Genomic DNA, 230,686 nt, shown 5'->3' with positions numbered 1-230,686 from the left:
CGGTGTTGGATCTGGGTTGGTGATAGAGCAGTTATTACAGCGCCCGATAATCGAGTGTCTGAATGTGGTGGTATTCAATCGACAGTTGCTTGCCAAGTCCTTGGCTGTATATGAGCACACATGGCTGAGTGATCAGCGAGTAAATATATTCTATGCCGGTGATCTGAGCTTGCCTGGAAAGCCATTTGCAGCGGTTTATCCTGAATTACAGTTGGCCGAGGTGGCTGCCCATCCACTGCGCGATCGTGTGATGACAGAGTTGGATCACCGTTTACGCAGCCAAAATCTGGCACGGCGTCAAATGGCGTACGATCAGCCAAACCTGAAAAAGAACGAGATTTTTATCCGCCAAGATGATGATATCAGGAAGTTTGAAGGTGCTTATAAAGGGGGGTGTGTAACAGTAATAGCTGGTGGGCCCACTAGTAGCGAGTTCCTGGCTCAGCCTGTAGCTTCTGATTGCCTGGTGGTAGTATCTACTGCTTTGAAGGCAGTGCTGCTTGCAGGTTTACGGCCAGATTTTGTGATTGCGATAGATAGCCATCCAGACATGATTAGTCATTTTGATAGTGTGGTAGATCATTCATTGCTGCAGAATACGACTCTGCTTTATGCCCCAACTGTTACTCCGTCTATTTTGTCTGCCTGGTCAGGCCCAAGAGCTGTATTTTATCTTGAATCCCCTTTGTTTGATCACTTGGTAAAAGAGATTCCCCATACGAAGCTATTTTGCTCAGGCACAGTAACGCATTCTGCAGTTGCATTTACGGCTCTGCTTGGAGCGTCTGAGGTTCGCCTGGCAGGTGTGGACTTTGGCTTTCCTGGTGGTATAACACATGGAGAAAACATGAATGGACACTTGATTAAAGATTCGCAAGCAGAGGTTGTCAATGGCAGAGGTGAAATGATCGCTTCAACCCCTGCGTTGATAGGCTATTTACGAGACCTTGAGCAGTACATAAAGCAGTTCCCGAATATTTGCTTTTTAAATATGTCAGCTCGGGGGGCTAAAATTCACGGTGTGGATTTTTTCTATGCAAGATAATGGAAGTAAGCTAGTCAGTGATGCATTAGAAATCGCATATTTTTTGCGTGTTGGCGAAGTTAATTATGCATATGGCCTCTGTCCTGATTTTATAGATTGTTTAGAAATGGATCTTGCTGAAAAACAAAAACTAAAAATAGAAAATGTATTGCAGGCGATGCTAATGGCTCAAAAAAATAATAACACTGTCTGGTTTGCCGATCTTATAGAGTATATGTTGGTTCCAAATTTAGTTGCCGATGGAGAGGTGAAGTAACATGATAACAACGCCGAGGTAGCTAAAAATATTGTGCGATCAAGAATTGAATATCAGTACTTTTTTATATAAGAGTGGTTATTAATCGCATTCATGTGTGCTCCGGGCTTAAAAAATTACAGGAATAGACTAGAAATATGCAGTTCAGATAAAAGGCATTAGTAGCCTATTCAAGTGTCTGCGATATTCTTTGTCTAAGGATTGAATCTGGCATTTTTATCAATACTACAAGGAAATCAAGGAAGCGTTGCACAAATAAGCTTGGTGGTGTTGGGTTAATGACAAAAAAACCAGTATGTTATTGGCCGAAAAAGCTAAAAAACGATATATTGTGGTGCTCATTTAAGCTGAAGGATCTTGTATAAATGTCTAAACAACAATTGTATTCTTTTTTCATTGATTTCTTTGAAGCAAGAGGTGTTACTTTACCGAGCTGCATAGAAGAGTTTGAATTTGTCAGCAGTGGTGTTTTAGATTCATTTGAGTTACTTAGCTTGATAATGCAGATAGAACTTGAATTTTCAGTATCTATTTCTCCAGAAGAGTTGTTGGATGAGAAAAATAAGACCTTAGGTGGATTAATTAATACCATTGAGGAAAAACTTTAATGTTTGCTTTTCGCATTAGCACTGCCCAAGGGATTGGGCATTTTATGCGCTGTAAGTGGCTTGCTTTAGCGCTTCAAGAGCTTAGTTATGAGGTTTGTTTTTTGCTCAATGAAAATCCAAACATTGTACAGTTGGTTGAGGCTTTGCCGTGGCCAGTATTCACGTTACCATTGTTGTCAGAACAACAAGATGCAGTAAAAGTCTTAAGCCTACTTGAGACTTTTGAAAAGCCGTATCAAATTATTATTGATAGCTATACCTTAGGTTTGGTTTGGGAAAAGTTAATTAAAGCTGCCGGTATAGATGTCATCGTTATTGATGATTTAGCGCGCGAACATGAGTGTGATTACTTGATTGATCAAAAGGTTGTCGCAGATATTGATAGTCGCTATCGTAATAAGCTACCAGCGCATTGCCAATCATTATTAGGACCAGAGTTTGCTTTGTTAGGACCTGATTACCGACAAAAAATTGTCAAAAGTGATTTAAGGAAAAACTTACTTTTTTCATTAGGGGGCGGAGGTGATTGGCGTTTATTGACGCCTTTAATTAAAAAGCTTATACCTCAACTCGATTATGACATTAGCGTGGATATCATTATCGGGCCGCAAGCTATTTACACAACTGAGCTACTTGAGTTTTCTAAACACCATAAGCAAGTTGAAATTATCTGCTCACCAACTAGCTTGTTTCCGTATTATCAAAAAGCACGCCTTTTTGTGGGTGCTTTGGGGACTTCATTATACGAGCTATTAGCGACAAGAACACCTGCGTTAACCTTTTCTATTGCAAGTAATCAAGATAACACGCAAGAGGACTTACAGCAGCTCGGTCATTATTTTCATGTCGATAATTTTTTACAATTAAATAGTGATCGTCAAATTAAGTTGATTACTACTTTATTAAAGAATAGTAATCGAGTTGAGGGGCTTATAAACCGTTCAAAATATAAGATTGACGGTCAGGGGGTGAGTCGAGTTGTTTATTATTTGACGCAGCATAAAAGTGAATATATTTCTAGTCCAAAGCTGGCTAAAGTAAACCAAATAGAGCGCAAGTCAATCGCCGCTAGTCTTAGTTATAGAGCCGTTGTTGATGAAGATATTATGCTGTACTTATGTTCACGTAATAAGCCAAGTAATGCGAAAAAAATGACAGTTACAAATACAATTGAACTTGATGAACACATAAACTGGTGGTTTAAAAATCATCGAAACTCATATGTTATTTATGAAAATGAGCAGCCAATTGTGTTTATTTGGCACCAAGCCTTTACTATGCAAAAACATGATTTTTTAATTGGTGGTTGGTTTACTATTGGTGATCATGTTGCTTTTCCAGTCGCTTTGGTGATTTTAAAGTGGCAATTGACTTTCACTAAAGTGGAGCTGCCTGGTGCTCGTTGGGTAGCGGTAATAAATAAAGAAAATAAGTTCGTCCGTTTATTGAACCAATATATGGGATTTGTAGATGTAACCCAGAAAAGCTTGAGTTACAAGGCGATTAAAAAGGCTTTTCCAAAAGCATCGTCTAATGACTTTTACTATGTTGATCGTGATCCAGGCTTGCAGATTAAATAATATGAATAATATTTTTTCACTTGTTTATCAAAATAGTTTAACGCAACCCAATAAAGTTGCCATTGTTTGCGAAGAACAAACACTAACTTACCAAGATCTCATACAAAAAGTACTTACTCTAAGTTTACAACTGAAAGTGCTAGGTTTAACAGCTGGGCAAAGGGTAGCTCTATTTGCGCCAAATGGACCTGAATATGCTGTCGTCTTTTTAGCAGCTGCTAAGTTAGGACTTGCTGTAGTTCCACTACCAATAACTCTTAAAGGTCATGCATTAGAAAATGCAATGAAATCAATACCAATGTCCTTAACTGTTGCTTGGTCAAATGTGTCATCACAACTACTGGAAATGGGTTTAGTTCAAGCAGATAATTTGGTCTCTTTAAATCGAAGAGTTGCTGATGAAATGCTATGGGAAGAGGTCCTGAATAATAGTGAAAAGGACGACATAGATTTTTGTGATTCACAAGACTTGCCATATATCTTGACAATGACGTCAGGCTCAACTGGATCACCAAAACCAATAATACTTACGCAGCGTTGTAAAATTAATCGTGCCTTTGCGGCAACCATTAATTATTATAATTTAACTGTCGATGAGGTTGTCTTGGTATCTACACCTCTTTATCACTCACTTGCACAGCGCGGTTTATTAATGCCTTTGATGCTTGGGGCAACAACTGTAATATTACCTAAATTCAATGTGGCAAAGTGGTTTAACGTTATCCAACAGAAAAAGGTATCATTTTTATTTGCTGTTTCAAATCAATTGAATATGTTGATAAATGAAATACATTTAGCGAAGGATATGACTAGCTTAAAATGTATAGTAAGTTCGTCAGCTATTTTGACGCAGGAAATTAAAGCTAAGTTAGTTGAAAACTTTGATTGTCTCTTACATGAATGCTATGGCACTTCTGAAGTAGGCGTTGTAACTGATTTTTGCCTAAATACTGATAGTGAAAAACAAGGTAGTGTTGGTAAGGCACTGCCCTTTGTTAAAATAAAAATTATTAACGATAAGGGTGAAGTATTAAAAGTAGGCGACGTAGGGCAAATTCTTTGTCAATCTAAAACGGAGTTTTCAGGATATTTGCAGCTTCCAGAAAAAACTAAATTGGCTTATGATTCCGAAGGCTATTTTGCAACTGGTGATCTTGGCTATTTAGATAAAGATGGTTTTCTTTATTATGTAGGTCGAAACAATGATGTAATTTCATCAGGTGGGATCAATGTGTACCCACAAGATATTGAAAGTGTAATTAAAATGCATCCTGATATTGAAGACTGTGTTGCATTTTCTTTTCCCGATAAACAGTTTGGTGAAGTGATTAAGGTCGTTTATACAACGTATAGTGATTTTATAGATGAAGCAGAGTTAAGAAAAATTTGCTTACAAGAGCTAACTGATTACCAACAGCCACGCTTTATGCAGCGTGTAGATTCACTTGCTAAAAGCAGCTTGGGAAAAATTTTTCGGCAATCAGTTAAAGAGCTGTATGGTGGATAGTTTTTTGTCGCTAATATAGCGATATGCTGTAGATAGTAATGGTGATTTGGTGAAGTCTATTAATGTATTGGAGGGTTGAAATGAACAAACAGTTTATTAAAATGTATTTTGCAGAGAATGCTCCTCGGTATATTTTTGGTGCTACCGCTGAAGCTAAGGAATTAATTGCTATCCACAGGGAAAAAAATATAGAGATAACGGCTGTTATAGATAATTTTTTCTCGGGTGAAAAGTTTTCCGGTTTGCCCTGTTTGAAGCTTAATGATGTGCCCAGTAATGCATTGATTTTATCTGCGGTAACAAATAGTAGACCAATAGATGTCAATAATTTATTAGAAAAGCATAATTTTAATTATTGTGATTACTTTTATTTCTACAGGTATTCTGGGTTGGAATGCCCTAAAATAAGTTTCTGGGAAGGGGTAATTAATCATTGGCAGACCTATAAACTGGAATATGACAAAGTTAAGAGTATATTGTCAGATTATGAGTCAATCAAAACATTTGATTCAATTGTGGGTTTTCGCAATAATTATGATTTAAGTTATATGAAAGGCTTTACATTTAATATAGCGAATATGTATATTGAGCCGTTTTTACTTCCTTTTAAAGAGGGTGGTGTGTTTTTTGACTTGGGCGCATTTGATGGAAGTGATTCAGATCGTTTTTTAAGGCACTGTCCAACAGGTAAGGCTTATTTATTCGAACCTATTCCTAGCCAAGTTGAGTCGCTGGCCATAAAATATAAAGATTTTTCAGCAGTAACAGTTGTTCCTGTTGCTGTAGGTAATGCCTCAAGAAACGTTAGCTTTTCACTCTCAGGCAAATCTTCTAAAATTGTCGATAAGGTTGGTGGCGCTGAGGTAGTTTCAGTTCAGCAAATTTGTATTGATGAATTTTGTGCTGATAATAATATAATTCCATATTATGTAAAAATGGATGTTGAAGGGGTAGAGTTAGACGTTCTTAATGGTATGGCGGATACTATTATAAAATACAAACCAAAGCTGGCAGTCAGTGTATACCACCGAGCGGACCACTTGATTTCTGTACCTAATTACTTAAAGAAGCTGTGCCCTGAATATAAATTCTATTTAAGACACTATACCCAAGGTTATAGTGAGACTGTGCTATTTGCTGTTTAATTAACCTTTGGAATAGCGTATAGAATGATTTCTAAACCAAAGTCGCCATGACAGTGTAGCCTAAAAGTATAATCGCTATTATAGTTATGTATAGTTTGCGCTATTTGCCATAAATGTTCTGGTTCATGATAGACCGAAATAGCAAGCAAAGGTGATTGCTCTATAATGATTTGCTTTGCGCCTGCAATTGCCTGTGGCTCTGCACCTTCGATATCCATTTTAATAAAATTAGCTTTTGCGCCAATACATACCTTGTCTAAAGCGACAACCGGTAATAAGTTATTGGTGTTTTTGATTTCTGCTGAGTTTGTGAACTTACCTTGCGATTTTCCTGCTTCAAAATTTAGTATAGTATTATCATTCCAAACACCACAAGGATATAGGTAGGACGTGAAATTCTCGTCTTGAAATTTCTTTATTTTAGTATTTAATTTCGTAAAATTTTCAGGGTCAGGTTCAAAACAAACTATTGTATTTAAGTTTAATTCAGATTTGGATAATGTTGCAACTGCGCTGTCTAATGTGTCTCCAATGTATGAGCCGCAATCTATTAATCTAATTCCTTGATGCCAGATTGGTAACTCTAACAACCAAGGTGGAAAATATTGGGTTAGCCAGTCATTTTCAATATAGTTTTCACTTGATGGTGAACTACGAAATGTGATGATTTCTTTAAGGCACTTTTTACTCACTTCATCGTCTAAGTTTGCCCTTAGCCATGACAAGTTGTCTTGGTTTTGGTTGGTACTTTCTATTAGCTTTTTTTTATGTGTTTGGCTGATAAAATTATCTAGAACATGCGGATAGGATGATATTATCTCATTCATATTAAGGCAATTCTTGATGCCTAGTTGTTGTAGCTGTTGTTTTATCTGTTCGCTAGCACATGATACTGATACTAGCATCGGTAATGATTTGTCAGGAATTGTGCTTGGTCGGTAGATTGGGCATTGTTGGTAATGAGTAGCTGTTGTATATGCGTCGATAAAAAATGCTACTTCAATACCTTGTTTTGAAAGTGCGTGAAAAATTTTTTGTCCATTACCACCTGCACCATAGATGGCTACTTGTTCACAATTACTCATATTAGTGCTCAATATTAAATTGTTGATTGAGTTTCACCCATCTCTGTAATTTTACAGACTGTTGAGCTGCTTTAAATAAATTCAAACCATCTCTTGCTTGCTCTAAACCAAAAACATAGTTGCTTTTACCTTCTGATTTATTTAAGTAATGTATGAGTTCACTATGAATGTCAGTATATAAATTTGAAAAGGCCTCAACAAATCCAGTGGGATGGCCTGGTTTCATTCTGTTATACCTAAACTGGTTCGCATATTTACATTGACCTGCTCGGTCAAGAATTTCTCTTCTACCGTCGTTATAATTAAGCTCTAATTCATCTGGATTTAATTGCAGCCAACATGCGCTACCCTTATCGCCATAGACTCTCACTTTTAAGCCATTTCTATGGCCAATAGCTGTTTTTGACATCCACATACTACCGCGAATGTTATTTGGGTATTTCAATAACATAAAGACATCATCAACTAAGTCAGGGTAGTGTGAGTGATTGCTGAATTGTGCAATTGTCTCAGTTGCTTCCAGTTCTAGTAAGTAAGTAGAGAGGTGGTGTAAGTGAACCCCTAAATCTAAACAAATAGTCGGTACTTCAAAATCTTTTAGTCGCCATGCTTGGGGCATTGATGGTTTTCCTGCAATATCAGGAGGCCTTCTAAAACCTTCTTGTGGCATTTCTAAATGAATTTTCTGAATAACTCCTAGTGCATCTTGCTTTATTAGATGCTTTAGCTCTCTGATCATAGCATAACCGCTGTAGTTATAAGTTACGGCCAGAAAGTGCCTTGATTTGTCAAAGCAATCTTGAATACGATTTATCTCATTGGGTCCTGTTACTAGGGCTTTCTCAGAGATTATAGGTACATGGGCATTTAACAATACTTCGATGACTTCAACATGGTGAGGGGTAGGAGTAAGCACAACAAAGGCATCAACGTGTGTTTTTTCTGCTTTAACTAGCTGTTGCCAATCACTATATACATGCCTTGAGTCTACACCCCACCGAGATGCTGTTGCTTTATTTTCTTCAGGATTTCGTGAGAAAGCACCAGCTACCACCTCGAACTTATTGTCTAGTTGGCTTGCTGCAAAATGTACATAACCGACAGCCGAGTTATTCCCTCCTCCTATGAATGCGAGTTTTAATTTCTTATTTTCGTCGTTAGTCATCACTGATGCCTTTTTAGCTGTTTAATATTTTATCGGCCATTGTAACTACTCAGTCGATCTGATTTAAAAAGTTTCCTGATTACCCATATACCTCAGCCATCTTTAGCAGCCGATAAGGCATTGGCGGTGTTCGTACAGCGTGGCGCCCCAGTTTTGGCAACAGTGCACGCAGATCAAATCGGTTATTGAACCGGTAGCAATACTCTGCCAGATGTCGGGGAAGGTGCTTGGCTCCGATCGAGTGACAGCTGCCTCGTAGCGAGTTTTTTACATTACCAATCATGGTGTTAACCCAGTTGAAGGCCTTATGATCCAAGAGCTCCAGCTTACCGCCCACGACAAATCCGAGGTGCTCACAGCCTGCTTCTTTCGTGGCCTTGAAGCACGGCAACCCATCCGACAAGACAATGCCACCGGGAACCAGATGACGCTGCGCCCAGGCGCCAATCGGCTGCGACCTGAAGCCATCGACGACGCTCATTCTCATATGGATCGGATGACCCTTCTCATTCAGGGCAACGGCGGCGACAAAGGGTGTCTTACCGGCCGCACCACGGCCCACGGAAATATCATGAAACCCCGCATGTCTCTATTAACCCGGCGACAATTTACATCAATTATGCTGCATAACGAATATGCTCCGCATTAAAATATTTCTTCACCCGCTCAGGGCGCCGTTGAAGTGTCAGCATGCAAGAGCGTGTACGCTTCTTCAACTCGTCCACCGTCCGGGGAGCTGGACCACTGTGCACCATGCCTTTCAAATCGCAGTTCAGATACTCATCCGGGTTCAGTTCTGGCGAATACGCCGGCAGAAAGAAGACTTCCAGATAGCGCTTAACCGCCTTACGTTCGAGCCAGCGTTTCACCACTTTGGCATGATGTACCCGCAGGTTGTCCAGGATCAGGAAGACCTTACCGGGTGTCGACTCAATCAAGGCCCGCAGGAATTTCTTCAACACCTTGGCTGTCATCGTCGACTCATACAGCATGAAGCGCACAGTGCCCTGATTGGTGATCGCCGAAATCATATTCAGCGACACCCGCTTGGCAGGCAGTGGCTGGACCGGAGTTTGACCCACCGGTGCATAGCTCCGACCGTGCTGGGTGTTGTTCTTGATACCCGTCTCATCACCCCAGAAAATCTGGGCATTCTCCGCTTCTGCACGCGCTTTGATCTGGGGATACTCCTCCTTCAGCCAGGCATCGACACGGGAGGGGTTCTGCTCCCATGCTTTCTTCAGCGGCTTCTGTGGTGTGAAGCCCCAGCGTTTGAGGTAATCCCCCATTGTACGGACAGGTATGTCGATGCCCCAGAGCTGCTTGATCAACTGAGCAATAGCGCGACGAGTCCACAGGGCGAAACCAAGCTTGTACTGGTCTGGCATCTGATCGCGAACAGCTTCTATGACCTGCTGCTCCTGTTGTTCACTCAATCGACGTGGCTTGTTTTTGGGGCCTCGTTTTTGAACCGCAATAGCGGCGGCACCGCCTGTCTCGTAGCGCTTGTACCAGCGCCCGACAGTATCGGGATGAATGTCGAGAAGTTGGCCGATTTCACGGAAGGTTTTGCCTCTCTTACGGAGGCGAATCGCTTTCTTCCTGAGAAGTTCCTGTTGCTCTGGGCTGAGCTTGCGTGCGTCTATATTCATGTACGCATTATATCAGATATAAATTGCCACCGGGTTAATAAGACTTGCGACAGATACTCCCAGCTCATTGCAGCCTTCTTTCGTTTGCGCTGTATACCTGCCTTGAAAGTTTTCTCACTCTTCAAGAAGTTCATCGCAATGTGTCTGATCGCTGCCAAGTTCTCGGCCGCATCTTCTCGACGTATCCGACAGGCATCCTCTTTAAACGCAACATCCAAAGACCAGTGCAATTTATTTTCAATGTGCCAATGCTGACGTACGGCTTGTGCAAAGCGCTCCGCTGTTAAAACTTCTGAGCTAATGTAGTAGCGAATCTGGGCATGATCCGGGATGGTTTCACCTTCCTGTCGGAAAGAGATTGCTACCCCCACGCTCTTCATGCCGGGCCAGTCAAATGACAGGTTGACGAAGTCATCAAACAGATCGCTCACCACATACAAACGGGTTTCTTTTCGGCCATGACTGGTCTCAGTGGTACTGTAATAATCGCCATCATAATCAACCAGGCGATGCATCGGAAAAAGGTCTTTGAACGCCTTTTCCAGGCGAGGCTGGTTACCTTTAACCGCTAACAGATAGTCAGCCTCTTTATCCACAATCGCCTTGGCGATAGCCCTTTGACACCCCATGGCGTCTAGGGTTACGAGACATCCGCGGATTTCCAACAGCTTTAACAATTCAGGAATCGCGGTGATCTCATTCGACTTTTCAGCTGTTTTCAGTTGTCCCATCACCATACCATTTTCGACACAGAAGGCACTGATCATATGAATGGCTCCACGCCGCCGACTCTTGTCGTAAGAGCTCCGCAGTGTTTTGCCATCGATCGCTATAATGCTGCCCTCTGTCAGAGTGTGACAGCTCTGCATCCACTCCGAAAAACAGCTTTGCATCTGGCTGGGATTAAGGCGACCTATCACGCGTGCTATCGTATTGTGGCTCGGGATACCGTTATCAAAATCACCATAACACTTCAGCCATTCAAGATGTGTGTCGCCAAAATCAGCGATCTCTTCCCAGCCCTCTGCGCCCGCTATGACGCCACAGACTGTCAGCAACAGTACATCCGAAAGCTTATGTTCAACTTTCCAGTCCTGGCGATAGTCTTTAAGAATTGAAAAATGGCTGAGTAAGTCTTGTGGATTCATAGGGATACCTGATGTGTGTCGTTGTATCCGCATCAGAGCATATTTTGTCGATTGACACCAATTATCTTGTATTTGAGTTCGGATGAAAGCCAGTGATAGCAAGGGGTTTCATGATATTTCCCTGCACCACGGCCGCGCTTGCCCCCGCGGCGCTCACCTCCCCAGTACACGTCGTCCAACTGGATAATTCCGCTGATAGGATGACGGTCGTCGGCTTCCTTCATCGCTTGGAGCAGCTTGTGTTTCATCATCCAGGCCGTGTCGTAATTCACGCCCAACTGACGTTTCAGCTCCATCGCCGAGATACCGGTCTTGCTCTGGGTCAGCAAGTGCAGCGCCAGGAACCACTTGGTCAGTGGCAGCTTGGTGCTGGCGAACAAGGTGTTGCCGGTCAAGGTCGTCTGATACCGGCAGTGGTTACATTGCAATACTCTGGGGCGGCTTTTCAGTCGGCAATGGGTCCTGTTGCTGCACTCGCTACAGATAAAGCCCTGCGGATAGCGCCAAGACAACAGGGCCTGCTCACACTGTTCTTCAGTGCCATAATCCTGCATGAACTCGAACAGACTGTAGCCTTGTTGAAACTGAACCTTGTTTTTAGCCATGATTCCACCTCCAATACTGTACCTATAAACAGGATGTGTTTATATACAGTGTAGCAGTGGCTGAGGTACATGGGTAATCAGGAAAAGTTATCAGTATTATCTTCCGAAGTCGCCATAAATGCCGCTAAAAACCCGCTCTATTAACCTGGTTGTCCACAAAACAGGGTCATGAGGGCTCCTGCAGTGCTCTTATAAAGTTGCCTAACGTGGCATTTTTATTCAGGCAGCAGGAGGCAAGGATATTTAACGCGAAATGCGTAACGAGACTTACTTACCACCATAGCCAGAATCTCGCAGGAATCAAGCACTTCTGCTTGGATAATATTAAGCGACTTCCAGTTTGGGGGATAGTTCCTCGTTCTGCAAAGGAATCATGGAGGAAACTGACCAAGGTTTCAGTTTTAATCATAGGAAATCCTCCCAGCGTAACTGAGTTCCACGAGGTAAAGCACGGCGTATCGTCCGGCCTATAAGCCTTGGGATGTCTTTCGGCATGATTTCACCGCCTCCTGGACGTAAATGTGCAATATCAGTTGCTGAGAGTACTTGTCCTGCAACAACATCTCTTGTGACATATACACAACGTCTGGCTTTTGACGGTTCGGTAGGATAATCAACTCGCCCCAGCGCTTTTTCAACCTGACGGACACCATGTACGAGCGCTGCTAATTCAGTTGGCGTCATTGAAAAAAAACTGTCTGCTGTGTGGTCGGTTTTCGACATTACAAAGTGCTTTTCAATGACACAGGCACCGATGGCGACTGATGCCAGCGGAATATCGTTGCCAAGTGTATGGTCGGACAATCCGACAGGACAACGGAACGTATCATGTAAATTCGGTATGGTTCTGAGATTAATGCTCTCTGCCGATGCGGGATAGGTGCTAGTACATTTAAGTAAGCATAACTCCTTGATTCCAGCATCTCGTGCAACTTTAACTGCTTCTGCTATTTCTGACAATGTGGCTCCACCTGTCGACATAATTACAGGCTTTCCTGTTGAGGCCACTTCCCGAATCAAGTCATGGTCAATTAATTCAGGTGAGGCAATTTTATATGCAGGAGCATTCAGGCTTGAGAGCAGCTCTACCGAAGACTTATCAAAAGGTGATGAAAAACAAGTAATACCTATTTTGTCAGCCAGAGCAAATAATTCTGCATGAAAGTCCCATGGCATATAGGCACCTTCATACAGATCATAAAGATACTGGCCCTTCCAAGGACCCTCTTTGATAAAAAAATGTGGCAATTCACATTTCATCGTTAAAGTATCAGCCCGGTAAGTTTGTAGCTTAATTGCATCTGCTCCAGCTTCTTTAGCTGCATATACTAGCTCTTTTGCCTTACTCAGACTCTGACCGTGATTTGCTGACATCTCGGCTATAATGTAGCATGGTTGATCGTGCCCGATCAGTCGCCCTGAGATAGAAATATGTTCGTTCACTGTTTCCATGTGTGAATGCCTCTGTTAGCAAATATTTCGAAGATTTTATGTAAAATCATATACTTCTGCCTTAGTTCTGGAATCAATTGTCCAGTCTAATTATACTTATGTTTTTTTTAATGCTGCTTGCAATAGTCATATAAAGCTTATGATAGAATAGCTTTTATGCGTAATATACAACTGATTATACAAGCCAGAATGACTTCCAGCCGCTTGCCTGGCAAGGTCATGTTGCCACTTTGCAGTAGGCCAGTTCTGCAGGTGATGATCGAGCGTCTGTTCTCCTGGCGAGATGAAATCATCGTGGCGACCACAAATGACGGTACAGAACAACCAATAACTGAGCTCTGTGAACGACTCGGTGTTCGATATTTTCGGGGCGAGACTCTGGATGTGCTTGGCCGTTACTACCATGCTGCGTCAGAATTTGGTGCAGATGATTCAACCACGGTAGTTCGCTTGACAAGCGACTGCCCCCTCATAGACGACGATTTAACCAGTCGAGTGATTGCTGAGTTTTCCCAAGGTCAGTTTGATATGGTGAGCTTGGGGCCGCATAGCGGTTATCCCAGAGGATTAGATTGTTGTGCATTTTCTTATACGCTACTCAAAAAAACTCATCATCAGGCTTTTTATCCTGCTGATAGAGAGCATGTCACACTCGGTATGGCAAAATTTGGCGATCTTCGAACCAAGATATTGAGTGCAGGTAAGGATCTTAGCAATTACCGGCTTACACTTGACGAGCAAGATGACTACAAAGCGATAATGGCAATATATAACATGTTTATGGACCGGATTGATTTTTCTTTTGATGAACTGATAGAAACACTCGAAAGAAACCCTCAGTTAGTCGCAATGAACGAGCACGTAAAGCAAAAAGAGGTCTAGTTTATTCTATTTGGCTTCCGCAAGGCCATTTTTTATGGTTCATAATTGCGGATAACACATTATTCTTCCCCCATTAATCGAAGATAAGCTCAGTGTTTGCTCTGTACGGAAATACCATGAATCCCCACATTTATCTATACTTGTGGCAGATACTAAATGAGAAGAGCATTTTTCAGCGCCTCAACTACTTGCTTGTGCATTGCATCAGTCAGCTTTGGATAGAGCGGTAAGCTGATGGCTTGACTGTAATATTTTTCGGCCTCGGGAAAGTCTCCCGGCTTGAATCCCAGACTTTGGTAATAGGGCTGCAGGTGTACTGGAATATAATGCAGATTGACCCCTATGTTCTGTTCGCGCATGGCCTCAAACACCTGGCGATGACTAACCTGAATCTTGTCTGTTGACAAACGGACAATATAGAGATGCCACGCGCTATCTGTATCAGGGTGCTGCTGGAGAGGCGTCAGGGGAAGATCCTTAAGTGCCTGATTGTACTGCGTGGCCAGCTCTTGGCGGATGCGGATATAGTGATCCAGACGCTGGAGTTGTGATAGGCCTAATGCCGCCTGTAAGTCACTCATCCGGTAATTATAGCCAAGCTCCAATTGTTGGTAGTACCATGGACCATCTGGTGCATGGGTCATCATATCAGTGTCACGGGTTATGCCATGGCTTCGCAGTCGGACCATCTGTGCTGCAAGTGACTGGTTACGCGTGGTAGCTACGCCGCCTTCTGCTGTCGTGATGATCTTGACTGGATGAAAGCTGAAAACGGTGATATCGCTGTACTGGCAGTTACCGACATGCTCATTGCGATATTGAGCGCCAATAGCGTGGGATGCATCTTCGATTATTCGAAAGCCAAATCTGTCCGCCAGTGTTTTGATGGCAGCCATATCACAGGGCTGGCCGCCCAGGTGTACGGGAATGACGATACTGGGAAGCCTGCCGGTCTGCTCAGCGTTAATCAGCTTCTTTTCGAGCGCATTGGGGCAAAGATTTCCGGTCAGAGGGTCAATATCAACAAAATCAACCTGGGCACCGCAGTAGCGGCCACAGTTGGCGGATGCAACAAAGGTGATTGGAGAGGTCCAGAGCCAGTCGCCTTCACCCAGATCCAGTGCCAGGCAGGCAAGGTGCAGTGCTGAGGTGGCGCTGTTGACCGCTACTGCATAGGGCACGTCACAGTAGTTGGCCAACGCTTGCTCAAAGTCCTGTACGGCAGGCCCCTGTGTCAGGAAGTCGGATTTCAGAACCCTGATAACAGCGTCTATATCCTCCTGCTGTATGTCCTGCCGTCCGTAGGGGATCATGTTTAAACCTCTTCGCTCAGCTCGTTGTAATGTAATATTTCGTCCGGCGTCAGAAACTGTGGATTGGTACCGGAGTTGTATTCGAACCCCTGAGCTACCTCAATCCCGACTTCACCCAGCTCATTAGGTGAGAAGTGGTTGCTGCGTGAGTTATAGCGAATAGTAGGTCGAATGACATAGTGATCACTAAACTCCAGCGTCAGATGGGAGTCATCGCTAGGGCACATGATCTCATGAAGTTTTTCGCCCGGACGAATGCCGATGGTTTGGAGTGGTAAGCCGGGTGCGAGGGCAGCTGCAAGATCAGTGATACGGATGGAGGGTATTTTAGGAACAAAGATTTCGCCACCATGCATGCGCTGAAAATTCTTCAGTACAAAATCCACGCCCTGTTGAAGAGTGATCCAGAAGCGGGTCATGCGCGGATCGGTAATCGGTAGATGATCCGTTCCCTCTGCCAGCAGTTTGTTGAAGTAGGGGACCACCGAGCCGCGTGAGCCAACGACATTACCGTAGCGCACTACTGAGAACTGGGTTTTCAGTTTGCCTGCCATATTATTGGCGGCCGCGAATAGCTTGTCGGATGCGAGCTTGGTGGCACCATAGAGGTTAACCGGGTTGGCAGCCTTGTCTGTAGAGAGCGCAATTACTTTATCGACATTATTGGTCAGCGCCGCATGGATAACATTCTCCGCCCCATGAATATTGGTCTTGATACACTCCATCGGATTGTATTCTGCAGCCGGTACTTGTTTCAGGGCTGCCGCATGGATCACGAAGTCCACATCGCGCATCGCCTGTACCAGCCGCTCCTTGTCCCGTACATCACCAATGAAGTAGCGCATGCACTTCTGATCAAACACCTGCTGCATCTCATACTGCTTGAGTTCGTCACGCGAGTAGATAATCAGCCGACGCGGCTGGTGGTGTTGCAGTAGCGTTTTGACATACTGGTGTCCGAAGGAACCAGTGCCACCGGTGATCAGGATAGACTTATTATTAAACATATTTGTCTTCTTCTGGCTGCTTCAGGCACGCTACCGCCCGGAGGTGTGCATATCCTCAACAGCGGCACTGCATACAATTCAAGTCGTTACACTTAACTAAGTGTAGCCCTATCCTAAGTGATATCGGCCGAGTTGTGGAGTGTTTGAGTGGCAAGATGCACAGGTAAGCGAAATAATGGTTCAGAGCATGGACAATAAATTGACACATTCGGAATATATCACGATACTTGTGACTGAAAATTGACTGTCTGGACTGGACCATGGAATCCGTTAATACACAACTCATTCTGATTGATGATAATCGAGAGAGACGTGAACGTCTGATGACGCTGTGTGAGTTTGCCGGATTGAGTTGCAGGGGCTTCGAATTTGTTGTCTGGCTGCAGGAAAGTCGTGCGTTTGACTGGTCTGGCTGTTCACTGTTGATGCTGGGCGAAAGCAGTTTGCCTATTTCGTTGGCCAAATTTCTTCACGACCTCAACCCAGATACGATCCGAACCCCCGTCCTGTTACTCAATCGCTGGCAGGAGCTGGATCGATTGGATGAGCCTGTTGCTGCCTCAGTAATCGGTTATTTTGAACCTCCCTATCGACAGTCGCAGTTGCTGGATCTGTTGCATCGGGCTCAGGTGCTGAAGGCTGCTGGCCTTAGCGAACGGACCGACAGTCAGTGCGATGGTCTGGTTGGATCCAGCGCCTCCATGCAGCAGGTGCGCCGTCTGATCGCTCAGGTGGCTGATCGGGATATCGGTGTGTTGATAACCGGTGAATCCGGTACGGGTAAGGAGGTAGTTGCCAGGGCGTTGCACGATCACTCCGGGCGCCATAATGGACCCTTTGTGCCAGTCAACTGCGGTGCCATACCTTCCGAACTGTTGGAAAGTGAGCTGTTCGGGCATGAGAAGGGTGCCTTCACTGGTGCCATATCCAGCCGAGCGGGGCGTTTTGAACTGGCCGATGGTGGCACTCTGTTTCTGGATGAGATAGGGGATATGCCGCTGCCGATGCAGGTCAAACTGTTACGTGTGCTGCAGGAGCGCCAGTTTGAACGCGTCGGGGGCAGCAAAACGCTGGAGGTGGATGTACGGATCATTGCTGCCACCCACAAGGATCTGGAGCAGATGATTGCTGAGGGCCAGTTCAGGGAGGATCTCTATTATCGTTTGAATATCTTCCCCATCGAGATGCCACCACTGAGAGAGCGGCTGGGGGATCTGCAGCAATTGATCGGTGAGTTTTGCAAGCGTTTGCAGGCACAGGGCAATGGCCGGTTGCATCTGCACAGTTCGGCGATGGAATCGCTTTATCGCTATGCCTGGCCCGGCAATGTCCGTGAGTTGGCTAACTTGCTGGAAAGGCTGACCATCATGTATCCAGATGGCGTAATTGGCGTGTCGGAGTTGCCACTGAAATTCCGACAGATCGAAGAGCCTGACCCGGCGCGTTACCAGTATGCCGCGCAGATCGCTGCTGACAACACGCCAGCGCGAGTGAATGGTCAGGCGGTTGAGACTGGGCAGATTGTTGGTCAGACTGTCGGTCAGTGTGTTAGGTCGAATTCAGGGCCTGTAACCCTGCCACCACAAGGCCTGGATCTGAAAGAGCATCTTGAAACACTGGAGCGATCACTGATAGAACAGGCGTTGGATGCCACTGAACAGGTGGTTGCCAGGGCTGCAAAACACCTCAGAATCAGGCGCACCACCTTGGTGGAGAAAATGCGCAAGTATGGGATCTCCAGAGCATGACGGGGTCTGAGGAGCAGTTGCTGCAGCGGATAAAGGACTTGGAGGCACAACTTGAGGCCTCCCGTCAGGAGCAGCTTGAGGGGCGTCGATTGCGGAATATGATCGCGCTTATGCCCAGTGGTGTGTTGATTATTGATAATCGTGGGATGGTCAGTGAGTGTAACCCGGCGGCAGAAGCTTTGCTGGGTGTCGCCCTGGCAGGCGAGTCCTGGCTCAGTATCATCACGGCCTGCTTTGCTCCCCGGCCGGATGATGGCCATGAAGTCTCCCTTAAAAATGGTAAACGGGTAAGTCTGGCGACGCTGGCGTTGCCGGATGAGCCGGGCCAGCTGGTGTTTATTTCCGACCAGACCCAGACCCGTGATCTGCAGTCCAAATTGCACCACTACCAGCGTCTGTCTGAGATGGGGCGCATGATGGCTTCGCTGGCGCATCAGGTCAGAACACCTTTGTCTGCAGCATTGCTCTATGCCAGTCACTTGATGGCAGATGAGATCAGTGACGAGCAGCGGATCCGTTTCGCCGGTAAGGTCAAGGCACGGCTGGTGCATCTGGAGCAGCAGGTGCGCGATATGCTGGTTTTCGCCAGAGGCGAAACACGCCTTGAAAACCGCATCAGTAGTGATGATCTGCTGCTGCGCATAGAGGAGCTGCTGGATCAGCCATTGGTTCAATATGATGCCGACTGTGACTTTATCAATCAGGCGCCGACTCTTCAACTACAGTGTAATCTGGAGATGTTGCTCGGAGCACTGCTGAATCTGGTTAATAATGCGTTGCAGGCAGCCGGCAAAGGCTGCGAGCTGAGTGTGACGGTTTCGCAGGAGTCCGACAAACTGCGAATCGCGGTCCGGGATGATGGGCCGGGTATGGACGAATCTGAGCTGCTGAAAGCGCAGGAGCCCTTTTATACCACCAAATCGCATGGTACCGGGCTTGGGCTGGCCATCGCGCATGCCATCGCGCGGGCGCATCATGGGGTGTTTGAATTGCAATCTACGCCGGGCCAGGGAACTGTTGCGGCATTTGTGCTGCCTTGTATTAAGCCGTCTGAGTAAGTGACTTCCCCCTAATGTCAAAAGAAGTGTTAAAAGAAGTGATGCCAAAGATACTGATTGTAGAGGATGATCTGGACCTGCGGGAGGCACTGGTGGACACGCTGGCGCTGGCCGGCATTGATTATGTAGAGGCCGGAAATGGTGAGGAAGCTGTTGCACTGCTGAAACAGCAGACGGTGGATATGGTGATCAGTGATGTCAATATGCCCGGCATGGACGGCCATGAATTGCTGGCCTACCTCAGACAGCAGTATCCGGTACTGCCGGTGGCTCTGATTACTGCCTACGGACAGGTCGAAAAAGCAGTGGATGCGATTCGCAAAGGGGCTGTCGATTATCTGATGAAGCCTTTTGAGCCGGAGCAGTTGATCGCGTTGATCCGGTCGCAGGTGTCAGGTGTGCCGGATAAGGGAGAGCAGTTGGAGCCTGTCGCGGAAGCACCCGGTTCGCGTCAGTTGCTGGAATTGGCAAGGCGTGTGGCCACAACCGATTCAACCGTTCTGATTACAGGGGAGTCGGGTACGGGGAAGGAGGTGTTGGCGCGCTATATTCATCAGCACTCTGGCCGGGCAGATCAGCCTTTTGTGGCGATCAACTGCGCCGCGATACCTGAAAACATGCTGGAGGCGACGCTGTTCGGGCATGAGAAGGGTGCATTTACTGGCGCTTATGCCAGTGCCCCGGGCAAGTTTGAGCAGGCCAGCGGTGGGACTCTGCTGCTGGATGAGATCAGTGAGATGGATCTCGGGCTTCAGGCCAAGATACTGCGAGTGCTGCAGGAGCAGGAGGTTGAACGTATCGGCGGGCGCAAACTGATCAAACTGGATGTACGAGTGCTGGCAACCAGTAACCGCAAGCTGGAAGAGTATGTCGCCGAGAAGCGTTTTCGCGAGGATCTGTACTATCGCTTGAATGTGTTTCCACTGCAGTGGCAGCCTCTGCGTGAGCGGCGTGAGGATATTATCCCTCTGGCGAGGCAACTGCTGGAGCATCACGGGCGTAAAATGCGCCGCCAGGGAATGCGACTCAGCTCAGAGTCCTGTGAGTTGATGCAGCAGCATCAATGGCCGGGCAATGTGCGAGAGCTGGATAATGTCATTCAGCGCGCGATGATCCTGCAGTCTGGTGCAGTGATTACACCTCAGGACCTGCATCTGGAGGCGGGCGCGATTCAACTGACCAGAGTGTCGGATCCGGTTGGTGAGCTGCAGCCTGTACCTGCTGTCGAGGAGGATGAGTCCGGTGGTTTGCTGGGGCAGGATCTGCGACAACATGAGTACCAACTGATCATTGATGCGCTGCGCCAGCATCGTGGCAGTCGCAAACTGGCCGCCGAACAGCTTGGTATCAGCCCGCGGACGCTGCGTTACAAGCTGGCACGTATGCGTGAAGAGGGCATGGAACCTGACATCTGACATGCCCCAATATGGGTGATCGAAGCATCATATAGGACTAATGTAGCCCCCTTTCTCAGACGAATGTCTACTTATGGGCTGCTCAGTGGATCTGTTTAAATCTATCCAAAGTTTCTGGAGCGCTGTCAAACGTTCGTACTGAGCTGAATTGTACTAAGCTGATTCTTATCCTGTACAGACATCAGTTAAGTCACGAACCCAGGAAAGAGACACGGCGCCAAACACGATAAAAACAAATCTCAAGTGAAGGGCATTTTCATGAGCCAAGAAAACCTTTATCCCGTCGATCCGGCATTCGCTGCCAAGTCGCATGCCGACAAAGCCACCTATGAGGCGATGTATGCCCAGTCAATTCAGGACCCTGATGCCTTCTGGGGTGAGCAGGGTAAGCGTCTTGACTGGATCAAGCCCTATACAAAGGTCAAAAACACGTCTTTTGATACGCACAATGTTTCCATCAAGTGGTTTGAAGATGGCACACTGAACGCATCAGCCAACTGCCTGGATCGCCACTTGGCGACCCGTGGCGATCAGGTGGCAATCATCTGGGAGGGGGATAGCCCCGACGAAGACCAGAAGATCACTTATCGCCAGTTGCATGAGAGCGTGTGCCGTTTTGCCAATGCACTCAAGGCGCAGGGCATTAATAGAGGCGATGTAGTCACCATCTATATGCCGATGATTCCCGAAGCGGCTGTCGCGATGCTGGCCTGTACGCGCATTGGTGCGATCCACTCGGTCGTGTTCGGTGGCTTTTCGCCCGAGGCGCTGGCCAGTCGTGTTGAGGGTGCCCAGTCGAAGCTGGTGGTCACCTCCAACTACTCGCTGCGCGGTGGCAAGCAGATCCCGCTTAAAGCCAATGTCGATGAAGCGCTGAAAGAGCCGGGCGCCGCCAGGTATTGCGAAAAGGTAGTCGTGGTACAGCGTACCACCAAAGAGACCACCTGGTTCCCCGAGCGCGATCTGTGGTATCACGAAATCACTGCAACCGCTTCTGCAGACTGCACGCCAGAAGCGATGAACGCCGAAGACCCGATGTTCATTCTCTACACCTCCGGTTCCACCGGCATGCCGAAAGGGTTGCAGCACACCACCGGTGGTTACATGGTGTATGCCGCCATGACCCATCAGTATGTGTTTGATTATCAAGAAGGGGATATCTACTGGTGCACGGCAGATGTGGGCTGGGTCACCGGCCACAGCTATATCGTCTATGGCCCGCTGGCCAATGGCGCCACCACCGTGATGTTCGAAGGTGTGCCCAACTATCCCGATAACAGCCGCTTCGGACGGGTGATCGAGAAGCACAAGGTGAATCAGTTCTACACCGCGCCGACCGCCATTCGTGCGCTGATGCAGCGCGGCGAAGATGTGTTGGGCGATGCCGATCTATCCAGCCTGAGACTGCTGGGTTCGGTTGGCGAGCCGATCAACCCCGAAGCCTGGACCTGGTATCATCGCGTATTCGGCAAGGGACGTTGCCCGATCGTCGATACCTGGTGGCAGACCGAGACCGGCGGCATCATGATCGTGCCGCTGCCGGGTGCCACTGATGCCAAGCCAGGCTCAGCGACCCTGCCATTCTTCGGTGTACAGCCGGCTCTGGTGGATAACGAAGGCAAGGAGATCGAAGGGGCTGGTGAAGGTAATCTGGTGATCAAGGACTCCTGGCCGGGCCAGAGTCGCTCCATCTGGGGTGATCATGAACGTTTTGTGCAGACCTACTTCTCCACCTTCCCCGGCAGCTATGTCACCGGAGACGGTGTGCGCCGCGATGAAGACGGCTACTACTGGATCACAGGCCGTGTGGATGACGTAATCAACGTCTCCGGTCACCGCATGGGCACCGCGGAGATCGAATCGGCATTGGTGGCACACGAAGCCGTGGCCGAGGCTGCTGTGGTGGGTTACCCACACGAGCTCAAGGGGCAGGGGATCTATGTCTATGTCACACTGAAGACAGGTTATGACCATTCCGACGAGCTGAAAAAAGAGCTGCGTGACTGGGTACGCGCCGAGATAGGTCCGATCGCGTCACCGGATCTGATTCAGTTTGCGCCGGGCATGCCGAAAACCCGCTCCGGCAAGATCATGCGTCGCATTCTGCGTAAGATCGCCGAGGATGATTTCAGTGCTCTGGGCGATACCTCAACACTGGCGGATCCGACAGTAGTGGATAGCCTGATTGAAGAGCGTATGAATCGCAAAAGTTGATCTGAAGCACTTTAAATCACTCTTACGCCCTTCCGGTTGATACCGGAGGGGCGTTTTTGCATTTCATGCAGCGATAATATCCCGTATATTAACGGTTTAAACCTTGAGGTAATGTGTTTGCGTTACTTCGTGAGGATTTATCCGTTTTCGAATGCCAGCTCAGGAGAACAACGATATGCAACTGGCTCAGAAGGTAATAATTGCTGATGACCACCCGCTGTTTCGGGCAGCACTCAAGCAGGCTGTTCTGCAGGCAACACCGGGTGCTCAGATAGTTGAGGCTGACTCACTCTCTGCCGTTCAGGCCTGTGCAGAGGAGCACAGTGATGCGGATCTTATCCTTCTGGACATTCATATGCCGGGCGCACATGGGTTCTCAGGGTTGGTTTTTCTGCGCGGACAGCACCCCGGCGTGCCGGTGATTGTGGTCTCGGGCAGTGAAGAGTTACATGTGATGAAGCGTGCGATGGATTATGGTGCATCCGGCTTTATTCCTAAATCAGCCCCGCTGGAAACCATCTCTGAGGCGATTACTGTAGTGTTGCAGGGAGATGAGTGGCTGCCGCAGGAGATCAGCGATAGTCTGGATGATGTGTCGGAAGAGGATTATCAGTTCGCCTCAGCCTTGGCATCGCTGACGCCGCAACAGTTTCGTGTGCTGACCATGTTGACTGAAGGCTTGCTCAACAAGCAGATCGCTTATGAGTTGAGTGTGTCTGAAGCGACCATCAAGGCACATGTCACCGCTATTCTGCGTAAACTCGGTGTGCACAGTCGCACTCAGGCTGTTATTGCCGCGCAGCGACTGGGTGTAGAGCCGCCCAAGACCGAGATGTAATTCAGGCATCTGTTCAGAAAGAGACAGGCCCGGTAATCAGCGGGCCTGTGCAATCACTCTGTTGATCATCGCACGCAACGCTGCAGGCTTGATTGGCTTGGTCAGCAGGTGGGTACCAAAGGCTTCTATCTCCTCCTTCACCTCATCCGTACGGTCGGCCGTAATAACGATCGCAGGAACGGCTTTCTCCCACAATGGCTCAAGCTGCTGCAGCGCCATAATCCCGGTATGCACCTCTCCCAGATGGTAGTCGGCCAGAATGATATCTGGCTGGAAGCCTTGAGCTGTGACCTTGTCTACAGCTTCATCACCCGACAGGGCGGTGCAGGTTTCACACGACCAGCCATGCAACAGTGCCGACATCCCCTCCAGAATCTTCGGTTCGTTATCGATCACCAGTACCTTGATGCCGTTGAGCCCCTTGCTGCGTATCCAGCCGCGCTGCTCCGGCTTGCTGCGAATCGCCTTTTCAGGGTCGCCCAGAGGGATGGTGACGCTGAACACCGAGCCTTTACCGGGCCAGGAGCGAACATCGATTTTGTGTCCCAGCACTCGGGCGATACGTTCGGTGATGGCAAGTCCTAGTCCCAAGCCTTTTACCTCGCTGTGACGAGGGTTGTCGATACGCTTGAACTCCTCGAAGATCTCTTTCAGCTTGTCTGCCGGAATGCCGACACCTGTATCCCACACTTCAAGGCGAAGCGATTGACCTTGGCGTCGTGCCCCCATCAGAACCTTTCCGGATGAGGTATAGCGCATGGCGTTGGACAGAAAATTCTGCAGAATCCTGCGCAGCAGGGTTGGATCAGAGAAAACCACCTGACGGCAGTTAACTGAGCGAAAACGTAATTGCCTGTCTTTGGCCAGGGCGCTGAACTCGGTACCGAGATTCTGAAAAATACCATCCAGCGCGAAGTGGCTCGGGGCGGGTTCCAGTGCGCCGGCATCCAGCTTGGAGATATCCAGAATAGTTGTAATCAACTCCTCTGCCGCGTGCAGGGATCCATCCAGATTACTGACCAGTTGACCTATCTCCGGGTTATGGCTCTGCTGTGCCAGTGCGGAGGTGAACAGGCGGGCGGCATTGAGTGGCTGCAGCAGGTCGTGACTGGCTGCAGCCAGAAAGCGGGTTTTGCCCAGATTGGCGGCTTCGGCATCGGCTTTTGCCTGGCGTAGCTCATCTTCCATCAGTGCACGAATGGTGTTCTCTTTGCGTAGCTCCTTATTCACTACCGACAGTGCCTGAGTACGCTCGCGCACGCGCTGTTCCAGGTTTTCGTTGGTCTCCTGCAGGGCAATCTCGGCTTTGCGTCGCTCGGTAATATCCTGATAAAGCGTGAAGTAACCCAGCAGATCGCCGTGTTCCCCTTTGTGCGGGATATAGGTCACCTCGGCAAAACGCGGCGCATCAGTTGTGCTGGGCAGTTGAATCTCAAAGCGCTGACGCTCTCCTGCGATTACCTTGTCAATATATTGACGTCTCAGTTCATACTCTTCACTGGGCAGCACCCGATAGCAGGGCAGACCTGAAACTGCATGTCGATCAATATGATAGGTGTCTGCATAAGCTTTGTTCACGAACAGATAACGCCGATCCGGGTCGAGGTAAGCGATCAGAACCGGAACATTATCCGTGTAGATGCGGATATTCTGCTCACTCTCACGCAGCGCTTCCTCGGTACGCTTGTGCACGGTGATATCCATATAGGTATTGACGTAGCCGCCGTTAGGCATGGGGTTGCCACGTACCTCCAGCACGGTGCCATTCGGGCGATAGCGCTCATAAGCGTGAGGGTTGCCTTTTCTGAGGGTCTTCACCCGAATGGCGACATGCTCTTCGACATCTCCCGGGCCATACTCACCATTGCGTGCGTTATAGCGGAAGATATCCTCTGCCGGTCTACCGACGCAGATCAGGCCATCAGGGTAATCGAATATTTCGGCATAGCGCTGGTTCCAGGCAACCAGTCTCAATTGCTGGTCGACCACGCTGATCCCCAGGCTGATGTTCTCGATGGTGGACTGCAGCAGTGATCGGTTGAAGCGCAAAGCTTGCGAGGCTTCGTCAACAATGGTGACGACATCGCCCAGTTGCATCTCCTTCCCGCGCAGTGTCGAGTCCATGACAATACGGGCAGACGATGCGCCGATGGCACCAGCCAGCAGGCGTTCGGTGTATTGAATCAGCTCGGGTGAGGCCTTGTCGCCAGCCAGTGGTAGCTCCTCGTTACGTTGCAGCGCAAATCCGGTAAAGGCGTGTTGAGTGCGACTGCTGCCCAGAAAACGCTCAATCAGCATCTGTAGATCACCGACGGTGACATGGCCCAGCAGTCGCGAGTGGTCTGACAGGTCCTTGTTATAAACATTGATATAGGCACTGGCCTGGATGCGGTCCACCAGGCGTGTTACCGATAGGCGAGAGACCAGAACGAACAACAGTATGTTGATACTCAGGCTCCAGAACACGCCGTGAGTCAGTGGGTTGAGCCCGCCCAGGCCAAACAGTGATGTCGGCTGCAGCCAGCTTGGCAGTTCTGAGCCGGGTGGCAGCAGGGCATCCAACTCACCGGGTAGTATCTGTGCTGCACGCATGGTCGGCAGCACCAGTGTATAGCACCAGAGCAGCATGCCAGCTGTCAGGCCAGCCAACACACCCTGACGGGTACCGGCCTTCCAGTAAATACCTCCGACAATGGCGGGCAGGAACTGAATCGCTGCGACAAAAGCCAGCAGACCAAAAGAGGCCAGCGGGCCATGGTCACCCAGAATGCGATAGTAAAAATAGGCCATCAACATCAGACAGAAGATGGTGATGCGCCTGACTCTCAGCAACAATGCACCCAGATCGCTGGAGCGCGACAGCTTGAGCCAGCGGATGCGCAGCAGCAGTGGCATGACGATATCATTACAGACCATCGTGGACAGCGCGATGCTGGCAACAATCACCATACTGGTCGCAGCCGACAGACCGCCGATAAAGGCAAAAATAGCCAGATACTCCCATCCATGCGCCAATGGCAGCATCAGTACATAGGAGTCGGCATCCACAGCACTGCCGGAAAAACTGTCCAATCCGGCTACAGCGATGGGTAGTACAAACAGGCCCAGCAATATCAGATAGGCGGGGAATAGCCAGCGTGCCATCAGCAGATTACGCGGATCGGTATTTTCAACAACTGTGACATGGAACTGGCGCGGCAAGCAGATGATCGCTGCGCAGGCCAGGATAATTTCGGTCAGAAAGCTACCGGAAAAAGGGGAACTGAATTTGCTGTTATGGCGTAGCTGATCACCGACACTGGTCAGCATTTCGGGTACACCACCAAACAGGCCGAACATGACAAAAAATCCGACGGCAAGAAAGGCGGTCAGCTTGATGATCGATTCAAAGGCAACCGCCAGAACCAGACCTGGATGATGCTCGGTCGCATCGATATGGCGGGTGCCGAACAGGATTGAAAATATTGCCATCAGGATTGCGACAAACAGGGCGGTGTCACTGCCTTTGCTGAGAGCCTCGGTTGCACCCGGTGCAATGGCGTTATAACTGATCGCAACGGCCTTCAGTTGCAAGGCGATATAAGGCATGGTGCCCAGAATCGCAATCACTGTCACCATCACCGCAAGGCTCTGGCTTTTGCCGTAGCGTGAAGAGATAAAGTCGGAGATAGAGGTGATATTTTGCTGCTTGCTGACCAGTATCACCTTCTCGATCATGCGCCAGCCGAACAGGAATACAATCACCGGTCCGACATAGGTCGCCATGAACTCCCAACCGGTGGATGCAGCCCTGCCCACCGCACCATAGAAGGTCCAGGATGAGCAGTAGACAGCCAGCGACAGGGAGTAGATAACCGGATGGCTGGCCCATCGCATTCCCGTTTCGCTCTTATCGCCATAGTAGGCAATTGCAAAAAGCAGTAGCAGATAGGCTATCGAGATAAAGATGATGATCCAGCCGGAAAGCATAGTATCCACTTCACTGAAGATGAGTTGCCTAAGTGTAACGTGTTATTGAGCCGCTTTGGCAGCCCGTGGGCTGCAAATTCACTGCCAGAACCCTTATACCATTGTCTAGGCAAGAGTTTTGCTTACTATGCATGGGGTTTGTTTATAGTTATGATATTAAAGGATTTTTTGGATATTTTTGATTCAAGTCAAATAACGCTGAGACTAAAGTCGGGGATTTTTTTGCCGGACCTCTTTGCTAAATTCAACTTGTCCAATTCCGAGAAACCTCTCAATAACAACAAAATAGGGGATGCTGTTATGGCGGACCAATCTGACAAAGCGGCGCTGTACTGGAAGGCGAATGTTCGCCTGATAGTTATCAGCCTCGCAATCTGGGCCTTTGTGTCCTATGGCTGTGGAATACTCTTTCGCCCACTGCTGGCGGGAATTTCGGTCGGTGGTACTGATCTGGGATTCTGGTTTGCGCAGCAGGGTTCCATTCTGACCTTTATCGGGCTGATCTTCTTCTACGCCTGGAGAATGAACACACTCGATAAAGAACTGGGCGCAGGCGAGGAGTAAAACCAGATGAGTCAATTTGCAATCAACCTGTTGTTCGTTGGTGCCTCCTTTGCGCTCTATATCGGTATTGCGATATGGGCACGTGCAGGCTCAACCAAAGAATTCTATATTGCCGGTGGTGGGGTTAACCCGGTCACCAATGGTATGGCCACTGCGGCTGACTGGATGTCTGCGGCATCCTTTATCTCCATGGCGGGTCTGCTCTCCGTTGGTTATGTCAACTCCTCCTTCCTGATGGGCTGGACGGGTGGTTATGTACTGCTGGCGATGCTGCTGGCACCTTACCTGCGTAAATTCGGTAAGTTTACGGTGCCTGATTTTATCGGTGACCGTTTCTACAGCCAGGGTGCTCGTCTGACAGCGGTTATCTGTCTGATCATCATGTCGGTTACCTATGTTATCGGTCAGATGACCGGTGCAGGTGTTGCCTTCTCACGCTTCCTGGAAGTGAGCAGCTCAGCCGGTATCTGGATCGCGGCTGCCATCGTATTCATCTACGCCGTTTTCGGTGGCATGAAAGGGATCACCTATACCCAGGTGGCTCAGTATGTCGTTCTGATTGTGGCCTACACTATTCCTGCCGTCTTCATCTCTTTGCAGTTGACCGGCAATCCGATCCCGATGTTCGGTATGTTCAGTGAGCACACTGGATCTGGTCTGCCGCTGCTGCAGACGCTGGACGAAGTGGTTCGTGAACTTGGTTTCCGCGATTACACAGCCGATGTGGATAACAAGCTGAACATGGTGCTGTTTACCCTGTCTCTGATGATCGGTACTGCTGGTCTGCCACACGTTATCATCCGTTTCTTCACGGTACCTAAGGTTTCTGATGCTCGCTGGTCTGCTGGCTGGGCTCTGGTCTTCATTGCGCTTCTGTATCTGACTGCACCTGCTGTTGCATCCATGGCACGCCTGAACCTGCTGACTACCATCTACCCTGATGGTCCGACTCAGCCGGCTCTGGAATATGCCGACCGTCCTGACTGGGTTAAAACCTGGGAAACTACCGGTCTGCTGCGCTTTGAAGATAAAAACAATGATGGTCGTATCCAGCTTTATGCTGACTCGACGCCTGCCGGTGTTGCAATAGCGCAGGAACGTGGTTGGGACGGTAACGAGCTGGTGGTGAATAATGACATCCTGGTTCTGGCTAACCCTGAAATCGCGAATCTGCCACCCTGGGTTGTCGGTCTGATTGCGGCTGGCGGTATCGCAGCAGCTCTCTCCACCGCTGCGGGTCTGTTGCTGGCGATCTCTTCTGCGATCAGTCACGACTTGATCAAGAACATCATCAATCCGAAGATATCTGAAAAAGGGGAGATGCTGGCTGCTCGTATCTCAATGGGTGGTGCCATACTTCTGGCGACCTATCTGGGCTTGAATCCCCCCGGCTTTGCGGCACAGGTAGTGGCATTGGCGTTCGGTATCGCCGCAGCCTCTCTGTTCCCGGCGCTGATGATGGGTATCTTCTCCAAGCGGGTGAACAGCAAGGGTGCGATTGCCGGTATGCTGGCTGGTCTGGTTGCAACACTGCTGTATATCTTCACCTTCCTGGGCTGGTTCTTCATCCCTGGTACCAACATGCTGGCCAATACGCCTGACAACTGGCTGTTCGGTATCTCTCCGCTCTCCTTCGGGGCAGTGGGTGCGATGTTGAACTTCGCGGTGGCCTATGGCATCTCCCTGATGACTGAAGAGCCTCCACAGGAGATTCAGGATCTGGTCGAAAGCGTACGTTCACCTCACGGTGCTGGCGGCGCAGTCAGCCACTGATCCCTCTCGGGTATCAGTCTGAACAAGGCCCCCAATTGGGGGCCTTTTTATTCCCGGGCCTTGACGCAACCTACGGGCTCGGCAGAAGATGCAGGTCTGTTTACTCCTGAATCCGTGACTTCGAGGTGTATTCTGCACATACAAGTAGTTGTCTATGAAATCACGGATCCAGATTTACTGAAAGGAAGGGTAAGATGTTCTGGGATTTAGTTGGTACTGTTTTTTCCGGCCTGGGTGCCGCAGGGATTGCGCTGCTGTTGCGCTCCTTGAGCCGTAAGCGCCTGCCAAGCTGGCTGATACTGGTGTTTGCCGGTGCCGGGATGATGGCGTATCAGATCTATGGTGAGTACACCTGGTTTGAACACAAGCAGTCTCTGCTGCCCGCCGGATCTGTTGTGCTTGAAACCCACGATGTGAAGCTGCCCTGGCGCCCCTGGAGCTATCTGTTTCCACAAACACTGGAGTTCACCGTGCTGGATCAGGCGAATCTGCGTCGTATCGAGGCGGATGGTGAGCAGATTGTGGAGATGGTGATCTACCGTTTCGAACGCCGCACTTATGATCGGGTAGCGATAGAGCCACAATTGCTGAACTGTCAGACCGGCGATCTGGTGCCACTGACCGAGCAGGGGCAGCCCCGGCTGGAACTCACTACACGGATCGAGTTGGATAGTCGTCTGGCCCAGCTGACATGCCGTCAGGATGAGGCTATCAACCAATAAACTGATCTCCGACAAGGGTCTTGCCGTCAGGTAAGACTAATGTCGGGCTTCTCTTGATCGCCGCCTTTGTTAGATTGATAGCTCAACACTAGCTGTTCAAAATAATAAAAGAAGGGGGCGCCCATGCCCGCGCATCAGGATACTGTCCGTGCCTATTGGCGAGGTAACCTGCGCCTGATCGGTATCTATCTGGCGATCTGGTTTGCAGCATCTTACGGCTGCGGCATTCTCTTTGTTGATTTTCTTGATCAATACCATTTCTTCGGCTATCCACTGGGCTTCTGGTTTGCACAGCAGGGCTCCATCTATCTGTTTGTCCTGATCGTATGGGGCTACATGTTCAGTATGAACCGTCTGGACAAGAAGCATGATGTCCAGGAGTAGTAGGCGGGATCGGCAACGATATCGGGAACTGCCGGTATGAGCCTGAATGTGCTGAGCTTCCTGTTCATCGGTGCATCCTTTGCACTCTACATCGGTATTGCCATCTGGACCCGGGCAGGTTCTACGCGCGAGTTTTATATCGCCGGTGGTGGCGTGTCTCCGATGGCGAACGGGATGGCGACCGCGGCTGACTGGATGTCGGCGGCTTCCTTCCTGTCGCTGGCGGGTGTGATCGCCTTTATGGGGCGAGATGGCTCAGTGTTTCTGATGGGCTGGACCGGTGGCTATGTGATGCTGGCCTTGTTGCTGGCCCCCTATCTGAGAAAGTTCGGTAAGTTCACGGTGCCAGATTTTATCGGTGATCGCTACTACTCAAATCTGGCAAGAGGGGTGGCCCTGCTGTGTGCCATCCTGATCTCGTTCATCTATGTGGCCGGACAGATGCGGGGTGTCGGGATTGTCTTCTCTCGCTATCTTCAGGTGCAGATTGAATGGGGGGTCGTGATCGGCATGGTGATTGTGTTCTGCTATGCCGTGCTGGGTGGGATGAAGGGGGTCACCTACACGCAGGTGGCTCAGTATTGTGTGATGATCTGCGCTTTTCTTGTTCCGGCGTTGTTTCTGTCTCTGATGATGTCAGGGCATCTGCTGCCGCAGTCCGGGTTGGGGGCACAGCTGGATGATGGGCGCACAATATTGCAGACGCTGGATGGGATGCTGACGGAGCTTGGGTTTGATCCCTATACTCAGGGGCAGCGCTCAACATGGGACAGGTTCATGCTGACACTGGTACTGATGTGCGGCACAGCAGGCTTACCGCATATCATCGTGCGGTTTTTTACAGTGCCAAGCGTGCGTGATGCGCGTGAATCAGCCGGTTGGGCGCTGGTGTTTATCGCCCTGCTGTATACCTCGGTGCCGGGTGTGGCTGCCTTTGGCAGGATCAACCTGGTCCAGACACTGAATGGGCCGGATCAGCAGGGTGTGGTCTATGAAGAGATGCCGGACTGGTTCAAAACCTGGGAGGATGCCGGGCTGATCGCCTGGCATGATCATAATGGTGATGGTCGGGTACAGTACGCAGCTGGCGAAAGTTTTGTCGGTGGCCGACCGATTTTTACCGCAGAGCGTGGAGAGCGGGGCGAACGTTTGTTGACGAATCCCGGTTCTGGGCAGTTTGATTCCACGCGTCAGCCATTCGCCACTGAGGTGTATATTGATCACGATATCCTGGTGCTGGCCAATCCGGAGATCGCTAATTTGCCAGCCTGGGTGGTTGCGCTGGTGGCTGCAGGGGCGGTTGCCGCAGCCCTGTCGACGGCGGCAGGGTTGCTGCTGGTGATCTCGACCTCGGTATCGCATGATCTGATGAAAAAAACACTGCGCCCGGATATGAGCGATCGGCAGGAGCTACGCTATGCCAGGCTGTCGGCGATTCTGGCGCTGTTGCTGGCCGGCTATGCGGGCATCAATCCGCCGGGGTTTGTGGCAGAGGTGGTGGCGCTGGCATTCGGGCTGGCGGCGGCAACCGTGTTTCCGCCGATTCTGATGGGTATCTTCTGTCGGCGCATGAATATGGCTGGCGCGGTCAGTGGCATGCTGGTGGGGCTGGTCACAACTCTGGCGTATGTGTTCTATTTTAAAATTATCGGTGGTACACCCGAGCAGTGGTTGTTGGGTGTGTCACCCGAAGCCTTCGGAGCCGTGGCGATGGTGTTGAATATCATGACAGCTTGTCTGGTCATGTGGCTGACCCCACCGCCGCCGGAGCACGTGCAGCGGCTGATCGATAATGTCAGAGTGCCGCGTGGTGTCAGGTGGCCGGTAAAGGTGCAAACAGGAGCGCGCAAGAAATGACCGATTCGTTCAAACTGGATAATCTCCCCTTCAGTCTGCTGAATGAGCGGGAGCAGAAGTTGTTGCGCAATCACCTGGATATCTCCTATTTTCAGAAAGATGAGTTGCTGATCAAGGCGGGGGAGGAGCCTGAGGGGTTATTCATCATACTCAAAGGGCGGGTCGGGGAGAGTGATCTGTCGGAAGCGGCTACTGCGGGCGGGGAGAAGAGCCAGAATGTCTATGTGCACTACGAGGATGAGGATTATTTCGGCGGCTGGTCAGTGCTTAACGGTAAGGCGATACACAACTTTATCGCAGTTGAAGAGACGATCTGCCACATACTGCCGACCCGTATACTGCTGGACCTGATCGCCAGCAATCCGATGTTTGCGGATTATTTTCAGCAGAACCTGACGGCCAAGCGCGAAATTGCCGATCAGCATGGACAGAGTCAGGATATGGCTGAGTTCATGCTGGCGCGAATAACTGACGGCACCATACGTGAACCGCTGATCGTTCCGGAGGGAACCAGTCTGCATGATGCGACGCAGAAGATGCGTGAGCATAAATCAGATTGCGTGCTGGCACGGCGTGGCAATCGCTATGGCATGGTTACAGGGACGGATCTGCTTGATGCTGTGGTATTGCATGGTAAGCCGCTGGATGCCGATGTGGCGGATATTGCCAGTTACCGCCTGATCAGTATCGATCCGGAGGACTATCTGTTCAACGCTCTGATCATGATGACTCAGCAGCAGATAGAACGTGTAGTGGTGATGCGCGGGAATGAACTGGTAGGTGTTGTCGAGCTGACCGATGTGCTGAGTCATTTTTCCAGCCATTCGCATGTGATCGGGTTGCGTGTGGAGCGGGCAAAAACGGTTGAAGAGTTGCGACAGGCGGCTCAAGGGCTGACTGAACTGATCAAGGCGCTGATCTCGACAGGTGTCCGAATTCGCTTCACGATGGAGTTGTTGGCGGCGATGAACGGGCGGATACTGGCCAAACTGTTTAATCTGATGATACCGAACGATATGCGTCCTCATGTCTGTCTGATTGTGATGGGCTCGGAAGGGCGTGGTGAGCAGATAATGAAGACAGATCAGGATAATGGTCTGATCTATCGGGATGGGCTGGAGTGGCCGGGCATGCAGACAACGATGCAGAGATTCAGCGACACGTTGATCTCTTTCGGTTTTCCCCCATGCCCTGGCAATATCATGGTATCGAACCCTGAGTGGATCAATTCGACCGGTGACTGGGTAACAAAGCTGACCCGTTGGGCGGAGAGTTGCGAAGGGGAGTCGGTCATGAATCTGGCGATAGCCGTTGATGGCAAACCGGTGGCTGGAAACTCGGCGCTGTTCAAGGCTGCACGAGGTGCATTTTTACGCAATATTCGCAGTAATGATATTTTCTTTTCATACTTTGCCCGCGCTTCACTGAATTTTGATACGCCCTTGACCTTCTTTGGCAACCTGAAGGATAAAGGGCAGCTGGATGTGAAGAAAGGGGGGGTATTCCCGATTGTTCATGGTGTCAGAACCATGGCGCTTGAACATCGTATCCTCGAAACCAATACTTTCAAGCGCATCGAGGCGTTGGTGGAGTTGGCGCAGATGCAGAAGTCGATGGGCGATAATCTCTGTGAAGCACTGGCTTTGTTTATTCAGCTGCGTTTGCGTCAGCAGATTGTGCGAGTGGATGAGAGTGATAATGGGGTCGATAATACCCCGAATATGGTCGATCTGCAGATGCTGTCAAAGCTGGATCGGGAGCTGTTACGCGATGCCTTGCGCATCGTTAAGGATTTCAAGAAGTTTCTTACTTTACGCTATCACCTGGGTAATTGATTCATGATTCTTCCGCGTACCATAAGACGATTCAAAGAGCGGCGAGAGCATAGAACTGGCGCACATGCGTCATTGTTCGAGCCTTACAAGGGCGATGAAGTTATTTCGCTTGACTGCGAAACTACCAGCCTGGATGTTGGTCAGGCGGAAATCCTTTCGATCGGGGCCGTGAGAATAAAGGGGCGCAAGGTGATGACCAGCGACTTGCTGGATATTCATTTGCAGCCGCCGGCCAGCCTGACTGGAGAGTCGATCAAAATTCACAAGATACGGGCAACGGATCTGGCTGATGGCATCTCAGTGGAAGAGGCGTTGGAGCAGCTGTTGGCCTTTATCGGTAATCGGCCGATCCTGGGGTATTATGTCAATTATGATATCCGGGTGATCGATAAATTCATGCGGCCCCTGTATGGATTTGGTTTGCCGAATAAGGCGATCGAGCTGTCCCATGTTTATCATGACATCATCAAGTGGAAAAGTGTCGGTGGAGATATCGATCTACGCTTTGATACTATCTCGAAAAAGCTCGATGTTCCGATTATTCAACGTCATACCGCGCTCGGCGATGCTATAACGGTCGCTCTCATGTACGTCCGCCTCAAACACGGCTCCCCTCCTTCTGTTGCCTGAGAGTGACAATATTATCCACTGAAGCAGGTATTGGCCTGTTTTTTGCATTATTTATAGTTGGCGAGCAGTGTATTGGAATAAAGTGTCAATTTATTATCGCTTTAGCTGCCAGTATTCTTGTATCCGCTCACTATAGAACTATAATGTCAAAAAAATGCCGTATGTGGATGGGTTGTTAGCATGATTGAGCGTGCCGATATCAACAGTGTTCTGGCTCAGATGAAAGCGCTGAAGGGAGAGGTGCAGCAAGGCGTTCGCCAGCTGGAACTTCCGAGCGAAATTCAATCTGACAAGGCGCCTGATCGCACGGGTTTTGGAACCATGCTGAAATCGGCGGTCGATCAGGTACATGAACAGCAGCAGGTTGCCAATAACATGCGTGAATCCTATGAAAGGGGCGATCCTGGTATCGACCTGCCTCAGGTAATGATTCAGGCACAGAAAGCATCTGTTTCCTTTCAGGCTATGGTGCAGGTAAGGAATAGACTGGTTTCAGCGTATGAAGAAATTTCAAAAATGCCAATTTGATCTGGGCTTAAGATAAATGGAAAACGCGTCAGGGCAATTGGGTAACAGAGGTGGAATACTGGCAGGCTTTAATAGCCTTGGTATTTTGCGTCAGCTGGGTTTGATGGTAGGGCTTGCCGCCAGTGTTGCTATTGGCTTTTCGGTGGTGCTCTGGTCTCAGCAGCCTGATTATCGCGTGCTTTTTTCCAATATGGAGTTCGCTGATGCGAACCAGGTCATTGATCAGCTCCAGCTTTATCAGGTGCCATATAAGTTTGATACCAGCACCCGGGCAATACTGGTTCCAGAATCACATGTTCATACTGCACGATTGCGTCTTGCGGCAGAGGGAATAACTGCCGATAAAACTGTTGGTTTTGAACTGCTGGATCGTGAACAAGGCCTGGGTACCAGTCAGTTTATGGAAACCGCTCGCTATCGTCGGGGACTTGAAGGTGAGTTGGCGCGCACTATCAGCAGTATGAACACAGTGCGTAGCGCCCGTGTTCACCTCGCCATTCCCAAGGATACCGTTTTCATTCGTGATCAGCGCAAGCCCAGGGCCTCGGTCTTTCTCGACCTTTTCTCCGGTCGTCAGCTTGAGCGTGATCAGGTTGCGGCGATAGCTAATCTGATTGCTTCCAGCATACCCGAGCTTGATGTTCAGGATGTCACGGTGGTTGATCAACGCGGGCGCCTGCTCAATACCCGTGATGCAGATGTTGATGTCGTACTGGCAGCTAAACAATTGGAATATACACGTCAGGTTGAAGATACACTGGTTAATCGCGTCAACAGTATTCTTCAGCCAGTGATCGGATTGGGGAATTTTCGTGCCGAAGTGTCGGCCGATATCGATTTTACACAAGTAGAGCAGGCGGATGAGCTGTATAACTCGGATCTTCCTTCGCTGCGCAGTGAACAGACGTTAGAAGAGCGGCGTGCAGCAGGTGCTCAGCCGGCAGGTGTTCCGGGTGCGTTGGCTAACCAGCCTCCAGGCGCTGCAACGGTCCCTGAAGTTGCTAATGGTGAAGGTGGTGTTGCACAGCAGGCGGTAAGCGGTACCAGTCGTAATCAGTCGACGCGTAATTTTGAGTTGGATCGTAGTGTCAGTTATACAAAGCATCAGATGGGGCGTGTCAATCGTTTGACAGTGGCTGTGGTCGTAGATGACCTGCCCAATATAGACCCAGAGACCGGCGCACGTACAAGAGCTGCCTGGACTGAAGCTGAGCTGGAGCGTTTGCGTCTGCTGGTGCAGAATGCCGTCGGATTTTCCGCAGTCCGGGGGGATAGTGTCGATGTTATCAACTCTCCTTTTATAGCGGATGAACCATATGAATATGATGAACCGGCATTCTGGGAGAGTGATTTCTTCTGGACCCTGGTGAAGCAGCTGATGGGGGCTATCTTCGTTCTGGTGCTGGTGCTGGGAGTATTGCGTCCTATACTCAAGAACATCACCGAAGCCGGGCAGCGCAAACCGTCAGGTGGCCTGGGGCCTGCCGGCGAAATCTCTGCTGAACTTGATCAGTTGGCTACGTCGGGTGTGGCTGATGACAGGGTGACTTTCAGTGGCACAGAAAGCGGTGTTTTGCCAACCCCGAACGAGAGCTTTGATTACCAGTTGAATGCTATTCGTAGTATGGTGGCTGAAGATCCTGCGCGCGTGGCGCAGGCGGTGAAGCAGTGGGTTGTGGAAAATGAGTGAGCTGAACAGTATTGAGAAGGCAGCGGTGCTGCTGATCAGTCTGGGAGAAAATGATGCCGCCGATATACTGAAACATCTGGGCCCGAAAGAGGTGCAGATGATTGGTGAGGCGATGTCGCGGCTGGATAATATTCCGCAATCCAAAGTTGAAGCTGTTATCAGTGATTTTCTTAATGTTGTCGGCGATCAGACGGGTATCGGCATCAACAACGATCGCTATATCCGCACCATGCTCAATCGTGCTCTGGGTGAAGAGAAGGCCAAGACGCTGATCGACCGTATTCTGTTCAGTACCAACACCTCGGGTCTTGACACATTGCGCTGGATGGATCCGCGCCAGGTTGCTGAGATCATCCGCTTTGAACACCCTCAGATACAGTCTGTCATCATCTCTTATCTTGAGTCGGATCAGGCTGCCAGTGTGCTGGGTTACTTTGATGATAAGGTCAGGCTCGATATCATGATGCGTATTGCCGCACTGGATCGAATTCAGCCACAGGCACTGCAGGAGCTGAATGATATGCTCGAAACCCAGTTCAGCGGTCCGCGTTCGACGCAGTTGACGCAGATTGGTGGTGTCAAGGCTGCTGCCAATATCATGAACTTCGTTGAGAGCAGTATTGAAGCTGAGCTGATGGAGAGTATCAAAGAGACGGATGAGTCGCTGGCCAGACAGATTCAGGATCTCATGTTCGTGTTTGATAACCTGATGGATGTCGATGACCGTGGTATTCAGGTTATTCTGCGTGAAGTTCAGACCGACCAGTTGGTGATTGCGCTGAAGGGTGCTGATACGGCATTGCAGGAGAAGGTATTCAAGAATATGTCTAAACGCGCGGCTGAGTTGCTGCGTGATGATCTGGAAGCCAAGGGGCCGGTAAGGGTCAGCGAGGTTGAGATGGCGCAGAAAGAGATTCTGTCAGTGGCGCGACGCTTGGCCGATGAGGGAGAGATCTCTCTGGGTGCCGGTGACGATATGATTTGATGTCCTCATGAAGCCGGAACAGAACCAACCCATCAGAATCCCCGCCTCCGAAGTGGGAGATATTGCACTCTGGAAACTGCCTGAAATGGTGGGTGGTTTCGAAACAAGAGCCCTGCACCGAGAGCAGGGGCCTGAGGTTGTCGTGGTTGATGAGGAGATCGTTGCTGAAAAGGTGACGCTTGCCGAGCTTGAAAAGATCCACGAAGAGGCTTATCAGGAAGGTCTGGGGATCGGCCAGAAGGATGGGCTGGAGCAGGGGAAAAAAGCAGGTTTTGAGCAGGGGCTGGAGCAGGGTATTGCTGCTGGCCAGGCGCAGATAAACGCTCGTCTGGAGCTGCTGGATTCACTGATTGAAAAGTTGCAGGCGCCTCTGGCAGGGCAAGAAGCAGCGTTGGAAGAAACGCTGGTGAAACTGTCACTCAATCTTGCCGAGAGCGTTGTCAGGGCAGAGCTGAAATCGCGCCGTGATCTTCTGGCAACCAGTGTGCATGAAGCACTGGCGCTGATTCCTCAGGACAGTGGCCCAGTAAAATTGTATCTTCATCCTGCCGATTGTGAGCGCTTCTCTGAACTCCCGGCTGTCGATAATTTGACACTGATAGATGATGCGGAACTGACAGAGGGCGGCTGCCGCGTTTCATCTTCATACACACATGTTGATTTTACCGTTGAGCAGCGTTTTGCCGAAGTGTCCAGTCAGTTGCTATTGCGTCTGACTGCTGCCAAAGCTGACTCTGAATAAGGGGTGGTGCATGTCTCTGGATGAGCGTTTGAATCGCTATGCCAGCCTTCATTTTGAAACCGCGCGCCCTCAGGTACGTGGTCAGATCACGCGTCTGATCGGTTTGACGCTTGAAGCGGTTGGGTTGCGCGTTGCGTTGGGTGATTACTGCCTTATTGAGGTTACGCCAACGCTCAGTGTAGAGGCTGAGGTGGTCGGCTTTTCCGGAGATCGTGTCTACCTTATGCCGCTGGATGCGGTTGATGGGCTGCAGCCTGGTGCTGTCGTCAGGCCGCAGGCGGGAGCCAGTATGGTGCCAGTCGGCTTTGGTCTACTCGGGCGTGTCCTCAATGGCATAGGTAAGCCGCTGGATGGTAAAGGGCCGCTGGATGCTGAAGACTACGTCCCGCTGGCGGGTGAAACGATCAATCCTCTGAAGCGTCATCCAATAGATACTCCGCTTGATGTCGGAATTCGTGCTATCAATGGATTGTTGACTGTAGGGTGCGGGCAGCGTCTGGGTCTGTTTGCCGGCAGTGGTGTCGGTAAGTCGGTACTGCTTGGCATGATGACTCGTTATACCGAAGCGGAAATTACCGTTGTCGGTCTGATCGGTGAACGTGGACGAGAGGTGCGGGAGTTCATTGATCATAGTCTTGGCCCTGAAGGGATGGCCAAATCGGTTGTTGTTGCCTCTCCGGCAGACGACTCACCCTTGATGAGGCTTCGTGCGGCGCAACTGGCAACCCGAATAGCCGAATATTTCAGAAGTCGTGGCAAGAAAGTGCTGTTGCTGATGGATTCCCTGACTCGTTATGCTCAGGCACAACGTGAGATAGCGCTGGCCATAGGTGAGCCACCAGCAACCAAGGGTTATCCGCCCTCTGTATTTGCGCGCCTTCCAAAGCTGGTCGAACGTGCCGGTAATGGCGAACATAATGCAGGCTCCATTACAGCCTTCTATACGGTTCTCACGGAAGGAGATGATCAGCAGGACCCGATTGCCGATGCGGCACGTGCCATTCTGGATGGGCATATAGTCCTGTCCCGATCTCTGGCTGAACAGGGGCATTACCCTGCTATTGATATTGAGGCGTCGATCAGCAGGGCGATGCCGCAAATCGTTGATCCCTCGCAGTACAATCTTGCCATGCAGTTCCGCCGCTACTACTCAAAATATCAGCAGAATGCCGATCTGGTGTCCGTGGGGGCTTATGCACGGGGGAGTGATCCACTGATGGATCGCGCCATTGAACTTCTACCCATGTTGAATGCCTATCTGCAACAGGGGATGCAGGAAGAGATGCTGTATCAGCGAAGTCTGCAGGAGTTGGCGATGGTACTGTCTCCACCGCCGACGAATGACAAAGCAGCTCCGAAAATGCGCCGATAGGGTGATTGTGTGAAAAAAAAACGCTCTCAACGTCTGAATGTTGTCCTGGATCTGGCCCGTCGCAAGCGTGAGATAGCTGATCGCTATATGGCTGAAAGCCGCCAGCGGGTTGTGCAGGGTGAACAGCAGAAAAAGCAGCTTGAGATCTATCTTCAGGAGTATCAGGAACAGTTTATCCTTGCCGGCCAGGCTGGGTTGACGGCAGTTGCGATGCAGACGCACAGCTTCTTTATCGCCAAGATTCAGGATGCCCTGCTTAAGCAGGAAGAGACTCTGAGGCAGGCCAGATATCAGCTGGAGCAGGTGACGGAGCACTGGCGGCAAGCCTACCGGCATTTTCAGGCGATCGAAAAACTGCAGGGTAAGGCACTTTCGGCAGAGCAGCAGTTGCAGGATAAGCGGTTGCAGAGCGAGATTGACGAGCGTTCTCAGTTGCAGCGTACTCGGGGGATTTAATAATCCCTGGTCATGTTCGCTGATTGTTTTAAGCGGTGGTGACTGGAACTGGCCCTGAAATTGCATTACTCCTGTAAATATTTATTCAGGAGAGATGCATGGCCGCGCAACTGACCGGTTTTATGTTATCCGGACCCACCTTATCACTCAGTCCATTATCGACAGGAGCCCCAGGGCAGTCGGGCGCGCAGCTCTCTGGTGGTCAGATGCAGGCTGGGGCTGGTTTTTCTCTCTGGCTCGGGCAGGCTCAGGCAGCGTCTGCTGGGGCAACGCTATCTACCACTACTTCTGCGGGAGGCGAAAACTTGCCGCAGGATGGCATGCAATTGCCGCCTTTTCCTGCAAAAAACGGCAAGGTTACGGGCATGGAAAGCAGTGCTGAAGGTGCTGGTGAAAATAGTCCGGTCACTCCGGGTTGGGTGATCAGCTCCGATAACCTGAAGCTTGACCTGGGTGAGACTGCCACCACTTCGGCTCAGGAATCCTCAGATTCCGAGGAGCTTGCTCAGCCTGATCTTGCTTCTCTCCTGGCGCTGCTCACTCCAGAGGAAGGTGAAGATGATCCTATGGGTAGCGAGCGTGATGCTCTCTCTGCTGCGCTGTCACGTCTGCTGGAATTGCTGAGTGATGAGCAGTGGCGGCCTGAAGGTGATGACACTCAAATCACGACTGATATGCCTGCCAGGGATGCGCTGGCAGAGTTGCTGGAGAAGTTGCGTGTGCTGCTTGATGGCTCAGAGGATGAGTCGAAGAGTGTTGATGCTGATCTGTTACAAGCGCTTTTCAAGGATCTTGATACGCGTGATCTGCAAAATGAGTTGAGTACAGAGCAGTTGGCCAGGATAGAGGTTGCACTGAAACAGTTGCAACAGGCTTTGCAGCAGGTGTTGCAGGCTCAGTCTGCGCAAACTGAGGCGTTGGTAGATGGCAATATGCTTGCTCGCGAAGCGTTGGAGAAAGTGCTTGAGTTGCTGGCTGAACGATTGGCAGCGATGAAGCCGCAGGAGGGGGGGCAAGTTGCCACAAGCGCTTCAACTGGTGCTGAGGTGCAGGTCGATCGTCTGCAGGAGACTCTGGCTCAGACACAGGTAAAGAGTGGTGCAGATGCCGCTAAGGTGGATGTTGTGCCTGTCGCCCCTCAGGGGGCTCAGCCAGACAAAAAAAATGCTGAAGTGGATTCCAGATCTCAGACCGCTGGAGTCAGTCGTACACCCGAGTCTTTACAGTCATCTTCATCGCCACCACCCTTACATGAGCGCCAGGCTCCGCTTCCGGCCGGATCTGAGCAGCGCAGCGGTGACAGGGCGGCTATCCCCTTTGTTGATCAGACTATTCCTCAAGATCGAAATGTTGATCAGCGGTCTGTTGGTGAAATGCTGAAGCAAAGTGATGCACCTCAGCAGCAACCTGTCAGGATGGAATCGGGGCTGGCGTCAACACCGGCTCAGAGTGTTGTGGCGGCCAACAGCGTGCCCGCAGATGCAACCACTGCAGCCAAACAGGCTGCGCTGGCGCAGCAGTTGCAAAATCCAGCTTGGGCACGGGCGTTGGGCGAGCGAGCCATCATGATGACTCAGCAGGGGCCCAGATTTGCCGAGATCCGATTGGACCCCCCTGAACTGGGTGCATTGAAAATCAGGGTGAATCTGTTGCCCGGTGATCAGGTGAGTCTCAGTTTCAACTCTCCTAATCCTGCTGTTCGGGATGCGTTGGAGCAGAATATGCCAAGGCTCAAAGAGATGTTTGCTGAACAAGGGCTCAATCTGATGGATTCATCTGTGTCAGATGAAGCTCAGGAAGAAAAATCGCGGCAGAGTGCGCAGCGTTCAGGAGACTACCGCAGTGGTGAAGAGGGTGATGATGACCTTGTTCCAGACGGACAAACGGGTCGTCGATTGGGCCTCGTAGACTATTATGCGTAAACAGGATGCTTCAGCCTGAAAATCAGTGTGTTATATTAGCCTCATAATTGGGATGTTTCTTTAGCGGTATTGAGGTTGAGCATGGCGGACGAGAGCGAGCAGGAAGAGGGTGTTGTAGCGCCGAAGTCAAAAAAAAAGCTGTTTATCATTCTGGGTGGAGTATTGCTGCTGGTCATATTGGCTGGCGGTGGAGCTGCTGCCTACTTCTTTCTTCTTGCTGATAAAGAACCTGCAGAGCCTGTTCGGCAGGAGGCAATCTATACAAAAGTTCGCACCCTCGAAGGTCGTCCTTCGTTTGTGGCATCCCTGCAGGCCGAGGGCGGCAGTCGCCACTTCATGCAGGTATACGTTGAGGCGAAAAGTCGTAATCAGGTGGTGGCGGATGCGCTTGACGCACATATGCCACTTATTGTGGCACGCCTTAATGCGCTTTTCACTACTCAATCCGTTCAGCGGTTACGTACTGTGGAGGGGAAGCGAGCTCTGCAAGAGGAGGCGACAGCATTGGTGCAGCAGATAATGACGGAGAAGGTCGGTGAACCAGGGATTGAGACACTGCTCTTCACCGATTTTGTAATGCAGTAGCGGAGCGCACGTATGTCAGTCAAGGATCTGCTCTCGCAGGATGAGATCGATGCGCTGTTGCATGGCGTCGATGATGGCGATGTAGAAACCGATGATGCTGAGGTCGACGATGGCAGTGGCGTAAGGCTTTATGACCTCGCCAGCCAGGAACGAATCGTTCGTGGGCGTATGCCCACACTCGAGATGGTTAACGAACGCTTTGCTCGACAGGCGCGTGTCACTCTTTTCAATCTGCTACGCCGTACGGCCGATGTGACCGTAGGCGGAGTGCAGGTGATGAAGTATGGCGACTACATTCATACACTCTACGTCCCCACCAGCATGACGCTGATGCGCGTGCATCCCTGGCGCGGAACGGCATTGCTGATCATGGATGCCAAGTTGGTATTCAAGTTGGTGGATCAGTTTTTCGGCGGTGATGGTCGCCATGCAAAAATCGAGGGGCGAGACTTCACGCCCACGGAAACCCGTTTAGTATATAAAACTGTCCACCAGCTCTTTGGCGATCTGGTGGACGCCTGGCGTCCGGTCACTAATGTGCGCTTCGAGCAGGTCGGGCACGAGTTGAATCCGGCGATGGCGAATGTGGTCAATCCCAGTGAGGTAGTCGTTGTCAGTACCTTTCAGGTAGATCTTGAAGGAGGGAGCGGCGAGTTCCATGTCACATTACCCTATTCCATGATTGAACCGATTCGTGATCAACTGATGTCATCCTTTCAGAGCAGTGAAACTGAAAAGGATGATCGCTGGCTGACCTCTTTGCGCCGTGACATCATGCTGGCAGACCTTGATCTTGAATTGGTGGTGGCGGAAAAAGAGATGACACTTCGGGATGTCATGGAGTTCGAGGTGGGTGATGTGATCCCGATCGAAATTCCCGAAATGCTTATGCTGAAGGCAAATAATGTCCCGATGTTTACCTGCCAACTTGGTACTTCGCGTGGTAATCTTGCAGTAAAGGTGATCGAGCCTGTTAAACGGGTTGAAGAGTAAACACTGATGGTGCGGAGATAGCGGATTGTGAGTGACGAGAATAACGATGTAGATCAGCAAGCACTTGCAGATGAGTGGGCTGCGGCTATGGAAGAGCAGACTGGCCCAGGTGAAGATGTTGATATCGATGCTTTGGCAGATGCTGTTGGTCAGGGGCAGGCAAAGGCTGTTCAGTTGGATGAGCTGAGTGATGAATCCGCTCCAGTGTCTGATGGTAAGCTGGATGTTATTCTGGATATTCCGGTAACGCTGACTGTCGAAGTGGGCGGTACCGATATTGCGATACGCAACCTGCTTCAGTTGAGTCAGGGTTCGGTTGTTGAGCTGGATCGTGTTGCAGGTGAGCCGCTTGACGTGAGAGTGAATGGTACGTTGATTGCCAGTGGTGAGGTTGTTGTCGTCAATGACCGTTATGGTATTCGACTGACTGATGTCATCAGCCCGCAAGAGCGAATTCGGCGTTTGAAATAGTGACTACTTCTTTTATGTATCGCTTGATTCTTTCAGGTTTTTTCTGCCTGCCTTTAACAGTGGCAGCGGAAGCGACTGCACCTGTGATGCGCATGGCAGAGCCCATTTCAATAGGGTCAATCCTGCAGATGCTGTTTGGTCTGGTGCTGGTGTTAGTGGTCATATTTGGGTTGGGCTGGCTGTTACGGCGAGTGTCGGTCCTTCCCGGCCAGCACCCTAAGCTTAAAATAGTGGCATCACTGGCGTTGAGTAACCGCGAGCGTGTTGTGTTGGTGCAGGTGGGCGAAGAGCAGGTGTTGGTTGGTGTAGCACAAGGGCAGGTCAGTCTCATAAAGTCTTTTGATGAGCCAGTGATCGAGCCGGTTGTGAGAAGCTCTTCGGAGTTTTCTAAACGGTTGCAGCAAGCGTTGAAAAAAGGGCGAGCCTCATGAGGGCTTTGCTGCTCCTGTTGCTGTTGTTTAGCGTGCCAGCTGTAGCGCAGACATTTGATACAGGGATTCCGGCGGTTACGATGACTGTCGATGAGAATGGGGAGACCAGCTATGGTGTAACCATCCAGATCCTTGCGTTGATGACATTGCTGACATTCCTGCCAGCCATGTTGTTGATGATGACCTCTTTTACCCGAATTGTCATAGTGTTTGCCATGCTTCGTCAGGCTCTGGGTCTACAGCAGACGCCATCAAATCAGGTTGTGATTGGTCTGTCACTTTTTCTGACGCTATTTATAATGACACCTGTGCTGGATCAGGTGAATGAGCGAGCGCTGCAGCCCTATATTGCAGAAGAGATCACGCCAATGGAGGCGATTACCGAAGCTGGGGCTCCCTTTCATGCCTTCATGATTCGTAATACGCGTGAAAGTGATCTCAACCTGTTTATGCGCATTTCGGATACGCCGATGGTTGAAACGCCACAAGAGGTGCCTTTTACGGTACTTATACCTGCTTTTGTGACAAGTGAGCTGAAGACGGCGTTTCAGATAGGTTTCATGCTGTTCATACCCTTTCTGGTTATCGACCTGGTGGTGGCGAGTGTCTTGATGGCCATGGGTATGATGATGTTGTCGCCGATTATCGTATCCCTGCCATTCAAGGTGATGCTCTTTGTGCTGGTGGATGGTTGGGCAATGGTTGTCGGAACGTTGGCCGCCAGTTTTGGTGTCTAGAGGGGAGGTTGAATGACAATAGAGACAACGCTTGACCTCTATGGCCATGCCTTCTGGCTGGTTATTATTATTGTTGTGGTGATAGTGGGGCCTGCGTTGGTTGTGGGGCTGGCGATCTCTGTTTTTCAGGCAGCCACGCAAATCAACGAACAGACATTGAGCTTTCTGCCACGCCTTGTCGTGACGCTTCTGGCGGTGATGTATGCCGGTCCCTGGATTGTCATGCAGATTATGGATCTCTTTCAGTTCTTCTTCCTGAACATCCCAAGACTGATCGGGTAGCGGGATGTTTGTATCCATTGCCGAGATTGAACAGATGGTGGCTAGCTTTCTGTGGCCTCTGTTCCGTATCGGATCCTTTTTTATGGCAATCCCCATTATAGGGACTCAGTTGGTACCTCAGCGGGTACGTCTGGGCCTGGCTATTGCTGTGACGGTGGTGCTGATGCCCGTGCTGCCAGAGATGCCCCGATTCGAAGGGTTGTCTCTTGCAACCTGGATAGTGATAGCTCAGCAGATCATCATAGGCACAATATTCGGCTTTACATTACACTTGCTGTTTCAGTCATTTGTTGCCGGTGCGCAGATCATTGCGATGCAATCAGGGTTGGGCTTTTCGCAGATGAGTGACCCTGCCAATGGGATCAGTATTGTGGTGGTGGCGCAGTTCTATCTGATGATGAGTACTCTGCTGTTTCTGTTGATGAATGGGCACCTGGTTATGATCGAGATACTGGTGCGAAGCTTTTTCGTGATCCCGGTTGGTGAAAGTGGTGTCAGTTCTGATATTTTCATGCGAGTGGTGCTGTCATTAAGCTGGCTTTTTACTGGCGCGCTGGTAATGGCTCTGCCGGCATCCATGGCGTTATTGACAATCAACCTGGCGTTTGGTGTGATGACCAAAGCAGCCCCCCAGTTGAATATTTTTGCCCTCGGCTTCCCGTTTGCTATGCTGATGGGGTTGTTGTTTCACTGGTTTAATATTCCCATCTTCTATGAGCACTATGTGCGCATGAGTGACTTCGTACTCGACTTCATTGCCGGGTTTCTGAATGGTGGAGCTTAGCTGAATGGCTGAAGAATCCGGTCAGGAGAAATCACAAGACCCTACGTCGAAGCGTCTTCAGGAAGCGCGTGACAAGGGGGATATTCCTCGCTCGCGTGAGTTGAATACTTTTGCGCTGCTGATGACGGCCGCAATCTCGGCTCTGCTTTTCGGAAGCATGCTGGCCAGTGCGCTGATGGAAATGATGAAGTATAACTTTACACTCCGTCATGACGAGATCTGGGATACCTCTTACATGATCAAGCATTTGTTTGAATCCATGTTCATGTCATTTTTCAGCCTCTGGGGCTTTTATCTACTGGTATTCATGGTCTCGCTGCTGACCCCGATGTTCATGGGAGGGTGGAACTTCAGTACCGATGCGTTGCAACCTAAGGGTAGTCGTCTTGATCCTATTGCGGGCATCAAGAGAATGTTCTCAGGTAATGCGCTGGTTGAGCTGGTCAAGGCGATAGGTAAGGTGCTGATTGTAGGTTCGGTAGCAGTAATTGTGCTGCTGGGTGTCAGGCATGAGTTGGTGTCTCTGATCAGTGAGCCGGTTGAACCAGCAACGGTACATGCCGTGACGATCCTGAGATGGATCTTTCTGGCACTGGCTGCATCCATACTGATCATTGTGTTGATGGATGTGCCGTGGCAGCACTACAGCTATAACAAAAAGCTGAAAATGACGATGCAGGAGGTCAAGGACGAGCATAAGAACACTGAAGGTAAGCCAGAGATCAAGCGGCGTATACGTCAGTTACAGTTCGAGGTCTCTCAGCGCAAAATGATGTCGGAAGTGCCCACAGCCGACGTTGTGATAACCAACCCAACTCACTATGCGGTTGCAATACGCTATGATCAGTCGTCCAGTGATGCGCCGATTGTGATTGCCAAGGGGGCGGATTTTGTTGCCCTCAAAATTCGCGAAATCGCGAAAGAGCATGATGTCCCGATTCTCTCCTCCCCTGCATTGGCGCGAGCACTGTTCTACGCAACGGAAATAAATGAAGAGGTACCTTCCGGTCTGTATACCGCAGTCGCACAGGTGCTTGCTTACGTTTTCCAGATGCGAACTTTCAAAATCGGTGCCGGAAAGCAACCTGTCCCACCACGTGAAACCGAGCTTAAGATTCCCGATGATCTGAAAGTGGATGAAGACTAGAATTGGCGTGATTCTTGCATTTAACCTGCTGATTGCATTTGATGTGTCAGATAATTGACTTATCTAGGGTGGATAGTCAATTTTCAAAGCTGATCAAGTGTTTGCAAGTTAATGTGATGTTTTATTGACGGTTGAAACGAGTGGATCGAGTAGCCTTTCTGCAAAATGTGCGCAGTATCAGTCATGGGAATATTGGTATTCCCTTGCTGCTGCTCGTCATATTGGCGATGGTTACGTTGCCTGTTCCGCCGTTTATGCTCGATGTTTTTTTTACCTTCAACATCGCGCTGTCAATTGTCGTCCTGCTGGTCTGTATATACGCTCTGCGTCCGCTTGATTTTGCGGTGTTCCCAACTATTTTGCTGGCTGCCACGCTGCTGAGGTTGGCGCTGAACGTTGCCTCAACGCGTGTCGTGCTCCTGCGGGGGCATGAGGGAGGGGACGCTGCGGGGCAGGTGATCAAGGCGTTTGGTGATGTTGTGGTTGGTGGTAACTATGTGGTCGGTATTGTTGTGTTTCTGATACTGGTCATCATCAACTTCGTCGTGGTAACCAAGGGTGCCGGCCGTATTTCTGAAGTGAGTGCGCGTTTTACCCTGGACGCAATGCCCGGTAAGCAGATGGCTATCGATGCGGATGTGAACTCGGGGTTAATCACGCAGGAAGAAGCTCAGCAACGGCGTCAGGATATCACCCAGGAAGCGGATTTCTACGGAGCGATGGATGGTGCGTCCAAATTTGTCAGGGGTGATGCTGTAGCCGGTATCCTGATTCTGGTTATCAATCTGATCGGTGGGCTGGCGATCGGTATGTTGCAGCATGATCTTGATTTTGAAACCGCTTTGCGGAATTACTCTCTGTTAACCATCGGTGATGGATTGGTGGCTCAGTTGCCGTCCCTGCTCTTGTCTACCGCAGCTGCTGTCATGGTGACGCGTGCCAACTCATCCGAAGAGATGGGTGATCAGGTATTCAGGCAGATGTTCTCTTCTCCCAGAGCGCTGATGGTGGCCGCGGGTGTGATCGCGATCATCGGTATTGTGCCGGGTATGCCTCACGTCGCTTTTCTGTCGCTGGCTGCTATCGCGGGAGGGGTGGGCTGGTTAATTCACAAAAAACAGCTGCTGAAGCAACAGGTAAGTGCAGAGCAGGCGGCTGAGCCAGAGTCGCCTCCTGAAGAGGAGCACAAGGATCTGAACTGGGATGATGTCATGCCGGTTGATATGATCGGGCTGGAGGTCGGTTATCGTCTGATACCCATGGTCGACAAAATGCAGGGAGGGCAGCTGTTGAGTCGGATCAAGGGGGTCCGGAAAAAGCTGTCACAAGATCTGGGTTTTCTGGTGCCTTCTGTGCACATAAGAGATAATCTTGATCTGATGCCGGGTGCATACAGGATTACGCTGATGGGCGTTATCTCTGGTGAGTCTGAGGTTTATCCTGATCGTGAGCTGGCAATAAACCCGGGTCAGGTGTTTGGCACACTGAAAGGTGTTGCCGTTAAGGACCCTGCTTTTGGTCTGGATGCGGTCTGGATAGAAAAGGGGCAAAAGGAGCATGCTCAGACTCTGGGGTATACGGTCGTAGATGCCAGTACAGTGGTTGCCACTCATCTTAATCAGATTTTGCAGGTCAATGCGCACTCACTGCTTGGGCATGAAGAGGTTCAGCAGTTGCTGGATCTGCTGACCAAACACTCACCGAAGTTGGTTGAGGAGTTGATTCCGAAAAAAGTCAGCATAAGTGTGTTGTTGAAAGTGTTGCAGAATTTGTTGATGGAGCAGGTCTCGCTGAAGGACTTCAGGTCGATAGCTGAGGCTCTGGCTGAGGCGGCAGATCGTTCTGCCGCTGATCCTCTGGCGTTGACAGCGGCGGTCCGTGTGGCCTTGTCTCGTTTGATTGTGCAGAGTATTAATGGAGCAGATCCCGAGTTGCCTGTGATTACGCTGGATCCATCACTGGAGCAGATGCTGCTGGGATCAATGCAGCAGGGTTCGCAGTCTGAAGAGGTGGCAGTATTGGAGCCGGGCATGGCTGAAAGACTTCAAACATCACTTGGTCAGGCCGCGCAGCAGCAAGAGATTGCGGGGAAGCCTTCCGTTCTGCTGGTGTCGGCCCCAATCAGACCACTGATGGCACGTTTTGTGCGCTATGGTGATCGTCAGATACATGTGCTCTCTTATCAGGAAATACCGGAAAATAAGAAAATTACCATTGTGGCAACGGTGGGAGGTGGTAATGGCTAACAGGGAAAAAACTTCGGGCTGGCTACCGATAAGGAATAGGTATGAAAGTTAAACGTATTTTTGCACCTGACATGCGCCAGGCGATGCGGCGTGTTCGTGACGAAATAGGCCCTGATGCCGTGATCATCTCCAATCATCGTGTTGCCGGGGGGGTAGAGGTCGTTGCCGCCCGGGAGCAGGAGTATGAGCTGGCGCAGACGGAGCTGAAGCGCACGCGGCAGCAGCTACAGCGAAAGCAATCTGCCCGGCCGGAGCCATCGCGTAACGAAGAGCTCGAGGCGGAGTTGCGGCGTGCTCAGTTTCGTATCGCTGAGGTCAGAGAGCAGTCTGAGCAGTCCTCGCCGCCTGTGGATATGAATGCCAATCGGCAGATGGATGATGATGAGAGTGAGGATCTGCGCTTTATTCTTGACTCGCTCAAAGAGCGGCAGAAGGAGCGAGCCAAAGAGCCTTCCCGTCAGGAGCGGGTGAGTCCGAGTTATGATGGTGCAGGTGCTGATGAAGTGCTCTCGTCTGCGCGCCAGGAGTCTCAGCAGATGATGAAAACAATGCAGCAGGAGATTCATCAGCTGCGTGCTCTGCTTGAACGGCAAGTGGTCCAGTCGACCGCTTCACCAGCTTCCACGGATCAGCCCGTGTTTGAAAATGCTCAGGCTGCTCGCATCGGTGGGCGATTGGAAAAAATCGGTCTTGGTCGCCGTCTTGTGCAGCATCTGATGGCGGGTATCGAGCCGGATCTCCCGGTGGATAAGGCTTGGCGCAATTCTCTTGGAAAGCTTGCAGAGGCTATTCCTGTGGTGGGTGAAGAGTTTATCGCGCGAGGTGGTATGGTGGCATTTGTCGGTCCGACGGGTGTCGGGAAAACGACGACTATCGGCAAGCTGGCGGCTCGATATGTACTTCAACACGGCAGTTCAAGTCTGGCGTTGGTGACTACCGATTGTTATCGCATAGCGGCTCATGAGCAGCTGAGAACTTTTGGTCGTATTCTTGATGTGCCGGTTAGAGTGGTTGATGAGAACCATAATCTGGAAGAGGTATTGACCTCTTTGCGCGGGAAGCGTCTTGTATTGATTGATACGGCGGGTATGAATGCACGCGACCCGGCCGGTCAACAGCAGATGGAGTCGCTGTCTTCGGTCTCAATGCGATTGAAAAAACTGCTGGTACTCTCCTGCTCCAGTCAGCGACAGCTTCTTGAAAGTGCCTATGAGACTTATAAAGAGTTGGGGCTCAATGGCTGTGTTCTGAGCAAAATGGATGAGTCTGGAAGTCTCGGTGAGGCCCTGACAATTGCAATAGAAAAGCAACTGCCTGTGGCGTATGTCACAGACGGTCAGCGGATACCGGACGATATTGTCGTGGCTCAGCGCCGTGATCTGGTCAGTCGTGCCGTTGTAACTTCGCAGCGTGATAATGAACGCTCCCGGGATTCGGATGAGGATGGCCGCTTCTTTCAGGCGGGCTAAGGTGCCAGAGAATTGATTATGAAGCGTACGCATCCCGTCAAGGTTATCGCTGTCACTGGTGGCAAAGGCGGTGTTGGTAAAACCAATGTGTCAGTGAATCTGTCTGTCGCTCTCAGTGAAATGGGGCGGCGGGTGGTGTTGATGGATGCGGACCTTGGGCTGGCCAATGTGGATGTGCTGCTGGGGCTTCGTCCCAAGAAGAATATCTCCAATGTTTTATCCGGAGAATGTTCGTTGCTGGAGGTGCTGGTAGAGGCTGCAGAAAACCTGTGGATAGTACCGGCATCTTCCGGGACTCAGGAGATGACTGCGCTGAGTGTGCATGAGCATGCCGAGTTGATTCATGCTTTCAATGATATCTCTGACCAGATGGATGTGTTGATCGTTGACACCGCGGCAGGTATCTCCGAGTCTGTTGTCAGTTTTGTCAGGGCGGCTCAAGAGGTGCTTGTTGTGGTTTGTGATGAACCAACCTCCATTACCGATGCGTATGCACTCATCAAGCTTCTTAATCGTGATTATCAGATGACTCGCTTTCGTGTGCTGGCCAATATGGTGCGTGCTGAAACCGAGGGTCGGAACATGTTCAGCAAGTTGTTGACAGTGACGGATCGCTTTCTTGATGTTACGCTTCAATACGTTGGCTCAATACCTTATGATGAGTCGATAAGAAAGGCTGTGCAGAAGCAAAAGGCTGTTATGAAAGCCTTTCCTAATTGTAAGTCGGCATTGGCCTATCGGCAGTTGGCAAACAAGGTGGATGAGTGGCCTGTACAGAATAGCCCCCGAGGTCACCTGGAGTTCTTTGTCGAACGACTGGTAAACAAGGGTTGAGTTTTAGCGCTGACGAAGAAGCGGTATGTACAATCAGCTGCAGTTTACATCGGCTCACGAACTGATTGATCAGTATGCCCCTCTGGTAAAACGCATCGCCCATCATCTGATGGCGCGCTTGCCTGCCAATGTAATCCTGGATGATCTGGTTCAGGCGGGCATGATTGGTCTGCTGGAAGCGGCCAGAAAGTTCGACCCCGGTAAAGGGGCGAGCTTCGAGACCTACGCCGGGATCAGAATTCGTGGCTCAATCATAGATGAAGTGCGTCGTGGAGACTGGACGCCGCGCTCAGTGCATCGCAATGGGCGCAGGGTGACGGAGGCGATACATCAGATTGAGGCCAGGCTCGGGCGCGATGCCAGCGATGCGGAGGTGGCGGCCGAACTGGGCGTTTCCGTTACCGAGTATCATGCCCTCTTGCAGGACTCTCTGGATAGCCGGCTGTTCAGTATTGATGAGCTGGCTCATGGGGATGATGACAGTACCGGCATGCAGTTCGAGGGAGATGATCCCGGGCCGATGATGCAGCTTCAGGAGGGTAATTTTCGCCAGGCTCTGGCGGATGCGATCAGTAACCTGCCTGAGCGTGAAAGGCTGGTATTGGCGTTATATTACGACGAAGAGCTTAATCTGAAGGAGATCGGCAGCATATTGGGCGTCAGTGAATCCAGGGTCAGTCAGATTCACACTCAGGCTGCGTTGCGTTTGAAAAGTCGTTTGCGTGAATGGCATTAACTATTTTATTTGTTATTACATGCAAGCGTGATTAGTATTGGATGTTATAGTCTGATTCGATAGTGTTTGAATGTGGGGGTGAGTGTCTTGAAAAAAGACATAAAAATACTTGTTGTAGATGACTTCTCTACGATGAGGCGCATTATCAAAAATCTGCTGCGGGACCTGGGCTTCACAAATGTGGATGAGGCTGATGATGGCAAAACAGCGCTTCCAATTTTGCAGCAGGGACGAATCGATTTTCTGATCACCGATTGGAACATGCCGGGTATGACCGGAATCGATCTCCTCAAAGCGGTTCGTGCTGATCCCAATCTGTCACATATTCCAGTTTTGATGGTGACGGCGGAGGCTAAAAAGGAGCAGATCATTGCTGCAGCTCAGGCTGGGGTTAATGGTTACGTGATCAAGCCTTTTACGGCTGTTGTACTTAAAGAGAAGATTGAGAAGATTTTCGAGCGTATTGGCTGATCACCCGTATAGAGAGTTCTAATTATGATAAAAAATCTCTCCGTCCTTGAGTTTGAGGGCTTGGAAGAGCTTCTGAAGGTAAAAGCCCAGGAGCTTGTCACAACGCTCGATTCAGGTGATCTGTTTAAGGCAGTTGAGCTGATCAATGAGTTGCAGCAAGCCAGACATCAGGTCTTTTACAATGAAGTCGGGCATCTCACCCGTGGTCTTCATGAAGCTATCAAATCTTTCTCATCCGATATTGATGAGAAGATTGTTGATGATATGGGTAAGAGCATCCCATCCATGACGGACGCCTCTGACCGTCTGGCTTATGTTATTGAGCTGACAGACAAAAACTCACATGAAACAATGGATCGAGTGGATCGCTCTCTGAGTCTGGTCGACCGTCTGGACAATCAGAGTGAGCGCTTTCGCGATCTTCTGATGCTGGTCGGGCAGTTGGAGGGAGAGTTTAAAGGTCTCGCTGGTGTTTATGACCGTACTTGTTCCGTCAAAAACGAATCAGAGAAAACGATTGAAGAGCTGCGTAATGTCCTGACAGACATTCTGGTCTCACAGAGTGTTCAGGATATTACGGGGCAGCTTATACGCCGTGTCATCAACCTGATGACGCAGGTTGAAAAACAACTGGTTAAATTGATGGAGATGTCCTCTAAGGTTGAGCGACTAAGAGGGATCGATGTTGATACGACAGCAGATGAATCTGAGCAGCCTGAAACCGCCGATGCCATTGCGGCACAGGGGCCGCAGCTTAAGAAAAAAGAGGCGGGAGCGGTCAGTAATCAGGATGATGTGGATGAGTTGCTGTCGAGTCTGGGTTTTTGATGAGGGGATCACGATATGAGTTTGGATGTTGATCAGGAAATTCTGGAAGATTTCCTCGTTGAAGCGGGTGAGATCCTGGAGCTGCTGTCAGAGCAGTTGGTTGAATTGGAGCAGCGTCCTGACGACAAAGACCTTCTGAATGCGATATTCAGGGGCTTTCATACCGTCAAGGGTGGTGCCGGTTTTTTGCAGCTTAATTCTATGGTGGATTGCTGTCACAAGGCAGAAAATCTGTTTGACCTCCTGCGTAATGGTGATATCAAAATAACACCTGAGCTGATGGATGCCGTGCTGCAGGCACTCGATGCCGTTAATGTGATGTTTGATAATGTACGAAATGGTGTTGAGCCGACTCCCGCATCAAATGAGCTGATGGCGAGATTGACGGCCTATACCACTGGAGATGTTCCTCAGGCTGCTGTTCCGACGGCTCCTGTGCAGTCGGCACCCGCTGCGGCGGTGGAGCAGCCTGTTGCTGCGAATCCAAATACGCCGAATGATGAGTTTGATATGCTGCTCAGTGATCTGGCAGTCAGTCACAGCAGTGCTGAGACATCGGCTGCAGATGATGATTTAATCACTGAAGATGAGTTTGATGCTCTCCTGGACGAGTTGCATGGAGCGAAGGGTGCGCCGGGCGTTTCGAAACCGATTGAGGCACCATCGCCTGCAGCCTCTGGCGCTGGTGATGAGATTACTGATGATGAGTTCGAGTCCCTGCTGGATGATTTGCAGTCTCAGGGTAAGGGGGCGTTTGCTTTTCTTGGGGGGGCAGATTCGAATGGTGAGCAGGCAAGTTCGGTTAGTGCTGAACCTGTAAAGGTTGCGGCACCCGCAGTTCCGAAGAAACCTGCGCCACAGAAACCGCCGCAGGACGATTACGAGTCGGATATCCCAGCTGTCGAGGTTGCAAGTCGAGCACCGCAGAAGGTCGTGCAAGAAAGTAATGTCCGTGTTGACACGGCATTGCTGGATAAGATCATGAATATGGTCGGTGAGCTGGTGCTTGTCAGGAATCGTCTGGTGCGCCTGGGTGGTGCTGCTGAAAACGAGGACATGGGTAAAGCGCTGGGTACGCTGGATATGGTGACTGCAGATCTGCAGAGCTCCGTCATGAAAACGCGTATGCAGCCCGTTAAAAAGGTGTTTGGCCGCTTTCCGCGTCTTATACGTGATCTGTCTCGCAGTCTTAATAAAGAGATACGCCTTGAGTTACGCGGCGAAGAGACCGATCTGGATAAAAACCTGGTTGAAGCGCTGGCAGATCCCCTGATACATCTGGTGCGCAATGCCGTAGACCATGGCATCGAAGATCCGGATGAGCGCGAGCGTATGGGCAAGCCCAGAGAGGGGCATGTTCTGTTGTCAGCCGAGCAGGAAGGCGATCACATACTGCTGATCATCAGAGATGATGGTTCGGGAATGGATCCGGAGAAACTGCGTACTTTGGCGATCAAGCGAGGCATGCTGGATGCCGAGTCGGCCGCGCGTCTGTCGGATCAAGAATGCTTCCACCTGATTTTCCATGCTGGCTTCTCGACCAAAACAGAAATATCCGACGTATCCGGTCGTGGTGTTGGCATGGATGTGGTCAAGACCAAAATTACACAGTTGAACGGTACTCTCGGGATCGATTCGATTCTGGGGCAGGGTACGCAGATTGCAATTCAGGTACCGCTCACGTTGGCTATCATGCCGACACTGATGGTTGTGCTGGAAAATCAGGCCTTTGCTCTGCCGCTGGTTAACGTAAATGAAATATTCAATCTTGATCTGACCAAAACCAATATTGTTGATGGTCAGCAGGTGATTATTGTTCGTGATCAAGCGTTACCACTTTTCCATCTGAAACGCTGGATGGTCAAGGGTTGTGAAAATGAAGCTCTGCCTGATCAGGGGCACGTGGTTATTGTCTCTGTCGGTACTGCACGTGTGGGTTTTGTTGTGGATCAACTGGTCGGGCAGGAAGAGGTGGTGATCAAGCCTCTTGGTTCGATTCTGCATGGTACGCAGGGTCTCTCTGGTGCGACTATTACAGGTGATGGTCGTATTGCACTCATTATCGATATACCGAATCTTCTGAAACGCTATGCGTCAACCTGATCCGGTACCGCTGTTGACGGAAACACTATGGCAGTAACTGTACTGATCGTTGATGACTCAGGGTTTTTTCGTAATCGTATCGAAGAAACTCTGAAGGATGATGGTCGAATTCAGGTTGTAGGTACGGCTGTCAACGGCAAGGAAGCTGTTGAGAAAGCACGTTTACTTAAGCCTGATGTTATTACAATGGATGTTGAAATGCCTCAGCTCAACGGTATTGAGGCTGTGCGCATTATCATGCGTGAATGTCCCACCAATGTAATGATGCTCTCATCTCTGACTCATGAAGGTGCGCGTGTTACGCTACAGGCGCTGGAAGCGGGGGCTGTTGATTATCTACCCAAGGATATCAGGGCTTGGATGGATCGTTCCAACACGCTCAGGAAAGAGCTGGTGGACCGCATTGTTGCGCTTGGCAAGTCTCGCCGCTATCGCGCCTCACTTCCCTTTGGGCGTTCTCCTGCCAGTGATCAATCCAGTTCCAGTATGGTTTTTCGCCCTCAGCGGCCTAAGGCCGATACAACGCAGCAGCCGGCAGCCCGAGCAACCGAAACCCGCAGCGCAACTGCATCAGGTCTGACGGCTCGGCCTGCGGCCGATACCAGAGGGGCGGCAACGTCTGCGTCCAGAGTGCGAATGCCTGAGTGCAGGCTGGTTGTTATTGCCTCTTCTACAGGTGGTCCTGCGGCTTTGCAAAAAATCATCACGGCGCTACCTGCTACCTTTCCTTATCCGATTCTACTGGTGCAACATATGCCAAAGACTTTTACCAAGGTCTTTGCAGAGAGGTTGGATCAACAGTCGCGGATCAGGGTTAAGGAGGCAGAAGACAATGATCGCCTTGAGCCGGGTCTGGCGCTACTTTGTCCGGGAGGGATGCAGATGATGATTGATCCGCGTCAGACCGGCAGGGTGAAAATACTGGCGGGAGATGAGCGGTTGACCTATAAGCCAAGTGCTGATGTCACTTATGCTTCTGTTGCCAAAACATACGGCTCCGGTGCCCTGGGTGTTATTTTGACTGGCATGGGGGCCGATGGTTGTGATGGAGCTCGACTCCTCAAACAGGCTGGCTCTACCATGTGGGCACAAAGTAAGGAGACTTGCACTATCTATGGCATGCCACAGGCAGTGGTAAACGCCGGTCTGGCGGATGCTATTCTGGATCTTGATGATATCAGTGATCTGCTGGCTGGTAAGCAGCGCTAAAACTGGTGTCGTTTTTGCAGACATACTCGGACAATCCTCAGGGAAATTACTATGCAGGTATGGGCAGTTGCAAATCAAAAAGGCGGGGTTGGTAAAACCACGACGGTTGTAACACTTGCCGGGCTTCTGGCTGAAGTCGGGTACCGAGTACTCCTGGTTGACCTTGACCCTCATGGTTCGCTGACCAGCTACTTCAGACTTGATCCGGATGAGTTGGATGAAAGCGTTTATGATCTGTTTGAACGGGTCGAACTTAGCACCCCTCTGGTAAGAGGGTTGATTCAGCACAGCTCTCATGAAAGCATCGATATCATGCCAGCCTCAACTGCCTTGGCAACGCTGGAGCGTAAGGCGGTAGGTAAGGAAGGTTTGGGTCTTCAGGTATCCAAGGCTTTGAAGCTCGTGCGAGACGAGTATGATTATGTCCTCATCGATAGCCCGCCTGTTCTGGGGGTGCTGATGGTCAATGCGCTGGCTGCCTGTACGCATCTGTTAGTTCCTGTTCAGACAGAGTTCCTGGCATTGAAAGGGTTGGAGCGGATGGTGAGAACGATTGAGATGATCAATCGCGCCAGAAAAAACAAACTGGGATATACGATATTGCCGACTTTTTATGATCGACGCACTCAGGCTTCTGTTACCAGTCTGCGTGAGCTGTACAGGCTATACCCGGATGCTGTTTCCAGCGCGGTCGTACCTGTCGATACAAAGTTCAGGAATGCCAGTCTCAAGGGGCTGGTGCCTTCATCCCTGGATGCAGGTAGCCGTGGCGTGCATGCCTATGCGCGTCTGCTCAGAGGTCTTCTGGAGCGGTGTAAGCAGGAGTAACCTATGGCTGATCAGAAACGTGTTGTTTATGAATACTTGGAGGCATTGCTCGCTGATCCATCGGCAAGTTCGGATGAGTTGCCGTCTGAGTTTGATGCTGAGTTCGAACAGATGGATGAAGTGGTTCCATTGACCGAATCCGAAATCGCTCCAGATTGTTCGGATGAAGATTCGCTGAATATTGAAGAGAGTCTTGCTGATCAAAAACCTGTTGTTGAAGCGATTGAAACGATTGAAGTCGTTGATATGGTTGAGCCCCAGGTTGAGGTAGTGGTTGAAGAACCGGAGCTGGTTCATGATGAACAGTCGATAGCGGATGAATGGCCGCAGGAGCCAGTTGTACCAGTGACCGAAAGTCAGGCGCTGGCCAGCGAATCGGTTGATATCTATGCTCAGGAATATGAGAGCATGATGAAGTGTGTGTTGGTCAGAGTGCATGGTTTGAATCTTGCGATTCCAGTGGATTACATCGATGGCGCGGTGCATATAACAACGGTATCGATGAGTATCGAGATGCATCATGACTGGATACTGGGTAGATTCGGGCCTCAGCATGATCGCACAACTGTAGTCGATACGGCTCGGTGGGTTATCCCCGATGCCTACTCGGTCGAAAAAACCAGCTATTCCGATATTATTATTCTCAGTGGGCGTGACTGGGCGCTGGCTTGTGATGAGTTGGTCAAGTCCATCAATATTCCTCGCAAGAGTATAAACTTCAACTCCAATAAAGAGGCCCGCGCCTGGTTGTTGGGAACCTATATGCCTGAACGTTGCGCGATCCTTGACATCGATCAGTTGGTCGGCGAGTTTGAATTGATGATAATCTGATCTCCTTGTCACCACGCAGAGGGTGCGAATTTTTGGCACTCTCCCGGCACGGGTTAAAGGCAGTCTATGACTTATTTGGATGCTTCTGTGAGTGAATACCTGACATTGATACTGGTTGTATTTGCAGTTCTGTCTGTTGTGTCCAGTTTGACGGCAGTCTATGTATTTGTAAGGCTGAATCGCCAGGAGCGACGCTTTCGTGCGTTGATCAATGTGTTGAGAAATGAAATTCACGTGATGACCAACAGCTCCATCGGAATGGGGAAGCGTCTGGTTGCCGTGGAACATAAACTCAATCTGACGGTCGATAAACAGCAGGAGCTGGAAAACCGGGATCCCGGTGTGATGGCCTACAATCAAGCGGCACGTTTGATGGAGATGGGTGCGGGTGTTGATGATCTTGTGAAAAGCTGTGGAATCGGTCGTCCTGAGGCTGAATTGATGGCTCTTTTGCATAAAGAGCTACACACCGGGCAGAACCTTCCGCACAAGCACTAGGCGATTTGCCTGAAGTTCTCCACCCTTCGCCGGTTGATCCTTTTGATTGACTGCTGTTCAGTAATTCCTCCTTCACGTATAATCCGCACTTTTATCGACCTTAGTTTAATTTATGCTTAATTTTGGGGAAATTTTTACCATGGCTGTTGAACGTACGCTCTCTATTATCAAACCTGATGCTGTTGCAAAAAATGTGATTGGTGAAATTGTGACTCGCTTTGAAAAAGCTGGTCTGAAAATCATCAAAATGGAAATGAAATCACTGTCAAAAACAGATGCAGAAGGCTTTTACGCTGAGCATAAAGAGCGCCCCTTCTTTGCGGATCTGGTTGCCTTCATGACGTCTGGCCCTGTCGTGGTTCAGGTTCTTGAGGGTGAGAATGCAGTTCTGCTGAACCGGGATCTGATGGGTGCTACCAATCCTAAAGAAGCTGCTGAAGGCACGATCCGTAAAGATTTTGCTGAGTCTATAGATGCCAACGCTGTACACGGCTCAGACTCAGTTGCCTCTGCAGAAAGAGAAATCAAGTACTTTTTCGGCTAAGCTTGTATAGGCGGGCTGCAGGCCATCGAATTCTGATGGCCTTGTTTTTTAAGTGTTAAGTAAATCAGGTAAAGACCATGTCTCATTCAAAGGTTAATCTGCTGGGTCTATCTCCGGCTAAACTCGAAGCTTTCTTTGATGAGCTTGGAGAGAAGCGCTTTCGCGCGACTCAGGTACTGAAGTGGTTGCATCAGCATGGTGCAAGCAGTTTTGATGAGATGACAAATATCAGCAAATCGCTTCGGACTAAGCTTGCTGAGGTGGCAGAGATTCGTGAATCGGAAGTTGTCTTTGAAAAATTTTCAACAGATGGCACGCGCAAGTGGGTGATCAAAGTTGAGGGTGGTTCCAGTGTTGAGGCTGTTCTCATACCGGATGGTGCCCGCAGGACCTTGTGTGTTTCATCTCAGGTGGGGTGCTCGCTTGACTGCAGCTTCTGCTCGACAGGCAAACAGGGATTTAACCGCAGTCTCAGCAGTGCTGAAATCATAGGCCAGATACGAACAGCGATCCGCTCCTTTGGTCCTTTTGATCCGGCTGGTGAGCGGCGTGTAACCAATGTCGTTTTCATGGGCATGGGAGAGCCACTGATGAATTTCAACAACGTCATGGATGCTGCGACACTCATGATGGATGATAATGCGTATGGGCTGTCCAAGCGCCGTGTCACTATCAGTACTGCAGGGGTTGTGCCTGCGCTGGATAAAATGGTCGGTCTGACCGATGTGTCGCTGGCTATTTCACTGCATGCGCCGACCGATGAGCTACGTAGCCAACTGGTGCCAGTCAATAAGCGTTATCCGATAAAAGATTTGCTGGATTCAGCCAATCGTTATCTGAAAAGTCTGAGCGATAAGCGCGTCGCAACAATTGAGTATACAATGATGGCTGGAGTCAATGATCAGCCAGAGCACGCACGGCAACTGGTCAAAGTGTTGCGCCAGATCCCGTGCAAGCTCAATTTAATACCCTTTAATCCTTTTCCAAACTCTGGATATGAGCGCCCCTCAGATGAGGCTATCGCTGCGTTCAAGCAGATTGTGATCACGTCAGGCATAATCACCACGGTCAGAAAAACACGTGGCGATGATGTTGATGCAGCGTGTGGTCAGCTTGTTGGTCAGGTTGATGATAAAACCAGGCGTAGCCAAAAGTATATTCCTGTGATACAAGAAGAGGTTAGTAGAGACAAGAGCTTCCATTTCTAGGAGTAGTGTGTGAAGCCAAGGCTTGTAGTACTGATGTTGCTGCTTCTGTTGCTGGCCGGTTGCGGCGCGCAGAGCAGAGTGCCGGTTTCTGGAGTAGAAACCGCCCCGGATGCTGCGTTGCAGGCATACACGCAGTTGGGGCTGCAGTATCTTCAGGCAGGTGATACAGTAAGCGCGAAAGGCTCGTTGCAGCGTGCAATTGCCATCGATCCGAAGTATGGGCCGGCATATAATGCAATGGCGCTGGTTTTTCAGGTTGAAAGAGACCTGGAGCTGGCAGAGGAATATTTCAGGAAGTCGGTCGAGTTTGAACCGATGAATGCGATGATCCATAACAATTTCGGCGCTTTTCTGTTTGGTCAGCAGCGTTATGAAGAAGCTTGCAGGCATTTGGCAAGAGCAACCGAAGATCCGTTTTACCCTTTAAGGGCTCAGGCCTTTGAAAACCTCGGGCGATGCTATCGCATCATTGAACGTCCGGATGTGGCCGAGCATGCGTTTCGAAGAGCGCTGGATCTCAGCCATAATCGTCCGATCGCTCAGATTGAGCTGGCAGATCTGCTCTTGGTCAGTGGTAATGGTCCTGAAGCCACGTTCTGGTTCAGACAGTTTCGCGATCTGGTGGATCAGCGGCGTGTAGAACATACTCCGCTGAGTCTTTGGGTTGGAATACGTGTTGCGAGGGAGAGTCGTGATGCCAGTCTGGCAACGACCTATTCACTGTTACTTAGAAATCTCTTTCCAGATTCGGAAGAGTACAGGCAATTTAAGGAGGCTGCACATTGAGTAGTGAGCAGCAGGAATACTCAGAGCAGCTTTTTGCTGGTGAGCAGTTTACCCAGGCGCGTGAAGCTCTCGGGATTAGTGTTGAGCAGGTATCTCAGGAGCTGAATCTTTCGGTCAAGATTCTGCGGGCTATAGAGTCAGGTGCGCCTCAGACGCTTCCCAATCCAGTTTTCGTGCGGGGTTACATACGTAATTACGCAAAACGCCTGGGTTTGGATCCGGATCTTTTTGCGCGGCAGTTTGAGGCTATTCCAGGTGTGAATCTGACACCGACTGCCGTTCGTTCAGCCGTATCCATGGGAGGGCGCGATCAGCATAAAAACTCGTTTATGCGTGTCTTGACATGGTTGCTGCTATTGGCTGTTTTAGCTGCAGCGGCCTGGTGGGCCGGTGAGCAGTACGGGTTGTTTGAGCAGTCATCCGAAGCTCCAGCAGAAAGACCTGCCGATGCAGTTGTTGTGATTGAAGAGGAGTCATCCTCTCCGGCTGCAACAAGGCAGGCTCCGGTTGTGACTGCGCCTGTTCAGCAGCCAGAGGTGCAGACATTGCCTTCAACGCCCTCGGCAGATATTTCACAGTCCTCAGCGTCGTCGGGAGAAGAGGTGCCAACAGGATTGCCGTCAGTTCCTCAGACGTCGGATGAGTCTGTCGTAACGCTGGAGGCTCCACCCCGGTCTGAGGTGGATGAAACGCCTTCTACAGAGTCTACTGAAGTCGTTTCGGAACCTGCAGCAGTTGCTGAGTCTTTCACCGCCAGTCTTATGATCAGTTTTATTGATGATTGCTGGGTGCAGATCAGAGATGCTGATGGCGCCTCATTATTTGCCGGTGTAGCCAGAGCGGGTAGTGATCTGGATCTGCAGGGCCCGGAGCCATTGTCTGTCGTTATAGGTCGTGTCGACGCGGTAGGTGAAATTGCATATAAGGGCGAATCAATTGATTTGCTGAGCATGAGCAGTCGTAACGTAGCCCGCTTCAATCTGCCCCTCCCCTAGAAGATTTTCCATAAGATTACAGGTAATAGAGTTGGCCAAGATCAAAGCCATTCGAGGCATGAATGATATCCTGCCGGAGCAGACCAGACTCTGGCAGTTTTTTGAAGGTAAGATTCGTACTGTTCTCGGCACCTACGGTTATGACGAAATTCGTATGCCAATGGTGGAGTCAACCGATCTGTTCAAACGTTCGATCGGTGAAGTGACCGATATCGTTGAAAAGGAAATGTATACCTTTGATGACAGGAACGGCGATAGTCTGACCCTCAGGCCTGAAGGTACGGCAAGTTGTGTGCGTGCCTGTGAAGAACATGGCCTTTTGTATAATCAGACGCAACGACTGTGGTATATGGGCCCGATGTTCAGATATGAGCGGCCACAGAAGGGGCGTTATCGTCAGTTTCATCAGATAGGTGCTGAGACCTTCGGCATGACAGGTCCAGATATCGATGCAGAGCTGATTCTGATGAGCGCACGTTTGTGGCGCGAGTTGGGAATAGACAATATCGTGACGCTGCAGTTGAATACGCTGGGGAGTCTTGCGGCCAGAAATGACTACAAGGAAGCGCTTGTCGTCTATCTTTCACAAAATATAGATCAGTTGGATGAAGACAGTAAGCGCCGACTTACGACCAATCCACTGCGAATTCTTGACAGCAAAAGTCCCCAAACACAGACTTTGCTTGATGGTGCGCCAAATCTGCACGACTTCCTGGATAAGGAGTCCTCAGAGCATTTTGAGGCTCTGTGTTCTTTGCTTGACAGGGCAGGGTTGAAGTATGAAATCAACCAGCGTCTGGTACGAGGTCTGGATTACTACGGCAAAACTGTTTTTGAGTGGGTCACTGATCATCTGGGAGCGCAGGGTACCATCTGTGCGGGCGGTCGTTATGATGGTCTGGTTGAGCAGTTAGGCGGCCGGCCCGTACCAGCTGTTGGTTTTGCGATGGGTGTCGAGCGCCTGATACTCCTGATTGAGGCTGCAGGCAGTGTGCCTGATGAAGTGCAGCAAAAGGTTGATCTTTTTATTGCTGTTGCAGGGGCAAATGCTGAGTCGGAAGGCATATTGATGGCCGAGCAGTTGCGCAATGAAACACAATTGAGAATACAGCTCAGCTGTGGCGGTGGCAGCCTGAAAAGTCAGCTGAAGCGGGCAGATAAAAGTGGTGCTCCCTATGCCTTGTTGTTGGGTGATGATGAACTGGCAGGCGGCAAGGTACAGGTCAAGCCTCTGAGGGGGCAAGGCGAGCAGCGACTGGTCGACATGGCGGAACTGTCTGCTGTGTTAAAAGAAATGAATTTGAGTTAAAGCTTGGAGAATTAAAGCGTGGCGGAACTTCGGACAGAAGAAGAGCAGATTGAAGCGATCAAGGGTTGGTGGAAGGAAAACGGCAAGTCATTGGTGCTGAGTATTCTTATCGTTGTATCTGCTGTTGTTGGGTGGAAGGGTTGGCAGCAGCATCAGGCAAACCAGGCGTCTCAGGCTTCAGCGCTTTATCAGAACCTCGTTGATGCAGTCGTGCAGACTGTTGGAAACCAGGTAGAGGCCGGAGCAATGAGTACTGCAGAGCATCTGAGCGGGCGTCTTAAAGACGATTTCAGCAAGACATCCTACGCTCATTTCGGCGCCCTCCTGATGGCGCGCGTTGCTGTTGATCAGGGTGATCTGGACCGTGCGCTTCAGGAGCTTGATTGGCTTCTTGATGGTCGTGCTGATGGTGATATTCTGCGTGTGGCGAAGTTGCGAAAAGGGCGGGTGCTCGCTGAGCTTGGGCAGGTTGATGTAGCCATCGCACTGTTGCAGGGCGCAGATACTGGTGCTTTTGAGGCAGGTTATCAGGAGCTTCTGGGCGATCTCTACACTGCTTCGGGCCAGGTCGAACAGGCGCTTACAGCATACAATAGAGCGCTTGAAGTAAGTCAGGCATCTCAGGGGCAGGCGATTTTGCGCATGAAGCGTGATGATTTGGGAATTGAGGTTGGCTCATGATGAAAAGCTTGCGTGGATTAATACTCATATGCTGTGCCGCTACGATCTCTGCCTGTGGCTTCTGGGGGGGTACTGAAGAGGTCGAGCCGAATCAGTTGGTGGATTTTACAGCTGAAAGCAGTGTCTCTGTTGTCTGGAGTAGCTCAATTGGAAGTGGTCCGGGTAGAAAATACCATCAAATGCGCCCGGTTGTAGATGGCGATCGAATTTTTGCGGCTGATAGTAAAGGGTTGGTTGTCGCTCTTGATCGCAATAATGGTCAGCGTCATTGGAGTATCAATCTTAAAGACACGCTGATAGGTGGAGTTGGTGCTGGCTACGGTAAGGTGTTTGTGACGACTGAGTCGGGTCTGTTGCTTGCCTTGAACGCTGCAGATGGTTCCGAAGTATGGCGGCGTCAGTTGGCTTCAGAGGTGACATCTCCCGCGCAAGCCAATCCTGATATCGTTGTCGCGCAACTGGTCAGTGGGCGATTGACTGCGCTTGATATCAGAACAGGTGAGCATCTCTGGACCTATGATGCTCAGATTCCATCGTTGACCTTGCGCGGTACAAGCTCTCCGCTGGTGACCAATGATGTCACGTTTGCTGGTTTTGCGAATGGTCGTTTCCTTGCGCTGCAGAATGATAATGGATCTGTGTTGTGGGATCAGCGTATCGCGCTGGCTGAAGGTCGCTCAGAGCTTGAGCGTATAATTGATGTTGATGGGCGCGCGATACTGTTGGATAACCTCCTGTACGTTGTGGGTTATCAGGGGCGTCTTGTTGCTATCAACCCGTTCAATGCTCAGGTGATCTGGGCGCTGGATATGTCCAGTTATCGCAGTCTGGCAAGTGGCTTCGGCAACCTGTATGTGGCCGAGTCCAATGATTATGTGCAGGCAGTAGATGCTGCCAGTAGTGCCAGCGTGTGGCGCCAGACCAGTCTTGAAAACAGGCAACTGACTTCACCAGGTGTGCTGGGTCGTACTGTTGTCGTAGGTGACTATGAAGGATATCTGCATTTCATGTCGCAGACGGATGGGCGCTTTACGGCGCGTTATCGTGTTGACTCCTCGGGATTGAGGGGCGATATGCTGGTTGTTGATGACACTCTGTATGTATTGAGCAATGCTGGCCGTTTGATGGCGCTCCGGCTGAACTGATCGGTTTAAAATTTCAGACGGCGGCTGTCTGCGTTTTGTGGATAGCCGCCGTTTTGTTTATCAGGTAAAAAAATATGCTTCCTGTTATAGCTCTCGTTGGGCGTCCGAATGTTGGCAAATCGACGCTTTTTAACCGACTGACGCGTTCGCGTGATGCGCTGGTTGCCGACCTGCCTGGTCTGACGCGAGACAGAAAATATGGCGAAGGCCGTATTGGCGGTTGCGATTATATAGTCATCGACACCGGTGGTATTACCGGTGACGAGGATGGCATCGATAAAGTGATGGCCAAGCAGTCTCTCGTTGCCATAGATGAAGCGGATGTGGTTCTTTTCCTGGTGGATGGTCGTGCGGGATTAAATCCTGCAGATCAGTTGATTGCGGATCATCTGCGCCGAAGGAATAAACGCTGCTACCTGGTCGTGAATAAAACCGATGGTATTGATCCCGATGTTGCGCTGGGTGACTTCTATGGCTTGGGAATCACTGACCTGTATCCGATAGCGGCCTCTCACGGTCGCGGTGTTATGAGTCTGCTTGAAGAAGTCCTCAAACCCTATATTGTTGAAGAGGATGAGTCCGAAGAGGCAGAGGGTGAGGAGGAAGAGAGGGATCGCTCCATTCGCATCGCCGTGATAGGCAGGCCGAACGTTGGCAAATCCACATTGGTTAACCGCTTGCTGGGTGAGGAGCGGGTGGTGGTGTTTGATCAGGCGGGGACCACGCGGGACAGTATCTATATTCCGTATGAGCGTGATGATCGTAAATATACGTTGATCGATACGGCTGGCGTACGCCGCAGAAAGCATATCACTGAGGTGGTGGAGAAGTTCTCTATCGTAAAAGCACTTCAGGCGATCCGTGATGCCAATGTCGTGGTCATGGTCATTGATGCGCGTGAAGGGGTAACTGATCAGGATCTGCATCTGCTGGGCTTTGTCATAGATGCCGGGCGAGCGATGGTTGTCACCCTGAATAAGTGGGATGGCATGGATCAGGATCAGAAAAATACGACCAAGGAAGCGATTGAGCGTAAATTGAGCTTTGCTGAGTTTGCACGCTTTCACTTTATTTCAGCACTGCATGGCTCAGGTGTCGGCAATCTTTACAAGTCGATACATGAAGCCTATGACTCCGCGTTTGCGAAATGGAGTACGAATCGTCTGACAACGTTGCTGGAAGATGTTGTTGCAGATCATCAGCCGCCAACGGTCAATAATCACCGTATCAAACTGCGCTATGCTCATCAGGGCGGCTCCAATCCGCCAATAATTGTGGTGCATGGAAATCAGACAGACGCTCTGCCCAGCACCTATAAGCGTTACCTTGAAAACAGGTTTATCAATCTGTTGAAGATAAAGGGCACACCGATCAGGTTTGAGTTTAAAACCGGTGATAACCCCTTTGCAGGCAAGAAGAACAAGCTTTCCGGCAGGCAGCTGCAGAAGAAAGAGCGTAATAAAGACCATATCCAGAAGATTAAGCACCGAGCCAAGAAAAAGGCGCAACGCCGTGACTGATAGGGCTGCTCTGAATAATATGCCAATCGGCGTTTTTGATTCGGGTGTCGGTGGTTTGACCGTGCTGAACGAGATTCGCCGGGTGCTGCCGGGAGAGGATCTGATCTATCTTGGTGATACGGCCAGGGTTCCTTATGGAACTAAAAGCTCGGTATCAATCACTCGCTATGCAGAGCAAGCGTTACGTGCGCTGCTCAGTCATAAGATCAAGGCGCTGGTGATTGCGTGTAATACTGTTTCGGCAGTAGCTCTGGATCCTTTACGTGCTGCGCATCCTGAGCTGCCAATATTCGGTGTTGTCGAGCCGGGTGCTGCTGTGGCGTGTCGAGCCAGCAAAGCTGGGCATATCGGCGTGATTGCCACAGAAAGCACAATTAACAATCTTGCCTATCATAAAGCGATCATATCACTCCGTCCTGATGCAACGGTAAGGGGCAGGGCTTGCTCTCTGTTTGTTGCACTGGCTGAAGAAGGTTGGCATGAGGGTGAGTTGGTTGAAGGGATCGTGCGTCAGTCACTGGGTAACCTCTTGCATGTTGATGGTGACAATGCGCTGGATACGCTGGTGCTGGGGTGTACCCATTTTCCAGCACTCAGAGGAGCGATTCAGAGTGTTGTCGGAGGTGGTGTGCTGCTGGTGGACTCGGCAGTCACTACTGCCGATGCGTTGGCGAAGAGTCTGACGGAATGCAATCTATGCGCCGACAGAGCGGTGCCTGGTCATGTCCGTTTTCTGGTGACAGATGGTCCCGAGCGGTTTGCGCGTGTGGCACCAAACTTCTTTTCAGAGCATGTTGATGTCTCCAAGGTAGAGCTGGTGGATATACAGCATTTCGGTTCAGATCAGGCTATATAAATATTTCTGTAATTAGTGGTTGACTTAAATCTCAGCCTCTGTAGAATTCGCCTCCTCGATTGAGGTGCTGGCCCGCAAGGGAACAGTCACCGGGATGAGTTCACAGTAGTTAAGCATTTGTTTTTGAATTGTTTTAAGTGAACTTATCGGTTGTTGAGTGAGTGCGCGGATCGACATGAAAATGATCGAAAAGCTGAAAAAACTCCTTGACAATGAATCGGCAGGCGCTAGAATATGCGCCTCGCTTGAGACGAAACTCAAGCCGCTCTTTAACAAGTTGATCAGGTAATACAAGTGGGCGCTTGTCGAGGTTAAGCACACAAGCTTAATCAGACAAGTAACCTAAATTCATTTAGTGTTGTTTTTGTCTGAGCATGCATTAAGTATTGGCAGCTTGCTGTTGATACGCTGATTTAAAACTGAAGAGTTTGATCATGGCTCAGATTGAACGCTGGCGGCAGGCCTAACACATGCAAGTCGAGCGGTAGAGAGTAGCTTGCTATTCTTGAGAGCGGCGGACGGGTGAGTAACGCGTAGGAATCTACCTGGTAGAGGGGGATAGCCCGGGGAAACTCGGATTAATACCGCATACGCCCTTAGGGGGAAAGGAGGGGATCTTTCGAGACCTTTCGCTATCAGATGAGCCTGCGTAGGATTAGCTAGTTGGTGTGGTAAAGGCGCACCAAGGCGACGATCCTTAGCTGGTCTGAGAGGATGATCAGCCACACTGGGACTGAGACACGGCCCAGACTCCTACGGGAGGCAGCAGTGGGGAATATTGGACAATGGGGGCAACCCTGATCCAGCCATGCCGCGTGTGTGAAGAAGGCCTTCGGGTTGTAAAGCACTTTCAGTGGTGAGGAAGGCTGTGTAGTTAATACCTGCACAGATTGACGTTAGCCACAGAAGAAGCACCGGCTAACTCCGTGCCAGCAGCCGCGGTAATACGGAGGGTGCAAGCGTTAATCGGAATTACTGGGCGTAAAGCGCGCGTAGGTGGTTCAGTCAGTCAGATGTGAAAGCCCCGGGCTCAACCTGGGAATTGCACCTGATACTGCTGAGCTAGAGTACGGTAGAGGGTAGTGGAATTTCCTGTGTAGCGGTGAAATGCGTAGATATAGGAAGGAACACCAGTGGCGAAGGCGACTACCTGGACTGATACTGACACTGAGGTGCGAAAGCGTGGGGAGCAAACAGGATTAGATACCCTGGTAGTCCACGCTGTAAACGATGTCAACTAGCCGTTGGGACACTTGATGTCTTAGTGGCGCAGCTAACGCGATAAGTTGACCGCCTGGGGAGTACGGTCGCAAGATTAAAACTCAAATGAATTGACGGGGGCCCGCACAAGCGGTGGAGCATGTGGTTTAATTCGACGCAACGCGAAGAACCTTACCTACTCTTGACATCCAGAGAACTCGCTAGAGATAGCTTGGTGCCTTCGGGAGCTCTGAGACAGGTGCTGCATGGCTGTCGTCAGCTCGTGTTGTGAAATGTTGGGTTAAGTCCCGTAACGAGCGCAACCCTTGTCCTTATTTGCCAGCACGTAATGGTGGGAACTCTAAGGAGACTGCCGGTGACAAACCGGAGGAAGGTGGGGACGACGTCAAGTCATCATGGCCCTTACGAGTAGGGCTACACACGTGCTACAATGGCCGGTACAGAGGGCTGCAACCCTGCGAAGGTGAGCGAATCTCAGAAAACCGGTCGTAGTCCGGATCGCAGTCTGCAACTCGACTGCGTGAAGTCGGAATCGCTAGTAATCGCGAATCAGCATGTCGCGGTGAATACGTTCCCGGGCCTTGTACACACCGCCCGTCACACCATGGGAGTGGGTTGCACCAGAAGTAGCTAGTCTAACCCTGACTTTTCGGAGAAAGGGGGGACGGTTACCACGGTGTGATTCATGACTGGGGTGAAGTCGTAACAAGGTAGCCCTAGGGGAACCTGGGGCTGGATCACCTCCTTAAACGATAGCGAGACCTTGGCAAGCGTTCACTTGTATTACCTGATCGGAAAGTAGAGTTCTAAACCGTGTATTCACACGCGCAGTTTGATGCGTGCTGAGTCCAGGGTTTAAAGCTCATGCTTTAAACGCTCTTTAACAATCTGGATCTGAAGAAAGTAACAAACTTGATTGCGTTTTGTCGACGCAATACAAGCGCCAATTGGCGAATCAATCGTAATAAGCATTCAATTGAACAGACGCCTTCGGGTTATATGGTCAAGTGAATAAGCGTGCACGGTGGATGCCTTGGCAGTCAGAGGCGATGAAGGACGTGGTAGCCTGCGAAAAGCTTCGGGGAGCTGGCAAACAAGCTTTGATCCGAAGATGTCCGAATGGGGAAACCCACCTGATTTATCAGGTATCTCTTAGCTGAATACATAGGCTTAGAGAGGCGAACCCGGGGAACTGAAACATCTAAGTACCCGGAGGAAAAGAAATCAACCGAGATTCCCTAAGTAGTGGCGAGCGAACGGGGAACAGCCCTTAAGCTGCATTCGGGTTAGTGGAAGACACTGGAAAGTGTCGCCGTAGAGGGTGATAGCCCCGTACACGAAAACCTGTTTATAGTGAAAACGAGTAGGGCGGGACACGTGATATCCTGTCTGAACATGGGGGGACCATCCTCCAAGGCTAAATACTCCTGACTGACCGATAGTGAACCAGTACCGTGAGGGAAAGGCGAAAAGAACCCCTGTGAGGGGAGTGAAATAGACCCTGAAACCGTGTACGTACAAGCAGTGGGAGCGGACTTGGTTCCGTGACTGCGTACCTTTTGTATAATGGGTCAGCGACTTACTTTCAGTGGCAAGCTTAACCGAGTAGGGGAGGCGTAGGGAAACCGAGTCTTAATAGGGCGAATGAGTCGCTGGGAGTAGACCCGAAACCGGGCGATCTATCCATGGGCAGGTTGAAGGTTGAGTAACATCAACTGGAGGACCGAACCGACTACCGTTGAAAAGTTAGCGGATGACCTGTGGATCGGAGTGAAAGGCTAATCAAGCTCGGAGATAGCTGGTTCTCCTCGAAAGCTATTTAGGTAGCGCCTCATGTCTCACCTTGGGGGGTAGAGCACTGTTTCGGCTAGGGGGTCATCCCGACTTACCAACCCGATGCAAACTCCGAATACCCAAGAGTGCAATCATGGGAGACACACGGCGGGTGCTAACGTCCGTCGTGAAAAGGGAAACAACCCAGACCGCCAGCTAAGGTCCCAAAATTCTGGTTAAGTGGGAAACGATGTGGGAAGGCTCAGACAGCTAGGATGTTGGCTTAGAAGCAGCCATCATTTAAAGAAAGCGTAATAGCTCACTAGTCGAGTCGGCCTGCGCGGAAGATTTAACGGGGCTCAAACCAGATACCGAAGCTGCGGATGCTTAGATTTATCTAGGCATGGTAGAGGAGCGTTGTGTAAGCCGTTGAAGCGGAAGCCGGGAGGCACCGTGGAGGTATCACAAGTGCGAATGCTGACATAAGTAACGACAAGGGGCGTGAAAAACGCCCCCGCCGGAAGACCAAGGTTTCCTATCCAATGTTAATCAGGGTAGGGTGAGTCGGCTCCTAAGACGAGGCTGAAGAGCGTAGTCGATGGGAAACAGGTTAATATTCCTGTACCGGCTATTACTGCGATGGGGGGACGGAGAAGGCTAGGCCAGCGCGGCGATGGTAGTCCGCGTTTAAGGGTGTAGGCTGAGAGAGCAGGCAAATCCGCTCTCTTAAGGCTGAGACCTGATGACGAGACTCTTTAGAGTCGAAGTGGTTGATGCCCAGCTTCCAGGAAAAGCCTCTAAGCTTCAGGTAATAGACGACCGTACCCCAAACCGACACAGGTGGTCAGGTTGAGAATACCCAGGCGCTTGAGAGAACTCGGGTGAAGGAACTAGGCAAAATGGTACCGTAACTTCGGGAGAAGGTACGCCGCTTTTGGTGAAGGACTTGCTCCGTAAGCTGAAGGCGGTCGAAGATACCAGGTGGCTGCGACTGTTTATTAAAAACACAGCACTCTGCAAACTCGAAAGAGGACGTATAGGGTGTGACGCCTGCCCGGTGCTTGAAGGTTAATTGATGGGGTTAGCGCAAGCGAAGCTCTTGATCGAAGCCCAAGTAAACGGCGGCCGTAACTATAACGGTCCTAAGGTAGCGAAATTCCTTGTCGGGTAAGTTCCGACCTGCACGAATGGCGTAACGATGGCCACACTGTCTCCACCCGAGACTCAGTGAAATTGAACTCGCTGTGAAGATGCAGCGTACCCGCGGCTAGACGGAAAGACCCCGTGAACCTTTACTATAGCTTCACAGTGGACTTTGACATTACTTGTGTAGGATAGCTGGGAGGCTTTGAAGCGTGGACGCCAGTTCATGTGGAGCCAATCTTGAAATACCAGCCTGGTACTGTTGAGGTTCTAACTCAGGTCCTTTATCGGGATCGAGGACATTGTGTGGTGGGTAGTTTGACTGGGGCGGTCTCCTCCCAAAGAGTAACGGAGGAGCACGAAGGTACCCTCAGGCTGGTCGGAAATCAGCCAATGAGCGCAAGAGTAGAAGGGTGCTTGACTGCGAGACAGACACGTCGAGCAGGTGCGAAAGCAGGTTCTAGTGATCCGGTGGTTCTGTATGGAAGGGCCATCGCTCAACGGATAAAAGGTACTCCGGGGATAACAGGCTGATACCGCCCAAGAGTTCACATCGACGGCGGTGTTTGGCACCTCGATGTCGGCTCATCACATCCTGGGGCTGAAGCCGGTCCCAAGGGTATGGCTGTTCGCCATTTAAAGTGGTACGCGAGCTGGGTTTAGAACGTCGTGAGACAGTTCGGTCCCTATCTGCCGTGGGCGTTTGAGATTTGAGAAGAGTTGCTCCTAGTACGAGAGGACCGGAGTGAACGAACCTCTGGTGTTCCGGTTGTCACGCCAGTGGCATTGCCGGGTAGCTACGTTCGGACAGGATAACCGCTGAAAGCATCTAAGCGGGAAGCCCCCTTCAAGATGAGATCTCACTGGACCTTTAAGGTCCCTGAAGAGCCGTCCGAGACCAGGACGTTGATAGGCAGGGTGTGTAAGCGTTGTAAGGCGTTGAGCTAACCTGTACTAATGGCTCGTGAGGCTTGACCATATAACGCCGAAGGCGTTTGGTTGAATGCTGGAGATTGATTGTAAGACAGCTGATTGAGCTTGTGTTGTACGACAAGAATTACGGCAAGTAGTAAGAGACGCATCAAGTACAGACTTCAGATCCCGGTTGTTCCAGTTTTGTCTGGCGACCATAGAGACGTGGCACCACCTGATCCCATACCGAACTCAGAAGTGAAACGCGTCATCGCCGATGGTAGTGTGGGGTCTCCCCATGCGAGAGTAGGTCATCGCCAGGCACTTAATACCGCAGCCCCCGGTCTCTTCGAGATCGGGGGTTTTTGCGTTTGTAACCAGACGCGTAGGGCTGATCTATTATCCTGTTCTGTTGGACAGATTAAGGTTGATCGTCTAGAATACAGCAGGTTTGGCAGCTACGTTTTTGTCTTGTCCAAATTATCCTGAATTTTATAAGAAAGCGAGGCAGGCCTCAGGTCGAGTCTCGCTTTTTTGCAACCAAAATTCACATCAGATCAGTTTACAGCAGCGCATATGCGGGGAGGTTCAATTGACGCGACCAGCCATTCTTGCCCTTGAAGATGGTAGTGTATTCAGGGGTGTTGCGATTGGCGCCGATGGAGAGTCAAGTGGTGAAGTGGTATTCAACACCTCGATGACGGGCTATCAGGAGATTCTGACCGATCCATCTTACTGTCGCCAGATTGTGACACTGACCTATCCTCACATCGGGAATACTGGTGTGAATCAAGAGGATGCAGAGTCAGCGCAGGTCTGGGTTTCGGGTCTTGTAATTCGTGACCTGCCTCTTACGGCCAGCAATTTTCGCTCAGAGCAGTCCCTGTCTGACTATCTGAAGGCCAATCATATTGTTGCTATTGCTGACATAGATACACGTCGTCTGACCCGTATCCTGCGCGAAAAAGGTGCGCAGAATGGCTGCATCATTGCAGGTGCTGTCGATGAAGCGCGCGCGCTTGAGTTGGCCAGATCTTTTCCTGGCCTCAAGGGTATGGATCTTGCGAAAGAGGTTTCCTCGAAAGAGTCATATCAGTGGCGTTCCAGTAGCTGGGAGTTAGGGGTAGGTCATACTGAACGTGCAGATGAAGATCTGCCTTTCCATGTCGTGGCATTTGATTATGGCGTGAAGCAGAACATTCTGCGCATGCTGGTTGATCGTGGCTGCCGCTTGACGGTTGTGCCTGCTCAAACGCCTGCATCTGAAGTGTTGGCTCTGAATCCTGATGGCGTCTTTTTGTCTAACGGTCCAGGCGACCCAGAGCCCTGTGATTATGCAATAAAGGCGATATCCGACATTCTACTGACTGAAATCCCCGTGTTTGGTATCTGTCTGGGTCATCAGCTGCTCGCTCTGGCATCCGGTGCCACAACTGAGAAGATGAAGTTCGGCCATCATGGTGCCAACCATCCGGTGCAGGATCTGGCTACTGGCAGGGTGATGATCACCAGTCAGAACCATGGCTTTGCCGTATCGGAATCCAGCTTGCCTGATAATCTGCGTGCAACACACAAATCTCTGTTTGATCACTCTCTACAGGGAATTGAAAGAACAGATAAAGCTGCGTTCAGCTTCCAGGGACACCCTGAAGCAAGTCCGGGACCGCGCGATGTTGCGCCCCTGTTTGATCGCTTTATTGACCTGATGCGTGCCGCCAAGAACGCGTGAATGTGAACGAGAGACAACTGGTTAGAAACTGATGCCAAAACGTACAGATATACAAAGTATTCTGATTCTGGGAGCTGGCCCGATCGTTATCGGTCAGGCTTGTGAGTTTGACTATTCAGGTGCTCAAGCCTGTAAGGCTCTGAAAGAAGAGGGCTTTCGCGTTATTCTTGTCAACTCAAATCCAGCCACGATCATGACTGATCCATCAATGGCGGATGCGACCTATATCGAGCCGATAAACTGGCGCACGGTTGCTAAGATTATCGAGAAGGAGCGCCCTGATGCTGTGCTTCCTACCATGGGTGGTCAGACTGCATTGAACTGCGCTCTTGATCTGAGTCGTGAAGGCATTCTTGATAAGTATGATGTAGAGCTTATCGGTGCGACTCAGGATGCCATCGATAAGGCTGAGGATCGTGAACGCTTCGATAAAGCGATGAAGAATATCGGCCTTGCCTGCCCACGCTCTGCGATTGCGCATAGTATGGAAGAGGCTCTTCAGGTGATGGATAGCATCGGTTTCCCGGCTATCATTCGCCCATCTTTTACCATGGGTGGTTCAGGTGGAGGGATTGCATACAATCGTGAAGAGTTTATCGAGATCTGTGAGCGTGGACTGGATCTGTCGCCGACCAGTGAGTTGCTTATTGATGAATCACTGATCGGTTGGAAAGAGTATGAGATGGAAGTTGTTCGTGATAAGAACGACAACTGCATCATCATCTGTGCGATCGAAAACTTTGATGCGATGGGTGTTCACACGGGTGACAGCATCACGGTTGCTCCGGCTCAGACTCTGACAGATAAAGAATACCAGATCATGCGCGATGCCTCGATTGCTGTGCTGCGTGAGATTGGTGTTGAAACAGGTGGTTCAAACGTGCAGTTTGGTGTCGATCCAGAAACGGGTCGCATGGTTGTTATCGAGATGAACCCGCGTGTATCGCGCTCATCTGCCCTCGCATCCAAAGCAACAGGTTTCCCGATTGCCAAAGTGGCTGCAAAACTGGCGGTTGGCTATACCCTTGATGAACTGCAGAATGATATTACCGGTGGTCGTACTCCGGCATCTTTTGAGCCGGCGATTGACTATGTCGTTACCAAAATTCCGCGCTTCACCTTTGAAAAATTCCCACAGGCCAATGATCGTCTGACCACACAGATGAAATCTGTAGGCGAGGTGATGGCTATTGGTCGCACTTTCCAGGAGTCCCTGCAAAAAGCATTGCGCGGTCTTGAGGTGGGCGTCTGCGGTCTGGATTCTGTGATAGAACTGGATGCGGAAGATGCACGCAGTGATATCCTGCGTGAATTGCAGCAACCAGGTGCGGAGCGTATCTGGTATGTTGGTGATGCGTTCCGTGCCGGTATGTCAGTTGACGAGATTTATAAGTACTCAGGTATTGATCCCTGGTTCCTGGTACAGATTCAGGACTTGATTGCTGAAGAGCAAACGGTTCAAACGATGGCGATGACTGATGTCACACAGGATCACTTGTACCGTCTGAAGCGCAAGGGCTTCTCTGACGCCCGGCTGGCTACATTGCTCGGTATCAGCGAAAAGCAGGTTCGCAAGTATCGTCATGGTTTCGGTATGCGCCCTGTATACAAGCGTGTTGATACCTGTGCAGCTGAATTTGCCACAGATACTGCTTATATGTATTCCACCTATGAAGAGGAGTGCGAATCGGCTCCTTCTTCACGTGATAAAATCATGGTTATCGGTGGTGGTCCTAACCGTATAGGTCAGGGTATTGAGTTCGACTATTGCTGCGTTCACGCCGCTCTTGCTGCGCGGGAAGATGGTTTTGAAACCATCATGGTAAACTGTAATCCGGAAACGGTGTCAACAGACTATGACACCTCTGACCGTCTTTATTTTGAGTCGATTACTCTGGAAGATGTGTTGGAGATTGTACACGTTGAGCAGCCGAAAGGTGTCATTGTGCAGTACGGTGGACAGACGCCTCTGAAGCTCGCTGTCGCGCTCGAACAGGCTGGGGTGCCAATTATCGGCACGTCTCCTGAAGCCATTGATCGTGCAGAAGATCGCGAACAGTTTCAGCAGATGCTGCAGCGTCTGGGTCTTAAGCAGCCTGAAAATGCGACAGTGCGTAGCCTTGAAGAGGCGGTAATTGCGGCTGAAAAAATCGGCTATCCCCTGGTGGTGCGGCCTTCTTATGTACTCGGTGGTCGCGCCATGGAGATCGTGTACAAGGAATCTGAGCTCCGCCAGTACATGAAGACTGCGGTTCAGGTGTCAAATGATGCACCGGTTTTGCTGGATCACTTCCTGAATGCTGCCGTTGAAGTGGATATTGATGCTATCTGCGATGGAGAGATCGTAGTGATAGGCGCAATCATGCAGCATATCGAGCAAGCGGGTGTTCACTCAGGTGACTCTGCGTGTTCATTGCCGCCATATAGCCTGCCCGCGCATGTACAGGATGAAATGCGTGAGATGGTACGCAAGATGGCACTGGAACTGGGTGTTGTCGGGCTAATGAACGTTCAGCTGGCATATCAGGATGGCGAAAATTATGTCATCGAAGTCAACCCGCGTGCATCGCGTACGGTGCCATTCGTATCTAAATGTATCGGTGTTTCGCTAGCTAAAATTGCGGCCTTGGTCATGACGGGTAAAACCCTGACAGAGCTTGGTTTTACTGAAGAGATAGTGCCATCTTTCTTCAGCGTCAAGGAGGCTGTCTTCCCGTTCAATAAGTTCCAGGGGGTCGATCCCATTCTTGGTCCTGAAATGAAGTCTACCGGTGAAGTAATGGGTGTTGGTACCACTTTTGGTGAGGCCTTCATGAAGGCTCAACTGGGTGCTGGTGAAAGAATGCCTGTTCCCGGCAAGGCCTTTATTTCTGTCCGCGATGTGGATAAGGCAGCTGTAGTGAGTATTGCGCAGGACCTCGTTGGGCTGGGCTTCAGTATCATTGCGACTGCAGGAACCGCTGCACTGCTTGAGAGCGAGGGGCTGGTGGTTGAGCGAGTCAATAAAGTAATGGAAGGCCGCCCGAATATCGTTGACTTGATGAAAAATGGGGATATCGCCTATGTCATCAATACGACTGAGGGGCGTAAAGCGATAGCTGATTCAGCAGCTATACGCCGTGCTGCCTTGCAGCATAAAGTGCCCTATACCACAACACTTGCCGGTGCCGCTGCTATTGCAGAGGCACTGAAGTTCGGTGAAGAAAAAATCGTAAGGCGCTTGCAGGATCTGCACGCAGGAGTAACAGCATGAGCCGTGTACCTATGACCGTTGCCGGAGAGCAGACGTTGCGCAATGAACTTGACAGGCTGAAGTCTGTTGAGCGCCCTAAGGTGATTGCATCCATTGCAGAAGCGCGAGCGCACGGCGATCTTAAGGAAAACGCCGAGTATCATGCGGCAAGAGAGCAGCAGGGTTTTATCGAGGCGCGTATTCGAGATATCGAGTATAAGCTCTCACATGCTCAGATTATTGATGTCGCGTCGATTCCGCATACCGGAAAGGTGATCTTCGGCGTTACAGTCGAGTTGGTGAATCTGGAAACAGATGAAGAGGTCAGCTATCGGATAGTCGGTGATGATGAGTCTGATATCAAACAGCGTAAGATCTCAATCAACTCACCTATTGCACGTTCACTGATCGGCAAGGATGAGGGTGATGTGATTACGGTTGAAACACCGGCTGGTGTCATAGAGTATGAGCTGCTGAGGGTTCAGCACCTGGCTGACTGATTGAAACCACCCGCTCTTCCTTTCTTACGAAGTGGCGGGCGGGTGGTCTCATAGAAGTCTGGAGGTCGTTGTAATAACTCTTGCCGCAGCAGCTGTTGTACTCATGGTCACAGCCACAGTTGCATGAGTTGTTACAAATCAGGAAGGACGCAGTAGATTGGACAGCTTAGGGTTAGGGTCTTTGGCTGCACGATAAACCAGTGCAATATTTCCAATGACCTGAACGGCTTCGGCTTCGACGATCTCACAGAGCTCGTTGATCAGCTTGCGCTTCAACTCCCTGTCACCTACCGTGAACCTTACCTTGATCAGCTCATGGTCTTCCAGGGCGCGATCAACTTCCAGTTGGATGTTTTCAGTCAGGCCATTGCCGGCGATCATGACGATCGGGTTAAGGCGATGACCAATCGTTCTGAACTGTTTCTTTTGTTCGGGCGTCAAGCTCATACTAGAATGTGTGTCTCATCAGTGGGGGCTGAGGCCCCGGTTGCTTATAAAAAGGTATTTTACCTGACTGTGCTCTGACAGAGTAGCGCAACCTTGAGATTGATTGTCGCAGTTTGTGTTTCTGCGCTGTGGAACGTTTCAGTGATCGATACGTCCAATGTCCGAAAGCTTCAGGAACTCGAGTATTGATTCGAGCCCTTGTAATTCCGGATATGATACCCAATATGTATGTTGATGTCGTATATCTGCCTGCATGGGGGCGACAAGTGATTTTTCTTAGTAACAGGATGTTGCTGATGATGTGTTCAGTCGATAGAGTTGATCTTCGAATGCTGATGATACGTAGCAGTAACATGAAGCGAGTGGGCTTCTGGCTTAAGCATGGAGTCTCTTGAAGGCTCTTGGGGTTGAATAAAGTAGCCGACTGAAAGTGTCGGGAGATAGCCAGGGCTGTGTTAATATGCCGACACAGCGGGCACAGAAATGGTTTTAACTGAGGATGATCCTTTGAACGATATGGCTAAGAATTTGGTGTTGTGGTTGGTGATTGCCGCTGTCCTGCTGACAGTATTCAACAACTTCAGCACAGAACCTGAGACTCGCAAACTTCAGTACTCGGAGTTTGTGGCTGAAGTGCAGGCCGGCCGCGTGTCCAAGGTCGTCATAGATGGTTTTACCATTAGCGGTCAGCGTAATACCGGGGAAACATTTGTTACCATCAGGCCTGCGGTTCAGGATCCCAAGCTTATTGATGACTTGTTGGCTGCTAATGTCGAGATCGAAGGCAAGCAGCCCGAAGGGCAGAGTTTGTGGACTCAGTTGCTGGTTGCCGCCTTCCCGATTCTGATTATTATCGCTATTTTCATGTTTTTCATGCGTCAGATGCAGGGCGGTGCCGGAGGCAAGGGCGGTCCCATGTCGTTTGGTAAGTCCAAAGCACGCATGATGAGTGAAGATCAGATTAAAACCACATTCGATGATGTGGCCGGTGTTGAAGAGGCTAAAGAAGAGGTCAGAGAACTGGTCGATTACCTGCGGGATCCCGGGAAGTTCCAGCGCTTGGGAGGACATATTCCTCGTGGCGTGTTGATGGCTGGTTCTCCCGGCACCGGTAAGACTCTGCTTGCAAAAGCTATTGCAGGTGAGGCAAAGGTACCGTTTTTCAGTATCTCCGGTTCTGACTTTGTCGAGATGTTCGTCGGTGTGGGTGCGTCGCGTGTGCGTGACATGTTTGATCAGGCCAAAAAGCACTCTCCTTGTATTATTTTTATCGACGAGATAGATGCTGTCGGTCGTAGTCGTGGTGTGGGGTTGGGTGGTGGTAATGATGAGCGCGAGCAGACCCTTAACCAGCTGTTGGTAGAGATGGATGGTTTTGAAGGTACCGAAGGCGTTATCGTTATTGCGGCCACTAACCGTCCAGATGTTCTGGACCCAGCGTTGCTGCGCCCGGGGCGTTTCGACAGGCAGGTTCATGTCGGCTTGCCCGATATACGTGGGCGAGACCAGATACTTAAAGTTCATATGCGTAAGGTCCCACTGGGTACGGATGTCAGATCTGATCTGATTGCTCGTGGTACCCCCGGATTCTCTGGTGCGGATCTGGCAAACCTCGTGAATGAGGCTGCACTCTTTGCGGCGCGTAACAGCAAACGTACGGTCGGTATGGAAGAGTTCGAAAAGGCCAAGGATAAGATCATGATGGGTGCTGAGCGCAAATCCATGGTCATGTCCTATAAGGAGCGCTTGAATACTGCGTATCATGAATCAGGCCATGCGATCGTGGGTCGTCTGATGCCGGAGCATGATCCTGTCTATAAAGTTTCAATTATCCCACGTGGTCGTGCATTGGGCGTGACTATGTTCCTGCCGGCTGAGGATCGCTACAGCTTCAGTAAGCAGGGTATTCTTTCTCAGATCTGCTCACTCTATGGTGGTCGTATCGCAGAAGAGATGACGTTGGGTAAAGATGGTGTGACGACAGGTGCATCCAATGATATCCAGCGCGCAACGACTCTTGCGCGAAATATGGTGACTAAGTGGGGTTTGAGTGAAAAGCTGGGGCCGCTGCTTTATGCCGATGAAGATGATGATCCATTTGGTCGTGGTATGGGTGGTGGAGCAAAAGCCAAAGCTGAAGACACTCAGCGTCTGATTGATGAAGAGGTCAGGCAGATTATTGATGATTGTTACCGCAAGGCTTATCAGTTGCTTGAGGAGAATCGTGATATTCTGGAATCAATGACTCAGGCGCTGATGAAGTATGAGACTATCGGCTCCAAGCAGCTTGATGAGTTGATGGAGCGCAGTGAAGTCTCCCCGCCTGAAGGATGGGTAGAGGCTCAGGAGCGAAATGAGCAGCAGGCAGCGTCTGAATCAGCTCGTACTGAGGAGTCAGCTTCTGATGCTGATGAAGATGTAGATACTGGCGGAGATGCGGGTTCGGATGGAGATGCTGACCATGCGGACGGTTCAGATTACGATGATGATGACTCTGTTGATGGTCAGACTGATATCCGGCCGGATCGTCATTGAAGCGAGTAGGCTTCCTCTTTGTAGTGAAGCCTGCATATATGGTCTGAGCAAAAAGTATTTACAAATAGTATAAGCGGAAAAGCTGGCTCCTGAGTCGGCTTTTTTATTGTTATACCTTTACATGGTCGGATCAGGCTTCTGAATTTATACCGGGATATTGCTTTCGGGCATGCGTTTGTGGAGTGAATAGTGCGTAATACAATACAGTGTGGCACAAGGGTTCTGGATAGGAATCCTGACCTTTCCTATGTCATGGGTGTTTTGAATATCACGCCTGATTCGTTTTCTGATGCCGGGCGCTTTTATCAGGATCATGCTCCTGCATTTGAGATCGCGTTTCGACAGGCCTGTGAAATGGTCGAGCAGGGTGCTGCGATTCTCGATGTTGGCGGCGAGTCTACTCGCCCGGGTGCTGCATCGGTATCTCTGCAGGAGGAGCAAGATCGCGTGCTGCCAATGGTGGAGCGTATCGGGCGTGAATTGGATGTAATTGTATCGGTAGATACCAGTCGACCTGAGATTATGCGTGAAGCCGCGAGTCTGGGGGCGGGGATGATTAATGATGTCCGTTCACTGGGCATGGAAGGGGCGCTTCAGGCCGCTGCAGAGACGGGGTTGTCGGTTTGTCTTATGCATATGCAGGGTAGTCCTGCCACCATGCAGCTTGCCCCGGCTTATGCCAACGTTGTCAGTGAAGTGTGTGATTTTCTGATACAGCAGACGGAGCATTGTATTCAGGCTGGTATTGATAGGGATAAAATATTGCTTGATCCGGGTTTTGGTTTTGGAAAAAGCCTGCAGCATAATCTATACCTCTTGCAGCAACTGCAGGAGGTGGTAGCGCTTGGCTATCCGGTGCTGGCCGGCCTGTCTCGCAAAAGTATGCTTGGCGGTATAACCGGGCAACCGGTCGAGCAGCGTCTTGCGGCAAGTGTTGCGGCGGCCCTGTTGGCAGCTCAGGCTGGGGCAATGATTATTCGTGTACATGATGTGGTCGAGACGGTTGATGCATTAAAGGTCTTGCGGGCGGTCCGTGATGTTAAAGAGGATTCGGTATGACAAAAGCTTTTTTTGGCACGGATGGCATACGTGGTGAGGTGGGCCTTTATCCGATAACCCCTGATTTCATGCTTAAGCTGGGGTGGGCTGCAGGTTGTGTTTTCGCACGTGGTGGACGCAGCAAAATCGTTATTGGTAAAGATACGCGGATTTCTGGATATATGTTTGAATCGGCGCTGGAGGCGGGGCTTTCGGCTGCTGGAGTTGATGTCATGTTAACCGGGCCTATGCCTACGCCTGCGATTGCTTATCTGACGCGTACTTTCAGGGCGGAAGCGGGAATAGTCATCAGTGCCTCACATAATCCTTTCCAGGATAATGGAATCAAGTTTTTTTCCGCTGCCGGGACCAAGTTGCCAGATGCGGTCGAATTAGCTATTGAAGAACAGCTACAGTCAGATATGAGCTGTGTTTCATCTGCAGAGCTGGGTAAAGCCTGGCGCATAGATGATGCCGCAGGACGCTATATTGAGTTCTGTAAGGGGACAATTTCGGGCCATCTCAGCTTGCGAGGCATGCGCATTGTGCTCGACTGTGCCAATGGTGCGACCTATCACGTTGCCCCGAATGTATTCGAGGAGCTGGGTGCGCAGGTCATTGAGATTGCCTCTGCACCTGATGGTGTCAACATCAACGAGTCCTGTGGTGCAACAGATGTGAAGCGCTTGCAGAAGGTTGTTCTGGCCGAAGGGGCTGATCTCGGTGTTGCTCTGGATGGTGATGGTGATCGTCTGATTATGGTTGATCATCGGGGTGAAACCGTCGATGGAGATGAGATTCTCTTTATCATCGCTAATGCCATGAAATCGCAGGGGCTGCTCTCTGGAGGTGTTGTCGGCACCTTGATGTCGAACTATGGTCTGGAGCAGGCGTTTGCTCGGGCAGACATTCCATTTGTCAGGGCGCGTGTCGGTGATCGTTATGTCATGGAGCAGCTTGCTGACCGTGGCTGGGTGCTGGGAGGGGAGGGTTCAGGTCATATCGTTTGCGGGCATCTGACAACAACAGGAGATGGCATCATTGCTGCCTTGCAGGTACTCAAGGCAATGAAAGATTCGGAGCTGTCCTTGTCTGAATTGAGGCAGGGTATGCAGAAACTGCCCCAGGTGATGATCAATGTCAGGACACCCAGGGATGTATCGCTGGCTGGAAATGCCGAGATAGATGCTGCAGTTCGTCGGGTTGAAGGTGTTCTTGCTGCAAGTGGGCGCGTATTATTGCGCCCGTCAGGTACTGAGCCGTTGATTCGGGTCATGGTGGAAGGTGAAGATGGTGAGCTGGTACGCAGTCTGTGTCAGGAACTGTCTGAAGATGTAGAAAAAGCGCTTTCTACACTTGTATCTTGAGGTGCACTCAGTTAAGATTTGCGCCTCTTTTGAGAGGGCGAGCGAATGCGAAAAGCTCTGGTAGCAGCAAACTGGAAAATGAATGGACGCAGATCGGCAAATGAGCAGCTGATCAGCGCTTTGGTATCCGGTGCTGAGCAGGCGGGCGCAGGCGTAGTTGATATAGTTGTATGTCCTCCCGCTGTTTATCTGGCAGATGTTCGACAGAGGTTGGCAGGATCGCTTATAGAGCTTGGCGCTCAGAATGTTTCATCAGAAAAAGCCGATGGCGCTTATACTGGCGAATGTTCAGCTCAAATGTTTCAGGATGCAGGTTGCTCATGGGTTCTTATAGGACACTCTGAACGTCGTGCAAGATACGGTGAAACAGAAGAGGTGGTCGCTGCAAAGTTGCTTGCTGCACTTGATGCGGGTCTGAATCCTGTTTTATGTGTCGGTGAGACGCTTGAGCAAAGACAGGCTGGTAAGCTTGTTGAAGTTGTATCCAGTCAGGTGGTAAGTGCTTTATCTACCCTCTCTGTTGATGCATTGAGCAAAGTTGTTGTAGCCTATGAGCCGGTATGGGCTATTGGTACTGGTTTGACTGCATCGCCGGATCAGGCGCAAGAAGTGCATGCCATGATAAGGGCGGTGGTCGCAGAGTTTGCTGGTAAAGATTCGGCTCAAAAAATGAGAATTCTTTACGGTGGCAGCGTCAATGCCACGAATGCTGAGTCGATATTTGCTCAGCCTGATATTGACGGTGGTTTGGTAGGTGGGGCCTCTTTGAAGGCTGAAGAATTTTTGGCAATCTGCCGTGCGTCGGCAGATCTGGCTGCGGTTGGTTGAGATAATGGAAACAGTCATTCTGGTTGTACATGTGTTGCTGGCGGCAGCAATCATCGCACTTGTTCTGCTTCAGCAGGGCAAGGGTGCTGAAGCGGGAGCCTCCTTCGGGGGTGGCGCGTCGCAAACAGTATTTGGAAGCCGAGGCTCAGGAAATTTTCTGGGTAAACTAACTGCGCTTTTTGCGGCGATTTTGTTCGCAACAAGTTTTGGTCTGGCTTTTTTTGCCAAGGAGAGGGCAAGTAGCGTTTTTGATGCGGGTATCCCTTCTGCAACTCTCATTGAGTCTGCGGCAGAGCGAGTTGAAGAGTTGCCAGCGCTGGAAGTGCAGCGCTCAAATGATAGCGATATCCCTACAGCTCAGTAGAAAGAGTTTTAAAGTTTAGCCGAAGTGGTGAAATTGGTAGACACGCCATCTTGAGGGGGTGGTGAGCATAGCTCGTGCCGGTTCGAGTCCGGCCTTCGGCACCAAGTTGTAAACCGGGCGGGTGTTATATACAATATTGCACCTGTTTCTGATGCGGGGTGGAGCAGTCTGGTAGCTCGTCGGGCTCATAACCCGAAGGTCGTTGGTTCAAATCCAGCCCCCGCTACCAACCATTGTGTTGTTGAAAGAGCCCCTTTTCAGGGGCTTTTTCGTACATAAAACAAGGCTATATGCTTGTCAGAAATGGGTCCGGTAGTGACCCATTTTTTGTTTGGGCAGCAGTCAGGCGAGGTAATACGTGTCAGTAAAGCTGAAACAGCTTGAAGATCTGATCTCTCCTACAGTGACCTCTCTGGGGTTCGATCTGTGGGGGATCGAGTATCATGCAGCAGGAAAGAACAGTACGCTGCGGATTTTTATTGAAAGTCCGAATGGCATCACGGTTGATGATTGTGCTGCGGTCAGTCATCAGGTCAGTGCAGTCATGGATGTGGAAGATCCGATTAAAGAGCACTATTTTCTTGAGGTATCATCGCCGGGTATGGACCGCCCGCTGTTTACTCTTGAGCAGTTCAAGGCTTATGTGGGACACATAATTAATATTCGATTGCGCGTGCCATTTGATGGCAGGCGCAAATTCAAGGGGCTCCTCAATGGCGTTGAGGGTGACGAGATACTTCTTGTGATCGACAGCGAAGAGTATGTGCTGCCGATTGACTATATAGATCGCGCCAATGTAGTGCCCCAGGTGTAAAAAATTACAGATGTTTTCAGGCGAGGCAGTGGTATGAATAAAGAGATTCTTCTGGTTGCTGAAGCGGTTTCCAATGAGAAAGATGTACCCAAGGGTGTCATCTTTGAAGCTATTGAAGTGGCATTGGCAACGGCAACTAAAAAGCGCTACGACGAAGAGGCGGATATTCGCGTGTCCATCGACCGTTTAACGGGGGATTATGATACTTTCCGTCGCTGGAAGGTGGTGGACAATGACCAGGTGGCTGAGCTGGGAACAGAGCTGACGTTACAGGAAGCGCATGATATAGATTCAGCGCTTCAGCCAGGCGATATACATGAAGAAAAGATTGATTCTGTAGTGTTTGGGCGTATTGCTGCCCAGACTGCCAAGCAGGTTATTGTTCAGAAGGTGCGAGAAGCTGAACGTGCCAAGGTTGTGGAACAGTATAAAGATCGCGTCGGTGAGTTGGTTGCCGGTACGGTTAAAAAAGTGACACGAGATAGTGTTATCATAGACCTCGGTAACAACGCTGAAGCGCTGCTTGCACGTGAACACCTGATCGGGCGTGAAAGCTTCCGCATGGGTGATCGAGTCCGTGCGGTGCTGGTTGAAGTCAGAAGCGAAGGACGTGGTCCTCAGTTGATTTTGAGTCGCACCAGTTCGGAAATGCTGGTTGAGCTTTTCCGTCTGGAGGTCCCGGAGATCTCTGAAGAGGTTATCGAGATACGTGCAGCAGCGCGTGAGCCTGGTATCAGAGCCAAGATTGCCGTTAAAACCAATGATGGTCGTATTGATCCTGTCGGCGCTTGTGTCGGCATGCGTGGTTCACGTGTGCAGGCTGTATCCACCGAGCTGGGTGGCGAACGTGTCGATATCATCCTCTGGGATGATAATGCAGCGCAACTCGTGATCAATGCCATGGCACCTGCAGAAGTGGCGTCAATCGTTATTGATGAAGACAGTCATTCGATGGATGTTGCTGTTGCTGAAGAAGCGCTGGCAATGGCTATCGGTCGTAACGGTCAGAATGTCAAGCTGGCCAGCGAACTGACCGGCTGGAATCTCAATGTCATGAGTGAAGCTGAAGCCGAAGCGAAGCAACAATCTGAAGTTGGCGGCGTAGTTGAGAACTTCATCAAGTATCTGGATATCGATGAGGATCTTGCAGCTATTCTGGTTGATGAGGGCTTTACCTCTTTGGAAGAGGTAGCTTACGTACCGGTCGATGAGATGCTGGAAATCGAAGATTTCGATGAAGATCTGGTTGAAACGCTCCGTGCTCGTGCAAAGGATGCTTTGTTGAACCTGGCGATTGCCAGTGAAGAGCAGCTTGGTGATGCCCAACCGGCAGATGATCTGCTGGAGATGGATGGCATGGATCGTGCGCTTGCTTTTCAGCTGGCCGCTCAGGGCGTGGTTACTATGGAAGATCTCGCAGAACAGTCTGTCGATGATCTTGTGGATATTGAAGGGCTCGACGAAGAGCGTGCTGCGCAGTTGATTATGACCGCGCGTGCACCTTGGTTCGCCGACGAACAGTAAAGTCAACGGAGAAGGGGAACCCATTTATGGCAGAAGTCACCGTTAAGCAGCTTGCCGATGTGGTTGGTGTATCCGTTGAGCGTTTGCTCAAGCAGATGCAAGATGCAGGTATTCAAGGTAAATCAGAAGTATCCGATGTGACGGAAGTGGAAAGGCAGTCTTTGCTGTCTTATCTGAAGCGTTCGCACGGTCAGGATGGAGACTCAGCTGAGCCGAAGAAGATTACGCTCAAGCGTAAGACGACTTCGCAGTTGAAGGTATCAGGTGCATCCGGTAAGCGTAAGACCGTCAATATCGAAGTTCGCAAGAAGCGTACTTATGTCAAGCGTACAGACCTGGAAGAGACTGAGCAGCCTGCTGAAGAGCAGAGTCAGGCAGTCGTTGATGCTCAGGCAGTCGTTGATACTCCGGTTGTACAGGCGTCTGATGTGCCGAATCAGTCGGAAGCTGTTAACGCTCCCTCTGATGCAGTTGCTCAGTCCGATCAGAAATCTGCACCCGAAGCGAAAGCAGAAACCGCTGAAACCGCAAAGGCATCAGTTGTGTCAACTGATGTAGTTGCACCTTCAGCACCTTCAGCACCTGCGGCAGATGGCGAAGATAAAAAAGTACCCGCCCGGGCCAAAGCTCCGCGTCAGAAAGAGGCGGAACGTCGCGGCGGTCGTACCGAGAAAGATGACGCTCCGCGCCGTGGTAAACCTGCTTTTGTACGTAAAGGTGATGATGACGATGCGCGAGGCGCGCGTCGTGGTCGTGGCGGTAAGAAAGGATCAGCACGCGGTGGCAGAGGGGCTCAGAACCAGCATGGTTTCGAAAAACCGACAGCGCCGGTTGTACATGAGGTCACTGTTCCTGAGAGCATCACAGTTGCTGATCTGGCGAAGAAAATGTCAGTCAAGGCTGCGGAAGTTATCAAGGTGATGTTCAAGATGGGAGCCATGGCTACCATCAACCAGGTGCTGGATCAGGATACCGCCATGCTGGTGGTTGAAGAGATGGGGCATAAGCCGAAAGCGCTGCAGGAAAATGCTGTTGAAGATGCGCTGATGGAAAGCATGCTCCAGTTCGAGGGTGAAGAGACTGATCGTGCTCCGGTCGTTACTGTCATGGGTCACGTCGACCATGGTAAGACCTCGCTGTTGGATTATATTCGTAAGGCCAAAGTGGCTGCGGGTGAGTCCGGTGGTATTACACAGCATATCGGTGCTTATCATGTCGAAACAGAAAATGGCATGGTGACCTTCCTGGATACACCGGGTCACGCTGCCTTTACGGCGATGCGTGCTCGTGGTGCCAAGCTGACTGATATCGTCGTGCTGGTTGTTGCTGCAGATGATGGTGTGATGCCTCAGACTGAAGAAGCTATTCAGCATGCCAAAGCTGGTGGTGTTCCGATCGTAGTTGCAGTCAACAAGATCGATAAGCCTGAAGCTGATCTGGATCGTGTGCGTAATGAGTTGTCTCAGCGCGATGTCATCTCCGAAGAGTGGGGTGGCGACGTTCAGTTTGTACCTGTATCGGCGAAAACCGGTGAAGGTATCGATCAGCTGCTGGAAGCGATTCTGTTGCAGGCTGAAGTGCTGGAACTCAAGGCCAAGAATGATGTTCCGGCTCAGGGTGTTGTTGTTGAGTCACGTCTTGATAAGGGTCGCGGTTCGGTGTCTACACTGCTGGTTCAGAACGGCACTCTGCGTAAGGGTGATATTGTACTGGCTGGTTTCCATCATGGCCGTGTACGTGCAATGTTGGATGAAGCTGGTCGTCCGGTCGATGAGGCAGGCCCGTCAATTCCGGTTGAGATTCTCGGTCTGGATGGTACACCTAATGCGGGTGATGAGTTCACAGTGGTTTCTTCCGAGAAGAAAGCGCGTGAAGTGGCTCTGTTCCGTCAGGGTAAATACCGTGAGGTCAAACTGGCGCGTCAGCAGAAGAGCAAGCTGGAGAACCTGTTTGCCAATATGCAGGCGGGTGAGGTCAAGTCACTCAATATCGTACTGAAGGCGGACGTCCGCGGCTCTCTTGAGGCGCTTACTCAGGCGCTTGAGGATTTGTCGACTGATGAGGTCAAGGTCAACATCGTTGCCAGTGGTATTGGTGGCTTCGGTGAAACGGATGCGAACCTGGCAGTAGCCTCTTCCGCTATCCTGATCGGCTTTAACGTCCGTGCGGATAATCAGGCTAAGGCAATTGTTGAGCGTGAAGAGCTCGAGATGCGCTACTACAGCATCATTTACGACATTATCAATGATGTTAAGCAGGCGATGACTGGTCTGCTTTCGCCAGAGTATCGTGAAGAGATTGTTGGTATTGCTGAAGTTCGTGATGTCTTCCGCTCTCCAAAACTGGGTCTGGTTGCTGGCTGTATGGTAATCGAAGGCACTGTCCATCGTAACAAGCGTATTCGCGTACTGCGTGATAACGTGGTGGTTTACGAAGGCGAGCTGGAATCCCTGCGCCGCTTCAAAGATGTGGTTGCCGAAGTCCGTCAGGGCATGGAGTGTGGCATCGGGGTGAAGAACTATAACGATGTTAAGGTTGGAGACCAGATTGAGGTCTTCGATACCATAGAGGTACAGCGTAGTCTGTAACGGGGTTGTATGGCACGAGATTTTAAAAGAACTGACAGAATAGCCGACCAGATCCAGCGTGATCTGGCCATGCTGCTGCAGCGGGAGATCAAAGACCCACGCCTTGGCATGGTGACTATCAGCTATGTCAAGGTCAGTAAGGATCTTGGCTACTCCGATATCTATCTGACGGTCTTGCCGCTTGGGGATCAGGATGAGTCCGAAGTGGTGAGTGAGTCGGTGGCTGTGTTGAATAATGCAGCTGGTTTTCTGCGCAAAGAACTGTCCCGCAGCATCAAGCTGCGGGTCATGCCGCAGCTGCGTTTTCATTTTGATGAGAGCGTAGACCGGGGACGTCGTCTGCACAGCCTGATTGAGAAGGCTTATCGGCAGGAACAGGCGCTTGAACCGGGCGAGCAGGACTCTACCGAAGAAAAGGAGTAGCACTTGGCTGCTAAACTCAAAGGACGCCGCATCGACGGCGTCTTTTTGCTTAATAAACCGGCCGGTGTCAGCTCTAACGGTGCCCTGCAGCGTGTTAAGCGTCTGTTCGGCGCTGCCAAGGCCGGCCACACCGGAGCGCTTGACCCACTGGCAACTGGCATGCTGCCGATCTGTCTGGGTGAGGCGACCAAGTTCTCGCAGTTTCTACTGGATGCGGACAAACGTTATCTGACCACGGCTAAACTGGGTGTACGCACGGATACCTGTGATGCAGAAGGTGAGGCGACAGAGGTCAAACCTGTCTCGGATGCAATTGATCAGGCACTGGTTGAAAAGCTTCTGGCTGAGCATTTTCTGGGAGAGATAGAGCAAGTTCCGCCTATCTACTCTGCCCTCAAACACAACGGCCAGCCGCTTTACAAGCTGGCGCGTAAAGGTGTTCAGGTCGAGGTCAAGCCCCGTCGTGTCACTATTCGTGAGAGCCGTCTGATCGCTATTCGGGGAGATGAGCTGGATATTGAGATAGCCTGTTCAAAGGGGACCTACATCCGCACGATTGTGGATGATCTGGGCCAGTTACTTGGTTGTGGAGCGCATGTTTTGCATCTTCATCGCATCAGTACCGGCTCCTATGACAGCGGTATGATGCGGACCTTTGAAGAGCTGCAGGCGGAAGTCGATAAACTGGCTGAACCTACGGATGATAGGGGCATACAAGATTATCTGGATGGGTTATTATTACCACCCTGGAGCGCCATTGATCATCTGCCCGCTTGCGAGCTGGATGAGCAGGATGCGCAAAGATTACTTTTCGGTCAGAGTTGCCGGCTTGAAGGCCTTGAGCCAGGGCAGCAACTGCGGCTGTTTGAACGAACATCCAGACGTTTTCTGGGTTTGGGAGAGGTTGATGCGGAGGGTGTATTGAAAGCCAGAAGGCTGATCAATACCGCTGACGTATAGCCACCCTGTTAAACGAATACAATGCAATCTGCACTGTATTCTGACGCTGTTCTGGAAATATGCCCGGTACAGCGCGACTTTAAACCAGCGATTAATGATCGCGTGCATATTGTTAAGGAGAGTAAAAGTGGCATTAACTGTTGAAAAGAAAGCTGAAATCGTAGCTTCATTTGGCCGTGGAACTGGTGATACAGGTTCCCCTGAGGTGCAGGTTGCACTTCTGACTGCGAACATTGAAGGGCTGCAGAGCCACTTCAAGATCAACAAGCAGGATCACCATTCACGTCGTGGTCTGATTCGCATGGTTAACCAGCGCCGTAAACTGTTGGATTATCTGAAGCATAAAGATGCCGACCGTTACCTGGAGCTGATTGCCCGTCTGGGTCTGCGCCGCTAAGTTAGTGTAATACCTGAGGCCATACATTGTATGGCCTCAGTTCTATCTGAAACCCATTGTAGCTGCACCTGGAATCAGCGTGTCAATCATCCGGCCCGTACTCAATTGCGTGTTTGCAAAAGCCTGCAACTGAGTACTGGCAAAAGAGTGGAATGATTTGTCTCGCACCGGGCGTTGCTTCAGTACCAACTGAAGGAGTCAATCGTGCAAGCGATTACCAAAACATTTCAATACGGCAAACATACCGTCACCCTGGAAACAGGCAGGGTAGCACGTCAGGCAACCGGCGCCGTCATGGTCACCATCGATGAGAAAACTCAGGTGCTGTGTACCGTTGTTGGTGTCAAGGAAGCCAAAGAAGGGCAGGGTTTCTTCCCGCTGGCAGTTCACTATCAGGAAAGGTACTACGCTGTAGGGCGTATCCCTGGTGGCTTCTTCAAGCGTGAAGCGCGTCCGACTGAAAAAGAAACCCTGACGTCTCGTCTGATCGACCGTCCGATTCGCCCGCTGTTTCCAAAAGGTTTCATGAATGAAGTGCAGGTTGTCTGCCAGGTAATGTCAGCAGACAAGGCTAATGATCCGGATATCGCGGCGCTGATCGGCACTTCTGCCGCTCTGGCTATCTCCGGCATTCCCTTCCAGGGGCCTGTCGGCGCGGCGCGTGTAGGCTTCACTGAGGCACAGGGCTATATTCTGAACCCGAGCTATGCTGAGCTGGCTGAGTCTGAACTGGACATGGTGGTTGCCGGTACGTCTGATGCGGTTCTGATGGTTGAGTCAGAAGCCAAAGAGCTGACCGAAGACGAGATGCTGGGTGCTGTTCTGTTTGCACATCAGGAGATGCAGGTCGTTATTCAGGCGATCAATGAGCTGGCTGCAACTGCCGCTAAACCTACCTGGGATTGGCAGCCTGTTGCGAAGGACGAAGCGCTGAGCGGGCAGATCACTGCACTGCTGGGTACACGTCTGAGCGATGCTTATCAGGTTGCTGACAAGGCGCTGCGTCAGGATACAGTGCGCGGACTTCGTGATGAGGTTGTCGCTGCACTGGCCACTGGTGACGAGGCTGCTCCAACTGCTGAACAGATCAAAAAAGCTTTCGGCTCAATCGAGAAAGATACTGTTCGTAACCGTATTCTGGATAATCAGCCACGTATTGATGGCCGTGATACGAAAACGGTTCGTCCGATCGACGTCGAGATCGATATCCTCAAGAGTGTGCATGGTTCATCCTTGTTCACGCGTGGTGAGACTCAGGCGATTGTGACCTGTACGCTGGGTACTACCCGCGACATGCAGATCATTGATGCCATCGAAGGCGAGCGTAAAGACAACTTCATGCTGCAGTACAACTTCCCATCCTACTCCGTAGGTGAAGCTGGTCGCATGATGGGACCTGGGCGTCGTGAGATCGGTCATGGTCGTCTGGCGCGTCGTGGCGTGCAGGCGATGCTGCCGTCTGCCGATGAGTTCCCGTACACCATTCGTGTTGTTTCCGAGATCACTGAATCCAATGGCTCGAGCTCCATGGCCAGCGTCTGTGGTGCCTCTCTGGCGCTGATGGATGCCGGTGTGCCTATCAAGGCACCTGTTGCCGGTATCGCGATGGGTCTGGTCAAGGAAGGTGAGCGTTTTGCAGTTCTGACCGATATTCTGGGTGATGAAGATCACCTGGGTGATATGGACTTCAAGGTTGCCGGTACAGAGAAAGGTATCACTGCTCTGCAGATGGATATCAAAATCACCGGTATCACCGAAGAGATCATGGAGATCGCACTGGGTCAGGCGCTGGACGCACGTCAGCATATCCTCAGAGAGATGGCCAAGGTAATTGGTTACACTCGTCCTGAGCTGCCTGAGAATGCCCCAGCCATGACTCAGCTGAAGGTGAATCCTGAGAAGATCCGTGATCTGATCGGTAAAGGTGGTGCTACCATTCGTGCTCTGTGTGAAGAGACCGGTGCGACCATCGATATTGAAGATGATGGTACCGTTCGCATCTATGCAGACAACAAGCTTTCAGCTAAAGCGGCGATTGATCGCGTCAAGGCGATCACAGCAGAAGCTGAGGTTGGTCGCATCTACGAAGGCGAAGTGGTTCGTCTTGAAGAGTTTGGTGCCTTCGTTAACATCCTGCCGGGTAAAGATGGCCTGGTGCATATTTCACAGATCGCCAATGAGCGTGTGAAAGCCGTCACTGATTATATCAAGCTGGGTGATGTGGTTAAGGTCAAGGTTCTGGATGTGGATGTCCGTGGCCGTATCAAGCTGTCCATGAAAGATATGGAAGAAGACGAAACCGTCGCCGGTTGAATCTGAATCCGAAAAAAAACCGGCATTTGCCGGTTTTTTTTTGACTAGTCTTCATCAATCTCATCATTGATGCGAGCTGGGTGTGATGACTGCTCATCTCGCATGGCACAATAGACGCGAAAACCAAAAATAGTGATCAATGCACCACCAAACTCAATTCCCACTGACAGTAGAGTGCTGATAAGCGAAGTGGGGCCGAACAGGGTGTTTACCAACATGCCGAGCATGAAAAGCGAGCCGAAGAGAATCACCAGGCCTTGCAACAATACCCAGAAATAGCCATCAGTCTGTTCCCAGCTGCGTTTAAGGGAGTTTCCCGGTCCTTGCTTTTCCAGTACGCAGACATAGTCTGCGAAGGCGAAGCGGATGCCGACATAGACACCCGGAATAATCATCAGCATCAGCCCTATCGCCACTGCGATTGCATTCAGAATATAGGTCAGCAGAAGCCTGCCCCAGCTACTGATACCCTGCAGGATCGCATTGATGGGTTTCAATGGACGATCATCTATTACGGACTGCAGATAAAAGATGGTGGCGCCCCAGTATAGAGGCAGCACCAGCATTTCCAGCAGCATACCTATCAAGGAGGCGTGGACCAGATCACTTTCAGCATCGGGGCGACCGGTCAGTGTCAGGCGCAGCACCGCCAGTGCCAGCAGAAAAGGGATCTGGATCATGGCCAGTGTTGTCAGATGCTGTCGAAAGAAAAATAGCGACTGGCGCAGGTATTCAAATGTCATAGTAGGTCCTGTGAATTGCCACTCAGCGATTGATGCGCGGCTTGCGCAGGGTTATCAGCTTGAAGTGCCCATTGTCCGAGTGAAGGTCGACACGGTCAAACCATTTCTGTGCCTTACGCTCAAGTGGTATATGCAGATTGACAACAAAACACGCCACGCCTTCCGGGTTGAGCAATCGTGCGGCGGCGGCCAGAAATTTATCCGTAAGATCACCTGAAGTGGTGAAACCCGTATGGAAGGGTGGGTTACATAGCAGGGTATCCACAGGTTCATGCAGACAGTCCCCGGCATCTGAGGCGATCACGATACTCTTCAGGCCCGCATTATCCAGGTTGGCCCGACAGGCAAGCAGTGCTGCTGCATTGTTGTCTGTGCAGACCACCTGTGTGTCAGATCCGGCGGTGGCCAGAGCCAGATAGCCAAAGCCACAACCCAGATCAAGCAGGCTGCCATGCAGGGGCAAAGACTGTTTAATCATGCTTGGCAGTTGCTCTACCAGATAGGCACTGCCCTGATCAATTTTCTGCCAACCATAGAGTCCCGGTTTGCTGATGAAATGCATATCACCTGCCACTATCGGGCGAAGCTGTGTATAACTCTGGTCATCGAGTGGCTGCTTTCCAAACGTATCATCCGCACGGGTCAGGGTACATTGCCACAGGTTACCAGCCAGCTTCTGTTCCCGAAGGGTGCCTCCCAGATGTTGTGCGGCTTTGCGTGCAAAGGTTTTGATCCCTTCGTTTTTATCACCAATCAGTATCAGTGTGCCGCTCTCCCGCAGTAAGCGGAATGACTGGTTGATGATATGGTGGACCAGGGGCTTCTCTTTGGATATGCGGTACACCAGACTGTGGAACTGTCCATCAGCGAATGCAGACAGATCAAAATCACTGAAGGTGGTCTGCCAGCCAGCCTGTTGAAGTGCAGTTGCCAGATCATGGCGATTGCTGACTACTTCAATTGCCGGATTGGGAGGGGGTAATGGGGCGGCGATATTTTCATCAACCAACCACAGCGAAGTGGCTGTGATACCAGCCAGCTGTTGGTAGAGTGCTGAAGTTGCAGCATCAACTGGATTCAAAGCTGAGTACCTCCTCTTCGGTGAGGTGACGGAACTCTCCAGGTTCAAGTGCCTCATCCAGTACAATGCTGCCGATACTCGCACGGTGCAGTGTAATAACGCGATTGCCCAGCGATGCGAACATTCGTTTGACCTGGTGATAACGTCCCTCGTGCAGTGTTACTTCAGCACTGTGCGGATCAAAAATTTTCAGTCCAGCCGGTTTGGTACGCATTTTTTCACCCTTGAGCCATAATCCCTGCTCAAACTTTGCGATAGCACTCTCCTCAATCGGCTCAGCGGTTGTTACCAGATAGCGCTTCGGTGATTTGTGCCGCGGCGATGTAATGCGGTGTGACCACTTGCCGTCATCAGTCAGCAACACCAGTCCGGTGGCATCGACATCAAGTCGACCCGCTATATGCAGCAGCTCTGGTTTTGGCAGATCGATCAGGCCAATCACGGTGGGATGAGTCGGATCATCGGTTGAGCAGACAACGCCTTCAGGCTTGTACAGCATCAGATAGCGGGTAGAGGGTGCTGAAAGGTTAATGCCATCCATCACCACCTCATCTTCCGGGGTAATGTGGCGGCCGGAGTCGCGCTCTACTTCACCATTAACGGTCACGGTGTAGGCATGGATCAGGCGCTTGACCTCTTTACGAGAGTAATCAGTGGCCTGAGACAGATATTTATCAAGTCGCATGGTCAGTCTTGTTCGCTTCAGGAAAGCGTCAGTATACCTCAGTGGACGAATTCAGACATGGTCAGTTGTGATTGTCGGCTGACAATGAGGTAAAATAGGCGCTGATGATTCTTTTAGTGTTGAGGCTTGTGTGAAACTTTTCGTAGATAATCTTACCCATGTGGACTTTTCTTACCTGCATCCGCAAAGAGGCTTGCTGGGAGAGTCCTGGGCGGTGCAGCTGGTACTCGAAGGTCAGTTGGATCAGCAGGGGATGATCTGCGATTTTGGTATCGTCAAGAAGCGCGTCAAGGCCTGGCTGGATGCGCATATAGATCATGCGCTGGTGGTCGCAATGGATATGGCTGGTGTACAGGTGGCGGTGGATCAGGGGGAGACGCAGGTCAACTGGACCTATCCGACGGGCGAACGTTTTTACTGCCGCTCACCGGAGCAAGCGATTGCATTGATTCCTGTTGCCGAGATCACTGAAACCACACTGGCTCAATGGTGTAGAAAGCAATTGCTTGCGCTGTTTCCAGAACAGGTGAAAGGGCTGGATATTCTTTTTGTGACAGAAAAAATCGACTCTTCCTTTTATCACTACAGTCATGGCTTGCAGCAGCATGATGGTAACTGCCAGCGTATCGCCCATGGTCATCGCTCACGTATTGAGATCTTCCGTAACACACTGCGCGATCAGTCGATTGAGGCACAATGGGCTGAAACCTTCAGGGATATCTACATCGGCACGCGTTCGCATCTGGTGTCTGATGAAGGTGCTGATGAGCATCGCTATCGTTATGATGCGCCGCAGGGAGAGTTCGAACTGCATCTGCCGGCATCGGTCTGCTACGTGATGGAGAGTGTTTCGACGGTTGAGCAGATCGCCACACATCTGGCAAAGCAGATCAAGCTGCAGTATCCAGATTGCGAGATTGTCGTACGTGCTTATGAGGGCGTTGGCAAAGGCGCGATTGCGACTGCCTGACGCGACTGCCTGAAGGGCCACCATGAATCTGGCACTTGCGCCGGATTCATGGTGGTCAGTGAGTCTTTACACTCGTTCAATCGCCAGAGCTGTACCCATACCGCCGCCGATGCACAGGGTCGCGAGACCCTTCTTGGCATCACGCTTGATCATCTCATGCAGCAGAGATACCAGTACACGGCATCCGGACGCACCGATCGGGTGACCCAGAGCGATCGCGCCGCCATTGACATTGACCTTGGCTGTATCCCAGCCAAGCTCTTTGTTCACAGACATCGCCTGAGCGGCAAAGGCTTCGTTGGCTTCAACCAGATCCAGATCCTCCAGACTCCAACCCGCCTTCTCCAGCGCTTTGCGCGTGGCGCTGATAGGACCCGTGCCCATGATGGCCGGATCAACACCGGAAGAGGCGTAAGCTTTGATTCTGGCCAGTGGCTTAAGGCCTAGCGCAGCGGCTTTTTCAGCCGAGCAAAGGATAACCGCTGCTGCACCATCATTGATGGTGGAGCTGTTACCAGCCGTTACCGTACCATCTTTTTTGAAGGCTGGGCGCAGTTTACCCAGAGCATCAGGTGTGCAGTCAAAGCGAGGCTGTTCATCCGTATCGAACACTACCGGATCCCCTTTGCGCTGCGGGATCACAACAGGAATGATCTCATCCTTAAAGCGACCGGAAGTCACAGCGGCTTCAGCTTTGTTCTGAGATGCAGAAGCAAAGTTATCCTGCTCTTCACGACTGAAACCAAACTTATCTACGATATTTTCAGTGGTGATACCCATATGGTAGTTATTGAATGCATCCCACAGGCCATCCTGAATCATGGTGTCGACCAGTTTCCAGTCGCCCATACGCGCACCATTGCGTGAGTTAGGCAGTACATGTGGAGACTGAGACATGCTTTCCTGACCGCCGGCAATCACAACCTCTGCATCGCCACACATGATGGACTGAGCCGCCAGTTGCAGTGCTTTCAGGCCGGAGCCGCATACTTTGTTGATGGTCATGGCAGGCACTTCCTGAGGAATGCCTGCATGAATCATGGACTGGCGTGCTGGGTTCTGTCCGCAGCCTGCGGTCAATACCTGGCCAAGAATGACTTCATCCACTTCGGAGGGGTTAAGACCGGACTTTTCGAGTAGTCCTTTGATAACGGTGGCACCAAGATCAACAGCAGATACAGAAGCCAGTGAGCCGTTAAATGTACCGATTGCCGTACGACCGGCAGCAACTATCACAACATCGCGCATGGTAGATCCTCTCATTCTCTTGAAAAATACGTCCCGTAATCAGTTATACACCTGATGTGTAATATTTCTGTGAAACAAGGGGCGTAACGGGCGCTGATCTTCCATCAATCCGCTGTTGTAGGATCAATGTGAGCGCCCTGCAAGTCTGCGCGAAGCTCACGCAGACTGTCAAGCAAATGAGGAGGTCTGACCATGACCTGTATCAGCTGATTCAGCTGTTACAATCGATCTCACAGTTATCGATCAGACGGGTAACGCCAAGATAGGCTGCGGTCAGTATCACCAGCGACTTATCGCCGCGTTGAGCTGGCAGCAGATCACTGCGACGCACGATCCTGACATAGTCAGGTGTCAGGCCCGCTGCGCTGAGCTGGTTTTCGGCTTGTGCCTCCAGATCTCTGAAATCGTGATTACCCTGGTTGATGGCGAGGCAAGTCTGCCTGAGGGTGTGTTGCAGGGCCGGGGCTACGGCGCGCTCATCGTCACTCAGGTAACCATTGCGTGAACTCAGTGCAAGGCCGTCCTCTGCGCGCACGGTAGCAACGCTGCGGATCTCGACAGGAATGCACAGATCACTGACCATTTTGCGAATAATACGCAACTGCTGGTAGTCCTTTTCGCCAAAGATCGCAAGGTCAGGCTGGCAGATATTGAACAGCTTGCAGACCACTGTTGTGACACCGCAGAAGTGCCCGGGCCGAGTTGTGCCGCAATAGAGATCCGACAGCATGGGTACTTCAACCAGTGTCTGCTGGTCACGTCCCTCTGGGTAGATTTCGTTGTTGTTCGGTGCAAACAGGTAGTCGCAGCCAGCTGCCTGAAGTTTACTCTGATCTTCCAGCAGTGTACGTGGATAGCTGTCCAGGTCTTCGTTAGGACCGAACTGTAAGGGGTTCACGAAGATCGATGCGACGACAATGTCGGCCTCGGTTGCAGCGATTTCCACCAGTTTGATGTGACCACGATGAAGGTTGCCCATGGTGGGTACCAAGGCAATTTTCTTGCCGCTTTTGCGGTGTGCGGACAGGGCGCTGCGTAATTCGGCAATGGTATGTAGTGTCTGCATGGGACTAGAAACTCTGTTCCTGGCTAGGAAAAGTACCGGCTTTGACCTCTTCGGCATAGCGACGGATCGCTTCTTCAATGCTGTCGCTGTCTGCCATGAAATTTTTCACGAATCGGGGTCTGCGTCCGGGTGTAATGCCGAGCATATCGTGCAATACCAGTACCTGTGCATCCGTATTGGGGCCGGCACCTATGCCAATGACAGGAATTTCGACATTGCGCGTGATCTCTTCGGCCAGCAGAGCTGGTACACATTCCAATAGCAGCATACTGGCACCGGCATTTTCCAGGCGCTTGGCATCCTCCAGCATTCGCATGGCGGAAGCATTATCCTTGCCTTGAACCCGATACCCACCCAGCAGGTTAACCGTCTGGGGTGTGAGTCCCAGATGTGCGCACACAGGTACGCCGCGCTCACTGAGTTTTTCGATACTTTCAGCCAGCCACGCGGCACCTTCAATCTTGATGATATGTGCACCGGCCTGCATCAGAAGGCCCGCATTCAGCATGCACTGTTCAGGTGTGGAGTAGCTCATGAATGGCAGGTCCGACATGATCATCGCACCCTGATTGCCTCGGGCAACTGCGCTGGTATGGTAAACCATATCAGCAACTGTGACCGGCAATGTGGAGGAGTGTCCCTGCAAGACCATGCCAAGAGAGTCACCGACCAGCATCATCTCAATACCGGCAGAGCTGATGATGTGCGAAAAGGTCGCATCATAGGCTGTCAGTACTGAGAACTTTTCACCCGCCTGCTTACGCGCCGACAAGGTGTGCAGTGTGATGTTACTCATAAAACTCCCGATTCAACATTAAGCCCGGCGTGGCTGGCATATTTTCATGACAGCCGCTGCAGTGTTCCCAGTGGGTGCTGATCCAGATAAGTCTGAATAAGGCTGCCATCTGGAAATTTAAGGTCTGGCGCTATTTCGGCCAGTGGCCAGAGTACAAAATTGCGTTCAGTCAGTCCTGGATGTGGAACTGTCAGTCTTTCACAGGTAATCAGTTGATTGCCATACAGCAGCAGATCCAGGTCCAGCGTGCGTGGTCCCCAGTGCTGCAAACGTATACGCTGATGTGCATGCTCCAGCGTCTGGAGCTGGTCCAGCAGCGCCAGCGGTGTGAGCTGCGTGTCGAGCATGGCGACGGCATTGATATAGTCAGGCTGATCCTGTGGGCCCATGGGATCGGAGCGATACAGAGAAGAGCTGGCCATCAGGCTGATGCCAGGAAGGTCCTGAAGCTCTTTCAGTGCCTGCATTACTTGATCGGTCGGGTTGTCGAGATTACTGCCCAGGCCGATAAAGCAGCGTACTGCTTCAGCCATCGACATTGCTCGCACGTGTCGGTTTTCTGCGTCTGCGGCGTTTGCTGCGTGTTTCGTCAGGTGCACCATTCTGATTCAAGGCTTCACGCTGCGCCGGATTGGAGGATTGATAGTCAGTCCACCACTTACCCAGCCCATCCAGGTCTTCACCTGCTGCTTCGCGCAGTAGCAACAGGTCATAAGCGGCCCTGAATCGGGGGTGCGTGACCAGTAGTTCGGCCTTCTTGCCCTGCCGTTTTGGCAGGCGCATCTGTAGCTCCCAGATTTCTCTGACCGGGCCGGAGAAACGTCGTGGGATAGCCGTGCATTTCACCTGCGCGCCAAGGATCTGGTTGGCCGCTTCGTGCAGTGCCTGAAGGGGGGGGAGATCGTCTTCATCCAGGATTTCCAGCCATCTCTCCTGCAGCGGGTACCAGAGCAGTGCTGCAAACATAAAGGCAGGTGTGACGCTTTTACCCTGTTCCAGGCGTCTGTCAGTGTTGCGAAGCACCTGCTGTATGATGGTTTCTGTACCTGCATGTCCATGATCCAGGAATGCCTGAGTCTGTGGAAACAGGTAACCGAACAGCCCGAAGCGCTGGAGTTGTCGGTAAGAGGCGGCTCCGTGTCCGGACTGAAGGAGTTTCAGTGCCTCATCAAACAGACGAGCGGGCGCTATTCTGGCCAGCAGGTGCGCCAGTTCGGCAATCGGCTTTGCTGTCTCTGGCTCGATATCGAAGCCGAGCTTGGCCGCAAAGCGTGTGGCGCGCAGCATGCGCACGGGATCTTCCCGATAGCGCTGTGCGGGGTCGCCGATCATGCGAATAATGCGCTGCTGCAGGTCTATATAGCCATTGGCAAAGTCATATATGCTGTAATCTCTGACGCAGTAGTAGAGCGCATTGATGGTAAAGTCGCGTCGCAGAGCATCCTGCTCAATCGTGCCGTAGACATTATCACGCAGTATCAGTCCGGCTTCGGACTGGCGTCCCTGTTCACCGCTTTCGTTATCTTCGCTGTCATGTCCGGCCCTGAAGGTGGCCACTTCGATCACTTCGCGTCCGAAGCGGACGTGTAGAAGTTTGAAGCGTCGACCAATCAGGCGGCCGCGATGAAACAGTTCAACAGCTTCTTCAGGATGAGCCGAAGTCGCCACGTCATAATCTTTTGGCTGGCGCTGCAGCAGCATATCGCGGATGCAACCACCGACGAGGTGGCTGTCGTAACCGGCGTCCTGCAGACGATAAACGACCTTCATCGCATTATCATCCAGACGTCGACGAGAAATCCTGTGCTCAGATTCGGGAATAACACGCCGTTCTCCGAGAGGTAATCGCGTGAATTCAGATGGTGCATCATCTGAGACAGGTTCGGATTGCGCTGCGGCGGGAACGCTGGAGTTATGAGTTGAGGGCTTGCTTCTCATCAGCACCCATGCAATCAGAATAATGCCTGCAATGGGCACCAGTATGTAAAGCAAATCTAGCATTGGTCAAAAAATTTCCTGGTCACGAGATGTACAGAAATAACATTGGGCTGCATGTTACCAGCTCAGACGGCTAAGTATAAGCAATACCTGACGGCGACGCTATTATATCAGATGAGCAGATGGTTATATAAAAAGTAACGCAGGGTGGGGGAAGCGGGTGTTGGGGGGGGTGCTGACCGCAAACGTTGCAAAGGGGCACTGGCTTATTATTTTTGTTTCCAGATATGCGTGGAAGCAATGTTGCACGTTTACGATCAGCTAAGCCTCTTTATTATTTTTATTAGAGGCGGGATGCGTCGATGTCAGACCTGTTTTTATTTTTATTGATGGTCAGTCAGCTTCGCTTTGTTCTTCTTCTTGCCCCTTATGAGAGCAGGGTTTGTGCCAACTTTATTAACTTATTGTTTTTATTGTATAAATTGTTTTTTTTCATCTTGGAGTCAATCATTTGCTCTCTAAGCTTGGGATGATGGGTAACACATTCTCAGAAATGCGTGTGTAGTAAGGTAACACTCTGGAAAGTGTTACCTGGTTTTGAAAAGTGTTACGCCTTACTGCTTTTGACCTTTCGCGGGATGCCGAGTTTCTGGCGTCTTTCCCACAGGCATTTGCGACTGATGCCAAGAGTCTTGGCCAGTTCGGTCTCGCTCATCTGTTCCTGGTTATCCATCACAAAGCGCTGGAAATAATCGTCCAGCGACAGATCCGTACGCTGGCTGTCTGTGCTGGTCTGGCCGGTGTGCATGCGATGGGCGTAGCTCTGTTCCAGATCATCCAGTGACTCTTTTTCGAACTCAAGCCCCAGCAGGTCGGCGCTGATCTCATTACCCTCAACCAGGATGACGGCGCGTTCGATGGCATTCTCCAGCTCGCGAACATTACCGGGCCAGGCGTAGCCGAGCATGCCATCTGTAGCGGCCTTGCTGAAAGACAGTGGCTCATCACGGCCTTTGCTGTGCCGCTCCAGAAAGAGTTTGGCTAGTTCTGGAATATCTTTGCCTCGCTCGCGCAGTGGAGGCATCTTCAGCTCCATGACATAGAGTCGATAATAGAGGTCTTCGCGGAACTGACCGACACGCGCCAGGGACTTGAGATCGCGATGAGTCGCTGCAATCAGGCGTACATCGACCTTCTTCGACTGCACGGCGCCAACACGGCGTATCTCACCCTCCTGCAGAAAGCGCAGCAGTCTAGCTTGAGCTTCGAGTGGCAGTTCACCGATCTCATCAAGGAACAGCGTGCCCTTATCAGCTGCTTCAATCAGACCACTGCGGCTGGTATCGGCTCCTGTGAAGGCGCCTTTTTCATGTCCGAAGAGTTCAGATTCGATCAGCGATTCAGGAATGGCGGCGCAGTTAACGCAGATCATCGGGGCAGAAGCGCGTTTGCTCTGCTGATGAATGGCGCGTGCTGCCAGCTCCTTACCAGTCCCTGACTCACCGAGAACCAACACTGTGGCATCGGTGCGAGCGACCTTGGCAATGCGTTTGTGCAGTTCCTGAATTGCCTCACAGTTGCCCAGTATCATGTTGGGTGTTTCTGGCGCAGCAGGTGTGTCGGTATCGGGTGTTTCTGATGCGGTTCGATGGGTGATGGTGTGTATGGTGTTGAGCATCTCGTCATGATCGAAGGGCTTGGCGATGTAATCAACCGCGCCCAGCTTCATGGCATCCACGGCGGAGCGCAGGCTGGCATAGCTGGTCATAATCAGGACAGGGATTTTTCGGGCCATGGCGATCAGGTCGGTGCCGGGTGCTCCCGGTAGACGCAGATCGCTGATGATAAGATCAAACTTTTCTGCAGCCAGTAAAGAGGCTGCCTCATCGACTGAGGAGGCATCACTGACATCGTAGTGATTTTTCTCCAGCAGGCGCCTGAGTGCTGCCCGGATAATTCGCTCATCCTCAACAATCAGAATTCGGCTCATAGGGAAGGACCTGTAACAGTATTATCCCCATCCTTCGATAAAGTATCAGCATCGGGTAGGCGGGGAAGTGTTATAACGACCTGGGTGCCTTTATTCTGTTTTTTGTTGGCAGGGCTAATCAGTTCAATACTACCATAGTGCTCGGTAATAATGTTGTAAACAAGTGCGAGCCCCAATCCTGTCCCTTTTCCGGGTTCTTTAGTCGTAAAGAAGGGTTCGAACAGGCGATGCAGGTGCTCTTCGGATATACCGCTGCCTTCGTCAGTGATGGTGATGCAGATACTGTTGATGTTCTCTTCGCAGGCCAGGATGATGCGTCCCCCTTCGGGAGAGGCATCATAGGCGTTGTTAAGAAGATTGACGAACACCTGCTGCAGTTGCTGCGGATCGCCCGATGTATAGGTGTCCTGTGCTATCTCATTACTGATTTCCAGATCCGCGTTGCGATGGTTCAGGCGTATCAGCTCAACGGCTTCCTGAGCGCAATCATGCAAAGACACTGCCTCATGGTGCTGGACTGAGTCATGCTGGCCTGTATGTGCGAAGCGTACCAGTGATTGCACAATGCGGCTGATGCGGTGAGTCTGTGCGACGATCTGATCGCCGGTTTCCAGAATCTCAGGCTCATCTGTTTCCAGCTTGAGGTTCTGGGCAAGACAGGCGATGCCCGTTACAGGGTTTCCGATCTCATGCGCCACCCCTGCTGCAAAACGCCCAATGGATGCCAGGCGCTCGCTGTGTGACAGTCGATTGCTGATGATCTGGTGCTCGGTATCATCCTCAACCAACAGAATCATGCCATTGTCTGAAACCTCATCCAATCGGGCCTTGTGCAGGCTGAACCAGCGGGTCATGCCCTTTAACTGCAGGCTTGATGCGGCCTGATGCAGATCCGGCAGGTCGGCAAAGTCTCCCAATAATGATGCCCAGGGCTCGGGCAGCTGGGACAGGCGGGCACCGATGGACTCGTCGGGACTGATCCCGGTATGGCGCTCCAGCTCTCTGTTCCAGAAAAGTATTCGCTGCTTGGCATCCAGGGTGCAGACTCCGATCGGAAGTCGCTGCAGGGTGATACGGTGATAACGGCGGATCTGATCCAGCTCAGCCGCAAGCCCCGACAGGCGCTCGTTGTAGTTCTCCAACTGCTCTTCCAACAGGTGGATCTCACGGGCACGAAAACCGCCTCGGCCTCCGACGGGCGTCGGACGCAGTAGCGCAGCCGCTTCAACAGGCCCCAGAAGGCCTGAGAGATTGTTTTCCAACTGATTGCGCAGGCGCAGCCCGTCCAGCGGACGTAACTGCATGGTGGGCGTCAGAGCGATCTCCTGCAAGGCACGATTCACCTCGCGTCGCGCTGACTGTGCGCCGAGTCTCGGTGTCAGCCGGTGATAAAACTCGTCCGCACTCTCAATATCCTGGCTGAAACCTGGCGGACGATGCAGAGTGTTCAGAATGCATGCAGCGGCGGCTTCACTCTCATCGGCATCGGGTGGCAGGAGCAGCGACCCGATGACCACCAGGGCGACGTTCAGCGTTAGAGAGAGAATCGCATACAGATACCAGGACTCAAGTATTTGCTGATCTATGGCTGGTTGGCCATAGAACAGTGTAGGCAGCAGCATCGACGCAAACCAACTCAAGACTCCTGAGCACAGGCCCAGCAGAAAACCGAAGCGACTGGCACCCTGCCAGTAGAGGGTGACCAGCAGGCCCGGCAAAAACTGCAGGAATGCGATAAAGGCGATGATCCCCAGGTGGCTGAGCTGGAAGCGGTTGGCGATGATCGAGTAGACCAGATAGGCACCCAGCATCACCATGATAATGATCAGGCGGCGCAGCCATAGCAGCCAGGTGTAAAGGCGCATGGAGTCGGGTATTCGTACCAGTGGCAGGACGATGTGATTCTGCAGCATGGAGGACAGTGCAACAGTTGCCACAATGATCACGCCACTGGCCGCTGATAGGCCACCGATGAAGGCGATGACGCTCAGCCAGTTGAGGCCGACAGCCTGTCCCAGCATCAGTACCACATATTCAGGACTGTCGATCACGCCGAGTTTAATGCCAGCCCATAGAATGGGTGGCACGGTCAGGGCCAGCAGCATCAGAAACAGTGGCAGCAACCATGTGGCGGTGTAGAGACTTCGTTCCGACGCATTCTCGCTGAACGCCATGTAGAACATGTGTGGCATCACCAGGGTGGCAGCAAAAAAGGTCAGCAGTAACGTACGCCAACTGCTGCTTTTGGGTTGCTGCTGCATGCTTTGCAATACATCTGGATTCAGTGTCAGCCACTCACTCAGTCCGCTCGGGCCTCCCAGTACAATGAAGTAGGCATAGAAGGCGACTGCGAGCAGGGCGATCAGCTTGACCAGAGACTCCAGAGCGATGGCGACCATTAACCCCCTGTGTTTACTGCGCAGGGAGGGGTGGCGTGCGCCGAACAGTATCGCAAAGAGCGAGATGATGCCGCAGAAGATGATGGCGATGCGGTTGGCGGAGACACTGTCATTGAACATGTGGACCGAGTCGGTGACCGCCTGAATCTGAATCGCAAGCAGTGGCAAAGTGGCGATCAGCATCAGAACAGTGGTCAGGGTGCCGACTCCGCCGCTGCGAAAGCGAAAGGCAAATAGATCAGCGAGTGAGCTGAGTTGGTAGCTGTGTGTGATGCGCAGTATCGGAATCAGAATCAGTGGTGAGAGTAAAAATGCCGCCGTTGCGCCGAGATAGGAAAGCAGGTAGGTGTAGCCGAACTCTGCAGCTACACCGAAGGCACCATAAAAGGTCCAGGCGCTGGCGTAAACACCCAGTGCGAGCGTGTGCAGCAGAGGGTGCTGAATAAGTTTCTGAGGAAGCAGGTTTTGTTCTGTCAGGTAGGCAATCGCAAACAGGCACAGCAGATAACCGATGCTGATCAGAAGTAGTGTGGAGATATCAAGGCTCATGTGTGCCTGCGTCTGACGATGGTGGTGATGAAAGCGGTAACGGCAATAATGGCCAGCCAGATGATGAAGGGTCTCAGCCATGAACCAGGCAAGTACAGCCAGTAGTCCACCAGAGCTGGTAGAATGACCAGTGTTGCCAGAATGAGCAGCAGTAGTCCTCGGTAAAGATACATGTTCAGCTCCCCGATGAACGAATGGCCAGTGTACGAGGTATGTGATCCCTCTGCCAGTGCGTGACGGCCCAGTCCAGCAGTTCGCGATTGCTGGCACGCTGCAGGGATGGGGTCGGATTCTGTCCCAGCAGATGAAGTGCTTCCCAGAGCTGCTTGACGGCTTTGTCGGTGTTCAGTGCCGGTGCCAGATTCTGTTTGCTGAGTTTCTGTCCCAATTTGTTAAGCAGAATCGGGATGTGGCCGTATTCTGGTGTTGGGTAGGCCAGATGCTGTTGCAGTTGCAACTGGCGGAAGGTCTCGTCCAACAGGTCGCTGCCGCGAATGACACGGGTCACGCCCTGTGCGTGATCATCTGCCACGACTGCCAGTTGATAGGCGAAGAGGCCGTCACGCCTGAATATAATGAAGTCGTCACGCCCGTCTTCATGCTGCCAGATCTGCCTGTCTTGAATCAGATCTTCAAACGTTACGGTCTGCTCTGAGCAGAGTGCGCGTATAGCGCATTGAGCCTCTGCGTCTGGTGGGTGGATACGGCAGTGGCCATCATAGCTGTAGAGTGCATCGCGCAGCTTCAGGTCACTGCGACTGCATCGGCAGCGGTAGGCGAGGCCTTGATCGATCAGTCGTTGCAGCAGTTCTGCATAGAGCTCAAGACGCTGGCTCTGATAAACCACTTCACCATCCCAGTGCAGACCGAAATGATCCAGCGTGCGTAATATCAGGTCACTGGCGCCGGGTTGTTCGCGGGGAGGATCAAGGTCTTCTATTCTGATCAGCCAGCGCCCCTTCAGGGCGCGAGCATCAAGATAACTGGCCAGTGCGGCCAGCAAGGATCCGAAATGCAAAGGGCCGGTTGGAGAGGGAGCAAACCGGCCGGTATAACCTGCGGCAGTACTCAAGTCGGCACCTTATCAACGGCTGTTCAATCAACCGCCGAGTTGGCGTTCCTTGATTTCAGCCAGGGTTTTGCAATCGATGCACAAAGTCGCAGTCGGACGTGCTTCCAGGCGACGAATACCGATTTCGACTCCGCATGCTTCGCAGTAGCCATAGTCATCGTCATCAACACGGTCCAGTGCTTCATCAATTTTGCGGATCAGTTTGCGTTCGCGGTCACGGGTGCGCAGTTCAAGACTGAACTCCTCCTCCTGGCTGGCGCGATCACTGGGATCTGCAAAGTTGGTCGCCTCTTCTTTCAGGTGCAGAATGGTGCTGTCGACCTCTTCCATCAACTCCTGTTTCCAGGCCAGCAGTATCTCTCTGAAATGCTGCTTCTGGGCATTGTTCATGTAAACTTCGCCCTGCTCAGCCTGATAAGGTTGTGGAGCAGTCAGCGGAGAGTTATTTGTATTTGGCATGGCGCAGCCTCACGTCATTTCAAGGAGATGATAGTGCCAGTCTGGCAGCAACTATATTCTGGCTTCACATTTTACTGTACCCAGTACTGTACCAGGAACAGTAAAAGCGCGGTGAAATTACCAGAAGCTGAGCCAATAGGCCAGTCCTGATGTCATAAAAGCATCAGATAAGTATTATGGAGCACACGTCCTGGCGCAACATTTCTGTATAATCCCGTTGATGTGGATCAACATATTAACTGGGGCGGTTATGCAGGCGAGATGGGCACAAAGGGCGCATGATATAGAGTCATTCAAGGTGATGGATCTGTTGAAACGAGCCAGAGAGCTGGAGTCTCTGGGGCAGGATGTGATCCATCTGGAGGTGGGGGAACCGGACTTCACCACGGCAGAACCGATCGTGCGTGCGGCACATGTCGCCCTTGATAAGGGGCTGACGCAGTATACGCCGGCAGCCGGTATCCCAGAGCTGCGTCAGGCGATTGCTGCCTTCTACATGACCCGATATGGCCTGAGCATCCCTGCTGAGCGAGTGATTGTCACGGCTGGCGCATCTGGTGCACTGCTGCTGATTTTTGCGCTGCTGGCTGACATGGGGCAGAACATCATGATGGCAGATCCGGGCTACCCCTGTAATCGACAGTTTTTGCGTCTGCTGGAAGCGCGTGGCTTACAGGTTCCAGCGACGGCCGAGGACAATTTCCAGCTGACGCCTGAGTTGATCGAACATAACTGGCAGTCGAACACGGCAGGCGTGCTGCTGGCGTCGCCGTCCAATCCGACAGGCACGCTGGTGTCACCTGAACAGATGCAGCAGATATCTGCCGTGGTTCGAGCCAGAAAGGGAGCCTTGATCGTCGATGAACTTTATCATGGGCTGACCTATGGTGTGGATGCCCAGACGGTGCTGGCAACGGATGATCATGCGTTTGTCATCAACAGCTTTTCAAAATACTTTGGTATGACCGGATGGCGCCTGGGCTGGATTGTCGCGCCCGAGATGGCTGTTCCTGAGCTGGAAAAGCTGGCTCAGAACCTGTTTATTTCACCCTCTACCCTGGCGCAGTACGCCGCGCTTGCCGCCTTTGAGCCGGAGACGCTGGCTATTCTGGAAGCGCGCAGGGTGGAGTTCGGCAAGCGTCGTGACCTGCTGGTCGGAGGGTTGCGGGAGTTGGGCTTTGTTATTCCTGCGATGCCAGAAGGCGCTTTTTATGTCTATGCGGATGCTTCGCACCTGACTGATAACAGTTTTGAGTATTGCTGGTCGCTGCTTGAAGAGGATTTCATCGCGGTGACCCCTGGTGCTGATTTTGGCAATCACCAGGCTCACAAGTTCGTGCGCTTCTCCTACACCACAACTATCGAGCGGATCGAAATGGCGCTTGCCAGGTTGAAACGGCGCATTGAGCGTGGCGGGTAAGTGCTTTTAACGATCAGGGCTTTTGATGATCAACGTGTGTCGTACGAGGTGCGGCTGAAGTTTCAGTTCTGAAGAGCAAGCTGCAGATACACCTTGTTATCCTCTATGCGGCACGGGATCTGTTCAAGTGTCTCTCCGGGACAGGGGCCAGCAATGCATACGCCCGTTTCCAGTTTGAAGAGTGCGCCATGGGTGGCGCACTGAATGAACTGGCGTTCATGATCGAGGAACTGATCGGGTTGCCACTCCAGCCTGATGCCGCGATGGGGGCAGGAGTTGCGATAGACATATACCCGGTCTTCGCAGCGGATGGCAAAAACGGCCATCTGTTCCAGCTCAAAACCGCGTGATTCCCGCTCAGGGAGTTGATCAAGTGTGCACAGCAGCATATCAGGTCTCCACCAGGTTCTGTGCCCGCAACTGAGACAACAGCTGATCTATCGCCTCATCATCCTGAGTATCCACATGCAACGTCAGCATCTGCTCACTGGCAGTCAGAGGCTGCTGGCTGGACAGTTGCTGCCGCATCACGCCCACATCGGCATCAGACGGATCCTTGCCTTCGGCATTACGCAGTGCCAGACGCGCTTCGATCAGATGTTGCTGGCAACTGCAACTGATGATGCGGACCGGTACATTAAGCTGCTCAGCCAGTTTGATATAGCCGGTCCGGGTACGTTGGCGGATCAATGTGGCATCGACAACGACCGTCTGCCCTGATTTGAGCAGCAGCTTGGTGGTGTCCTGCAAGTGATGCAGCGTGCGTGTGTTCATATCTGCACCATACAGCTCAAGGTCTTCGCCATTGAGGCTTAATGCGCGATGCAAACGTTTGCGCTCGTTATCCGAACGGATGCGGATGGCACCAATCGCTTCAACCAGCTTTTCACTGAGATAGCTTTTCCCGCTGCCGGATACGCCGTGCATCAAAAACAGCACGGGTGGGGGTTGCTTGTGGAAGCTGGCAGTCAGATTGAGGTAGTGATGAAACGTTTCCAGATCATGCTCTTGACCCAATACTGCAACCTTGGCTCTGACCATGGAGCGATAGGATTTGTAGAATCTGAGCAGGGAAACACCTTCGTAGTCGCCAGTGAGTTCAAGATAGCGATTAAGAAAGCGGTTTGCCCAGCGAGGCTGATTGTTGGCTTCGAGATCCATCAGCAGAAAGGATAGATCGGACAATTTGTCGATCCAGCGGAACTGCAGATTGAACTCAATGCAATCAAACAGTCGCAACTCATCATGAAAAAGCGTGATATTCGCCAGATGCAGATCACCATGGCATTCGCGTACATGACCGGAGCGTTTGCGTTTGCGAATCATCTTCTCCAGGGCACGAAAGTGCTGTGCTGTTGTCTGAAGAAGTCGTTGAAGCAGTGTGAGAGTACTCGGATCGTCAATGACTTTGCAGATATGCTGATAGTTTTCGGAAACGGCATCCCATATCGCCTCTGGTTCGCCCCAGGGGCTGTTCAATGCGACAATCGGGATGCGCTGATGAAAATCAGCGATCTGCTCTGCCAGCATATCAATCCAGCGGGCTTCAAACAGGTTGCGCTTGAGCATCTGATCCAGGCGCTGGCGCGGATCGAACTGATTCATTTTGACGGCATATTCGATCGGAGCTGAGTCATCGCCCAGGCTCGGGTTATCATGTGTGCCGCTGATGGGGACCAGTTCCAGATAGATATCAGGCGATAAACGCTGATTCAGGCGCAACTCCTCTTCGCAGCAGAAACGCCTCTGCTCCAGAGTAGTGAAATCCAGGAAACCAAAGTTTACCGGTTTCTTGATTTTATAGGCATAATGGCCCGTCAGAATCAGCCAGGAGATATGGGTTTCTATGACCTTGATGGTCTCACATGGGTGTGGAAACCTTGATGGATCCTGCAGTGATTCAATCAGTTTTGTTAACATTACAGTTCAGCAATTGCAAAAGTTGTCAGGGATTATACTAGTCTGATGCCGAAAAAGAGAGCCACAAACAGACAGAAAGGGCGGCGAAGTGCTCGCAAGGGACGTTCCTTTCTCTCCAGAATCGTCAGATTCCTGCTTAAACTGGGCCTTCTGCTGGCACTCTTTGCCGCAGTGGGTCTGGCTTATCTCGATGTTCAGGTAAAACAAAAATTTGAGGGTAAGCGTTGGGCGCTTCCTGCAAAGGTTTATGCACGACCACTCGAGCTTTATCCCGGACAGGCACTTGCAACGGCCGATCTGCAGCACGAGCTGCGAGGGTTGGGGTATCAGTTTGTAGCGACAGCTTCACGTCCGGGTATGGCGGAGATGTCCGGCAGTCGAGCCCTGATTCATACGCGAGGGTTTGATTTCCCTGACGGAGAAGAACCTTCTCGACGTTTGATGCTGGAGTTCTCATCCGGCCAGTTGGTTCGGATGCGAGATCAACTGACAGATGCAGACCTCTCGTTGACTCGGCTGGAACCGATTCTTATCGGCGGTATCTATCCTCGCAGTAATGAAGACCGTGATCTGATCAGGCTCAGTGATGCACCACCCTACCTGGTTGATGCTCTTATCGCGGTGGAAGATCGCGCCTATTACAAGCACTGGGGCATTTCGCTGAAAGGCATGAGCCGTGCGATGGTGGTTAATCTCCGGGCTGGGCGCTTTGTTCAGGGTGGGAGTACGCTGACTCAGCAGTTGATCAAGAACTTCTATCTTACTTCAGAGCGGACCTTGTCACGCAAGCTGCTTGAATTGCCCATGGCCGTGCTGCTGGATCTTCGCTATGAAAAGGATGAAATTCTCGAGGCTTATCTGAATGAAGTATACCTGGGGCAGCAGGGAAACCGGGCCATTCATGGCTTTGGCCTGGCGAGTGAGTTTTACTTCGGGCAGCCTATCACCGAGCTTGATCTGCACCAGATCGCTTTGTTGGTAGCCTTGGTAAAAGGCCCCTCTTTTTATGATCCACGACGTAATGAGCAGCGTGCTCTGGAGCGTCGTAATCTGGTACTCAAGCTGTTGGTTGATCAGGGTGATATCAGTGTGGCGCAGTATGAACAGTCAATTTTGAAGCCTTTGGGTGTGGTGCAGATCGGCAGCCTGCACAAGGGGGCTTACCCGGCTTATCTGGATCTGGTCAAAAGGCAGCTCAGAGACAGCTATCGGGATGAGGATCTCAGCTCCGAGGGTTTGATGGTCTTTACTGCGCTGGATCCACTTGTGCAATACCGCGCAGATCAGGCAGTGGTTAAAACCTTGCAGGCGCTGGAAACACAGCATGGCGATAAAGCACGAAATCTGCAGAGCGGTATGGTGGTTGCTGATCCTCAGACGGGAGAGGTGCTGGCGATAGTCGGTGGGCGAGATACCCGTTATCAGGGGTTCAATCGCGGGCTGGATGCACTTCGCCCAATCGGCTCGCTGGTGAAGCCTGCTGTTTATCTGGCGGCGCTGGAAAAGGGATATACCTTGTCAAGCGTGCTCAACGATACGCCTGTGGATATCCGCCTGCCAAACGGGCAGCACTGGACGCCTCAGAATTTTGATCGTAAAACACATGGTCGAGTCCCTCTGTATCGAGCGCTGGCGCAGTCTTATAATCTATCGACTGTCCATCTGGGGATGGAAGTAGGGCTGCCTGCAGTGATCGATGTCATGAAGCGTCTTGGGGTGAGTAGCCATATTCCTGCCTTGCCATCACTTTTGCTTGGTGCCAAGGCAATGGCACCGCTGGAAGTGGCCGAGATGTATCAGACGCTGGCAGCAAACGGTTTCAGAGTGCCGCTACGTGCAATCCGCATGGTAACGACAGCTGAAGGGGAGGAGCTGTCACGCTACCCATTTACGCTGCGTCAGCAGGTGGATGCACGTCATGTGCATCTGATTCAATATGCGCTGCAGCAGGCGGGTCGCGAAGGTACGGCACGCAGTGCTTACCAGCAACTGCCGGATAACCTGAACTTTGCCGGTAAAACGGGTACCACGAACGATCAGCGTGACAGCTGGTTTGCTGGCTATACTGGTAATCGTCTGGCTGTCGTCTGGGTTGGTCGGGATGATAACGAACGTTTGCCGTTTACAGGTTCCGGTGGCGCCTTGCGGGTCTGGACTGAGTTCATGCGTGAAGAAAAATCTCAACCGTTGCATACTGGACGGTCGGAGTTGATTGAGCTGGCCTGGATTGACGAGTCGACGGGATATCTCTCACATCCCTCCTGTCAGGGGGCGCGTCAGCTGCCTTTTGCGACAGGCACGTTACCATCTCAGTCGGTTGATTGTGGTCAGGGACGGGGGGCTCAGCCTCCACAACAGCAGCAGAGTTCAGATAGTGGTCCGGTAGATTGGTTCATAAATCTGTTCCGTTGAGGATAATTGATGAAAAAGCAGATAACAGTTTTGGTTGGCGCGGCACTATTTATTGCGGGTTGTACCAGTCCGGCGCCCTATCGAGTGCCAGTGGAGGATCGCAGTGATCGTTCCGGTGCCACGCAGCGTCCAGCGGCAACACCTGAGGCGCCAGCATCCGGCGTCATAGTTCAGCCTATTGAGGGAATTCCTGTTTTCCGCCCTCAGCAGACTCAGCCATTGGGTGACTCAACTGAACAGCCCATAACGAGTGGTGGGTCGTCTGCTGCAGCAAACCCTGCAGTGGTCGCGCTGCTGGACAGTGCGAGATCAGATATAGGGCAGGGTGACCTGCGTTCGGCACAGAGCGGTCTGGAGCGAGCTTTGAGAATCGCTCCGCGAGATCCGGAGATTTATTTCGAACTGGCAGATGTGCAGCGCAAGCAGGGGCAGTATGTACAGGCTGAGCAGGTAGCGCTGAGAGGTGTTGAGGTAGCAGCGGGTCAGTCGCAGCAACTGCGACGACTCTGGGTTCTTATTTCGCTGATACGTGGTGATGTTGGTGATCAGGCGGGTGCCGACAGAGCGCGTCAGGAGGCCTCCCGCTATTGAGCGGGGGCCGACTTCAACTGCCAGTGCAGTGTCATTGCCATGAGTGGCAGAGCAATCGCCAGCAGCAGTGACTGTATTGCCGGTTGAGCACTGGCAGAAAGTAGTGGTGCTGGACTTGCAAAAAGTGCCAGCAGCAAAAGCAGCAGGGCCGCACTTGAGCCTGCGGCTTTGGCCTTGAGTTGCGCAGCCAGCAGGCTGCCAAAAACAACTGCCGCCACGACCAGCAATAACATCAATTGAGTATAATAGTTCCCATACTCCATTCTGCGGGTCAGCTCGAAAAAAGCGATCAGCCCGAGTAGCCAGCGTCCCCATCCAGCCATTGACCAGTGCCAGCCTTTACCCATGGCGAGCAAGGTTGTCGCGATCAGAGGCAGGGCGGCATAGAGTGCCAGATTGTTCAGCATCAGCCTGAGCGTCGCCTGATCGGTTCCCTCGCTGCTCAGCAGCATATTGCCCATGGCGTCTGCTGCGAGGAACAGACTGCTCACGGCAAAGACACGCACCAGATGGTGCGCCTCGCTTGCAAGCCCCTTGTGTTGCTGCAGCAGCCAGAGGCAAGTCAGGACACTGCTGAGCAACAGAGCGATACCGGATAGTATCTGCATGCTTCAGATATCTTTGTTCAGGCTGGCAAAGGCTTCATCGGCAGCCTTGAGTGTGGCTTCGATATCGGCTTCCGTGTGTGCGACTGAGATAAATCCGGCTTCGAATGCTGAGGGAGCCAGATAGATGCCGCGATCCAGCATGGAGTGGAAAAAGCGGCTGAAACGAACCGTGTCGCAACTGGTCGCCTGAGCAAAGCTTGTCACCTGTTCCTGTTCAGTGAAGAACAGGCCAAACATTCCTCCCACACTGCTGGTGGTGAAGGGTATGCCATGTCTGGCTGCAATGGCGGACATGCCTTCAGTCAGGTACTCAGTGGCAGCTGATAACTGTTCGTAGATATCACCCTGGCTCAGGGCGTCCAGCATGGCCAGACCAGCCGCCATGGCAAGTGGGTTGCCCGACAGAGTGCCCGCCTGGTAGACCGGACCCAGCGGTGCAATATGAGCCATGATCTCGCGCTTGCCGCCGAAGGCTGCGACCGGCAGTCCACCGCCGATTACCTTGCCCAGTGTGGTCAGGTCGGGTTTGATGTTATACAGCGCCTGAGCGCCGCCCAGTGCAACCCTGAAGCCGGTCATCACCTCATCAAAAATCAGCACGCTATTATACTGATCGCACACTTCGCGCAGGCCTTCCAGAAATCCGGGTACAGGGGGGATGCAGTTCATGTTGCCGGCAACCGGTTCCACGATGATACAAGCAACCTGATCGCCGATTTCGGCAAACACCTGGCGCACATTCTCGATATCGTTGTAGTTCAGGGTAATGGTGTGCTCAGCCAGAGAGGCAGGGACGCCCGGCGAGTTGGGCTCACCCAGGGTCAGCGCGCCGGAGCCAGCCTTGACCAGCAGTGAGTCGGAATGACCGTGGTAGCAACCTTCAAATTTGACGATCTTGTCACGCCCGGTGTATCCGCGCGCCAGTCGAATGGCGCTCATGGTGGCTTCTGTGCCGGAGCTGACCATACGTACCATCTCGATTGATGGCATCAATTCACAGACCTTGTCGGCCATCTGAATCTCTATCTCGGTGGGTGCGCCAAATCCAAGTCCCTTATCCAGCGCCTTGCGCACGGCGTCAATGACCGGTGGGTAGGAATGGCCGAGCAGCATCGGGCCCCAGGAGCCGACATAGTCTATATAGCGCTTGTCGTCTTCATCGATCAGATAGGCGCCCTGGCCACTTTTGAAAAAGACAGGTGTTCCACCAACCCCTTTGAACGCCCGGACGGGAGAGTTGACGCCACCTGGGATATGAATCTGGGCTGCTTGAAACAAAGTGCTGGAACGGGACATGATAAGTACCTTTATGATCAAACTCTGGAGATCAGGCCTGAGGGCCTGCATTATCAAAAAGAGCTGTGAATTTCTGCGCTTGATGCGTGATGTCGGATGCTGAAAACAGCTGATGTATCACGGCAACCATATCAGCGCCTGCTGAAATAACCTTTGGGGCATTATCCACACTCAGGCCACCTATCGCCACTACCGGTAAGTTCAGTTGCTGCTTCGCTTCCTGTAGCAGCGATAGCGGGGCAGGGGTTGCATCTGGCTTGGTGGCCGAGGGAAAGAAAGCACCGAAAGCAACATAGTCAGCCCCCAGTTGCTGGGCCTTGAGTGCAAGATCAAGGCAGTCATGGCAAGTCACGCCGATGATGCAGGTGTTGCCGAGGCGCTTGCGGGCAGCTTCCGGGTCACCATCCTTCTGCCCCAGATGCACGCCGACGCCAACAGCTTCGGCCAGAGTAACATCGTCATTGATGACCAGAGGTCGCGCATAGCGTTGGCAAAGTTCTGCCAGCAAACGAGCCTGGATCAGTCTTTTTTCGGAGTCAGTAGACTTGTCGCGATACTGAATAATGCTGGCGCCACCGCGCAGTGCAGCCTCCACTGATTGAAGCAGCGTAGCAGTGTCTGGCATCAGTTGGCTGTCGGTGATGGCGTAGAGTCCGTGCAGTCGGGATATCATCAAGATAGATAGTCATAGAGAAACGGGGTCTGTATTATAGCCCAAGGCGCAACTGAAAATCCTGCCTGATCTGAGGCAGGTGGCTCAGGTTAAAATATTATTGAATCGTTAAATGAGAGGCTGACGTGATCAAGGCAGGTATCGTTGGGGGGACAGGCTACACCGGGGTTGAGCTTTTACGCATCCTGGCAAACCATCCACAGGTTCGGGTTGAGGTGATCACCTCACGATCTGAGGATGGAATGCAGGTGTCCGAGATGTTCCCTAACCTCCGAGGTCACTACGATCTGGCGTTCAGTGTTCCAGATGTCGAACGGCTGGCGCAGTGTGATGTGGTGTTCTTTGCCACGCCTCATGGTGTCGCGATGAGTATGGCGCCTGAGCTGATTGCCAGGGGTGTGCGGGTGATTGATCTGGGGGCTGATTTCCGGATTCGTGATGTGGCACTGTGGGAGCAATGGTACAAGCTCAAGCACACCTGCCCGGATCTTGTGGCTGAGGCGGTTTATGGCCTGCCCGAAATCAACCGTGAGCAGATTCGTGATGCCAGGCTGATCGCCTGTGCGGGCTGTTATCCGACGGCGGTACAGTTGGGTTATCTGCCGTTGCTGGAGAAAGGTCTGGTGGATCATCGTCGTCTCGTCGCGGACTGCAAATCAGGTGCCAGTGGTGCCGGTCGCGGTGCCAGTGTCGGTACGTTGCTATGTGAGGCCAGCGAGAGTGTCAAAGCTTATGGTGTTCCCGGGCATCGTCATCTGCCCGAAATTCGGCAGGGGTTGACGCTGGCGGCTGGCCGCCCTGTCGGCCTTACATTTGTGCCACATCTGATGCCGATGATCAGGGGAATCCATGCAACACTCTACTCTGTCTTGAAAGACCCGGTTGATCATGGCTTGCAGGCACTTTACGAGGAACGCTTCGCCAATGAGCCGTTTGTGGATGTGATGCCGGCTGGCAGCCATCCCGAAACCCGCAGTGTGAAAGGCTCCAATATGTGCCGCATCAGTATCCACCGTCCACAGGATGATGATACGGTCGTGGTGCTGTCGGTGATCGATAACCTGGTGAAGGGTGCCTCGGGACAGGCGGTCCAGGTAATGAACATCATGTTCGGCCGTCCGGAGAATGAAGGTCTGCAGCAGGTTGCCATGTTGCCCTGAAGAATACTTGACTGTTTTACTCGGTTTAGCGACAATGATGGCGCTGAATCGGGAGGCTGGCTATTTATATGGCGGACACAATGCAACACTCACCACTTAACTTTACGCCTGCAGCTGCGGCGAAGGTAAAGGGTCTTATCGAAGAAGAGCAGAACGACAACCTTAAACTGCGTGTGTTTATCACGGGCGGTGGTTGCTCTGGCTTCTCTTATGGCTTTACTTTTGATGAAGCGGCTGCTGAAGATGATACGGCAGTCGTCACCGATGGTGTCACGCTATTGGTTGATCCCATGAGTATCCAGTACCTGGTAGGTGCTGAGGTGGACTATAAAGAGGGGCTGCATGGCTCTCAGTTCATGATCAAGAACCCGAATGCCAGTAGCACTTGCGGTTGTGGGTCTTCCTTCTCCATCTGAAAACCGTTTGCTTCACATCTTGAATACGGCAGAGGGCACCTTGCTCCTCCGCCGACTTTACTACGCTGTATAAATTCCGCCGAGAATCCGCTCGCCCCTTGCGCCAGTGACGGCCGGCAGGTTGCCGCTTTTCTTTTCCATTGCTCTCGATGCCAGCCATGCAAATGCGGCAGACTCCACCCAGTCGGGGTCAATCCCGAGTACTTCAGTGGTTGCGATGTTGTGCGCTGGTAACAGTGCCTGTAAGCGTTCTTTCAACAGTGCGTTATGACTACCTCCCCCGCAAAGGTAAAGATCCGGCCTGCTCAATGGTTGGTCAGTGATGGCATCTGCGATGGTGACAGCAGTCAGCTCCGTTAGCGTGGCTTGAACGTCGCAAGGCTCTGTCGTTGTTGGGTAGGTATCAAGATGTCTGGCCAGCCAGTCATTGTTGAACAGTTCACGTCCAGTGCTCTTGGGTGCAGGCTGATGGAAAAAAGGCTCGCAGAGGAGTTGTTTCAACAGGTCTGGCACAACGGTGCCTTGTCGGGCCCAGTTGCCATCAGCATCATAAGGGAGCTCAAGATGCTGCATTATCCAGCTGTCCATCAGAACATTTCCTGGCCCGGTATCAAACCCTGTCACGTTTGCGCCTGTACTGCCCGGTAGCAGTGTCAGATTGGCCATTCCTCCGACATTGATAATAATACGATCTGTGCCAGGTTCAGAGAAAAGGGCGTGGTGAAAGGCGGGCACCAGAGGTGCTCCCTGGCCACCAGCGGCAATATCTCTGCGCCGAAAGTCTGCCACGGTGGTGATGCCGGTCAGCTCTGCAATCAGGCTTGGATCGCCCACCTGTAACGTGAAGCCTGCCTCAGGGCGATGGCGCAGGGTCTGTCCGTGGCTGCCGATCGCGATCACCTGGTCGGGGTTCAGATCGCACTTTTGTAACAGTGCAGACGCTGACGCAGCAAAAGTGTTGGCCAGCTCGACGTCAAGCCTGCCCATCAGTTCTATCTCGTTGTCGCCGGGTTGAGTCAGGGTCAGTATCCTGTTGCGAAGGCTATCGGTGATGGGGCTGCTATGGCATTCGACAAGCTGGAATCCTTGTGACAGATCTACCAACACGGCATCAACACTGTCCAGACTGGTGCCAGACATCAAGCCGATAAAATAGCGTGTACTCATCAAAAAACTGTCCTGTCAGATGTTTGGGTAAAAGATCTCTGGCGAAAAAATGAACGCTCGCTTGTGTCCTGTTGCACCATGAGTGGTGAAGCAGATGCAGAGTTGTTCAGTATGTTCTTGGCCATGATCGGATCGTGATGAGAGCCGTCAATGCGTAGTTCATAATGAAGATGCGGGCCAGTGGCCAGTCCTGATGAGCCAACATATCCGATCACTTCGCCCTGGTGTATCTTTTCACCGAGCCTGAGGTCTTTGCGATACTGGCTCAGGTGAGCGTAGAGGGTGGTTATATTATCGCCATGTTGCAGTATGACTGTATGGCCATAGCCGCCCTTGCGTGAAGCGCGTATCACTGTGCCATTGGCAGTAGCCCTGATAGGGGTGCCATAAGGTGCAGCATAATCAACTCCGCGATGAGGACGGATGATACCCAGTATCGGATGTCGCCTGTCTGGTTGGAAAGTGGAAGATATGCGGCCTCCCTCTACAGGTGTGGCGAGGAAGGGGGTGGTGGAGCGATTCAACTGCATCGCATCATGAGGTATGTTGATTGCAGCGCGCATGGCGTGAACGCTGGCGTGATCGATTGCCAGATGCTCTACCAGTGGATTGTCAGTAATTTCCTGGTGAATGCGAAACTGGTTGGCGGTATGGGTGGTTTCAACAGGCGTGATATTGACTGTAGAAGCTGGCTGGGCCTCGCGCATCTGCAGTAGTGTCCAGATGACGGGCAGCAAAATGGCTGCGCTTATCAATCCCGCCAGAAAATGAGTCGAGAGCGGGTGTTGATGGAAGAATCGAATAAGTCCTGGCACCGTGTCGCCTCAGTTGAACATGTCTGCAGATCATCAGGTGATCTGCCAGTGTAAACCAAGAAACGCTGCACGCCTATAAGCACGAAGCTGGCAAATAGACTTGTAAGCGCGCGACGGCCGGTTAGAATACGGGATTCAATCTCAATTCCAGAATGGATAAGCAGAACAGATGAGCAAGCGGACACTGATAGAGGATCTTAAAGCACGTGGTTTGATCGCCCAGATGACGGATGAGGCAGAATTGGCTGCGCATCTGGCAGAAAATAGAGTGACGCTCTATTGTGGCTTCGACCCGACGGCAGACAGTCTCCATCTTGGTCATCTTGTGCCGCTGTTGATGTTGAAACGTTTTCAGGATTACGGCCACAGGCCGATCGCGCTGGTTGGTGGTGCAACAGGTCTGATCGGTGATCCCAGCTTCAAAGCACAGGAACGGCAGTTGAACTCTGCCGAGGTGGTGTCGAACTGGAGTGACTGCCTCAAGGCGCAGATCAGTCAGTTCATCCGTTTCGATGATGAAGATGGGGCAATACTGGCCAATAATTATGACTGGACAGCCAGTGTCGATGTCTTGAGCTTTTTGCGTGATGTCGGGAAGCACTTCACGGTGAACAAGATGATCGCGAAGGAATCGGTACGTCAGCGCATCGAGCGTGAAGACTCCGGTATATCCTTTACTGAGTTCACCTACCAGATCCTGCAATCCTATGATTACCAGCAGTTGAATCAGCAATATGGTTGCACGCTGCAGATAGGTGGTTCGGATCAGTGGGGTAATATCACCAGTGGTATCGATCTGGTGCGACGCATGAATGGCGCGCCTACGCATGGTCTGACCCTGCCGCTGATCACCAAATCCGATGGGACCAAGTTCGGCAAGACCGAAGGTGGTGCCGTGTGGCTGGCTCCGAAGAAAACGTCACCTTATGCCTTCTACCAGTTCTGGCTCCAGACGCCTGATGCAGACGTCTACCGCTTCCTGCGCTTCTTCACCTTCCTGGATGTCGATCAGATTCAGGAGATTGAAGATGCAGATAAAGCTGCTGAAGGCCGGCCCCAGGGGCAGCGCATTCTTGCTGAAGAGGTGACGCGTCTGGTGCATAGTGAGGAGGCGCTGCAGGCGGCGCGTCGTATTACTGAGGCGCTGTTTTCCGGTGATGCCAGTCAGTTGAATGAAAATGATTACACGCAGTTGCAGCTGGATGGCTTGCCTGCGAGTGAGTTGCCGGCTGATCTGGATGAGCTGCCACTGACCAGTTTGCTGGCAGATGCGGGTCTGGCGGCCAGCGGCAAACAGATCAAAGATGCGTTGCAGAGAAATTCAGTCATGGTCAATGAGACTGCCTGTGGTCTGGAGCAGAATATGCAGGCTGCATCGCTGTTTGCGCCTGAGGCATCGAAGTTCGGTCGTTTCTATCTGGTTAAATTGGGCAAGAAGAAGCACCACCTCTTTTACAGAGCCTGATTCGGTACTGTAATCGGCCGCCCGGAGGCTTATTCTGGGTGGCTGAAATCAAAATACAGAATTTTATGATTTATCTGTTGACTTAAATCTCAGCCTCTGTAGAATTCGCCTCCTCGATTGAGGTGCTGGCCCGCAAGGGAACAGTCACCGGGATGAGTTCACAGTAGTTAAGCATTTGTTTTTGAATTGTTTTAAGTGAATTTATCGGTTGTTGAGTGAGTGCGCGGATCGACATGAAAATGATCGAAAAGCTGAAAAAACTCCTTGACAATGAGTCGGCAGGCGCTAGAATATGCGCCTCGCTTGAGACGAAACTCAAGCCGCTCTTTAACAAGTTGATCAGGTAATACAAGTGGGCGCTTGTCGAGGTTAAGCACACAAGCTTAATCAGACAAGTAACCTAAATTCATTTAGTGTTGTTTTTGTCTGAGCATGCATTAAGTATCGGCAGCTTGCTGTTGATACGCTGATTTAAAACTGAAGAGTTTGATCATGGCTCAGATTGAACGCTGGCGGCAGGCCTAACACATGCAAGTCGAGCGGTAGAGAGTAGCTTGCTATTCTTGAGAGCGGCGGACGGGTGAGTAACGCGTAGGAATCTACCTGGTAGAGGGGGATAGCCCGGGGAAACTCGGATTAATACCGCATACGCCCTTAGGGGGAAAGGAGGGGATCTTTCGAGACCTTTCGCTATCAGATGAGCCTGCGTAGGATTAGCTAGTTGGTGTGGTAAAGGCGCACCAAGGCGACGATCCTTAGCTGGTCTGAGAGGATGATCAGCCACACTGGGACTGAGACACGGCCCAGACTCCTACGGGAGGCAGCAGTGGGGAATATTGGACAATGGGGGCAACCCTGATCCAGCCATGCCGCGTGTGTGAAGAAGGCCTTCGGGTTGTAAAGCACTTTCAGTGGTGAGGAAGGCTGTGCGGTTAATACCCGTACAGATTGACGTTAGCCACAGAAGAAGCACCGGCTAACTCCGTGCCAGCAGCCGCGGTAATACGGAGGGTGCAAGCGTTAATCGGAATTACTGGGCGTAAAGCGCGCGTAGGTGGTTCAGTCAGTCAGATGTGAAAGCCCCGGGCTCAACCTGGGAATTGCACCTGATACTGCTGAGCTAGAGTACGGTAGAGGGTAGTGGAATTTCCTGTGTAGCGGTGAAATGCGTAGATATAGGAAGGAACACCAGTGGCGAAGGCGACTACCTGGACTGATACTGACACTGAGGTGCGAAAGCGTGGGGAGCAAACAGGATTAGATACCCTGGTAGTCCACGCTGTAAACGATGTCAACTAGCCGTTGGGACACTTGATGTCTTAGTGGCGCAGCTAACGCGATAAGTTGACCGCCTGGGGAGTACGGTCGCAAGATTAAAACTCAAATGAATTGACGGGGGCCCGCACAAGCGGTGGAGCATGTGGTTTAATTCGACGCAACGCGAAGAACCTTACCTACTCTTGACATCCAGAGAACTTGCTAGAGATAGCTTGGTGCCTTCGGGAGCTCTGAGACAGGTGCTGCATGGCTGTCGTCAGCTCGTGTTGTGAAATGTTGGGTTAAGTCCCGTAACGAGCGCAACCCTTGTCCTTATTTGCCAGCACGTAAAGGTGGGAACTCTAAGGAGACTGCCGGTGACAAACCGGAGGAAGGTGGGGACGACGTCAAGTCATCATGGCCCTTACGAGTAGGGCTACACACGTGCTACAATGGCCGGTACAGAGGGCTGCAACCCTGCGAAGGTGAGCGAATCTCAGAAAACCGGTCGTAGTCCGGATCGCAGTCTGCAACTCGACTGCGTGAAGTCGGAATCGCTAGTAATCGCGAATCAGCATGTCGCGGTGAATACGTTCCCGGGCCTTGTACACACCGCCCGTCACACCATGGGAGTGGGTTGCACCAGAAGTAGCTAGTCTAACCGCAAGGGGGACGGTTACCACGGTGTGATTCATGACTGGGGTGAAGTCGTAACAAGGTAGCCCTAGGGGAACCTGGGGCTGGATCACCTCCTTAAACGATAGCGAGACCTTGGCAAGCGTTCACTTGTATTACCTGATCAGACGAAGAGCATAAGGTTGTCTATATATACGGCCGGCGCACACGATAGGCTTGTAGCTCAGCTGGTTAGAGCGCACCCCTGATAAGGGTGAGGTCGGTGGTTCAAGTCCACTCAGGCCTACCAATTCCGCACACACCTGCGTTGTGGCACTGTTCGCATAGTTTAACTATGCTTCACAGTTCCACGCCTTGCTGTGCACGCAATTGGTTATCTGAAACAACCCTGTGACACACTGGGGCTATAGCTCAGCTGGGAGAGCGCCTGCTTTGCACGCAGGAGGTCTGCGGTTCGATCCCGCATAGCTCCACCATCTCGTGATCACATCGCGAAGATGTCATATCTATAGGGTCACGACAGTACACAACATTATGCTCATGAGTTTTAAGACTTGGTTTGATGCCTGGGAACAGGGTCAGAGCAACTCTTAAGGCTTAGGTCTTAAACGCTCTTTAACAATCTGGATCTGAAGAAAGTAACAAAACTTGATTGCGTTTTGTCGACGCAATACAAGCGCCAATTGGCGAATCAATCGTAATAAGCATTCAATTGAACAGACGCCTTCGGGTTATATGGTCAAGTGAATAAGCGTGCACGGTGGATGCCTTGGCAGTCAGAGGCGATGAAGGACGTGGTAGCCTGCGAAAAGCTTCGGGGAGCTGGCAAACAAGCTTTGATCCGAAGATGTCCGAATGGGGAAACCCACCTGATTTATCAGGTATCTCTTAACTGAATACATAGGTTTTGAGAGGCGAACCCGGGGAACTGAAACATCTAAGTACCCGGAGGAAAAGAAATCAACCGAGATTCCCTAAGTAGTGGCGAGCGAACGGGGAACAGCCCTTAAGCTGAATTCGGGTTAGTGGAAGACACTGGAAAGTGTCGCCGTAGAGGGTGATAGCCCCGTACACGAAAACCTGTTTATAGTGAAAACGAGTAGGGCGGGACACGTGATATCCTGTCTGAACATGGGGGGACCATCCTCCAAGGCTAAATACTCCTGACTGACCGATAGTGAACCAGTACCGTGAGGGAAAGGCGAAAAGAACCCCTGTGAGGGGAGTGAAATAGACCCTGAAACCGTGTACGTACAAGCAGTGGGAGCGGACTTGGTTCCGTGACTGCGTACCTTTTGTATAATGGGTCAGCGACTTACTTTCAGTGGCAAGCTTAACCGAGTAGGGGAGGCGTAGGGAAACCGAGTCTTAATAGGGCGAATGAGTCGCTGGGAGTAGACCCGAAACCGGGCGATCTATCCATGGGCAGGTTGAAGGTTGAGTAACATCAACTGGAGGACCGAACCGACTACCGTTGAAAAGTTAGCGGATGACCTGTGGATCGGAGTGAAAGGCTAATCAAGCTCGGAGATAGCTGGTTCTCCTCGAAAGCTATTTAGGTAGCGCCTCATGTCTCACCTTGGGGGGTAGAGCACTGTTTCGGCTAGGGGGTCATCCCGACTTACCAACCCGATGCAAACTCCGAATACCCAAGAGTGCAATCATGGGAGACACACGGCGGGTGCTAACGTCCGTCGTGAAAAGGGAAACAACCCAGACCGCCAGCTAAGGTCCCAAAATTCTGGTTAAGTGGGAAACGATGTGGGAAGGCTCAGACAGCTAGGATGTTGGCTTAGAAGCAGCCATCATTTAAAGAAAGCGTAATAGCTCACTAGTCGAGTCGGCCTGCGCGGAAGATTTAACGGGGCTCAAACCAGATACCGAAGCTGCGGATGCTTAGATTTATCTAGGCATGGTAGAGGAGCGTTGTGTAAGCCGTTGAAGCGGAAGCCGGGAGGCACCGTGGAGGTATCACAAGTGCGAATGCTGACATAAGTAACGACAAGGGGCGTGAAAAACGCCCCCGCCGGAAGACCAAGGTTTCCTATCCAATGTTAATCAGGGTAGGGTGAGTCGGCTCCTAAGACGAGGCTGAAGAGCGTAGTCGATGGGAAACAGGTTAATATTCCTGTACCGGCTATTACTGCGATGGGGGGACGGAGAAGGCTAGGCCAGCGCGGCGATGGTAGTCCGCGTTTAAGGGTGTAGGCTGAGAGAGCAGGCAAATCCGCTTTCTTAAGGCTGAGACCTGATGACGAGCACCTTTGGGTGCGAAGTGGTTGATGCCCAGCTTCCAGGAAAAGCCTCTAAGCTTCAGGTAATAGACGACCGTACCCCAAACCGACACAGGTGGTCAGGTTGAGAATACCCAGGCGCTTGAGAGAACTCGGGTGAAGGAACTAGGCAAAATGGTACCGTAACTTCGGGAGAAGGTACGCCGCTTTTGGTGAAGGACTTGCTCCGTAAGCTGAAGGCGGTCGAAGATACCAGGTGGCTGCGACTGTTTATTAAAAACACAGCACTCTGCAAACTCGAAAGAGGACGTATAGGGTGTGACGCCTGCCCGGTGCTTGAAGGTTAATTGATGGGGTTAGCGCAAGCGAAGCTCTTGATCGAAGCCCAAGTAAACGGCGGCCGTAACTATAACGGTCCTAAGGTAGCGAAATTCCTTGTCGGGTAAGTTCCGACCTGCACGAATGGCGTAACGATGGCCACACTGTCTCCACCCGAGACTCAGTGAAATTGAACTCGCTGTGAAGATGCAGCGTACCCGCGGCTAGACGGAAAGACCCCGTGAACCTTTACTATAGCTTCACAGTGGACTTTGACATTACTTGTGTAGGATAGCTGGGAGGCTTTGAAGCGTGGACGCCAGTTCATGTGGAGCCAATCTTGAAATACCAGCCTGGTACTGTTGAGGTTCTAACTCAGGTCCTTTATCGGGATCGAGGACATTGTGTGGTGGGTAGTTTGACTGGGGCGGTCTCCTCCCAAAGAGTAACGGAGGAGCACGAAGGTACCCTCAGGCTGGTCGGAAATCAGCCAATGAGCGCAAGAGTAGAAGGGTGCTTGACTGCGAGACAGACACGTCGAGCAGGTGCGAAAGCAGGTTCTAGTGATCCGGTGGTTCTGTATGGAAGGGCCATCGCTCAACGGATAAAAGGTACTCCGGGGATAACAGGCTGATACCGCCCAAGAGTTCACATCGACGGCGGTGTTTGGCACCTCGATGTCGGCTCATCACATCCTGGGGCTGAAGCCGGTCCCAAGGGTATGGCTGTTCGCCATTTAAAGTGGTACGCGAGCTGGGTTTAGAACGTCGTGAGACAGTTCGGTCCCTATCTGCCGTGGGCGTTTGAGATTTGAGAAGAGTTGCTCCTAGTACGAGAGGACCGGAGTGAACGAACCTCTGGTGTTCCGGTTGTCACGCCAGTGGCATTGCCGGGTAGCTACGTTCGGACAGGATAACCGCTGAAAGCATCTAAGCGGGAAGCCCCCTTCAAGATGAGATCTCACTGGACCTTTAAGGTCCCTGAAGAGCCGTCCGAGACCAGGACGTTGATAGGCAGGGTGTGTAAGCGTTGTAAGGCGTTGAGCTAACCTGTACTAATGGCTCGTGAGGCTTGACCATATAACGCCGAAGGCGTTTGGTTGAATGCTGAAAGATTGATTGTAAAGACAGCTGATTGAGCTTGTGTTGTACGACAAGAATTACGGAAAGTAGTAAAGAGACGCATCAAGTACAGACTTCAGATCCCGGTTGTTCCAGTTTTGTCTGGCGACCATAGAGACGTGGCACCACCTGATCCCATACCGAACTCAGAAGTGAAACGCGTCATCGCCGATGGTAGTGTGGGGTCTCCCCATGCGAGAGTAGGTCATCGCCAGGCACTTAATACCGCAGCCCCCGGTCTCTTCGAGATCGGGGGTTTTTGCGTTTCGGGCTTGCGCCTGCCTGATCTCGGGTGTTAAATACCCACTTCAATTTTGAGCCGGTGAACTTGATGTACACAGAAGAGGATATTAAGCGTCTGGCCTGGCAGTGCCGCCGTGGCATGCTGGAGCTTGATGTGTTGTTGGGTCCGTTCGTGCAGGAGGCTTTTCGTGACCTGCCTGTTGCAGATCAGGAAAATTTCGTCAGGCTACTGGCCTGTGAAGATACCGATCTCTTTGTCTGGTTCATGCAGCGTGGCGAACCGGAAGATGAGGGATTGAAGCGTATGGTAAGGATGATTCTTGATAGGGTTCAGTCCGCTGCACGTCAAGTGTGAGCCTTCACGCATCATGGCTGCAGGAGTCGTTACGGCGCATGTTGTGGCACTTGCCTGCCTTATTTTCAGTGATATTTCACGTTTTGTATTGATCAGCGGCGCTTTAGTGCTGCTGTTATCAATGCTGTCGATTCTGTCTGGTTCAGCATTACTCAAGCCGCTCAGGCTGCACAGCTTGAAGTGGGATCTGGATACTCGCCGCATGCAGTTGATTGATACTGACGCTGTGAGCCATGATGTGGCGTGTATCAGGCGCATTGCCATCACGCCGTACCTGTTGGTGTTGTGTGTTAAGCGGGACCAGCGCAGGCTGTCTGACTGGCTGATCATTGCTTCTGACTCGGTGGATAGTGAAACCTTCCGACGCCTCAGAGTGGCGCTCAGTCTCGCGCCTGCCGTAGAGCTTCCTTCCAGGGATAGTTGATCGGTGCAAGAATCGTGTCGGCCAATTCGGGGCCTGACTCAGGAAAATCCTTGGTATAGTGCAGCCCACGGCTCTCTTTGCGCTGCATGGCACTGAGAACGATCAGTTCGGCAACCGTTGCCAGATTACGCAACTCAACCAGATCGCGACTGATCTTGTAGTTGGAGTAGTACTCGGCGATCTCCTGCTGCAGCAAGGTTATCCTGTGCTGTGCTCGCTTCAGACGCTTGCTGGTTCTGACGATGCCGACATAGTCCCACATGAAGCGTCTGAGTTCGTCCCAGTTGTGGGAGATGATAACGTCCTCATCCGAATCGGTTACCAATGACTCATCCCAGTCAGGAATGCTTTCATCGTCTACCTGATTCAGCGTGCCCAATAGTGCCGCAATGTCAGATGCTGCTGTCTGTCCGTAAACGACGCATTCAAGCAGGGAGTTGGATGCAAGGCGGTTTGCACCATGCAATCCGGTGAAAGCAGTTTCACCTATCGCATAGAGCCCGGGTATATCGGTGTGTGCCTGCTGGTTGGTGACAACGCCGCCACAGGTGTAATGAGCAGCAGGTACTACAGGTATCGGATCACGGGTGATATCGATGCCATATTCCAGGCAGCGCTCATGTATGGTCGGGAAGTGCTCGAGTATGAATGACGCTGGCTTGTGCGAAATGTCGAGATAAACACAGTCGCAACCGAGACGTTTCATTTCGTGGTCGATGCTTCTGGCGACGATATCCCTTGGTGCAAGCTCTTCCCTGGGGTCGAAGCGGTGCATGAACCTTGTGCCATCTGGCAGTAGCAGATGACCACCTTCTCCCCTGACCGCTTCAGTAATCAGAAATGATTTGGCTGTAGGGTGGTAAAGGCATGTAGGGTGGAACTGATTGAACTCCATATTGGCCACTCTGCAACCAGCACGCCAGGCCATGGCGATGCCATCACCAGTGGTGCCATCATGATTGCTGGTATAGAGGTAAGCCTTGGAAGCGCCGCCAGTGGCCAGTACGACGAATTTGGCCCTGAACGCTTCAATTTTTCCGGTGCGATGATTCAGGACATAAGCCCCGATGCAGCGATTGCCTGACAGGTCGAGCTTTTTGCGCGTGATCAAATCCACTGCAATATGGTATTCGTAGAATTCGATACCTTCAGCTTCTCTGGCTCGCTGAATCAGCGTTTCCTGAACGGCCTTCCCGGTTGCATCCGAGGCGTGGATGATCCTTCTGTGTGAATGTCCGCCTTCCTGCGTCAGATGATAATGATCACCCTCGCGAGTAAACGGAACACCTTGCTCGATCAACCAGTTGATCGCTTTAGGACCTTCACTCACCGTGTGCTCAACAGCTTCAGGAATGCTCAGTTCGGCGCCCGCAGTCATGGTATCGGCAAAGTGTTGCTGTATATCGTCTTTTGCGTCCAGTACCGCTGCGATGCCTCCCTGTGCAAGCCAGGTTGACCCATTGTGCAGGTCGCCCTTGCTCAGAACAGCGATGCTGGCTTTTCCTGCCAGCTGCAGTGCCAGGGTCAAACCTGCAGCGCCACTGCCGATCACCAGAACATCATACTGTTTTGCATTCGTCATATTTCATTCCTGTCAGGCTCAAATTAGCCACTTAATGGTATTATGCAGATATATCTGCTCCTGAGTCAGCACATGAGAGATAAAAAGTTACAGTCGGCATGGAACTTCAGCATTTTACAGCCCTCATATCTATTGCATGACGATAGACGTAACAGGGGTTGTGATGCAGGTGTTCCGGGTATTATGCTGATTCTTTAAACGCTCTGTACGCAGAGACTTTATGAACCGGTTTAACTAAGGATTTTAAGTGTCTAACGAAAGCCCTGCGGACGTCGATCAGATGCTTGTTGCGCGTGTTCAGTCAGGTGACAAAACTGCCTTCGATCTTCTTGTAAAGAAGTATCAGCACAAGATTGTCGGATTGATCTCGCGTTATGTATATGACCATCACGAGGCATATGATGTGGCCCAGGAGGCTTTTATCAAGGCCTACAGAGCCATACCAGGCTTTCGTGGTGATAGTGCTTTTTATACCTGGCTTTACAGAATTGCCATCAATACGGCTAAAAACCACCTGGTGGCAAGGGGGCGCAGACCTCCGGATGTAGACGTTGATGTCGCTGATGCGCAGTATTTCGATAGTGATACTCATCTCAGAGATATTGATACGCCAGAAAATAACCTGTATCGCGATCAACTGCAGCAGGTTATCAACAGGGTGCTGGATAAACTGCCTGAAGATCTCAGGGTTGCGCTTACACTGAGGGAGTTTGAAGGTATGAGTTATGAAGAAATTGCCAATGTCATGGGCTGTCCGGTGGGTACCGTCAGGTCGCGTATCTTCAGGGCTCGTGAAGCCATTGATAATGAAATAGCTCCGTTGCTTGCTGATCACTGAGTGATGGCAGGTGCTGTTAGAAACGTATTGAGGTAGTGCAGGATGAAAGAGCAAGCTGAATCACTTTCCGCTCTTGTAGATGGTGAAGTGGACGAGTTGGAGTTGCGTCGCCTTTTGTCGCATTCCAGTGAGAATGACATTCTGGCGCAGAAATGGCGTCGATATCATCTTGCCAGTGCAATCATGCATAAGAAAGGGGTAGCCCTGCCCAAAACCGATCTCAGTGCAGCTGTCATGGACAGCATCGCACGTGACGAAGCGCTGTCAGCGAAACCTGCCGCTCGATCTTCAGTCGCTGATCGCCCGTCCGATATCCACTCGGCCAATTACAGTATGTGGAAGTCAGTCGCGAGCATGGCTGTTGCCGCATCAGTGACGGCAGCGATTATTCTGGGCGTCGGCATGTTTGATCAGAATGTAGATACTGGCACTACTGGTGTTGTGTCTAACGTAACCCTGCCGCAGTCTGCCGGAAGCAGCAGTTATGTGCGTACTCGTCTGGGATCGGCGCCAGATCTCACAACCAGTTTGCAGCAGCTTGAGATCATACGTTCTCCTGCCAGTATTAATCGTTATATCGATCAGCATCAGCATCTGACTGCAGATAAAAAAGTAGCTCAATGGCAGCCAGGCTGGTTGCCAGAGGGGTATAGCCATGTGCGTCATGAACTGATCCCGTTCGGCGAAGTGATGGTGTTCTCAAATGGTCAGGATGCCTTCTCCATAAGCATTGAGCAGCTTGGTCGTGAAGGGGTGCCCGAAGGCGTTTCTCAGGCAGGTGGCTATGTAGCACTGGGTAAGGCTCAGTCAGATTACTTTGTTACCGTTGTGGGTAATCTGCCGCTGATGCTGGCTGATCGAGTTGCCTCCTCGGTACAGCTGCTGGATTGATCGGTATGCTGGAAGAAGCTGCGCTGGTAACCCGTGTCAAAGGTGCTGGCATCAGTGTCAAAACAGTGCGTAAAAGTGCCTGTGATTCCTGTCAGTCTGAAGCAGGGTGCGGGCAGAAGCGCATCACTCAGTTGTTGATTCGTGAAGCAACTGATATGTCTATCGATAACCCCGATGGTGTCGAGGTTGAGGTGGGTAATCAAGTGCTGATCGGCCTCAATGAGGGGGCGCTGGTGCGTGCCTCTCTAATTCTCTATCTATTACCACTGGTGACTATGATACTGGCTGTGCTGGTGTCTTCGCAGTTGGTTGAGCATGAACTTCTGCAGGTTCTGGCTGCAGTGGTTGGATTGCTTGCAGGTTTTTTATGTGGGCGGATTTTATCTGCCCGTCTGTTGTCTACAGGTGACTACAGGCCCGTGTTATTGCGGGTTGTTCATTGAATTGTTCATTGAATCGATGGAAAAAAGGTCTGAAGATGAAAAAAATGTCATTTGCTCTTGGGCTGACTTTGCTGATCTTGTTAACGCCGCTGGTTGCATCCGCTGCGCTTCCTGACTTCAAAAGCCTTGTCAGAGAAGCATCTCCTGCGGTTGTCAACATCAGTACCATCCCAAAAACCATCTCCTCCGACAGTGGGCCTGGCAGCCCGTTCGATCAGTTTGATGGTCAGGAAGTGCCCGAAATTTTTCGTCATTTCTTCCGCGGATTTCCTGAAAATGCTCCACGTCAGCAGCGTCCCTCACCACGCTCGCTCGGTTCAGGTTTCATAATATCTGAAGATGGCTACGTGTTGACTAATCATCATGTGATCCAGGATGCCGAAAAAGTTATCGTGCGTCTGAATGATCGTCGCGAACTTGAAGCCGAGGTTGTTGGCTCAGATCCACGCTCAGATGTTGCTCTGCTGAAGCTTGATGCCGTTCAGTTGCCTTATGTACGGATCGGCAGTTCCCGGGATATTGAGGTTGGTGAGTGGGTACTTGCTATCGGCTCGCCCTTTGGCTTTGACTACAGTGTTACCGCGGGAATTGTCAGTGCAACTGAGCGTTCGCTGGCAAATGACAGCTATGTGCCTTTCATCCAGACCGACGTTGCTATCAATCCAGGCAACTCCGGTGGCCCACTGTTTAACCTTGATGGTGAAGTGATCGGTATCAATTCACAGATCTATACTCGCTCAGGCGGTTTTATGGGGCTCTCATTTGCCATTCCGATCGATGTCGCGATGGAAGTTTCAGACCAACTGCGTGATACCGGTACTGTAGCCAGAGGTTGGCTGGGTGTGGTGATCCAGGAGGTCAGTCGTGATCTGGCGGAGTCTTTCGGCCTGGATAAACCTGCAGGTGCCGTCGTGGTTCAGGTGATGCCAGACAGCCCTGCTCAAGGCGCAGGACTGAAAGAGGGTGATGTAATACTCAGTTTTAATGGTAATGACATCTATCTGTCATCCGACTTGCCACACCAGGTCGGCCGGGTGCGTCCCGGTACCGAAGCCAGCGTCGGTATTATTCGAGGTGGCGAACGGATTTCAATTCCTGTGACGATTGGTCTGCTACCGGATCCTGATCAGTTGATTGCTGCAAGTGGTCAGCCTGAGCAGGCGCAGGTAGATGATCTTGGCCTGGTTGTCAGCCCACTGACATCAGAGCAGCAGACGCGCTGGAATGTGCGTGCGGGTGTGGTGGTTGCAGAGGTGCGTGATGGGCCTGCTGCAGCAGCGGGTCTGATGGTCGATGACATCATCACAATGCTGAACGGCGAACGGATAGAAACAGTTGATCAGTTTGATGAGGTGGTTGCGCGCTTGCCTGAGGATAGAGCAGTCCCAATACGGATTGTTCGGCGTGGTAATGCGATGTTCATACCGTTGCGCCCAGGTGGTTGATCACATCTGACCACATCTATAAGTGCGATGACGAAAGAACCAAGAGGGGGCCACCAGGCCCCCTCTTGCGTTACCACGCTTAAAATTGCATCACTCAAGGGCTCAGTAGATAGCTGAAACTGGGCGAATAAGGTAGACTATCGCGCTTGTTGTGGGCATCTTGCTCTGTGGACACTGACTGAGACTAGACTGTGAGTAATCTGGACCATATTCGTAATTTTTCAATCATCGCACATATCGACCATGGTAAATCGACACTGGCTGACCGTTTTATTCAGCAGTGTGATGGCCTGTCCAGTCGCGAAATGTCTGAGCAGGTGCTGGACTCGATGGATATCGAGCGTGAACGTGGAATCACGATCAAGGCCCAGAGTGTTACGCTGCATTATAAAGCGCGTGATGGTAAAACCTATCAGTTGAATTTTATCGATACACCGGGGCATGTTGATTTCTCCTACGAAGTCTCCCGCTCTCTGGCTGCTTGCGAGGGTGCGCTGCTGGTTGTCGATGCGGCACAGGGCGTTGAAGCTCAGTCAGTTGCCAACTGCTACACGGCGATTGAGCAGGGGCTTGAGGTACTGCCGATCTTGAACAAGATCGATCTGCCCCAGGCAGAGCCGGATCGTGTTCGCGCCGAGATAGAAGAAGTGATCGGTATCGATGCGACGGACGCCATCACCTGTTCGGCCAAAACAGGGCTGGGTGTTGAGGATGTTCTGAATGAACTGATTCGCGTCATACCGCCGCCAGTTGGCGATATCGACAAGCCTCTGCAGGCACTGATCATCGACTCCTGGTTTGATAACTATCTGGGTGTCGTGTCGCTGGTGCGCGTCAAGGAAGGTACGCTGCGCAAGAAGGATAAGATTCTGGTGAAATCCACCGGTCAGACCTTCATGGTGGATGAAGTTGGTGTGTTTACACCGAAGCGGCTGCCGACGCCATCACTGAGTGCCGGCGAAGTAGGTTTTATTGTAGCCGGTATCAAGGATATCCATGGCGCACCTGTCGGCGATACGCTGACACTGGCCAAAACGCCTGATGTTGATAGTCTGCCGGGTTTCAAAAAGGTACAGCCGCAGGTCTATGCCGGACTCTTTCCCACCAGCGCCGATGATTATGCTGATTTCCGTGAGGCGCTGGATAAACTGACGCTTAACGATGCATCACTGTTTTTCGAACCTGAAACCTCCGATGCCCTCGGGTTCGGTTTTCGTTGCGGCTTCCTTGGTATGCTGCACATGGAAATTATTCAGGAGCGACTCGAGCGTGAGTATGATCTTGATCTGGTTACTACCGCGCCAACGGTTGTTTACGAGCTGGAGCTCAACAACGGCGAAGTGATTCACATAGACAGCCCATCCAAGCTACCGGATCCAGGCAGTGTCAAACAGATGCGCGAACCGATTGTGTTGGCCAATATTCTGGTACCGCAGGACTATCTGGGTCAGGTTATTGGTCTGTGCGTGGATAAACGCGGTATTCAGAAGAACATGCAGTTTGTCGGTCGACAGGTACAGGTCACCTACGAAATGCCGATGGCTGAAGTGGTACTCGATTTCTTCGATCGCCTGAAATCTGCCAGCCGTGGCTATGCTTCACTGGAGTACCACTTTCAGCGTTTTGAGGCGGCCAACCTGGTCCGTCTGGATATACTGATCAATGGCGAAAAGGTTGATGCATTGGCTGTTATTCTGCATAAGGATAATGCTGCTTACCGTGGTCGACTGCTGTGTGAAAAAATGAAGGAACTGATCCCACGTCAGATGTTTGATGTTGCGATTCAGGCGGCTATCGGTGGTAAGATCATCTCACGTACAACCGTCAAGGCACTGCGCAAGAACGTGTTGGCAAAATGCTATGGTGGTGACGTCAGTCGTAAGAAAAAACTGCTCTCCAAGCAAAAGGAGGGTAAAAAACGGATGAAACAGGTCGGGCGTGTCGAGATCCCACAGGATGCCTTCCTGGCTGTTCTGAAAGTAGATAACTGAGGCTTCAATGGACTTTGACTTCGCACTGATTCTGGTACTGGCTACGTTTATTTCCGGCTTGCTCTGGTTGATCGATACATTGATGCTCGCGCCGGGCAGGCGCCGTAAGCTCGCAGAGGTGAAAGCTGAACGTGGCGAGTTGCCTGACGAGGCCATGACGGCAATATTGCGTCAGCCGGGTTGGGCCGATACAGCTAGATCACTGTTTCCGGTACTGGCTGTTGTGTTGGTGCTGCGCTCATTTCTCTACGAACCTTTTCAGATCCCATCGGGTTCGATGTTGCCGACACTGGAGGTCGGTGACTTCATTCTGGTCAATAAATTCCACTATGGCTTGCGTCTGCCAGTTCTGAATAAGCGGTTTGTGGAGATAAATGATCCTGAAAGAGGCGATGTGGCCGTTTTCCGCTATCCTAAACAGCCCTCTATTAACTATATTAAGAGAGTGATCGGCTTGCCGGGCGACACCGTGACCTATCATGATAAAGTCATGTACATCAACGGTGAAGAGATCAACCTTGAGTTGATTGCAAGGCTGCCGCCGAATAATCCCGAGGTGCTGTTGCTGCGTGAGACACTCGGCGATGTTGCACATCAGGTTTATCAAGACCTGGGTCGGGCATCAATGAGCGGACAATGGGTTGTCCCGGAGGGGCATTACTTCTTTGTCGGCGATAACAGGGATAATAGCAATGACAGCCGTTACTGGGGATTTGTTTCTGAAGATCTGTTAGTCGGAAAAGCGGTTGCGGTCTGGATGCATTGGGATAACTTCTTCAGTCTGCCAGACTTCAGCATTATTCGTCGAATTCAATAGGAGTGAGTGATGAAAACAGGTCACTATAGATCGCAGCGTGGAGCCACCTTTTTCGGTGTACTGTCAGTTCTGATTGTCGTTGGTATTTTCCTGACGGTTGGTTTCAAACTCTATCCCGCCTACTGGGATCACGCCACAATCAATTCTGTCGTCAAGGCCACAACTGAAGACAACGAAGAGCTGGCCAGAACGCCTGCGCAGATTCGACAGAATATCAACCGCAAATTCTTGATCAATCAGGTATCACTGCCCAGTCAGGATGCTCTGAAAATTACCGATCAGTCGGGTATGGTCAAGTTTGAGCTGATTTACGAGATCAGAGTACCGATGTTTTATAACGTCGATGCCGTGGTTAAATTTGAAGAGATTTACGAAGTTAGAAAGCCTTGATAAAACCTGTATCTGAACTGGCCCGTCGACTGGGCCTCACATTTGCCACCGAGTCCCTGTTTGAGCTGGCACTGACACATCGCAGTTGCGGTAACCGCAATAATGAGCGGTTGGAGTTTCTGGGTGACTCGATTCTCAACTTTGTTATTGCCGATGATCTTTATCAGCGTTTTCCGGGTGCCCGAGAAGGGCAGTTGAGCCGCCTTCGCGCCATGATGGTGAAAGGTGAAACGCTTGCCGAGGTCGCACGCGAACTGAACTTCGGTGATTATCTGCGTCTGGGTTCAGGCGAGATGAAAAGCGGCGGGTTCCGGCGCGATTCGATTCTTGCAGACTCTGTCGAGGCGGTCATCGGTGCCATCTATATGGATGCTGGTCTTGATAAGGCGCGTGAGTATATCCTGCGCTGGTTTGAGGCGCGCCTGAATGCGCTGGACCTTGAAGGCTCAGTCAAGGATTCCAAAACTCGTCTGCAGGAGTTTCTGCAATCCAGACGACTGGAACTGCCCGAATATGAGCTGGTCAGCGTTGACGGTGAAGCACACTCACAGACATTCCATATCCGCTGTCACATTTCACTGCAGCCTTCCCCGACCGAGGGTGTTGGTAACAGTCGACGCCAGGCTGAGCAGGAAGCTGCCCGAGCCATGCTGGTGGCTATCAAACAGGAAGCATCAGCATGACAGACAAGAATGAAGAGTTTGAAGCAGAGCAACCTCAAGTGAGTCGTTGCGGTTACGTGGCGATTATCGGCCGTCCCAATGTCGGCAAATCCACTCTGCTGAATCATATTCTGGGTCAGAAACTGAGTATCACGTCAGACAAACCGCAGACCACGCGTCAGCAGATTCTGGGAATCAAGACTGAAGGTGCTGATCAGGTGATCTATGTTGATACACCTGGCATGCATGATGATGCTCAGGGCAAGGCGCTGAATCGCTTCATGAACAAAGAAGCTTCGCAGGCGCTGCGTCATGTGGATCTGGTGATCTTCCTTGTTGATCGCACCAAGTGGACGGTCGAAGATGATATCGTCCTCAGCAAACTGGAGCATATTCAGTGCCCGGTGATACTGGCTGTGAACAAGGTGGATCAGCTCAAGGATAAGGCGGATCTGCTGCCGAAGCTGGAAGAGTGGTCGGCCAAGCGGGAGTTTACTGCGTTGCTGCCGCTGTCTGCCAAGCGTGGGCATAACGTCCCTGAGCTTGAAGCACTGGTGCACAAGTATCTGCCCGAAGGGCCTCATATGTTTGATGAGGATCAGATCACAGACCGCAGCTCACGTTTTGTCGTTGCAGAGATCGTGCGTGAAAAACTGATGCGTAATCTGGGTGAGGAAGTGCCTTATGGCCTCACGGTCGAGATCGAAGAATTTTCGCAGACCAGCCAGTTGCTGACCATCAGTGCACTGATTCTGGTTGAGCGTGAAGGCCAGAAGCGAATTGTCATCGGTGACAAGGGCGCCGGTCTCAAAACCATCGGGCGCGATGCGCGGCTGGATATAGAGCGCATGTTCGAATCCAAGGTGATGCTGAATCTCTGGGTCAAGGTGCGTCGTGGCTGGTCGGATGACGAGCGTGCGCTACGCAGTCTGGGCTACAGGCATGAGTGATGCGCCAGCGCGTTGAGCTGACGGCAGCCTTTGTGCTGCATGGAAGACCCTATCGGGAAACCAGTATGCTGGTGGATTTCTTCACACTGGAGTATGGCCGTATCACGGCGGTTGCCAAGGGCGTTCGCCGTGCTGGCTCTCGTCGTCGCTTCCTTCTCCAGCCCTTTCAGCCGATGCAGATCAGCTGGTCGGGGCGGCATGAGCTCAAATCACTGAGTCAGTCAGAATTGGCTATGGCCACAACACCCCTGCAGGGAAATGCGCTGCTGTGCGGACTCTATGTTAACGAGCTGCTGCAGCGACTGCTGCAACCGGAAGACCCCCACCCCCGGCTCTATCTCTTTTATACCTATGTGCTGAACCAGCTCGCATCCGGCGATGATATCGAATCGGCGCTGCGCCTGTTTGAGCGTCAGCTACTCGAAGAGCTGGGCTATGAGCTGGCCTTGAACAGGTGCGAAGCGGGCGCCTTCTATCGCTTTGATCCTGATCAGGGTCTGATAGAATCAACGTCTGGTGAGCGGCAGATCTATCCGGGACATTGTCTGCAGGCGATTTCCCGTGACGAATATGAGCAGGCAGATGTGCGGCGCTGTGCCAAACATCTGATGCGTGAAGCGTTGACGGTGCTGTTGGGTGATCGCCCATTGCAAAGCCGTGCGCTATTCCAATCCTCAAGGAGAACAACGTGATCGATCCAAATCGTCTGTTACTGGGTGTGAACATAGATCACATCGCCACACTGCGTCAGGCGCGTGGAACGCGTTATCCAGATCCGGTTCAGGCCGCTCTGATGGCAGAAGAGGCGGGGGCCGATGGTATTACTGTTCATCTGCGCGAAGATCGCCGCCATATCCAGGAGCGTGATATTCGTATTCTGGCTCAGGTGCTGCAGACACGCATGAATCTCGAGATTGCGATTACCGACGAGATGCTGGCATTTGCACTGGAGATTGAACCTGCACATGTCTGTCTGGTACCTGAAAAACGTGAAGAGCTGACGACCGAAGGCGGGTTGGACGTGGCAGGACATGAGGCGCAGATCCTGCAGGTATGTGAAACACTCGGTGCGGCCGGTAGCGAAGTCTCTCTGTTTATCGACCCCGACTCTTTCCAGATTGATGCTGCCGTGCGTTGCGGAGCGCCTGCCATTGAACTGCACACAGGGGCTTTTGCGGACGCTCATACCCTGGCAGAGGCGCAGGCTGAATTGGCTCGTATCAAGACTGCTGCAGCCTACGCCTGGAAGCAGGGGCTGATAGTGAATGCCGGCCATGGTTTGCATTATCACAATGTCGAAGCGATTGCCGAGATCCCCGAAATCAATGAGTTGAACATCGGCCATGCGATTATTGCCCGGGCGCTGTTCACCGGCTTGCGTCAGGCGGTCGAAGAGATGCAGCAACTGATGCAGGCGACACAGCAGCGGGTGCAAGCGCAGCGGGATCAGTTGCGCGCATGATTCTTGGTCTTGGCCTCGACATTCTTCAGATCGCTCGCATCGAACAGGCGCTGACCCGCACGCCGCGACTGGCTCAGCGCATTCTGACGCAGAAGGAGTATGATCTCTTTCTGCAGCAGACGGATCAGCCGCGATTTCTGGCTAAAAGATTTGCCGCGAAAGAAGCAGCTGTCAAAGCCCTGGGAACAGGTATCGGTCATGGCGTCGGCTGGCAACAGCTGAGTATCAGCCATGATGATCTGGGCAAGCCAAGTCTGACGGTGACAGGTCATGCGGCAGAGATTGCGCAGCAGAAGGGAATAAGCCACTGGCATCTCTCCTACAGTGATGAGCGTGACCTGGTGGCAGCAACCGTGATTGCAGAAGGATGAACCAGCTTGAGCCGTTGGGGTCTCACTGGTATTATTTCCGACTAATTTACTAGGGATTAGCTTTGGTGGCTGAAAAACCCCGGTATCCATACACAGGTTTTTGGAATTAATTATGCAAATTCAATACCCTACGATAGCCGATTGCGTTGGAAACACTCCTCTGGTTCGTTTGCAGCGAATCCCGGTAGCCAACAATAATACGGTGCTGTGTAAGCTTGAGGGTAACAATCCGGCAGGTTCCGTCAAGGATCGTCCGGCGCTGAGCATGATTACGCTGGCCGAAGAGCGCGGCGACATCAAACCGGGCGATACGCTGATAGAAGCAACATCTGGCAACACAGGTATTGCACTGGCGATGGCGGCTGCGATCAAGGGCTACCCTCTTAAGCTGATCATGCCGGCCAATATGAGTGCCGAACGCAAAGCCGCGATGACCGCTTATGGCGCTGAGCTGATTGAAGTCAGTCAGGCAGAAGGGATGGAGCGTGCACGCGATCTGGCGCTGGAGATGCAAGCCGAAGGCAAAGGACGCGTGCTGGATCAGTTCTCCAACCCGGATAATCCAGAGGCCCATTACCGCGGTACAGGGCCAGAGCTCTGGCAGCAGACGTCCGGTCAGATCACTCACTTTGTCAGCTCCATGGGCACTACCGGCACCATCATGGGTGTGTCTCGCTATCTGAAGGAGCAAAACCCGGATATCTGCATCGTGGGCCTGCAGCCTGCCGAAGGATCTCAGATTCCCGGTATCCGGCGCTGGCCAGAAGCTTATCTGCCACGGATTTATCAGAGCTTTCGTGTCGATAAAGTGCTGGATATTTCTCAGCAGGAAGCTGAGCAGACAATGCGTCAACTGGCGCAGATGGAAGGTATCTTTGCAGGCGTTTCCTCAGGCGGCTCGGTCGCCGGTGCATTGAGGCTGGCACAAGAGGTTGAAAACGCCACGATCGTCTGCATTATCTGTGATCGAGGGGATCGCTATCTCTCCACAGGTGTTTTTAATCCGGCCTGATTGAAGAGCCCCATAGTGGGCTCATTCAGTTACCAGGGAAGGTCATAATAAAATGAACTCATTAGCTCCACTGTGTCAGAACAGCTAAAATTACCACACCTGCGATGAATACCTGTCGCAGATGAGCGGATATACGTTTCCCATCGAACCGGAACTTTTTGGGAATAGACGTGAGTCCGGAAATGGCTGACAATTTCGACCCAGTGGCTGATGAGGTATCAGGAGTTGCGCGTTTAACATGGTCAAAGTACGTGAAGAGCAGTCGGTACGTGAAGACGGCAGCATCGATCTCGATCTATGGTTGCAGCAGATCAGGCAACATGTACAGATAGAGAATCCCGAGCAGCTGCTGGCTGCATGTGAACTGGCCAGATATGCTCAGGACACGACCGTCACCGAAGGTGACGTCTGGGCTCAGGGGGTCGGGAGTTTTCTGACCGGCCTTGAGATGGCTCAGATACTGGCAGAACTGCAGCAGGATCAGGAGACGCTGGTTGCTGCGGTGCTGTACCGTGCCGTGCGTGAACACAGGTTGCAACTGGCCGATATTCGCAAGCGCTTCGGTGACGAGATATCCGGCCTGATCAGCGGCGTGTTGCAGATGGCTGCGATCGGAACGCGCAAGAACCCACGCAGCGAAAGCGGTGTGCTGGGCGACAGTGGCGGCCAGGTGGATAACCTGCGCAAGATGCTGGTGGCAATGATCGACGACGTGCGCGTTGCACTGATCAAGATCGCCGAGCGTACCTGTGCCATCCGTAGCGTCAAGGATGGGTCACGCAAGAAGCGCTATCTGGTCGCTCGCGAAGTTTTCGATATCTATGCCCCACTGGCTCATCGCCTGGGGATAGGCCATATCAAATGGGAGCTGGAGGACCTGTCCTTCCGCTACCTCAAGCCGAACGCTTACAAGCATATCGCGCAACTGCTGGATGAAAAGCGCCTGGATCGCCAGCGCTTTATCAATGAAGTGGTGAGCATGCTGACACAACGCCTTGGCGATGCCTCCATCGCTGGTGATGTGGAAGGGCGCGCCAAGCATATCTACAGCATCTGGCGGAAGATGCAGCGTAAGAACATCGAGTTCAATCAGGTCTATGATGTGCGGGCGGTGCGCGTGCTGGTGCCCGAAATCCGCGACTGCTACACAGTGCTGGGTATTGTGCATGGACTCTGGCGCAACATCCCTAACGAGTTTGATGACTACATTGCATCTCCCAAGCCCAATGGTTATCGGTCACTGCATACCGCGGTGTTTGGCCCCGAAGGCAAGGTGCTGGAGATTCAGATTCGTACCTTCAACATGCATGAAGAGGCCGAACTGGGTGTCTGTGCTCACCATCTCTACAAGGGTACCGATCTGCGGGCCCGCAAAGATGGTTATGAAGAGAAGATCGCCTGGCTGCGACAGGTACTCGAATGGCATGAAGATCTCGGCGAGAGCGAAGGGCTGCAGGATATTCTGCGTGGCGATGTGGTACAGGATCGCGTGTATGTGTTCACGCCCGATGGTCATGTCATAGATCTGCCGGCGGGTGCCACGCCAGTCGATTTTGCCTATCGCGTACATACCGAAGTGGGTCATCGCTGCCGTGGTGCCAAGGTCAACGGCCGTATCGTACAGCTCAACTATCAGCTGAAAACCGGTGATCAGGTCGAGATCATGACTCTGGCCGAAGAGCGCCCGCGGCGTGACTGGCTCAACATCAACCTGGGCTTTGTCACCACCTCAAGAGCCAGGGCCAAAGTGGCGCACTGGTTTAAGCTGCAGGCTAAGGATCAGAATGCCGAAGCGGGTCAGGATATGGTGGAGCGTGAGTTCCGTCGCCTGGCGCTGGAGCTGCAGGCGGTCGATTTCAAGAAGGTCGCGCTTGCCACCAACTACCGTAATGTCGAGGATATGTATGCCGCGGTAGGTGCGGGTGATCTGCGTGTCTCTCAGATCATTCACGAGGCGCAGCAGCAGTTCGAGCCCGAGATCACGCATCACGACGAGCAGCTTGATCTGGCGTTGACCAGCACACGCAGCTCCGAGCGGCGGGTATCGAAAGATGGCGTCAGAATTCAGGGTGTCGGCAATCTGCTCACCGTGATGGCTACCTGCTGTAAGCCGGTACCTGGCGATCCGATAGTCGGCTTTATCACTCAGGGGCGTGGCGTATCGATACACCACGAAGCCTGCAGCAACCTGCTGGCGCTGCGTGAGAGCGAGCCGCGTCGTATCGTTGAAGTGGACTGGGATGAAGCAGGCGAAACCACCTATCCTGTGGATATCATCATTGAAGCCTATGACCGCTCGGGTCTGCTGCGCGACGTGATGATGATTCTCGCCAATGAGAAATTCAACATCCTGGCCGCCAATACCCTGACCGACAAGCAGAGCAATATTGCGCGTCTGTCGATGACGGTCGAGATCGCACGGCTCGATATGCTGGGCCGCCTGCTGGACAAGATCAATCAGCTGCCGAACGTGATTGATGTCCGTCGTGAACGTAACGGGAGCCGGTTTTGAGCTACACACTGGACGACCTGCTGTATCTGATGCAACGCCTCCGGGATCCAAAGGATGGCTGCCCCTGGGATCTGGAGCAGACCTTCGACACGATTGTGCCGCATACGCTGGAAGAGGTGTATGAAGTGGTGGATACGATCGAGCGGCGCGACTGGACCCACCTGCAGGATGAGCTGGGTGACCTGCTGTTTCAGGTGGTGTTTTATGCACGGCTGGCGCAGGAGGAGAAGCGTTTCGATTTTGCTCAGATCATCGATCAATTGGTCAGCAAACTGCTCAGACGGCATCCGCATGTGTTCCCTGATGGTCAACTGCATGGTGTTCGGCCCACAGAGGTGGTGGATCAGCGGCAGGTTAACCAGAACTGGGAAAGCATCAAGCAGAACGAGCGCCAGGCCAAATCAAGAGATCGCGTGCTGGACGAAATCCCTCAGGCGCTGCCGGCGCTGAATCGTGCACTCAAGCTGCAAAAGCGTGCCGCGCAGGTGGGCTTCGACTGGGACGAAGCAGACAAAGTGCTGGACAAGATTGAGGAGGAGTTGGCTGAACTGAGGCAGGCGATCCGCGAACAGGATCATGAGGCTGTGCGTGATGAGATGGGTGATATGCTCTTTGCACAGGTTAACTTGTGTCGTCACCTGTCGGTCGAGCCCGAACAGGCGCTGCGTGGTACCAATGCCAAGTTCGAAAGACGCTTTCGCCATGTCGAGGATCAGGTGAATGCGTCTGGTCGTCCCTGGCAGGCGTTCACGCTGGACGAACTCGACCAGTTCTGGAATCAGGCCAAGAAGATAGGGCTTTGATTTCGCAGCACTCTGGATCGTGATGGGTGCAGGGCAATATTAAACGCCAGATTCTTTCTTTTTATCCATTAACTTCAACAGATTAATGGGCGTGGATTTGATGTTTCTGGTCACAACGTAAATGTAATAGCGCTCAATGCCTATCTCTTTTGAGAGTAATTCTTCGATCAGGGTTTGAAATTCCTGCAGGCTATGGGTGATGACTTTCATCACATAGTCTGACCCGCCACCTGTTGCGCTGCACTCCACGATTTCATCGATACTCTGAATACACTTTTCAAATCGCTCGAAATCAGATCTGTTGTGGGTCTTCAGTGAAACCGTAACAAAAACCCTGGTCAGATCGAGCATTCTATCGATGGCAATTTCTCCGCGATAGCCAGTGATCAGGCCGGACTTTTTGAGTTTTTCCAGTCGAAGCCAGCAGGGTGTCGGCGACAGGTTAACCAGTTCTGACAATCTGGTTTTACTGATTTGTCCGTGCTGCTGCACAGCGCTCAAAATTCGGACATCCACTGCGTCCAGTAGCATTTTTTTCATGTTTTCATGAGCTCGGTTTGCCAATACATTCGCATAGCATAAGCAGTATGAGGGCAGCATACATTCATATCTATTTGCACACCAGCCAGCCTGCCGCTGATGTCGCTTCCGGTAATGTTGATCAGGGCCTCTCAGCGCTATTTTCCCTGTTCGTTTCAACACTAGTCCAAACGGACTAAAGGATGCCTGAAACAAGTCTGATTGTCAGCTTCAGAGGCCTTTGTTTAGGCCTCCCTATTGGCGTAATTCTCATATCATTTTCTCAGTTAAAACGCTTTCTGTGGTGTGTCATCTCACCCACTGGGCGTGGTCTTACAACATGAGGGTTGGGAAATGAGTAAGCAGACACAAAAACAAGAATTTGGCTTTGGTACACAGATACGGAAATCACCGTATTTCGATGCGACCGTGCGCTGGGGTGCGAAAGGCTTCTCGGTATATAACCACATGTATATCCCGCGCGACTTCGGTGATCCCGAGCAGAACTTCTGGAATCTGGTGAACAACGCCATCCTGTGCGATGTCGCGGTTGAGCGCCAGGTGGAGATCACCGGTCCCGACGCGGCAAAATTTGCTCAGATGCTGACGCCACGAGATCTGTCCAAGTGCGCGGTAGGGCAGTGTAAATATGTCCTGATCACCAATGCCGAGGGTGGAATACTGAACGACCCCATTCTGCTTCGGCTGGAAGAAAATCGCTTCTGGATCTCTCTGGCTGACAGCGATATTTTGCTGTGGGCGCAAGGCGTTGCTGTTCATTCCGGTCTGGATGTCACCATCCGCGAGCCGGATGTGTCACCGCTTCAGTTGCAGGGCCCTCAATCCGGAAAAATCATGCAGGCACTGTTCGGCGACAGCATCAACGAGCTGCGCTATTACTGGCTGCGCGAGTATGACCTGGATGGTATCCCGCTGATCGTATCCCGGACCGGTTGGTCAAGTGAGCTTGGCTATGAGCTCTATCTGCTGGATGGCTCGAAGGGTGATGAACTGTGGGAAAAGATCATGGCAGCTGGTGCTCCGTTCGGTCTTCAGCCGGGCCACACCTCAACTATTCGCCGTATTGAAGGTGGCATGCTGTCCTACCATGCGGATATGGATATCAACACCAATCCCTATGAGCTGGGTCTGGATCGTCTGGTCGAGCTGGATATGGAGGCCGACTTCATCGGAAAGCCTGCACTGAAGCGGATTCGTGAAGAAGGTGTGTCGCGCAAGCAGGTTGGTCTGGTGATCGATGGTCCAGCTCTGTCAGGGCCCAACTCCAGATTCTGGGCACTGGAAAAAAATGGCATGCAGGTTGGCAAGGTGACCTCTGCCGTGTTTTCTCCGCGTCTTGAGCAGAATATTGCGCTGGCGATGGTCGGTGTCGAATTTGCTGCGCCTGGCACCAGCTTTGACGTCGAGACACCAAGTGGAATGACAACAGCCACTGTTGTCGAGAAGCCTTTCTTTGATCCCAACAAGAAGATCGCGGCAACCTGATCTCAGTCAACACACAACGGGGTCTCACCACCCACCAGTACACAGGGGAGAATTATGGGGCTGTTATCTTTTCTTAACAAACCTGCTGACAGCACAGAGGATGAGACATCCCGACTGCTGGAGAGCTTTCTGAGCGGCTATTCAATTGAGGTTATACCGCGAACCGCTGACCAGGTGGTGAGTTTTCGAGATATTCTGCCGAAGGGGACGCGGGTATATGTGGCTCATATCGCAGGCACGCCTATAGAGGATATGATTCGTACCGCACGGCGTCTGGCGAATGAGGGCTTCCCGGTCATGCCGCACTTTCCTGCTCGCATCGTCAGGGATCGTGCCGAGCTGGCCGAATGGATCGCTCAATATCAGGGTGAGGTTGGCGTCACACAGGCTCTGCTGTTGGGTGGAGGACTTTCTGCTCCGGTGGGTGAGTTCGAGAATTCGATGCAGATGCTCGAGTCGGGTCTTTTTGACGGGTTCACAAATCTGCATGTTGCAGGCCACCCCGAAGGTAATCGTGATATTGATCCCGATGGCTCAGACAGAATGGTGATGCAGGCCATAAAGTGGAAAAAAGCGTTTTCCGAGCGCACGGATGCCAGTGTGGCGATCACGACGCAGTTCTGTTTCGAGGCGGCTCCGGTTATCGCCTGGGCCGACCGTCTGGAGGCTGAGCGGGTTCACCTGCCAATACATATTGGTCTGGCGGGCCCGGCTAAGATTCATACCCTGATCAAATATGCTGTGTCCTGCGGAGTAGGCCCCAGTATGCGGGTGTTGCAACGCAGAGCAAAGGATGTAACCAAGCTGCTTCTGCCCTATGAGCCTACTGAATTACTGATCGAGCTTGCCATCCATAAGGCTCGTCACCCCGAGTTTGGTATTGAGCAAGTGCATTTCTTTCCGCTGGGCGGGATAGAAAACAATGCAAACTGGGTCACGGAGAATGGCGGGGCTGCGGGTCGGCCTGTATCCTTTGAGGAAGGTTAGGCGAAAAGGCCAGGTGTCGGATATTCTGATGCCTGGTCATCGACCTGCCTCTGACGACACGTTAACTGAATAGGAGACCATATGACTGCACAGATCATCGACGGCAAGGCGTTCGCAGGCACTCTTCGTGAAAGGATAGCCACACATGTTGCGCACCTCAAACAGCAACACGGTATTACGCCGGGTCTTGCAGTAGTACTGGTGGGTGAGGATCCGGCCTCTCAGATCTATGTCCGCTCGAAGGGGAAGCAAACCCTTGAGGCAGGCATGAACTCCTATGAACATAAGCTTTCTGCAGATACCACCGAAGCTGAGCTACTGGCTCTGATCAGTCAGCTCAACGCTGATCCGCAGGTGCATGGCATCCTCGTGCAGCTTCCTTTGCCGGAGCACCTCAACGAGGCTCTGGTGATCAATGCGATTGACTCGGCCAAAGACGTAGACGGGTTCCATATTTCCAATGCTGGCTTGCTTGCAACCGGGCAGAAGGCCATGGTGCCCTGCACTCCTCTGGGGTGCCTGATGTTGCTTCGTGAGTTTTGCGGTAACCTGTCGGGTCAGAATGCAGTGGTGATTGGGCGTTCAAACATCGTCGGGAAACCCATGGCTCAACTCCTGCTGAGAGATAGCTGCACGGTGACCATTGCCCATTCGAAGACACGAAATCTGCAAGAGATAGTCCGTGGTGCCGATATCGTTGTTGCAGCGGTAGGACGACCTCTGTTCATCCAGGGGGAGTGGATCAAGCCTGGTGCCACTGTGATTGATGTGGGAATTAATCGTATTGAGCAGGGAGATGGCTCGACGCGGCTGGTTGGAGATATTAATTTTGATGCCGCCAAAGAGATCGCAGGAGCTATCACCCCGGTACCTGGAGGTGTTGGCCCGATGACCATTGCCTGTCTGCTGGCCAATACCGTGACGGCGTGTTGCCGTATGCACTCCCTTCCTGAGCCAGAAGGGCTGTCGGTCTGACGCCTGACTGAATGCCGTGTGCGAAGTCCTCTTCGCACCGCCTGTCAAACCCACTCTCACCGCCTTCAAACCCATTTGTACCGCCTTCAGCCCCAATCAAAGCGCCGTTTCCAGCACTAGTCCAAACAGTCTAAAGCCCACAGAAAACAAGTCCAATTGCCTGCTTTTGCGGGCGCTGTTTAGGCCTCTCGATCGACAGAATTCTCATATCATTTTCTCTGCTCAAGTAATTCCTGTGGTGAGTCATGCCACCACACTAATAATGAAAGGACCAGCAGAATGAATACAAATACAACAACCTACATCCTTACCGGCAGCTCTCCAACCAAGCTCGGTGTGCTGGACCTGATAATCGGTAGCCTCTATCGACACGAGTGTTATGCGTATGAGATGCATACCTTTGATGATGCCGACACCAGCCGCTTTTTCTTCCGTGTGGAGTTTAATTATGTCGGCAGAGATGAGTTCTCTGAGGAAGACCTACGTAACCAGTTTGCCGACAGAGCTGCGGCCTTTGATATGGAATGGGATCTGCGTGATCTGTCGAATCCTGAGAAAGTGGTGATTCTGGTATCCAAATATGATCACTGCCTGCAGGATCTGCTCCATCGTCACAGTACCGGTGCGCTTAATATCCAGATTCCGGCGATCATATCCAATCATCCGGATCTGAAAAGGCTGGCTGACTGGTACAACATCCCCTATTACCACCTGCCGGTCACTGCAGAAACCAAGGCGCAACAGGAAGCGCAGATGTGGCAGATCATTCAGGAAGCTGAAGCCGACCTGGTTGTGCTGGCGCGTTACATGCAAGTGTTGTCCGAGGATATGTGCAAGAAACTTCACGGACGTGCCATCAATATCCACCACTCCTTGCTGCCGGGTTTCAAGGGTGCCAAGCCATACCATCAGGCCTATGAAAAGGGCGTCAAGCTGGTCGGGGCAACGGCTCATTACGTCAGCGAGGATCTGGACGAGGGTCCGATCATCACTCAGGGCGTGGAGCAGGTCGATCACACCTATACGCCAGAGCGTCTGGTGGCAAAAGGGCGTGACACCGAGCGTCTGATGCTGGCCAAGGCGATCAAGTTGCATGTCGAGAAGCGTTGCTTCCTCAACGGCAATAAAACAGTTGTATTCCCCGGACATTAAGCGCCGCCTTTTACCAAGCTCAAGGAGAAGTATCCATGTCAGTACATCAGTCCGTTATCAGTTGGCAGCGCAACCCTCATGAATCCGAGGCAGGCACCTACTCACGTAATCATCAGGTTATGTTGAATGGTGGTCAGCAGGTGAATGTTTCCGCATCGGTTGAGTTCAAGGGTGATCCAAACTGCGCAGATCCTGAACAGATGCTGGTCAGTGCGGTGTCCAGCTGTCATATGCTGTTTTTTCTGGCGATCGCCGAATTCCAGGGTTATCAGGTCGACTCCTATGAAGATAATCCGGTCGGCTATCTGGAGCGCAACGATAAAAAAGGGATGGAGGTGACGCGCATTGAGTTGTCACCACAGATCACTTTCGGTGGCGATAAGGTTCCAGACCCCAAAGCGATATCCAGAATTCACACGAATGCCCATAGCAACTGTTTTATCCGTAACTCGATCACCGCCGAAGTGACGATCAATCATCTTTAATCAGCCGTTTCTGGCGGGAGCTGTATATGAATCACAGTCAATCCACGGACAAGATCCTTCTCAGAGAAGATAAAGAGGGGGCTGTATATCTGACATTGAATCGTCCCGATAAATTCAACACCCTGTCCGAATCCATGCTGGCTGCATTGCAACAAGCGTTGGATGCGATTGCCGAAGATCCAGCTGTGCGCTGTGTGGTGATCGCTGCCAACGGGCGGGGATTCTGTGCCGGTCATGACCTGCGCGAAATGCGTGCTCATCCCGACCAGGCTTATTACCAGATGCTGTTTCGTAACTGCAGTCGCTTGATGCAGAGTGTCGTGGCGCTGCCGGTGCCGGTCATCGCCAAGGTTCAGGGCATGGCCACGGCGGCAGGCTGCCAACTGGTAGCCAGCTGCGATCTGGCTATCGCTGCCGAGTCGGCCAGTTTCGCAGTGTCGGGCATCAATGTGGGCCTGTTCTGCTCGACTCCGGCGGTGGCGCTGTCACGCAGCATTGCGCCCAAGCGGGCGTTCGACATGCTGATATCCGGCAGCTTTATCGATGCGTCGACTGCTCTGGAGTGGGGCTTGCTCAGTGGCGTCACTGCAGATGCCGATCTGGATGCTGCCGTGGCCGGGAAGGTGGCACAGATTCTGAGCAAGAGTCCTGCGGCGGTACGCTTTGGCAAGTCCATGTTCCATCCTCAACGGCAGATGGCGCTGGCCGAGGCTTATGAGTTTGCCGGTAATGTGATGGCGGAAAACATGATGAGCCCAGATGCGGGCGAGGGTATCGATGCATTTCTCGGCAAGCGTCAACCTACCTGGCAGCAGCCGGGTCACTGACACGGATGGTGTATGAGCTCTTTCTTAAAATTACAGGGGTAAGCCCATGAATGATCTTTGCCAATTTAATGATGCGATCGAGAAAACGGCGGCGAATTATGTTTCTTTGTCACCCTTAAGCTTTATCAGGCGAGCTGCTGCCGTTTATCCCGATCGGACGGCCCTGATCTATAATGAGCTCCGCTACAGCTGGCAGCAGACCTATGCCCGTTGCACCCGGTTGGCATCTCTGCTGAAGCATTTCGGTATCAAGAGGGGCGATACGGTGGCTGTCATGTTGCCGAATGTCCCTGCCATGTATGAAGCCCACTTCGGCGTGCCCATGGTGGGAGCGGTGTTGAATGCGATCAACATCCGTCTTGATCCGGAAGCCGTGGCCTTTATTCTCGATCACAGCCGCTCGCGCTTACTGTTGGTTGACCCTGAATACGCGGACGTGGTCGAGAAGGCTTTGGCCCGGTTGGAGGGGCCAAAGCCCATAGTGATCAACGTGTCTGACCCGAGTCAGGGTGAAGAGCGCTTGATCGGTTATCTGGAGTACGAGCTGTTGCTGGCCGGGCAGCCGGAGCTGGAGGACTGGCAACTGCCAGCCGATGAGTGGGATGCCATTGCACTGGGCTACACCTCCGGCACCACCGGCAACCCCAAAGGGGTCGTGACCCACCATCGAGGCGCTTACCTGAATACTGTCAGCAATGTTCTGGCCTGGGCACTTCCCCAGGATGTGGTCTACTTGTGGACATTGCCGATGTTTCACTGTAACGGTTGGTGCTTCCCATGGACACTGGCAGCGATTGGCGGGACCAATGTCTGTCTGCGCCGGGTCGATCCAGAGATGATCCTGGGGCTGATCAGGCAGCATAAGGTCAGTCACTACTGCGGTGCGCCCATCGTCCACTCAATGATTGCTGATGCAGCTGTGGCTGTACAGGAAAAGTTCACTCATAAAGTATCGGGGTTGATAGCAGGGGCAGCGCCGCCAGCCTCAGTTCTGGCGAAGATGGAGAAGATCGGCTTCGACCTCACCCATGTTTATGGTCTGACCGAGACTTACGGGCCTGCTTCGGTCTGTGCAAAACAGCACGGTTGGGATCAACACTCGCTGGAAGAGCGGGTCCGTCTCAACGGGCGTCAGGGAGTGGCTTATCCCTTGCAGGAGGGGATTGCAGTGATGGACCCGGTCACGATGAAACCGGTTCCTGCTGATGGCGAAACGGTAGGCGAGATCATGTTCCGGGGCAATATTGTCATGAAGGGTTACCTGCGTAACGAAGCCGCCACCAGCGAAGCCTTTGCCGGTGGCTGGTTTCACTCCGGTGACCTGGCCGTCGTGGACGCGGATGGATACATCAAGATCCGTGATCGGCTGAAGGATGTGATCATCTCGGGTGGTGAAAACATCTCCTCGCTGGAGGTCGAAGAGATACTTCTGCGGCACAGTGATGTAGAAATCGCTGCTGTTGTGGCGATGGCAGATGACAAGTGGGGTGAAGTCCCTGCCGCTTTCATCCAGCTGCGTGCCGGCAGTCAGTTGAGCGAAGATGCCCTCATATCCTTCTGTCGGGAGAATATCAGCCGCTTCAAAGTGCCTAAAAAAGTCATCTTCGGGCCGCTGCCGACCACCTCAACCGGGAAAATTCAGAAATTCATGTTGCGCCAGCAGCTCAGAACAGACCTGTCAACCTGAGCTGTCAGGGAGCTGAACGATAATCTCAGGCAGCATGATCACCTGCGCCATTTGCTGCAATCGCGTAATCGGTTACTATCTTGTGTTGAATCCCTGACAGGACAGTGATATCAGGGGTTGATTGTTGTGCTATCAACTTCACACAGGAGAAACGGATATGAGTGATCTGCATGAAGCGTTGCGTGATGATGTACGCATGCTCGGAGAAAGCCTCGGGCTGACGATTGCATCTCATCACGGAGAAGCGTTTCTGGATAAGGTTGAGCATATCCGTCGCCTCGCCAAAGAGGGACGTGTTGACGAGAAGCCGCAGCACCAGGAACTGCTCAAGGCGATCGGCGCACTCAGTGAAGATGAAGTGCTGCCGATGGCGCGAGCTTTCACACAGTTTCTTAACCTCGCTAACATTGCTGAGGAGCACCACCGCGTTCGCCGTCGTTTCGATAGCCAGTTTCAGGATGGCCCGGATGGGTTGGGTACCTTGATCAGCGATCTGGTCGAATCAGGTATTGAGCCCGACGCAATCATCTCGACTCTGTGTGGCATGAAGGTGGATCTGGTCCTCACCGCTCACCCGACCGAGGTCAATCGCCGCACCCTGATACAGAAATATGATTCGATCACCGACTGCCTCAAGGGTCTGGATCGCCATGAGCCGGTAAGTGAGCGCCTGGATCAACTGATCAGCCAGATCTGGCACACCAACGAAATACGCCTGCAGCGCCCGACCCCGATAGAAGAAGCCAAATGGGGTTTTGCAGTGATCGAGAACTCACTGTGGAATGCCGTACCGCAGTTCTTCCGCCGCCTGGATGGCGAACTGAAAGAGCAGTTGGGAAGTGGGCTTGATCTGCGCTGCTCACCACTGCGCTTCTCATCCTGGATGGGTGGGGACCGCGACGGAAACCCCAACGTCACCGCCCGTGTCACCAGCGAAGTATTGATGCTGGCGCGCTGGATGGCAGCCGATCTTTATGGGCGTGACGTTGACGAACTGCGCGCCGAGCTTTCAATGTATGAAGCCAGTGCCGAGCTCAGAGCCGTGGTTGGTCAGGCGGCTGAACCCTATCGCGCCGCGCTGGGCAATCTGCGCCATGCACTCTATCAGACGCGTGACGGTATCGAGCGTATACTGCGGGGGGGCGAAGCCAGTTATGTCGGTTGGATCCACTCACAGGAGGAACTGCTGGAGCCCCTGCTGCTGTGCCATCGCTCCCTGACTGAATGCGGTATGGGAAAAATTGCGGCAGGTCATCTGGAAGATCTGATTCGACGCATCGCGTGCTTTGGGCTCTATCTGGTACGGCTGGATATTCGTCAGAACGCCGACCGCCATGCCGAAGTATTTGATGAACTGACTGAGTTCTATCAGCTCGGTTGCTACTCCGACTGGTCGGAGGAAGATAAACAAACGTTCCTGCTGCGTGAACTGGAGTCCGAGCGACCATTGCTGCCGCGCCATTGGGCCCCCTCACCGAATGTACAGGAGGTGCTGGATACCTGTCAGGTGGTGGCTCAGACTCCTGAAATGGCGCTGGGCTCCTATGTCATCTCCATGGCCAGCAAACCTTCAGATGTGCTGGCGGTGATTCTGCTGCTGCGTGAACTGGGTGTCAGCCACGACATGCGGGTCGTGCCTCTTTTTGAGACTCTGGACGACCTGGATGGCGGCCCTGACTGTATCGATCAGTTGCTCAAAATAGACTGGTACAAGCGCTATACACATGGCCTGCAGGAAGTGATGATCGGCTATTCGGACTCATCCAAGGATGCCGGGCAACTGGCCGCCGCCTGGGGACAGTATCGAGCACAGGAATCACTCACAGCTATCTGTGCGCAGCATGGCGTTCACCTCACACTTTTCCATGGTCGCGGTGGCACGGTCGGTCGTGGCGGCGGCCCCAGCCATACGGCAATTCTGTCGCAGCCACCGGGTTCTGTAGCCGGATCTCTGCGCGTTACCGAACAGGGCGAAATGATCCGCTTCAAGTTCGGTGTGCCCGAGATTGCAGTACGTAATCTGGAGCTCTATACCGGGGCAGTGCTCAAGGCGACGCTTTCGCCGACAGTATTGCCACAGGAGAGCTGGCGCAAACAGATGGATCAACTGGCACAGGCGGGTTTAACCGGCTATCGCTCTGTCGTACGTGAAGATCCACAGTTCGTACCCTATTTCCGTGCCGTGACACCGGAACAGGAATTGGCAAAGTTGCCGCTGGGGTCACGCCCTGCAAAACGGCGTGTGGATGGCGGTGTTGAGAGCCTGCGTGCCATCCCCTGGATATTTGCCTGGACCCAGATTCGTCTGCTGCTGCCTGCCTGGCTGGGTTCCGACACGGCCTTGGGTGAAGCGATAGAGCAGGGGCGTTTGAAGGAGCTGCAGGCGATGTACGATACCTGGCCTTTTTTCCGCACCAATATCGATATGCTGGAAATGGTACTGGCCAAGGCGGATGTCAGTATCGCCTACTACTATGAAAAACGCCTGGTCTCCGATGAACTCAAGGTGCTTGGTGCGAGCCTGCGTGATCGCCTGATGCAAACGGTGGCGCTGGTCAAACAGATTAAAGAGTGTGATCAACTGCTGGAATCCAGCCCGATGATTCGACAATCGATCGATGTCAGAAATCCCTATCTGGATCCACTGCACTTTCTGCAGGCAGAACTTTTGCATCGAGACCGAAACCAACCGGATCAACGACTTGAGAAGGCACTGATGGTGACAATGGCTGGGATTTCTGCCGGGATGAGGAATACCGGCTAAGGCTAATTGTATGATCAGGGTTGATCCTGATACCTGCTTTGGCGTAATCTCGGTAGGTTTTGTAGCAGCTTCGGCACATATGCGGCGCTCTTTTAGTAGTCTCTCCAGTCACTTTTTGTGGTCAAAAGTGGGGTTATTGGTAGTGCTAATGTCGCATTGTCGCATGCCTTCGAGGCAGGTAAGGTCATACTCTGACACAGATATAACATACATGCCGGTCTCCGCTCCTGCAGAGCGTCGAGCCGGATACACGAGTATCAATCGGCATGTATCAAGTACAGAATTCTAAAACGATTCAGGAGAAAACCCTCAATGCGTATTATTCTGCTTGGCGCCCCAGGTGCCGGTAAAGGCACGCAAGCGCAGTATATTACCGAGAAATTCGGTATTCCGCAGATCTCAACCGGCGACATGCTGCGTGCAGCGGTCAAGGCTGGCACACCTCTGGGTGTGCAGGCGAAGCAGGTGATGGATGCCGGTGAACTGGTATCCGACGATATCATCATCGGGCTGGTCAAGGAGCGTATTCAGGAAGCTGATTGTGCCAATGGATTCCTGTTTGACGGCTTCCCGCGCACCATCCCTCAGGCAGATGCGATGAAAAATGCAGGTGTTATCATCGATGCCGTGGTCGAGATCGATGTTGATAACGAAGAGATCATCGGGCGCATGAGTGGCCGTCGCGTTCATCCGGGTTCCGGGCGTACTTATCACATCACCTTTAACCCACCCAAAGTGGAAGGCAAGGATGACGTCACCGGTGAAGAGCTGGTGCAGCGTGTTGATGATCAGGAAGACACTGTGCGTCAGCGCCTGCGTGTATATGATGAGCAGACTGCACCACTGATCAACTACTACAAAAGCTGGAATGAAGAAGGTTCAGCTGGCGCGCCGCGTTACGTTTATGTACAAGGTGTCGGCAGTGTGGATGATATCCGTGATAAAATCTTTGCCGGCCTCGACGCCTGATCAACTGCTTGATCACCGTTTGATGCACTGTATGAAAGCCGCCTTCTGGCGGCTTTCTGCATTCAGGGCTTTCAAACGTGTTAATTTAAAGCCGATAACCGACAAGAGTGAAACAGAGCAGCATGTCCAGGCCGATCAGATCAACTGATACTCAGGCGCGTAACCGCGATATGAATCTTTTTGATGGCCACCAGCAGATCTGGCTGTTCGGCTATGGATCGCTCATCTTCAAGGCGGACTTTCCCTACCTCGAACGGCGCCCTGCCAGCATCCGCCATTGGGTAAGGCGCTTCTGGCAAGCCTCCCACGATCATCGTGGCACAGTCGAGGTGCCGGGGAGGGTAGTGACCCTGATTCAGCAACCCGGCGCGATCTGCCATGGCATGGCATATCTGATCACACCTGAAGAGTTTGCTCATCTGGATTTCAGAGAGAAGAATGGTTATCTGCGCTTCGTGACACGCATGACCTTTACCGATGGCAGCGAAGCGGATGGTCTGGTGTATATCGCCACCGAGGATAACGAAGCCTTTCTGGGAGCTGCGTCAGAGCGAGATATCGCACTTCAGATCGCCAGCGCAACAGGACCGAGTGGGGCCAATAGCGAATATCTCCTGTCACTGGCACAGGCGCTGCGAGAACTGGTCGATCATGATGAGCATGTGTTCGGGATAGAGCGGCACCTATTGGATATTCTCGATTGAGTTATTCAGCCCGCCAGATCGTCCGACGGCTGAAAGCGATGCCGATGGAAGAAACGCTCCAGCTCTGCCGGGCCAGGTGGCTGCCCTGTGAACACTTCCACATAGCGAGCGATACGCGCCATGCGAATCGCCAGGCTCTCCTCAGTACGCATTGAGATATAGCCTATCTGGGTCAGATAGATAGTGCGTGCACGAATATCCGCTTCTGCATCAGCAAAACCATAACGTTCAAACATCGTTTTCAAGGCGGTCAGGCGCAGGCGGTCAGCATCAGCGATCTCGCTCGCGACCTCGTCGGACTGCAGCGCCCAGTTGCGTATGGCGAACTCAAAGCGATCATCAAACAGAGCGCTATCAATCCAGCAATCAAACAGGTTCAGCGCGGCCTCGGTGATGCTGGCTGCAAACGCATGAGTCTGAGCAATCAGATTGCCGGTGTTCTTCTGTCGCCAACGCTCGATCAGCGCCTCCAGCAATGCCTCCCTATCTTTGAAAAACCAGTAAAAACTGGTGCGCGACAGTTTCAGTTGTTTGGCCAGAGGCATGATGCGAACGGCATCGACACCGCTGTTGAGCAGTGTGTCATACGCGGCTTCGAGCCAGATATCGGCCGAACCACGCCATCCGGTTTCTGAAGGGGGGAGGTGAGTATTCATCGCGCCAAGACTACGACAATATGTCGGGAAAGACAATAAAATGTACATAAGCGTCAATATAATTGACACATGTGTACATTAAGCCTAGTCTTGGCAAAACCTGCTACCTTAAATCAAGAAAAACCTGTCGGGGGCACCATGTCCAAAGATCCGCTACTCCAGCCATATCAGCTTAAGCATCTGACACTCAAAAACCGCATCATGGCGACATCCCATGAGCCTGCCTACCCGGAAGATGGCATGCCCAAGGCGCGTTACCGTGCCTATCATGTCGAGAGGGCCAAGGCTGGGCTGGCGCTGACGATGACGGCAGGATCTGCAACCGTCTCGCGCGATAGCCCCCCGGTGTTCAACAACATCCTGGCCTACAGAGATGACGTGGTGCCGTGGTTGAAGGATCTGACCGATGCCTGTCATGAGCATGGCACCGCCGTGATGATTCAGCTCACGCATCTGGGCCGCCGTACCAGTTGGTCCAAGGCAGACTGGCTGCCGGTGGTGTCACCGTCACATCATCGTGAGGCCTCGCATCGTTCTTTTCCAAAAAAGATGGAAGACTGGGATATTGATAGGATCATTCGCGACTATGCAGATGCCGCAGAGCGGATGCAGGCGGGTGGTATGGATGGCATAGAACTGCAAGCCTACGGACACCTGATGGATCAGTTCTGGTCACCACTGACCAATGAGTTGGAAGGGCCCTATGGCGGCTCGCTGGATAACCGCCTGCGCTTCACCTTTGATGTGCTCAGTGCGATCCGTGCCCGGGTCGGTTCTGAGTTTATCGTGGGGGTGCGCTACACCGCAGATGAATGTCTGCCGGGCGGGTTGACCCGTGCTGATGGTCTGGATATCTCGCATCGCTTGAAAGACTCCGGCATGGTGGATTTTCTGAACGTGATTCGTGGTCATATCGATACCGATGCCGGTTTGACCGACGTGATCCCGGTGCAAGGGATGCGCAATGCGCCGCATCTGGATTTTGCCGGTGAGGTGCGTGCGGCTACCGGATTCCCGACCTTCCATGCCGCCAAGATTCCGGATTTGGCAACGGCGCGTTATGCGATCGAATCCGGCAAGCTGGATATGGTTGGCATGACCCGGGCGCATATGGCCGATCCACATATCGTGCGCAAGATACTGCAAGGTCGCGAAGAGTCGATACGCCCCTGTGTGGGAGCCAATTTCTGCCTGGATCGTATCTATCAGGGGGGCGAAGCCTACTGCATTCACAACGCCGCGACAGGCCGTGAGCTGACCATGCCGCATGATATCGAGCCCGCGACAGTGAAGCGTAAGGTTGTGGTAGTCGGTACGGGTCCGGCGGGACTGGAAGCGGCGCGAGTGGCCGCAGAAAGAGGGCATGAGGTCGTGGTGTTCGAAGCCGCAGCTAACCCCGGCGGGCAGATCAGACTGACAGCACAGAGCGAACGCCGCCGTGAAATGATGAGCATCATCGACTGGCGCATGGAGCAGTGTCAGGAGATGGGTGTGGTCTTCCGTTTCAACACCTGGGCAGAAGCCGAAGATGTGCTGGCCGAACAACCGGATGAGGTGATCATAGCAACCGGTGGTCTGCCACATACCGACGTGCTCAGCGAAGGGAATGAACTGGTGGTATCAAGCTGGGATATCATCGCCGGTGATGTCAAACCGGGCAAGAATGTCCTGCTGTTTGATGATGCCGGTGACCATGCCGCGCTGCAGGCTGCCGAAGTGCTGGCAGCCAGTGGTGCCAAAGTGGAAGTGATGACACCAGATCGATCTTTTGCCCCCGAGGTGATGGCGATGAATCTGGTGCCCTATATGCGCAGTCTGCAACCACTGGATGTCACTTTTACCGTGACCTTCCGGTTGCACAGCGTCGTGCGGGATCAAGCGGGACTGCTGGCGCGGGTCGGCAGTGATTATGGTGGCGTCATCAAGGAACGGCATATTGATCAGGTTGTGGTCAACCATGGCACCCTGCCACTGGATGAGTTGTACTTTGATCTCAAGGTCCAGTCTGCCAATAAGGGCGAAGTCGATTACGATGCCCTGATTGCCGGTCGCCCACAACCAGCAGCACCCGATGGGCAGTTTCGGCTGTTCCGGATCGGGGACGCTGTATCGGCCCGCAACACCCATGCCGCGATCTATGATGCGCTGCGTCTGGTGAAAGATATATAGGCAAACACAACTTCTGCTAAAAATCGGCCCTGACACACCTCGTTGCTGGTTTCAGGGCCAATTGCGCGCTACACTCAAATCTGACCCGAATAAAATACCTTCAGGAACGAAGGTGTACTACCAATAAATGGGTGGTTATGAACAAGCGTGCTGACGAGTCCAAGCAGGCTGTAACCCGCTCGTGCTTTTCGCTGAAAAGTGCTTACTCGCTCCGTTTTCTGTTCTCACTGCCCGTACTTCTTCTGCTGTTGATCACAACTTTGCTGATCAGCGCTATCTCTTACTACCATGGCCAGCGTGCTGCCGAGTATTTCGAAAGAGGCTACTCCCACGAAGTGGGAAACCGTATCGAAGGGCAGTTAGTGCGATTTTTTTCCATCCAGCGCTTGTTGCTTGAGACCAATCGCCGTTCTCTGCTCTCGGGGGATCTCTCCTCAGAGCGCCCGGTGGATATGCTGCGCCGGTTCAGTGTACAGATCAGTAGCCTGCCATCCCTGACGGTCATCTCTTTCGGTGGCCCGGATGGAGTGTATGTCGGCGCGAGCCGCGATATGGAGAATCTGGATGTTACCCTGATGACAGTGTTGCCGCAGAATGAAATGCTCTGGCACACCTATCACCAGGGCGTAGACTACGGGCTGGGCGAACCGATTGAGGACGAAATAGAAGAGTATGACCCTCGCATACGGGGTTGGTACACTGCTGCGATGGAAGCTGATGGGCCCGTCTGGTATCCGGTTTATCGCTATTTCTACGAAAACAACCTGGGTATGGGCTTGTCTGTTCGGGTGGAAAATGAACAGGGCGTGATTGGTGTACTCTCCAGTGATGTCGCTCTGGAGCAGGTGAGTCGTTATCTCAGCGCCGAATCGATCGGCCAGAACGGAATTGCCTTTATTACCGAGGGGGATGGAGAACTGTTGGCCACCTCAACCGGTGACCCTGCTTACAAGCTGGAAAATGATCAGTATGTCAGAGTTCTTGCCACCGATAGTGTAAACCCGTTGTTGCGTACGGCGGGTGTTTCGATCTCCGGGCAGACTGATCCATCAGGGCAGGTACGCTTTACACATGCCGATCAGGAATATCTGCTGGACTATCGGGAGTTTGTTGACCCACTTGGCCTGCGCCTGAAAATAGCTGTGGTACTTCCTCGCGCCGAGTTCATGACCTTTGTGAACCGTAATCTGCATCAGACTCTGTGGCTCAGTATTGCAGCAATGCTCTTGGCCGGCCTTGCAGCCTTGTGGCTGGCGGGCTGGTTGGTACGACCCGTCATGCTGCTCAAACGACGGGCGCTGGCGCTGTCAGCCATGGACTGGTCACAACCGCCACTGCCCTGCACACCGGTCCTGGAAGTGAATGAACTGACCGATGCCTATGAGTTGATGGCAAAACACCTGCGCGAGCTATTTGAAAGCCTTGAACAAAAGGTCAATGAACGCACCGCAGAGCTGGCACAGAAAACACGCTTTGCCAACCAGCAGCGCAATCTGCTGGCATCGCTGCTGGTGGATCAAACGCTGAACCAGGAAAGTGTCCAGGCAATAGCCGACCGCCTGGTGTCTGAGGTGTCCGAAACCATGGAGGTGCAGCGTGCGAGTATCTGGCTGTTGACTGATACTGGTGATGCATTCCGATGTATCTCCCTGTATGAGAAGGGGCAGCAGCAGCCAACAGAAAATCTGTTGCTCAGCCAGACCGATTATCCTGCTTATATTGACCATCTCCTGCGCCAGGGTTGGCTCAATGCCAAAGATGTATTAAACCATGAGGCGACGGTTGATCTGATCGAACCTTACCTGAAGCCGCTGGGGATCGGCGCGATGCTGGATGCCGGTATCCGCAGCGGAGGGCGATTAGTCGGTATGCTCTGTCTGGAACATGTAGGTGGATCACGCCAGTGGCTGCCCGATGAAGAGGTATTCATCAGTACCATCGCAGCCATTATGGGCCAGTCGATCAGTGCCTTCGAGCGGCGACAGAATGAGCGTAAGCTGCGTCTGGCCGCGAGTGTATTTGCCAACAGCTATGAAGCGATCATGATCAGCGATGCCGACAACATAATCGTAGATGTTAATCCGGCGTTTACCCGCATCACGGGGTATGAGGCCGAGGAAATAATTGGCAAACACCCCAGCCTGCTTCGCTCCGGGAAACACAGTCAAGAGTATTTCGATGCCATCTACAGCAGTCTGGATCATCGGGATCATTGGCGTGGCGAAATCTGGGACAAACGTAAAAACGGCGAGATCTATCCCAAGATCATGTCGGTGGCGGCGGTGCGTGATGATCATGGTAAGGTGCTGCACCATGTCAGCGTGTTCAGCGACATCAGCCAGCTCAAGGATCAGGAAGAGGCGTTGCAGCGCCTGGCTCTGTACGACAGCCTCACTGGCGTACCCAATCGCCGCTTGCTGGCCGAGCGGCTGCAGCTTGCGATCACTCGCAGCCGTCGTTCGGGCAAGCTGATGGCCGTGTGCTATCTTGATCTGGATAACTTCAAACCGATCAACGACTCACTCGGTCATGCGGCAGGTGATGCGTTATTGGTGGAAGTGGCGCGTCGCTTCAATGTGATACTGCGTGGCGGCGATACCCTGGCGCGCCTCGGCGGGGATGAGTTTGTACTGCTGCTGTGTGATCTGGAAGAGCCTGTGCAGGTCGAACTGATCATGTTGCGTGTGCAGGAGGCGATCTCAGCCCCCTTCCTGCTCGATGGGCAGACGGTAATGGTTTCGACCAGTATCGGGATCACTTTCTTCCCGGATGACAACTCAGACGGCGACACCCTGCTGCGACATGCTGATCAGGCGATGTATATTGCCAAACAGGCCGGACGTAACCGCTATGCGATCTTCAATCCCGACACGGATCAGATCGACTGAAGCAACAGCCCGCTCGTATCAGCATGCCTGATTATCGACCCTGTGCTAGAATGGCGCCGATAACATCCACTTACGCATTACTTATTCCACAGGTCGGTCATGGCTTCTGAAATCGTCTTCGGCATACATGCCGTCACATCCCTGCTCAAGCAGGATCCCAATCGCATCAAATCTCTTTTTGTACTCAGTGGCCGGGAGGATGCCCGCCTGCAACTTCTGTTGGAAGAAGCCAGCAAGCTGGGTATCTCGGTGCAGATGACGGCGCGTAAACGCCTGGATGATATGGCTGGCGGCGTACATCAGGGAATTGTTGCCGATTGCAAACCGATGCAGGCGCAAGACGAGACCTATCTCGATTACCTGCTGGACAATACCGATGAATCTTTATTGCTGCTGGTGCTGGATGGCGTGACTGACCCGCATAATCTGGGTGCCTGCCTGCGTACTGCCGAAGCAGCTGGTGTTCAGGCTGTGATTGCCCCGAAAGACAAATCCGCACCACTGAATGCCACTGTCAACAAGGTCGCCTGTGGCGCGGCAGAAACAGTACCCTATATTCAAGTTACCAATCTGGCCAGAAGCATGCAGAAAATGCAGGCAGCTGGCGTCTGGATTACCGGCACGGCCGGCGAAGCAGAACATACCCTGTATGAAGTTGATCTGAAAGGCTCCATGGCACTGGTTATGGGCGCAGAAGGCAAAGGCATGCGCCGTTTGACCCGCGAACATTGCGACCAGCTGGTTAAAATCCCGATGCTGGGACAGATCAGCAGCCTGAACGTATCGGTAGCCACCGGCGTATGCCTGTTTGAAGTGGTTCGCCAGCGTCAGGCGGTGTAAAGGTCCTAAAAGGTTGTTTTGAACGAAAGCGTAATCAGGCGAGGAGCACCGGGGTACAGTTTCGTGTTGTTGTTTCCGCCTGTGTAGTAGGTCTTGTCAAACAGGTTTTCAATGTTCATGGCGAAGCGGTACTGCTTCAGATCATAGTAGAAACCCAGGTCGGTGCGCGTATATCCCGGCATTTCGACCTGCGAAGCAGGGTTCACATTGGAAAACTGCTTCGACTGATAATTCATCCCCAAAGAAGCACCGACAGTACCACCCCAGACCTGTTGCGGCAGGTTATATCGAGTCCAGATAAACGCATTGTGTCTGGGGGCAAACGCATTCACCTTGCCAACCAGTGCAGAGTTCGGGCTGGCTGATACGACTGAATCAACATTCGCATATCCCACACGAATTTGCCAGTTTTCCACAGGTAGCGCCTGTAGCTCCAGTTCATATCCTGTGCTCTCAAGCTCACCGAGCAGTTCATAGTCACCTGCTGAATTTCGCTCAGTAATATTGCTTTTTGTGATTTTATAACCGGCAACCGTCAGATTCAGTCTGTCATCCAACAGTGCTGCCTTGATGCCTATCTCATTCTGGCTGCCGAGTTCCGGATCAAAGCTACTGCCATCAGCGGCTCTTCTTTCAATACTGTTAGGATTGAATGATTCAGTGTGGCTGGCGTATAGCGAGACAGAATCGGTCGCACGAAAAACAACCCCCGCCTGAGGCAGGAGCTTCCGGGTGTTTTGTGTTTCGTGGATATCCGTGTGTTTTTCACTGAAGCGGGTATGTTGCGTATCGAACCGACCGCCCAGCATAACCGAGACATGCTCATTCAGATCTACAGTATCCTGAATATAGATTCCGGCGTTGTAGTAGTCAGTTACGCGGTGGTTACCTGACTGAATTGCAACCGGTACGCCAGAGTCAGACATGGGGTCAAGCACGCTGATATTTGGTGATACATTGGCGCCAAACCGGATACGATTAAAGTCCGCACGTTCAAAGCCGCCATTGATACCGACGAGCAGGTTATGAAACAGAGCCCCTGTCTCAAATTTGTGCGACAGGTTGGCATCCACGAAATGGTATTCACGCTTATTAAGCTGATGACGGTCTCGGCGTCTCAGTGAGGCATCCGAGATATTGGCTGCATCGCTCACGCGGTTATTCTCATACAGCTTGCGCTCATCCTCATGGTAAACGCTGCGCAGATTCAATCTGAAAAGGGTGCTGTCACTCAGTTGGTTTTCCAGATGACCAAATAAAACCAGCCCTTCATCGTTATCCAGGTCGCCTTTCTTCTGATAGCGCGTTGATAGTGGAGCCGTTTGATTGATGTCGCTATTGGCGGCTACCAGTCCATCATCAGCATCACGGCGCTCTCTCACATACTCCATGCCGACCGTACCCTTTATCTCGGGAGTGAACTGGTATGTCAGAGTGGGATATAAATAAATGCTGCTGTCATTAACGCCATCCCGGAATGAATCAATATTCTTGGCGCTGGCGATAAAACGATAAAGCAGGTCGTCATCGTCGCTGGCCGAACCAGTGGTATCGAAGGTCAGTGACGCGCCATTATCTGAGCCGAACCTGGAGTTTTCGGATGCATAGCTACGACCGCTCATGCTGACACTGGTGCTGCTCTGTGCTTCCGGTTTTTTAGTAACAATATTGACCAAGCCACCGGGTTCCATCAAGCCATACAAAACGGATGAAGGGCCTTTCAATACCTCGACGCGCTCAATATTAGCTGTAGAGGGCGAGCCAAAACGCGATGCCAGGCCAGGTAATCCATTGGCCTGAACATTCTGCAGGCCCGATGATAAACCGCGTAGCGTGAAGCTGTTGGCGTTATTACCTGACTGGCTGAGGCCGACAATATAGGGGTACACATCGGCCAGAGTTTCTGCCTGCAAGTCGCGCATCAGGTTTTCATTGACGATATTGACGCTCAACGGGGTATCAAGAAGATCCAGATCTGTTTTAGTCGCCGTTTCGGACAGTCGAATATAGGGTGTTTGCTGGCCAGTGATGACTAATGCCGGTAGAGAGGTAGTATTCTCCTGAGCCCAGGCAGAAGGGAGCGACAGTCCCATGCAGAAGCAGGAAAGGTAGGTGTAAGGTTTAGATATCATCTTAATCCAAATATCAATATTAATAAGAATATAAATAATTATCATTGAAATTGTAGGTGAGCCAGTAACGACATGCAACAAGTGGGGGCTCAGAAGCGCTCTTCTTATCTAGCGACTGGTTATCCGGGAATTCACCGAAAGACGCTCATGAACCCACCCCTCGTTGGTCAGTATCAGCGTGGTGCGCTCCTCAATGGGGGCCTGTTCTGATTGGATATCTCGTGTGATCTGGCTGAAGTGGCGTTGCAGCACCTGGCTGTTGAGGGCCCAGTCCGCGATGCGTACTGCCTTATAGGCAAAAGAGACCTGTGAAACCTTATGATCCATAAAGTCAGCTGGATCAGAAAAGTGGCTGACAGATGTTACCTCATAATCGCCATAGCAGAAGAGTGTACCGCCTGAGGAAAACAGATGTTGTTCGGGCGCTCTGGTGACCTGCTGGCCAAGATCTGTCAGTACAAAGCGTGTAGCGGACTCCATTTTGGCAGGTTGGCCACGAAAGATAGACCTGCTTTCCATTTCGGTGGGAGAAGCCTCCAGCAGGCCGAGCGATACCAGCTCATTGAGGATAGAAGATTGACTGGCACCAGTGCGTTGAGATTGCGCGAGACGATAGGGGAAGCTGAGGCCAACGTGGAAGCAGGCAGGATGAGAGGTGTAATATTCCTGAAGAGCCGTTTTGAAAGTTGATTCTGCTGCATCCTGATGGCTGGAACAGGCCACCAGGAGCAGCGTACTCATTACGACAGGCAGCTTTCTCACTTGTAGTATCTCCCTATTGCGTTCGTACCCGCACTCCGCCACCTGCTCATCATCAGGCGGGAGCTGCATCCTTTTCACTCAATTAATCATACGCTTCCTCAATAATAGTATTCAATAGTCAATTAGGCTCAACAGGGGTCTGTCTCGCGCCAATTGGTCTGGGTGATGCAGGGGCAGCTTGTATCCTGCCGATCGGCTTGGGTGTAACAGGTGCTGCATTCAGCGTTCCGATCGGTTTGGGCGCGACGGGAGCTGCGTTTAAGGTGCCAGCTGGCTTGGGTACTACCGGTGCTGCATTTATTTTTCCAGCAGGCTTTGGCGCAACGGGTGCATTATTTATCGTGCCAACCGGCTTGGGTGCAACAGGTGCTGCATTTATGGTTTTATCAGCAGCTTCACTCGTCGCTCTGCTATTAATCCCGTTAACCGCCGGAGGATTATTCCCGCCGCTACCAAAACCCACTTTTCCACCATTGCCACCCATAGGAACAGCGACCTGAGGTGTGCAGCGGTGTTTGAAAACAGCGGTGTCGTAGTTCTGCCATTGGCTCCATTGACCATCTTGTTGGTTCTTGTAGCGCACCTGAACAAGCATGTTATGGTTATGAGTTGTTCCATTAGAAATTGCCATGTAAGAATATTTATTCTCAGACAGCATCTCCTTCAGCGGGAACGAGAAGTCGATATGGCTGCTTTTGTTGGCCTGAATCATGATTCCCTGGGTATCGAAATAATATCCGTAGTCGGCATACTGATTGCTGACCGCTTTGACGCGCATATCCATCAAACCATCTTTACCGCCACCCGTCTGAAAATTAACGCGGATCTTTGGATTCTGATCCGGCACACACTTCCCGTGGTAGTGCGGAATGTTGGCCATGAAATCTGCCTTAACAAGCTGGAACGGCAGATTCGGATTTTGCTGTACCTGGCCTGGCACACTACCGGCCAGTTGCGGGCTCAATACTGGATTGTTATTGATTGCCGGATCACCCTTATACATGATCTTGATCCCAGCCTGCTTTGTTTCAAAACCAACCGAACGCTTGTCGGTGTTATTGAGTTTTCCACAAATAGCACCGAGTGAAATCGGGCGATGCACAATAATTTCATGATCCTGCTTATAAAAATCGATATCGCTTCCATTAAACGCCTGACGTGCTTTTTCCAGCTCTTCGAGTGGATCAATGCGTAAAGCCGGATGTCCATTCTTAAGATTGGCAAGGGAGACTGAAAAGGTGTCCTCTGTTGCTTCTGCGATTTGATGTGCTTTATCGGTATAAGCCACATTAACTTTGTCAGAATGAAGCGTCCCTGTGGTAACAAGCTGCCCAAAACCACCGATACCGACATTGCCAAAATAGGCCCACGCGCCCATAAAATCTACGCCATTAGCCTTTTTGCACTGAACAAAGCCATCGATCTCAAAATGAACCATATTGCCCTGCACCTTAAGGTCCAGAGCATTTATGTGTTTATTTAATGCCTTGTTTTCAATGATAATATCTGGAGCGCGGCTTATCATCTGAGTAGGGGCGCGGTCCGTGATATCAACATCGACATTTTCGACATACTCGGAATTGCCCTCCATGGCGGCATAAACCTGATTGGTTACAGCTCCAAGGCTCAGGCCTATCGTCAGAGCGCCAGCGCTCAATACAAATGCATTTCTTGGTTTCATCTCAAAATTTCCTATTATTGTCATGGGGATATCCAGTATTTTCAGACAGCACAATATCCGTTACATGATGAGTCGAGGGTGGCGCGCAAACGGTTCAAATTTTTTTACAGCCGGAAAAACACAGAGCAGAAATCTGTGCCAGAAAAAAGAATGAACCGTTTGTGATTTGGCTCCGACTCAAGAATAGAATCAGCGATGGTTGGTCTCGCTAGTAACTGCAGGGGTGAAAAATGAAAAAGGCATTACTGAATGCACTGATACTGGCGCAACCTTTTGTGGTCTCGCTGGGGTTTGCAGCGGATGATCTTGCCCTGCTGGAGATATCCCTGGCAGATCCTCAGGCCAGTGAAGCCTACTTGCCACAAGAGCCTTTACGTTTGCAGTTGCCCGATCAGATACCGGCTGAGTTGTTGCTTCAGCTAAGTGTCGAGCTCAACAGCATTGATGTTACCGCACTGGTGCAATACGACGATGGCGCTTTACTGTTCACTCCAGTCAGACCACTGCCCAGTGGCCAGCACGAACTCAGGGTTGTGGGTTATGGAGATGATGGCAGTGTGCACGAGGTGGGCTACTGGCTATTTAACGTGCGTACCCCGGGATTTTTCCAGGATAGCTCACTGACAGGGCAAGTTGATTTAAGCGCTACACAGCGTTTGGCTGAGAGTAGTGACTACTCCTCAGATAATGCATCTGAAAGTGCCTTCAGCGCACAAGGCAGTGGCAGTTTTCAGGGATCAAGCACAACTGATATCGCCCATCTGAGCGGCCATATGGATATTCTGTACGCCGATAACACGGACTATTCGGCTTCTGGCAAAGCACTGGATCTGGGCACTTTTCTGGCGACTGCACAGGGCGAGCACTTTGGTGTGAATGTGGGCCATCATGCGGTGGCGAGCAGCGACCTCTTATTCGATGGCTATGAGAAGCGGGGCGTGTCGATCAACAGTCAGTGGCAGCCAATGAACACACAGCTGACCCTGTTCGGCATGAGTGCCCAGGACCAAGTGGGTGCCAGGGATACCCTGGGCCTGAACGACAACGACAACCTCTATCAGGGCGGTGTCATGCATACGCGCTTGTGGAGTTCAGCCAGCCATGAAGGGCATTTATCCGCAGGTTTTATCAGTGGCAAGCGTGGTGATGCGGGTTATGGCAACTGGCAACAGCAAGCCCTCATAACAGAGGGCAGCGGCTGGAATATGGCGCTGGATACTCACTGGTTTACACATCAGCTGCGGATGCGAGTGGAAAGAGCAGCAACGGATACAAAACTGTTGGGCATGGACGCAGATAAGCACTCCGACAGCGCCTACAGTGCACTGGTGGTGGCTACGCCAACTCTGGATGAGGGAGTTCTCAGCCTCGGTGCAGAGGTTAAACAAGTCGGTCTTGCCTACCAGAGCCTGGCTAATCCATTTTTACCCGCCGACCGCAATTCAAAAAGATTGTTTACCCAGTATGCTACGGGTAACTGGAGTGTTAACGCCTCGCTCGGCACTGAACATAATAATACCGATAATGATCCGGCGCGCTCACTCACCAAGCTCCACCAGGCGCGTGCTGATATCACTTACAGTCATTTCTACAGCAACAATGACGCCGAGGTAGAGCGTTGGCGCACGTTGCTGGGCTCACCCAGTCTCAACCTGGCAGTTGAACGTAACAAATTCCGCGATGCTCGCACAGCCGAGGGTTTTGCCAGACAGGATATGCTCTCCGAGAGCGTTTCACTCAGCGCGGCCTTTGCCGCCAGTCGTTGGAGCTGGAGTGTCGGCTCCAGCTATCAGACGTTTGATGATTTTACCGATTTCCAGAGTGATAGCCGTATCCACTCGGTTTTTGCCAATGCCAACTTTCCAATCGGCAGCCGCGTTACCCTGCAACCGGGATGGGAACGCCAGCGTATGCACAATCGCGATTACGATGCAGTGTCGTACAACACCCTATTCAGTCTGTCGAGCAGTGTTGTGATACTGCCAGAACGGCTCAAAGGAGAACTGAGCTTTATCAGCAGTGACAATCGGGCGCTCAATGACCCCTTTTATCTACAAGACAACCGCAATCAATATCTGGCTGCAGAGCTGCTCTGGCATGCCAAAAAGCCCAAACCCAATCGATTCGGGCTGGATGTTTCGCTCAGCCTCAGCAATCAGGATTACCGCGATCGCCTGTTTGGCGAAAACAACAATGACAACTATCAGGTGTTTCTGACCCTTAGAACCACCTTGCCCATTCAATCTTCAGGAGTCGCGCAATGAATACTCAGCGCATATTCAAAACTATCAGGGTTATTATCATGGCGATAGTTACCAGTATCAGCGGCGGCGTGTACGCCAATATAGACGCGCTCTGTGATGCCGGCTTCAACTGTCAGGTGATGGGCAATGCGGTGGTCGGGCAAGCGTCTGTAGTACAGATAATCTGGCGCGGTAGTGTCAGCTCCACGATTGGAGCGAGCGCTGGCGCACTCACCGTTAACTCCAATGGCGGCATGCTGTTGGCCAATAACCAAAATCTGCAAACAATTGGCACGCCGTTAAGTCAGGTGGTTAATATTCCATCCAGCTCGCCGAGTGTCTCTTTTCAGATTCAGGAAAGCCTGCAGCTCTCGTCCAGTGTTACCCAGCAAGCCGGAAATCTTGGGGCAACACAATTGACCTTCAGAAGGCAGTTTTCCGTGCCCGGTGGAAGTGTGAGGCAGGGCCAGATCACGATAAATCTGATGTCTGCGCCGACACCCACTCCGGTACCAGGTCCTACACCAGATCCAACACCAGGCCCAGCACCTGATCCCACACCACAGCCAGAACCCCAGCCCACTCCTGAACCAGTGCCGACGCCGCTGCCGATCGATAGCGCGGTGGATATTCAGCAGATGTCGCTGCGCTTTGATACCGGCGAGCAAACCCGTGTGCTGCAACCTGGCGAACCACTGGCAGCACAACTGAGAATGCGTTATCAGCGCGCCGGACTATTGCGCGCACAGTGGGAACTGGCGACACCATCCAGCACTGCGGGTGAGCCGGTGTTTATTCCACTGCGTCAGGTGCAGCAATACCTGGGAGGCGGGCAGGAGATCCTTCTGCAAAGCCCACCTTTGCCAAGCAACAGTAGTGGGCTTTACCTGCTGCGCTTTGTGGTGCTTCAACCAGCAGGCATCGAGCAGCCGCTGACCATACGCTACATGGTGGGTGGCAGTGCCGATCAGTCACCTGTCGCAGTCCGGGTTATGCGTCAGCAAGGTCCAGCCGATAATGCGTCACTGGGATCAGGAACCCGCTTTGAGTGGCAGCCACTATCAGGCGTACATGCCTATCAACTGGAGCTCTATGATCAAAGTGCAGCAGGGCTTGGCTCACCGGCATTGAGCACTGCGCTGACGTTTAATTCGGTGGCGGAAGTGTCACTACCTGTGTCACCCATTGCAGGCCTGCTGGTGCCCGGCGAGCAATCCGGCGCATCGCTGAGCGACATGGCGCGCGATCATCTGGCCAACGATAACCTCTATTACTGGCGCGTACTGGCCATTAATGCCGAGGGTTTTATTGTGGGAGCCAGCAGCTTGCGCGCGATTCGAACAGCACCCTAGCAGGTTGTTTGAACGCCATCTGCACACCCAGAACAGAGGCCTCGCACATGAGGCCTTTTCTCGCTTTTCCTTGTGGGCAGTGCATGTAACAATGCATCTGAAAGTGCATATTAAAACGCATGTTTTGTCCACAGGGAAAGGAATATGACAACTGAACAAGACTCTGAGGGGCTGGCGCTGTTACAGGCGATCGCCCGCAAGGACCAGAATGCCATTGCGGCCTTCTACCGGCTGTACCAATCAGCAGTTTATCGATTTGTACTAACGAGATTGAACGATTCTCACGCTGCCGCCGACATACTTAATGAGGTAATGATGGAAGTGTGGAAGTCGGCCGATAAATTTGAAGGCCGATCCTTGGTGAAAACCTGGTTATTCGGGATAGCCCACTTCAAAGTGATGGATCACTACCGTACGCAGAAAAAGCACGAGCACCTGGATGAGGCCGAAGATATAGCAGACGAGTCGCCGGGGGTTCAACAGGAACAACTGGTGAGTGCGGCCCAGGATGCCAGATTGCTGAAGCAGGCCATGTCCAAGCTATCAGCGGAACACCGCGAAGTGCTGCATCTGGCGTTTTATGAAGATCTCAACTATCGCGAGATTGGCGAGATCTTCGGAGTACCGGAAGGCACAGTGAAATCGCGAATATTTCATGCCAAGAATCTGGTGAAAAAACAACTTGAACGGTTAACGGCGGTCCCATGAGCAACGACGACAAATTGGTCCAATACATCAACGGAACCCTGGACGAAGCCGAGCGCGAAAAGTTACATCAGGCGCTGGAGGCTGATGAAGCTCTGGCCCGCGAAGCGGACTTTATGAGCGCCTTGCGCCAGGGTATGAAGCAAGAAGAGGTGACGCCTCCTGGAGAGCTGGGTCTGGCGCGGCTGAAAAAGGATATCAAACAATACGAGGAGAGCCAGCAACAGGCACCAGCCTCCACACCGTGGCGCTTCTGGAAGCCAGCAGCCATTGCCGCCAGCTTTGTACTGATCGTGCAAACCACCACAATGGTGTTGTATCAGGACAAACAGACAGATGCCAGTGGGATACAGGTGTTGTCTGGCCCCACAGTGGAGCAGGGCGGTGTGCTGCAGGTGGTGTTCGCACCCGGAGCAGAACTGGCCGACGTGCAGGCACTACTGATGGCTGTTGAAGGCGACATCGTGCGTGGGCCAGGAGCGCTTGGCCTCTATGATATCAGCCTGCCGGCGGGTGCCGATGTTGATCAGGCGCTGGCACAGTTGCGCGCCAGTGCACTGGTACAAGAGGCGTCGCTGCGGTGAAATGCAGAATGTTGGGGCTGGCGCTCCTGCTCCTGTCTATGAGCAGTATCGCCCAGCAGCAGGCGGTGCCAACGCAAAGTTCGAGCGACTCGACCTTCCGGGTAGAGTCGCCACCTACGCGTCCACAGCCACCAGCTCAGCCCACTGCTCAGCCCTCTGTTCAACCGTCTGCTCAACCCTCTGTTCAGCCCTCTGTTCAGCCCTCTGTTCAGCCCCGGCCCGCACCGTCACAGCCGACCGCCCCTGCACAACCGACGGCTCCACGTGAGGAGCCTGCGACTTCCACGGCAGCACCCACAACTACGCCTTCAGATGCCCCTGCATCTACAGCAGCTCCTGCTACAGCACCAGCAACGCCCGCGGTGCCCACGACACCTGCCGCACCTGAGCCGTTAGACACGCGCCTGTTAGATATGCCGCTGCCTGGGGTGGTTTCTGCCGCCTCTCCTGCGAGCTCTCCTGCCACTACCCCACTCAGCGATGACGACATAGAACCGGCACAGCTCCTGATAGTCACGCGTACCATGGCCGAGGCGCAGACCCTGGCACAAGCGCTCAGCGCCGAAGGCATACGCATCAAAACGCGTAAACCACTGGATGCACTGGGCATGGTCATGAGCGTCATGCGCATGCCTGCGGATGCTAACGTGGCGGACACTGTTACTCAGTTGCAGGCGCGTTTTCCCGATGCAGTGATCGATGCCAATCATCGCTATCAACTGCAAGGGAATGACCCCAAAACCTACAGTAGCCGCCAGATCGGCTGGCAGCAGCCAGCGCCAGCCTGTGTTGAGCAACTGCGGATCGGTGTGCTGGATACCTCAGCCGAAAGCACACATCCTGCTCTGACCAATGTTGCGCTAACCCAGAGCTCCTTTATTGGCCGAGAAACACCAGCGCCACGTGATCACGGAACGGCACTTGCCGTGCTATTGGCGGGCAGTGCCAATACTGAGTTCGTCAGTTTGCTGCCGGGTGCTGCGATTTTGGTGGCTGAGGTGTTTCGTGAAGGTGCAAACGGCCCACAAACCACCACCGAATACCTACTCGATGGGCTGGATTGGCTGCACTCTCAAAATGTGGATGCGATCAATATGAGCTTGGGTGGCCCACGAAATCGGGCCCTGTCCTGGGCTCTTGAGAGTATTCTGGCGGGTGATGTGACAGTCGTGGCGGCGGGAGGTAACAGTGGTGCCAATGCTCCAGCGGTGTATCCAGCGGCAGATCCGGGTGTCGTAGCAGTCACGGCTGTCGATGCGGCGGCCAGGCGTTACCGCCATGCCAATACCGGTAGCTATATCGACGTAGCCGCGCCGGGGGTAGACCTATGGCTTGCCAACAGCCACGGCAATGGCTCCTACCGATCTGGCAGCTCCTATGCCACAGCCTTTGTGACTGCGTTTATGGCGCTGCATGCCAAACGTGGAGCTACCATCAACTGGGCCAACAATACCCAGGATCTGGGTGAAAAGGGCAGGGATGATGAGTATGGCTGGGGCCTGTTGCTGTGGCCAGAAACTGGCCCCGCTTGCGATTAAGGCAAATCACTCTTTATTGTTGACTGTACAGTCGATTGTGAAATATATCATCGTACGTCATAATGTACATGATCAATATCCTGTACAAGGGGTGCACTATGGATGCCATTAGCTACACAGCAGCTAGAACCAACTTAGCAAAAACTATGGAACAGGTCTGCGAAGACCATTCGCCAGTTATCATTACCCGGAGTAAAGCTCAGTCAGTGGTAATGATCTCTCTAGAAGATTACGAAGCGTTGCAGGAAACCGCGTACCTCCTTCGTGTTCCGAAGAACGCGCGTCGTCTATTGGAGTCTGTTACCGAACTAGAGCAAGGTGGTGGTCAGGAAAAGGAACTTCTTGAATGAAACTAATATTCTCTGAACATGCTTGGGAGGACTATCAGTATTGGCAGAAAACCGACAAAAAAGTCCTGAACCGAATCAACAAGTTGATCAAGGAAATAAAGCGGGAGCCATTTGATGGTATCGGCAAGCCTGAGCCCCTGAAACACGGATTGACTGGTTACTGGTCTCGTCGCATCAACGAAGAAGACCGTATGGTTTACAAAGTCACGGATGACGCTTTGCTTATCGCCCAGTTGCGGTATCACTACTGACTGATTAAAGACTTCGTTCTCACAGCTGCTGAAGTATTTTCGGAACTTGCCAAAACCAATGATGAAAGTTGATAGAAAACTGCTCTGCTATTTTTCATACGTTTTATCATTAGTATTACTACTTGGTGCAGGGATTGATATGATTTTATCTTTTCGAGATTTTATTCAAGCTGGGAAAGGGGTCGGCGTCTATGGTGTTCTAATCTATTATGCAGCAGCTTTTGTCAGTTTTGTATTATGGGGTGTGTCCTGTATTTTATATAAGAATATCCGGCTAGCGATTTTATATTGGTTCGTGTTTGCCGCGCTTACTATATTCATTGCAATGCAACCCACATGGTGGGCTGTCCCATAAATTCTCAGCGACTAAAACATCAACACAGACTTGTGGCCTTGGTGTGCCGTTTTCCGTTACCGAATAGCAAGGCGCGGGTCAGGAAGGTGAACTGCTGAATAAAGCTCACCTTCCTGGATATGTTGGGAATACTACCAGTGCCACTACTGATTAAAACTGCTCTTTCACCTCTTCATTGTATTTCTCGAGGTTGAGCATCATGATCTCTGTCCAACTGCTTGTGTTGGCGATCTGAAACTTACCCTCTGTTCTGGCTTGGATCTTTTTTGTGTCCGATTCAGGTGAGGAGATAGAGATATTCGTTTCGATTTCTGAAGTAAGCGTTAACGCCCAGAAGCCGGGGTTCATCCATGACCAGAATTTTTCGATAGAAGTGTCAATTATGATTGTCTCATCCGTTATATCAGATTGATTTTCAACAATAACGTACCCTAGCTCAGACAGTGATCTGACGAGCGAATCAGTAATGACGGACTCAACGGTTCTGTTTTCTGGAAGCAGAATATCCCCAAGTGCTTTTCCATAAGAGTTACGCTTTCTTGCGATAGCCCGGTGCTTCAACTCCGCAGATGCACTTTCAGAACCACCAAAGCCCAATGATGGAATATCGGGAGTTGCTGGATTCTGTTCAAAGATGCGATTGTCTGTGACTGAGTTGATATAGACAGATTTTCCATTAGGTTGCTCTGTGCTGGCAGAGTCGGGTACATCCAGGTCCAGAACACCACGGTTAGTCGCGCAGCCACCTAAAAAGAGAGAGATTGTGACTAGCAGTAAAAGTGCTTTAAAGTGTGATTTCATTATTGCTCCTAAATTATGTTGCTATTTGAAACTGTTTTATCAAGCCGATAGTTTTACCAAACGGTAATCGTGGCCCATTCCCTTCCCTTACTGTCACGCATCAGGCAAGAGTTGCATCCTGTATCACTTACTGACTGAATAGATATCGTAAGCCATTACCTGCCGTGGCTATGTCTTCGGCTAGGATCAAATCGTAAAGCATAATCACCGCGTCGCAGTGCTGCTTGTATTGCGCCCGGCTCTGAAGGCCGACGGTCTCAAGATGATTGGCGGCATCGCCAAGATTCGTCACGATAGTCTGCATCAACTCCTCGGCTGCGTATTCATCGAGTGGTGGCGTTTCCTTCTCGTGGGCATCAACGATAACAAGGTTCAAGGCATCCACCATCGGCATCATCTCCTCATCAGACAGATGGGCAGAAGGATTCATGCTGCCGAACTGGTCCGGGTAGAGATTTTTAAGGCACAGAATCGGGTCTACCTGCTCAAGCTTAGCGAGAATATCAATCGTTGCTTTTGCAAAACCAATCAGCGCCTCATTACTTGCTTGAGGCATGGTGCTGATAGCGAGTGCCATGACATGCTGGGCGATAGCGCTTTGTAGCTCTGTTTCACCGGCGCCCTTACTGGCCAGCTCATCCAGTGCCACTATGAGGCTTTGGTATGTCTCGGGTTCGTAGCGTTTAATCGACTGAAATGCAGAGAGGCCCAAAAGCTCAGCGTGGAAATCGTATGCACTCTTCCCAGAGGAAGCTGTCATCACATCAGATGAGTTAACAATGTCATTAATGACATGAGCGTCGAGCATCTCCTGTTTAGTCGGATACCACAAATCATCGTGGCGAGCGCTGAACAATCGTTCCAGAAACTCTGGCGCAACCCCCTGGCGCTCGAATATGAGGAGGTCTTTCTCTTCTTCAGCAGCAACATCGGCATGTTCGGCCAGATGCTCATAATCCACGTGATATTGGTGAAATGCCAGGTTCGCCTCTGGTGTCAGATAACGACTATTGCCTGAAATAAAAGCCGTGGTGCAGGCGGAATAGCAGCCTGTCAGCGAGTAAGTATCCAGGCCATGGGCCAGGATAAGCTTGGATAGCTCACGCCCTTCGTAGATTCGCCCGCCGCGGCTGTCCAGAACGATGCGTGTAACGCTGGGGTGCTTATCGAGTAGCTTGGAGACCTCTCTGGAGATCCCGAAACCAAGGGTGCCCTGTAAGTGGATCACAGAGTTATCGTTCTTCAGCTCGAGGGTGTAGTCGTCATACACATCCTTCTCGAAGCCAACCTGATACAGATCCTTATACACAGGCCCGGTTTTGTACAAGTTGCCGGCTGTTGCGATAATGCTGAAAACCGCCATAACCTGTGCCGTGGCCGCCCAGCCGGTTTTGTTGGTTTGAGCTTTGTGGCGAATACATGCGCGCCACAAGCCTACTAGCTGCCATGGATAGATAATGAGCAGGCCGACAGCAATGTAGATAATTGTGAACTGAGCGGCTACTTGCGGATGATCAATGGGTTGGGTATGAGTGAACCAGGCTTCGAATGACTTGATGATGACGTTGAGAAGAACAACATTGACCCAGAATGAGATCGCCAGCGAAAGCTCGCCGCGCCAATGTCTTTTGATATAGTTCACGTGTCACGTCCTTGTGCCGAGGCCAGAAGTTTCAGCTTCAACCATCTGATCAAACCTGATTGTGCGCGGTGATAGTTCGTCTCCCTGATGCACAGCGACACGTCGTGCTCCGGCACCTAGAGCTAATTCTTTGAAAGCCCTTATCTCGATCAGAGTTAAACCACCTTCAGTCTTTTCCATCAACTGGATAACAACTGCGGGGGCAGGGGAGAACAGTTTTTTACCCAGTAGGGTCTTGAAGGCTTCCTGGAGAAATTTCTCAGCAACAAGGAAATCATTAAGCAGCGTGCGAGGGTGGGAGAAAGGGTTCACTACCACGGCATTCGGCTCTTGGGTGTTGTTCGCTTGGTTCCCAATGGCCGCAATTATTTTCTCACCCTTTGCATTGGTCACAATTTTGACATTTGGGACCTCATCGAAGGTTCTGCCTGTTGATACATCGGTTACTTTGATTCGGTGTTCCCAGACCTGCAGATACAGGGTTGTGCTAAAGCTATCAAAAAACTTTTTTATCATCGAACCTCACCGTAGCGGTTGTTATATCAGAACTTGAGGTTGAAAAGTATTACTAATGTCAGAGCTGAGAACTTTGTATATGTTTTGCTATTTAATATCCAAATCCCTGTACATCTGTTAATAGGTCTTTTACTTGTTTTGTAAGTCTTTTTTTGAACTCATATTCAATTTGACCGTGGGCTAGTCCGGATATGTCTTTGTTAAAGTAACTAATCAATACATCTTTCATTTGCTCGATAGTATATGTGTCGAAATTGGGGATGTAGTTGGATTCATACTTGTTATGCTTTATCTCGTAGAAGGATCTGACAAACTTCTTAGGAGCTACATCAACAGAAAATCTAGATGCTATTTTTTCTACAAAAATATCCAGTCTATGAAGGAGTGATTCATCATTTATCTCTGAGAAGAAAAATAGCCAGCCTTTGCATTTTTCTTGAAAAATGCACCCGGTTATTCTTAGGTTTAAGCGCCATAAAAGAAACTCTTTGCTCTTTAAAGTGGAGTATTTATAACCGGTAAAGATAGATATAATGGATTCTTTAAGCTTCTCTACTGATCCTTCCCTTGCACTAATCAAACCATTCTCAAACTTGTAACCTAGGTAGTCCAGTCTATCTCCAACATTTCCGATGCAGGATTTTTCCGGGATTTTTTCTGGATCGTGGATCTCTAAACCCAATTTCTTAAATTTCCGTATAATCTCTCCGGATATGTCGTGAGCCTTGGAGCGATCACAAAATATAAGAATATCATCAACATATCGATAGAACTCTATATCCTTTCTTTTATAGTATGCGTTGTCGATATTTATTAGATAGATTGCTGATAGGATATTAGAAATAGACAGACCTTGTGGGACTCCTATGGATTCAGGTTTATCGGATTTAGTCGATTTTATGACTGTAGGAGTTTGTATCGCCTCGTGTATAAATTTAATTATTTCTTTGTTTCGGATTTTTCTTCTTATTCGAGAAAGAAGTTCTTCATGTTTTATGGAAGGGTAAAAATTAGAGACATCTAGTTTTATGAATCCATCAAACTTGCCATTTAAAAGTGATTTGCTTACCTGGTTTATAACGCTTTGAGGTAGGTCGAATGTTACGACTCCATTATATCTTTCAATTAAGAATTCACATAAGGCTCTAAGCACTATTCTGTCCCTAATTGTTGGGATAGATATTTCTCTTGGGACTTTTCCTCTTCCTTTGCTTATTAGCTTTAGTTTATATTTTGTGAATTTAAACTTACCAGATGTAACTTTGTTACTAATAGACGATATTTGATTATTTTTTATTTCCCAAAACATTCTGTGGCTGAGGTTGTCTATGCCTGATGCTGCTGAAAGGATAGTATATTCTTGATATATGCGGTCGAGATTTTCTTCTGAATAATGCTTTTCGAAGTTATCTCTAACGGACATGAGACATCTCCACTATGAGAAATAAAAACAAAGGAAGAATATATAGTGAAAGAAATACTAAAAAACGTCTTAAATGATATAGAAAAAATAGAAACCATATGTATTTCGTTGGGTGTCTATCTAATTTTTCATTTGGCTTTTCGCTAGTAAGATGTGCTTCACATAAAGAAATATAATAATCACGATCTGAGTGATTTTCGCACATATTCAAAGCTTGTTCATACTCATGTGTCAAATTTTTTATTTCTACATCTGTACTGGATTTTGCTATATGATATAGTCCATTTAAATTTTCGTAACATTCCTTTATAAGTGAGGCCCTTTCTTTGAAGCTAAGTCCATTTATAAAGCCAGACATTGACATTATTAGTACAGAAAAAACAACCCAGGATATTCCAGAATAATCACTATCAGGATTGAATTTCAAATAATAAACGGAAGCAGAAACAGAGCAAAATGAATACCAGAGCAATAACAGTTGTGCCTGCATCGAATTTGAAAGGAGCCGCTTCTCTGTTTGAATTCTAGCCTTTCTAGTCCACCAGATGTTGTCAGATAGAGCCATTCTGTTTCCTATTTAAGATGTCCCAGAGTGCCATATATAGTGACATTGAGTACCGCCCTTGTCAGGGCTAGCCATGAAAGGCTAGGAGCCGAAACTCCTCATTGTTAGTTTCACCTATAAAATAGATGAGTCGCTATTACACAACTACACTCTGGGACAAAACCTTTTATGCCTCAAATCTCTTGAGTACATAAGCCTATAACATAATTTCTCTTAGAATGATGCTGAAGGCGTAATATTAAAGTGCATAACAGTGTATAAGCATGTATGCGCCCATCATGGACAGGAGCTCATGAAGTAAATTTCCTCTTCAATAAAATCGCTGTTAGCGTCTATTTGTACTTTAGTAAACGATAAATTCTAGCAAATGGCAAGGACAAAGGCGCTAGACTTTGTCTGGAGGCCTCAGCTAGCAAAACGAATAATCTTACGACTACTGCAATGAGACTGGCATATAGGGCTAATGTATCTTTAAATACGTACCGATAAGCCAGTATTACCACGAGTAATAAAGTCAGGCATATGTAACTGGCCCATGCAGCCTGTTTGGTAACATTGAATAACCCTGTGGCCGCTAAAACCGTTCATCCCGAATAGCTGGCATCGTTAACTCTCTGACAAAAGAGCAAGGTGACAGGCTCAGTAGGGTTCGAACCACTGCCACTACGTCATGAACAGGAATGAAATGACCCTCACCATTTTTGACAGCTTCCGAGAGGGGAACATCAAGCGCGTCATCCGTGTTGAGATAACCCAGCTGCAAACAGGTAACCGCCAGATTGTTTTTTCGATACCCCTCACGTAATGAGTCGGCAATGCCGTTCAATGCATGTTTGGACGCCGCAAAAGTGACCTCTGGCCTGCCAGCTTGACGTAGCGCCGAGGTAGAGCCCGTCAGAATGATTTGCGGCTTGCTGGCGCTTAACAGTCTTGGCAACAGGCGCTTCAGCAACAGGATAGTACTGGTGATATTGACGCTAACCATCTCGATGATTTGTGCATCAGTGTCCTGCTCAAACTGATAGGAGTCCTCAAACGCTTCCTCCTCCCAGATGCCAACATTGTAAATAAGCGTGTCAATATCATGGGGTGCGCGATCCGAGATCGCTTGCGCCGCTTGCATGGGGTTGGACATATCTGCCTCGATCCACTGCAGCTCAGCCCCAGACTGTACCTTGATGCCAGATGGTTGCCCGCGGGAAATGCCGATAACCTTATCCGTGGCATCTGGCAGCCCCTCTACAAAAGCGCGGCCAAGCCCACGACTGGCACCGATGATCATGATATTTGCCATTGAACCTCCTGATTGTTTTTAACTGCATTGCTTACCGATAAGCCAGCATCACCAAGACCAACGCAACAAGCCCCGGTGCTGCCTGGATATACAGAATCTTCTTGCTGGCTGTCAGCGATCCGTAAACGCCGGCAACTATGACACACAGCAAAAAGAACACCTGGAAGTCGTAACCCGCAGCTCCCTGTACAGCACCCCAGAGAAGACCCGCCGCGATGAACCCATTGTAGAGGCCCTGATTGGCCGCAAGCACTTTGGTGGAGGCTGCTCGTTCCTTGGTCTGGCCAAAGGCCTTTAACCCTGCAGGCTTATCCCACAAGAACATCTCCAGCACCAAAATGTAAGCATGAATGAAAGCGACAAAAACGACAGCTAGCGTTGCAACTATTGTCATCTCTTTTTTCCTTATTATAAGTGTTGGTGTTGGGAGTCGTTCGGGATGCGACAGATGGCGCACATGGCGGCCAAATCATAAGCATCAAATTAATCGAAAACTGGCCTGAAGAAGCTGCGCTCATAGCTCAAGATACACCGTGTTTCTTCAGCATATTTAAAGGCTGCCATACACTCATCGTCAAGCAGTGATTTTTGACGATACTCTTCATAGGATGCCAGACTGGGGAAAGTGAACAGAGCAAGGGCGATGTTGTTGGAGCCTTCGGATGGAAGGAAGTATCCGTGGTGCGTGCCTCCAAATTTGTTTACCAGAGGTATCCACAATTTTGCATAGTGTTCGAATTCGCTGAGTTTGTATGGGTCTATGATGTATTTCAGATAGCATGTAACCATTTTTTATCCTGCTTTAGATCTATATGATTGAAATCAATATTCGGAAATTGTTCGCCTCGGATCCGTTAGATCAAGGGTTCACATCATGCAGAAATCCACACTGTTGCTGTGACATCATCAGTTATTTTTCTCATGGTTTGCCAGTTTATGGATGGCTTTTCCATGACGTAAAAAATAGTAGGCTGCTACTAGAAAAATGACAAGCTGTGCCGTTGCTTTCGACCCCGCAGCCTTGGCAGATTTGCGCAGTGAGTTTACCATAGACGCTGAATCTGAAGAATTACCAGTAGTGTCAAGCATGTACACCAGCGCATAGATGTTACCAATTGCATCTGGAATAGAAATAAATGCAAGAACCAGCAGGTAAATTCCGAATAACCGTATGGCAACCCAAATCCATTCACTTTTACTCATTGTTATTATTTGCCATCTTGTGGATAAGTTTTCCATGACGTAAAAAATAATAGGCCGCTACCGAAAAAATCGCTAGCTGCGACATCGTAGTTGCTCCCTTTATCAGGGCAGCTTCGTATAGAGAGTTGACGAATGATGCGAGCTCTGAAGAACTATTTGCAGCATCAGCCATGTTGACTAACCCATAGATGATGCCTATCGCATCTGGAATAGAGATAATTGCAAGAACCAATAGGTAAATGCCAAATATCCGTATAGAAACCCAAATCCAATCACTTTTTTTCATTTATAGACCTATATTCTCATCATATATGGTTGCAGCATAAGCTCGGCATCAGGGGAGGGCTTCCACTAAAGCGTGGGGGAACTGCATGGGTCGCCTGTAGCTGCGTGTTAGGCACTTGATAATTCCCATCCGGGTTTAAGTCTGTACAATACTCTAATACCGCCTTTTTCTGTATTCTCTTCATTAAAATCAAAAATCTCAGTTGCGAGCATTAGCCTCTTTAATGATTTGTGGCCATATCGCTCTTTTAATAGAGCTATTTCTTCTGGCGCATGTTGCTTAACGAGGTGGCCGGCGACAGTCAGTAACGCCCACCCGTCAGACCTTTTGGTTTGAATAGCAATATCGCCAAGCAGGATAACTAGCCGACTTTGGCGTAGGAAAGACAACTCAATTTGCCTCTTTCCTTCTTCGGATAGAAGGAAGTCGGCCATTTGCTTCCTTCCCTCGTGCAACATAGTTGCCTTTGATTTTAATTCTGCTATCTCTTTTCTGATATTGTCACTCTGGCGATCGAGCTTTTTCCCAAGACTTTCACAGCGTTCAGCTGAGGTTGTATCGAAGTAAGGTAGCAAATGATGAACCAACTCATTTCTTTCAGCCACCATTCTGGCCAGCTCTTTCTTTTTTGTTTCAAAATATACAGAGTCACACTCGATACGAAAGCTAAATGAAATAAATGGTTCAGTTATTTCGTTAGGATCAGATTGGCATTCTTCGTAATTAGGATTAGAGCTTTCAACATATTGCCCGATAAGTGTTCCCATTGTTTGCTTGCCGATAGAGGCGGCTCGGCGTACATGTGATTCTTTAAAATTGCTTGCGTAGCCTGAAAAATTCCCATTAGTAACGATGTGCTTCAATAAGCTCTCAAGCTGTTGGAAGAGCATCATATTTCTTCCAATTTTTCTTAACACCTCATTTACAGAGTCTTCTAAGGTCACTTTGTGTCCTATCATGCCTAACGAGCCTGTCGGATTAGACATTTTGAAATCAAACCCCCCAGCATCAACAGCTCGTCCTTCATTCTGGTGATTATTCCCCGCTCGAACTGATGATATCAATCACCCATTCAAACAGCCTGTATTCAGTACGCGATGCGCTTGACGCAGCTTCATCAGCGCCAGCTGCCACTCAGTGACGCTGCTGACCCTGTGTCGCGATCTTCTCAATGTTATGCACCAGACAATACATCAACACTGGGCATTGACTTTGGTTCTGCCTCTTAAGGTAAACCGATTCAGCCCCTTGTTGCACTCCAGATTGCCAAATACCGGTTCCACAGTACCCAATCGCTGGCTGTAGATATGCCGCCCCATCGGGCTGTCGATCTTCTGCTTCATCTTCTCAATAAAGCCTGGAGTCTTTTTAGTATCGCCCAGTGTAAAACTGATTTGGCGAGCATCCGGCTGGTTCTCTCGCCGTAGGCACTGATGCTTCAATGCATACTCTCGGCAGTGCTCGCGATAGCCCTGGAAGCTGATCGTGTCCTGTTGTCAGCAACAGTGCTAAAAGTCCGTAAAGGGGGGTGAGGACGTTATTTTGGACTACAACGCCGCCGACTCTTGTCGTAAGAACTCCGCAGTGTCTTGCCATCAATCGCTATGATGCTGCCCTCTGTCAGGGTGTGACAGCTCTGCATCCAGCTGGGATGGAGGCGACCTATCACGCGTGCAATCGTATTGTGGCTCGGGATACCGTTATCAAAACACCATAATACTTCAGCCATTCAAGATAATTGAAAAATGGCTGAGTAAGTCTTGTGGATTCATAGGGATAGCTGATATGTCGTTGTATCCGCATCAGAGCATATTTTGTTGATTGACACCAATTATCTTGTATTTGAGTTCGGATCAAAGCCAGTGATAGCAAGGAGTTACATGATATTTCCCTGAGCCAACGACACAGAATGAATTGGAATCGGTTTAGTAGACTCTGTAAATACTTTGTGCCAACAATACGTATATTACACCCCTATCCAAAAGCACGTTTCGACGCCAAAACCTGAGGTAGGAGCCCAGTGCATTAGTAGTGCACGCTGGGATCTGTGCGAAGGGTGCCGGGTAACCGGCATTCCTATCGCGACCCATTAAACAGCATGCATGCAGTGGAAAGTTAGCAAAGCACCCTTCCTAGACAAAGATGTCACTGGCGGCGTTTACTGGAAAATTTGTTGTCGGAAAAAGTGAGTCGAGAGCACATGGCATGAATTTATTCGTTGTGATAAATTAGCCAAATTATCTCATATTAAGAGATTGATCACAGCCTCTCTATAATCGTTTTCAAAATTTCATTTTCGACTATTTCGATAGCGTCAGTGTTGCTAATAAATATAGTACTATCTGGCAGTATTGTTCGATAAATTTTTGTTATATTCTGATGAAGGTCTTCTCTAATAAAAATCTCATCATCCGGTAGAGTCGGGTGGCCTGCAAAGTTTTTTCTATCTTTGATTGTTTTAAAGTCAAGCTCAATGCAAAATATTAAGTCTGGCTGGAACAAGGCCTCGTAAAAGTGCTTCAATCTCTTGCATTGTTTGTAGTACTCATCGTAATGATATGCAATTGATGAGTGGTAGTATCGATCCATGATGACATTAATGCCTGAGGCGGTGCGCTGCTCAGTAATGATAGAGTTACGCAAAGCAACTCCGGAATAGTATGAAAGTCTATCTACCGTTTCTGTAGTAGATGTATCGAAGGTTGCTCTGGCTGCCAGAAATGCACCTTCAGGTGATTTATGGTATTCATATCCCAAGCGGTCTGCGATCCTGAGAGATAGAGTTGTTTTACCGACCCCATCAAAGCCTTCAATAAGAATAAACCTTCCCTTGGTCATTTTTTATCCTTTTCCTCGTTGCCAGCTTTGGGCTGCGAGTTTATTAATAATATTCTCAGAGCTTCAATAAATACTGCTGCTGCGCCGTGTTTATTTTCTGATCTGCTTTTATATATTCGAAGGGAAAAAATTGCTATGTTAATTAGTGCGATGCAGGCTAATTCTAGATTGTTTTTTATAAAATCGGGGTAATATTCTCCGTACTTGGTTTGATAGAAAATGTGAAGAGCTAATGCGCCCGCAGTAAACCAATTCCAAAAGCTTAAAAAAATATTTTAAAAAGAGATTCGTTTGTGGAGTGTTCTAAGCTGGCAAGCCACTCCCAAATGCTCCAAAGTGAAAAAATTCCAGCATAAATCAATATCGTATATATCAAAGGTCTATCATAAAAGATAATGCTCATTAAGTATGTCGGAAGTAGAATGATTGTGATGGAAAATCGAAGAGATCCCAATATAGGTTTTTTCTTCACAGATTTGTGATAGCCATACCAGCTTAATAGAATGTTTATAAAACCAAGGACTACAATATAAATATGTAGTAAATCAGGAAATGAATTTAACTTGATCCACTTTAATAGTGTCTCATTCAATGAGGTTCCAATTATTATTGCAAAAAGTGGGTCGATAAAGCGGCCGGAGGATGGGTCTATATCTTCTTTATTCATTTCTTTTCCGCACAGTATATTACAACATCTCTTACATAAATAATTCCTGATACAGTGTCTTCAAACTTCACGTGCTGGCTAGACACGGTTAGTCCGAATTTTGACAGCTGTTGCTCATAATTGATATCTGACATGTGTATTTTTTCAAAACCATTTATATCATCTTGACTAATAAATCCTCCTTCAAAACCAGTTTTCTTCTTGCTTTTATAATATGTGTCTTCAGTTGATAGCTGAATAGATACCAGTTTCCCTCCTTTTTTTAGAACTCTGATGATTTCGCTCAATATGTAATTCCACTTTTCAAATTCTGTAAAATGGCAATGGCAGTATGAATCTAGTACGAAATTAAATTCATCATTATTATACGGGAGCCCCTGAGTGATATCTGCGCATGTAATCCGTAATTTATCTTGGGGTTCAGTTATTAGCTTACTCTTGAAAATGCTTAGAGCTTCATCAGAGAAGTCAATGCATTCAACCTCGAAGCCATGACCTAATAGATGTATCGCATTCCGTCCGTTTCCACACCCTAAGTCTAATATTTTTTTTGATTCTTCATTTACTACGCATAGATCCTTGATTTTAACTAATCCGTGAGCCGGTTCCGTACGGGAAGATGAGGGGATGGAATTAATATGGCTGTACTCTAAGTTCCAGTTTTCTCGTGTGTTCATGTGGATTTCCCTTGATTGCTCAGTTGATTATTTTTCAAATTTTAGCTGGCTACAGCATAAAGGCCTGGCTTTTGAAAAATTAAAAATTAAGCTTGCTATCAATACTTTCTGCTAAAAGGTTTATATATGGATTTCCTCCTTGTTTTAGAGCTATTTCTATTAGATTTTTATCACTAAATTGTGAAAATCTATCCTTTTTTGACATGAATCTAGAGAGCATTTGAAACAATTGTTTGCCGCGGAGTTTTATTCCATAGTTTTCTAAAATCATAGTAAAAATTTCAGGTTTAGGATTTGTGTAATTTATTTCGTGTGAGTATGTTGGGCAAATTGAACTGTGTCCCGGTGGGCATATCCTGTTTATATGAGTTCCGACTTGAAGTGGTGCGTCTAAGCCATTTTGTTTTTTATCCAAATACGTTTCAACTTCAAATGCGAACCATGCACACACGATATTTTTTAATAGCTCATATCCGTTACAATCCTCAGTATCAAGGAAGCTTCTAATTCCTGACCCTGAATATATGTCATTCTCGATGCAGTAGCCAGACGTGAATATAATATCATTTCTATCTTGATTAACTCCCTCGAAAATATAGCTGTCCTGGTCCGCGACGAATACGACATTTTTATCAGAAAACTCAGATCGTCTATCGTATATTTTAAATAATGTGTTTCTGCCGCCACAAGTCAAAATCGATACTGGTGATGTGCTTAGTTGTTGTTTTATCCATCGATAAATGAACACATCATCCTTTCCTTCTATGACTATAGTTGGTAAGTTAGTTCTCTTAAGAGTGCTTACGAGTTCATCTGAGTTTGGTAATGATTTATGATCCATCAACAAAGCCTCTATCTGAACCAATCAAAATTTCTTTATCTTCATATTGTGTATAAATGAAGGGTGAATGTGTTGCAATAAACAACTGGTTATTGGTTTTTTGTTCTATCATTACGTCTAGTAATATTCTCTGCCAGTCCACATGAAGACTCAATTCTGGTTCATCAATAAAAAATGGACAATCTCTGTAAAGCGCATTGTAGCAGAGAAAGCTCAGCATCTGCTTTTCACCTGCTGATAGTGATTCTGAATTAATGCTATTATCAATGTCGCCGAGAGTTATTCTGGGGTTTAGTCTAATTCCTTTGTGCTTAAAAATAGTAACAATAATATTTGAAAGAACTGTCAAGGGTTTGAACGCCTCTTCTCTTACATTCTCGAACTCTGTAACATCTTGGTTTATTTTGTCTAATGTTGATACAGCATCTCTGAGATCATCGCCTTGATTTGCAGATGTGTTTTTATAACTTCTTATTTCTTCGAATATTTTTTCAGAAAGCGATTTTGAGTAGTTGTCTACCCTATTTGTAGCCATGCTGTGCTGTTTTGTTACCAGTTGCTGAATGTCAAATGTCGATATGGAGGAAACAAACTTATGACTCCCAACTGATAGCATTTCAGCATGGCTTTCAATAGCATTTTGAATTTCAGACCCTCCTGATGAGTCATGGATATAAAACTCTTCTTTTCCTCTTGTTATTCTACGAGATCTATGGCGTCTAAATTCTCCCATAGAAAATCCTCCTTCTATTCTTCTAAAAGTAGGGAAGAATATAGAGGTTTTTAACATTTCTATTGTTTCCTCATTTGCTCTCTGAAGTGCTTCTTGCCTATAGATTGGTTCTTTTTTTTCGAATATTGTATCACCGTTAGGCTTCGTTAGTGAGATGTGGATAAAGTCCTTTGTTTTTGTTATGTGCTTTTGTACAAATAATGTATAGGCGCTTGTTTTTATTTCAACAGAATGAAAATTAATTTCATCTACTGCCCTTTCAATATTGCCACTTATGCAAAACCACATTAGTTTTAAGAGCGTGGTTTTTCCTGAGCCATTTCTTCCAGTAATGATGTTTATATCATCATTGAAATAAATATCTTGACTATTGTTTTCTCCATTGAGGCCGATTATTTTTAAGCTTTTTATTTTCATGGATTCCTTTGATGATCTATCGAGCATATATAATCTAAGCAAGGCTACCTATTTACATGTATAATGCTAAATTTTAGTGGGAGTTGTTTTTTATTGGACTCTGATGCTCGTAAGAGTTGAGAACTAAGTGGAACAAGAATATTGTGGTTTTTACTCTTTTTCTAAAATGTCGAATGCTGGTTCATCAACTTCGATTGATGGATCTGGAATAGTAGTTTCGAATACTTCTTCAATGGCAGGATTGATTTCAAAACCAGATCTTCTTGCTGAAACTTTCCAGCTAAACATCCCGTGTAATGAGTCTGCCTGAAACGTCGCTATACAAACAGTATCTTCTGGTTCTTTGTAATCGCCTGGTTCACTATGAAACTTTTTGCTTACTAGTTTTATTGTCTCTGTTTGGTAAGAGTCTTCACCAAGGTTATATCTGGCTGTTGTACTATTTGAAACAATTTCCCACGACATATTATTTCCTTAAGGACGCTAATTACATTACGTTTAACTATTAAGCTGGTGGCAATTCAGATCTGGCCATTTCATCGGAAGGCCAGCATGGTAGCTGGCCTCTAACTGACAGGAACCGCCGCCGGGTTAATAATAAGCCAACAGTCTAAGCAATAAGGGGGCGGGCTTCTTTGGCAGAAAAACACGCTACCGCCCCGACGGTGCTCCATCACACTTGACCACTTCCTGTTTGTTTTCTGAATTTAATACATACAAATCATGTGTGCAATCAAAAAAAATGGTCGTAGATGATACGGTGTTATTGCCCGTTGTTGCGATAGCGCTGGTGCAGGATGCCGACACGCTCTACATAGGCGCGGGTTTCAGCAAAGGGTGGGATGCCGCCATAGTGCCTGACGGCACCGGGGCCGGCGTTATAGGCGGCGGTGGCGAGGGTGATGTCGTTGTTGTGTTGTTTCAGCATCTGGGCCAGGTAGCTGGCGCCACCGCGGATATTTTCTGCCACATCCATGGCGTTGTTCACGCCGAGTTCGGCGGCGGTGCCTGGCATCAGTTGCATCAGGCCTTGTGCGCCTTTAGGCGAGATGGCGGTGGCGTTGAATGCAGATTCGGCATGGATCACGGCGCGCACCAGGGCGGGGTCGATGTTGTATTGCTTGGCGGCGGTGTTGATCTCTTCCTGATAGGGGGTCAGGAACAGGCGGGTGTTGTGCCAGTTGATGCTGGAGCTGGGTTTGCAGGCGTAGCAGTCAAAGCGGATCACTTCGTAGGGCACGCCCTGGGGTTTTACGTTACTGAAGGCGAGCACGCCACTGGTGTTGCGGTAACGATAGACGGATTCCTTGCCATGCTTGCCTGCGCCGGTGCCGGCTATTGGTTGGCTGGGGATGTTGGTGAATTCGATGCGGCCATCGGGGTGTACGATACGCCGGATGCTGTCAGCCAGGGCAATACTGGGCAGCAGGCCCAGCAGCAGGGCGATCAATAGTATGTGCTTGGCGGTTGGTGTTTTGGGCAGCATGTAAAAGTCTCGTCTGTCAGGGCAAGTGTAGCGCACCTGACAGACGAATGGGGAGTTTCTTGAATCAGTATTTGCGGTTCTCTTCGGCGCTTTCTTCGAGTGCTTCTCCGCCTTTTTGAACATCTTTGCCGAAGCCTTCAACGGTGTTGCAACCTGTGACAGCCAGGGCAAACAGGCCAACCATTATGGCCATCAGCAGTTTTGAATAAAGTGTTTTCATGTGTTTCTCCTTTTACGCGTTTCCTTGATCATTCATTTGATGATGACTACTTGTGAGTTACATAGTCGAACGCTTGTTGCTACAGTACTCTTTGTACAAATTTATGATAGGAAATTAACAACATGCTGGTACTTATTCTCGGACTCCTGATTTTTCTGGGAGTTCATTCCATACGTTTCTTTGCCGATGACTGGCGTTCGCAACAGGTTGCCCGGCTGGGTGAGCTACCATGGAAGGGCATCTACACTGTCGTATCGCTGCTGGGTTTTGCGTTGATTGTGTGGGGATATGGGCTGGCCAAGGTCGATACCGTCTGGTTGTGGATTCCACCGGTGTGGACGCGCCATCTGGCGGCGCTGCTGCTGGTTCCGGCCTTCATCCTGTTGCTGGCTGCGTATATTCCCGGTTCACGGATTCGAGCCAAGCTTGGGCACCCGATGCTGGCAGGCACGAAGATCTGGGCGTTTGCGCATCTGATCTCTAACGGTACGCTGGCGGCGGTGTTGCTGTTCGGCAGTTTTCTGGTCTGGAGTGTGGTGGGTTTTGCAGCGTCGCGCCGTCGCGATCGCGCCGCGGGTGTCACTCGGGCACCGGGTAGCCTGAAGGGCGATCTGATGGTGGTTGTGGCCGGTGTGATCGCCTGGGCGGTGTTTGCGATGTATCTGCACGGGGTGCTGATCGGCGTTAAGCCGTTTGGCTGAACGCTTGGTTGAATGCTCAGCTGAGTGCTTATCAGCTGAGTGCTTAGTTGAAGGCTTGGCTAGTCTGCTCCGCCACCCTCAGCGTGGCGGATCGAGCTGATCACCCAGAGTGTTGTTGACGCGGAACCAGCCAGCGATGCTGTAACGATCGCGCCGTGTCGGCAACACTTCGTGCGGGAACTGATCACTCAGGAATATAGCCAGGGTGCCGCTTTCTGGCAGCACTCGCTTCAGTAGGGGCGTCTCTTCGCCGGGCGTCTGTTCTTCGGCATACAGCAGTAACTCGCCGCCTTGATCTTCCTGCCAATCATCGTTCAGATAAAACACCACGCTCAACACACGGTTGGTGTTGCCACGAAAGGCATCCAGATGGCGCTTGTAGAAGGCGCCTTCGGGGTAGTGGGCAAAGTGAAACTCAGCATCAAACAACCCCATAAACAGCCTGCGGTTGATCCCCAGGCGCAAAATTTCCATCTGCGCCAGATATTCTGCTTCGATGGGGTCTTGACGGGTCAGCCAGCGGATCTGGTCGGTACGCACGCGTTTGTTGAGCTGGTGCTCCTGCTCACGCCCGATACCAGCCCGTTTGAAGTCCTCATCATCCAGCGCCTGTATGCGTTGCTGCAGGGCCAGGCAGAGGCTGGCTGGCAGGGCTTTTTCGGCCAGAAAATAGCCGCGCTCGACCAGTTGGTCGGCGATCTGATCAAATAATTGGGTGGTCTGGTCGGGTTGGCTGAGGGTGTTCACGCGGTCGCTCCTGATAGTGCGCGATTTATACACCTGAATGTGTAGCCGGTCACTATAAATTTAGTCTGATAGAGCGATTTTCGTTAACTGCTACAGCAGTTCGAGCGCGCGCTGCAGGGTGTTGCCGATGCGGGCATCCAGCTTCAGGCTGACCAGTTCGTCGGCGCGTGTGCGACCGATGTTCAGTGTGGCGATCGGCTTACCCCATTCATGAGCGCGGCGGCAGAAGCGAAAGCCCGAATAGACCATCAACGATGAACCAATCACCAGCAGTGCGTCGCTGTCTTGCAGCGTATTCAGTGCTGTCTCGACCCGCTCTTTGGGTACGTTGTCGCCAAAGAACACCACATCGGGTTTGAGGATGCCACCGCACTCCGGGCAGTCGGGTACACGAAACTCACTGAAATCCACTTCAAGATCGGCATCGCCATCCGGTGCGGCATCGGCTTGATACTGGCTGTAGGCGGGGTTCAGTTCCAGGCAATGGGTGTGTGTCTCCATGCGGTCGCAGTGATAGCCGCATGAGGTGCAGATCACTTGATCAGATCTGCCATGCAGGTCGATCACCTGTTGGCTGCCGGCGCGCTGGTGCAGCCTGTCGACATTCTGTGTTACCAGCAGGTTGATATGGGCGCGCGCTTCAAGATCCGCCAGATAGTGGTGCGAAGGGTTTGGCTGCGCATCGCGGATCACCGGCCAGCCGGGAAGGCTGCGGCCCCAGTAGCGCTGGCGGGTCAGCAGATTGCTCATGAAGTCCTGATGCTGCACCGGCTGTTTGCGCTTCCATTCGCCTGTGGCATCGCGGTAGTCGGGTATGCCGGAATCGGTACTGATACCTGCGCCGGTGAGCAACATCAGTTTGCTGTGTCGGCTGATAAAGTCGGCCAGGCGCAGTGCGGCGTCATTGGGAGCGTCTGTTGTCATCAGGCTGCTCCTGTTTTCAGCCGCCAGCGCTTCAAGGCGTGATATTCGATCCCGGCAGGGGTGTCGACCGATCTATACAGACCAAACGCCCTGGCCTGCAGCGTGAAGGGTTGTTCCAGTTTGATCGTTTCCATAGGGGTGTTGGCATGCCGCGCCAGTGTCAGATGCGGGTGGTAGTTGCGCGTATCCTGCAGCACATCTATCGGCGCTACCATCTGTTTCAGTTCAGTGACCAGTTGTTGCAAGGGCTCGGGCGTGCGCTTGGGTGCGAGCCAGAGAATACCGCTGCGTGGCCAGTTGCCACAATGCGTCAGTTCCAGATCGAAAGCTGGCAGGGATAGTTGGTTGGCTGCATTGATCAGTTCGACCTGCTGCTCGTGAGCTACCTGGCCAAGAAAGATCAGGGTGATATGGAAGTTGGCTTTGGGTATCCATGACGGTGCTGAAGTGCGGGTAAGAGCGCTGCAGGTGTCGGCCAGATGTTGCTCTCGCCACTGGGTGATCAGTCGTGTCTGGTCAGCAGGGCAGGGTAGTGCAAAAAAGAGTCTTGAGTGTGACATCAGTGGATTTCCTGGACCGGCGCAATCCTCTGTTGCAGGGTTAAGTACGGTGTTGAATGAGGGTTAAGCTCGTAATATAGCACCGCCCCGGGTGGGGCGGCACTCTTTACAACAGATCACAACAGATTAATATAGATCAATCAGAGATCAGTTTGCGCCGGCAAACTTTGCTTTGGCTTCTATACGGCGTCTGTGCAGGACTGGTTCAGTATAGCCGCTTGGCTGTTCACGACCCTTGATCACCAGTTCACAGGCAGCCTGGAAGGCAACGCTCTGATTAAAATCCGGTGCCATCGGGGTGTAGCCCTGGTCACCAGCATTCTGACGGTCAACAACGGTTGCCATGCGTTTCATGGTTTCCATCACCTGACCTTCGCTGCAGATACCGTGGTGCAACCAGTTAGCGATATGCTGGCTGGAGATACGCAGCGTGGCGCGGTCTTCCATCAGGCCGACATCGTTGATGTCAGGCACTTTGGAGCAGCCGACGCCGCTGTCGATCCAGCGAACCACATAGCCCAGGATACCCTGTGCATTGTTATCCAGCTCTTGCTGAATCTCTTCAGCAGACCAGTTGGGGTTCTCTGCCACAGGGATGGTCAGAATGTCGTCCAGGCTGGCGCGTGGGCGTGACTTGAGCTCTTCCTGACGCGCAAAGACATCGACCTTGTGGTAGTGCAGTGCGTGCAGGGTGGCGGCAGTCGGAGAGGGAACCCAGGCGGTGTTGGCACCGGCCATAGGGTGCGCGATCTTGGCTTCGAGCATGCCGGCCATCAGGTCGGGCATGGCCCACATCCCTTTACCGATCTGTGCACGACCCTGCAGGCCGCACGCCAGTCCGTTATCGACGTTCCAGTCTTCGTAGGCTTTGATCCAGGCGGTGGTTTTCATATCACCTTTGCGCAGCATGGGGCCCGCTTCCATGGAGGTGTGGATCTCATCGCCGGTACGATCCAGGAAGCCAGTGTTGATAAACACGACACGGTCCTTGGCGGCACGGATGCACTCTTTCAGGTTAACGGTGGTGCGGCGCTCTTCGTCCATGATGCCAGCTTTGAGCGTATGCGTGGGCAGGCCCAGGGCATCTTCGATACGGCCGAAGAGTTCGTTGGCAAAGGCCACTTCTTCAGGGCCATGCATCTTCGGTTTAACGATATAGATGGAGCCGGTAACGGTGTTACGAACCGGGCTGTTGCCCTTGAGGTCATGCAGGCAGATCAGCGAGGTGACCATGCCATCCATGATCCCTTCAGGGATCTCGTTGCCGTCTTTATCCAGAATCGCACTGATAGTCATCAGGTGGCCGACGTTACGCACGAACATCAGGCTGCGGCCCTTGAGACTGACACTGCCGCCATCCGGGGTCTGATAGGTGCGGTCCGGGTTCAGGCTGCGGACGATGGTCTTGCCGCCTTTCTCCAGCTCTTCGGTCAGGTCGCCTTTCATCAGGCCCAGCCAGTTGCGGTAAACCACAACCTTGTCGTCGGCATCCACGGCTGCAACGGAGTCTTCGCAGTCCATGATGGTGCTCAGCGCAGATTCCATCAGGATATCTTTAACGCCAGCTGCATCGGTTTTGCCGATCATGCTGCTGGGGTCTATCTGGATTTCGAAGTGCAGGCCGTTGTTTTTCAGAACAATGGCGTCGGGCTTGGCAGCATCACCATTGAATCCCACCAGCTGTGCGGGGTCTGCAAGACCTGTTTCGCTGCCATCCTTGAGGCTGACCAGCAACTGGCCATCGGCGATCACATAGGCGGTGGAATCAACGTGCGAGCCTTTGGCCAGCGGCGCGGATTCATCCAGAAACGCGCGTGCGAAGGCAACCACTTTGTCGCCACGAGCAGGGTTGTAGGAGGTACCCTTTTCGGCGCCATCGGCTTCTGAAATAGCATCGGTGCCATACAGGGCATCATACAGTGAGCCCCAGCGTGCATTGGCGGCGTTCAGTGCATAACGGGCATTCATGACCGGCACGACCAACTGAGGGCCAGCCAGTGTTGCCATTTCAGGGTCGACATTGCTGGTGGTGGCGGAGAAGTCTTCGCCCTCTGGCAGCAGGTAGCCGATCTCTGTCAGGAAAGATTTGTAGCTGGCCAGATCAAATGCCTGACCCTTGCGGGCCTGATGCCAGGCGTCGATCTGGGCCTGAATGGCGTCGCGTTTGCTCAACAGTTCACGGTTGCGAGGGGCAAGGTCATGAACGATTGCGTCAAACTCGCTCCAGAATTTCTGAGGCTCAATACCTGTTCCGGGCAGCGCTTCGTTATTGATGAAATTATAGAGATTCTCTGCGACCTGCAGGCCGCCGATCTGTACCCTTTGGCTCATGATTAATGCCTCATAGCTGTAGCCTTTCCCGAGCCGGCGCGAGGCAGCTTGCTTCGGGAATGATAATAGATCTTGGAATTGTGCGTTGCGACAATAGCGCAAAAAGCAGCCTTTGTCGCGTTTTCGTGCCTGAACGAATCTAAAGTATGAGAGTCTGGCAGCGGTGTTTTCAGTGAAGTTCACTGAAGTTGTGTACAATTTGGATCTTATCAGAAAAAAAATGCGGTTACATTAGAAACTTGTTTGACCTTTCAGTCAACTTTAATGCGCTGAGTTATGCACAAGAGAGTGAACCTTCTGCGCCGGGCGTTATCTGTTTGTCATCTTCCTCACAGATCATGGTGAATATGGTATATGGCGGGAGGAGCCGAATTTATGCATTATCAGGATTTGAACATGGGTGATGGAGCGGAGCGGGTTAAAAGAGAGGCGGCTGTTTTTACGGCTGCAGGTGTGCGCGAGAGTCTGGGTGAGTTTGATCCGCTTGAAGATACCCTGTGTGGTCCGATGTTGCGTGACTACCTGACCTTTTATGGTCTTGATCAGTTGGCAGAGGATGCCGGTTACAGTATCGGCACGTTGTTTCTCGAAGGGGCCGAGCTGGTGGTTCAGCATTTCCGGGTGCAGCGCGCCAAGGGGACGGTGCTGGTGGTACATGGTTTTACTGATCATGCCGGGATCTATGTGCATCTGATCCGCTATCTGCTGGCACAACGTTGGAATGTGCTGATCTATGATCTGCCCGGCCATGGGTTGTCGGGTGGCGAGCCTTTGATGGTAGATGAGTTCGGCACCTATGTGCGACAGCTCGGTGGTTTGATGCGAGAACATCAGCGTGATCTGGTACAGCCGATGGTGTTGGTCGGGCAGAGTACCGGCGGGGCTATTTCAATGACGCATCAGATCGTGCAGTCGGATCTGCCGGTGGCGCGCATGATATTGCTGGCACCACTGATCCGGCCCAGTCATATGAAGCTGATCGATATGAAGTATCGCTGGTTCGGTTGGATGCTGAAGCGGATACATCGCACCTATTCAGACAATTCGGCTGATCAGGCTTTTCTGAATTTCGTGCGCCGCGAGGATCCGTTGCAGTATCGTTCAATCAGCGTGCGCTGGATAGGGGCGATGCTGGAGTGGGTCAAGTGGATCGAGCAGGTGCAAATACAGCAGGTTCGCCCATTGATTATTCAGGGCACAGCGGATCAGACGGTGGATTGGCAACATAATCTGGAGGTGTTGCGCAGGATCTATGCAGGGCCGGAGATTCATGTGGTTGAGGGAGCGCGGCATCATCTGGTGAATGAGTCGATCCCGGTACGGCGTGAGGTGTTTGGTGCGATCGGCAAGGCGCTGAAGGCAGTTGAAGGTAAGGTTTAAGCTATAAGGTAGTAAGCTATAAAGAGTAAGCTATAAGGAGTAAGCTATAAAAAGTTACTCCGAGGCAGCCACGCCGCCCCGGAGCAAGAACATCAGAAGAGTCGACGGCAGCGGATAGTGCCTTCGATCAGGTTCAGCTTGTCCAGCGCTTTGGCAGAGTGATCGGCATTGATATCGATGACGACATAACCCACCTTGTCGTTGGTCTGCAGATACTGACCGCTGATGTTGATGTTGTTCTCGGAGAACACGTTGTTGATCTTGGACAGCACGCCCGGAATATTCTCGTGAATATGCAGCAGGCGGTGGCTGCCAGGGTGTTCCGGCAGGGCCACTTCAGGGAAGTTGACCGAGGTGATGGAGGAACCGTTGTCGCTGTATTTGATCAGCTTTTCGGCCACTTCATAACCGATGTTTTCCTGGGCTTCCATGGTGGAGCCGCCCACGTGTGGGGTCAGGATTACATTGTCGAAGCCGCGCAACGGGCTGATGAACTCATCTTTGTTGCTGCGGGGTTCAACCGGGAAGACGTCGATCGCTGCGCCGAGCAGTTTGCCACTCTCCAGCGCGCCACACAGGGCTTCGATATCCACAGCGGTGCCGCGGGCGGCGTTGATGAAGATCGCATCCTGCTTCATCTGATCAAACTGAGTGGCGCCGATCATGTTGCGTGTGGAAGCCAGTTCCGGCACGTGCAGGGTGACGATGTCGCAGATGCCGAGCAGTTCAGGCAGTGAGCCGATCTGTTTGGCGTTGCCCAGTGGCAGCTTGGTGATGACGTCGTAGAAGTAGACCTCCATGCCCAGACCTTCGGCCAGTACGCTCAACTGCGAGCCGATACTGCCGTAGCCAACGATGCCCAGCTTTTTGCCACGGATTTCGTAAGAGTTGGCGGCGCTTTTCAGCCAGACGCCACGATGTGCCTTGGCGTTCTTTTCTGCCACACCACGCAGCAGGATGATCGCTTCGGCCAGTACCAGTTCCGCCACCGAGCGGGTGTTGGAGTAGGGCGCGTTGAACACCGCGATACCGCCGCGGGTTGCTGCCATCAGGTCCACCTGATTGGTGCCGATGCAGAAGCAGCCAACCGCTACCAGTTTTTCAGCCGCTTCGAACACCTGTGCAGTCAGCTGGGTACGGGAGCGGATGCCAATGAAGTGCGCATCCTTGACGCGCTCGATCAGCTCAGCTTCCGGCAGTGAGCCAGCGTGTGCTTCGATGTTGGTGTAACCCTGTGCATGGAGTGTATCAATAGCAGACTGATGCACACCTTCAAGCAGCAGGATCTTGATCTTGCTCTTATCGAGAGACGTCGTTTTGCTCATGTTCAGGCAACTCTTACTGGCTGGGCGGATGATCCGCCGGGATGATGTCAGGGCCGGGATTTTAGCACAATACGACCTCTGGTGTTGCTATTGCGACCTTTTTATAGTGTGGAAATATTCATCCTCAGATGAATGGAACTGATACTGAAAGCCGATCACACTCAGGTGATCGGCCCGCCTGATCAGCTGTAGAAACAGAGGTAAGCGGTTGTCTCAGCCACTTTCAGATCAAACGACTGATTAGCTGCAACGTTGAACTCGGTGCCGGCGGGGAAAGACTGCCATTCATCGCTGCCCGGCAGTTTGACGACCAGCTCGCCACAGACCACTTTCATCAGCTCGTCCTGGCTGGTGCCGAAGGTATAGTCACCTGCTGCCATCACACCGGAGGTGACGGGTTGACCGGCCGACTCAAAGGCTATGGATTTGACCTTGCCGTCAAAGTATTCGTTTACGCTCAGCATTGCAGTGTCTCCAGTAGAAATAGCTCAGGGTTATAAGGTGATACCAGGTGCCATAATAATGCAGCCGAGGTGTTGCTGTCATTGGCTCTGTGGTGGATTCAGCTGCGCCTGCTGCACGATAAAGTCGATAAAACTGCGGTTGGCACGGGAGATATAGCCCTCGCGCCGCCAGGCGAGTGACAGATCGAGCCACACCGGTTCACGAAAAGGGCGTGCAACCAGTGTGGGGTCATCGCTGATCACCATCTCCAGCAGGGTGCTGATGCCAAACCCCTGGCGCACGATCTGTTTGATCAATGGAATCAGGTTGGTCTCGAAACCGATACGGGGTGTGATCTGGCTGTCGGCAATCAGTTTGTCGAGTACTTCACGATGGAAGTAGCCCTCTTTGAACAGTACCAACTCTTCGGCCAACAGTGCATCCAGGGTGATGGACTCTTCACTGGCCAGCGGATGGTCTTCCGGCATCACCACCATCATCTGTGCGCGCAGAAAGTGACAGGCTTCGAGGCCATCCGGCAGCTTATCGGCCACGATCACGGCGATGTCCAATTCACCGCTGAGCAGCATCTGTTGCAACTTGCGCGTGCCGGACTCCATAACGGACAGCTGCAGGCGCGGGTAAAGATGACGAAAGGCCATCAGCAGCGGTGGAAAGTAGTAAGAGCCCAGCATGCCGGGGATGCCGACTTTCACCTCGCCACTTTGCAATCCGCTCAGTTCGGCCATGGCGAGCTCTGCATCGGCCTGGGCCTGCAGAATACGGCGTGCATGAGGCAGGAAGGCTTTGCCCTCGTCGGTCAGGCTGACCCGCCGCTCCTGTCGATGGAAAAGCTGCAGGCCAAAACCCTGCTCCAGCTTCTGAATCGCCATGCTGACAGCGGGTTGCGCCACATGGAGCTTTTCAGCTGCGGCGGTAAAACTGTTGAGTTCGGCAACGGCGACAAAGTAACGCAGTACTTTTGGGTTCATCTATCAATCTTTCTGATGGGTTTGATAATAACTATATATTATATTGATCCTGTGGCAATTGTTATGCTGTTCATCGTTCCTGTCAATCCGATCAATCAAGACCATCAATTCAAGACCACGGAGCAGACGATGATAGAATCCGACAGTCCACAATTCTGGCGCGCCACCGCGGCGTTGTGTCTGGCCTCCTTTATGGTGTTTGCGAACCTGTATGTGACCCAGCCACTGCTGCCGATGCTGGCTGGCGAGTTCAATATCACGGCAGTGCAGGCGAGCTGGAGCTTTACTCTGGCTACCCTGACGCTGAGTCTGTCGTTGCTGTTTTATGGCCCGTTGTCTGATGCAGTGGGGCGGCGCGGTATCATGCTGATGACTCTGTGTGGTGTTACCGCTTCCACACTGGCGCTGAGTCTGGTGAGCAGTTATGAGCAGTTGCTGCTGTTACGCGGTATTCAGGGCTTCTTTCTGGCCGGTGTGCCGGCGATCGCCATCGCTTATATGGGGGATGAGTTTTCTCGCAAAGGCTTGTTGCTGGCGGTTGGTCTTTATGTCAGTGCCAATAGTCTGGGTGGGATCGCCGGGCGTCTGGTGGGTGGTTTTACGGCCGAGTCTCTGGGGTTGTCTGGCGTGTTCATGATGATGGCGCTGGTCAGCTTTGTTTGTCTGGCGCTGGTGTTTCGTCTGTTGCCGGCGTCGCAGCACTTCCGGCCGCAGGGGCTGAACATCAGAAGAATTCTGGGAGATATCAGCGGGCATCTGCGTAACCCACCGTTGCTGCTGGCTTATATTATCGGTGGCTTTAATTTCTTTATCTTCGTCAATCAATACAGCTATATCACCTTTGTGTTGGTGGAGGATCCCTACCGTTTGTCCACCGCAATGCTGGGTATGTTGTTTCTGACCTATCTGACTGGCACTTTTGGCTCTGCCATCTCGGGGCGTGTTGCGCAGCGCTTGTCGCAGCCTCTGTGCATGGCGCTGGGCATAGTAATTCTGATGTGCGGTACTCTGCTGACGCTGTTGCCGAGTCTGGTGGCGATCATCGCGGGTTTGTTTATCAACAGTTTTGGCTTCTTTATCACTCACTCCTGTGCCAGTAGCTGGGTCAGCCATCAAGCGCAGCATGCCAAGGCCAGTGCGTCGTCGCTCTATCTGGTGTTCTACTATATGGGTGCCAGTACCGGTGGGCTGTATCTTGCACCCTTCTGGCAACAGGCCGGATGGAGTGGTGTTGTGGTCGGATCACTGATAATTTTCTCGCTGACGCTTGCCTGTGCGGCTATGCTGTTGCTCTGGCAGCGGCGCTCGGCACTTGTGAGTTGAACAGTGCTTTTTATACCTATTTTCTACACCTATTTTTACACCAATGATTTAAGGAAGCAGCATGGCTTATCAACATCTTTTTGCAGACGGTACTCCCTGCGATCTGCCAGCCGGTAAGGTGGTGTGTGTCGGTCGAAATTATGCAGAACACGCGAAAGAGCTGAATAACCCGATTCCCAGTGAGCCGATTCTCTTTATCAAACCCTCCACATCGCTGCTGGATATGGCTCAGCCTTTTTCGTTGCCAGAGGGGCAGGGCTGCATCCATTTTGAAACTGAGCTGGCGCTGTTGATCGGCAAGACGTTGACGAAAGCGGATGAGCAGACAGCGGCAGATGCGATAGTCGGCGTGGGTCTGGCACTGGATATGACGCTGCGCGATCTGCAGAGCAAGCTGAAAGAGAAGGGGCAGCCCTGGGAAAAAGCCAAGGCGTTTGATGGCAGTTGCCCGGTGTCGGCATTTATTCAGACTGAAAAAGTGGGTGAGCTGACAGATATCCCTTTGCGCCTGAGCGTGAATGGCGAGGTGCGCCAGGATGGCAGCAGTGCACAGATGTTGAACCCGATTGTGCAGTTGATCAGCTATATCAGCCAGTGGTTTACGCTGCAGCCGGGCGATATTGTTCTGACCGGAACGCCGGCGGGTGTGGGTGAGGCAAAATCGGGTGATGAGTTGCTGGTTGAACTGCCCGGGCAGCTCTCTGTTAATACACAAATCCTTTAATTTCTAATAAATAAATGTCTTATTCTTTCGTCTGTTGAGTCCGCTCCAACCTTGCCGGAGCACTGAGAATACTTTACATTGAGTTGACGGGTAACTGCACTTAGGTTTGAACGACAGGTGCGGGATTTCAAACGTACCCCGATAATGCAGCTGGGAGGCATGCACTCAATGGCCAGCCAACATGATTCGGCGTCTGGCACAGACGGAATACTCCTGCGACACAGCCTGAATACCAAGCAGGCTGTGGCTATTCTATTATTAGTGCTGGTGGTTGGCATCATCGGCAGTGTGCTCGAACTGTACCTCAACTGGCAGTCGATGCGCGAAGAGTTTGAAACAGATACCCAGCAAACTATCGAGATGGTCAAGGGCTCAGCCAGCGAAGCTGCCTTCCAGATCAATTCCGAACTGGCACTGGGTGTGGTTGATGGGTTACTGCAGCGACAGACCATTGCGCATGTTCGTATGACCGATAACTTCGGCGATGTATTGGGGCAGGGTTCCACTGAGCCTTTATCCACAACCGGCTGGCTGTCTGAGCGTCTGTTCGGTGATATCGTTTCCTATTCCGTTCCTCTTATTTATCACGCATCACCTGCTGTCAGTCATGAAGTGGGTCAGCTCGAGTTGATGCTGAATGCTCAGGAGTTGACCAGTCGTTTTGTCGAGCGGGCCCGGGTCAACTTCTATACCGGACTGCTGCGTGCCGTGGTGGTCAGCCTCAGTGCGATGCTGCTGTTCTATTATCTGATCACCCGGCCTTTGGTCAGGGTCAGTCATGGTATCGCTGCTGTTGATCCTTCTGAACCAGGCAAAGGCACTATCGAGTCCCATATAGGGCATGATAAGGATGAGCTGGGGTTACTGACGCGCAGCTTCAATAAGCTGCTGACTGAGTTTCAGCGAGGGCTGGAGCAGAGAGATACGGCGCAGCGTGAGCTGAAAAAACTCACCGAAGGGCTGGAGCAACTGGTTGAAGAGCGCACCCATGAGTTGCAGGTGACGCTGGAGTCGCTGGCACGGGAAAAGGATGAAACGGAGCAGGCTTTCAGCCGTCTGGATGAGGCGCATAAAGAGCTGGATCGCACTAATAGACTGCTGGTCGAAAGTATCCAGTATGCGCGGCGTATTCAAACCGCGCTGCTGCCTGATAAGCAGGCGCTGGGTGGGCAGTTGCGCGAGATTCATGTCTGCTGGGAACCACTGCATCTGGTTGGTGGAGATTATTTCTGGCTCGAAAATATTAACGGTCGCAGTTTTATGGCTATTATTGATTGTACGGGGCATGGAGTTCCCGGTGCATTCATGACGCTGGTAGTGGCCTCTGCGCTGGATCAGATACTGCACAAGAGTCATGAATGTCGACCGGCTCAGGTGCTGTTGCAACTGGATGATGCAGTGCGCGCAAGGCTGCGGCAGGACCGGCCGGGATCTGATTCGGACGATGGTCTGGATGCCGCGATCTGTGTCTGGGATCCGGCGCTTTCCACCGTGACTTTTGCCGGAGCGAATCTGCCGCTGATCTATGTGCAGAATAAACAGGCAATTTCGATACGCGGAGATCGGATGAGCCTTGGTTATCGTACGCAGGCGGTTCCTGAGTCTTTTCAGGAGCATGTAGTACCTGTCAGCGAAGGGATGTCGTTTTATATGCTCACCGATGGGATGCATGATCATATCGGTGGGGAAAGAGGCCGTTTGCTGGGGCGCAAGCGACTCACTCAGGTCATTGAAGAGCACTCGGATATGCCAATGGCCGAGCAGTTGTCGACCATTGAAGCGTTCCTGTCGCAATACCGTGGTCAGGAACCGCGTCGGGATGATATGACATTAATAGGTTTTACACCCTTGTAGAACCAACGGGAGCGACGATGAAACACTGGCTGCTGGTGCTGTTCAGTTGTGTGATGATTCAGACGGCTGTAGCGGTAGAGATAGACGACCTCACCTTTGTGACCGAGGAGTATCCGCCGGTCAATTTTCAGCAGGATGGACGTCTGCAGGGGATATCTGTGGATATGCTTGAGGCGATGTTGATCCATCTCAATGCTGAAGCCCGGCGCGAGGATATCCAGTATCTGCCCTGGGCGCGTGGATATGAGATGGTGCAGCGTTTACCCAATACCGTTCTGTTTGCCACCACGCGTACTGACGCACGTGAAAAGTTGTTCAAATGGGTGGGCCCGATAGTGCTCAGCCGTAATGTTCTGCTGGCACGAAGAGATAGTGAGCTCAGCGTGTCATCCATTGATGATCTGAATGGACAGGCTTTGCAGATCGCGGTGATCCGCGAGGATGTTGCCGAGCAGTTGCTGCTGGAGTACGGCACTGAGCCAGATTTGGTCCGCTGGGTGGCTTCGAACGACAGTGCTGCGCGCATGTTGCATGCCGGACGCATTGATCTGTGGGCTTATGGCGAGGATGTGGCGCTGTGGCGAATGCGTGAGCTGGGGTATGAGACCGAGGAGTTTGAAGTGGTGCATGTGCTGGATGAGTCACCTCTGTATTACGCATTGCACCCGGATACTCCGGATGAAATTGTTAACTCCCTGCAAGGGGCGTTGGATCAGTTGAGGGAGTCAGGTGAAGTGGAAAAAATCCTGGCGCGTTATCGTTGATTGAAACGGGCCGTGGCTGCATTCAGGTTCGTTGACTATACTCATTAACAGCTTTCCCATGTTGTGGTGCCTCAGTACGACTTATGTACAGTAGAAGGTACCACCGGCTTGTTGGAAAAGTGAGGGCATAATGCTGGCGTCTTATTATCAGAATTTCAAACAGGAACTGGATGTTCAGGGAGTAGTGTTGTGTTACTCCGGTTATGTGTCAGAAAAGGTGCTTTATAGCCTCGGCGATATTCTGCGCCGCAAGATGGAGTCTGAGGATACCAATCAGGCGAAGCGTCTTTTTTCGGTGTTTGTTGAGCAGGTGCAGAACATTATTCGATATTCAGACGAGCGTCTGACATCGAGCAGTCCCGGAGCGGATGCGGTCAGTTCGGGGCTGGTGTTAGTCGGGGCGGAAGAGGGCGGTTATTTTGTCGTCTGTGCCAATGTCCTGGATGTTAACAAGGTGGCGGATCTGAAGCAGCGGCTGGAGCAGCTGCGCGCAATGGATAAGGACGAGCTTAAAGCGCACTACCGAGAAAAACTTCGATCACCCTCGGAAGAGGAGAGCCAGGGTGGTTCGATAGGGTTGATAGAGATCGCCAGACGATCCAGCAAACCCATAGAGTTCGATTTTCTGGAACTGCAGAATCGAACTTCATTTTTCTGTCTTAAAGCCTTTATCTGAAGCGACTGAGCCTATGGACATGATCAAGATTGAAGCAACTGAGCGTTCTCCTCGGGTCGAGTTTGACTTCAGTAGCGGTAGTTTCCTGATGGCGGGAGAGTCTTTTCCCGAAGATGCCGCAGCCTTTTTTGGCCCGTTGCTCGAATCGATGCAGATTTGGCTTGCCGATGCCCATGACACCCGTGTGCAGTTTGATCTGCATATGATCTATTTCAATAGCTCCAGTGCCAAGGCGCTGATGAATCTGTTCCAGTTGCTGGAGGATGCGGCCAGAAATGGCAGGCCTGTGACTATTCACTGGCATTACGAGAGCGAGGACGAAACCATGGAGGAATTTGGGGAAGATTTTTCTGAGGATTTTGAATATGCCAGCTTTGTTCTGCGTGTAACCGAGTCATGAACAAGACAGACGATCCTCATAGCAAACCGGCGGACTTCAGCCTCTTCTTCAATGAAGAGCGGGTGATCGACGAGGCCGCGGCCATTCTGGAAAAACTGGATGATGTGGCGCATGGCGTGCGCTCGCTGGCCGAAGCCTACAGCCAGGCTTATCGAGAGCAGCGACGCATGGTGCGCTTGTCCGACAGAATGCAGTTGCAACTGCAAAGCGCTAATCATGCCCTTGCCGATCAGGCAAAGGAGTTGAGCCAGCTTAACGAGGCGTTGCAGCGTGAGGTCGAGGAACGCGAAAAACTGACGCAGGAGCTCAAAACTCTGGCCTCAGTGGATGAGCTGACCGGAACCAGCAATCGTCGTCATTTTTATGAGCTTGCCAACTATCAGATCAAGCGCCATCAACGCTATCAGTTGCCGATGGCGTTGTTGATGCTCGATCTGGATCATTTCAAGTTCATCAATGATGCACATGGTCATCAGATGGGAGACAAGGTGCTTAAACGCTTTGCCGACACTCTGTTGTCGCTGCTGCGCAATGTCGATATTGTTGGGCGTATCGGAGGCGAGGAGTTTGGGGTGCTGCTTCCCGAGTGTGAAGAGGGGGACGCGCTGAATAAAGCTGAGCAGATCTGTGCACGCTTCGATGCCATGTCAATGGAGATCGAAGGACAGCGGCTTGGTTTGACGATCAGCATCGGTATCAGTGTGTTGTCTGATGATGAGACCATAGATCAGGTGCTGGATCGAAGCGATCAGGCGCTCTATGCCGCCAAGCGCGCTGGCCGAAATCGCGTCTGTGTATGGAGCCCCGCGTTGAAAGACTGCAAATAGCGATCTATTAATAACCACGTCTTAATAACCATTCCTTCAACAGCTATACCTAAATAGTAAAACTGCATAATAGCCTGCCTGTTCATAATCTGTTAGCCTAAGGTCTAATGATCGAAAGGATACTGGCGAAGTCAGGCCACAATGTATATCTTCAATCTACTCTCTGAATAATCATAATAATATTGATGCTACTCAAGGATCGGGTATGCAGTCAGGTTTAAGCTCACATGCTGACCGGCTGACAAGCCAGGAGAACGAGGTTTGAGTACTAGAGGTATTAGTAGAGGTATCCAGCATAAGCTGATCGTCGCGGTCGCTGTGTCGAGTCTGGGTACGGCTTTTCTGGTCGGTTTGCTGACCACCTACATACTGTTTTTCAGCTCTGCCCATGCCAGCATTCTGGCTGGACAGGTGGAAGTGATGGGTTTCATGGCTCTGATGCCACTGCTGACATCCGGCTCCTATATGGGGTTGCTGATGCTGGTGGTTTTATCCATGGCTCTGCTCACACTCTTCATGATCCGCCCTCTTACCCGCCAGTTGCGCTCAGCCGCCGAGCAGCTTGATGTGATCACTGCGTCGCACGAGCGTATCCATGAGTTATCCAACTATGATCAGCTGACAGGCCTGCCCAACTGGCGAAGTCTGTATGACCAGCTCAATCTTGCCATTGATGCCCGATCTGATTACCACCAGGAACAGGTGGCATTGCTGTTTATGAATCTGGATCGCTTCAAGGTGATCAACGAGAGCCTGGGGCATGCGGCGGGTGATCAACTGTTGATTGAGGTGGCCAATCGCCTGAAATGCTGTCTGGGTGAGCAAGATGTGCTGGCGCGCGCTGCCGGTGACGAGTTTCTGATTTTGACGCGGGTGAAGGATCGAGCCCGGATAGAGCAACTGGCCAGTGATATTCTGGCACATCTGCATGCGCCGTTTTCCATAGCGGGACATCAGCTTTATGTTGCGGCCACCATTGGTATCAGTGTCAGCCCGGATCACGGTGAGGATACCGATCTACTGCTCAAGCATGCGGATACGGCAATGATCAAGGCCAAGGCGCAGGGTCGCAACAGTTATCAGTTCTATTCACCCGAGATGTCGGTGATCAGTCAGGAACGTTTCACGCTTGAGCATGATCTGCGCCATGCCATCAGTCGCGGTGAGCTGGAGTTGCACTATCAGGCACAGGTGCTGTTTGACGAGGGGGTGCCGGGAGGTGTTGAAGCTTTGTTGCGTTGGCATCATCCCACCCGTGGCATGGTACCGCCGGATCAGTTTATTCCGCTGGCTGAGGAGTCGGGTCTGATCAATGAGATCGGGCTCTGGGTGCTGCAGCAGGCGTGTCAGCAGGCACGGCAGTGGCTAGACAGTGGTTATCCGATCAGAGTGTCGGTGAATCTGTCGTGTATTCAGCTGCAGCAGGACAATATCGTTGAGCTGGTGCGCGACACTCTGCGCCAGGCGAGTCTGCCGGCCTGTTATCTTGAGCTTGAGCTGACAGAAAGCTGCCTGCTGAAGGATTTTGAACGCAGTGCCAGATCGCTGCGCAAGCTCCGGCTGCTGGGTGTCAGTCTGGCGATGGATGATTTCGGGACTGGTTACTCATCGCTCAGCTATCTGAAACGCTTGCGTCTGCACCGGCTGAAGATCGATCGCAGCTTTGTCACGGGGCTTCCTGCAGATCAGGGAGATCTGGCAATCGTCAGCACCATTGTGGCGATGGCCAGAAGCCTTGGTCTTGAAGTGGTAGCCGAAGGGGTGGAAACAGAGCAACAGCGTATCAGCCTGTCGCAACTGGGGTGTGATGAATATCAGGGCTACCTGTTCAGTAAGCCCCTTTCTGCAGGTGATTTTGGTCAGCGCTTTCTGACGGCTGCGCAGGTTCAACTCTCTAGTTGAGAGGTGACAGTTGAGAGGACACAGTTGAGAAATTAAAGCGTGTAGCCTCGCTGCTTCTGATAGTGACTCTCCTGCTCTTCGTGCATCTGTTTGGCCTCGGTGCAGAGTTCGGCCGTTGGACGCAGCAGCAGCCGTTTAAGGCCAATAGGGGCGCCAGTCTCAAGGCAGTAGCCATATTCACCCTGCCGAATCCGATCCAGTGCCTTGTCGATCTTACCCATCAGCTTGGTTTCGCGCTCAGCCTGACGCAGTAAAAGCCGCAGCTCCTCTTCAACGATGGCGTGATCGGCTTCATCGCCTGCATTGTCCTGTTGCGTCATCTCCTCTCTGACACTCTTCAGGTGTTCTTCAACTTCGGTGCGCTGTTGCTGCAGATACTGTGTAAAAAAGCGCAGCTGCGCGTCGTTCATGTAATCGCTTTCTGGCATTGCCAGAAGCGCGTCGCTGGTGAGTTCTGTCTGGACTGCTGTCATATCGCTACCTCAGGAAAGTTGTCCATGAACCATCGTTACAGTATAACCGAACTATTTGATTGCGCCGGTTACCTTTTACTATGAGCCAATGTGGGTCATACGGACATCAACGAACGTCCAGTTAAGGTAGACTAGCCAGAACCTTTTGTCGACTGAATCGCCGTTAACCGTACTTTGGAGTGCTTATGCTTTGGTACAAAATGTTTCATATTCTGACTATGACCAGTTGGATGGCGGGAATCTTCTACCTGCCTCGTATCTATGTGCATTATGTGGAGGGTGTGGCAGCCGGGGAAGATGTCAGGCGACTGCAGATCATGGCGCGTAAGCTGTTCGGGTTCATGACGGTGATGGCGGTGTTGACGCTGGGGCTGGGGATGTGGCTATGGATGGCTTACTGGCGCGGTGCGGGTGCCTGGATTCATGCCAAGCTGTTGTTCGTGCTGTTGCTGATCGGTTATCACGTCTGGTGCTATGTGTATCTGAAGCGGATGCAGCAGAACAATCTGCACTTGAGCAGTCGTCAGTTGCGTCTGTTCAATGAGTTGCCGCTGCTGGTGTTTGTGCCGATTCTGATTCTGGTGGTGATCAAGCCTTTCTGACAGGTGTTTCTGCAAGAGTGATCAGCCGGTTGATGCGGGCTTCGAGCCTGTCAACGGCTTCTCTTGTTTCGCCGACCTCTTCGATAAAACCTTCTATCTCGGCGCGTGGTGGTATTACACGCGCCTCTTCCTGCAGAAATTCGGTCATGTTCAGCGTCAGGCTCTGGCTGCTTTGCTGAAGAAATTGCTTCTGTGCCCGAAAGAGTTCTGCCAGAGGGTGCGCGAGGGTATCGCCGACCAGATCACCCAGCCACTCCTCCCAGTCGATCGCAAAACCGGCCAGCGCTTTCTTGAACTCGCTTGCCAGTGCCTGATCGCCCTCGACCTCTACCCCTTTGCCAAACAGCAGATCGCGCGAGTTTTCGCTCTGCGCCATCTGCAGCAGGCTGGCACCGGAGCCGCGCAGGATCAGGTCGGGTTCGGTTTCAAAATGGCTGAGCAGGTCGATACCTTTGCCGTGTGGCAGCAGATAGATCCACTGCTCGGGCTCGGTGATCTCGATACGGATCACCTTGCTACTGAGGCGGTCCAGCCGTGCCAGTGTCTGAGGATCCTGGCGCAGCAGCAGATTGAGGCTTTGCTCAGCAGTATCGAGCAGGGCGGTCTGGATCATCTGCACGGCCATCGGTGGTTCCTCTTGTTTGGACGAGGGAGGGCTATCGTTGATAAGTTATCGGATCTCAGGGCTTGATGCCGGTATGCAGCGCAACGATGCCGCCGGTCATGTTTTCATAACGGCAATTGACGAAGCCTGCATCCACCATCATCTCTTTCAAGGTTTCCTGATCCGGGTGCATGCGGATCGATTCGGCCAGGTAGCGATAGCTTTCTGAGTCCTTGGCGATCAGTTGGCCCATTTGTGGCAGGATGTTGAAAGAGTAGAAATCATAGAGCTTGGTCAGGGCTGGGTTCTCGGTTTTGGAGAACTCCAGAATCATCAGCTTGCCGCCGGGCTTGAGGCAGCGCAGCATGGAGCGGATCGCCTTGTCCTTGTCGGTGACGTTGCGCAGACCAAACGCAATGGTGATGATATCGAAGCTGTTGTCTTCAAACGGCAGCGCTTCGGCATTCGCCTGTACATATTCGACATTACCGGCAACGCCTGAGTTGATCAGCTTGTCGCGTCCGACATTCAGCATCGATTCGTTGATATCGGCCAGGATAACCTTGCCTTCTGGACCAACGATCCGGGAGAATTTTTTTGTCAGATCGCCCGTGCCACCGGCGATATCCAGCACCTTGTGGCCACGGCGTGCGCCGCTTCGCTCAATGGTGATGCGTTTCCACAGACGGTGAATGCCGCCGGACATCAGGTCGTTCATCACATCATATTTGGCCGCAACGGAGTGAAAAACATCGGCAACATGCCGGGTTTTCTCCTCCAGAGGTACGCTCTTGAAACCGAAGTGGGTGGTGTTGTCTTTATTCTGCTCGCTCATGATCGCTGCATCGGATAAGTGAATTCAGGCCATTGTAAACCAGCAGTGGCGGCTTTGTCCCGTCAATGGCTGCGTGCGATCAGTCCGCCATCGCGTGATGCGCCGGCTGCTTCGAGTGCCTTGAGGTAGGCATCCCAGTATTGTGGCTGGTTGTGGCTCAGGTCGTGCAGGTATTCCCAGGTGTAAAGGCCGCTGTCGTGGCCATCATCAAAGATGATCTTCAGGGCATAGTTACCGGAGGGCTCAACCCCTTTGATGCCGACATGGCGCTTGCCGGTTTGCAGTGTGCCGTTGCCAATGCCGTGGCCGCGTACTTCGGCCGACGGGGAGTGGACACGCAAAAATTCGGCGGTCAGCTCAAACGTGCCATCGGCATAGACCAGCTCCAGCGTGCGGGATTTGAGATGCAGTCGGATATCGCTGGGCAGTGGAACCTGTTTCATGCGCTCTCTCCATGGGGACTGAACCCCTGCCCGGAAGCGGGCAGGGCGGAAGGGCTGAACATCAGAGAATATAGTGGCTCAGATCTTCATCTTGTGTCAGCTTGCCGAGCTGCTCATCAACATAGGCGGCATCGATCTGAATGGTGTCACCAGAACGATCCGAGGCCACGTAGGAGATCTCATCCAGCAGACGCTCCATCATGGTATGCAGGCGTCGTGCACCGATGTTCTCTGTCTGCTCATTCACCTGGAAGGCCAGCTCCGCAATGCGCGCGATGCCATCGTCGCTGAACTCGATGTTGACACCTTCGGTTGCCAGCAACGCCTTGTACTGCTCGGTGAGTGACGCCGTCGGCTCCGTCAGAATGCGACGGAAGTCATCCGGTGTCAGTGCATTGAGCTCGACACGGATCGGCAGACGTCCCTGCAGCTCGGGGATCAGGTCAGACGGGCGCGACAGGTGGAAAGCACCTGAAGCGATGAACAGAATGTGGTCTGTCTTGATCATGCCGTATTTGGTGTTGACGGTGGAGCCTTCGATCAATGGCAGCAGGTCGCGCTGAACCCCTTCGCGGGATACGTCACCACCGCTGGAGTCGCCACGTTTGCACACCTTGTCGATCTCGTCCAGGAACACGATACCGTTCTGTTCGACCATGTAGATGGCCTGTTGTTTGATATCTTCCTCTTTGACCAGATTGCCGGCTTCTTCGTCGGTCAGCAGCTTCATCGCTTCCTTGACCTTGATGCGGCGTGTCTGCTTGCGCTGTTGCCCCATGTTGGAAAACATGCTCTGTAGCTGATTGGTCATCTCTTCCATGCCGGGAGGGGCCATGATCTCGACGCCCACCTTGGGTTGAGAGAGTTCGATCTCGATCTCCTTGTCATCCAACTGACCTTCGCGCAGTTTCTTGCGGAAGATCTGGCGGGTGGCGCTGTCGGTGCGCTCGGGCGTCTGATCCTGACCGCTGCGTGCGGCTGGCAACAGGGCGTCCAGAATGCGCTCTTCGGCGGCATCTTCAGCCGGTACACGCACTTTGCTCATCGCTTGCTCACGTACCATCTTGACGGCCATTTCGGCCAGATCGCGGACGATAGTCTCAACATCGCGGCCAACATAGCCGACTTCGGTGAATTTGGTCGCTTCGACCTTGATGAAAGGGGCATTGGCCAGCTTCGCCAGACGGCGTGCGATCTCGGTCTTGCCGACACCGGTCGGGCCGATCATCAGAATATTCTTGGGGGTGACTTCCTGGCGCAGTGTTTCGCCCAGCTGCATGCGGCGCCAGCGGTTACGCAGGGCGATGGCAACGGAGCGCTTGGCCTGATCCTGGCCAACGATATGACGGTTGAGTTCGTCGACGATTTCGCGGGGGGTCATATCGGACATCAGGATTCTCCTTCGCCTGCAGTGGTGATTTGCTCAATGGTCAGATTGTCATTGGTGAATACGCAGATGCTGGCCGCTATATGCAGGCTTTTTTCCACGATGCTGCGGGCATCCAGATCGGTGTTCTGAGTCAGGGCCTTGGCTGCAGCCAATGCATAATTGCCGCCGGAACCTATTGCGATCAGGCCCTCTTCAGGTTCGATCACGTCTCCGTTGCCGGAGATCAGGAAGGTTTTTTCGCGGTTGGCCACCAGCATCAGTGCCTCAAGGCGGCGCAACACACGATCACTACGCCATTCGCGGGCCAGCTGGATCACGGCGGTGACGATATTGCCCTGGTGCTTGTCCAGTTGCTGTTCGAACAGGTCGCGCAGCGTAATGGCGTCTGCGGTACCGCCTGCAAAGCCGGTGATCACCTGATGTTTGGCGAGCACGTTTACTTTTCTGGCCGTGCCCTTCATGACGGTGTTGCCGAGTGAAACCTGGCCATCACCACCGACGACAACCTGGTTGCCACGGCGCACTGATACTATCGTTGTCATATTAAGAAACCCTGTTACGCGTGAGTAATGATTGCAGATATGGATGCAGACGCGTGGTTTTCAAGGTTAGAGGGGCAGCAGAAGCGGAATATTTCTGCTGCCGACTCTTGTCAATAGAGGTCGGTAGAGGCCAATAGAGGTCAGTCGAGTTGAATGACCATCGGGGAGATGCGCAGTCGAACCAGTTGGTCCTGCGCGCTGTTCATGCTGGGGCGGTCATTAAAGGGGCCTGTTCTGACACGATACCAGACGCCGTTTTCGCCACTGACCTGGCTGGTGTGAACATTCGGGAAGCCATTCAGGATCAATTGCGCGCGCATCCGCTCGGCATCTGCCGAATCACGGAATGAGCCTGCTTGCAGTAGATAGCGATATTCGGGCTCGGCATCACGTGGGGTAGAGCGATAAACGTCCACCTCTGGCGCCTGTACTTCGCTTTTGGGCAGAATGTCGTAGAAATCAAAACGATTTTCCCGGGTGACCGTTTCTGGGTCAGGTTCGGCCTCTGGTTGCACCTCAATGGCCGGCTCCAGCGGTGTGGCTGGCTGGGCCATGACAGGTTCAGGGATGGTCGCCGGTACTGGCGCAGGTGTTGTCGGAGCGCTGGCTGGCGCAGCGGGAGCTCTTGTCGTGCTTGAGCCGCTGCTTGAGCCACTATCTGAACCACTCTGCAGATCCACCAGTGAAACCAGCAGATAGCCCAGTCCAATAACAGCCAGCAGTGTTACCAGCCCCAATCCCCAAGGTGCTTTTGGCTTTTTGGGGGCTGGTGCCGGGTGCTTTCTGGGCTGGCGGCTCGCAGAGTGCGAGCTGCGGCGTTTCTGGGCAAAATCTTGTCTGGCCATAAGTATTTACATCTGTTCCGGTGCCGAAACGCCCAGCAGGGTGAGGCCATTGGCCAGAATCTGACGTACCGCGACGCTCAGTGTCAGACGTGCATTACGCAGCTCGGCATCATCAATCAACATCTTGTTGGCATTGTAGTAAGCGTGGAAATCGCCTGCCAGGTCTTTCAGATAGTTGGCCAGAGTATGCGGCTCGTAGTTCAGAGCGGCATTGTGCAGTGTTTCCGGGTATTTGCCCATCTGTGTGATCAGATCTTTCTCGACGTCGCTGTCCAGGCGCTGCATGGCTGCCAGGCCCTGTGCCTGATCCCACGCCAGCCCATCCTCTTCCAGCTTGCGCAGCACCGAACAGACGCGGGCATGGGCATACTGGATGTAGAACACGGGGTTGTCCTTGGACTCGGTTTTCGCCAGATCCAGATCGAAATCCATGTGCTGATCCGCCTTGCGGGTCACATAGAAGAAGCGGCAGGCGTCTTTTCCGACTTCGTCACGCAGTTCGCGCAGTGTCACGAAGGAGCCGGAGCGGGTGGACATCTGAACGCGCTCGCTGCCCCGGTAGAGGATGGCAAACTGTACCAGTTTGACGATCAGGCGCTCAGGATCGTAGCCCAGTGCCTGAATTGCAGCCTTGACGCGAGTGATGTAGCCGTGATGATCCGCACCCCAGATGTTCACTACCTGGTCGAAGCCACGCTCGAACTTGTTCATGTGGTAGGCGATATCGGAGGCGAAGTAGGTGGTCTGGCCATTGGCGCGCTTGACCACGCGGTCTTTGTCGTCACCGAAATCGGTGGAACGGAACCAGAGGTTGCCCTCTTTTTCAAAGAGGTAGCCGCGTGACTGGAGTTTTTCCAGTGCACGGTCGACATCGCCGTCGCGGGTCAGCGAGCGCTCGGAGAACCACTCCTGATAGTTGATGCCGAATTCGCCGAGATCTTCGCGGATATCTCCGAGGATGGAGTTGAGGCCTGCATTGAATACGGTTTCGTAATCGTCCCCGAGCATCGCCTGAGCGCGTTCAATCAGTGCGTCGATATGCAGCTCTTTGTCGCCGCCCTGAGGTTCGTCCGGGGTGATATCTGCAAACACTTCGGCCGCCGGACGATTGAACGCTTCGCCATGATCGCGCACCAGCCACTGGGCGATCTCATTGATATAGTCGCCCTGATAGCCGTTGCTCGGGAAGCTGAATGACTGGCCCAACTGTTCCAGGTAGCGCAGCCACACACTGACCGCCAGAATGCTCATCTGCCTGCCAGCATCGTTGACATAGTATTCGCGCTCTACCTGCAGGCCAGCGGCTTCGAGCAGGTCGGCTGCGGTGGCGCCATAGGCCGCACCACGACCATGGCCAACATGCAGCGGTCCGGTCGGGTTGGCTGAAACGAACTCGACCTGTACACGCGGGCCACTGTTGGGCTGGGCGCGGCCGAACGCTTTACCCTGCTCGAGAATGGTCTCGACCACGGCATAGGCAGAGGCCTGAGTGATGAAAAAGTTGATGAAGCCGGGGCCAGCGATCTCGGTTTTAGTCACCTTGTCGGAGGCTGGCAGGGCATTGCAGATCTTCTGCGCCAGCTCACGTGGATTGCATCGGGCAGCCTTGGCCAGAGTCAGCGCGACATTGGTGGCAAAATCACCATGTGCTTTGTCGCGTGTGTTCTCGACCAGAATATTGGGCTGTGTGTCGGCAGCGAGTGTGCCGTCTGCAATCAGTGCTGTCAGCGCAGTGTCAATCAGTTCTGCAATATGTGCTTTCATCGTTTTCCTGTAGATGGTCCTGTAGAGGGGCCTGTTGAAGGTCCTGTAAGTGGTTCTGTAAGAAGTTCTGTAAGAAGTTCTGTAAGAAGTTCTGTATTAAAGGCCCTGTAGTCAGTTCGGGAGTAAAGGGCCATACCCAGTGTAAAGGGCCAGCCGGCAATTATAATTCGGCTGGGGTACTGAAAGCCAATCTGATTGAATAACTTTTCATTGGAAAATGCCTGATTGGCCAGTGCTGATGATAATGGCTCTTTAATAGCCGTCGCTTGGATCGATATCCAGTGCCCAGCGCACTTTGCGTGTGTCGCGATGCTGTTCGAGCGCCAGAAGCGTGCGCGACAGCAACTGATGCAGGGGTTTGCGTTGTTGCCCTTGCAGTAACAGCTGCGCGCGGAACAGTCCGCCCTTCTTCTCCAGTGGCGCGGGGAAGGGGCCTGAGCTGTGCGTGCCGGCAGGCAGCGCCCCCTGTTCGCTCATCTGACGGATATCGCGCAGGAACTGCTCTGCCAGCCCTTGATGTGTGGCTTCTGCTCTGATCAGGGCATGGTAGCTGAAGGGCGGCAGCGCAGCACCTTCACGCAAGCGCAGTTCACCCGCTGCAAAAGCACCGTAGCCTTGAGCAATCAATGCGTGCAGCATCGGGTGGTCAGCATGGTGGGTCTGCAAAATCACCTGCCCGGGTGACTCTGCACGCCCAGCGCGTCCGGCTACCTGCAGGATCAACTGCGAGGTTTTCTCCATGCCACGAAAATCGGCGCTGAACAGCCCGCTGTCGGCATCCAGTATCGCCACCAGTGTCACTTTCGGGAAGTGATGCCCCTTGGCCAGCATCTGCGTGCCGACGAGGATGCAGGGCTCGCCCTTGTGGATCTCGCGCATCACGTTTTCCAGTGCATTCTTGCGCTGCATGCTGTCGCGGTCGATACGCAGTACCTGCGTTTTGGGGAAGAGCTTGTTCAGCACTTCTTCTATGCGCTCCGTACCTGAACCGTTGGGGCGCAGATCTTCACTGCCACAGGTGCCACAGCGGCGCGGAATCGGTGTCTGGCGGTCGCAGTGATGGCAGTGCATATGCGGCGGGTAGCGATGCAGTGTCATGCGGGCATCGCAACGGGTACAGTCGATCACCGTGCCGCATTGATGGCAGATCAGCGAGGGGGAAAATCCACGCCTGTTCAAGAACAGCAGTACCTGTTTTTGCTGCTGCAGGTGTTCATGGATGCGCTGTATCAGGGTTTCTGACAGGCCCGACTGCAGCTCCTGAGCGCGAATGTCGAGCAGCTCGAAGCTGGGCTGCTGCGCCTCACCGGCACGGTTGGTCAGTTGCAGGTGGTGGTATCGGCCCGTGAGTGCATTGTGCAGGGATTCGAGGGCCGGTGTGGCGCTGCCCAGAATCAGCGGGATCTTCTCCCGCTGGCAGCGGATGGCGGCCAGATCCCGAGCCGAATAGCGAAATCCATCCTGCTGCTTCAGCGAGGTGTCGTGTTCTTCATCAATAATGATCAGGCCCGGCTTGCACATGGGGGTGAAAATCGCCGAACGGGTGCCGATCATGATGCCGGCGCTGCCATCACGTGCCAGCAGCCAGGCGTCCAGGCGCTGGCGCTCTGTCAGGCCTGAGTGCAGGGTCAGTACCGGTACATTGAAGCGAGACTTGAAGCGCGCCACTGTTTGCGGGGTCAGACCGATTTCAGGCACCAACACCAGTGCCTGTTGGCCTTTTGCCAGTACCTGTTCTATGGCTTGCAGGTAGACTTCGGTTTTGCCTGAGCCTGTAACCCCATCCAGCAGGAACACCTCGAACCCTTGTGCCTGGCGGATGCTGTCAAACGCCAGTTGCTGTTCAGGGTTCAGCGGTAGGTGAGGCTCACGCAGCAATGATTCGCGACGCTCACTGTGAGGTAATTTGGGGTGGTGTTCGAAGGACTCAGCCAGCCCTTTTTCTGCCAGTGTTTTCAGTAACTGTGTGGGCGCATCTTCGGCACGCAGCGCGTCAGGGCTGATGCCTGCCGGGTTGCGCAGCAGTATTTCCAGTAGCTCGCGCTGCCGATGTGCACTGCTGGACAGGCTATCAAGGCTGGCGCTTGGCGTGGCTCGCCACAGGAGCGCGTGGGCGAACTGTGCCGGCTGACCTTTACGAAGGAGTGTCGGCAGGGCCTGCATCAGGGCATCGCCTTCGGGATAAAAGTAATAACCGGCCGCCCAGCGCACGAGGCCGAATAATAATTCATCCAGCACTGGCGCCTGGTCAATCACTTCCAGCGCAGGCTTCAGCTTACCCGCTGGTACATCGGATTCGGTGGCCGTTTCGATCAGCAGGCCGATCATCTCACGGTTACCAAAGGGTACTCTTATGCGGCATCCCGGCAGCGGGGGCGTCAGCATCTTTTCTGCAGGCGGCAGATAGTCAAAGAGGCGATGAAGAGGGGTGGGCAGAGCAATGCGCAGGATCACGGTCAGTTACTGTTTCCGAAGGATTGGAGTGGCTACAGTCTAGAACGATTCGAGGTGCGATAAAACCGTGATTTATGACTTGCGGCGAAGGGTTGTGATCCGTATAATCTTCGGCCTTGGAATTAAGCCGGAAGGGTCAGTCTGACCATCCGTTACGAGTGCGGTGCTTGACCTTCCCTGACCTGTAGTTGCCAGCGTTAGTTTTCAGCTTGGCATAGGGTAAGTCCAGGCGGATTGAGTGGCGGCACAACAACTACTGAGGTTTGATATGAAAGCTGGAATCCATCCGGAATACAACGAAGTAAAAATCACTTGCTCATGCGGTAACGTGGTCAACACCCGTTCAACCATGAAAGGCGATATGCTGATCGACGTTTGCAGCCAGTGCCACCCCTTCTACACTGGTAAGCAGAAAGACGCTACCACTGGTGGTCGTGTTGATCGCTTCAACAAGCGCTTCACCACGCGTTCGCTCAAGAAGTAATCGAGCAAAACGTGTCTACGAAAAAAGCATCCCGAGGGATGCTTTTTTTTGCCTGAAGATCCGCTGACGGCTATACCCGCGCAAGATACCCATAGTTGAATCGACATGACAAGTACTTGACTTGCAAAGCAATCTTTGTCAGCATTTCAGCCGCTTATATGGAAAAAAGCGCTGTACAACGCTGTACAACAAGGACCGTTATTTGAATGTGATAGTATTTCACTGCGTCCCTTCTGTAGCTTTTACCATTTTAAGTACTGACTCTCGACATTATAGGTCTGTTTGTATTGTCGAGATAAACTTAAAAGTATGGAAGGGAGGTCCATCTTATGGATATCAAGTTCTGTCGCCCAGGTGGCGGTGATTTTATTATTGTAGAGTCCATTCATACATCGGATATTTTCAGAGTATCTGAGCTCACTCAGGTTTATCGTCAAGTAATCGGATTTTGTAATTTTGAGGAATTCAAATTTGACGGAGAACCGCTGTCTGGAATTCCGAGTCAAATCCAATATATCAAGAACTTTGTGAGTGGTGGTCGGAGGATCACGACCCATCCAACTGGACAAAATGGGCTTTATTATGTCTACAGGGGAGTCAGGAACTCTGGCCGCCCTATTGCTAATCTGAATATTGAAGGGAAAGTGGCTGGGATATTATCCAAAAGCTATGACCTTGGTGTTCCTATGAGCCCGTTTATATTTGGAACAGATCCGGTGCCGGAAGTCCAGTTGTCAATGAGAAATGATATTCACTTTATAATGCCTGGTAACCAGCCCCCACCAACAGCCTTTGCGATTTACAATAAAGATACGGGGCTTTTGCATGAGGTAACGAATCTGGCGGAGCGTAGAAGGTTAATCAGTGGCTTATCTGCTGTGGGTAGCCGGTTTTAAGGATGATGAGGCCAGATATGAAAGAAGTGATTAATGTAAGGTTTTTCGCCTGCGCCTTCTTGATGGCAATGGTCTTTTTTATGATTGGGCTCTTAACTTATGGCTCTGTGACAGGTCTTGTAATAGAGAATGGAGTTTTTGTTAGTGTTGACGGCTATTGGCAGTTTACACTTATCAATGGCTCTGTATTTGGCTTGGCAGGTTTTTTAATGGTTTTGTACGCTTGGCTTGATGGGGCGCCTAAAGTCAATATTAAAGAGTTTGTTCTACTATTTATAAAGATGACGCTTTTATCCGTTGTGGTCTATTCTGTAGGTATTTTTTTAATCTGGGGTGCTTACTCCTCATATCCTGTGGATAATATACTTTCTGATGGTGATATATTGGTGTCTATTGATGACTTGAATATATACTGGAGCGCTGTCCTTCTGTTGGTATTCTGGGTTGTTTTGTTAGCCAGGTTGTTGGTGGTAAAAAAAATACGCGACAAGTAACATTACGAGCAGTCCCGAGAAAGATATCATCAATGATTTGATGTTATCTTTTCTGTTAAATAATGTGAATATAATGCCGCCGATTGGTGGGGCCAGGATGCAGGCCAACCCCCACGCGATACTTTGCTTGAAAGCATTCAGTGCGATGGTTAAGTAACCTCCTGCAAATAAAGTCAGACCTATAATGTAAAGTGTTGTTAGCATTGTGATTTTTCTTTGTTGATTGGTGGTTTTCAGTTGGCAATGACGTAAGGGTGTCATTGATTTATAACATGACCCATCGTATGCGGAACCGCTCATACGGTGGGGTGAGTGGTCGTAAAGCTTCCTCCTGCTCGGTCTTGTGATCGGGAGGAGCGGGGAACCTTGTTGTCCACATGAGCGGTTTTATATATGATGCTAGTTCGTCATTTACAACCTTAGTTGGATATAACAACCATGTCTCAAGATTTCAAACAAGCTGCTCTAGATTACCACGAGTTCCCTCGCCCTGGTAAGATCAGTGTGGAGATCTCAACTTCTGCTGAGACTTCACGTGATCTGTCGCTGGCTTACTCGCCCGGCGTAGCAGAACCCGTGCGTGAAATCGCGAAGGATCCCGATGCTGCTTACCGCTATACAGCAAAGGGCAACCTGGTTGCCGTTATTTCCAATGGTTCTGCCATTCTGGGCCTGGGAGATCTGGGTCCATTGGCATCCAAACCTGTCATGGAAGGCAAGGCGCTGCTGTTCAAACGTTTCGCGGGTATCGATTCCATCGATATCGAAGTTGATGCCGAAAGCCCACAGGCGTTCATCGATACGGTCGCTCGTATTGCTGAAACCTTCGGTGGTATCAACCTCGAAGATATCAAAGCCCCTGAGTGCTTTGAGATCGAACGTGTTCTGATTGAACGCTGCAACATTCCGGTTTTCCACGATGATCAGCATGGTACGGCTATCGTAACCGCTGCCGGCATGATCAATGCGTTGGAACTGGCTGGCAAGAAGCTTGACGAAGCTTCCATTGTCTGTCTGGGCGCCGGTGCTGCTGCAAGTGCCTGTATGAAGCTGCTCATCAATATGGGCGCTAAAGTCGAGAACATCTACATGATCGACCGCAAGGGTGTGATCCACTCCGGTCGTGATGACCTGACCGCCGAAAAAGCGGCGTTCGCAACTGAAACGGACAAGCGTACTCTGGATGATGCCATCGAGGGTGCCGATGTGTTTGTTGGTCTGTCCGGTCCAGACCTGCTGTCACGTGAACAGCTTTTGAAGATGGCTGACAATCCTGTTGTCTTCGCCTGTGCCAACCCTGATCCCGAAATTCTGCCGGAAGTTGCCAAGGCAACCCGCTCAGATGTGATCATTGCCACAGGTCGTTCTGACTATCCGAACCAGGTAAACAACGTACTGGGCTTCCCTTTCATCTTCCGTGGAGCGCTCGATGTACGTGCGTCTACTATCAATGAAGAGATGAAAGAAGCTGCAGTCAAGGCGTTGGCTGAGCTGACGCGTGAGCCTGTGCCGCAGGATGTTTTGGATGCATATGGTCTGCAATCACTGGAATTCGGCCGCGAATACATTATTCCTAAAGCTACGGACTCTCGCCTGCTGGGCGCGATCTCCTATGCTGTAGCCCAGGCTGCCATCGATAGTGGTGTGGCGCGTCTTCCGATGCCCGCTCACTACCCGATCAAGAGCGCAGCTGATCTGCTGATGTAATCACCAGCAGGCTGAACAAAAAAACCACATCTTGCGATGTGGTTTTTTTATGCACAGGGATGTGTAGTATGCTGGCAACGCAGGAGCAGTTGCCAGTTCGCCTGACATTTGCCTGATATGCGGTGGTTTAGTGGTTAGTTCAGTCTCTGGTTCAGGCGTTGGTTCAGTCGTTTTGACCGGCAGCCTGATGCATGACATTCAGCAGAATCTGTGCACCCTGAGCTATCTGTTCGGGTGTTGAATACTCCGTCTCGTTATGACTGATGCCGCCGACTGAAGGGATGAATATCATCGCTGTGGGGGTGGTGCTGGCAATATTGACGGCATCATGTCCCGCCCCGCTGACCATACGACGATAGCTCAGGCCACTGGCTTGAGTCGTCTGTTCAATCCGGTTGACGGTGTCGGGATCAAAAAACACCGGAGGAGAGTTCCAGATCTGCTCCAGTGTGACCTTTACACCGCGTGTCTGGGCGATACGGTCGATCAATGCAGCCGCTTCCTCTTCCATCGCCTGTAGCCCCTGTTCTGTCGCGTTGCGCAGGTCCAGCGAGAAGCGCACAGCGCCGGGAATTACGTTGCGCGATGCCTTGATAACATCCAACTCACCGATGGTACAGCGTCCGGACTCAGTCTCGCGCCGATCCGCCAGCTCAATCAGCTCGCTGATCATCAGGGCACTGGCTGCCAGAGCATCCTTGCGATAACTCATGGGTGTGGGGCCGGCATGTGCCGAAACCCCTTCGACGCGTACATCATACCAGCGCATGCCCAGCACACCCTCTACGACACCTATCTCTTCGCCTTCACGCTCAAGTACCGGGCCCTGTTCGATATGCAGTTCGATAAAGCGCTGGAAGCGGCGGGCGCCGACAGCAATATCGCCCTGATAACCGATCGATTTCAGTGCTTCATCCAGGCTGATTCCCTGATGATCCCGCTGCTGAAGGGCATATTCGAGTGTGAATTTACCGGCATAGACACCGGATGCCACCATGGCCGGGGCGAAGCGCGAGCCCTCTTCGTTGGTCCAGATCACCACCTCGATCGGTCGGCGTGTCGTAATCCCCTGGTCATTCAGGCTGCGAATCACTTCCAGACCGGACAGGCAGCCGTAAACACCATCGAATTTGCCACCGGTCGGCTGGGTGTCCAGGTGGCTGCCGGTGGCGATCGGCAGGGCGTCAGGGTCAGTACCGGGACGGCGGGCGTAGATGTTGCCGATCCGGTCAATATGAATCTCGCAACCGGCCTCGCGACACCAGCGTACAAACAGGTCGCGTCCCTGTTTATCCAGTTCGGTCAGTGCCAGTCGGCAACTGCCACCGGCAGCGGTTTCGCCTATCTGCCCCATCTCCATCAGGCTGTTCCAGATCCGCTCGGCATTGATTTTCAGTTCAGGTATCAGTTCAGGTATCAGTTCAGGCATCAGGGCTCTCCTCGTCAGTTACCCAGTTCGGTTCGTTGTGCTGAATAGGGTTAATTGACGCCATTCAGTCGGAAAAGGGTTTATGCAGAGCCAATCTAGCGATGCCGGCAAACGGGCGATATACCCCCGGTGGGATAGAGAGCTGTCTTGATGGAGTGACAGGAGATCAGGAGAGGCTGTTCAGATGTCCGAGAAACATGGAAAAAAGTTCAGACTGAGTCGAGGTGTTCAGGCGAGCGTGGATATGCTTGCGATGTACTTTCACCGTTCCGGCGCTGATATCCAGCATGCGGGCGATCGCTTTGCTGGAGTGGCCTTGCAGTACCAGCCCCGTGATCTCCTGTTCGCGTGGAGTCAGTACGCCGCTGCCGAAGGTCTGCAGCGCATATTCCATACTGTTGTTGGTCGCTTCCTGAGGCAGATATTCGGCCGATTGTGCCAGCCAGAACTGGTGAATCAGGGCGCTGATGACCGGAAATATGCTCTGCAGCCGGTTGCGCTCGGCACGGGTGATGCTGCCAAGATGGGATTTTCGCCCCAGTGAGATGGTGAAATGTACGTCGTTCTCCAGAGGTGTGACGATGATGACCTCATCCACCAGATCGAATTCGTGGTAGCAGGAGTGGAAGTATTCGGTGCTTTCAAAGGAGTCTGGCGCTATCTCCTTCAATCGGTAGATGCCTCCCGACATACCAATCTGCAGCGCATTGAACAGTGGGTCGAGGATGTAGAGCTCGTTAACATATCTGGACAGTACCGGGTCGAGCCGCTGTGGATGCTTGCCGAGCACGACGATGGGTTTGTAAGCATGTTTGTAGGTGGCAACCAGCAGCGTGTCGAAATGCACCAGATGCTGAAGCGTCTGTTGCAGCACCTCGGGAAAGCTGTGCAAACGGATATGATCGATCAGTTTTGCCAGATCGCGATGCCAGCTTTCTGATGCCGCAGCAGTCAGTCCGGTTTTATTCATGTGATGTGGTTGCCTATCCATTCGGGGGTATAGAGCGCGCTTTGTCCCCGATAGTACTTTGTGCTTATCGATAACTCTATAACACAGATAATGGCGAGGCAAATGCGATGGCTTATGATATCAACCAGCTCTGGGAGCAGGATAAAGCCCACTTCGTGCACCCTTTCACCGACTTTTCGGTGTTTCAGAAAGAGGGCTGCGACCTGATTACCGACAGCGATGGCATCTATGTTCAGGATGCTAAGGGTAACCGTTTTATCGACGGCATTGCTGGGCTGTGGTGTGTGAATATCGGTCATGGCCGGGCTGAGATAGGTCAGGTAATGGCTGAGCAGGCGCAGAAGATGGCCTACTATTCCCCGTTCAATAATCTGTCCAATATTCCGGCCACGCAACTGGCCGCCAAGCTGGCCGAGTTGGCGCCGGATAATCTGAATCACGTGTTTTACAGCTGTGGTGGCTCGGTCGCGAATGACACCACCATCCGCATCATTCACTACTACTTCAACCAGCTCGGCAAGAAAGATAAGAAGCAGATCATCTCTCGCCGCAACGGTTATCACGGCACTACCTATGTGTCGGCCACACTGACTGGGATTGAGAGTAACAACTGGGGCTTTGATACCGCACATCAGTTTATTCACCATGTGGAAGAGGCCAACTGCTATCGCCGTCCGCAGGGAATGAGCGAAGCGGATTACTGTGATTATCTGGTGGCGGATTTCGAGAGCGCTATTCAGCGTCTGGGTGGTGAGGAGAAGGTAGCCGCCTTCATTGCCGAGCCGATCATGGGGGCCGGCGGTGTGTTGGTGGCGCCTGAGGGCTATCACAAGCGGATGTATGAGGTATGCAAGCGCTACGGCATGCTCTATATCTCCGATGAGGTGGTCACGGCGTTCGGCCGTCTCGGGCACTTCTTTGCCTCCGAAGCGGTGTTCGGTATCAAGCCAGACATCATTAACTGCGCCAAGGGTCTGACCTCAGGTTATATCCCGCTCGGTGCAACACTGCTCAGTGATGAGATCTATGCGGTGATCAGCAAACCCCAGTGTGCCGACGGTGTGTTCAGTACCGGTTTCACCTATTCCGGTCATCCGGTGGCTTGTGCCGTGGCGCTGAAAAATATCGAGATCATGGAACGCGAGCAGCTGTGCGAGCATGTGCGAGAGGTTGGTCCCTATCTGGAGCAGCAGTTGAAGACACTGCAGGATCTGCAGATTGTCGGTGATGTGCGTGGCAGTCACTTCATGATGGGGATCGAGAGTGTGGCGAATAAAGAGACCCGCGAACTGCTGCCAATGGAGGCGAATGTCGGACGACGCATTGCGAAGGAGTGTCAGAAGCGCGGTCTGATCGTGCGTCCGATTGCTCATCTGAATGTGCTGTCGCCGCCATTGATCTGGACCCATGAAACCGTCGATCAAGTGGTCGGTATTTTGCGTCAGAGCATTCTTAGCACCATCGAATCCCTGATCACCGATGGCTATCTGAAAAGCTGATTCCTTTTATTCGAGTAACAATCATGTCGATAGAAAAACAGATAAGTGATCTCCGTGCAGCGGGTTTTCGCATGCCGGGCGAGTTTGAACCCCATGAGGCCTGCTGGATGATCTGGCCGGAGCGGCCGGATGTCTGGCGTCTTGGCGGTCGGCCGGCGCAGGAGGCGTTTGCCGCTGTGGCTGAGGCGATTGCGCACAGTGAAACCGTGTATGTCGGTGTCAGTGATGCTCAGTATGAGCATGCCCGGGAGATGCTGGCGCCACATATCCGGGTGGTGGAGATCAGCAGCAACGATAGCTGGGTAAGAGATACCGGCCCCACCTATGTCATTAATGACAGGGGGCTCCGGGCAGGTATCGATTGGGGCTTCAACGCCTGGGGTGGTCTGAATGGCGGTCTCTACTTCCCCTGGGACAAGGATCAGCGGGTGGCGCAGAAAATCTGCGGCATCAGCGGTGATCCGGTCTTCCGCGCGCCGCTGATACTGGAAGGCGGCTCGATCCATGTGGATGGTGAGGGCACGCTGATGACCACAGAGGAGTGTCTGCTCAATCCCAATCGTAACCCTGATCTGAGCCGGGAGGAGATCGAATCGCTGCTGGCGCAGTATCTGAATATCAGCAAGGTGATCTGGATCGGGCGTGGCACCTTCAATGATGAGACCGACGGGCATATCGACAATCTGGCCTGTTTCGTACGCCCGGGAGAAGTTGCCCTGCACTGGTGTGATGATCCGGATGATCCCCAGTATGCGATTGCGCGTGAGGCTTACGAGGTGCTGAGCAACACGTGTGATGCGAAAGGTCGATCGCTGACGATTCACAAACTGCCTCATCCCGGTCCACTTTATATCAGCCCGGCTGAAGCGGGTGGCATCCATCTCAATCGAGACAGTCATCCGCGTGAGGCGGGTGAGCGTCTGGCGGGCTCCTATGTGAATTTCTATATCGGCAATCAGGTGGTGGTGTTTCCGTTGCTGGATCCGGCCCGGGATGAGGAGGCGCGTGCCTGTTTGCAGCGGATCTTCCCTGAGCGGGAGGTGATCGGTGTGAATGCCCGCGAAATTCTGCTTGGTGGTGGCAATATTCACTGCATCACTCAACAGCAGCCGGCGCGCTGATCGGCGGCTGCTTCATGGCTGGCGTCCACACCCTGCGTGGTGTGACGCCGGACCAGGTTCGAACTGACAAAGGATAATAAAAATATG

The 230,686-nt window shown here is 51.6% G+C and carries 203 protein-coding genes, 4 tRNA genes, 6 rRNA genes and 3 pseudogenes (2 of these 216 running past the window's edge); 141 read left to right on the top strand and 75 right to left on the bottom strand.

The window, feature by feature from the left end; all coding sequences use genetic code 11:
- The 6 genes from ACK3CJ_RS19350 to ACK3CJ_RS19325 form a co-directional block, all read left to right on the top strand.
- A protein-coding gene (locus tag ACK3CJ_RS19350; protein ID WP_409523832.1) for a motility associated factor glycosyltransferase family protein crosses the window boundary here: on the top strand, nt 1–1,045 show its 3' portion. 227 nt of this gene lie to the left of the window's left edge; 1,045 of the gene's 1,272 nt are visible here — the last part of the coding sequence; the start codon falls outside the window, past its left edge; its stop codon occupies nt 1,043–1,045.
- Entirely contained in the window at nt 1,035–1,301 is a 267-nt protein-coding gene (locus ACK3CJ_RS19345) for a hypothetical protein (RefSeq protein ID WP_409523831.1), read from the top strand. The genes ACK3CJ_RS19350 and ACK3CJ_RS19345 overlap by 11 nt, the downstream gene beginning before the upstream one ends.
- A 365-nt stretch (nt 1,302–1,666) precedes the next feature.
- Nucleotides 1,667–1,909, top strand: coding sequence for a phosphopantetheine-binding protein (locus ACK3CJ_RS19340; RefSeq protein WP_409523830.1), 243 nt, complete (start codon nt 1,667–1,669; stop codon nt 1,907–1,909).
- On the top strand, nt 1,909–3,489 hold the full coding sequence (gene pseG / locus ACK3CJ_RS19335; RefSeq protein WP_409523829.1) for a UDP-2,4-diacetamido-2,4,6-trideoxy-beta-L-altropyranose hydrolase: 1,581 nt from the start codon (nt 1,909–1,911) through the stop codon (nt 3,487–3,489). Before ACK3CJ_RS19340 ends, pseG begins: the two co-directional genes overlap by 1 nt.
- Before the next feature lies 1 nt (nt 3,490).
- Nucleotides 3,491–4,996 (top strand): class I adenylate-forming enzyme family protein, encoded by a 1,506-nt coding sequence (locus ACK3CJ_RS19330; RefSeq protein WP_409523828.1) that lies wholly within the window; start codon nt 3,491–3,493, stop codon nt 4,994–4,996.
- An 80-nt stretch (nt 4,997–5,076) separates the two neighbouring features.
- Nucleotides 5,077–6,141, top strand: a complete 1,065-nt coding sequence (locus tag ACK3CJ_RS19325; protein WP_409523827.1) for an FkbM family methyltransferase — start codon at nt 5,077–5,079, stop codon at nt 6,139–6,141.
- Here ACK3CJ_RS19325 and ACK3CJ_RS19320 read toward each other — a convergent pair.
- The 7 genes and pseudogenes from ACK3CJ_RS19320 to pseI form a co-directional block, all read right to left on the bottom strand.
- Nucleotides 6,138–7,226 carry an FkbM family methyltransferase gene (locus ACK3CJ_RS19320; protein ID WP_409523826.1) on the bottom strand — a complete coding sequence of 363 codons (1,089 nt, stop codon included), beginning with the start codon at nt 7,224–7,226 and terminating at the stop codon, nt 6,138–6,140. The genes ACK3CJ_RS19325 and ACK3CJ_RS19320 overlap by 4 nt on opposite strands.
- A gap of 1 nt (nt 7,227) precedes the next feature.
- The gene (locus ACK3CJ_RS19315; protein ID WP_409523825.1) at nt 7,228–8,391 is read right to left on the bottom strand and encodes a Gfo/Idh/MocA family protein; all 1,164 of its coding nucleotides are present in this window, start codon (nt 8,389–8,391) and stop codon (nt 7,228–7,230) included.
- 79 nt (nt 8,392–8,470) lie between these two features.
- Nucleotides 8,471–8,950, bottom strand: a pseudogene (locus tag ACK3CJ_RS19310) (IS1595 family transposase); the annotation flags it as partial.
- Between the two features lie 58 nt (nt 8,951–9,008).
- On the bottom strand, nt 9,009–10,043 hold the full coding sequence (locus ACK3CJ_RS19305) for an IS630 family transposase (protein ID WP_409523218.1): 1,035 nt from the start codon (nt 10,041–10,043) through the stop codon (nt 9,009–9,011).
- Nucleotides 10,040–11,191, bottom strand: a complete 1,152-nt coding sequence (locus tag ACK3CJ_RS19300; RefSeq protein WP_409523824.1) for an ISAs1 family transposase — start codon at nt 11,189–11,191, stop codon at nt 10,040–10,042. The genes ACK3CJ_RS19305 and ACK3CJ_RS19300 overlap by 4 nt, the downstream gene beginning before the upstream one ends.
- A 122-nt stretch (nt 11,192–11,313) precedes the next feature.
- Nucleotides 11,314–11,796, bottom strand: a pseudogene (locus ACK3CJ_RS19295) (IS1595 family transposase); the annotation flags it as partial.
- A gap of 405 nt (nt 11,797–12,201) precedes the next feature.
- Nucleotides 12,202–13,248 carry a pseudaminic acid synthase gene (gene pseI / locus ACK3CJ_RS19290; protein ID WP_409523823.1) on the bottom strand — a complete coding sequence of 349 codons (1,047 nt, stop codon included), beginning with the start codon at nt 13,246–13,248 and terminating at the stop codon, nt 12,202–12,204.
- Nucleotides 13,249–13,404: 156 nt separating this feature from the next.
- Here pseI and ACK3CJ_RS19285 point away from each other — a divergent pair, with 156 nt between their 5' ends.
- Nucleotides 13,405–14,130, top strand: a complete 726-nt coding sequence (locus ACK3CJ_RS19285; RefSeq protein WP_409523822.1) for a cytidylyltransferase domain-containing protein — start codon at nt 13,405–13,407, stop codon at nt 14,128–14,130.
- Nucleotides 14,131–14,282: 152 nt separating this feature from the next.
- On the opposite strand, the gene pseC is transcribed toward ACK3CJ_RS19285, so the two are convergent.
- The gene (gene pseC, locus ACK3CJ_RS19280; protein ID WP_409523821.1) at nt 14,283–15,443 is read right to left on the bottom strand and encodes a UDP-4-amino-4,6-dideoxy-N-acetyl-beta-L-altrosamine transaminase; all 1,161 of its coding nucleotides are present in this window, start codon (nt 15,441–15,443) and stop codon (nt 14,283–14,285) included.
- Nucleotides 15,444–15,445: 2 nt separating this feature from the next.
- Nucleotides 15,446–16,450, bottom strand: coding sequence for a UDP-N-acetylglucosamine 4,6-dehydratase (inverting) (pseB, locus tag ACK3CJ_RS19275; protein ID WP_409523820.1), 1,005 nt, complete (start codon nt 16,448–16,450; stop codon nt 15,446–15,448).
- A gap of 260 nt (nt 16,451–16,710) precedes the next feature.
- Here pseB and ACK3CJ_RS19270 point away from each other — a divergent pair, with 260 nt between their 5' ends.
- The 5 genes from ACK3CJ_RS19270 (at nt 16,711) to ACK3CJ_RS19250 (ending at nt 23,723) form a co-directional block, all read left to right on the top strand.
- Entirely contained in the window at nt 16,711–18,198 is a 1,488-nt protein-coding gene (locus ACK3CJ_RS19270; RefSeq protein ID WP_409523819.1) for a sigma-54 dependent transcriptional regulator, read from the top strand.
- Entirely contained in the window at nt 18,195–19,256 is a 1,062-nt protein-coding gene (locus ACK3CJ_RS19265) for a sensor histidine kinase (protein ID WP_409523818.1), read from the top strand. The genes ACK3CJ_RS19270 and ACK3CJ_RS19265 overlap by 4 nt, the downstream gene beginning before the upstream one ends.
- A gap of 41 nt (nt 19,257–19,297) precedes the next feature.
- Nucleotides 19,298–20,671, top strand: a complete 1,374-nt coding sequence (locus ACK3CJ_RS19260; protein WP_409523817.1) for a sigma-54-dependent transcriptional regulator — start codon at nt 19,298–19,300, stop codon at nt 20,669–20,671.
- A gap of 258 nt (nt 20,672–20,929) precedes the next feature.
- On the top strand, nt 20,930–22,885 hold the full coding sequence (gene acs / locus ACK3CJ_RS19255) for an acetate--CoA ligase (RefSeq protein WP_409523816.1): 1,956 nt from the start codon (nt 20,930–20,932) through the stop codon (nt 22,883–22,885).
- Nucleotides 22,886–23,060: 175 nt separating this feature from the next.
- Nucleotides 23,061–23,723, top strand: coding sequence for a response regulator transcription factor (locus ACK3CJ_RS19250; protein ID WP_409523815.1), 663 nt, complete (start codon nt 23,061–23,063; stop codon nt 23,721–23,723).
- Between the two features lie 36 nt (nt 23,724–23,759).
- Here ACK3CJ_RS19250 and ACK3CJ_RS19245 read toward each other — a convergent pair whose 3' ends face one another.
- Nucleotides 23,760–27,692, bottom strand: a complete 3,933-nt coding sequence (locus ACK3CJ_RS19245; RefSeq protein ID WP_409523814.1) for a hybrid sensor histidine kinase/response regulator — start codon at nt 27,690–27,692, stop codon at nt 23,760–23,762.
- Between the two features lie 300 nt (nt 27,693–27,992).
- Here ACK3CJ_RS19245 and ACK3CJ_RS19240 point away from each other — a divergent pair, with 300 nt between their 5' ends.
- From ACK3CJ_RS19240 to greA, 48 genes are all read left to right on the top strand, one after another.
- Entirely contained in the window at nt 27,993–28,256 is a 264-nt protein-coding gene (locus ACK3CJ_RS19240; RefSeq protein WP_409523813.1) for a DUF4212 domain-containing protein, read from the top strand.
- A gap of 6 nt (nt 28,257–28,262) precedes the next feature.
- The gene (locus ACK3CJ_RS19235; RefSeq protein ID WP_409523812.1) at nt 28,263–30,029 is read left to right on the top strand and encodes a sodium:solute symporter family protein; all 1,767 of its coding nucleotides are present in this window, start codon (nt 28,263–28,265) and stop codon (nt 30,027–30,029) included.
- A gap of 194 nt (nt 30,030–30,223) precedes the next feature.
- On the top strand, nt 30,224–30,751 hold the full coding sequence (locus ACK3CJ_RS19230; RefSeq protein WP_409523811.1) for a hypothetical protein: 528 nt from the start codon (nt 30,224–30,226) through the stop codon (nt 30,749–30,751).
- A 123-nt stretch (nt 30,752–30,874) separates the two neighbouring features.
- Complete coding sequence (locus ACK3CJ_RS19225) at nt 30,875–31,135, top strand: DUF4212 domain-containing protein (protein WP_409523810.1); 261 nt, start codon at nt 30,875–30,877, stop codon at nt 31,133–31,135.
- Between the two features lie 36 nt (nt 31,136–31,171).
- Complete coding sequence (locus tag ACK3CJ_RS19220) at nt 31,172–32,992, top strand: sodium:solute symporter family protein (protein WP_409523809.1); 1,821 nt, start codon at nt 31,172–31,174, stop codon at nt 32,990–32,992.
- Nucleotides 32,989–34,827 (top strand): DUF294 nucleotidyltransferase-like domain-containing protein, encoded by a 1,839-nt coding sequence (locus ACK3CJ_RS19215; RefSeq protein ID WP_409523808.1) that lies wholly within the window; start codon nt 32,989–32,991, stop codon nt 34,825–34,827. The genes ACK3CJ_RS19220 and ACK3CJ_RS19215 overlap by 4 nt, the downstream gene beginning before the upstream one ends.
- A 3-nt stretch (nt 34,828–34,830) precedes the next feature.
- The gene (locus ACK3CJ_RS19210) at nt 34,831–35,457 is read left to right on the top strand and encodes a 3'-5' exonuclease (protein ID WP_409523807.1); all 627 of its coding nucleotides are present in this window, start codon (nt 34,831–34,833) and stop codon (nt 35,455–35,457) included.
- Nucleotides 35,458–35,676: 219 nt separating this feature from the next.
- The gene (fliE, locus tag ACK3CJ_RS19205; protein ID WP_409523806.1) at nt 35,677–35,985 is read left to right on the top strand and encodes a flagellar hook-basal body complex protein FliE; all 309 of its coding nucleotides are present in this window, start codon (nt 35,677–35,679) and stop codon (nt 35,983–35,985) included.
- Nucleotides 35,986–36,001: 16 nt separating this feature from the next.
- Nucleotides 36,002–37,675, top strand: coding sequence for a flagellar basal-body MS-ring/collar protein FliF (gene fliF / locus ACK3CJ_RS19200; RefSeq protein WP_409523805.1), 1,674 nt, complete (start codon nt 36,002–36,004; stop codon nt 37,673–37,675).
- Nucleotides 37,668–38,660 (top strand): flagellar motor switch protein FliG, encoded by a 993-nt coding sequence (fliG, locus tag ACK3CJ_RS19195; protein ID WP_409523804.1) that lies wholly within the window; start codon nt 37,668–37,670, stop codon nt 38,658–38,660. The genes fliF and fliG overlap by 8 nt, the downstream gene beginning before the upstream one ends.
- Before the next feature lie 7 nt (nt 38,661–38,667).
- Complete coding sequence (locus tag ACK3CJ_RS19190; protein ID WP_409523803.1) at nt 38,668–39,402, top strand: flagellar assembly protein FliH; 735 nt, start codon at nt 38,668–38,670, stop codon at nt 39,400–39,402.
- A gap of 10 nt (nt 39,403–39,412) precedes the next feature.
- On the top strand, nt 39,413–40,774 hold the full coding sequence (gene fliI, locus ACK3CJ_RS19185) for a flagellar protein export ATPase FliI (RefSeq protein WP_409523802.1): 1,362 nt from the start codon (nt 39,413–39,415) through the stop codon (nt 40,772–40,774).
- Between the two features lie 9 nt (nt 40,775–40,783).
- Nucleotides 40,784–41,230, top strand: coding sequence for a flagellar export protein FliJ (gene fliJ, locus ACK3CJ_RS19180; protein ID WP_409523801.1), 447 nt, complete (start codon nt 40,784–40,786; stop codon nt 41,228–41,230).
- Nucleotides 41,231–41,328: 98 nt separating this feature from the next.
- Complete coding sequence (locus ACK3CJ_RS19175) at nt 41,329–43,152, top strand: flagellar hook-length control protein FliK (protein ID WP_409523800.1); 1,824 nt, start codon at nt 41,329–41,331, stop codon at nt 43,150–43,152.
- Nucleotides 43,153–43,233: 81 nt separating this feature from the next.
- The gene (locus tag ACK3CJ_RS19170) at nt 43,234–43,737 is read left to right on the top strand and encodes a flagellar basal body-associated FliL family protein (protein ID WP_409523799.1); all 504 of its coding nucleotides are present in this window, start codon (nt 43,234–43,236) and stop codon (nt 43,735–43,737) included.
- A gap of 12 nt (nt 43,738–43,749) precedes the next feature.
- Nucleotides 43,750–44,730: a flagellar motor switch protein FliM gene (gene fliM, locus ACK3CJ_RS19165; RefSeq protein ID WP_409523798.1), complete on the top strand. Its 981-nt coding sequence runs from the start codon at nt 43,750–43,752 to the stop codon at nt 44,728–44,730.
- Nucleotides 44,731–44,757: 27 nt separating this feature from the next.
- Nucleotides 44,758–45,201, top strand: coding sequence for a flagellar motor switch protein FliN (fliN, locus tag ACK3CJ_RS19160; protein WP_409523797.1), 444 nt, complete (start codon nt 44,758–44,760; stop codon nt 45,199–45,201).
- The gene (gene fliO, locus ACK3CJ_RS19155; RefSeq protein ID WP_409523796.1) at nt 45,201–45,632 is read left to right on the top strand and encodes a flagellar biosynthetic protein FliO; all 432 of its coding nucleotides are present in this window, start codon (nt 45,201–45,203) and stop codon (nt 45,630–45,632) included. Before fliN ends, fliO begins: the two co-directional genes overlap by 1 nt.
- Complete coding sequence (gene fliP / locus ACK3CJ_RS19150) at nt 45,629–46,369, top strand: flagellar type III secretion system pore protein FliP (RefSeq protein ID WP_409523795.1); 741 nt, start codon at nt 45,629–45,631, stop codon at nt 46,367–46,369. Before fliO ends, fliP begins: the two co-directional genes overlap by 4 nt.
- Before the next feature lie 12 nt (nt 46,370–46,381).
- Entirely contained in the window at nt 46,382–46,651 is a 270-nt protein-coding gene (fliQ, locus tag ACK3CJ_RS19145) for a flagellar biosynthesis protein FliQ (protein ID WP_409523794.1), read from the top strand.
- Between the two features lie 4 nt (nt 46,652–46,655).
- Entirely contained in the window at nt 46,656–47,435 is a 780-nt protein-coding gene (fliR, locus tag ACK3CJ_RS19140; protein ID WP_409523793.1) for a flagellar biosynthetic protein FliR, read from the top strand.
- A gap of 4 nt (nt 47,436–47,439) precedes the next feature.
- Complete coding sequence (flhB, locus tag ACK3CJ_RS19135) at nt 47,440–48,582, top strand: flagellar biosynthesis protein FlhB (protein ID WP_409523792.1); 1,143 nt, start codon at nt 47,440–47,442, stop codon at nt 48,580–48,582.
- 140 nt (nt 48,583–48,722) lie between these two features.
- Nucleotides 48,723–50,828 carry a flagellar biosynthesis protein FlhA gene (gene flhA / locus ACK3CJ_RS19130; RefSeq protein ID WP_409523791.1) on the top strand — a complete coding sequence of 702 codons (2,106 nt, stop codon included), beginning with the start codon at nt 48,723–48,725 and terminating at the stop codon, nt 50,826–50,828.
- Between the two features lie 41 nt (nt 50,829–50,869).
- Complete coding sequence (gene flhF / locus ACK3CJ_RS19125; protein ID WP_409523790.1) at nt 50,870–52,297, top strand: flagellar biosynthesis protein FlhF; 1,428 nt, start codon at nt 50,870–50,872, stop codon at nt 52,295–52,297.
- Nucleotides 52,298–52,315: 18 nt separating this feature from the next.
- Nucleotides 52,316–53,131 carry a MinD/ParA family protein gene (locus ACK3CJ_RS19120; RefSeq protein ID WP_409523789.1) on the top strand — a complete coding sequence of 272 codons (816 nt, stop codon included), beginning with the start codon at nt 52,316–52,318 and terminating at the stop codon, nt 53,129–53,131.
- A 25-nt stretch (nt 53,132–53,156) separates the two neighbouring features.
- Nucleotides 53,157–53,867, top strand: a complete 711-nt coding sequence (locus ACK3CJ_RS19115) for an RNA polymerase sigma factor FliA (RefSeq protein WP_409523788.1) — start codon at nt 53,157–53,159, stop codon at nt 53,865–53,867.
- A gap of 99 nt (nt 53,868–53,966) precedes the next feature.
- Nucleotides 53,967–54,338, top strand: a complete 372-nt coding sequence (gene cheY / locus ACK3CJ_RS19110; RefSeq protein WP_240776189.1) for a chemotaxis response regulator CheY — start codon at nt 53,967–53,969, stop codon at nt 54,336–54,338.
- Nucleotides 54,339–54,362: 24 nt separating this feature from the next.
- Nucleotides 54,363–55,166, top strand: a complete 804-nt coding sequence (locus tag ACK3CJ_RS19105; RefSeq protein WP_409523787.1) for a protein phosphatase CheZ — start codon at nt 54,363–54,365, stop codon at nt 55,164–55,166.
- Nucleotides 55,167–55,181: 15 nt separating this feature from the next.
- Complete coding sequence (locus ACK3CJ_RS19100) at nt 55,182–57,269, top strand: chemotaxis protein CheA (protein WP_409523786.1); 2,088 nt, start codon at nt 55,182–55,184, stop codon at nt 57,267–57,269.
- Nucleotides 57,270–57,296: 27 nt separating this feature from the next.
- Complete coding sequence (locus tag ACK3CJ_RS19095; protein WP_409523785.1) at nt 57,297–58,478, top strand: protein-glutamate methylesterase/protein-glutamine glutaminase; 1,182 nt, start codon at nt 57,297–57,299, stop codon at nt 58,476–58,478.
- Between the two features lie 51 nt (nt 58,479–58,529).
- Nucleotides 58,530–59,306, top strand: coding sequence for a ParA family protein (locus tag ACK3CJ_RS19090; RefSeq protein WP_409523784.1), 777 nt, complete (start codon nt 58,530–58,532; stop codon nt 59,304–59,306).
- 3 nt (nt 59,307–59,309) lie between these two features.
- Nucleotides 59,310–60,137 carry a chemotaxis protein CheW gene (locus ACK3CJ_RS19085; protein ID WP_409523783.1) on the top strand — a complete coding sequence of 276 codons (828 nt, stop codon included), beginning with the start codon at nt 59,310–59,312 and terminating at the stop codon, nt 60,135–60,137.
- Nucleotides 60,138–60,224: 87 nt separating this feature from the next.
- Entirely contained in the window at nt 60,225–60,635 is a 411-nt protein-coding gene (locus tag ACK3CJ_RS19080; RefSeq protein WP_409523782.1) for a DUF2802 domain-containing protein, read from the top strand.
- 139 nt (nt 60,636–60,774) lie between these two features.
- Complete coding sequence (gene ndk, locus ACK3CJ_RS19075; protein WP_409523781.1) at nt 60,775–61,179, top strand: nucleoside-diphosphate kinase; 405 nt, start codon at nt 60,775–60,777, stop codon at nt 61,177–61,179.
- Nucleotides 61,180–61,256: 77 nt separating this feature from the next.
- Nucleotides 61,257–62,387: a 23S rRNA (adenine(2503)-C(2))-methyltransferase RlmN gene (gene rlmN, locus ACK3CJ_RS19070; protein WP_409523780.1), complete on the top strand. Its 1,131-nt coding sequence runs from the start codon at nt 61,257–61,259 to the stop codon at nt 62,385–62,387.
- 9 nt (nt 62,388–62,396) lie between these two features.
- Nucleotides 62,397–63,173, top strand: coding sequence for a type IV pilus biogenesis/stability protein PilW (gene pilW / locus ACK3CJ_RS19065; protein ID WP_409523779.1), 777 nt, complete (start codon nt 62,397–62,399; stop codon nt 63,171–63,173).
- The gene (locus ACK3CJ_RS19060) at nt 63,170–64,168 is read left to right on the top strand and encodes a RodZ domain-containing protein (protein WP_409523778.1); all 999 of its coding nucleotides are present in this window, start codon (nt 63,170–63,172) and stop codon (nt 64,166–64,168) included. Before pilW ends, ACK3CJ_RS19060 begins: the two co-directional genes overlap by 4 nt.
- Before the next feature lie 31 nt (nt 64,169–64,199).
- Nucleotides 64,200–65,477: a histidine--tRNA ligase gene (gene hisS / locus ACK3CJ_RS19055; RefSeq protein ID WP_409523777.1), complete on the top strand. Its 1,278-nt coding sequence runs from the start codon at nt 64,200–64,202 to the stop codon at nt 65,475–65,477.
- 18 nt (nt 65,478–65,495) lie between these two features.
- The gene (locus tag ACK3CJ_RS19050; RefSeq protein WP_409523776.1) at nt 65,496–66,158 is read left to right on the top strand and encodes a YfgM family protein; all 663 of its coding nucleotides are present in this window, start codon (nt 65,496–65,498) and stop codon (nt 66,156–66,158) included.
- On the top strand, nt 66,155–67,303 hold the full coding sequence (bamB, locus tag ACK3CJ_RS19045; RefSeq protein ID WP_409523775.1) for an outer membrane protein assembly factor BamB: 1,149 nt from the start codon (nt 66,155–66,157) through the stop codon (nt 67,301–67,303). The genes ACK3CJ_RS19050 and bamB overlap by 4 nt, the downstream gene beginning before the upstream one ends.
- Before the next feature lie 74 nt (nt 67,304–67,377).
- Entirely contained in the window at nt 67,378–68,823 is a 1,446-nt protein-coding gene (der, locus tag ACK3CJ_RS19040) for a ribosome biogenesis GTPase Der (protein ID WP_409523774.1), read from the top strand.
- Nucleotides 68,816–69,679 (top strand): glutamate racemase, encoded by an 864-nt coding sequence (gene murI / locus ACK3CJ_RS19035; protein ID WP_409523773.1) that lies wholly within the window; start codon nt 68,816–68,818, stop codon nt 69,677–69,679. The genes der and murI overlap by 8 nt, the downstream gene beginning before the upstream one ends.
- Nucleotides 69,680–70,095: 416 nt before the next feature.
- Nucleotides 70,096–71,648 (top strand): 16S ribosomal RNA (locus ACK3CJ_RS19030).
- Between the two features lie 253 nt (nt 71,649–71,901).
- Nucleotides 71,902–74,795, top strand: a 23S ribosomal RNA gene (locus ACK3CJ_RS19025).
- 140 nt (nt 74,796–74,935) lie between these two features.
- Nucleotides 74,936–75,051 (top strand): 5S ribosomal RNA (gene rrf, locus ACK3CJ_RS19020).
- The 16S, 23S and 5S rRNA genes sit together here, the layout of an rRNA operon.
- 269 nt (nt 75,052–75,320) lie before the next feature.
- Nucleotides 75,321–76,457, top strand: coding sequence for a glutamine-hydrolyzing carbamoyl-phosphate synthase small subunit (carA, locus tag ACK3CJ_RS19015; protein WP_409523772.1), 1,137 nt, complete (start codon nt 75,321–75,323; stop codon nt 76,455–76,457).
- Between the two features lie 31 nt (nt 76,458–76,488).
- Nucleotides 76,489–79,710, top strand: a complete 3,222-nt coding sequence (gene carB / locus ACK3CJ_RS19010; RefSeq protein WP_409523771.1) for a carbamoyl-phosphate synthase large subunit — start codon at nt 76,489–76,491, stop codon at nt 79,708–79,710.
- Nucleotides 79,707–80,189 (top strand): transcription elongation factor GreA, encoded by a 483-nt coding sequence (gene greA / locus ACK3CJ_RS19005; protein WP_409523770.1) that lies wholly within the window; start codon nt 79,707–79,709, stop codon nt 80,187–80,189. The genes carB and greA overlap by 4 nt, the downstream gene beginning before the upstream one ends.
- 138 nt (nt 80,190–80,327) lie before the next feature.
- Here greA and ACK3CJ_RS19000 read toward each other — a convergent pair whose 3' ends face one another.
- Nucleotides 80,328–80,636 (bottom strand): YhbY family RNA-binding protein, encoded by a 309-nt coding sequence (locus tag ACK3CJ_RS19000; protein ID WP_409523769.1) that lies wholly within the window; start codon nt 80,634–80,636, stop codon nt 80,328–80,330.
- 516 nt (nt 80,637–81,152) lie between these two features.
- On the opposite strand from ACK3CJ_RS19000, the gene ftsH reads away from it, so the two are divergent.
- From ftsH to pnp, 14 genes are all read left to right on the top strand, one after another.
- The gene (gene ftsH, locus ACK3CJ_RS18995; RefSeq protein ID WP_409523768.1) at nt 81,153–83,171 is read left to right on the top strand and encodes an ATP-dependent zinc metalloprotease FtsH; all 2,019 of its coding nucleotides are present in this window, start codon (nt 81,153–81,155) and stop codon (nt 83,169–83,171) included.
- Between the two features lie 189 nt (nt 83,172–83,360).
- Nucleotides 83,361–84,230 carry a dihydropteroate synthase gene (gene folP, locus ACK3CJ_RS18990; protein WP_409523767.1) on the top strand — a complete coding sequence of 290 codons (870 nt, stop codon included), beginning with the start codon at nt 83,361–83,363 and terminating at the stop codon, nt 84,228–84,230.
- Entirely contained in the window at nt 84,227–85,576 is a 1,350-nt protein-coding gene (gene glmM / locus ACK3CJ_RS18985; protein WP_409523766.1) for a phosphoglucosamine mutase, read from the top strand. Before folP ends, glmM begins: the two co-directional genes overlap by 4 nt.
- Nucleotides 85,577–85,621: 45 nt before the next feature.
- Nucleotides 85,622–86,404 carry a triose-phosphate isomerase gene (gene tpiA / locus ACK3CJ_RS18980; protein ID WP_409523765.1) on the top strand — a complete coding sequence of 261 codons (783 nt, stop codon included), beginning with the start codon at nt 85,622–85,624 and terminating at the stop codon, nt 86,402–86,404.
- Nucleotides 86,405–86,408: 4 nt separating this feature from the next.
- Nucleotides 86,409–86,768, top strand: coding sequence for a preprotein translocase subunit SecG (gene secG, locus ACK3CJ_RS18975; RefSeq protein WP_409523764.1), 360 nt, complete (start codon nt 86,409–86,411; stop codon nt 86,766–86,768).
- 18 nt (nt 86,769–86,786) lie between these two features.
- Nucleotides 86,787–86,872, top strand: a tRNA-Leu gene (locus ACK3CJ_RS18970).
- 48 nt (nt 86,873–86,920) lie between these two features.
- Nucleotides 86,921–86,997 (top strand) — tRNA-Met (locus tag ACK3CJ_RS18965).
- Between the two features lie 129 nt (nt 86,998–87,126).
- Nucleotides 87,127–87,582 carry a ribosome maturation factor RimP gene (rimP, locus tag ACK3CJ_RS18960; RefSeq protein ID WP_409523763.1) on the top strand — a complete coding sequence of 152 codons (456 nt, stop codon included), beginning with the start codon at nt 87,127–87,129 and terminating at the stop codon, nt 87,580–87,582.
- 33 nt (nt 87,583–87,615) lie between these two features.
- Nucleotides 87,616–89,106, top strand: coding sequence for a transcription termination factor NusA (gene nusA / locus ACK3CJ_RS18955; protein WP_409523762.1), 1,491 nt, complete (start codon nt 87,616–87,618; stop codon nt 89,104–89,106).
- 26 nt (nt 89,107–89,132) lie between these two features.
- Complete coding sequence (gene infB / locus ACK3CJ_RS18950) at nt 89,133–91,694, top strand: translation initiation factor IF-2 (RefSeq protein ID WP_409523761.1); 2,562 nt, start codon at nt 89,133–89,135, stop codon at nt 91,692–91,694.
- A gap of 9 nt (nt 91,695–91,703) precedes the next feature.
- Nucleotides 91,704–92,117, top strand: a complete 414-nt coding sequence (rbfA, locus tag ACK3CJ_RS18945) for a 30S ribosome-binding factor RbfA (protein ID WP_409523760.1) — start codon at nt 91,704–91,706, stop codon at nt 92,115–92,117.
- Nucleotides 92,118–92,120: 3 nt separating this feature from the next.
- Nucleotides 92,121–93,077: a tRNA pseudouridine(55) synthase TruB gene (truB, locus tag ACK3CJ_RS18940; RefSeq protein ID WP_409523759.1), complete on the top strand. Its 957-nt coding sequence runs from the start codon at nt 92,121–92,123 to the stop codon at nt 93,075–93,077.
- 127 nt (nt 93,078–93,204) lie between these two features.
- A complete protein-coding gene (gene rpsO / locus ACK3CJ_RS18935) occupies nt 93,205–93,474 on the top strand; it encodes a 30S ribosomal protein S15 (RefSeq protein WP_409523758.1) in 270 nt (89 codons plus the stop codon).
- A gap of 204 nt (nt 93,475–93,678) precedes the next feature.
- Nucleotides 93,679–95,787, top strand: a complete 2,109-nt coding sequence (gene pnp / locus ACK3CJ_RS18930) for a polyribonucleotide nucleotidyltransferase (protein WP_409523757.1) — start codon at nt 93,679–93,681, stop codon at nt 95,785–95,787.
- Between the two features lie 44 nt (nt 95,788–95,831).
- Here the strand turns inward: pnp and ACK3CJ_RS18925 are convergent, their stop codons facing one another.
- From ACK3CJ_RS18925 to rsuA, 3 genes are read right to left on the bottom strand one after another with little or no spacing between them, the layout of a single operon-like run.
- The gene (locus ACK3CJ_RS18925; RefSeq protein WP_409523756.1) at nt 95,832–96,530 is read right to left on the bottom strand and encodes a YciC family protein; all 699 of its coding nucleotides are present in this window, start codon (nt 96,528–96,530) and stop codon (nt 95,832–95,834) included.
- A gap of 22 nt (nt 96,531–96,552) precedes the next feature.
- Complete coding sequence (locus ACK3CJ_RS18920) at nt 96,553–97,611, bottom strand: class I SAM-dependent methyltransferase (RefSeq protein ID WP_409523755.1); 1,059 nt, start codon at nt 97,609–97,611, stop codon at nt 96,553–96,555.
- A complete protein-coding gene (rsuA, locus tag ACK3CJ_RS18915) occupies nt 97,598–98,296 on the bottom strand; it encodes a 16S rRNA pseudouridine(516) synthase RsuA (protein WP_409523754.1) in 699 nt (232 codons plus the stop codon). Before rsuA ends, ACK3CJ_RS18920 begins: the two co-directional genes overlap by 14 nt.
- Before the next feature lie 130 nt (nt 98,297–98,426).
- On the opposite strand from rsuA, the gene ACK3CJ_RS18910 reads away from it, so the two are divergent.
- Nucleotides 98,427–99,266, top strand: a complete 840-nt coding sequence (locus ACK3CJ_RS18910; protein WP_409523753.1) for a 6-carboxytetrahydropterin synthase — start codon at nt 98,427–98,429, stop codon at nt 99,264–99,266.
- Nucleotides 99,267–99,332: 66 nt separating this feature from the next.
- Here the strand turns inward: ACK3CJ_RS18910 and ACK3CJ_RS18905 are convergent, their stop codons facing one another.
- The 10 genes from ACK3CJ_RS18905 to dksA (ACK3CJ_RS18860) all read right to left on the bottom strand — a co-directional run bounded on the left by ACK3CJ_RS18905 (nt 99,333) and on the right by dksA (ACK3CJ_RS18860) (nt 110,783).
- Nucleotides 99,333–100,514: an acetyl-CoA C-acetyltransferase gene (locus tag ACK3CJ_RS18905; RefSeq protein WP_409523752.1), complete on the bottom strand. Its 1,182-nt coding sequence runs from the start codon at nt 100,512–100,514 to the stop codon at nt 99,333–99,335.
- 211 nt (nt 100,515–100,725) lie between these two features.
- On the bottom strand, nt 100,726–101,580 hold the full coding sequence (panC, locus tag ACK3CJ_RS18900; RefSeq protein WP_409523751.1) for a pantoate--beta-alanine ligase: 855 nt from the start codon (nt 101,578–101,580) through the stop codon (nt 100,726–100,728).
- A 4-nt stretch (nt 101,581–101,584) separates the two neighbouring features.
- Nucleotides 101,585–102,376: a 3-methyl-2-oxobutanoate hydroxymethyltransferase gene (panB, locus tag ACK3CJ_RS18895; protein WP_409523750.1), complete on the bottom strand. Its 792-nt coding sequence runs from the start codon at nt 102,374–102,376 to the stop codon at nt 101,585–101,587.
- A gap of 44 nt (nt 102,377–102,420) precedes the next feature.
- Nucleotides 102,421–102,909 (bottom strand): 2-amino-4-hydroxy-6-hydroxymethyldihydropteridine diphosphokinase, encoded by a 489-nt coding sequence (gene folK, locus ACK3CJ_RS18890; protein WP_409523749.1) that lies wholly within the window; start codon nt 102,907–102,909, stop codon nt 102,421–102,423.
- Nucleotides 102,902–104,377, bottom strand: a complete 1,476-nt coding sequence (pcnB, locus tag ACK3CJ_RS18885) for a polynucleotide adenylyltransferase PcnB (RefSeq protein ID WP_409523748.1) — start codon at nt 104,375–104,377, stop codon at nt 102,902–102,904. Before pcnB ends, folK begins: the two co-directional genes overlap by 8 nt.
- A gap of 544 nt (nt 104,378–104,921) precedes the next feature.
- Entirely contained in the window at nt 104,922–106,304 is a 1,383-nt protein-coding gene (locus ACK3CJ_RS18880) for a sigma-54-dependent transcriptional regulator (protein ID WP_409523747.1), read from the bottom strand.
- Entirely contained in the window at nt 106,301–109,252 is a 2,952-nt protein-coding gene (locus ACK3CJ_RS18875) for a sensor histidine kinase (RefSeq protein ID WP_409523746.1), read from the bottom strand. Before ACK3CJ_RS18875 ends, ACK3CJ_RS18880 begins: the two co-directional genes overlap by 4 nt.
- Complete coding sequence (locus ACK3CJ_RS18870) at nt 109,249–109,425, bottom strand: hypothetical protein (RefSeq protein WP_409523745.1); 177 nt, start codon at nt 109,423–109,425, stop codon at nt 109,249–109,251. Before ACK3CJ_RS18870 ends, ACK3CJ_RS18875 begins: the two co-directional genes overlap by 4 nt.
- A gap of 2 nt (nt 109,426–109,427) precedes the next feature.
- Nucleotides 109,428–110,324, bottom strand: a complete 897-nt coding sequence (gluQRS, locus tag ACK3CJ_RS18865; protein WP_409523744.1) for a tRNA glutamyl-Q(34) synthetase GluQRS — start codon at nt 110,322–110,324, stop codon at nt 109,428–109,430.
- A gap of 27 nt (nt 110,325–110,351) precedes the next feature.
- A complete protein-coding gene (gene dksA / locus ACK3CJ_RS18860) occupies nt 110,352–110,783 on the bottom strand; it encodes an RNA polymerase-binding protein DksA (RefSeq protein WP_409523743.1) in 432 nt (143 codons plus the stop codon).
- Nucleotides 110,784–111,033: 250 nt separating this feature from the next.
- Between dksA (ACK3CJ_RS18860) and ACK3CJ_RS18855 the strand changes: the two genes are divergently transcribed.
- Nucleotides 111,034–112,203: a pyridoxal phosphate-dependent aminotransferase gene (locus ACK3CJ_RS18855; RefSeq protein ID WP_409523742.1), complete on the top strand. Its 1,170-nt coding sequence runs from the start codon at nt 111,034–111,036 to the stop codon at nt 112,201–112,203.
- A gap of 62 nt (nt 112,204–112,265) precedes the next feature.
- Here ACK3CJ_RS18855 and ACK3CJ_RS18850 read toward each other — a convergent pair whose 3' ends face one another.
- Entirely contained in the window at nt 112,266–112,592 is a 327-nt protein-coding gene (locus tag ACK3CJ_RS18850) for a Rieske (2Fe-2S) protein (RefSeq protein ID WP_409523741.1), read from the bottom strand.
- A gap of 1 nt (nt 112,593) precedes the next feature.
- Nucleotides 112,594–114,123 carry an AAA family ATPase gene (locus ACK3CJ_RS18845; protein WP_409523740.1) on the bottom strand — a complete coding sequence of 510 codons (1,530 nt, stop codon included), beginning with the start codon at nt 114,121–114,123 and terminating at the stop codon, nt 112,594–112,596.
- A gap of 45 nt (nt 114,124–114,168) precedes the next feature.
- On the opposite strand from ACK3CJ_RS18845, the gene mrcB reads away from it, so the two are divergent.
- Both mrcB and ACK3CJ_RS18835 read left to right on the top strand, forming a co-directional pair.
- Nucleotides 114,169–116,535 carry a penicillin-binding protein 1B gene (gene mrcB / locus ACK3CJ_RS18840; RefSeq protein WP_409523739.1) on the top strand — a complete coding sequence of 789 codons (2,367 nt, stop codon included), beginning with the start codon at nt 114,169–114,171 and terminating at the stop codon, nt 116,533–116,535.
- Nucleotides 116,536–116,544: 9 nt separating this feature from the next.
- Complete coding sequence (locus ACK3CJ_RS18835) at nt 116,545–117,126, top strand: tetratricopeptide repeat protein (RefSeq protein WP_409523738.1); 582 nt, start codon at nt 116,545–116,547, stop codon at nt 117,124–117,126.
- Here ACK3CJ_RS18835 and ACK3CJ_RS18830 read toward each other — a convergent pair.
- The 3 genes from ACK3CJ_RS18830 to thiE are packed head-to-tail and all read right to left on the bottom strand — an operon-like array spanning nt 117,120 to nt 119,703.
- Entirely contained in the window at nt 117,120–117,734 is a 615-nt protein-coding gene (locus ACK3CJ_RS18830; protein ID WP_409523737.1) for a hypothetical protein, read from the bottom strand. The genes ACK3CJ_RS18835 and ACK3CJ_RS18830 overlap by 7 nt on opposite strands.
- Nucleotides 117,735–117,737: 3 nt before the next feature.
- Complete coding sequence (hemL, locus tag ACK3CJ_RS18825) at nt 117,738–119,030, bottom strand: glutamate-1-semialdehyde 2,1-aminomutase (protein ID WP_409523736.1); 1,293 nt, start codon at nt 119,028–119,030, stop codon at nt 117,738–117,740.
- A 31-nt stretch (nt 119,031–119,061) separates the two neighbouring features.
- A complete protein-coding gene (gene thiE / locus ACK3CJ_RS18820; protein WP_409526622.1) occupies nt 119,062–119,703 on the bottom strand; it encodes a thiamine phosphate synthase in 642 nt (213 codons plus the stop codon).
- A 125-nt stretch (nt 119,704–119,828) separates the two neighbouring features.
- Here thiE and argC point away from each other — a divergent pair, with 125 nt between their 5' ends.
- Entirely contained in the window at nt 119,829–120,863 is a 1,035-nt protein-coding gene (gene argC, locus ACK3CJ_RS18815) for an N-acetyl-gamma-glutamyl-phosphate reductase (RefSeq protein ID WP_409523735.1), read from the top strand.
- Nucleotides 120,864–120,931: 68 nt separating this feature from the next.
- A complete protein-coding gene (erpA, locus tag ACK3CJ_RS18810) occupies nt 120,932–121,279 on the top strand; it encodes an iron-sulfur cluster insertion protein ErpA (protein WP_409523734.1) in 348 nt (115 codons plus the stop codon).
- A 60-nt stretch (nt 121,280–121,339) separates the two neighbouring features.
- Here erpA and ACK3CJ_RS18805 read toward each other — a convergent pair whose 3' ends face one another.
- Nucleotides 121,340–122,446 carry an anhydro-N-acetylmuramic acid kinase gene (locus ACK3CJ_RS18805; RefSeq protein WP_409523733.1) on the bottom strand — a complete coding sequence of 369 codons (1,107 nt, stop codon included), beginning with the start codon at nt 122,444–122,446 and terminating at the stop codon, nt 121,340–121,342.
- Nucleotides 122,446–123,261, bottom strand: a complete 816-nt coding sequence (locus ACK3CJ_RS18800) for a M23 family metallopeptidase (RefSeq protein WP_409523732.1) — start codon at nt 123,259–123,261, stop codon at nt 122,446–122,448. The genes ACK3CJ_RS18805 and ACK3CJ_RS18800 overlap by 1 nt, the downstream gene beginning before the upstream one ends.
- Before the next feature lie 169 nt (nt 123,262–123,430).
- Between ACK3CJ_RS18800 and tyrS the strand changes: the two genes are divergently transcribed.
- The 8 genes from tyrS (at nt 123,431) to ACK3CJ_RS18760 (ending at nt 131,314) form a co-directional block, all read left to right on the top strand.
- Entirely contained in the window at nt 123,431–124,726 is a 1,296-nt protein-coding gene (gene tyrS, locus ACK3CJ_RS18795; protein WP_409523731.1) for a tyrosine--tRNA ligase, read from the top strand.
- 474 nt (nt 124,727–125,200) lie between these two features.
- Nucleotides 125,201–126,739, top strand: a 16S ribosomal RNA gene (locus tag ACK3CJ_RS18790).
- 92 nt (nt 126,740–126,831) lie between these two features.
- Nucleotides 126,832–126,908, top strand: a tRNA-Ile gene (locus ACK3CJ_RS18785).
- Between the two features lie 111 nt (nt 126,909–127,019).
- Nucleotides 127,020–127,095: transfer RNA gene (locus ACK3CJ_RS18780), tRNA-Ala, on the top strand.
- Between the two features lie 261 nt (nt 127,096–127,356).
- Nucleotides 127,357–130,250, top strand: a 23S ribosomal RNA gene (locus ACK3CJ_RS18775).
- Between the two features lie 143 nt (nt 130,251–130,393).
- Nucleotides 130,394–130,509: ribosomal RNA gene (gene rrf / locus ACK3CJ_RS18770) — 5S ribosomal RNA — on the top strand.
- A gap of 114 nt (nt 130,510–130,623) precedes the next feature.
- The gene (locus ACK3CJ_RS18765) at nt 130,624–130,890 is read left to right on the top strand and encodes a succinate dehydrogenase assembly factor 2 (protein ID WP_409523730.1); all 267 of its coding nucleotides are present in this window, start codon (nt 130,624–130,626) and stop codon (nt 130,888–130,890) included.
- Nucleotides 130,856–131,314, top strand: coding sequence for a protein YgfX (locus ACK3CJ_RS18760; protein WP_409523729.1), 459 nt, complete (start codon nt 130,856–130,858; stop codon nt 131,312–131,314). Before ACK3CJ_RS18765 ends, ACK3CJ_RS18760 begins: the two co-directional genes overlap by 35 nt.
- Here the strand turns inward: ACK3CJ_RS18760 and nadB are convergent.
- Nucleotides 131,271–132,896: an L-aspartate oxidase gene (gene nadB, locus ACK3CJ_RS18755; RefSeq protein WP_409523728.1), complete on the bottom strand. Its 1,626-nt coding sequence runs from the start codon at nt 132,894–132,896 to the stop codon at nt 131,271–131,273. The genes ACK3CJ_RS18760 and nadB overlap by 44 nt on opposite strands.
- 280 nt (nt 132,897–133,176) lie before the next feature.
- Between nadB and rpoE the strand changes: the two genes are divergently transcribed.
- The 15 genes from rpoE to mazG all read left to right on the top strand — a co-directional run bounded on the left by rpoE (nt 133,177) and on the right by mazG (nt 147,483).
- Nucleotides 133,177–133,734: an RNA polymerase sigma factor RpoE gene (gene rpoE / locus ACK3CJ_RS18750; protein WP_409526621.1), complete on the top strand. Its 558-nt coding sequence runs from the start codon at nt 133,177–133,179 to the stop codon at nt 133,732–133,734.
- Nucleotides 133,735–133,776: 42 nt separating this feature from the next.
- Nucleotides 133,777–134,625: a MucB/RseB C-terminal domain-containing protein gene (locus ACK3CJ_RS18745; protein ID WP_409523727.1), complete on the top strand. Its 849-nt coding sequence runs from the start codon at nt 133,777–133,779 to the stop codon at nt 134,623–134,625.
- A gap of 5 nt (nt 134,626–134,630) precedes the next feature.
- Nucleotides 134,631–135,068, top strand: a complete 438-nt coding sequence (locus tag ACK3CJ_RS18740; RefSeq protein ID WP_409523726.1) for a SoxR reducing system RseC family protein — start codon at nt 134,631–134,633, stop codon at nt 135,066–135,068.
- Between the two features lie 35 nt (nt 135,069–135,103).
- Nucleotides 135,104–136,513 (top strand): DegQ family serine endoprotease, encoded by a 1,410-nt coding sequence (locus ACK3CJ_RS18735; protein WP_409523725.1) that lies wholly within the window; start codon nt 135,104–135,106, stop codon nt 136,511–136,513.
- Between the two features lie 200 nt (nt 136,514–136,713).
- Nucleotides 136,714–138,504 (top strand): translation elongation factor 4, encoded by a 1,791-nt coding sequence (gene lepA / locus ACK3CJ_RS18730; protein WP_409526620.1) that lies wholly within the window; start codon nt 136,714–136,716, stop codon nt 138,502–138,504.
- A 7-nt stretch (nt 138,505–138,511) separates the two neighbouring features.
- Nucleotides 138,512–139,321 carry a signal peptidase I gene (gene lepB, locus ACK3CJ_RS18725; protein ID WP_409523724.1) on the top strand — a complete coding sequence of 270 codons (810 nt, stop codon included), beginning with the start codon at nt 138,512–138,514 and terminating at the stop codon, nt 139,319–139,321.
- A 9-nt stretch (nt 139,322–139,330) separates the two neighbouring features.
- The gene (locus ACK3CJ_RS18720; protein ID WP_409523723.1) at nt 139,331–139,711 is read left to right on the top strand and encodes a DUF4845 domain-containing protein; all 381 of its coding nucleotides are present in this window, start codon (nt 139,331–139,333) and stop codon (nt 139,709–139,711) included.
- Nucleotides 139,708–140,394: a ribonuclease III gene (gene rnc / locus ACK3CJ_RS18715; RefSeq protein ID WP_409523722.1), complete on the top strand. Its 687-nt coding sequence runs from the start codon at nt 139,708–139,710 to the stop codon at nt 140,392–140,394. The genes ACK3CJ_RS18720 and rnc overlap by 4 nt, the downstream gene beginning before the upstream one ends.
- A complete protein-coding gene (gene era, locus ACK3CJ_RS18710) occupies nt 140,391–141,323 on the top strand; it encodes a GTPase Era (protein WP_409523721.1) in 933 nt (310 codons plus the stop codon). Before rnc ends, era begins: the two co-directional genes overlap by 4 nt.
- Nucleotides 141,323–142,015, top strand: a complete 693-nt coding sequence (recO, locus tag ACK3CJ_RS18705) for a DNA repair protein RecO (protein WP_409523720.1) — start codon at nt 141,323–141,325, stop codon at nt 142,013–142,015. Before era ends, recO begins: the two co-directional genes overlap by 1 nt.
- Nucleotides 142,015–142,785: a pyridoxine 5'-phosphate synthase gene (gene pdxJ, locus ACK3CJ_RS18700; protein WP_409526619.1), complete on the top strand. Its 771-nt coding sequence runs from the start codon at nt 142,015–142,017 to the stop codon at nt 142,783–142,785. The genes recO and pdxJ overlap by 1 nt, the downstream gene beginning before the upstream one ends.
- Nucleotides 142,782–143,156, top strand: coding sequence for a holo-ACP synthase (acpS, locus tag ACK3CJ_RS18695; protein ID WP_409523719.1), 375 nt, complete (start codon nt 142,782–142,784; stop codon nt 143,154–143,156). The genes pdxJ and acpS overlap by 4 nt, the downstream gene beginning before the upstream one ends.
- A 112-nt stretch (nt 143,157–143,268) precedes the next feature.
- Nucleotides 143,269–144,168 (top strand): cysteine synthase CysM, encoded by a 900-nt coding sequence (gene cysM / locus ACK3CJ_RS18690; protein ID WP_409523718.1) that lies wholly within the window; start codon nt 143,269–143,271, stop codon nt 144,166–144,168.
- Nucleotides 144,169–144,406: 238 nt separating this feature from the next.
- Nucleotides 144,407–146,680, top strand: a complete 2,274-nt coding sequence (gene relA, locus ACK3CJ_RS18685; protein WP_409523717.1) for a GTP diphosphokinase — start codon at nt 144,407–144,409, stop codon at nt 146,678–146,680.
- A complete protein-coding gene (mazG, locus tag ACK3CJ_RS18680; RefSeq protein WP_409523716.1) occupies nt 146,677–147,483 on the top strand; it encodes a nucleoside triphosphate pyrophosphohydrolase in 807 nt (268 codons plus the stop codon). Before relA ends, mazG begins: the two co-directional genes overlap by 4 nt.
- Before the next feature lie 39 nt (nt 147,484–147,522).
- Here mazG and ACK3CJ_RS18675 read toward each other — a convergent pair whose 3' ends face one another.
- Nucleotides 147,523–148,182: an Lrp/AsnC family transcriptional regulator gene (locus ACK3CJ_RS18675; RefSeq protein WP_409523715.1), complete on the bottom strand. Its 660-nt coding sequence runs from the start codon at nt 148,180–148,182 to the stop codon at nt 147,523–147,525.
- A 174-nt stretch (nt 148,183–148,356) separates the two neighbouring features.
- Between ACK3CJ_RS18675 and ACK3CJ_RS18670 the strand changes: the two genes are divergently transcribed.
- The 10 genes from ACK3CJ_RS18670 (at nt 148,357) to ACK3CJ_RS18625 (ending at nt 160,058) form a co-directional block, all read left to right on the top strand.
- Nucleotides 148,357–149,508 carry a glycine cleavage T C-terminal barrel domain-containing protein gene (locus tag ACK3CJ_RS18670; protein WP_409523714.1) on the top strand — a complete coding sequence of 384 codons (1,152 nt, stop codon included), beginning with the start codon at nt 148,357–148,359 and terminating at the stop codon, nt 149,506–149,508.
- Between the two features lie 54 nt (nt 149,509–149,562).
- Entirely contained in the window at nt 149,563–150,495 is a 933-nt protein-coding gene (locus ACK3CJ_RS18665) for a methylenetetrahydrofolate reductase (RefSeq protein WP_409523713.1), read from the top strand.
- Between the two features lie 81 nt (nt 150,496–150,576).
- Nucleotides 150,577–151,470, top strand: a complete 894-nt coding sequence (folD, locus tag ACK3CJ_RS18660) for a bifunctional methylenetetrahydrofolate dehydrogenase/methenyltetrahydrofolate cyclohydrolase FolD (protein ID WP_409523712.1) — start codon at nt 150,577–150,579, stop codon at nt 151,468–151,470.
- Between the two features lie 279 nt (nt 151,471–151,749).
- Nucleotides 151,750–152,622, top strand: a complete 873-nt coding sequence (gene purU / locus ACK3CJ_RS18655) for a formyltetrahydrofolate deformylase (protein ID WP_409523711.1) — start codon at nt 151,750–151,752, stop codon at nt 152,620–152,622.
- Between the two features lie 35 nt (nt 152,623–152,657).
- Nucleotides 152,658–153,107, top strand: a complete 450-nt coding sequence (locus tag ACK3CJ_RS18650; RefSeq protein ID WP_409523710.1) for an OsmC family protein — start codon at nt 152,658–152,660, stop codon at nt 153,105–153,107.
- Between the two features lie 26 nt (nt 153,108–153,133).
- Nucleotides 153,134–153,934, top strand: coding sequence for an enoyl-CoA hydratase (locus tag ACK3CJ_RS18645; RefSeq protein ID WP_409523709.1), 801 nt, complete (start codon nt 153,134–153,136; stop codon nt 153,932–153,934).
- Between the two features lie 46 nt (nt 153,935–153,980).
- The gene (locus ACK3CJ_RS18640; protein WP_409523708.1) at nt 153,981–155,621 is read left to right on the top strand and encodes an acyl-CoA synthetase; all 1,641 of its coding nucleotides are present in this window, start codon (nt 153,981–153,983) and stop codon (nt 155,619–155,621) included.
- Nucleotides 155,622–155,778: 157 nt separating this feature from the next.
- The gene (ppc, locus tag ACK3CJ_RS18635) at nt 155,779–158,385 is read left to right on the top strand and encodes a phosphoenolpyruvate carboxylase (protein WP_409523707.1); all 2,607 of its coding nucleotides are present in this window, start codon (nt 155,779–155,781) and stop codon (nt 158,383–158,385) included.
- Nucleotides 158,386–158,697: 312 nt separating this feature from the next.
- Entirely contained in the window at nt 158,698–159,354 is a 657-nt protein-coding gene (adk, locus tag ACK3CJ_RS18630; protein WP_409523706.1) for an adenylate kinase, read from the top strand.
- A gap of 122 nt (nt 159,355–159,476) precedes the next feature.
- Nucleotides 159,477–160,058 carry a gamma-glutamylcyclotransferase gene (locus ACK3CJ_RS18625; protein WP_409523705.1) on the top strand — a complete coding sequence of 194 codons (582 nt, stop codon included), beginning with the start codon at nt 159,477–159,479 and terminating at the stop codon, nt 160,056–160,058.
- Between the two features lie 5 nt (nt 160,059–160,063).
- Here the strand turns inward: ACK3CJ_RS18625 and ACK3CJ_RS18620 are convergent, their stop codons facing one another.
- Nucleotides 160,064–160,714: a TetR/AcrR family transcriptional regulator gene (locus ACK3CJ_RS18620; protein ID WP_409523704.1), complete on the bottom strand. Its 651-nt coding sequence runs from the start codon at nt 160,712–160,714 to the stop codon at nt 160,064–160,066.
- Between the two features lie 138 nt (nt 160,715–160,852).
- Here ACK3CJ_RS18620 and ACK3CJ_RS18615 point away from each other — a divergent pair, with 138 nt between their 5' ends.
- The 3 genes from ACK3CJ_RS18615 to rlmB all read left to right on the top strand — a co-directional run bounded on the left by ACK3CJ_RS18615 (nt 160,853) and on the right by rlmB (nt 166,611).
- A complete protein-coding gene (locus ACK3CJ_RS18615; RefSeq protein ID WP_409523703.1) occupies nt 160,853–162,883 on the top strand; it encodes an FAD-dependent oxidoreductase in 2,031 nt (676 codons plus the stop codon).
- Nucleotides 162,884–163,020: 137 nt separating this feature from the next.
- Nucleotides 163,021–165,771 (top strand): diguanylate cyclase domain-containing protein, encoded by a 2,751-nt coding sequence (locus ACK3CJ_RS18610; protein WP_409523702.1) that lies wholly within the window; start codon nt 163,021–163,023, stop codon nt 165,769–165,771.
- 99 nt (nt 165,772–165,870) lie between these two features.
- Entirely contained in the window at nt 165,871–166,611 is a 741-nt protein-coding gene (gene rlmB / locus ACK3CJ_RS18605) for a 23S rRNA (guanosine(2251)-2'-O)-methyltransferase RlmB (protein ID WP_409523701.1), read from the top strand.
- Nucleotides 166,612–166,616: 5 nt separating this feature from the next.
- Here the strand turns inward: rlmB and ACK3CJ_RS18600 are convergent, their stop codons facing one another.
- From ACK3CJ_RS18600 to ACK3CJ_RS18590, 3 genes are all read right to left on the bottom strand, one after another.
- Nucleotides 166,617–168,743: a TonB-dependent siderophore receptor gene (locus ACK3CJ_RS18600; protein WP_409523700.1), complete on the bottom strand. Its 2,127-nt coding sequence runs from the start codon at nt 168,741–168,743 to the stop codon at nt 166,617–166,619.
- Between the two features lie 108 nt (nt 168,744–168,851).
- The gene (locus ACK3CJ_RS18595; protein ID WP_409523699.1) at nt 168,852–169,484 is read right to left on the bottom strand and encodes a hypothetical protein; all 633 of its coding nucleotides are present in this window, start codon (nt 169,482–169,484) and stop codon (nt 168,852–168,854) included.
- 139 nt (nt 169,485–169,623) lie between these two features.
- Entirely contained in the window at nt 169,624–171,186 is a 1,563-nt protein-coding gene (locus ACK3CJ_RS18590) for a hypothetical protein (protein ID WP_409523698.1), read from the bottom strand.
- 230 nt (nt 171,187–171,416) lie between these two features.
- Here ACK3CJ_RS18590 and ACK3CJ_RS18585 point away from each other — a divergent pair, with 230 nt between their 5' ends.
- From ACK3CJ_RS18585 to ACK3CJ_RS18555, 7 genes are all read left to right on the top strand, one after another.
- A complete protein-coding gene (locus tag ACK3CJ_RS18585) occupies nt 171,417–173,450 on the top strand; it encodes a hypothetical protein (RefSeq protein ID WP_409523697.1) in 2,034 nt (677 codons plus the stop codon).
- Entirely contained in the window at nt 173,447–174,781 is a 1,335-nt protein-coding gene (locus ACK3CJ_RS18580; protein WP_409523696.1) for a hypothetical protein, read from the top strand. Before ACK3CJ_RS18585 ends, ACK3CJ_RS18580 begins: the two co-directional genes overlap by 4 nt.
- A gap of 144 nt (nt 174,782–174,925) precedes the next feature.
- Nucleotides 174,926–175,489: an RNA polymerase sigma factor gene (locus tag ACK3CJ_RS18575; protein WP_409523695.1), complete on the top strand. Its 564-nt coding sequence runs from the start codon at nt 174,926–174,928 to the stop codon at nt 175,487–175,489.
- Nucleotides 175,486–176,070, top strand: a complete 585-nt coding sequence (locus ACK3CJ_RS18570) for a hypothetical protein (RefSeq protein ID WP_409523694.1) — start codon at nt 175,486–175,488, stop codon at nt 176,068–176,070. The genes ACK3CJ_RS18575 and ACK3CJ_RS18570 overlap by 4 nt, the downstream gene beginning before the upstream one ends.
- Nucleotides 176,067–177,608 carry a S8 family serine peptidase gene (locus ACK3CJ_RS18565; protein WP_409523693.1) on the top strand — a complete coding sequence of 514 codons (1,542 nt, stop codon included), beginning with the start codon at nt 176,067–176,069 and terminating at the stop codon, nt 177,606–177,608. Before ACK3CJ_RS18570 ends, ACK3CJ_RS18565 begins: the two co-directional genes overlap by 4 nt.
- Nucleotides 177,609–177,706: 98 nt before the next feature.
- On the top strand, nt 177,707–177,958 hold the full coding sequence (locus ACK3CJ_RS18560; protein WP_409523692.1) for a type II toxin-antitoxin system Phd/YefM family antitoxin: 252 nt from the start codon (nt 177,707–177,709) through the stop codon (nt 177,956–177,958).
- A complete protein-coding gene (locus tag ACK3CJ_RS18555; protein ID WP_409523691.1) occupies nt 177,955–178,209 on the top strand; it encodes a Txe/YoeB family addiction module toxin in 255 nt (84 codons plus the stop codon). Before ACK3CJ_RS18560 ends, ACK3CJ_RS18555 begins: the two co-directional genes overlap by 4 nt.
- A 505-nt stretch (nt 178,210–178,714) precedes the next feature.
- Here the strand turns inward: ACK3CJ_RS18555 and ACK3CJ_RS18550 are convergent.
- The 20 genes and pseudogenes from ACK3CJ_RS18550 to ACK3CJ_RS18455 all read right to left on the bottom strand — a co-directional run bounded on the left by ACK3CJ_RS18550 (nt 178,715) and on the right by ACK3CJ_RS18455 (nt 194,173).
- Nucleotides 178,715–179,365, bottom strand: coding sequence for a hypothetical protein (locus tag ACK3CJ_RS18550; protein WP_409523690.1), 651 nt, complete (start codon nt 179,363–179,365; stop codon nt 178,715–178,717).
- 127 nt (nt 179,366–179,492) lie between these two features.
- Nucleotides 179,493–181,007: a hypothetical protein gene (locus ACK3CJ_RS18545; protein WP_409523689.1), complete on the bottom strand. Its 1,515-nt coding sequence runs from the start codon at nt 181,005–181,007 to the stop codon at nt 179,493–179,495.
- 3 nt (nt 181,008–181,010) lie between these two features.
- Complete coding sequence (locus tag ACK3CJ_RS18540; RefSeq protein ID WP_409523688.1) at nt 181,011–181,523, bottom strand: rod shape-determining protein MreB; 513 nt, start codon at nt 181,521–181,523, stop codon at nt 181,011–181,013.
- Between the two features lie 91 nt (nt 181,524–181,614).
- Nucleotides 181,615–182,946 carry a reverse transcriptase domain-containing protein gene (locus tag ACK3CJ_RS18535; RefSeq protein WP_409523687.1) on the bottom strand — a complete coding sequence of 444 codons (1,332 nt, stop codon included), beginning with the start codon at nt 182,944–182,946 and terminating at the stop codon, nt 181,615–181,617.
- Nucleotides 182,936–183,511 (bottom strand): SLATT domain-containing protein, encoded by a 576-nt coding sequence (locus tag ACK3CJ_RS18530; RefSeq protein ID WP_409523686.1) that lies wholly within the window; start codon nt 183,509–183,511, stop codon nt 182,936–182,938. Before ACK3CJ_RS18530 ends, ACK3CJ_RS18535 begins: the two co-directional genes overlap by 11 nt.
- Nucleotides 183,512–184,085: 574 nt before the next feature.
- Nucleotides 184,086–184,805 (bottom strand): SDR family NAD(P)-dependent oxidoreductase, encoded by a 720-nt coding sequence (locus ACK3CJ_RS18525; RefSeq protein ID WP_409523685.1) that lies wholly within the window; start codon nt 184,803–184,805, stop codon nt 184,086–184,088.
- A 31-nt stretch (nt 184,806–184,836) separates the two neighbouring features.
- Nucleotides 184,837–185,199, bottom strand: coding sequence for a DUF1304 domain-containing protein (locus ACK3CJ_RS18520; RefSeq protein ID WP_409523684.1), 363 nt, complete (start codon nt 185,197–185,199; stop codon nt 184,837–184,839).
- Nucleotides 185,200–185,288: 89 nt separating this feature from the next.
- Nucleotides 185,289–185,594, bottom strand: coding sequence for an NIPSNAP family protein (locus ACK3CJ_RS18515; RefSeq protein WP_409523683.1), 306 nt, complete (start codon nt 185,592–185,594; stop codon nt 185,289–185,291).
- 117 nt (nt 185,595–185,711) lie between these two features.
- Nucleotides 185,712–186,008: a hypothetical protein gene (locus tag ACK3CJ_RS18510; RefSeq protein ID WP_409523682.1), complete on the bottom strand. Its 297-nt coding sequence runs from the start codon at nt 186,006–186,008 to the stop codon at nt 185,712–185,714.
- On the bottom strand, nt 186,001–186,294 hold the full coding sequence (locus ACK3CJ_RS18505; RefSeq protein ID WP_409523681.1) for a hypothetical protein: 294 nt from the start codon (nt 186,292–186,294) through the stop codon (nt 186,001–186,003). Before ACK3CJ_RS18505 ends, ACK3CJ_RS18510 begins: the two co-directional genes overlap by 8 nt.
- 107 nt (nt 186,295–186,401) lie before the next feature.
- A complete protein-coding gene (locus ACK3CJ_RS18500) occupies nt 186,402–187,280 on the bottom strand; it encodes a hypothetical protein (RefSeq protein ID WP_409523680.1) in 879 nt (292 codons plus the stop codon).
- A gap of 207 nt (nt 187,281–187,487) precedes the next feature.
- Nucleotides 187,488–187,736 (bottom strand): transposase, encoded by a 249-nt coding sequence (locus ACK3CJ_RS18495; RefSeq protein WP_409523679.1) that lies wholly within the window; start codon nt 187,734–187,736, stop codon nt 187,488–187,490.
- A 110-nt stretch (nt 187,737–187,846) separates the two neighbouring features.
- Nucleotides 187,847–188,025 (bottom strand): annotated as a pseudogene (locus tag ACK3CJ_RS18490) (ISAs1 family transposase); the annotation flags it as partial.
- A 528-nt stretch (nt 188,026–188,553) separates the two neighbouring features.
- Nucleotides 188,554–189,132, bottom strand: a complete 579-nt coding sequence (locus tag ACK3CJ_RS18485) for a dTMP kinase (protein WP_409523678.1) — start codon at nt 189,130–189,132, stop codon at nt 188,554–188,556.
- A gap of 663 nt (nt 189,133–189,795) precedes the next feature.
- A complete protein-coding gene (locus tag ACK3CJ_RS18480) occupies nt 189,796–190,476 on the bottom strand; it encodes a class I SAM-dependent methyltransferase (protein WP_409523677.1) in 681 nt (226 codons plus the stop codon).
- Between the two features lie 79 nt (nt 190,477–190,555).
- On the bottom strand, nt 190,556–191,317 hold the full coding sequence (locus ACK3CJ_RS18475; RefSeq protein WP_409523676.1) for a DUF4435 domain-containing protein: 762 nt from the start codon (nt 191,315–191,317) through the stop codon (nt 190,556–190,558).
- Nucleotides 191,307–192,467 (bottom strand): AAA family ATPase, encoded by a 1,161-nt coding sequence (locus ACK3CJ_RS18470; protein WP_409523675.1) that lies wholly within the window; start codon nt 192,465–192,467, stop codon nt 191,307–191,309. Before ACK3CJ_RS18470 ends, ACK3CJ_RS18475 begins: the two co-directional genes overlap by 11 nt.
- Before the next feature lie 150 nt (nt 192,468–192,617).
- On the bottom strand, nt 192,618–192,932 hold the full coding sequence (locus ACK3CJ_RS18465) for a hypothetical protein (RefSeq protein WP_409523674.1): 315 nt from the start codon (nt 192,930–192,932) through the stop codon (nt 192,618–192,620).
- A gap of 298 nt (nt 192,933–193,230) precedes the next feature.
- Entirely contained in the window at nt 193,231–193,989 is a 759-nt protein-coding gene (locus ACK3CJ_RS18460) for a lytic transglycosylase domain-containing protein (protein WP_409523673.1), read from the bottom strand.
- A 28-nt stretch (nt 193,990–194,017) separates the two neighbouring features.
- Nucleotides 194,018–194,173 carry an entericidin A/B family lipoprotein gene (locus ACK3CJ_RS18455; RefSeq protein WP_409523672.1) on the bottom strand — a complete coding sequence of 52 codons (156 nt, stop codon included), beginning with the start codon at nt 194,171–194,173 and terminating at the stop codon, nt 194,018–194,020.
- A 122-nt stretch (nt 194,174–194,295) separates the two neighbouring features.
- Between ACK3CJ_RS18455 and ACK3CJ_RS18450 the strand changes: the two genes are divergently transcribed.
- Nucleotides 194,296–194,874, top strand: a complete 579-nt coding sequence (locus tag ACK3CJ_RS18450; protein ID WP_409523671.1) for an NnrU family protein — start codon at nt 194,296–194,298, stop codon at nt 194,872–194,874.
- Between the two features lie 78 nt (nt 194,875–194,952).
- On the opposite strand, the gene ACK3CJ_RS18445 is transcribed toward ACK3CJ_RS18450, so the two are convergent.
- The 4 genes from ACK3CJ_RS18445 to ACK3CJ_RS18430 all read right to left on the bottom strand — a co-directional run bounded on the left by ACK3CJ_RS18445 (nt 194,953) and on the right by ACK3CJ_RS18430 (nt 199,436).
- Nucleotides 194,953–195,621, bottom strand: coding sequence for a 2OG-Fe(II) oxygenase (locus tag ACK3CJ_RS18445; RefSeq protein ID WP_409523670.1), 669 nt, complete (start codon nt 195,619–195,621; stop codon nt 194,953–194,955).
- A 90-nt stretch (nt 195,622–195,711) separates the two neighbouring features.
- Nucleotides 195,712–196,545: an NAD-dependent protein deacetylase gene (locus ACK3CJ_RS18440; RefSeq protein ID WP_409523669.1), complete on the bottom strand. Its 834-nt coding sequence runs from the start codon at nt 196,543–196,545 to the stop codon at nt 195,712–195,714.
- Complete coding sequence (gene thpR, locus ACK3CJ_RS18435) at nt 196,545–197,105, bottom strand: RNA 2',3'-cyclic phosphodiesterase (RefSeq protein WP_409523668.1); 561 nt, start codon at nt 197,103–197,105, stop codon at nt 196,545–196,547. Before thpR ends, ACK3CJ_RS18440 begins: the two co-directional genes overlap by 1 nt.
- Nucleotides 197,106–197,252: 147 nt before the next feature.
- Complete coding sequence (locus ACK3CJ_RS18430) at nt 197,253–199,436, bottom strand: malate synthase G (RefSeq protein ID WP_409523667.1); 2,184 nt, start codon at nt 199,434–199,436, stop codon at nt 197,253–197,255.
- A gap of 375 nt (nt 199,437–199,811) precedes the next feature.
- On the opposite strand from ACK3CJ_RS18430, the gene ACK3CJ_RS18425 reads away from it, so the two are divergent.
- A complete protein-coding gene (locus ACK3CJ_RS18425) occupies nt 199,812–200,816 on the top strand; it encodes an alpha/beta hydrolase (RefSeq protein WP_409523666.1) in 1,005 nt (334 codons plus the stop codon).
- Between the two features lie 92 nt (nt 200,817–200,908).
- Here ACK3CJ_RS18425 and serA read toward each other — a convergent pair whose 3' ends face one another.
- The 3 genes from serA to ACK3CJ_RS18410 form a co-directional block, all read right to left on the bottom strand.
- Nucleotides 200,909–202,141 carry a phosphoglycerate dehydrogenase gene (gene serA / locus ACK3CJ_RS18420; protein WP_409523665.1) on the bottom strand — a complete coding sequence of 411 codons (1,233 nt, stop codon included), beginning with the start codon at nt 202,139–202,141 and terminating at the stop codon, nt 200,909–200,911.
- 182 nt (nt 202,142–202,323) lie between these two features.
- Nucleotides 202,324–202,605: a pyrimidine/purine nucleoside phosphorylase gene (locus tag ACK3CJ_RS18415; RefSeq protein ID WP_409523664.1), complete on the bottom strand. Its 282-nt coding sequence runs from the start codon at nt 202,603–202,605 to the stop codon at nt 202,324–202,326.
- 78 nt (nt 202,606–202,683) lie between these two features.
- Nucleotides 202,684–203,577 (bottom strand): LysR family transcriptional regulator, encoded by an 894-nt coding sequence (locus ACK3CJ_RS18410; protein ID WP_409523663.1) that lies wholly within the window; start codon nt 203,575–203,577, stop codon nt 202,684–202,686.
- A 129-nt stretch (nt 203,578–203,706) separates the two neighbouring features.
- Here ACK3CJ_RS18410 and ACK3CJ_RS18405 point away from each other — a divergent pair, with 129 nt between their 5' ends.
- The 8 genes from ACK3CJ_RS18405 to ACK3CJ_RS18370 all read left to right on the top strand — a co-directional run bounded on the left by ACK3CJ_RS18405 (nt 203,707) and on the right by ACK3CJ_RS18370 (nt 212,047).
- Nucleotides 203,707–204,900: an MFS transporter gene (locus tag ACK3CJ_RS18405; RefSeq protein WP_409523662.1), complete on the top strand. Its 1,194-nt coding sequence runs from the start codon at nt 203,707–203,709 to the stop codon at nt 204,898–204,900.
- A 61-nt stretch (nt 204,901–204,961) separates the two neighbouring features.
- Nucleotides 204,962–205,624 (top strand): fumarylacetoacetate hydrolase family protein, encoded by a 663-nt coding sequence (locus tag ACK3CJ_RS18400; protein ID WP_409523661.1) that lies wholly within the window; start codon nt 204,962–204,964, stop codon nt 205,622–205,624.
- A 168-nt stretch (nt 205,625–205,792) separates the two neighbouring features.
- On the top strand, nt 205,793–207,478 hold the full coding sequence (locus ACK3CJ_RS18395; protein ID WP_409523660.1) for a PP2C family protein-serine/threonine phosphatase: 1,686 nt from the start codon (nt 205,793–205,795) through the stop codon (nt 207,476–207,478).
- A gap of 17 nt (nt 207,479–207,495) precedes the next feature.
- On the top strand, nt 207,496–208,242 hold the full coding sequence (locus ACK3CJ_RS18390) for a substrate-binding periplasmic protein (RefSeq protein ID WP_409523659.1): 747 nt from the start codon (nt 207,496–207,498) through the stop codon (nt 208,240–208,242).
- A gap of 130 nt (nt 208,243–208,372) precedes the next feature.
- Nucleotides 208,373–208,918, top strand: a complete 546-nt coding sequence (locus tag ACK3CJ_RS18385) for a SiaB family protein kinase (protein ID WP_409523658.1) — start codon at nt 208,373–208,375, stop codon at nt 208,916–208,918.
- A gap of 19 nt (nt 208,919–208,937) precedes the next feature.
- Nucleotides 208,938–209,318 carry a DUF1987 domain-containing protein gene (locus tag ACK3CJ_RS18380; protein ID WP_409523657.1) on the top strand — a complete coding sequence of 127 codons (381 nt, stop codon included), beginning with the start codon at nt 208,938–208,940 and terminating at the stop codon, nt 209,316–209,318.
- On the top strand, nt 209,315–210,145 hold the full coding sequence (locus ACK3CJ_RS18375; protein WP_409523656.1) for a GGDEF domain-containing protein: 831 nt from the start codon (nt 209,315–209,317) through the stop codon (nt 210,143–210,145). The genes ACK3CJ_RS18380 and ACK3CJ_RS18375 overlap by 4 nt, the downstream gene beginning before the upstream one ends.
- Before the next feature lie 261 nt (nt 210,146–210,406).
- Nucleotides 210,407–212,047 (top strand): putative bifunctional diguanylate cyclase/phosphodiesterase, encoded by a 1,641-nt coding sequence (locus ACK3CJ_RS18370; RefSeq protein ID WP_409523655.1) that lies wholly within the window; start codon nt 210,407–210,409, stop codon nt 212,045–212,047.
- Between the two features lie 32 nt (nt 212,048–212,079).
- Here the strand turns inward: ACK3CJ_RS18370 and dksA (ACK3CJ_RS18365) are convergent, their stop codons facing one another.
- The gene (gene dksA / locus ACK3CJ_RS18365) at nt 212,080–212,520 is read right to left on the bottom strand and encodes an RNA polymerase-binding protein DksA (protein ID WP_409523654.1); all 441 of its coding nucleotides are present in this window, start codon (nt 212,518–212,520) and stop codon (nt 212,080–212,082) included.
- A gap of 185 nt (nt 212,521–212,705) precedes the next feature.
- Here dksA (ACK3CJ_RS18365) and ACK3CJ_RS18360 point away from each other — a divergent pair, with 185 nt between their 5' ends.
- Nucleotides 212,706–213,122 (top strand): CopD family protein, encoded by a 417-nt coding sequence (locus tag ACK3CJ_RS18360; protein WP_409523653.1) that lies wholly within the window; start codon nt 212,706–212,708, stop codon nt 213,120–213,122.
- Here ACK3CJ_RS18360 and ACK3CJ_RS18355 read toward each other — a convergent pair.
- The 8 genes from ACK3CJ_RS18355 to ACK3CJ_RS18320 form a co-directional block, all read right to left on the bottom strand.
- Nucleotides 213,109–213,747: a ubiquinone biosynthesis accessory factor UbiJ gene (locus tag ACK3CJ_RS18355; RefSeq protein WP_409523652.1), complete on the bottom strand. Its 639-nt coding sequence runs from the start codon at nt 213,745–213,747 to the stop codon at nt 213,109–213,111. The genes ACK3CJ_RS18360 and ACK3CJ_RS18355 overlap by 14 nt on opposite strands.
- Before the next feature lie 55 nt (nt 213,748–213,802).
- Nucleotides 213,803–214,561: a bifunctional demethylmenaquinone methyltransferase/2-methoxy-6-polyprenyl-1,4-benzoquinol methylase UbiE gene (gene ubiE, locus ACK3CJ_RS18350; RefSeq protein WP_409523651.1), complete on the bottom strand. Its 759-nt coding sequence runs from the start codon at nt 214,559–214,561 to the stop codon at nt 213,803–213,805.
- A 62-nt stretch (nt 214,562–214,623) separates the two neighbouring features.
- Complete coding sequence (locus ACK3CJ_RS18345; RefSeq protein ID WP_409523650.1) at nt 214,624–215,004, bottom strand: gamma-butyrobetaine hydroxylase-like domain-containing protein; 381 nt, start codon at nt 215,002–215,004, stop codon at nt 214,624–214,626.
- A 61-nt stretch (nt 215,005–215,065) separates the two neighbouring features.
- Nucleotides 215,066–216,394, bottom strand: coding sequence for an ATP-dependent protease ATPase subunit HslU (hslU, locus tag ACK3CJ_RS18340; RefSeq protein WP_409523649.1), 1,329 nt, complete (start codon nt 216,392–216,394; stop codon nt 215,066–215,068).
- The gene (hslV, locus tag ACK3CJ_RS18335) at nt 216,394–216,936 is read right to left on the bottom strand and encodes an ATP-dependent protease subunit HslV (RefSeq protein WP_409523648.1); all 543 of its coding nucleotides are present in this window, start codon (nt 216,934–216,936) and stop codon (nt 216,394–216,396) included. Before hslV ends, hslU begins: the two co-directional genes overlap by 1 nt.
- A 140-nt stretch (nt 216,937–217,076) precedes the next feature.
- On the bottom strand, nt 217,077–217,781 hold the full coding sequence (locus ACK3CJ_RS18330; RefSeq protein WP_409523647.1) for an SPOR domain-containing protein: 705 nt from the start codon (nt 217,779–217,781) through the stop codon (nt 217,077–217,079).
- A gap of 6 nt (nt 217,782–217,787) precedes the next feature.
- Complete coding sequence (gene argS, locus ACK3CJ_RS18325; protein WP_409523646.1) at nt 217,788–219,545, bottom strand: arginine--tRNA ligase; 1,758 nt, start codon at nt 219,543–219,545, stop codon at nt 217,788–217,790.
- A 252-nt stretch (nt 219,546–219,797) separates the two neighbouring features.
- Nucleotides 219,798–221,999, bottom strand: coding sequence for a primosomal protein N' (locus ACK3CJ_RS18320; protein ID WP_409523645.1), 2,202 nt, complete (start codon nt 221,997–221,999; stop codon nt 219,798–219,800).
- A 268-nt stretch (nt 222,000–222,267) separates the two neighbouring features.
- On the opposite strand from ACK3CJ_RS18320, the gene rpmE reads away from it, so the two are divergent.
- The 4 genes from rpmE to ACK3CJ_RS18300 all read left to right on the top strand — a co-directional run bounded on the left by rpmE (nt 222,268) and on the right by ACK3CJ_RS18300 (nt 225,580).
- Nucleotides 222,268–222,483, top strand: coding sequence for a 50S ribosomal protein L31 (rpmE, locus tag ACK3CJ_RS18315; protein WP_409523644.1), 216 nt, complete (start codon nt 222,268–222,270; stop codon nt 222,481–222,483).
- A gap of 329 nt (nt 222,484–222,812) precedes the next feature.
- Nucleotides 222,813–223,379, top strand: coding sequence for a hypothetical protein (locus tag ACK3CJ_RS18310; protein WP_409523643.1), 567 nt, complete (start codon nt 222,813–222,815; stop codon nt 223,377–223,379).
- Between the two features lie 17 nt (nt 223,380–223,396).
- Nucleotides 223,397–223,873, top strand: a complete 477-nt coding sequence (locus ACK3CJ_RS18305; RefSeq protein ID WP_409523642.1) for a hypothetical protein — start codon at nt 223,397–223,399, stop codon at nt 223,871–223,873.
- Between the two features lie 438 nt (nt 223,874–224,311).
- Complete coding sequence (locus tag ACK3CJ_RS18300; RefSeq protein ID WP_409523641.1) at nt 224,312–225,580, top strand: malic enzyme-like NAD(P)-binding protein; 1,269 nt, start codon at nt 224,312–224,314, stop codon at nt 225,578–225,580.
- A 163-nt stretch (nt 225,581–225,743) separates the two neighbouring features.
- On the opposite strand, the gene ACK3CJ_RS18295 is transcribed toward ACK3CJ_RS18300, so the two are convergent.
- Both ACK3CJ_RS18295 and ACK3CJ_RS18290 read right to left on the bottom strand, forming a co-directional pair.
- The gene (locus tag ACK3CJ_RS18295) at nt 225,744–227,009 is read right to left on the bottom strand and encodes a Zn-dependent hydrolase (protein WP_409523640.1); all 1,266 of its coding nucleotides are present in this window, start codon (nt 227,007–227,009) and stop codon (nt 225,744–225,746) included.
- Nucleotides 227,010–227,175: 166 nt separating this feature from the next.
- Entirely contained in the window at nt 227,176–227,979 is an 804-nt protein-coding gene (locus ACK3CJ_RS18290) for a helix-turn-helix transcriptional regulator (RefSeq protein WP_409523639.1), read from the bottom strand.
- Between the two features lie 107 nt (nt 227,980–228,086).
- Here ACK3CJ_RS18290 and ACK3CJ_RS18285 point away from each other — a divergent pair, with 107 nt between their 5' ends.
- From ACK3CJ_RS18285 to ACK3CJ_RS18275, 3 genes are all read left to right on the top strand, one after another.
- A complete protein-coding gene (locus tag ACK3CJ_RS18285) occupies nt 228,087–229,478 on the top strand; it encodes an aminotransferase (RefSeq protein ID WP_409523638.1) in 1,392 nt (463 codons plus the stop codon).
- A gap of 23 nt (nt 229,479–229,501) precedes the next feature.
- Nucleotides 229,502–230,599 (top strand): agmatine deiminase, encoded by a 1,098-nt coding sequence (aguA, locus tag ACK3CJ_RS18280; protein ID WP_409523637.1) that lies wholly within the window; start codon nt 229,502–229,504, stop codon nt 230,597–230,599.
- 84 nt (nt 230,600–230,683) lie between these two features.
- Nucleotides 230,684–230,686: the beginning of a Na+/H+ antiporter NhaC family protein gene (locus ACK3CJ_RS18275; RefSeq protein ID WP_409523636.1), read on the top strand. The gene runs 1,482 nt beyond the window's last position; only the first 3 of its 1,485 coding nucleotides appear in the window; its start codon is at nt 230,684–230,686; its stop codon lies off the right edge, out of view.

Source organism: Nitrincola salilacus (assembly GCF_046271865.1).
GTDB lineage: Bacteria > Pseudomonadota > Gammaproteobacteria > Pseudomonadales > Balneatricaceae > Nitrincola > Nitrincola salilacus.
Note: the sequence above shows the minus strand (reverse complement) of the source record. Positions and strands in the feature narration are given on the sequence as shown.

Coding starts and splice junctions, on each gene's coding strand:
- ACK3CJ_RS19345 (WP_409523831.1), top strand. CDS start 1,035: ATGCAAGATAATGGAAGTAAGCTAGTCAGTGATGCATTAGAAATCGCA.
- ACK3CJ_RS19340 (WP_409523830.1), top strand. CDS start 1,667: ATGTCTAAACAACAATTGTATTCTTTTTTCATTGATTTCTTTGAAGCA.
- pseG (WP_409523829.1), top strand. CDS start 1,909: ATGTTTGCTTTTCGCATTAGCACTGCCCAAGGGATTGGGCATTTTATG.
- ACK3CJ_RS19330 (WP_409523828.1), top strand. CDS start 3,491: ATGAATAATATTTTTTCACTTGTTTATCAAAATAGTTTAACGCAACCC.
- ACK3CJ_RS19325 (WP_409523827.1), top strand. CDS start 5,077: ATGAACAAACAGTTTATTAAAATGTATTTTGCAGAGAATGCTCCTCGG.
- ACK3CJ_RS19320 (WP_409523826.1), bottom strand. CDS start 7,226: ATGAGTAATTGTGAACAAGTAGCCATCTATGGTGCAGGTGGTAATGGA.
- ACK3CJ_RS19315 (WP_409523825.1), bottom strand. CDS start 8,391: ATGACTAACGACGAAAATAAGAAATTAAAACTCGCATTCATAGGAGGA.
- ACK3CJ_RS19305 (WP_409523218.1), bottom strand. CDS start 10,043: ATGAATATAGACGCACGCAAGCTCAGCCCAGAGCAACAGGAACTTCTC.
- ACK3CJ_RS19300 (WP_409523824.1), bottom strand. CDS start 11,191: ATGAATCCACAAGACTTACTCAGCCATTTTTCAATTCTTAAAGACTAT.
- pseI (WP_409523823.1), bottom strand. CDS start 13,248: ATGGAAACAGTGAACGAACATATTTCTATCTCAGGGCGACTGATCGGG.
- ACK3CJ_RS19285 (WP_409523822.1), top strand. CDS start 13,405: ATGCGTAATATACAACTGATTATACAAGCCAGAATGACTTCCAGCCGC.
- pseC (WP_409523821.1), bottom strand. CDS start 15,443: ATGATCCCCTACGGACGGCAGGACATACAGCAGGAGGATATAGACGCT.
- pseB (WP_409523820.1), bottom strand. CDS start 16,450: ATGTTTAATAATAAGTCTATCCTGATCACCGGTGGCACTGGTTCCTTC.
- ACK3CJ_RS19270 (WP_409523819.1), top strand. CDS start 16,711: ATGGAATCCGTTAATACACAACTCATTCTGATTGATGATAATCGAGAG.
- ACK3CJ_RS19265 (WP_409523818.1), top strand. CDS start 18,195: ATGACGGGGTCTGAGGAGCAGTTGCTGCAGCGGATAAAGGACTTGGAG.
- ACK3CJ_RS19260 (WP_409523817.1), top strand. CDS start 19,298: ATGCCAAAGATACTGATTGTAGAGGATGATCTGGACCTGCGGGAGGCA.
- acs (WP_409523816.1), top strand. CDS start 20,930: ATGAGCCAAGAAAACCTTTATCCCGTCGATCCGGCATTCGCTGCCAAG.
- ACK3CJ_RS19250 (WP_409523815.1), top strand. CDS start 23,061: ATGCAACTGGCTCAGAAGGTAATAATTGCTGATGACCACCCGCTGTTT.
- ACK3CJ_RS19245 (WP_409523814.1), bottom strand. CDS start 27,692: ATGCTTTCCGGCTGGATCATCATCTTTATCTCGATAGCCTATCTGCTA.
- ACK3CJ_RS19240 (WP_409523813.1), top strand. CDS start 27,993: ATGGCGGACCAATCTGACAAAGCGGCGCTGTACTGGAAGGCGAATGTT.
- ACK3CJ_RS19235 (WP_409523812.1), top strand. CDS start 28,263: ATGAGTCAATTTGCAATCAACCTGTTGTTCGTTGGTGCCTCCTTTGCG.
- ACK3CJ_RS19230 (WP_409523811.1), top strand. CDS start 30,224: ATGTTCTGGGATTTAGTTGGTACTGTTTTTTCCGGCCTGGGTGCCGCA.
- ACK3CJ_RS19225 (WP_409523810.1), top strand. CDS start 30,875: ATGCCCGCGCATCAGGATACTGTCCGTGCCTATTGGCGAGGTAACCTG.
- ACK3CJ_RS19220 (WP_409523809.1), top strand. CDS start 31,172: ATGAGCCTGAATGTGCTGAGCTTCCTGTTCATCGGTGCATCCTTTGCA.
- ACK3CJ_RS19215 (WP_409523808.1), top strand. CDS start 32,989: ATGACCGATTCGTTCAAACTGGATAATCTCCCCTTCAGTCTGCTGAAT.
- ACK3CJ_RS19210 (WP_409523807.1), top strand. CDS start 34,831: ATGATTCTTCCGCGTACCATAAGACGATTCAAAGAGCGGCGAGAGCAT.
- fliE (WP_409523806.1), top strand. CDS start 35,677: ATGAAAGCGCTGAAGGGAGAGGTGCAGCAAGGCGTTCGCCAGCTGGAA.
- fliF (WP_409523805.1), top strand. CDS start 36,002: ATGGAAAACGCGTCAGGGCAATTGGGTAACAGAGGTGGAATACTGGCA.
- fliG (WP_409523804.1), top strand. CDS start 37,668: ATGAGTGAGCTGAACAGTATTGAGAAGGCAGCGGTGCTGCTGATCAGT.
- ACK3CJ_RS19190 (WP_409523803.1), top strand. CDS start 38,668: ATGAAGCCGGAACAGAACCAACCCATCAGAATCCCCGCCTCCGAAGTG.
- fliI (WP_409523802.1), top strand. CDS start 39,413: ATGTCTCTGGATGAGCGTTTGAATCGCTATGCCAGCCTTCATTTTGAA.
- ACK3CJ_RS19175 (WP_409523800.1), top strand. CDS start 41,329: ATGGCCGCGCAACTGACCGGTTTTATGTTATCCGGACCCACCTTATCA.
- ACK3CJ_RS19170 (WP_409523799.1), top strand. CDS start 43,234: ATGGCGGACGAGAGCGAGCAGGAAGAGGGTGTTGTAGCGCCGAAGTCA.
- fliM (WP_409523798.1), top strand. CDS start 43,750: ATGTCAGTCAAGGATCTGCTCTCGCAGGATGAGATCGATGCGCTGTTG.
- fliP (WP_409523795.1), top strand. CDS start 45,629: ATGAGGGCTTTGCTGCTCCTGTTGCTGTTGTTTAGCGTGCCAGCTGTA.
- fliQ (WP_409523794.1), top strand. CDS start 46,382: ATGACAATAGAGACAACGCTTGACCTCTATGGCCATGCCTTCTGGCTG.
- fliR (WP_409523793.1), top strand. CDS start 46,656: ATGTTTGTATCCATTGCCGAGATTGAACAGATGGTGGCTAGCTTTCTG.
- flhB (WP_409523792.1), top strand. CDS start 47,440: ATGGCTGAAGAATCCGGTCAGGAGAAATCACAAGACCCTACGTCGAAG.
- flhF (WP_409523790.1), top strand. CDS start 50,870: ATGAAAGTTAAACGTATTTTTGCACCTGACATGCGCCAGGCGATGCGG.
- ACK3CJ_RS19120 (WP_409523789.1), top strand. CDS start 52,316: ATGAAGCGTACGCATCCCGTCAAGGTTATCGCTGTCACTGGTGGCAAA.
- ACK3CJ_RS19115 (WP_409523788.1), top strand. CDS start 53,157: ATGTACAATCAGCTGCAGTTTACATCGGCTCACGAACTGATTGATCAG.
- ACK3CJ_RS19105 (WP_409523787.1), top strand. CDS start 54,363: ATGATAAAAAATCTCTCCGTCCTTGAGTTTGAGGGCTTGGAAGAGCTT.
- ACK3CJ_RS19100 (WP_409523786.1), top strand. CDS start 55,182: ATGAGTTTGGATGTTGATCAGGAAATTCTGGAAGATTTCCTCGTTGAA.
- ACK3CJ_RS19095 (WP_409523785.1), top strand. CDS start 57,297: ATGGCAGTAACTGTACTGATCGTTGATGACTCAGGGTTTTTTCGTAAT.
- ACK3CJ_RS19090 (WP_409523784.1), top strand. CDS start 58,530: ATGCAGGTATGGGCAGTTGCAAATCAAAAAGGCGGGGTTGGTAAAACC.
- ACK3CJ_RS19085 (WP_409523783.1), top strand. CDS start 59,310: ATGGCTGATCAGAAACGTGTTGTTTATGAATACTTGGAGGCATTGCTC.
- ndk (WP_409523781.1), top strand. CDS start 60,775: ATGGCTGTTGAACGTACGCTCTCTATTATCAAACCTGATGCTGTTGCA.
- rlmN (WP_409523780.1), top strand. CDS start 61,257: ATGTCTCATTCAAAGGTTAATCTGCTGGGTCTATCTCCGGCTAAACTC.
- bamB (WP_409523775.1), top strand. CDS start 66,155: ATGATGAAAAGCTTGCGTGGATTAATACTCATATGCTGTGCCGCTACG.
- der (WP_409523774.1), top strand. CDS start 67,378: ATGCTTCCTGTTATAGCTCTCGTTGGGCGTCCGAATGTTGGCAAATCG.
- carB (WP_409523771.1), top strand. CDS start 76,489: ATGCCAAAACGTACAGATATACAAAGTATTCTGATTCTGGGAGCTGGC.
- greA (WP_409523770.1), top strand. CDS start 79,707: ATGAGCCGTGTACCTATGACCGTTGCCGGAGAGCAGACGTTGCGCAAT.
- ACK3CJ_RS19000 (WP_409523769.1), bottom strand. CDS start 80,636: ATGAGCTTGACGCCCGAACAAAAGAAACAGTTCAGAACGATTGGTCAT.
- ftsH (WP_409523768.1), top strand. CDS start 81,153: ATGGCTAAGAATTTGGTGTTGTGGTTGGTGATTGCCGCTGTCCTGCTG.
- glmM (WP_409523766.1), top strand. CDS start 84,227: ATGACAAAAGCTTTTTTTGGCACGGATGGCATACGTGGTGAGGTGGGC.
- tpiA (WP_409523765.1), top strand. CDS start 85,622: ATGCGAAAAGCTCTGGTAGCAGCAAACTGGAAAATGAATGGACGCAGA.
- secG (WP_409523764.1), top strand. CDS start 86,409: ATGGAAACAGTCATTCTGGTTGTACATGTGTTGCTGGCGGCAGCAATC.
- nusA (WP_409523762.1), top strand. CDS start 87,616: ATGAATAAAGAGATTCTTCTGGTTGCTGAAGCGGTTTCCAATGAGAAA.
- infB (WP_409523761.1), top strand. CDS start 89,133: ATGGCAGAAGTCACCGTTAAGCAGCTTGCCGATGTGGTTGGTGTATCC.
- rbfA (WP_409523760.1), top strand. CDS start 91,704: ATGGCACGAGATTTTAAAAGAACTGACAGAATAGCCGACCAGATCCAG.
- ACK3CJ_RS18925 (WP_409523756.1), bottom strand. CDS start 96,530: ATGACATTTGAATACCTGCGCCAGTCGCTATTTTTCTTTCGACAGCAT.
- rsuA (WP_409523754.1), bottom strand. CDS start 98,296: ATGCGACTTGATAAATATCTGTCTCAGGCCACTGATTACTCTCGTAAA.
- ACK3CJ_RS18905 (WP_409523752.1), bottom strand. CDS start 100,514: ATGCGCGATGTTGTGATAGTTGCTGCCGGTCGTACGGCAATCGGTACA.
- panC (WP_409523751.1), bottom strand. CDS start 101,580: ATGCAGACACTACATACCATTGCCGAATTACGCAGCGCCCTGTCCGCA.
- panB (WP_409523750.1), bottom strand. CDS start 102,376: ATGAGTAACATCACACTGCACACCTTGTCGGCGCGTAAGCAGGCGGGT.
- folK (WP_409523749.1), bottom strand. CDS start 102,909: ATGGCTGAAGCAGTACGCTGCTTTATCGGCCTGGGCAGTAATCTCGAC.
- pcnB (WP_409523748.1), bottom strand. CDS start 104,377: ATGCTAGATTTGCTTTACATACTGGTGCCCATTGCAGGCATTATTCTG.
- ACK3CJ_RS18880 (WP_409523747.1), bottom strand. CDS start 106,304: ATGAGCCGAATTCTGATTGTTGAGGATGAGCGAATTATCCGGGCAGCA.
- ACK3CJ_RS18875 (WP_409523746.1), bottom strand. CDS start 109,252: ATGAGCCTTGATATCTCCACACTACTTCTGATCAGCATCGGTTATCTG.
- ACK3CJ_RS18870 (WP_409523745.1), bottom strand. CDS start 109,425: ATGTATCTTTACCGAGGACTACTGCTGCTCATTCTGGCAACACTGGTC.
- dksA (WP_409523743.1), bottom strand. CDS start 110,783: ATGCCAAATACAAATAACTCTCCGCTGACTGCTCCACAACCTTATCAG.
- ACK3CJ_RS18855 (WP_409523742.1), top strand. CDS start 111,034: ATGCAGGCGAGATGGGCACAAAGGGCGCATGATATAGAGTCATTCAAG.
- ACK3CJ_RS18850 (WP_409523741.1), bottom strand. CDS start 112,592: ATGCTGCTGTGCACACTTGATCAACTCCCTGAGCGGGAATCACGCGGT.
- ACK3CJ_RS18845 (WP_409523740.1), bottom strand. CDS start 114,123: ATGTTAACAAAACTGATTGAATCACTGCAGGATCCATCAAGGTTTCCA.
- mrcB (WP_409523739.1), top strand. CDS start 114,169: ATGCCGAAAAAGAGAGCCACAAACAGACAGAAAGGGCGGCGAAGTGCT.
- ACK3CJ_RS18835 (WP_409523738.1), top strand. CDS start 116,545: ATGAAAAAGCAGATAACAGTTTTGGTTGGCGCGGCACTATTTATTGCG.
- ACK3CJ_RS18830 (WP_409523737.1), bottom strand. CDS start 117,734: ATGCAGATACTATCCGGTATCGCTCTGTTGCTCAGCAGTGTCCTGACT.
- hemL (WP_409523736.1), bottom strand. CDS start 119,030: ATGTCCCGTTCCAGCACTTTGTTTCAAGCAGCCCAGATTCATATCCCA.
- thiE (WP_409526622.1), bottom strand. CDS start 119,703: ATGATATCCCGACTGCACGGACTCTACGCCATCACCGACAGCCAACTG.
- erpA (WP_409523734.1), top strand. CDS start 120,932: ATGGCGGACACAATGCAACACTCACCACTTAACTTTACGCCTGCAGCT.
- ACK3CJ_RS18805 (WP_409523733.1), bottom strand. CDS start 122,446: ATGAGTACACGCTATTTTATCGGCTTGATGTCTGGCACCAGTCTGGAC.
- tyrS (WP_409523731.1), top strand. CDS start 123,431: ATGAGCAAGCGGACACTGATAGAGGATCTTAAAGCACGTGGTTTGATC.
- ACK3CJ_RS18765 (WP_409523730.1), top strand. CDS start 130,624: ATGTACACAGAAGAGGATATTAAGCGTCTGGCCTGGCAGTGCCGCCGT.
- nadB (WP_409523728.1), bottom strand. CDS start 132,896: ATGACGAATGCAAAACAGTATGATGTTCTGGTGATCGGCAGTGGCGCT.
- rpoE (WP_409526621.1), top strand. CDS start 133,177: ATGCTTGTTGCGCGTGTTCAGTCAGGTGACAAAACTGCCTTCGATCTT.
- ACK3CJ_RS18745 (WP_409523727.1), top strand. CDS start 133,777: ATGAAAGAGCAAGCTGAATCACTTTCCGCTCTTGTAGATGGTGAAGTG.
- ACK3CJ_RS18740 (WP_409523726.1), top strand. CDS start 134,631: ATGCTGGAAGAAGCTGCGCTGGTAACCCGTGTCAAAGGTGCTGGCATC.
- ACK3CJ_RS18735 (WP_409523725.1), top strand. CDS start 135,104: ATGAAAAAAATGTCATTTGCTCTTGGGCTGACTTTGCTGATCTTGTTA.
- lepB (WP_409523724.1), top strand. CDS start 138,512: ATGGACTTTGACTTCGCACTGATTCTGGTACTGGCTACGTTTATTTCC.
- ACK3CJ_RS18720 (WP_409523723.1), top strand. CDS start 139,331: ATGAAAACAGGTCACTATAGATCGCAGCGTGGAGCCACCTTTTTCGGT.
- era (WP_409523721.1), top strand. CDS start 140,391: ATGACAGACAAGAATGAAGAGTTTGAAGCAGAGCAACCTCAAGTGAGT.
- recO (WP_409523720.1), top strand. CDS start 141,323: ATGCGCCAGCGCGTTGAGCTGACGGCAGCCTTTGTGCTGCATGGAAGA.
- acpS (WP_409523719.1), top strand. CDS start 142,782: ATGATTCTTGGTCTTGGCCTCGACATTCTTCAGATCGCTCGCATCGAA.
- cysM (WP_409523718.1), top strand. CDS start 143,269: ATGCAAATTCAATACCCTACGATAGCCGATTGCGTTGGAAACACTCCT.
- relA (WP_409523717.1), top strand. CDS start 144,407: ATGGTCAAAGTACGTGAAGAGCAGTCGGTACGTGAAGACGGCAGCATC.
- ACK3CJ_RS18670 (WP_409523714.1), top strand. CDS start 148,357: ATGAGTAAGCAGACACAAAAACAAGAATTTGGCTTTGGTACACAGATA.
- ACK3CJ_RS18665 (WP_409523713.1), top strand. CDS start 149,563: ATGGGGCTGTTATCTTTTCTTAACAAACCTGCTGACAGCACAGAGGAT.
- folD (WP_409523712.1), top strand. CDS start 150,577: ATGACTGCACAGATCATCGACGGCAAGGCGTTCGCAGGCACTCTTCGT.
- purU (WP_409523711.1), top strand. CDS start 151,750: ATGAATACAAATACAACAACCTACATCCTTACCGGCAGCTCTCCAACC.
- ACK3CJ_RS18650 (WP_409523710.1), top strand. CDS start 152,658: ATGTCAGTACATCAGTCCGTTATCAGTTGGCAGCGCAACCCTCATGAA.
- ACK3CJ_RS18645 (WP_409523709.1), top strand. CDS start 153,134: ATGAATCACAGTCAATCCACGGACAAGATCCTTCTCAGAGAAGATAAA.
- ACK3CJ_RS18640 (WP_409523708.1), top strand. CDS start 153,981: ATGAATGATCTTTGCCAATTTAATGATGCGATCGAGAAAACGGCGGCG.
- ppc (WP_409523707.1), top strand. CDS start 155,779: ATGAGTGATCTGCATGAAGCGTTGCGTGATGATGTACGCATGCTCGGA.
- adk (WP_409523706.1), top strand. CDS start 158,698: ATGCGTATTATTCTGCTTGGCGCCCCAGGTGCCGGTAAAGGCACGCAA.
- ACK3CJ_RS18625 (WP_409523705.1), top strand. CDS start 159,477: ATGTCCAGGCCGATCAGATCAACTGATACTCAGGCGCGTAACCGCGAT.
- ACK3CJ_RS18620 (WP_409523704.1), bottom strand. CDS start 160,714: ATGAATACTCACCTCCCCCCTTCAGAAACCGGATGGCGTGGTTCGGCC.
- ACK3CJ_RS18615 (WP_409523703.1), top strand. CDS start 160,853: ATGTCCAAAGATCCGCTACTCCAGCCATATCAGCTTAAGCATCTGACA.
- ACK3CJ_RS18610 (WP_409523702.1), top strand. CDS start 163,021: ATGAACAAGCGTGCTGACGAGTCCAAGCAGGCTGTAACCCGCTCGTGC.
- rlmB (WP_409523701.1), top strand. CDS start 165,871: ATGGCTTCTGAAATCGTCTTCGGCATACATGCCGTCACATCCCTGCTC.
- ACK3CJ_RS18600 (WP_409523700.1), bottom strand. CDS start 168,743: ATGATATCTAAACCTTACACCTACCTTTCCTGCTTCTGCATGGGACTG.
- ACK3CJ_RS18595 (WP_409523699.1), bottom strand. CDS start 169,484: ATGAGTACGCTGCTCCTGGTGGCCTGTTCCAGCCATCAGGATGCAGCA.
- ACK3CJ_RS18590 (WP_409523698.1), bottom strand. CDS start 171,186: ATGAAACCAAGAAATGCATTTGTATTGAGCGCTGGCGCTCTGACGATA.
- ACK3CJ_RS18585 (WP_409523697.1), top strand. CDS start 171,417: ATGAAAAAGGCATTACTGAATGCACTGATACTGGCGCAACCTTTTGTG.
- ACK3CJ_RS18580 (WP_409523696.1), top strand. CDS start 173,447: ATGAATACTCAGCGCATATTCAAAACTATCAGGGTTATTATCATGGCG.
- ACK3CJ_RS18575 (WP_409523695.1), top strand. CDS start 174,926: ATGACAACTGAACAAGACTCTGAGGGGCTGGCGCTGTTACAGGCGATC.
- ACK3CJ_RS18570 (WP_409523694.1), top strand. CDS start 175,486: ATGAGCAACGACGACAAATTGGTCCAATACATCAACGGAACCCTGGAC.
- ACK3CJ_RS18560 (WP_409523692.1), top strand. CDS start 177,707: ATGGATGCCATTAGCTACACAGCAGCTAGAACCAACTTAGCAAAAACT.
- ACK3CJ_RS18555 (WP_409523691.1), top strand. CDS start 177,955: ATGAAACTAATATTCTCTGAACATGCTTGGGAGGACTATCAGTATTGG.
- ACK3CJ_RS18550 (WP_409523690.1), bottom strand. CDS start 179,365: ATGAAATCACACTTTAAAGCACTTTTACTGCTAGTCACAATCTCTCTC.
- ACK3CJ_RS18540 (WP_409523688.1), bottom strand. CDS start 181,523: ATGATAAAAAAGTTTTTTGATAGCTTTAGCACAACCCTGTATCTGCAG.
- ACK3CJ_RS18535 (WP_409523687.1), bottom strand. CDS start 182,946: ATGTCCGTTAGAGATAACTTCGAAAAGCATTATTCAGAAGAAAATCTC.
- ACK3CJ_RS18530 (WP_409523686.1), bottom strand. CDS start 183,511: ATGGCTCTATCTGACAACATCTGGTGGACTAGAAAGGCTAGAATTCAA.
- ACK3CJ_RS18525 (WP_409523685.1), bottom strand. CDS start 184,805: ATGGCAAATATCATGATCATCGGTGCCAGTCGTGGGCTTGGCCGCGCT.
- ACK3CJ_RS18520 (WP_409523684.1), bottom strand. CDS start 185,199: ATGACAATAGTTGCAACGCTAGCTGTCGTTTTTGTCGCTTTCATTCAT.
- ACK3CJ_RS18515 (WP_409523683.1), bottom strand. CDS start 185,594: ATGGTTACATGCTATCTGAAATACATCATAGACCCATACAAACTCAGC.
- ACK3CJ_RS18510 (WP_409523682.1), bottom strand. CDS start 186,008: ATGAGTAAAAGTGAATGGATTTGGGTTGCCATACGGTTATTCGGAATT.
- ACK3CJ_RS18505 (WP_409523681.1), bottom strand. CDS start 186,294: ATGAAAAAAAGTGATTGGATTTGGGTTTCTATACGGATATTTGGCATT.
- ACK3CJ_RS18500 (WP_409523680.1), bottom strand. CDS start 187,280: ATGTCTAATCCGACAGGCTCGTTAGGCATGATAGGACACAAAGTGACC.
- ACK3CJ_RS18485 (WP_409523678.1), bottom strand. CDS start 189,132: ATGACCAAGGGAAGGTTTATTCTTATTGAAGGCTTTGATGGGGTCGGT.
- ACK3CJ_RS18480 (WP_409523677.1), bottom strand. CDS start 190,476: ATGAACACACGAGAAAACTGGAACTTAGAGTACAGCCATATTAATTCC.
- ACK3CJ_RS18475 (WP_409523676.1), bottom strand. CDS start 191,317: ATGGATCATAAATCATTACCAAACTCAGATGAACTCGTAAGCACTCTT.
- ACK3CJ_RS18470 (WP_409523675.1), bottom strand. CDS start 192,467: ATGAAAATAAAAAGCTTAAAAATAATCGGCCTCAATGGAGAAAACAAT.
- ACK3CJ_RS18465 (WP_409523674.1), bottom strand. CDS start 192,932: ATGTCGTGGGAAATTGTTTCAAATAGTACAACAGCCAGATATAACCTT.
- ACK3CJ_RS18455 (WP_409523672.1), bottom strand. CDS start 194,173: ATGAAAACACTTTATTCAAAACTGCTGATGGCCATAATGGTTGGCCTG.
- ACK3CJ_RS18450 (WP_409523671.1), top strand. CDS start 194,296: ATGCTGGTACTTATTCTCGGACTCCTGATTTTTCTGGGAGTTCATTCC.
- ACK3CJ_RS18440 (WP_409523669.1), bottom strand. CDS start 196,545: ATGACAACAGACGCTCCCAATGACGCCGCACTGCGCCTGGCCGACTTT.
- thpR (WP_409523668.1), bottom strand. CDS start 197,105: ATGTCACACTCAAGACTCTTTTTTGCACTACCCTGCCCTGCTGACCAG.
- ACK3CJ_RS18430 (WP_409523667.1), bottom strand. CDS start 199,436: ATGAGCCAAAGGGTACAGATCGGCGGCCTGCAGGTCGCAGAGAATCTC.
- ACK3CJ_RS18425 (WP_409523666.1), top strand. CDS start 199,812: ATGCATTATCAGGATTTGAACATGGGTGATGGAGCGGAGCGGGTTAAA.
- serA (WP_409523665.1), bottom strand. CDS start 202,141: ATGAGCAAAACGACGTCTCTCGATAAGAGCAAGATCAAGATCCTGCTG.
- ACK3CJ_RS18415 (WP_409523664.1), bottom strand. CDS start 202,605: ATGCTGAGCGTAAACGAATACTTTGACGGCAAGGTCAAATCCATAGCC.
- ACK3CJ_RS18410 (WP_409523663.1), bottom strand. CDS start 203,577: ATGAACCCAAAAGTACTGCGTTACTTTGTCGCCGTTGCCGAACTCAAC.
- ACK3CJ_RS18405 (WP_409523662.1), top strand. CDS start 203,707: ATGATAGAATCCGACAGTCCACAATTCTGGCGCGCCACCGCGGCGTTG.
- ACK3CJ_RS18400 (WP_409523661.1), top strand. CDS start 204,962: ATGGCTTATCAACATCTTTTTGCAGACGGTACTCCCTGCGATCTGCCA.
- ACK3CJ_RS18395 (WP_409523660.1), top strand. CDS start 205,793: ATGGCCAGCCAACATGATTCGGCGTCTGGCACAGACGGAATACTCCTG.
- ACK3CJ_RS18390 (WP_409523659.1), top strand. CDS start 207,496: ATGAAACACTGGCTGCTGGTGCTGTTCAGTTGTGTGATGATTCAGACG.
- ACK3CJ_RS18385 (WP_409523658.1), top strand. CDS start 208,373: ATGCTGGCGTCTTATTATCAGAATTTCAAACAGGAACTGGATGTTCAG.
- ACK3CJ_RS18380 (WP_409523657.1), top strand. CDS start 208,938: ATGATCAAGATTGAAGCAACTGAGCGTTCTCCTCGGGTCGAGTTTGAC.
- ACK3CJ_RS18375 (WP_409523656.1), top strand. CDS start 209,315: ATGAACAAGACAGACGATCCTCATAGCAAACCGGCGGACTTCAGCCTC.
- dksA (WP_409523654.1), bottom strand. CDS start 212,520: ATGACAGCAGTCCAGACAGAACTCACCAGCGACGCGCTTCTGGCAATG.
- ACK3CJ_RS18360 (WP_409523653.1), top strand. CDS start 212,706: ATGCTTTGGTACAAAATGTTTCATATTCTGACTATGACCAGTTGGATG.
- ACK3CJ_RS18355 (WP_409523652.1), bottom strand. CDS start 213,747: ATGGCCGTGCAGATGATCCAGACCGCCCTGCTCGATACTGCTGAGCAA.
- ubiE (WP_409523651.1), bottom strand. CDS start 214,561: ATGAGCGAGCAGAATAAAGACAACACCACCCACTTCGGTTTCAAGAGC.
- ACK3CJ_RS18345 (WP_409523650.1), bottom strand. CDS start 215,004: ATGAAACAGGTTCCACTGCCCAGCGATATCCGACTGCATCTCAAATCC.
- hslU (WP_409523649.1), bottom strand. CDS start 216,394: ATGTCCGATATGACCCCCCGCGAAATCGTCGACGAACTCAACCGTCAT.
- hslV (WP_409523648.1), bottom strand. CDS start 216,936: ATGACAACGATAGTATCAGTGCGCCGTGGCAACCAGGTTGTCGTCGGT.
- ACK3CJ_RS18330 (WP_409523647.1), bottom strand. CDS start 217,781: ATGGCCAGACAAGATTTTGCCCAGAAACGCCGCAGCTCGCACTCTGCG.
- argS (WP_409523646.1), bottom strand. CDS start 219,545: ATGAAAGCACATATTGCAGAACTGATTGACACTGCGCTGACAGCACTG.
- rpmE (WP_409523644.1), top strand. CDS start 222,268: ATGAAAGCTGGAATCCATCCGGAATACAACGAAGTAAAAATCACTTGC.
- ACK3CJ_RS18310 (WP_409523643.1), top strand. CDS start 222,813: ATGGATATCAAGTTCTGTCGCCCAGGTGGCGGTGATTTTATTATTGTA.
- ACK3CJ_RS18305 (WP_409523642.1), top strand. CDS start 223,397: ATGAAAGAAGTGATTAATGTAAGGTTTTTCGCCTGCGCCTTCTTGATG.
- ACK3CJ_RS18300 (WP_409523641.1), top strand. CDS start 224,312: ATGTCTCAAGATTTCAAACAAGCTGCTCTAGATTACCACGAGTTCCCT.
- ACK3CJ_RS18295 (WP_409523640.1), bottom strand. CDS start 227,009: ATGCCTGAACTGATACCTGAACTGATACCTGAACTGAAAATCAATGCC.
- ACK3CJ_RS18290 (WP_409523639.1), bottom strand. CDS start 227,979: ATGAATAAAACCGGACTGACTGCTGCGGCATCAGAAAGCTGGCATCGC.
- ACK3CJ_RS18285 (WP_409523638.1), top strand. CDS start 228,087: ATGGCTTATGATATCAACCAGCTCTGGGAGCAGGATAAAGCCCACTTC.
- aguA (WP_409523637.1), top strand. CDS start 229,502: ATGTCGATAGAAAAACAGATAAGTGATCTCCGTGCAGCGGGTTTTCGC.